This is a genomic window from Ketobacter sp. MCCC 1A13808 (assembly GCF_009746715.1).
Taxonomy (GTDB): Bacteria; Pseudomonadota; Gammaproteobacteria; order Pseudomonadales; family Ketobacteraceae; genus Ketobacter.
Genome location: NZ_VRKW01000002.1, coordinates 115344 through 346029, shown reverse-complemented (window position 1 = coordinate 346029; position 230686 = coordinate 115344). Strand labels below are relative to the sequence as shown.

The window sequence follows — 230686 nt, the reverse complement described above, 5'->3', positions numbered from 1 at the left end:
TGGGGCGAATAAAATAATAAACATTCATTTTCTGGCGTCTACGAAGTGTATATTTCAGTAAGTAACTTTGGCCGTAGAAGCGGTAATTATTGGTCATAAGGCAATGGGATGGTGGACAAATGCGCGGCCAGTCAATGACCTAGGGTGACCCGTTGAATAATACGGAATCAATTTTCTTAAATCAGGCGGGAAAAATTGGCCAAGCTGTGAAAGGAATAGCGAAGACGTTATTTGTTAGCGCGTCTTGCAGGACAGCCGGGGTCAGGCTGGCGTCGTCCGCTTCTGCTTTACGTTAGTACGGTGCTGGCGGACGCACCATAGATCGAGTGCTGCAGTAGGTTAGTGTTTAGCCACAGCGCTTTCTGAAAGCAACCAGGCTTCTGCATCGGTTTCGCCTTCTGCTGCAAACGCTTTTATATCCAGGCCAGGAATTAGCGCGCCTTCGAACTCGCTCGCTTTTCGTAACCATTTTTTATCCGTAATGACAGCGACCCGGTCAAAGCCTTTGATAGTTTTGAATAAAGTGGGAAGGCGGGCAATCTCAACTCCCAAAGCGCCCAGGGTGGGTAAATTAAGATCGTGAATGCGGTACAGCATTTTACCGTGTTGAATGCCTTCGGATTTAGTGATGATCTCGTCCAGGGCAATTTTCATTGTTGCTTTATTCAGCTTGCCACTGAGTTCAAGATCTATCCGGTTCGGACCATTCTGAGTAACCGTTAACATGGGGGGCTCCTTGCATGAGTAGAGTAAAGTAACGCTTCCTTCGATACGATGTAGGCATATAAGTTTCGGACTATTCGGGTTAGCTTTTAAAATCAGTTAGCTGCGCCAGAACGTCACCGAAAGAAACAATGCCACGGACAACGCAATTGTCTGCGGCAAATACCCGGCGAATATTTCTCTCACACTTGAGTTTAGCAATGTTAGGCAGAATTTCCTCCCGACCAAGATTGTCCTTGGACCAAGATCCTCCTTGGACAGTTGGGATCGATTCACTTTGAAGCTGCGATTCTTAATTGTTGCCTGAGATCCTCCAGGGTGTGATCCCAAAAGTGTTCATATCGCGGCTCAATTGCAATATCACCGCTTGCTTGCCCGCGTCTGAACGCAGCCATCAGCCTGCGAGCGTAAGCGCGTAAAGGTGGGAACTGAGAAGGTGGAAACAGTGCTGTGCCGACTATGGCAAGCACACTTTGACGCAACCCGAGATTTCCCAAGATAAAGGCTTGCAGCTCCAGTTCACCAATTTCATCTGGTTTATAGCCAGAGACGATATGTGCAATATCGTGAATCTCTCTATAACGAGTTGCAAGATATTCCACATCGTTATTTACCGGATAAAGGCTTTTAAAAGGTTCAATGCCATTGTCATCGTAATACCGAACCAGTGTATTTCCAAGGCTGTCCGGAGGCAGCATACGCAACGCGCAAAGATCCAGGTCTTTGGCCTGTAAGCTGGGGCGCTCACGAAGAAGCAATCGTCCTTCCGTAGTGTCTCGCAGTTTTTCCGCAACCTTTTCCCAGGTTTCACGATCCATGCTCAAGTGAAATGCGGGTGCTGCAAAACAATCATCCGGATTTCGGGTCAGCACCCGCAAAGCTCTTATACCCACCCGTAACCGCCTGAGCCATCCCGCGCGCTCTGGCAGGTATAGCGCACCGCCAGGCAGAACGCTTTCAATTGACGTCATGCTGCCATTTCCTTAGAGATTTTCCAAATCGGAAACGATGGCCTGCAAGGTATCTGCAGACAGCTCTGCTTGGGGAAAACCTGCTATTTGCTTGAGTGACATCCCTCGGCCCATATTTAACATGGGGCCCGCCGTTCCTAATTTAGGCCAATGCTTCAAGAGCACTGCGTAGGCGGCTTCGTTATCGACCAATTCACCCAGTTTATTTTCTGCATTAAACGCCATAAAGCTTTCTCCTCAGACTTGATTCAAGTTTTTGATAATTTTTTTCGTTTTAGGGGTTCAGTTGTCCGGTTGGCCGTATTACCAACTCATTAATGCAAACGCCCTCTGGTAATCCCATCATAAACGCGGTGGTATCAGCGAGGGTTTGAGGCGGCGCAGGACATCCGTTTGAAGTAAACATCGGTATCTCCGAGGGTGGCATGGCACCATCAAACTCAACCGCGCCAACAAGACCTTCGGTTTCAAACATGCCGGGCATTATAAAACTTACATTTATACCTTTCGGCGCTAATTCCAGGCGAAGAGTGTCGCAGGCGGCACGTAACCCCCGCTTACTTGCGCCATAAATACCGACACCCGGAATCGGAGTTATGGCGCCGGTGGAGCCAACCAATATCACATCTCTACGGCCATTATCAGTTAGATGTTCAGCTGCGTAACGTACAGTTGCCAGCGGCGCGATGATATTTAGCGTCATCAGATCCCGCCAACGCTCGGGCTCACCGGTTTCGATTGATCCCACCATCGCTCTGCCGGCCACGGCGACAATGCTGTCCAGGCCGCCCATTCTATCGGTCGCTTCTGCGACAGCAGCCTGTAATAGCAGAAAGTCAGTAACATCGCAGGGTATGGCTACCGCCATCTCGCCTAACTCTGTTTGAAGCTCTTCCAGTCTATCTTTGCGCCGGGCTATCATGGCAACCTGAGATCCGTGACGCACAAGCGAACGGCATATTTCAGCTCCCAGTCCGCTCGAAGCACCCGTCACTAAAATTCGTCTACCGCTAAGTTCAACCGATATTGTCATCGTCCTACCTCAAATTGAATATGTCTGTGTTTACACTTCGGTCTCTACGTCGTATGCAGACAAATAGCGTTCAAACATACTGTAAACGTTGGCTTCTTTTAGGTCGAACTGATCCAGTTTGTACTCATGACGCCCGAACTTGTCTTGTGGATTATCGGATAACCAAGATTGCATTCCGTTTTCCGCCCCGGTGGAGAAGTCTTGATTGAGCTGCTTATACAGATTGCGCATGGTTGGAATTGGATCACGCATTAATTCCCCATAATGTACATCGATAATTCTATGGTGCCCCAGGGCTTCCCGTGCATCCATAATTCGATTTGCATGTTCTGCGCATTGCCAGGAGTAATTCTCTGCTATCCATTCGGAGTGAATTTTATCAGTGGAAGCGAAGTGAGATAGCGACATAAGACTGCAATAGGATCCAGTGGCAGCGAGGGGATCTCTGTGCGTCCAGATCAAGCGAGCATCCGGATAGACTTCCAGTAATGTGCGCAGCCACAATCCATGGGATGGCATTTTGAGATTCCAAATGCCAGGTGCGTCAGCCTGTAACAACTGCAAGAAGCGTTTATGGTATTGATAGGTCGCCGTCATATCAGTGTTATACAGCCAATCACGATAGTTGGGCAACTTGCCTCGGCCTTCCCAAAACAAGGCCTTAAAATCGTGGCGCATAAAAAAGCTGCATTCATAGGGGTAGGTCGCGGACATGCGATAATATTTCCCTGCCTGCGGAACGCTTTCCAGGAATTTACGTTCTTCTTCTAGACGGCTCAGTGCTCGCGGGTCAGTGTAAAGAGTTTCTGTGGAGGGTGGCGGAACCGGATCTTCGATTTCCCAAGTTAAGGGGGAGCGATGTGCAGGATCGGCTGCCAACAGATTGCTGAGCAATGTGGTGCCGGTGCGAGGCACACCGAAGACAAAGATTGGCTTTGCTACGGGGCGCTCAAGCAACTCGGATCGTTTAGTTAAGTAATTATTAACGCGCAGGCGAGTTGCTAATGAATCAACTATATCGGTACGGTTACGTTCAAAGAAAAAAGAGCCTGGAGCCTCAATATTCAGGTCCGTTATTAATATTTCCAAGCCCTCTCGATAGCTATCCGAATCAAAGTCTTGAAGTTTGGTTTCCTGTTGTGCCTGCGCAATCAGCTTATCTGCTACCAGCTTATTATTCATAATCTACCTATTTCGTTACGTTATATTTGCTTTCCAGCTGGCCAGCCCAAAAGATTCCAGATTTCCGGTGTGGTACATACATATTCGAGGATATGACCCAGACTTTTTCTCGCATCCACGTAAATGAAGCACAGCCCGTTTAGGTTTCCTTCAAATAAAACCGGGAGATCAAGTTCTTTGATTTCATTTCGCATGGCATCCATGTCATCACGGCGCATAGCCACGTGGTTGAAACGTAGAGAGAAGTCAGTTTCATCTGAAGGCAGTGAACTTAGATAATGTTCAACGCAACCGGATATTGGTTGTATCAGCTCAAATTGCATTGAGTCGATCCAGCAAAACGCCAGTTGCATGTGCAATTTTCTATTGCCGCTGGGTGTGACAACGTCCAGTTCTATTTCTCCTGGACTGATTCCTTCGAAACCGTACTTGATCTCCAACATCGATATTGCTTTTTCAATATCATGAGTCACGTAGGCATTTTGGTAATGATTGGATAATTTCATGGCTATTCCTGCTGAGCCTGTGCGAGCTCGGTTAACATTAGTTCCGATCTCAGCCACATTACTTCACTGACGTTGATGTTGGCTGCTTGAATCAAGAGTTGTTCCAGCACTTGCTTTTTTACTGCAAGCGCTGCGCTGTTTGAAGGTGTGGCCCCTAAAGCGATGTCGAGTAAGTGCATCGCTTCCAATGGCCGTTCATCCGATAGCTTTTCTTCTGCTCTCTGTGCTAGTGCGTCAGCGCCCCCTGCAAGCTCCACCAGGTCTTCATCAATGCTCGAGCGGGGAACGCCATAAAGCGACGTGGTTGAGTCGTAATGGAACCAGCCAGAACTTTCTTCCCAAATAGCCCGTACTGCCCAGGCCACAGTACCGTGATATTCATCGATGCGAATTTCCGGAGGCAGTTTTATTTCGCGCATCAGTGTGTGGACATCTTTTCCGTCGTTCATGCCGTTCAGTGTTTCGTTTCTGACATAGGATACGGCAGAATACATTTTATCGAGTACTGCCCGAACGTTGTCTATACCTCTTACCGGTTCACTATGACCGGCAATCAGAATTTCAGCGCCTAGTTTTCGAACGCGATCAAGCGCATCCAGATAGGGTTTTACCAAGCGCGGTTTTTCACCCCGAATGGTTGTCAGAAAGGGCATGGACGAAAGTAGCGGACCAAAGAGATTACCGACAAAGACGATACGTTCCTCAGGCAACCACACCGTCAGTGAACAAAGTGTTTCGCCTCCAGGTGTTGAAATGACTTCGAACTGGCGATTGCCCTGACTGAAACTGAACTGACCATCCACTGTGATATCGGATACAATTTCGGGAACTTCTGGAGCATCGTCCGGCCTGTCAAAGGTCATGCCCCAAAGCTTCAGCATGCGACGCTTGAGGTAAGGCGCCAGATCATTAAAAAAAAGACAGGTTTCGGAAAAGCGTCGCTCAGTTATAATCTCGGTCTCTGGTTCGCGCAGTTCCGGTACGCCACCAAAGTGATCTGGATGGGCTTGGGTGATAATAATTTTTCGCAACGGGCCGCTTCGATGAGGGCGCAACTTGGCCAGATTGCTGGCGACGTTATCCATTAATCCGGAGTTGATAAGAACGTCCCCGTCGTCCGTCTTCACTAAATAAAGATTGGCGATATCTCTTATTCTAAAAATAGAGTCGGTAACCGGTTCAGCTTCGGTTTGCGAGAGCCCTGCTGTAACAAGGGCAGCTACCGGTGGCAATTCATAGGAAGCATTCACTGTCGGGTGGTTCTCCTTTAAATATTTTAATATGGCTGCGCGGTCTTTATTGTTATAAAACGGAGCACTTTGAATTTCTCAATAACAGGTAGTTACTTTGTCAAAATTCCATGAAGGTGTAACCTCCAAATAATATCGATTTCAGGCCGTTATTATTCGCTGACCGGCCACCGTCAAACCGTGACAACAGAAGCGCGTGGCAAAAATTATTCACGTTTTTTATGTCCAAAAATAGGGGGCATCTCGATCGGGTGGGTATTGTTTCGGGAAGCAAACCAATTGATCGAATCCCTCACCGTTTCCAGCCACGGCCTGGGTTGCCACAGCAGCTCCTTTTTCGCCTTGCTGCTATCGAGTCTTGCGAAAGCCACAGATAGGAATACGGCATCACTTCGAACTAAATAATCAGTTCGACGTAACAATTTCAGGAGGTGCTCCCCAGTCCAGGCACTGGACTTTGCCAGCCAAAGCGGAAGAATGGTGGGCTCCTTTTGGCCGCCTAAAGCCGCTACCGCGCCAAAAAGCTCTTCGTAACTGCCATACTCATTGGCGATGATATAGCGTTCGCCTATGCGCCCTTTTTTTTCAGCTAATAGCATCGCCATCGCAGCGTCGCGAATATCCACTGTTGGTTGGGCAGCGTTCCACAGCACCTTCATTTTTCCGTTCGCTACCTCCCACAGCATTTTTCCTTGGGGTGTGGGTTGATAATCTTCAGGGCCGTAGGTATTAGCAATGCATAAGGCGACTCCGGGAAGGCCTTTTTCACGGCAATACTGATTAAATTTATCTTCGGCTTGACGCCGTGAACGAATATAGGGCGGTGCTTGGTCATACCAGTTAAACGGTATCTCTTCTGTGACCGGGCCGTTGGCATTTCTCCCTAACGTGCCCATTGTGCTGCAGAAAACAAAGCGTTTTATATCACAGGCCAGTGCCGCCTCCATGCTGTTTACGAGTCCCTGTACATTGTTGTTAAATAATGGCGCAGGGTCGGTTAGATAAAAGCGCGGATCGACCACGCAATGAAACACACTGCTGCAACCTGACATGGCGGTGCGTAGGGAGGCCGGATCCAGCGCATCACCATAATAGGTTTCAACGGGCAGGCCTTGCAGAGAATCTGTATTACTCGTCTTACGTAGGAATACCCGGACTTTTCTGCCTGCTTGTACCAACAGCCGTACCGTGTGGCTTCCAACAAAGCCACTAGCACCTGTCACCAATACGGGTTGCTCATCGGGTTTCGGATTTCGGGTTTGAGTTGGCATTTTCTGTTCCGGCAGTTTGTTGGGAATTTAAAATGATTGATTGCAAGTTGATCCGATGGTTTGGCTTTGCGGCTTAGTGTCTAGCTTTACTTTTACTATTTGTCCTCCATCGCTGCCGGCAACCCGATAGTTAAGCAGGTAACCCGGCAAGTCCATCGCGCTGATGAACAGGGTTTCATATTGGCCCGTCGTGTCGACCGTAAGTGCGGCTCCTGGGCTAAGAAATTGGTAAGAGGTATCTTCAACAATTGTATTGGTTTGGCCAGTGTTCATATCGGTTTTGGTAATAGCCGAGCCACCGGAAAGCTTAAACGTGGCGGTATAGATTGCGGTGCCATCAACCCCGCCACGACTCATACCATCCGCTAACGCATATATAGGATCCGCTGTCACCACTTGAGGTGTTGCAGGCGTTCCATCGGGATTTATGGCTACCTTGTATATTTTTCCTTTTAGAAAGTTGTTGAAATACAGGTTTTGTTCGCTTTCATCTAGAATCAGTCCGTCTACACCACCGAAGAGGTTTGCCATAGAGGCGGTGTAAGCGTGTTTTAACCAGAGTCGACAATCACAGCTGACGTTGACATCGTCGATTTCAACATTGCATCGAAAGATACGGCCGCCGGTATCATCTGCAAAAAACAACGTTCGGCCATCTTTGGTGACAACCAAGTCATTCACAGACGTTGTTGCATTGGGAACGGCATAGCAGACTTTGCCATCTGCAGGAATGGGGGAGTTCACCGGAACTACGTCAATTCCACCGGCTTTCTTGAAGCGCACAATTCTTGAAACGAACATATTGCCCAGGGAATCAAAGCTATTACCGTAGGCTTCACCGCGTTTGGGGTTGACATAGGGGCGTACCGTTCCATTCTGATCGATTTCCAGTACGGCACCGGTAGCCAAGGAGCTGACATACAGTTTGCCTTCAGTCGGAGTGCAGGGAACGCCCAGTTTAATACCATCGGGGTGAAACCCTTTGCTGGCAAACATCTCTGCCAGCTCTGAGTGTCCACCACTGTTCAGGTCTTCGATAACGTCCTGTAAATTCAGATAGGTTTCCTGTTCATAAGCCTGCGCTAGACAGGTGCTGAGTATAAAAATAATGAAACTTATCCACTTGATTGGGATGATATTATTAATATTGTTACCCGCATTTTTATTATTTTTGGTTTCCATCATATTGTTCCCTTTTTTTCAGCGCATAAACATAGGTAAAGGCGGACTCATTAATAGGCATATCAAGATTCGTTGCGAATCATTGCGCTAGTAGTTATGGTCCTTACTATGTCAAAATCGGGTTGTATTGTAATTGCAAAAGGCTATCGTCTTCGGGCCGTTGTTATTCGAGGTCGGGCCGAATTGCCTTAGATGGCTGAGGGAAGTTTGATTCGTTATAGAGAGCTTTTCGCTGAAATGTTGCCGCTAATTTGCTATTGCCAGTATACTCACGTATCCGATAGACACATTTACAACGCAGTCAGAAAAAGATCGCAGCAGGTTAAATCCATGGTGAACGCTCAAGCCGTTAGTATGAATATAGAAGCGTCGCTTCAGGCTCCGACGGTTAAGGCGCTTTTAATTAACTTTAATTTCTCTGAACCGATTGATGAAGTGCTGATTGATAGGCAGGCTCATTGGATCGATTTTTCTCTTACGCCCCGGCTGCATAATGCCAGAGCCTGCTATACAGACTATTGGGATCCACATCGCTTTGAAAGCCTTGGTGATATCTATTTGATTCCTGCCGGTCATGCGTTTCACGCACGGGGTGATCAGGGTGGACATAAGGCAATGATTTGTCTGCTGCCCGTTGGTCCTGAGGGTTGCTGGTTCGAAAATAAAGTGGACTGGACGGATCGTCACTTGGAAACCAGCCTCAATATCCGTAACGGCCATATACGCAGCCTGCTATTACGTTTGGGAGAAGAGGCTCAGCACCCCGGATTTGCCAGTGAAGCATTAGCAGAGTTGATAGCAGGCCAACTTACTATTGAGCTGACTCGCCACTATGCTTCGACACTTGATGATGCCAAGAATGGTGTGCTGACACCTTGGCGTCTGCGGTTGATTGACGAACGGCTCATGGATCTCACTGAAGCACCTACGTTAACCGAGCTTTCTGAGTTGTGTAAATTATCCGTGAGGCAGCTGACCCGCGCCTTTCGCGCCAGCAGAGGATGCTCGATTGGGGATTATATCGCCCAATGCCGGATTGAGAAGGCAAAGAAATACCTTGAAGGTACGCAGTGTATAAAGGAAGTTTCCTATGTGGTGGGATTCTCCACACCCGCGGCATTCAGTTACGCGTTTCGTCGCGCAACCGGAGAAACCCCTGGCGAATACCGGCAACGTGTCCGTTCGTTTAACTTTTCCTCCGTTCGGCCGGTCTAGAACCGGTTAACGGGTGCACTAATTAGGTTAAGGGTATGCCCGAATAGCCCTGAAGATATGAGCTGTTGGGGTTGGGGGTAAAGTAGCGACGGGTTATTGGTATTTATAGATGTATAAGCAAGGGGTCGGCTCGAAGCCCCGGCCCGCTCCATTGCCCAGTGCTTGCGTTGGTTGCGGCTGATTCCAAGTTGACCCTTTTCTTGGCGCTGTTATATGATGCAGGCGCTTGAGGTGCGTTTCAAAGCCGTTCTGGTTGAAACGATAATCGGGAAACAGGTGCGCAGCCAGATCGTTTCTGGGTTCACTGCAATGCCTTTACTGCCCCCGCAACAGTAGGTGAGCCGGCGTGCTCACGAGTCTGGAGACCGGCCTTTAGCGAGCATTAGGTGTTTTGTCCTGCGGTGGGCGGGTCGGCCAGCGATCTCTGAAGTCTGAGTTTTCTGTCTTCCATTCCCCACGTCCAAAGCATTTCTAGTGTTAGATTTTCATTTTAATCTGGCAAAGGCAATGGGTATGGATTCGGAGAAAAAGCAGCGCCATAACGAGCGCATGCAGCGCAAAAAAGAAGTAGTTGATGCCGGCATCGAGCGTGCTCAGGAAGAGCGCGGTATCGTATTGGTAATTACCGGAAACGGTAAGGGCAAATCCACATCCGCTTTCGGTACCCTTTATCGAGCCCTGGGCCACGGTCATAAGGTGGGTGTCGTGCAATATATAAAAGGCACGCAGGCCACCGGCGAAGTGCTTTTTCTGCAACAGCAAAATCTGCCAATTCCCTATCATGCCATGGCTACCGGTTTCACCTGGAACACCCAGGATTGGGACAAAGATAAAGCGGCGGCCGATGAAGCCTGGGCCTTTTCCAAACAGCTCCTGCAAGACGAAAGCATCAACCTGGTGGTGCTGGATGAAATTACTTATATGCTGAAGTACAACTACCTGGATACGCAGGAAGTGGTAGAGGCGATTCGTCAGCGTCCGTTTATGCAAACCGTCATTGTGACCGGCCGTGGAGCCAAGCCGGAACTGTTCGCGTTGGCGGATACCGTCAGTGAAATCCGGGATGAAAAACACGCCTATAAAGCCGGGGTGAAAGCGCAGGCGGGCATCGACTTTTAGTCGTCCGGTTATGACCACGACCTTGTTGGTTTGCGAAACCTGTGGATTCAATGATAGCGAGCCGGATGCGGTGCATTCAGGCGAGCGATTGGCACACGCATTGGAACGGGCCATAAAAGATTCAGCGCTGCCCGTGAGTCTGAAACGTTTTCGCTGCTTGATGGCGTGCAAGCGACACTGTGTGGTACAGGTGCGTAATAACCGTAAGCTGGGTTATGTGATCGGGGATTTTTTGCCGGATCAAAACGCCGTCACCGCATTATTGCAGTACTGCCAGGCCTACCAGCTATCCGATACCGGACAGGTCCCCTACCGGGACTGGCCGGAACATATTAAAGGCAAATTCATTGCCAGAATACCTGCCATTGAGGATGAATAATCAAATGAGCAAGCAGAATAAAATACCGGCAACGATTGTGACCGGATTTCTTGGTTCCGGTAAAACCACATTGTTACGTCACATTCTGGACCATGCCGATGGCCGCCGTATTGCGGTGATCGTCAATGAATTCGGCGAGTTGGGTATCGATGGGGATATCCTGAGAGGTTGCACCATCGGCTGTGATGAAGAGGGTGGCGAAAAAAGCGGTACCTTATATGAACTTGCCAATGGCTGTTTGTGTTGCACGGTGCAGGAAGAATTCTATCCGGTAATGAAGCAATTGATAGAACGCCGCGATGATATTGATCATATCCTGATTGAAACCTCCGGTCTGGCGTTACCAAAGCCGCTGGTACAGGCGTTCAATTGGCCGGAAATCAAAAATGCGTGCACGGTGGACGCCGTGATTACGGTGGTGGACGTGCCTGCTACTGCCTCCGGTCAGTTTGCGGCAAACCCGGTTGCGGTGGATGCGCAACGTAAATCCGATCCCAATCTGGACCACGAATCGCCATTGCATGAGTTGTTTGAAGATCAGTTATCGGCGGCGGATCTGGTGGTGCTGAGTAAAGCAGACCTGGCAAACAGCACTGTGTTGGCCGAAGTAGAAGCGCTGGTGCGCAAGGAAATCCCAGCGCAGGTAAAAGTGATTGCCAGCGATCATGGCAAGCTGGATTTAAATGTCCTGCTGGGATTGGGTAGCAGTACCGAGGACAATATCCATGAACGCAACAGCCATCACGATTCCCATCATGGGGAAGATGGCGAGCATGAACACGATCATGACCAGTTTGATTCCGTGGTGATTTCCTTACCGGTGGTCAATAAGGATTTGCTGATGCAGTCCCTGCATCACCTGGTGCAGGAGTTTACTATTTTTCGGGTGAAAGGGTTTGTTGCCTTGCCAGAAAAACCAATGCGATTGGTCGTGCACGGTGTTGGTAAGCGCTTTGATAGTTATTTTGACCGGCGCTGGAATCCGGACGAAGTGGCGCATACTCATCTGGTGTTAATCGGGCAAGATCTGAATCAGGAACTACTGTACGAAGAACTGAGCAAAGCGGTATTGCAGGTGAGTCACCGTGTGAACGTGGAACCTGTCGTTTAATGCATTTACTGGCGGCACAACCAGGGGGATTTATTGACGATGAGTCGATCATCACCCGCTTGGATCAGACCCCTGCGGATATTGTTATTCTCAGTGCGTCTGATTCCACGCTGGCGTTGCTGTCCGCGCAGGTCATGGCGATACAGGCAGAGCCTGGAGCGCAAGCGCAATTCAGTTTCCCGAGCGTGCGCCTGGCCAACTTGTTGCATTTACGGCAGCCCGCCTCCATCGATTTGTATCTGGAGCAAGTGTTGCAATACGCCAAGGTGATTGTTATTGATCATCTCGGTGGTGAAAGTTATTGGCCCTATGGCACTGAGCAGGTGGTTGAGATGTGTCAATCCGGAGAGCGCCAGTTAGTGATGTTTTCCGGTGACACCTCAGAAGATACCAATCTGTTAATGAAAAGCACCGTGGATGCGGAAAGCTGTCGCAGAATGTGGCGTTATCTGCGGGAGGGTGGTGGAACTAATGCCCGTCAATTCTTTCACTATCTGGCGGTGCGTTTTTTTGAAATTGCGTTACCGGTATTACCTGCCAAACCGCTGCCGCTGATCAGTGTGTTCCATCCTCAGAAAGAGCACGCATCAGCAGAACATTGGCGGGCACAATGGCACCCGGATGCATCGTGCGTGGCGATTCTTTTTTACCGTTCTCATTTGCAAGCAGGCAACACACTGGTGTTTTCGCACTTATGTAATGTGCTATTGAGTAAAGGCCTGAATCCATTACCCATTGCGTTGTCGTCACTGAAAGACCCGCTGTGTCTGGAAACATTGCAGCAATTGTGTCGGGATAATAGCGTTAGTCTGATTATGAATACTACGGCGTTTGCCCATTCCGGTATAGATGATCCCGGTGATCACGCCCTGGTGGGGGATATACCGGTGTTGCAGCTGGTATTGAGCGGAGGAAACCAGGCCGGATGGGAACAAGATCCGCACGGATTGCAACCGCGTGATATTGCCATGCACATTGCCATGCCGGAAGTAGACGGAAGAATTATTTCCCGCGCGGTGAGCTTTAAGGGCTTGGCCTACCGATGTGAATTAACGCAAACGGATGTGGTGCAATACCAGCCCCACGAAGAGCGTAGTGAATTTGTTTGTGAGCTGGCACGGCGTTGGTGTCGCCTGCGTGAATTACCGAATCAAAATAAACGACTGGCATTAATCCTGGCAAATTACCCCACAAAAGAAGGGCGCTTGGGTAACGGGGTGGGCTTGGATACACCCAATTCCCTGATCAATATTCTGAATCAATTGCGACAGTCCGGTTATGGTGTGGACGCCATTCCGCGAGATGGCGACGAACTGATTGCACACCTGAAAAAAGGCATCACCAACGACCCGGATCACTGGGCGACCCGGCCCGCCAAACAAAGTTTGGCGATGGAAGAGTATCTGCAGTTTTTCAGTCAGTTGCCCCAGGCTAACCGTGAGCTGATAACCGAACGCTGGGGCGAGCCGCAACAGGACCCGATGTTGCGCAATAACCGCTTTATGATTGCGGGACTTCGTTGCGGTAATGTTTTTGTGGGCATTCAGCCGGCACGGGGTTATCTGCTGGATCAGATGGCCGGGTATCATGACCCCGAGCTAATACCTCCGCATTTTTATCTGGCGTTTTATTTTTGGTTGCGCAAGGTATGGAAAATCGATGCAATTTCCCATGTAGGCAAACACGGTAATCTGGAATGGTTACCGGGCAAAAGCGTGGCGCTCAGTGAAAATTGTTGGCCGGATTTAATCTTTGGCCCCACGCCACACCTGTATCCTTTTATCGTCAATGATCCAGGCGAAGGCACCCAAGCGAAGCGCCGGGCTCAGGCCGTGATAATCGACCATTTGATGCCTCCGCTGACCCGCGCAGAAAATTACGGCCCGACGCAGGATCTGGAGCGTCAGGTGGATGAATACTATGAAGCGCTGAGTCTGGATCCGAAGCGCGCCAAATTGCTGCGAAAACACATTCTGCAGCACATAATCAAACACAACCTGCATCAGGATCTGGGCCTGCCCGAACCGACAACTGAAGCGGAAGAGCAAGCGGTGCTGAACAGCACGGACGCGTACTTGTGCGAACTGAAAGAAAGCCAGATTCGCGATGGCTTGCATATATTGGGTGAGTCCCCGACCGGGCGGTTGTTGCGGGATACCTTGCTGGCGCTGGCACGATATCCGGTGGCCGCTGGCAGTGACCACAACAACAGCTTAATTCGTGCGCTGGCTTTGGATTTTAAGCTGGATAATGGTGGAGAAGACACCTTCGACCCGCTGGATAGCGAATGGAATCTTGCCTGGACCGGGGAGCGACCACCAGCATTGCAAGAGGTCAGTGATGCTCCCTGGCGACATGCCGGCGATACGCGCGAGCGGTTGGAATTATTGGCACTGCAGCTGCTTGAAACGGTGCTGCTGGGTGGCGACGCCCAAAAGCCGTTGCCGGTTGCGTGGCAGCATACTGCAAAGGTCTTCACCCGTATTCAGAATGATCTTATTCCGAAATTAAAAGCCTGCGGCGAACAGGAGCTGCTGCAATTCTGTCGTGGCCTGGAGGGGCGTTTTGTGCCGCCGGGCCCCAGTGGCGCACCCAGTCGTGGACGACCGGACGTACTGCCTACCGGGCGAAACTTTTTCTCTGTCGATACGCGTTCAATCCCGACGCCCACGGCGTGGTTGTTGGGATTTAAATCTGCGGACCTGCTGATTGAAAAGTATGTGCAGGAACACGGTGATTATCCCAAAGCCATCGGCCTGTCGATCTGGGGCACTGCCACTATGCGTACCGGCGGTGATGATGTCGCTCAAGCGTTTGCCTTGATTGGTGTGAAACCGAAGTGGGCCAATGGCAGTAACCGCGTTGCCGATTTTGAGATTTTGCCCATGTCATTACTGGACCGGCCACGCATAGACGTGACTTTGCGGGTGTCGGGTTTTTTCCGGGATGCATTTTCCAACGTTATCCGCTTATTTGATGCAGCAGTGCAGAAAATAGCAGAGCTGGATGAGCCGGCGGACGTCAACCCGATACGCGTTCGCATGCAGCAGGAAGCCGATCATTTGGTGCAACAGGGTATCGCGCCGGAGCAAGCTCAGAAACAAGCCCGCTATCGGATTTTCAGTGCCCGGCCGGGCGCCTATGGTGCCGGGATGCAGCATCTGATCGATTCCCGTGATTGGAATGAGGATAGTGATCTGGCGTCGGCGTTTCGCAACTGGGGTGGTTACGCCTATGGGCAGAACGATTATGGCACCGATGCCCGGGACACCTTTAGTCAGCGTTTATCTTCGATCGATATGGTGGTCCAGAACCAGGATAATCGCGAACACGATGTGCTGGATTCCGACGATTATTATCAATTCCACGGCGGCATGACGGCAGCCGTACGGCATTACAGTGGTCGCCAACCCAGCGTGTTGATGGGGGATCACAGTAATCCCCAGGCGCCGAAAATTCGTTCATTAGCGCAGGAAATCAGCCGCGTAATGCGTTCTCGTGTCACTAACCCCAAGTGGATTGACGGAGTAAAACGTCACGGATACAAAGGCGCGTTCGAAATGGCCGCCACCGTGGATTATCTGTTCGCCTACGATGCTACGGCAAGGGTGGTGCGTGATGATCAGTATGAAAGTGTCACCGATGCCTATTTGAATGACAATGCTAACCGCGCTTTTTTACAGCAGCACAATCCGGATGCGTTGCATGATATGTGCGAGCGGTTATTGGAAGCAATACAGCGGGGGCTCTGGCAGGAGCCCGGTGATTACCGGCAACAAATAGAACAGCATTTGCTGAACAGCGAACAACAACTGGAAGGTTTAATGTCATGAGCACTGCTTTACATGCCCCGCGTTTGCAATTTCCTTTCTGTGCTGTGCAGGGGCAGGCACAATTGCAAATGGCGTTGTTATTAGCGGCAATTGATCCGGCGCTCGGCGGTGTGTTAATCCAGGGGCCGCGCGGTACCGCCAAATCCACCTGTGCCCGGGGGTTGGCTGAGTTGTTGCCTAAGGGCGAGTTTGTGGAATTACCATTAGGTGCCAGTGAAGAGCAGCTAATCGGTTCCCTGAATATTGAAACGGCTTTAAAACACAACGAGGTCCAATTCAAACCCGGCTTGTTATCCCGCGCACACCAGGGTGTGCTGTATGTCGATGAGGTCAACTTGTTGCCGGATGCGCTGGTGGATGTTTTGCTGGATGTGTCTGCCAGCGGTATCAATCGAATTGAGCGTGATGGTATCTCTCATCAGCACGATGCGCGCCTGGTATTGGTGGGCACAATGAACCCGGAAGAAGGCACGCTGCGTCCGCAACTGTTAGATCGGTTTGGATTGTTTGTGGATTTGCAGGCCAATATCGAGCCGTCTATCCGACAGGCTATAGTCCGTGCCAGAATGAATTTCGACGCCGATCCGGAACGTTTCCAGCAGCAGCATAGCGATACCCAGAATCGGTTGAAAGAAGGTATTCTGCGTTCCCAGACCCTATTGGCGGGGTTGCTGTTTACGGATCAAGTCTATGAGCAAGTGAGCAGCATCTGTCATCAAGCCAATGTTGAAGGGGTCAGGGCTGACCTGACGCTGTTGAGAGCGTCGCGTGCGCACGCGGCCTGGCACCAACGGGAGCAAATTGCATCTGCGGATATTCTGGCCGTTTGTGAGTTGGTATTGGCGCACCGGCGTAAATCGAATGCGGATCAAAATGCAGCGGACCCGGCCATACAACCCACACAGAGCCCTGATCAGCATCAGGCCGGGCTGCAACCGCAACCGCAACAGCAGCAGGAAATTCAAAACAGCGGGCCCGAGGCAACCGGGCCTGATTCGGATTGGGGGGAAATGCCTGCGCAGGTGACCCCCATCAGTGCAGTTAAAAACGTCAAACCGTTACCGCTAAAAAAGTAGCACTGCAACGAGCGGCGCCCGGTCTTCAGGCATCGTTGCACAAACAGAAGGCACAACAAGCCCATTCCCGAAACGTGGATTGGGTGAAAACGCTGGTGCAAAAAGGTGTGGATCCCCAGCGTGGGGGCCGTGGCTGGCAGCCGCAGGACCTGGTGTACCGACGTCATGCCCCCAAGGCTGAAACACTGCATTGTTTGGTGCTGGATTGTTCCGGATCGATGCTTGCACATCATAATTTGTCGTTGGCCAAAGGGCTCTTGCTGCAGTGGGTGGAAGGATTCTATCAACGACGTGACCGGTTGGTGGTGCTGGGGTTCAACGGGCAGAAGGTGCAACTGTTACAACCGGCCCGAAAAGCCGTGGCTTTCAATGAAGATTGGATTTCAGCAATCAAAGGTGGCGGTGGGACTCCGGCAACACTGGGTTTAGGGAAAGCAGATGAAATATTGCAGCAGGCCAAGCGTAAACAGCCGGGATTACGCACCGGGCTGTGGTTGCTGACGGATGGGCGCTTTAACCCGCTCCCGTCGAGACCGGAATACGCAGATCAGTGTACCGTTGTGGATTTTGAAAATCGTGCGGTTCCACTGAGACGTGCTCAACAAATTGCTCAACTGTGGCAATCCGACTATTTTGTAGCAGCGGAGTTTTATGAAACACCTTGAAGTACACACAACCGTTTCGTTTTAAATAAACATGAGGATAGTGATATGCATATAGAACCAGGTATTGTCAGTGGCGCCAAAATGGTGCTTAGTTATGGCACAGCAACCGTTGCCTTTGGCTTGTTGTCGAAAGCGGTGCTGGATACAGTGAACAAGGATGGCGTTATTTCTACGGCTTTGCGTGGTGTTATTGCTTCGGTTTTGGTGTTCTGTTTTTTCCAGGTTTTACCGCATCACCCGGTGGGCGTATCCGAAGTACACTTCATATTGGGTTCCACTTTGTTGTTAATGTTTGGGTTGGCTCCGGCAGCCATCGGCTTGGTGGTTGGCCTGGGAATTCAGGGATTACTGTTCGCACCCACTGATTTACCGCAGTTTGCAATGAATATCACCACTTTGTTGGTTCCGCTTTTTGCCATGAGTGTGATCGCCAAAAAAATTATTCCGGAACGTACGCGCTATGTGGATATTCAATATTCGCAAGCATTGAGCCTGTCGGTCGTGTTTCAGGGCGGCATCGTTACCTGGGTTGCATTCTGGGCATTCTACGGTCAGGGCTTCGGTGCCGAGAATCTGGCCAGCGTAGGTTCGTTCTCGGTAGCCTATATGAGCGTTATCGTGATAGAGCCGATTTTGGATCTGGCCGTGTTGGCCGTCGCAAAATGGACGGACAAATTACAAGGCAGCTCATTACTGGAAAAGCGCTTGTATTCTGCGGCGTAACCCAGCACCAAAATAAAACGGGAAGCGTTTCGTGCTTCCCGTTTTGTTTTGATCAATGCTGCTCAGAAGGGAGCGTCCTGCACCCGGTTTTATTTTAATTTGGACGCCCAGATAGCCAGCTTGTGCTTCATGGTGCCCTGAGATACCTGATCTTCAGGCACCGGTTGAATGACTTTGTCGTGTACCAGCAACCGGTAAATATACTCGATTTTGGCGGTCGCTGAATCGGTGGCTTCAAATTCAACAACGCCTCTTTTTTCGCCATACTTCACACCTTCTTCGATCGCTTTCTTAACCAGTTCTTTCTCGTTCTTCAATTTTTTCATAAGCGATATTCCTTAGTATTCAATAGGGCTTGTCTGCTTTAATGTATTCGCTTCGGACTGTAATGCAAGTCTTGTGAGGGGGAACTGCCGAGCCTCCGCAATTTTCGCTGCTTCCGTGTGCAACGCCGTGAATCTGCACACTTCTCTAGAATTAGGCAAAAAACGTCCACCGTTCTGTAACAATTCCGCTTTATCTTCTCTGTTGTCTCTGCCCCCAATGTTCGTTTGAAGGGGCCTTTTAACTGATCTATTGCTGATATAACAATTGGAGCTGCCTACATGAAATTCAAAGTTGCCGCGCTTGCCGGTGCTGTTGCCGTGGCTATGGCCACAGGTGCACAGGCTAATGATCTGAATAAAATCGATTCTGTCCCGAGTTACCAGAAGTACAGCCCTTGGTATACCCAAGGCCAGGCCAATATCAAAGCCAAGCCATTTGCCGCGTTGAGTAAGTCCAGAAACGTTATCCTTTTTGTGGGTGATGGCATGGGCGTTTCCACCATCACAGCAGCCCGTATTCTTGAAGGCCAGTTGAAAGGCATGCAAGGGGAGGAAAACGATCTGAGCTTTGACCTGTTTCCTTACACCGGCATGGCAAAAACCTATAACGTTGATGCGCAAACACCGGATTCAGCGGGTACGATGACGGCCATGATGTCCGGCGTTAAAACCGATGTTGGTGTGATCGGTGTGGGCGAAGGAATTGTACGTGGAGATTGTTCGACGGTTGCGGGCAACGAGCTGGTCACTGCCCTCGAGCTGGCTGAAATAGGTGGTAAAGCAACCGGTATAGTTTCCACTGCACGGATCACCCACGCAACCCCTGCCGCCACCTATGCGAAATCAGCCGATCGCGACTGGGAAGACAATTCCGATATGCCGGAAGAGGCACTTGCCCAGGGATGCACTGATATTGCAGCCCAGCTGGTGGATTTTGAAGCGAACTTAAAAGCCCGTTTCCCGCAAGCCGACAGAGTAGACGGAATCGATGTGGTTATGGGCGGCGGTCGCCGTCATTTTCTGCCCAACGACGCGGCTTATAATAGCGCTGATGCGGTCAGTTCGGTTGAAGGCGATCGCACCGACGGTCGTGATCTGACTGCGGAATGGAAGCAAGCCTATCCTCAGGGCGTCTATGTGTACGATCAGTTCGGCTTTGACGCGATTGACCCGGCTTCAACCAGTAAAGTGTTCGGCCTGTTTAACGAATCCCACATGCAATACGAAGCCGACCGGGTTAACGATATTGCCGGGGAACCGTCGTTATCCGAAATGACATCGAAGGCGATTGATGTACTGGCCAATAATAAGAAAGGCTATTTTCTGATGGTGGAATCCGGTCGCATTGATCACGGCCATCACGCCGGAAGTGCCTATAACGCCCTCACCGATGCCATTGAACTGTCGAATGCGGTGAAAGCGGCCGTTGAGTCGGTCGATCTGAGTAACACCACTATTATCGTTACCGCTGACCACAGCCACGTATTCACTATCGCCGGTTACCCCAAGCGCGGTAACCCGATTTTGGGCAAAGTCGTGAGCGTGGGTTCAGATGAACCCGAGTTGGCGGCCGACGGCATGCCGTACACGACAGTGGGCTACATGAATGGATACGGTATGCGTGATCTGGGCAATGAAACCGATGCCGATGAAATATATGGCTACGATATCAACGCCGGACGCATGGATCTTTCCAGCATCGATACCGAAGCCAGCGGATACCATCAGGAAGCACTGATTCCTTTGGGTTCTGAAACCCATGCGGGTGAAGATGTTGCCATCTACGGTGCGGGCCCTGGCGCGCATTTGGTTAGCGGTACCAACGAACAAAGTAATATTTTCCATATCATGAATCAGGTAGGCAAATTGGAAGCGAATGCCGACAAAGAATTGAGTAAGCCTGCTCCCTGGTGGCGTCGGTGGTGGTAAGCGATTGACTCTAAAAAGAGCAGTCTAAAAATGGGGAGCCTATGCTCCTCATTTTTTCGTTACAGGTTTACCGACATAAATAAGGTTAAGTTATGAATATCAGAAAAAAAATCGTCGCGGCAGGCTTGATGCTGGGGATAGCCGCTCCCTTCAATGTGTCAGCCCAGCAGCACCAATGTGCGACTGCAAATAAGCTAGGCGCGATTTATGAAATCGAAATGTCACCCGAAGCAGGCTCGTCCGCAACCAAGCCGATACAAAAGCTGGAGTTGTGGCGCAGTGGAAAGCAGGTTGCGATCCGTTACCCGCAGAAACAAATAACGGAACTCTGGGAACAAACTAAGAATAACCAATTGCATATGGTGCGCTATTTTGAAGCCCATCAGCGCGGAATCGAATATCAACCCATAGAGATAAAAGGCAAGCATGACTGGAGTGTCAAGCACCAGCTGATTTCCGATGCTTTTAAAGGTCGCATGACGCCGGGAGAGGAGAGTGGCAAAGGTTGTGATCAGAAACAGCATTATTCTCTTCACAAGGAGCATGAAAATTACCATCTTGTCTGGCTTAAAACATTACAGCTGCCGGAGGAGTTGAGTGTGAAAAGCCAGACGACTGGTACCCACTGGACGCTGAAGCAACTGATCAAAGACGAAAAGACCGTGGACAAGGCGTTCGATCTGCTGGCGCAATACCAAACCGTGGATTTCACTGATATTGGGGATATGGAAAACGATCCCTTCCTGCGTAAAATGATTAATCTGGGTTTTGTTGAGCACGGCCATTCCGGTTTTTATGATGCAGAAGGTAATGATATCGGATCACACGGGCATTAATTGATTTGGGTGGATATCATCAACGGTGTAGTATTCCATCCGAAATACAGCCGTTGATGGAAAAAACCGTGCCTAGTATCACCATAGATGTTCGTCAGCAATACCCCAAAGAAATAGAAATCCGGATTCTTGATTCAATGCATGCTGCCCTTGCAACGGCGTTTGGCTTGGGCAGCAAAAGCCGTAATGCCCGCTTGGTTGTGCACGAACCGCACCGTTTCAATTGTCCTCCCGGCCTGGATAAACCCGAATGCTATACCCAGGTCAGTATCGAATGTATCCCCGGTCGAACGCTGGATGCCAAGCGCGCGCTATATCAGGCTATTGTGAACAATTTGCAAGAGTTCGGCATTCCCCCGGATCACGTGTTGATTGCGGTGCGGGAAATCGAAGCAGAAAACTGGGGCATCCGGGGCGGTCAGGCCGCGTGTGATGTGCTATGAAGGAAATCTTTATCACCCGGGAACCAGTGGAGCTCTATAAAATACTGAAGTTTGAAGGCATTGTTGGCAGTGGCGGAGAAGCGAAAGGGGTTATCAGCGACGGTTTGGTCTTATTGAATGGGGTTCAGGAAACCAGAAAGCGCAAAAAAATAGTGTCCGGTGATGTGATCGAGTTTATGCAGGTGCAATACAAGATACTGCTGCGATGACAGCAAAAAGCCCGGCTTGCATTGATACAAGCCGGGCTTTGCTTTAAAGACTATTTACCGTTTAGTTGTTTTGCTAAAAACGATAGTCCGCCACTATGCCCGCCGTCAGCGGAGGCCCGACCTGAGCTTCAGGTACGAAGCCGTCGGCTTGCCGATACAAAACTTCCTCATCCAGTAAATTGCGAACATAGGCACGCACGGTATAGCTGGCTGCTTCATAGCCTACGTGCATATTGACTATGGTGTAATCTCCGGCGGTTTCGTCTTCTATGTTGTCGGCATTGGAATAGTATTCACTGACGTAATTAGCGTCCATGCCGAAGAATATACCCATGTCGAGGTGCTGTTCGAAACCAATGCCCAGGTTGTAATCCGGTGAGTAACCGAATTCGTTGCCTTTGATTTCCGGATTCAGTTCATCCGGCTCCGTGATTTCAGTTTGCAGTGTGCCGATGGAGCCAAACAGGTTCAGGCCACGAGCAACTTCGGCATTGATTTCCATTTCCAAACCGTAAGACTTGCCTTCTGGAAGATTCACAAAGCGGTTATTGAGCAGGGTTTGCAGGTCGTCCAGGGTGTTGTAAAACACGTTGGTCACGATGGACACTGTGTTGTTGGCGAGCACGTTGCGGCTGCTGATTTCATAGGTAACGACTTCTTCTTTGTCGTACTCATAAAAGTCGCCGTTGTCCCAGTCCAGCGCACCGGCACCGGGGGTATACCCTTTACGTACAGTGAACCCCAGATTGTTGTTGGGTGCCCATTGGTAGTCCAGTCCGATTTTGGGAAGATACAGGGTTTCACCAATATCGGTGACCACTTGTCCGCCCCAGGGTAGTCCGGGCCAACCCGCCACATCCCGCTCCTGCTCTTCCCGTTCGATGCGTCCGCCCAGGATTAAATCAACGGTGCCGGTCATGGCGAAACGACCTTCACCATACAAGGCCAGTGTGTTTACATCATCGTCACCGAAAAATTCTTTGGTACTGGTATCCAGGTTTTGTTTGCGCTCATAAGCGTAGATACCGATTACGCCGCTGTTGTTGTCGTCTTCCGGAGTGAATATGAGTTTGGTTTCGAAGGTAGTGGATTCTTCCTCCAGCTGTAACTCGAACAGGGCAGGATATTGTTCAAACGAGGCGTTGTATTCGCTTGTGCCCAGCAAGACTTCCAGGCTGATCTCGTCAGAAAATTCGTAAGCGACGTCGGTGCTGACCGTGGTGGTATCTGTGTTTTGGTAACGGGTGTTGTTGGGTTCATCATTAAAGCTGGCGTGAAAATCATAGTCAAAAAAATGGTCGCCATTCACTACGTTCAGATACTCACCTTCCTGGTCCCGTCGGGTGATGGTGAGCTTGGCGGTGAGCTCCGGAATAGAAGAGGGCGCCCATAGCAGCTTGCCACGGACATTGCTGAATTCCGATTCCGCGGGATCCCAGGGCCACTGATCTCCTTCCGGTATCGTGTAGTTGATGTAGCCTGTTCCCATCGAGCCGTTAGCCGCGAGTCGGAACGCTAATTCATTTTCAATCAACGGACCAGACACCATCGCAGCGAGTTGTTGCTTGTTTTCCGATCCTTCGTAGCCCGCACGAACCGCTCCTTCCCAGTAAAAAGTGGGATCCTTGGTTTGCAGCACGATAGCGCCGCCGATGCTGTTGCGGCCCTGAGTAGTGGATTGCGGGCCGCGCATTACTTCAAGTTGCTCCACATCCCACATGCCAGTGTCCTGATATTCCTGACCGGACCAGCTTTCCGCCAAGCCATCTACGGTGGTACTGACCCGTGGACGGGCACCGGTCGTGAAAGAGTAAACGCCAGCGGCGGGCCCGGTTCCCAGTGCGCCCCGAATGTTCGGTGTGCCATTGGGATTGGTGATCATATTGGGTACTTTCTCGACCACTTCGTTCGCGGTATCCAGTTCGCCGGAATCCACGTCGCTCTCGTCAAGGACGGTCACCGCGGTGGTGGTTTCTTGCAGTGAGCGGTCTATTTTTTCCCCGGTTACTTTAATGGTGTCGAGTTTAGAGGTGGCGACGTCGCTGTCTGTTGTATCTTCGGCAAAGGTGTTGCTCGCAAGTGGCAGTGCCAAAAGTGTTGCGGAGGTCAACAGCAATGCCCGAGCCCCGAAGCTGCGTTGCTCCGGAAGTTTAATAAACTTCATTCGTGGTAATCCCCTGTTTATTCGTGTGTCGGTGAATCCCTTGCGGGACTTCATCGACTCAGATAGGTCTTGAAATTATGGCGTAAATATAATGATAATAATTATCATTAGCAATAGAAATTAAGCCTATTTATGTTAGAGTTCGCAACAAAATCCATATCACATGGACGTCTTGGGCGATTTATAGGCTATCTGAAATGATGGGAACGGGCGTGAAGCAAAAGGAAATGGAATCAACCTGTTGGCTGTTGGACGCTGCGTTAGGGCGAGAGGGTTGGTGGGAGCAATTGGAAGCGGCCGGTGCACCGTTGTGTGAACCGCTGTCCCTGGGCGGCCCGGTGGGTTCAGCGGGTGATCAGGTCAGGGTGTCGTTTTTATGGCGCGACCCGGAAGGGTCCGAATTGGAGTCTACGTACGTAAGGGTCTATATCGACGTCAATTCCGTGACCGACCACCATAGTTTTGAACCGCAAAGTTTGCAGCGCGTTCCGGGCACCGATGTATGGTATTGGCAAGTGGATTTACCTGCGAATTGGCGGGGTAGCTATTGCTATATCCCGGTGCGACAGGAGCAGTTGCCCCCGCACATTCTGCAAGAAAACGAGGCCAACCCCAAACAGCAACAACAGGCGCAGCGGGCATGGTGGCAAAGTATTTCAGGGCGCGCAATGGCAGACCCGTTGAACCCCTGTGTCCATCGTAATGCATGGGGGGCGTATTCTGCGCTGCACCTGCCTGCAGCACCGGACCAGTCGGCCTGGCTTGGGGAGGACTCAACCCGGGCTGAGCCCGGACATGATCCGGCCCGGTCTGCGCAGCAGGAATGGCAGTGGCATAGCGCGTTGCTGAGCACGTCTCGCACGGTCTGGTTGTACCAAACCGGCACCGGCTCCTCTCTGCCGTTGGTGATATTGCTGGACGGACGCCGTTGGGCACAGGAGATGCCGATCTATAACGCGTTGGATAAGGAAACCGAGCGCAGCCGTTTACCCGCAGCCCGTTATCTGTTTGTCGATAGTGTTAGCGGCGCTCAGCGCAGCCGCGAGTTAGCTTGTGATGATGTTTTCTGGAATGCGGTGGTGCAAGAGCTGCTGCCCGATGTGGCCCTGGCCCATAAATTTATCTTGAAGCCGGAAACGACCGTGGTGGCAGGGCAAAGCCTGGGCGGCCTGGCCGCGATGTACGCGGCTTTGAATTACCCCCATGTGTTTGGCGCAGTGGTGAGCCAATCCGGATCATTCTGGTGGCCATATGTGGAGTTGTTGCACGCTGCCCCCGGCCAGCCCTGCCTTCGCAAACCCGGAGCCCAGGGCTTGCTTGCCGAAAAACTGGATAACGGAATTATATCGTCGCCTGTCCCGCTGCGTATTTTTATGGAAGTGGGCAGCCGCGAGGATGTAATGATCGATGTGAACGAATCCATGCGCAATGCATTGGTGGCAGCCGGTCATCAAGTTCATTTTCAGCAATTTGAAGGCGGTCACGATGGCATTTGCTGGCGCGGAGGATTGCTGGAAGGTTTGGCAGTGCTTCTGCCGGAGCAAGCCGAAAGCCGGAATAGCTAATCCGTAATCGTTAAGCCGATTTGAAAAAAAGGAGTTCTATATGAGCACACAACAAAAAAACCCATTCGACGATGAATCTCACGCGTTTCTTTTGTTAATAAATCACCTTGGTCAATACAGTTTGTGGCCGGACTTTTCTAAAGTGCCGGACGGTTGGGAGGTCATTCTGGGCCCGGATACCCGTGCCGTATGCATTGAGTATGTGGAGCAGAACTGGAACGATATCCGGCCGCAATATTCAGTCGCCTGAAGTCGATGGTCTGGTGTCTATAGGGGCATGCCTGCGCACCAGAACTCCGCCTTAGGTCCTGCATTCATCACTCGCCTTTCACAATTTAAACTTCAAATACCGGATCATTAAGATGCCCACAACGAAGACTTCCCCGCAAACGTCCTCTGTTAACCCCGCCTCTCGCACGCAGCAGGATTTACCCTTGTCTGCTACTCAGCTTGGCATCTGGTTGGGAGATCAGCTTGCGGATGTAACCAATGGCTATGCTGTCGCGCATTATTTGGAGTTGCGTGGCGTGCTGGATGTTGACTGTTTGCAGCAGGCTATCCGGATGGGGTTGGCGGAGGCGGATACGGTGTCAGGGCGCTATCTGGAAACCCATCAAGGTCCGCGACAATTACTGCCGCTCAATCTGGATTGGCAGCAAGTCGCGCAAATTGAGTGTTGCGATGTCAGCGATGCACAGCATCCGTTGTCGGTAGTGCAGCAATGGATGGCTGCGGATCTGGATCAGAATCTGACAGTGGATTCCGGTGCACAGCTTTACTGTCATCGGTTGTTCAAGTTGCATGAACAACGGTGGATCTGGTACCAGCGCTACCATCATATTGCAGTTGATGGATATAGCTTTCATGGCCTGACCCGACGCATGGCGCAGATTTATAATGCACTATTAAACCAGCAGGAGACCGGGGAAATGCCCTACGTTTCGTTCGCGGAGGTGCTGGCTGAGCAGGAGAAATATCGCAATTCCCGCTTTATCGAGCGGGATAGGGCGTTCTGGAAAACCTATGTGGAGCAGTTGGCCCAACCGGTGTCATTATGCGGCAAAGAAATGTCGGTTGAGCAGCCCTTTGCCAATGTGGAAGTATTGCGTCAACAGGTGAGATTCAATGCTGATCAGATCGCAGGATTCTGTAGGGCAGGCAGTGCGCCGACATATACTCCGGCGCAAATGGCGATGGCCGCGGTGTTTGCCTATCTGCATCGTATGACCGGTCAGCCGCAATTAGCCGTAGGGATGCCCTTTATGCGTCGCCTGGGTTCGCTGGCCGCGGTGTCCACCGGGCCGGTAGTGAATGTGTTACCGGTGCAGGTTAGCGTCGACCAGAGCATGTCGTTGAACACCATCGCGCAGTGTGTTGCGGATGAAGTGAAAAAGGTGCGTAAACATCAGCGTTACGATGCAGAGCAATTGCAGCGCGATGCAGGAACCTTGGGCACTGGCCAACTCTTATACGGGCCGACTCTGAACGTAAAGATTTACGATCAGCGTGCGCAGTTACAGGGTTTGGAAGAGACTCATCATTTACTGGCCGCGGGTCCAGTGGACGATTTGGAGTTCGGCATTTGGATGGAAGCGGTTGAAGGGGAACGCGGCGAATCGCCGAATGATCTGGTGATTGAGCTTGCTGCGAACCCGCACCGTTATAGCGGGAGTGAACTGAAGTGGCATCAGTTGCGGTTACAGTCCTTTGTTGACGAGTTACTGCAAAACCCCGACACAGAAATCGGTGCCACCCCGTTAATCAGTGAGTACGAGCGCCGAAAAATCGAAACCTGGTGTACAGGCCCTACAGTGGTTAAACCGGAAAACTGGAATACGGTGTTGGATGTGTTTCAGCAATCGGTTACTCGATTTCCACACCAGGATGCTCTCGTGTTTGACCAGCAGACCCTGAGCTTTACCCAGCTCTGCGGTTACATGGAAAACCTCGCAGCCGAGCTGGTAGCGCAGGGCGTTGAGCCCGGCGATCTGGTGGGCGTGGCGTTGCCGCGATCCATGCATTCAGTGGTGTCGTTGATGGCGATTCTGTCGGTAGGGGGTGTTTATCTGCCGTTGGATTTGGCATACCCGAAGGACCGCTTGGCGTGGATATGCCAGGACGCCGGTCCAAAACTGATCGTCACCCTGAGTGTGGATGTCGGGCAGTTTCCTGAAGCACAAAATTGCTGGGCTTTGGATGGTATCGTAACCTCGACCAGGGTGAATCCCGGGACTGGCGATCGGTATCTGCCACAGGCAAACGTTCAGCCTGGTGACACTGCGTATTTAATTTATACCTCGGGCTCCACCGGCACACCGAAAGGCGTCAGGGTCAGCCATGGCAGCTTGCTGAATTTATTGTTGTCTCACCGGGCGGGTCCGTTTGGAGCGTTGTTACAGCGCCAGCAAGAGGCCACGGGCATTCGTGCCTTGCATTCAACTTCCTTTTCTTTCGACGCTGCCTGGGAGCAGTTAATTTGGATGTTCCTGGGGCAAACCGTCATCCTCTGTGACGAGGAGCAACGTAGGGATGCCCAGGAACTGGTTCATCTGGTGCAGAAACGAAAAATTAACACTTTGGATGTGCCACCCTCGTTGCTGCAGCAAATGTTGAATTGCGGGTTAATGGCCTCGGCACATCAGCCGGATTTGATTTTAATTGGCAGCGAAGCCGCCCCCGCTGTGTTGTGGCAGCAATTACGTCAATACGCTTCGTTGCAGGTGATTAACTTTTACGGCCCCACCGAATATACGGTGGATGCACTGAGCGCCAGTGTCGCTTTGCATGCTCAGCCAGTCATCGGACGGCCGCTTGCCAATACCCGCATTGCCGTATTGGATTCGCAATTGAGACCGGTCCCGGTAGGGGTTGCCGGAGAACTGTATATCGGTGGTGCGGGGCTGGCGCAGGGTTACTGGCAGCGACCGGATTTGACCGCAGCACGCTTTGTTGCCAACTCGGATCAAGCCGGTGCTCGTTTATATCGTAGTGGCGATATTGTGCGTTGGACTGCGGAAGGCCAGTTGTCGTTTATCGGTCGTGATGATGAGCAGATTAAAGTGCGGGGCTTTCGTGTTGAACTTGGCGAAATAGAGCACGCTGTCGCGAGTATAGCGGGAGTGGAAGCGGCGGTGGTGCTGGCTCAGGCGGTGGTTTCGGGTTATCGGCTAGTGGCCTTTTGTACGCCGAGGCCTGGCGCAGCAGCTTCGTTGTCATCATCGATTTTGCTGCAACAGCTCGCACAACGGCTGCCGGAGTATATGGTGCCGTCGTCTTTAGCGGTGGTGCCCCAGTGGCCACTGACGGTAAACGGAAAAATTGATAAGCAGGCGTTATTGGATTGCGCCCTTGCGGATGCTGGTGCATCGGATACGCAATCCAGTCGTCTCGTGACACAGCAGGAACAACAGGTAATCGACGCCATAGCGGCCGTGCTGAGACTGGACTCTATCGGTGTTGATGCTGACTTTTTTAATCTGGGTGGCGACAGTATTTCAGCCATGAGCCTGGGCACGGAATTACGCAAATGCGGTTATCTGATCCGACCGAAAGAGATATTTGCGCAACGCACGGCGGCGCGGATAGCGTCCCGGCTTGAGCCGTTGCACAGTGACCGTAATGCCCACGGCCAAGCGCACATTCAAGCACACAACCAGAGCCTGGAAGCAGGTGACATAGGTCCGATACCGGTTATAAGTTGGTTTGCGGAACATTACGGACTGCAACGTCGCTTTGCCCAGGGTGTGTTAGTACAAGTGTCCCCCGGCTTGCAGTGTGACCACCTGCAGCGGGCGTTACAGTTATTGCAGCGCAATCATTCTGCGTTGCGTGCCCGCAGTGAAGGCAGTCGCTTGGTGATGGATGCCTTTGCGTTGGAATCCCCGGTGCACCGGGTTACTGATTGGGTTACGGAGAGCGCCGTGCCAAATCCGGATCGGGCGGCCGCAGCGTCTGATATCGCGTGCTGGAGTGGCTGGCTGGATACGCAGTTTAATGATGCTTGCAAACGCCTGAATCCGGACCAGGGGGTGATGCTGCAGGCCACCCTTGTGCAGGGCATTCCCGGTCAGCAATGGTTAATGCTGGTGCTGCACCACTTGATCGTGGATGGTGTGTCCTGGCGTGTTCTTTTACCGGAGCTGGAAAGCGCATGTGTTGCCATCATGGAAGGCACAACGCCACTTTTGCTGCGGGAAGATACCTCATTAAAATCCTGGTCCAAGGCTTTGGTAAACCAGGTATCACCGCGACAAAAAGAATTAACCATGTGGACGTCTGCGCTGTCGGAAAGTCTGCCGGTATTAGGGCGGCGTAAACCGGATCGGAAAAAAGACACTTACGGGACGGCGCAGCACCTGCGCACGTTGATAGACGCAGACTTAACCCAAACCTTGTTGTTACAACTACCCGAAGCCTATAACGCCCATATTGAAGACGTCCTATTGAGTGCGGTGTCTCTGGCTTTACAGACGCAGTTCGGTTCATCCCGGTGGCGTTTTTCCCTGGAGTCTCATGGCCGCCAGCCAATCGATGATGTGCATGACTTGAGCAGAACCCTGGGTTGGTTGACTGCAGAATATCCGTTGTTTCTGGATTTAACGCACACCGACTCGGTTCTGTCGGCGCTGAAAGCCGTTAAACACAGCACCCGCCAAATTCCGGACCGTGGTTTGGGATATGGTGTGCTGCGTTATCTTGATCCGGTCAATGGGGCGCGCTTGGCTGAGCTGGAAAATGTAAACCGTCCGCAGATTTTATTTAACTATTTGGGCCGCTTTCATGTGCAAGATCGCTGGTGGCAACCGCAGGTGGGCCAAGGCCCCTTCGTCGATGTGTTTGCTGTAGATAACGATCCAACAATGCCGCTGTTGTATCCGTTGGAAATCAACGTGTTCGTGGAGGAAGGAAAACAACCGCGCTTAGCCATTAACTGGACCTGGGCTAACGGGATCCTGAACCAAGAACAGATCCGGCAATTGCACACGCACGTGATTGAACAGTTACAGGCGTTAGCCCGGTTCGCACAGCAGCAACCTCGGCAAGCCCGCGATACCCTGGTGGCCAGCGAAACCCTGACCCGTGAGGGTGCATCGCTCTCCACAGCGGAATTGGAATGGATGCTGCAACGCTACGGCTCTTTGAGTCAGGTGTTACCGATCCTGCCTTTGCAGCAAGGCTTATTGTTTCACGCGCAGCTGGGTGAAGCAGCCAGCAAATACAACTCCATTACGCGACTGGACTTTGAAGGCCCCTTACCAGCCCAGCGGGTACGTCGCGCGTTGGATGCGGTGCTCATGCGACATCCTCATCTGGCGTCGTTGTTCGATAGTGAATTGAACAACGAGTCTTTTATTTTGGTGCCGTTATTGCCGGATGGGAAAAGCCCGTCCGAGGAAGCCGGCGCTCCGCAACGGGACGGCCTGTGGCCGTTTACGGAAATGACGCTGTCCGTAACCGCGGCAAACGAAATTGAAGCCGCGTTGGATGGCTTACAGCAGCAGGAGCTGGAGCGCGATTTTGCCATTGGCGCAGCGGATGCGGGAATGTTGTTGCATGCGTTGCTGGTTCATTGCGGCGACAACCGGCACAGCTTGTTTATAACCGCGCACCATTTGGTTGTGGATGGCTGGTCGACGCCAATTCTGCTGAATGACTTGCTCACCGCTTTGGCTCGCGGTGCAGATTCATTGACCGCGACGCGGGTGGATTACGCGACGGTGGTTCGTCAATTATTTCAGCGGGACGTTGACGCTTCCCATGCAATCTGGCGCAGTGCTCTGGCGGGTGTTAGTCCCACTCTGCTGTTCCATAATGCGCAAACCGAGGCACAGGTGCATGAATACGAACTGCTGATTCCCAAGCCGTTGGAGCAAGCGCTGATCCGGCGTGGTCGGGAGCAGGGCCTGACTATGAATACGTTGATGCAGGGTGCATGGGGCGCGTTCGTATCGCTCATGAGCGGGCGCGATGATGTGGTATTCGGTTCACCGGTTTCGGGCCGCTTCAGCCCGGTCGACGGCATCGAAGAACACATCGGTTTGTTCAGCAATACGATTCCGGTGCGAATGACACTGAATCCGCAACGGCCCTTAATTGAACAGCTGAAAAAATTGCAGCAGCAACAAATAGAATTACTTGAGCACGATGGACTGGGTTTGGCCGATATTCAGCGTCTAGTCGGCGAATCCAATTTGTTCGATACGCTTTTGGTGGTAGAAAACTACCCGGATCAGTCCGACCTTAGGGCGCGGGATTATCATGGCGCGCGTTTGCTGGGCATTGAGAATCGAGGCTATACCCACTATCCGGTGACGGTGCTGGTTTTGCCCGGGGAATCACTTCGTCTGTTGATTGAGTATCGCCATTTCCAGGACGGCAGCAAGCAGAACCCGAACGCAATGGCGGAACGGCTGATAATGCTGCTGCGTCACCTTTGTGATGAGTCAGACCGGCCCTGGTGTGAATTTCAGGCTCTGAATCGACACGAGCTTAGGCTGATTGGGCAAATCAATGACACTCGTGTAACGGTAGCGCAGCAGACATTGCGTGATGCCTTTATCGCTCAAGCGTTAGCATCCCCGGATGCAATTGCCCTGGCGGACCAACAGCAGCAGTGCACCTACCGCGAACTGCGTTTGCAAACCGAATATCTGGCTGCCCGGTTGCAGCGAGCGGGTGTAGAGTCCGGGCACATCGTCGCGGTGGCGCTGCCGCGGTCGTTAAAATTGAGTCTGGCCTTATACGGGATCGTGGAAGCCGGGGCGGCTTACCTGCCGCTGGATACCAGCTACCCCGATGAGCGTCTGGCGTATATGGTGCAGGACGCCAAACCGCAGTTAATCATAACGACTACCGAACTGGCGGAGCGCTTTGCTTCGCTGGGGACGTTAATGTTGCTGGATGAATTAGCCAGTCCGGCCATGCTCAATAATCAACTGGAGTGGGTTGCACCGCGCTTGCGGCCGCAGCAACCGGCCTATCTGCTTTATACCTCTGGTTCGACCGGAAAGCCGAAAGGGGTATTGGTGTCTCATCAGTCCATCATCAATCGCTTGCGCTGGATGCAGCACGAATATTCTTTGCATAGCAGTGATGTGGTTTTGCAAAAAACACCCTGTAGCTTCGATGTGTCGGTGTGGGAGTTTTTCTGGCCATTGATTGTGGGCGCCCGTTTATTTATGGCGCCTCCGGAATCCCATCGCGACCCGGAAGCATTGCTGAATATAATCCGGGATCAGGCAATAACGACGTTGCACTTTGTTCCCTCCATGCTAGCGGCGTTTGTCGCCAGTGCCGCCATGGACCGCAAAACCAGAGTGCCCATGTTCGCCAGCGTACGTCGTGTATTTTGCAGTGGAGAAGCATTGTCGCGTCAGTTGGCTGATGCTTATGAGTCATTGTTTTATCCTGATGCGCGCGGTTCAAATCTGCATAATTTATACGGTCCAACGGAAGCCGCAGTGGATGTGACCTATAAAGCGGCAGCGGATTGTGATGCCGGTACGCACCAATCCACCAGCGTACCCATCGGCAAACCGGTTTGGAACACGCAGCTACGGATTCTGGATTCGTTTTTGCGGCCGGTGCCGCTGGGGGTTGCCGGTGAGCTTTATCTGACAGGAGTCCAGTTGGCGGATGGGTATCTAGGCAGACCGGAATTGACCGCCACGCGATTCGTCGCGGATCCCTTCGCGATCGGTGAGCGCATGTACCGCACCGGAGATGTGGCTCGGTGGTTGAGTACCGGTGATGTGGAATATTTAGGCCGCAGCGATGACCAATTGAAGATACGGGGCCAGCGCATCGAGCTGGGTGAAATCGAAACAGCGATGCAGGCATTGACCGCTGTCAAACAATCCGTCGTGGTGGCCCGTGAATTGGGTGCCCAGGGAAGCACCGCAATGGCCGGGGCAGATAGCCGTCAGTTAGTGGGCTACGTCACGTTGCACAAAAATAGAGAAGCAGCCTCTCCGCAGCAGTTGCGTGAGCAGCTGGCAGCAACCCTGCCCGCGCACATGGTGCCGGTGAGCGTTATGATTCTGGATCAATTTCCATTAAGTGCGAATGGCAAACTGGATCGCAAAGCCTTACCGGATCCGGGTGCCTTCATCCAAATGCCAGGGCGCGCGCCCAAGCCGGGTCTGGAAAGCCGTTTGGCAGCCTTATTTGCGCGCATCCTGAAGATACCGACGCTGAACGCGGACGACGACTTTTTCGCATTGGGCGGGCATTCATTGCTTGCGATGGCGCTGGCTGCAGAATTGCGTCGTGAATTAAACCAGCCGGTTTCGGTGGGGCAGATAATGGTGTCACCTTCAGTGGAAAAACTGGCGCGGGTGTTGTCCGACGATGCGCTGGCGAACGATCCGGCGAACGCAGGCTTTGGCCACACGCTCTATATTCGTGCCGGTTCCACGGCGCCCTTATTTTGTGTTCACCCTGCATCCGGATTTGCTTGGCAGTATTCCGGCTTATCCCGCTACCTGCCAGCGGAATGCAGCGTTATCGGCTTGCAGTCACCGCGTCCGGACGGGGCGATTGCGGCCTGTGAGGATATGGCTGCGGTAGTGGAAATGCATCTGCAGAATTTACGCCGAATTCAGCCACGGGGACCCTACTATCTGATTGGCTATTCCCTTGGCGGGACCATTGCGCAGGGCCTGGCGGCACGCTTGCAGCAGTCTGGCGAGCGGGTCGCGTTTCTGGGCTTACTGGACACTTATCCCCCGGAAGGTCAGGATTGGAGTGGGCCGACGGAACAGGAAGCGAAAGCCGAAGTTGCCCGCGAACAGGAGCAGTTTATGGTGGCGACGGAAGAGGCGGAAGACGAGTTTATGCTGAATGAAAAAGCGCAGATGTTCGAGCACATTGTGCAGAACTACGAGGACTCGGTACGTTTGTTGTCTCAGGCGGAGACGCCGTATTTTGAGGGCCAAGCCACCCTGTTCTGCGCGACCCGGACCTTACCTGATGGGATGGACGTGCTAGCCACCTGGAAGCCGTTTCTGAATGGTTTGCAGGTTCATCGTTTCGACTGCAATCACGAGGACATTGTTTCCCCGGAGTCGTTGGAAAATGTCGGGCCACTGTTGGTTGAACTTCTTTCCAATGCCGGTTTATGGGAATGAGTAAAACTGCCCTTGGGAATAATCAAGGGCGTATGACTCACCGGATCGTTGATAACGATGCAATCCAGACCGAATACCTGTTGGACTAATTGCGCCGTGATAATGCGTTGCGGGCTACCCTGTGCCACCACCTCGCCGTCTTTAATAGCGATCAGGTGAGTGGCATAACGGCAGGCGTGATTCAGATCGTGCAACACGGCGACCAGCGTGCGACCTGATTCCAGATTCAGCATGCGGAATAATTCCATCAGATCAATTTGATGGGCAATGTCCAGATACGTAGTGGGTTCATCCAGCAGCAGGATCGGGGTTTGCTGGGCCAGCGCCATGGCAATCCAGACCCGCTGTCGTTGTCCGCCGGACAAAGAGTCCACCATACGGTCGGCAAATTGGGTGGTCCCGGTGACGTCCATGGCCAGCTGCACGGCCACTGCATCCTCCTCGCTCCATTGACGAAACAGGGTTTGATGGGGGTAGCGGCCCCGTGCCACCAGATCCGTTACCCGGATGCCTTCCGGTGCGTTCGCACTTTGCGGCAATAATCCCAGTTGCTTGGCAACGGTCTTGGCGGGGTAGTGATGAATGTTTTCTCCGTCCAGGCAAACCTGGCCGGTTTCCGGTTTCAGTAACCGGCACAGGCTGCGCAAAAGCGTGGTTTTACCGCAGCCATTGGGACCGATAATGGCGGTGAACGAGCCATCGGGAATATCAATGTTCAGCGTTTTCAGAATGGGATCGTGTTCGTACCCTACGCTCATGCGTTTGACTTGTAATCGGCTCATCGCGAGTCAGGCCTCATTTGTCGTATTAAAAGCCAGATCAGGTAAAGTCCACCGATACTGACGGTGACTACTCCTACGGGCAATTTTTGGGGTGAAAAAGCGTGCTGCGCCACCAGGTCGGCCGCCAGTAACAGCAGGGCGCCCATCCAGGCGGAGCACAATAAGGTGGTGCTGTGGCTGCGGGACAATTGTTTGGCCATTTGCGGAGCCGCCAATGCAATGAATGAAATAGGTCCGCTCACAGCGGTGGCAGCCGCGGTAAGAACGACGCCGATCACCATCAGTTGTAAGCGGCTGCGTTCCACGTTGATGCCCAGTGCACTGGCACTGTCATCGCCCATCTCCAACATCTGCATGCGGCGGCTCAGTGCCAACGCAGCCAGCAAGGCGAACACACAGATCAGGGCCGAGGGGCGAGCCATGCCCCAGGTTATGCCACTTAAGGAACCGGCACCCCAAACGGCAGCGCTGATGGCGGATTCCAAGCTGGCGCTGATCATTAGCCAGGTGTTAACGGCGGTTAGCATGGCGCTGATACCGATGCCCACAATGATTAGACGAAAACTGTTTAAGCCCCGGTTCCACGCCAGCAAATAAATGATGGCCGCAGTGAGCAAACCGCCCAATAGGGCCCCGCCGGCGATCTGCAGATGGTTTGCCTGCAGTAAAACAATGGCAAGTAATGCACCGGTATAAGCGCCGCTGTTAAATCCGATCACATCAGGGCTGCCCAGGGGGTTGCGAATAAGGGATTGAAATATAGCGCCGCTCATACCCAGGGCGGCGCCCAGTACCAGCGCCATGACCACACGAGGTAAACGCCATTGCACGACCACCATCCGATTGCTTGCCGTGCCGTCTCCCAGCAACGCTTGCCACACGGCGTGCGGACTCAATTGGAGGGCGCCCGATTGTAGAGCGTACAGTGCCAGTGTCAGGCACAGGCACGCCAAAAAAGCGCTAACCCAAAACCCGCGCAGGGCTATTTTGACATTGAACGAGCCGTCGGGACGGCCTAGCCATATTGATTGACTCATCATTGCCTCCCGGGGCTGGTTTGGCGTCGGGCCAGCCAAATCAGAACGGGAGCGCCGATAAAGGCGGTGACAATGGATACTCGTAATTCACCGGCAATAATCACGCGGCCCACAATATCAGACCAGAGCAATAAAATCGGTGCCGTCAATAACACGCAGGGCACCAATAAGAGATGGTCGTTGCCCACAATCCGCCGTGCCAGATGCGGAATCATCAGCCCCACGAACGTGATCGGGCCGGCTGCAGCCGTGGCGGTGCCGCACAATAAGGCAATCGCCAGTAACGCCAGTGATTGTGTCAGTAGCGGACGTGAGCCCAGGGTTGCGGCCAATTCCTCGCCCATACTCAAAGCATTGAGTGAGCGGGATAAATACAATGCAAGCAGGGTGCCACTGAGTACTCCGGGCAGCGCCAGCAATGCCCGGTCCAGATCGCGGATATCCAGTGAACCGGCACTCCAGAAACGGAACTGATCGAAGGCCGCGGGGTTGAGCAACGTCAGCCCCGAGCTGAATCCGGTCAACACTGCGCCCACCGCAACCCCGACCAGAATGAATCGTACCGGGTCCATTTGCTGTACCCCGAAGCGGCCGATAGCGTACACCGCAAGGCTCGTCACCATGGCACCGCTGAACGCGTAAAACCAATACAGCAGGGGAGAGTGTACGGAGAACAGGCTGATACCCAACACCACCGCAAAACTGGCTCCGGCGTTCACGCCCAGAATGCCGGGTTCAGCCAACGGATTGCCGCTGATGGATTGGATTAGCAAACCTGAAATGCCGAGGGCGATACCCACCAGCAAGCCCAGCAGGGTGCGGGGCAGGCGGCTTTGCAGAACGATAATGCTGTCCGCATCGTGCAGATTACCCAATAAGCTGTTCACTACCACCGGCCACTCGATGGATTTTGCCCCCAAAGCGAGACTGGCGACCAGGCTAATGACCAGCACCACAGCGCACAGCACTAACCTGAGTACACTTTGACGGCGACTCTGGTCATTGGCTGGCTGCTGAGCCGACTTACGGACCCTTGCGGATCGGCCATGTATAAAAAAACGTTCTGACAGAAGCATTTTATGAGAATGATAATGATTGTGATTTAGAAATATGTTTGTATAGTAGCATAATTTTTCCGGCTCAATTGTGTGGTTCTTGTTATGGGTAAGCCTTCTATCGTGGTCGATTTCGGCCTGTTAAAAACCAACCGGCATTTTCGTGCCATTTTTGTTGCGCGAATGATGTCCGTTTTCGCGTTGGGTATATTATTGGTGGCCGTTCCGGTCCAGATTCACGAGCTCACCGGCTCCACCGTGCAAGTGGGTATCGCCATGGCAATGGACGGGGTCGGCATGTTTGTCGGTTTGATGTGCGGGGGGGTGCTGGCGGATCGCTTTGATCGTCGCAAATTGATTTTATTGGCCCGCTTTTTATGTGGTGCCGGGTTTTTGGTGCTGGCCCTGAATAGTTTTATTTCCGAGCCATCGGTGTTGGCGCTGTATATCGTTTCTGTATGGGACGGTTTCTTTGGCGCCATGGGGATCACTGCGTTGATGGCAGCGATCCCCACTATTGTTGGCCGTGAAAATTTACCTGCAGCGGGCGCGCTCAGCATGTTGACCGTGCGCTTTGGTGCGGTGGTGGCACCGGCTATAGGCGGCGTTATCATCGCTGCGCAGGGCGTGAGTTGGAATTACCTGTTGGCCGGCATCGGCACGGTCGCAACCTTGATACCGCTGGTGCGATTGCCGCAACTGAATCCTCAGGGGGGTGAACCGGATCATCCGCTGCGTTCCCTGGCGGAAGGCTTTCAATTTTTGTTTCAGAATAAAGTGGTGGGCGCGGTCATTGTGATCGGAACTTTGCAAGCGCTACTGGCTGCCATCCGTGTACTGTTTCCGTCCCTGGCGGAAGAGGGCTACGGTGGCGGTGCGTTTGAAGTGGGATTAATGTTTTCGGCCGTGCCTTTGGGGGCCATGGTCGGAGCGTTTACCAGCGGCTGGGTCGGCGGATTGCGGCGTCCGGGTTTAATGATGATGGGGAGTGTGATTGTGTCAGCTTTGGCGGTTGCCTCACTGGGTATGATTCATCATTTATACGCTGGTTTGGCCGCGCTGGTGGTGATCGGTTATTTCGGTTCGATTGCCTCGTTGCTGCAATTCACACTGGTTCAGGGGCATACACCGGATCGCTTGCTGGGCCGCGTGAATAGCTTGTGGAATGCTCAAGACGTGACAGGTGATGCGGCGGGCGCCATGGGTATTGGTGTGCTGGCGCGTTTGTTAACGCCTTTAGTGGCGGTCTTTTCTTTCGGAGTGGGGGCTGCTGCCTTGGGGGTGCTGTTCAGTATTGGCTTTGGTTCGCTTCGGCGATTGCAACAGGAGCCGTTTCAACCGGGTCAGCATTCCGATTCAGAGTCAGGCCCGGCAACGGAGAGCAGCCCCGTGGCGGAGGCTGTGAGCTAGGCAATGGATTTATTGAAGTTGGCTGAATTGTTTTTCCAGGCGCGTTAACAAATGGCTGGCGCTGTAATAATCCAGGCGGAATGTGTCCAGCCCCAGTGCGTAAAGTTGGTTTTGCTGCACCGGAGGCAGATGATTTAAAAAGGGGTTGGTTTTGATTTGCTCAACGCTGCGCTGATCAGCGGAAAATAGCATCAAGCTTTGTCCTTGTAGTGCATCCGCAAACTTTTCACCTGAAACCTGGACGATGTCTTTGCGGATGCCCTGGCTCAATTCTCCTTTCACCGTTTCCGGAATAATGGCCAGTTCAAATCCCAGTTGTGTGAGTAATTTGCCTTGCGCGGATTGTCCAGTCCAAACATTGGCGCCGGAACCGTCTTCGTAATAGGTGATCGCGGTCACCGGTTGCGGGGGCAGCGTGATGGATTGTTTAACTTGCTGCACCTGATCCGAGAATTGTTGAATCGCATGCCGGGCGTTCTTTTCATGCCCGGTCGCCGCGCCCAGTATTTCGGCGACTTGCTGCCAGCTTTTATCATCGTAATTTACCACCAGGGTGGGGGCGATTTGCTTTAGTTGGGGCACAATTTTCAGAGCCGAATCACCACCGGTAGCTGTCACAATGATCAAGTCCGGCGCTACCGATGCAATGATTTCCGCATCGGCTTCGCCATGATACAGCGGCTGTACGTTGCGCTGGTTCGCGATGTCAGACCATTGAGTAAAAAAACCGTCTTTGTTTGTCACGGTCGTATTGGGTTGGCTGGCGCCGGAAGCGATCACGGGTGCGTTGATTGCCAATAGGACTCCGGTCACGCTAACGCTGGTGGACACAATGCGCTTGGGTTGCGCAGCCAGTGTGATTTTTTCATCGGCGCTGCCTATGGTTCTGGGCCAGCCTGTGTCGTGGTGATCACCTTGGGGTCCGGTGCTGTTTATTGTCGCTTTATTTGCGTCTGAATCAGGCGTGTACGCTTGTTCCGTTGTGTTATCACAGGCCGATAAAGTAGTGATTAACAGCAAACAACCGATTAAACGTACGAAAGGATTGGCAGTGAATTTCATGGGGTTGAGTGCATCCTGATCAAGTTAAAAAGTATTTTGGGTTTCATCCTAAATTCATTTGACTCTTGTTATATTAAGTTCTATCTTTCCAGCAAATAATAATCGTTATCATTTAGATTTGCAAAGGGAGGTGCTCGAATGAACGCCGGAAACAACGTGTTATGCGACCCCTATCAAGCAAGTCCTTCGGTTGACCCCCGGCGGCCGTCTGATTTTATATTTATGTCGACCCATCAGAGTATCAGGGCCAGCGGCATTTTCGACAAAATCACAACCCCCGCAGTAGACGGGCATTTATCGGGTGGTGTATTTCAGACCTCGGTAAATAACACCCTGCAGCGTGCCAAACAATCCGGAATCGAAAAGCCGGTTATCATCGGCGCCATTCCTTTCGACGTAACGCAGCCCTCCTGTTTGTTCGTGCCCAGGCAGTACGAATACTTCGAGCGTTCAGCAGCGGCGGCCACGGATGATGCGATACATCCACGGTTACAGATAAAAAGTCAGCGCAGTATTCCGGAAGAAGGCCGCTTTAAGCAAGGTGTTAAACAGGCCATTGCCAATTTTCAATTGAGTGATATTCGCAAAGCCGTGTTGTCCCGGGTGCTGGAGCTTGAATTGACCAGTCAGGTGGATGTCGAACGTATTTTTGATTTACTGGTGGCGCAAAACCCGGCGGGTTTTAATTTTCGTCTGCCCTTGAATGACGGTTCTGAATTAATTGGTGCGAGCCCGGAGTTGTTAATCCGCAAAGCCGGTGAACAGCTATTTTCAAATCCGCTGGCAGGCTCAGCGAAGCGACAAGCGGACCCGCTGGATGATCGCTTAGCCAGTGAGTTATTGATGTGCTCTGGTAAGGATGCTCATGAGCACCGGTTAGTGATCGACGAAATTCAACGGGCGCTATTGCCGTATTGTCTGGAACTTGATGTGCCGGTACGGCCGTCGTTGCTCAGTACGCCTGCGATGTGGCATTTGTCCACCTTCATTCAAGGGCAGTTGGCGTCGGCAGAGACCACTGCGTTGCAGCTTGCCTGCAGCGTCCATCCGACACCGGCAGTATGTGGTTATCCCACCTCGCTAGCGCGTAAGTTAATTAATCTGGTTGAACCGTTTGAAAGGGGATTGTTCACCGGAATGGTGGGCTGGTGTGATGATCAGGGCAATGGTGAGTGGGTAGTCACCATCCGTTGCGGAACGGTGAAAGACAGCACGATTTCGTTGTTTGCCGGAGCCGGAATTGTGGAAGAATCCTGCCCGGAATCCGAGTGGCGCGAAACCCAGGCCAAACTGCAAACCATGTTGCGGGCTTTGGATATTACACAGGAGGCAGAAGCGTAATGGATCTGAGTCATACTCCCTGGCCAAAGGAATTGGCCGACCGGTATCGCGCTTTGGGATACTGGGCTGATGTGCCGCTCACCGACATCCTGACGCAGCAGGTTGCAGCAAGGCCGGATGCGGTTGCGCTGATTTGTCTTGAGCGGAAATTTACCTACCGTCAGCTTGATGTTTTGTCCGGTCAGTTAGCACAGGCTCTGAAGCAGCGTGGATTACAGCCCGGCGATACCGCCTTGGTGCAGTTGCCCAATATTGCCGAGTTCTATATCGTTTTTTTTGCGCTATTGAAAATCGGGATAACGGCGGTTAACGCGTTGTACAGTCACCAGCGCCTTGAGTTGAGGGCCTATGCGAAACAGCTCAAACCGAAGTTGCTAATCGGCGATTCCGCTCACTGCCTTTTTAGTGATGCGCGTTTTTTCTCTGAACTTCAATCTGAAAACCATCAGCTTGATACGGTGGTGATGTGTGGGCAATCGGACTTTGCGGAAAACCTGGATGCCATGCTACAGGAACAATGCCTGTCTGAAGAGGCGCACACCTACGCTGACCAGGTGGCCTTTTTTCAGTTATCCGGTGGTAGTACGGGTACACCCAAATTAATTCCGCGCACGCACAACGACTATTACTACAGTGTTCGTCGCAGTGCCGAACTCTGCCGGCTTTCGGCGCAAACCCGTTTCTTATGTGCCTTACCAGCAGCACATAATTTTCCGCTTAGCTCACCCGGCGCGTTGGGTGTGTTCTATTGCGGAGGCACGGTTGTGTTGGCACCCGGCCCGGAGGCGCCAATCTGTTTTTCGTTAATAGAACAACATCAAATTACGATGACGGCATTGGTGCCTGCGGCTGTTTCTATTTGGCTGCAGGCAGCAGAGCATCGCCGTAGCCAGCTAAGCTCTTTGCGGTTGCTACAGGTTGGCGGTGCCAGCTTTCCGCACAGTATTGCACGCAGGGTGCGGGCCGAACTCGGATGTGAATTGCAACAGGTATTTGGTATGGCAGAAGGCCTGGTGAACTACACCCGCCTTGATGACGGCGCTGAAAAAGTGCTTGGCACCCAGGGCAAGCCCATGTGCGAACACGACGAAGTCCGGGTGGTTGATTCACAGGGTCAGGATGTTGCCCCCGGCTCAACCGGCATGTTGATCACGCGTGGTCCATACACCGTGCGGGGCTATTATCGGGCTCCCCATCATAATCGTAATGCGTTCGATGAAAACGGGTTCTATTTCACCGGCGACTTGGTGCAGCTGGATGACGATGGCTATATCCGTGTAGTCGGGCGGGTCAAAGATCAGATAAACCGCGGTGGTGAAAAAATTGCAGCGGAGGAGATAGAAGCGTTGCTGGTCCAGAACGAATTTGTTAGCCAGGCTGCGCTGATAGCAATACCCGATGAAATAATGGGTGAAAAAAGCTGTGCTTGTGTGGTTGTGCATGGTGATGTTCGAGCCGTGACGTTGCGTAAATTCCTGCGTGAAAAAGGCATTGCCGAATACAAATTACCAGATCGTTTCCGGTTTCTGGATAAATTGCCACTCACCGCGGTAGGCAAAATCGACAAGCGCACTCTTCGTCTTATGGTTGATTCTCCAATTAAGGTATTGTCATGACTATTCCTGCTATCACTTCCTATTCGTTACCAGAACCCTCGGCATTGCCGGTCAATCGGGTAGACTGGCAATGCGATCCTGCTAAAGCCGTTTTGTTGATCCACGACATGCAAAACTATTTTGTTAATTACTATGGTCAGAGTAATTCCCTGATATCCACGCTGCAAGACAACATCGTTGCAATCCGAGACTGGGCGGATCAATGGGCAATACCGGTCGTTTATACAGCCCAACCGGAAGATCAGAGCGCGGAGGACCGCGCGCTTTTGACCGATATGTGGGGGCCGGGGTTGCAGTCAACTGAGCCGACCGCTAAAGACATTATTTCCGCATTGCAACCACGAGTAGATGATACGGTGCTGGTTAAATGGCGATACAGTGCGTTCCAGCGATCACCGATGCGGGACCTGATGACGGAGTGGCGTCGCGATCAACTAATCATAGTGGGTATCTATGCGCACATCGGTTGCATGATGACAGCCTGCGATGCTTTTATGCGAGATATTAAGCCCTTTCTGGTGGCGGACGCCGTGGCGGATTTTAGCGCCCAGGATCACCAAATGGCTCTGGATTATGTGGCTAACCGTTGCGGCAAAGTCATTGCAACTGCTGATCTTCTAAACAATGTAAAACCGCAAATAACCTTTGACTGGTTGCGGTCACAGTTACTCGAATGCATTGATGAAGACGAAGCCTTTTTTGATGCCGATGAAAACCTGGTGGATTACGGTTTGGATTCAGTCCAGGTCATGACCATGATCGAAAAGTGGGATCGTATGGGTTTGGTAGTCAAAGTAGATGACCTGCTGAAAGAACCCACCCTGAACGGGTGGTGGCGAGCGATAGAAAAGATGCGAAGTTAATAATGGATTTTTCAGGTAAAACCGTTTGGGTAACCGGAGCAGGTCAGGGCATCGGCTTTGAAACCGCATTGCGGTTTCAAAAAGCCGGCGCACACGTGATCGGGATAGACCGTGCCTTTGGCAACCCGGAATACCCCTTCCTAACCGTGGAAATGGATCTGTCCGATCCCCATCAGATTGAATCGGTGTGTGCCCGACTGACGGCGCAATTGACCACTGATGGTGTGGCACTGGATGCGTTGGTGAACGCCGCCGGGCTATTGCGTTTAGGTTCTTTGCAAACGTTGACCATGGACGATTGGCATGCCTGTATGAACGTTAACGCTGGTGGTGTGTTTTGTTTGTTAAAACAACTGGCGCCTTTATTTGTGCAGCAAAAGCGGGGTGCGATTGTGAATGTGGCGTCGAATGCTGCGCGCGTGCCGCGCATGCAAATGGCCGCCTATTGCGCCTCCAAAGCAGCGCTGGTGAGCCTGAGTCATTGCGTCGGGCTGGAGCTGGCGCAATACGGTATTCGTTGCAATCTGGTGTCGCCGGGATCCACGGATACTCCCATGCTACGTGGTATGCTGAAAGACGACGCCGCTTTACACAACACCATCGCAGGCCTGCCTGAACAATTCAAACTCGGTATACCGCTGCAAAAAATTGCCAATGTGCAGGATATTGCTAACACCATTTTGTTTTTGGCTTCTGATCTGGCTGGTCATATCACCCTTCAGGATATTGTCGTTGATGGCGGGGCGACTCTGTCCGCGTAATCGAATATTTCGAAATCAAAACGGATTTTTCATGTTTAGGTTATTTTTAATTGTATTTTACTCCGTATCTGTTATCGGACTGACGGGTTGTAGCGAATCGGACGAGAGTGATCCGGAGAGCATTGTTCCGGCTGTGGCCGGTGAGGCCGAGGAACCGGTTGCGGCGGAAGTGGCCGTGGTGGTGGTAGATGCACAAAAGCATGTTTCGAAAAAGACATTGTCCGGACGCACATCCGCTTACCGAATGTCAGAAGTACGCCCTCAGGTAACCGGGATAGTAAAGAAGCGGCTATTCGAAGAAGGGACGTTAGTTGAGGCAGGTGAGGCATTATACCAGATTGACTCCGACCAGTATCAGGCCAGGGTCGAACAGGCCGTGGCCGATGTCGCCTTGGCAAAGGCCAGTTTAGTCAGCCTAAAAAGTAATATGCAGCGTTATCAACAACTGATTCATACCAAGGGCATCAGCGAGCAGGACTTTGAAACAGCACAAGCAGAATACCGGCAGGGTTTGGCGCGTTTGCAGTCCAGTCAGGCGCTATTAAAATCCGCACAGATTGATTTGCAACGTACCCGGATAACGGCACCTATTTCCGGCCGTATCGGTCGCTCCAATGTAACCGAAGGCGCGCTTGTCTCCATCGCCCAGGAAGCACCGTTAGCCACAATTCAACAACTCGATCCGATTTTTGTGGATATAGTGCAATCGAGTCAGCAGTTAATCCATCTTAAGCGTCGTATGGCTAGTGGTGGTTTAAAGCCGGCAGGAACCACGGTCACCCTGACGCTGGAAGATGGGTTAGGCTATGAACATTCGGGCAACATGCAATTTACGGAAGTGAATGTAGATGCCCGGACGGGTGCTGTGACGCTGCGGGCCCAATTCCCTAACCCGGACCGCATGCTGTTACCGGGTATGTACGTGCGGGCAGAGGTGCAGCAAGGTTCGCAGGAAAACGTAATATTGATTCCGCAACAGGCTGTGATTCACAACGAGAAGGGTGAACCTGTGGCGTGGGTGGTGAACGACGACAATAAAGTACAGGAACGGGTGCTGGAGTTAATCGGCAGCGAATCCGGCCAATGGATCGTAAGCAATGGGCTGGCTGCCGGAGAAAGGTTAATTGTGGAAGGGTTGCAGCGGGTTCATCCGGGGGCCGCGGTCGTGACGGTGGATTGGAAACAGAACCCGGCGGTGAACAAAAAAGCCCTGGATCTGACTGCGATAACGGAGTAAACCCGCCATGATGTCAGCGTTTTTTGTGGATCGCCCGGTATTTGCCTGGGTAATGGCCATTGTTATTATGCTCGCTGGATTGTTGGCGATTCGTCTGCTTCCGATTTCCCAATACCCGGATATTGCTCCGCCTGCGGTTATTATCTCCACCAGTTATCCAGGGGCGTCTGCGCAAGTAGTGGAGAACAGTGTCACCCAGATTCTGGAACAGGAATTAAAAGGCCTGGATGACCTCATGTATTTCAGTTCCACCAGCAGTGCCTCCGGGCAGGCTGAAGTCATGCTGACCTTTCAACACGGAACCGATATAGATAAAGCTCAGGTTCAGGTGCAGAACAGTGTCAACCAGGTCGCCAACCGGTTACCGCAGATTGTTCAGTTGAACGGTATAACCGTTTCAAAAACGTTAAGCAGTTTTCTGATGATCGCAGTATTTTACGACGATACTGCACGCCGCAGTGATACCGATATTTCCGATTGGCTTTCCAATAGTATTCAGGATTCAATCAGTCGCATAGACGGCGTCGGCAGGGTTAATAATTTTGGTTCACCCTACGCCATGCGTATCTGGCTGAATCCGCACAAACTGAATAGTTATGGACTGAATCCGGCGGATGTTATAGACGCCATTGAAACGCAGAACACCGAAGTACCGGTGGGGGAGTTGGGTGCCCGTCCCTCCGCTGATGAGCAACGTTTGAATGTCACAGTGACGGCGTTGTCACGTCTGAAAACACCGGAACAATTCCGCGATATTGTTATTACAAGCCGAGAGGACGGCGCCATTGTTCGCCTGGCTGATGTGGCTCGGGTGGAGCTGGGGGACGAGAGCTATAGCAGTACTTCGCGATTAAACGGCAAGCCCGCTTCCGGGCTCGCGGTGATGTTGGCTCCGGGGGCGAACGCGCTGGATACTGCCGCCGCGGTGAAGCAGCGAATTGAGCAAATGCGAGCGTCGTTTCCCAGCGGGATAAAGGTTGTATATCCGGAGGATTCCACTCGTTTTGTAAAGCTGTCCATCCAATCCGTAATTCAGACCCTGCTCGAGGCGGTGGTGTTGGTCGTGCTGGTGATGTTTCTTTTTCTGAAAAACTGGCGCGCGACGCTGATTCCGGCTATCACCGTGCCCGTTGTTTTATTGGGTACCCTCGCGGTGCTGGCGGCGCTCGGTTATTCCATCAACACCTTAACCTTGTTCGGCATGGTATTGGCGATCGGGTTGTTGGTGGATGACGCCATTGTGGTGGTGGAAAATGTGGAACGTAATATGGTGCAGAACGGTCTGGATGCCCGTGATGCGACGCTGTTGTCGATGAAGGAAATCAGTAGCGCATTGATCGGGATTGCGTTGGTTTTAGGCGCAGTTTTCTTGCCGATGGCCTTTTTTCCCGGATCAGTTGGTGTGATATACCGGCAATTCTCTGTCACCCTGGTGACGGCAATGGGGCTGTCTGTGGTGGTTGCCCTGAGCCTGACACCGGCACTAACGGCGTTATTGCTGAAGCCCGGTCAGCGGCACAATAGTCCGTCCGCTGGCGATGCTGCCACCTGCCCTCGGGGTCAGCGTTATCAAAGTATCCTGCATCACATATTAAAGCGTCCACTGCGATTCGGTGTCATTTATGGTGTGTTGGCGGTGGCGGTATTGTGGGGATATCAGCGCCTGCCCACCGCGTTTTTTCCGCAAGATGATCAGGGAACGGTGATGGTGCAATTCATGTTGCCCAGCGGAGCCACCTACGCCAGAACCGCCCAGGTGGTCGAAAAAATTGAACAGTATTTCATGGAAGAAGAGGCCGGCAATATGGATGCCATCTACACCTTGTCCGGTTTCAGTTTCAATGGTTCAGGGCAGAATGCCGGTATGGCGTTTGTGGCGTTAAAGGATTGGTCGCTGCGGGAAGGAGAAGAGAACAGCGCGTCGGCCATAGCCAATCGGGCCACAGCGGCACTGGGCGGCATTCGGGAAGCCGATATATTCAGCAATATCCTGCCGCCCATCGAAGGTTTGGGAAACACCAATGGATTTGAATTCTGGTTGCAGGATACCGGAGTGTTAGGGCATGACAAGCTGGTCGAAGCCAGTTTGCGGCTAGCCGATCAGGCGGGTCAAAGTGATGCGGTCCTGTTTGCACATCCCAACGGTACGGAGAAAAAACCACAAATGCGGATCAACATCGATCAGGTGAAAGCGTCGGCCCTGGGGTTAAATCTGTCAGATGTGAATAGCACACTGAGCACGGCATGGGGCGGGTTGTATGTGAACGACTTTGTGCATCATGGCCGGGTCAAAAAAGTATTTGTGCAGGCGGATGCCGAGTTTCGTGCCGCACCGGAGGATTTGGATTATTGGTTTGTTCGTGGCGGTGAAAATTCGATGACCTCGTTTTCATCATTTGCGGATATTCAGTGGGAAGCAGAATCACCCCAGCTATTCCGGTTTAACGGATTTCCGGCCATCCAGTTATTCGGCGACGCGGCTCCCGCGGTCAGTTCCGGTGACGCCATGGCAGAAATGGAGCGGCTTGCGGGCACAATGCCCGACACGGGTTTTGAATGGAGTGGTTTGTCGTATCAGGATAAGTTGTCCCGAGGGCAAGCGCCGATGTTATACGCGGTGTCTATCCTATTTGTTTTTCTGTGTTTGGCTGCACTCTACGAAAGCTGGATTATACCGCTGGCCGTGCTGATGGTTATTCCGTTGGGCATCCTGGGTGCCGTATTGGCAGTGAGTCTGCGCGGTATTCATAATGATATTTATTTTCAGGTCGGTGTGCTGACTACCATCGGGCTATCAGCAAAAAACGCGATTTTAATTGTCGAGTTTGCCCAGGCCGCTGTGCGTTCCGGAAGCACACCGGCTATCGCGGTGATCGAGGGCGCGCGTCAGCGTGTACGCCCAATACTCATGACATCGCTGGCTTTCGGTGCCGGTGTGTTGCCCTTGGCAATCGCTTCCGGTCCGGGCTCAGCCGGGCAGAATGCCATCGGTATCAGCGTCTTGGGCGGGGTGATATCGGCCACCCTATTGGCCCTATTCTTCGTGCCATTGTTCTATTGGATTTTGTATACCATCCGGAATCGTTTCACGAGAAGCAGCGTTGCCAACGAGCGCGCTTCTGTACCCGATTTAGCCTAAACAGTTTGGAACACTGTCATAAATCCTTCACATCAGGGCAGGGGTCAATTCGGCAGCCAAACTAATCCGGTGTTTCGGTAATATTTCGCGGAATAACGTCCATCTTAAGGGGTTAGGTGTATTTGCCCTTCCCATTTAGGTGGCTCTATGATTATTATCTGTACCTCTTTTTATACCGGCACTCATTGGTGCCGAACTCAAGGGGAAGCCTAATGGCCTATATCACTATTGAAGGTGAGAAATACGAGAAAGAACTCATTGATCTTGCGAAGCAGCTTATATCGGGTAGAGGGGATGGTCGAATTTCTCAGGACGAAGTGTCGCAGTTGATTACATCGGCAAAGGATGGCGTCGAAGTCACGGACACCGAGAAGAAAACCCTGCAGTATATCCGGGGTAATTTCAAATTCACGGATGCAGCAGCCAGCGAATTTGACGCTGAGGTTGCGAAATTATAAATCGGTTCCAACTACTATCGAGGATGTTTTTATGAGCTTATTAAGCACGGCGGCTGAAATTTTTCAAAACAAGATGGGTTCGCAGACCAACGGACTGGACACCGGTAGCATTATTTCTGCATTGCAAGGCCTTCTGCCTACCAATGGTGGCGAATTGGACATTGCCGGTTTGATCGCAACGTTTTCCCAGCAGGGCGGTTTACAGGATATGGTGAAATCCTGGATGGGCAGCGGTGGCAATGACAATATTTCAGCGGATCAGATTCTGAAAGTGCTGGGCGATGCCAATGTCGGAGAATTCGCCAGCAAACTGGGCCTAGGAAAAGAAAGTGCGGCCAGCGGTTTGTCTGATATGATTCCCCAGTTGGTGGATCAGTTTGGCGGAGGGAATCTGGGTGACAGCGTTATGAACGTGGCCAAAGGTTTTTTCAAATAGACGAGATCTAAAGTCATTGCTGTAAGGAATTGCCGGTTTAATACAGGGCATTAATTCAAATCATGAAAGACACTGTATCCGTTTCCGGTTATCGTTTCATTCCCTACAAAATGCACGATCTGATTGAAATGTGCATCCAGGAAAGTAAACTGGGTGCACAACATGATCAGTTTCGTCAGTTATTTACCATTCTTGTTAGCGTTTTCCATTTTGAGTTTCATGAGAAGCTCAGCGCTTTAAAGAAAGCCTATGCCCCTTTCGATCCCGATGCGGATACCCGATCAGTGCCGGGATTGCAGCAAGCCACGCCGGATCGCTTTATCCAAACGTTGCAGCAATTATTAGAAAAAGCGAATTACGAACAGATTACGGAGAGTGATCTAAACCACGCGTTGACTCAGCACTCATTATTCAAAGTGCAGTTAAAAGTCGACTTTTCCGATTTTTCGGAAGTGTTACTGTTTTGCCGGGGGCAATCCACCAAGCGTGAGCAGGTGAAGCAGTGGCTGGGATTAAGATCAAAAACAATTGATTTTTTAAATTACGAACGGGTAGTGGTGTATCTTCGCACCAAGGCCGATTTTGATCCGGAAAAAAGCGGTTGGACGGATGGCAAACCTGATGCAATGCTGTTGCGTTTGTTCCAAAACGTGCCCCGGTCCGATATCGAAATGTTATTCCCCAACACCCATGTACAGATGCGCACCATAGACAAGTTGTTAATCGGTATACCCGCCGTCATTAGCGGCGGCATCGTGTTGACGACCAAATTGGGAGCGACGCTGTTATTGCTGGGTTCGTTAATCGGTTTCTGGATTGGCCTGAGTGCCGAACCGGTAGAGTTAAATAAAGCGTCGATGACCGTGTTATTCGCCGGTGTCGGGGCGCTGGCGGGTTATCTCTGGAAACAATTTAATAGTTTTAAGAATCGCAAATTGCGCTTCATGCAAATGCTGACCAAAAACCTCTATTTCAAAAACCTGGATAATAATGCGGGCGTCTTTCATCGGTTAGTAGACGATGCGGAAGAAGAGGAAGGCAAGGAAGCGCTGCTCGCTTATTATATTTTGTTAACGAGTGGAGCTGCCCTGACACAAGCCGAGCTTGATGCCAGAGTAGAGGATTGGATGCTGAGCAAGTGGGATTGCGTCATCAATTTTGAAATTGACGATGCACTTCATAAGCTGCTTCGGTTTGGCCTGGTTTACGATGATCAGGGCTGCTTTCGCGCGGTATCCATCGACGAGGCCGTTTCCCGGCTGGATCAACGCTGGGATGCGTATTTTAGCCCTAGCGTCTGATTACCTTATATTAATTCTTATCACACACGCATTTTTTCAAAAGCCCGTACAGCGTCAGTAGCTCGGCTTCTGTTAGTTTCGCAAAGACCATCGCTTCCGATTCTTCCATCAGGGTTAATCCCCGGGTCATCACCTCTGCGCCTGCTTCTGTCAATGCCAAATGTACACGACGGTGATCGTCCGGATTCGGGCTTCGGGATATAAATCCCCGTTGCTCCAGTTCACGAACCCGGCGCGTGATATAGGCCTTATCGATGTCGTTCTTCAGAGCCAGATCTTGCGGACTCATACCCGGGTTTAGCTCCAGTTGTTCCATAAAGTGGGCATCCCGCGGATGGATTGGCAGTTTAGTTGCCGTGTATTTCTTTTGCGTATTACGCTTTAACTGCATGAACGTTGTGCGTATCGCCCGTGATAAGGCTCGTTGATTCATCTGCTGTGTCCGTCGTCGTGGTGATTTACCGGGGTGTCATTATTAGTTGGTATAAAAAAACCTAATTCAATATTTTAAATACTAGTTGATTTGGTCAACTATATAAATATATGATTGACCTTGTCAACTAAATCCCAAGAGTTCAGTAGGAGGGCCTAATGGTCTTGTTTTGTCGTCGTCTTTACGGGTTCTATGCACTCGCTTTTTCAGCCCTGATGCTAACTGGCTGCGGTCAGGAAACTAACCCCAAAGAAATGCCTCCGGTGAAAGTCGGGGTGGTCACGTTAAAAGCTGAAGTCTATGAAAACACAATGGAATTGCCTGGCCGGACTTCGGCCTACCGTACCGCTGAAGTACGCCCCCAGGTGGGCGGCATCATTCTCGAGCGTCTGTTTGAGGAAGGCAGTCTGGTGGAGGCCAACCAATCGCTCTATCAAATCGATTCTGCCACCTATGAAGCGGCATTAAAGAGTGCAAAAGCGACCCTGGCTTTAGCGGAATCAAAAGAGAAACGATACAAGGATTTGGTTGAAAATCAAGCCGTTAGTAAGCTCGAATACGAACAGGCCAACGCCGCGCTGTTGGAGGCGCAGGCCAAATACGATATGGCTAAGATTGACCTGGAATACACCAAGGTTCGGGCACCGATTTCCGGTCGGATAGGCCGGTCCCGGGTCAGTGAGGGGGCTCTGGTCAGCGTTAATCAGGCTGCCGAGCTGGCGACGATCAAACAGCTTGATCCGATCTATGTGGATGTAACCCAGCCGGTTCGGCAACTGCTGAAGTCGCGCCGGGCTCACGAGCAGGGGCGTCTGCAAAAAGTCAGTGACGGTTCTGCCAAGGTGCAACTGACATTGGAAGAGGGCACAGAGTACCCGTTAACCGGCGCGCTCAAGTTCAACGAAGTGAACGTCGATGAAGGTACTGCTTCTGTTACCTTGCGCGCCATTTTCCCCAATCCCGATGAAAACCTGCTGCCGGGGCTGTTTGTGCATGCCCGTTTGGTGGGAGGGGTGGACAATGATGCCATTTTGGCACCGCAGCAGGGTATCACGCGTAATTTCAGGGGCGATCCGGTGGCGTACGTCGTAAATGCCGATAACCAGGTGGAACAGCGCGATCTGGACGCCGTTCAGACCGTGGGCAATCGCTGGTTAATCAATAGCGGGTTGCAAGCGGGAGACCAGTTGATCACCGAGGGCTTGCAGCACATCAAACCCGGTATGCAGGTGGAAGTGCAGGCCGCTGCCAATGTCACCTTAACTAAGACCTCTCTGGAGTAGTCCCCATGTCGAGATTTTTTATAGACCGGCCGATCTTCGCCTGGGTGATTGCCATTACGGTGATGTTGGCGGGAACTCTGGCCATTATCAAATTACCCATTAATCAATATCCCAGTATTGCGGCTCCTGCGGTCGGTATTAGCGTGAGCTATCCCGGAGCCTCACCGCAAACCGTTCAGGACACGGTGGTGCAGGTCATTGAACAACAAATGAATGGCATCGACAATCTGCGTTACATCAGCTCGGAAAGTAACTCCGACGGCAGTATGTCGATTACCGTGACTTTCGAGCAAGGTACCGATCCGGATATTGCTCAAGTGCAGGTGCAAAATAAACTGCAGCTGGCAACTCCCTTGCTGCCACAGGAAGTGCAACAACAGGGTATTCGTGTTACCAAAGCCGTGCGTAACTTTTTGATGGTGGTGGCGTTGGTGTCAACCGACGGCAGCATGAACAAAAACGATCTGGCCAATTATCTGGTGGCGAATATTCAGGACCCGATATCCCGTACTAAGGGCGTCGGGGATTTTCAGGTATTTGGTTCCCAGTATGCCATGCGTATCTGGCTTGATCCGGCCAAGCTGCTCAGTTTTCAATTAACACCAACGGATGTAGCCAACGCGATCAAAGCTCAGAACGTGCAGGTGTCTTCCGGTCAACTGGGCGGATTGCCGGCCGTGAGTGATCAGCAATTGAATGCCACTATCATCGGTAAAACCCGGTTACAGAGCCCCGAAGAATTCCGTAAGATTTTGCTCAAGGTGGATACCAACGGCGCTCAGGTTCGCCTTTCCGATGTGGCGAAAGTGGAATTGGGGGGTGAAAGTTATCAGATCGATGCGCAGTTTAATGGCAATCCTGCTTCGGGTCTGGCGGTTAAGCTGGCCACTGGTTCGAATGCGTTGGAAACCGCCCAGGCGGTCCGCAATACCATCGCCGATCTGGAGCCGTTTTTTCCGCCTGGTGTAAAGGTAGTGTATCCCTACGATACGACCCCGGTTATATCCGCTTCTATTGAAGGCGTGGTGCATACCCTGATCGAGGCGGTGGTGTTGGTATTCCTGGTCATGTATTTGTTTTTACAAAATTTCCGGGCCACTTTAATTCCCACGCTGGCGGTACCGGTCGTGTTGCTGGGCACGTTCGGCGTGCTGGCGGCATTTGGTTTTACGATTAATACACTGACCATGTTTGCCATGGTGCTGGCTATCGGCTTGCTGGTGGACGATGCCATTGTGGTAGTGGAAAACGTGGAGCGGGTGATGACCGAAGAAGGTTTGTCGCCGTTGCAAGCCACCCGTAAATCCATGGTCCAGATTCAAGGTGCTCTGGTGGGTATTGCGTTGGTGTTATCGGCCGTGTTTGTACCGATGGCGTTCTTCGGTGGTTCTACCGGGGTTATATACCGGCAGTTTGCGATCACGATTGTGTCTGCGATGGCGTTGTCTGTATTGGTCGCTTTGATTTTTACGCCCGCTTTGTGCGCCACCATTCTGAAGCCGATTAAAGCCGGTGAACACCACGCTAAACGAGGCTTTTTCGGCTGGTTTAACCGCACATTTGAGCGCGGTGTTAGCCGCTACGAAGGCGGAGTCAGCGCCATGTTGCGGCATAAAGTGCCTTACCTGGTGGTGTATCTGGTGATAGTGGGATTAATGGCGTGGATGTTTACCCGCATACCCACCGCGTTTTTACCGGATGAAGATCAGGGTGTGTTATTTGCCCAGGTGCAAACACCAGTCGGTTCCACTGCCGGCCGCACCCAGGCCATGGTGGATGATATGCGCCGGTATTTGCTGGACGAAGAAAAAGACGCGGTACAGTCGATATTTACGGTAACGGGCTTTAATTTTTCAGGTCGCGGCCAGAGTGCCGGGATGGCGTTTATTATGCTGAAGCCCTGGGAAGAGCGTGCCAGTGAAGAATTGGGGGTCGCCGCGCTAGCGGACCGCGCCCAGCAACGCTTTGATCAATTCCGTGATGCCATGGCGTTTGCGTTCGCGCCACCCGCGGTAATGGAGTTGGGGCGTGCCACCGGGTTTAACTTTTATCTGCAGGATCGTGCCGGACTGGGCCATCTGGCCTTAACGGAAGCGCGGGATCAGTTTCTGGAATTAGCAGAGAAAGATCCGGTGATCGAAAAGCCGCGTTCAAACGGTTTGCCCGATCAACCCCAATTCCAGTTGTTAATCGATGATGAGAAAGTGCGGGCGATGGGAGTGAACCTGGCGGATGTGAACGAAATGGTGAGTACCGCCTGGGCGTCTCGTTATGTAAACGATTTTATTGATCAGGGACGGGTGAAGAAAGTGTATCTGCAGGCACAGGCCGATGCCCGTATGAATCCGGAAGATTTAGCAAAATGGTACATTCGCAATGACGCCGGTCAAATGGTGCCGATGTCGGCCTTTGCCAGTGGTGAGTGGGTTTACGGACCGGCAAAATTAACCCGCTATAACGGCGTGGAAGCGATCGAAATTCAAGGTGCACCGGCTGCGGGTTACAGTTCTGGCGATGCGATGGAGGCCGTAGAACGGATTATGGAGCAATTGCCACCGGGGATCGGTCACTCCTGGACTGGTTTGTCTTATGAAGAACGCTTATCCGGTTCCCAGGCACCTGCCTTATATGCGCTTTCGCTCTTGGTGGTGTTTTTATGCCTGGCGGCACTTTATGAAAGCTGGTCCATTCCGTTCTCCGTCATGTTGGTGGTGCCTATGGGGGTGATCGGTGCATTGTTATTCACGTATATGCGTGGTTTGTCCAATGATGTGTTCTTTCAGGTGGGCTTGTTAACCACCGTCGGGCTGACCGCCAAGAACGCCATTCTGATTGTGGAATTTGCCAAAAGTCTGGTGGATCAGGGGCAACCGGTGGTGAGTGCTGCGGTGCAGGCGTGTCGCATGCGCTTGCGTCCGATCATTATGACTTCATTGGCGTTTGTTCTGGGTGTGGTGCCATTAGCCATAGCGAGTGGCGCCAGCTCCGGCAGTCAGCACGCTATCGGTACCGGCGTTATTGGCGGCATGATCAGTGGCACCGTACTGGCGGTGTTCGCGGTACCACTATTTTTTGTTTTGATTACCCATTTCAGTTTAAAACTGCGTAAGAATAAAGAAACGGAGCAAGCTCCGGATGCAGAGGTTTCAGTATGAGGTTGTCCAATATTTTTATGACCAGGGTTTCACTCGTTGGGTTGGCCGTGCTTGCGTTAGCGGGCTGTTCATTGGCGCCGGAATATCAGCAACCGGAAGCGCCGATACCGCAGAATTGGAAAACCAATAATCCAGAAATAGATAAGCAGTTAGATGCTGACGAAACACCGGCTGCGGCAACGCTGGGTTGGCGGGAATATTTTCTCGATCCGGTGTTACAGGGTTTGATCGCTGAGGCGTTGGAGAATAACCGGGAATTGCGAATCGCCGCGTTAACGGTGGAAGCCTATCAAGCGCAATACCGGATTCAGCGTGCAGAATTGTTTCCGTCACTGAATGTGGAGGCGGCGGGCACCCGACAGCGAGTACCTGCGGATTTATCTTCAAGCGGACGTGAGCAGATTTCCAGTCAATACAGTGCTACGGTCGGAATGCCAGCCTGGGAACTGGATTTTTTCGGGCGTCTGGACAGCTTGAGCGAGCAGGCGTTGCAAACCTATTTTGCGAATGTGGAAGTGCAGCGCAGTACCCAAATCAGTTTGGTGGCCAGTGTGGCTCAGGCCTGGTTCACGTTACTGGCCGACCATACTCTGTTGGACTTAACCCAGGATACGCTACAAAACTATCAACGTAATTTTGATATTACGCAGCAAAGTTTCGATGCCGGAAATGCGTCCGCACTGGATTTGAGTCAAGCCCGCACTTCGCTGGACAGCACCAAGGTCAGTCTGGCGGTGTATCAGCGACAGGTGGCCAGTGACCGTAACGCGTTAGCGCTCTTAATCGGTCATCCATTGCAGCAGGAGGTGATGAGTGATGCCAGCCTGGAAAATACGCTGCTGGCAGAAATACCTTCGGGGTTACCTTCCCAATTGTTGCAGCGCCGGCCGGATATTCTGCAGGCCGAACACATGTTGAGGGCTGCGAATGCCAATATTGGCGCAGCACGTGCCGCGCTGTTTCCCAGCGTCGCTCTGACCAGTAACGCGGGTACCGCAAGCAGTGAACTCTCGGGCCTGTTCGAAAGCGGTTCAGGCACCTGGATGATTGCACCGTCGTTGAATCTGCCGATCTTTAATAGCGGTGCACTGCAGGCTCAGGTTGACGTAGCCGAGATCGAACAGAAAATCCGTGTGGCCCGCTACGAACATGCGATTCAGGTTGCCTTCCAGGAAGTGGTGGATGGGTTGGTGGCACGTCAAACCTACGGTCGGCAGTTGCATTCGCAGCAGGAATTGTTGAAAAGCACCCAACGTTATTACGATCTGGCCGAGCGGCGTTACCGTAGCGGGGTGGATAGTTATCTGACGTTGTTGGATGCGCAACGCCAATTATTTACGGTACGTCAGAACCGCATCGGAGACCGTCTGAGTCAGTTGGTGAGCGAGGTGAATTTGTACAAAGCGTTAGGCGGTGGTTGGCAGGAGCAGGCGACCGATGTGGTGAAGCCTAATGGTTCTTCTACCTCATGCGATAAAGACAGCCAGGATTATAATATTGATTGTGAGATTCCGGGGGGCGACGGGAAAGCAAACACCGTTTCAGGTTGAATCGGAATGCGTTGCTGGGTGATTTAACTCAGTTCGGACAGTAATTCATCTGCAGTCCAATTCCTTCGTTGTTGCTCGCAATCATGGATTAAGCGGGTCAGGTGCTGATTAACGGGCGCATCTCGACCCAGGGCGTGGGCCAGTTTAATCACTTCACCGTTAATCCAGTCGATTTCCGTTGCTCTGCCTGCCTCCAGATCCTCCCACATGGAGGAGCGCGCCACTGGATCTATTGCCAGCATGGTTTTGGCGAGGCGGGCAAAAATCCAGTCCGGCAGACGCATTATTGTGGGTATCAGTGGCATAGGTAGTCCGGTCAATTTGACGATTGGAATACGGGCTGCTTTTAGCAACGCCAGGGTTTCGTCCTGGGCCATCGCCAGACAGCGGCGATAATTGCGTTGCGACAACTGCTCAAGTAAGGGGACGCCGGACAGCGCATTCACCGGGTTATTCAGATTGAGTAATAATTTTGACCACATAACCGAAACCATATCGTCGCGCAGTTGCAATGGCAGTCCGGCTTTAGTGAACCACGGCAAGGCGCTATTCAATGACGGGTGCCGCGTCGCCATCAAATGACCTTCAGTTCCGTGATGGAAATGCCCCGGATGTTGGTGTAATACATTGAAAGCAATCATGCCTGCCAGGATTTGTGCATCCGGTATCGCTTTTTCGAGCCGGGCAGAATTGGATATTCCGTTTTGCAAACTGATGACGGCGGTACCAGGGCGGATAAACTCAGCCAGCTGAAGACCGGCCGTTTCGGTGGCTGCGGATTTTACTGTGACCAGTACTAAATCCGCGTTAGCGGCACAGGCCGCGTCGGTTTGATATTGATTGGGCTGCAATCGCGTTTCAAATTTAAAACCCTGATAATCCGTGGCGAGCAACGGGTGTTGTTGCAGCGTTTCGCGCATACGGGGGCGGCCGACAAAGGTGACATTAGCGCCCGCAGACAGCAGTCTGGCTCCGACATAACAGCCAACACTGCCCGCGCCGAAAATAATAATTCTGCAGGGAGTCAGCTTGTTGAGTTCGGAAGTGTTCATATCCGGTCCGCTATGGTTGATGGTCGGTGTTAAACCTTAGCGGAAAATGCGCTTTAAGCAAAAGCCTTATTCTGCCGCAACAGCAGGCCAATCAAGTGAAACGGTCATAAAGCAAAAATAGTACAGCGAAAGTGAGAATTAACGAATACCCTTTCCAGAAACGTAATGGATCGCGTTCAATCAAAGGAGGGCGGGACTGACTCAGAAAGCGTCTTCCGGGATGACGCAACTCGTGAACAAATTCGAACAAGTCTTCATAGCGTTTATAGCGATCCGGGTTGAGCGCCTTTCTTAATGCGTGATCGATCCAGACCGGAATATCGCGTTCTTCATCCAGAACCGATTGATAGCTCAGGCTGCGTAGTGCTTTGCGGTTACGAATCTTCGGAATCTGGGTGCCATAGGGTAAACGTCCGCACAGCATTTGATAGGCAATCACAGCCAAAGAAAACTGATCGGACTCTTCAGATCCCGGCTCTCCTAAAAAATATTCCGGCGCGGCGTACTGAATGGCACCCGGTACACTGCTCCGATCCAGCGTATCGTCCATTTCCAGAAGCCCGGCAACCCGGGTTGAACCGAAATCAATAATTTTTACTGTGCCGCTTTGATCAATCAGAATATTTTCCGGGCGCAGATCCTGATGCAACATTTCCATGCGGTGAAATGCCCGCAATCCTTTGACGATTTGCTCAATAATCTGACGCACGGATTCCACGTCGGGCTTCGGGTGGTCAATCATCCATTGTGCCAGGCTCTGACCTTCAATGTATTCCAGTGCGATGTAAAAAAAATGTCGCTTGCGATCTTGAGGGCTGGGCTTTAACACATAGGCACTGTTAATGCGCCGTGCGATCCATTCTTCCATTAAGAATTGTTCAAGATAGGCCGCGTCATGACGTAAATCGACAGACGGGGTTTTGAGTACGATTTGTTTGCCGCTGTTGTCATCGGTCGCGAGATAGACATGGCTACGGCTACTGGCATACAGTTCCCGTACGATAGTGTAGCCGTCGATATTGTCTCTGGGTTGCAGAGAATCGGGAAAAGGCAGTGCTGTTAGTTGCTGCACAATTTCGTTGGCGGTTTGGTCGGGAACAGCATCCACGCGCACAATTTGAATAGTCAGGTTGTCATCACTGCCTTGTTGCAGCGCTTGATCCACAATCTTGGCGGCCGCACGATTCAGATCGTCGGCCAGTTCGATGATGGTATTAAGCAGGTAGTCGGTATCGGCGAATTCATAAACCCCGTCGGTCGCCAGAATATACACATCCCCACAGAACGTTGGCTGCGAGTAGTAGTCAATTTCCACCTGTTGATTAATGCCCATCGCCCGGCTCAGATAGCTCTGTTCCTGAGAAACCCAAAACCGGTGATCTTCCGTAAGTTGAACCAGCTTCTTGTCCCGCAAACGATAGATGCGGCTATCACCGACGTGAAGAAAGTGCGCGGTATTGGATTTGATTACCATACCGCTAAAGGTGCAAACGTACCCTTTATCCCGCTCGTAACGATACTGGCTCTGCCGGGTTTGAGCGTGCAGCCATGAGTTATTGGCTAATAGCACCCGTTGCGCCGATTTGGAAACAGACCAGGCTTCGGAAGTGCAGTAATAATCTGATAAGAAACCGGTCACTGCCGCTTCGCTGGCTATCTGGCTGACTTCACTGGTACTGATTCCGTCCGCTAGTGCAATAGCGACGCCTTTGGTGCTCAATAACGGTTCTTTGGGGATCATTACGCCGTGAAAATCCTGATTGATTTCCTTGCGGCCTTTATCGGAATGTTGTCCGATAGACAGTTGCAGTTGGTTTGGCATGATTGTCCCGTGGCAGCTTTCAATAAAAAAAACGCCCGGGCTACGTTGATAGCCTGGGCGTTTTAGTTTCGCAAAAGATCAGGGGTACTGTCGCTATTTAAAAGTAACCTTGGTCCGGCTTAAGCAGTGGCACTGCGTGGCTCGGCAACGACACCGGCCTGTTTACGCTTCGGAGCGGTACGGGCATGAGTGCTATACAGAGTCAGGCCGGTGAATGCCAGTCCACCCACCAGGTTGCCCAATACAGTCGGGATCTCATTCCAGATAAAGTAATCCATAATGGAGAACTCAGCGCCCATGATAATTCCGGACGGGAACAGAAACATGTTTACTACCGAATGTTCGAATGCCATAAAAAAGAACAGCATGATTGGCATCCACATAGCGATAACCTTGCCACTTACGGTGGTGGAAATCATGGCCCCGACCACACCCATGGACACCATCCAATTACACAGCATGCCGCGGAAGAAAATGGTCATCCAGCCGGCAGCACCATATTCTGCGTACCCCAGGGTACGGGCTTCGCCAATACCGGCAATTTTGGCTCCTACCGGGCCGGGCTCGGTATTGAATCCCATGGTGAATACAAACGCCATCATAAAAGCGACGGTTAGCGCACCGCCGAAGTTTCCTAAAAACACCAAACCCCAGTTGCGCAGTATACCGCCCATGGTGACGCCGGGGCGTTTATCGATCAGGGCAAGGGGGCACAAAACGAATACCCCGGTTAACAGATCGAACCCCATTAGATACAGCATGCAGAAGCCGACCGGGAATAACACCGCCCCAATCAGAAATACGCCGGTTTGAACCGCGATGGTGACTGCAAACACCGCGGCCAGGGCGAGAATAGCGCCAGCCATATAGGAGCGAATAAGCGTGTCCCGGGTGGACATAAATATTTTCGATTCACCTGCGTCTATCATCTTGGTGACGAACTCGGAAGGAAGTAAATAAGCCATTGGTCTCTTCTCACAGAAAGATAAAAGAAAGTTGCCCTTATGACCCGCCGAAGCCAGGCAGCCATATGACAGAGGAATAGCAAAAAATGAACCAGAACGGAGGGCTAAGATTAAGTTTATGTTTTATAAGGGAATATATTGTTGAGGTGAGAGGCAGATCTAATGATTTTCGATGCGAGCCAATATTTTTGTTCCAGTTTGGTGCGGTGGCCGGAGTGAATTCTATAGGCCGCCGCAATTTGTCCATTTGGCGTCTTGGTTTAGGGCGGTTTGATTTTATTGGTGCGCCTTTATGGTGCGAATTGGATTCGGGCGGATTTCTTCTAATCCCCGGATCCTGATTTCGGTATAGTATTCCGTGGAATGGGCTGGAACAGGCCCCTCGTTGAGGGGGATGAGGTGTGAAGTGGATCCGTATGATGATTTGCCGGACGTACGCGACGGGCTGAATAAAAAGGAGCGTATCGTGTTGTATGTTCTGAACCAAACCCAAAAGGAACTGGGTGGCAGAAATGTGCCCACCACCATGTTGTACGGCAGAGTAGTCGAATATATTGATATGAGTGTGGCTGAATTCCAATCCATCCTACAGCGCCTTATCGGTACTAAGATAGACCGCTGAATTGAAATGCCAGGCGCAATCGGGTTGGGATGACCCCATCTATACTGAAGAGCCCAACATGCGTCGTAGTGTGCCGTCTTTATCAATCAGGTGATGTTTTAATGCACCGGCGATATGCAAAATAACCGCGCCCACTAAAGTGTAGCCGACTAAGCCGTGGGTTTCGTGTGCAAAGGACGCGATCGCTTTGTTGTGGGGCATCGACTTCATGGGATTTTCCGGATCGATATTCCGCGCCACCACTTCAATACCGAATACGTCAACACCACTACCCCCGTACGCCGACATTAAAAAGCCCGACAGCGGCATAAGGATGGTGCCGAATATCAATACGTAGTGAACCACTTTTGCCAGCAATGTTTCCCAGCTTTGATATTGACTAACAGGAACCGGCCAACCGTTTTTAATACGCCATATCACCCTGGCCAGAATCACAAAAAAGATTACGAACCCAAACGATTTATGCCAGGGATACAGGCTATGGGTCCCCGTCTCGTCCATATAAATACCCACCGCCAGCAGGCTGATGACCGTGATGGCGACGATCCAATGTAGCGTTAATGTTGTTTTACTAAACTGGCTTGGACTGTCTAATTGCATGTGCTTCCCCTCTCTACAGGTAAGTAAACAATACTATTATAGTAAAACGAACAAAATAACAACGGCTTAGCGCGTGGGAGAAGATTATGAAGGAGAGACGTAACGGATAGAAAAAACCAGAATGTGCCTACTGGTTTCTTCTATCCGGAAAACAACGCGCGCTTTATCGCGCTCGAAATGGGAGGTAACGACCTGCAGTTTTATTCACGAATCAAATAGAAAAAGAAATCCTCGTTTTCTTCCCCTTTGACTTCACCAAATCCAATAATTAAATCATCAGTCACTTTACGGAAGTAATCGATAATGGGTTGATTGTCATAGATGAGTGAAGTCGACACGCGATTTTCAAATAATACCTCACGCAGGCGCGCTGTACCTAAGCCGGTATAAGCCTGAATGGAGCCGTCCGGCGCGGTGACCAATAATGGCTCCACATACTCCATATTAACGAATCGCTTACCGTACCAGTTAATCGGGTCGGGTAGTCCACCGTCAAATTTACCGCCCCGCCATTGCCCCATGATGGCTTCGGGGTCGATGGATCTAAGTTTAAGAAACAGCGGCATAAGTTCTTCAGTGGTATAGGCACCGCCACTGTCGATTATTTCCTGCCATTTTTGTTGCAGTTTTTTATTGCTGTGGTGCTTGTAGGTTGCCTGGCTATTAATACTAAAGAGCGTGGCAAAAAGAAAAACGGTAAGCAATGTAAAAGCCCGGTTCATAGTAGATGCTCCATGCGTCAGTAAGTGAAAGTGTGTGGTCTATTCATCGGCACTCAGTCTTCATTGCCCCAGGGGGCTTTGAGGAGTTCAAGCAAGGTGCCGTCTGAATCTTTTGCATAGCCAACCATCGCGCCTTCCATTCCTTGGTCGCGGGAAATATGGGGCAGTTGAATAACGTGGTTACGGGATTGCTTGATATTGGCGGCTGCACCCAGGGGAGATAGGCTTCGCAATTCCAGCTTGACCGGATTATCCCGGTAATTTCTGTCGCTACCCTCAGTCCAATGCATCAGTACTAAAGCGGATCCGCCTGTGGATTCCAGAATATACTCGTCGTAACTGGCGGTGGATAAAAACTGACTTAGCTTGAACCCAAGCGTTTCGGTATAGAATGTTTTGGCAGCCTCCAGATCGCTAACTCCAATACCGAAGGCAGCAAAATAGGAATGGTTGGCCGTTGGCACACCGACAATTTCAATTAAGTTATTATCAATATCGCGACCAAATCCAACTTCCACGCCACCGAGTTCCGGCTGGGGCATGGGTGGCAAAAGAATTTGCCCGCCGGCTGCGACCATTGTGGCAACGAATGTGGTCGTGTTATTTACGTAGAACACTATTTTTCCGGGATTTTGCTGGTAATTTCTAGGCTTTCCATCGTTGAACCCCATTAGCACTAGATGGGAGCCGCGTGCATCCGCGGATTCCATCACAACCTCTTCCCGGTTATGCCTGAGCCGCCGGCCCACTTGTTTCATCCCCAAGCCATGGGTATAGAATTGAATGGCGGCTTCCAGATCGGTAACCCCGATACCGGCACCACTCAGGTAGTTTTTATGGGAACGTTTTATTTCAATGAGTGTGCCATCGGCGTCCTTGGCGTATCCAACAATAGCCTTGTTTCGCCTTTTATCGGGGCGAGGAAACTGAAGCAGGGGGTGCCGGGACTGTTTAATTGCGATGGCTAAATCCACAGGAACTCCGGTCGCGAACTCCAGCTTGACCGGATTGTTTTTATAGTTGCGTTCAATGCCGTTGGTCCAGTGCATTAACACCAGGGCCGAGCTGCCAGGCACAACCGATTCCAGAATGTATTCGTTGTACTGGCCGGGAATTTCTATATAGCGCTGTTCTTTAAGCCCCATCACTTGCACATAAAAATCACGTGCGCCTTGCAAGTCTGAAACGCCAATCCCGAATGCGCTCATAAACGATTCGGTGGCAGTGTTACTGCCGACCATTTCAATTAGATTGTTGTCCGGGTCACGAGCGAAACCCACCAGCGCCCCATCAAACTGGGGTTGTGCCGTAGGGGGAAGTAAAATCTGCCCCCCGGCAGAAACAATGTTGGTGGCAAACTGGTTTACATCTTTCGCATAAAAAACAATTTTGCCGGGGTTCTGATCGAATGCGCGCGCTTTATTATCGGTGTACTGCATCAGTACAATATCCGATCCACGGGCGTCTGCGGATTGCATTACGACTTCGACGCGGTTATTGCGGATCAGTCGTGTTGTCTCCTTCATGCCCAAACCGTGGGTATAAAATGCCACAGAGGATTCCAGTTCGGACACCCCGATACCCACCGCCCTCAGGTACGCCGGATTTGTCCGGGCCCCGGGTGTTTCAGGGTTGCCGTGTCCAGGAAGGTGGTCGGTAGACATCCAGCCAGTCAGAAGAAAAAAACTCAGCGCAACCAGCGCGAGCGTATTGATGGGCCTGTTTTTCATTGTTATCCCCAGCCGCGATTTAAAAATGAATGTTTGTTCAAGTCGGTCGGGACTATATAAAGTACGGTAGCGGAGAGGTGTATCTATAGTGGGAGAGGGGGCAATAAAGCGCCCCTTTTGGCCATAGATTTGTCTTTTTTGGCATAAAGTGGCGGCGTTATCGCGATGAAGGTAACTCAGTTGCCGAGCTGCGTATTTGACCAATAAGCAAATACTGAAACTCTGAGTAACTTTAGGTCGAATTATTGCTAGCACGAGCAGATTATTTGCTTACTTACTGTCTTGGTAATAATGGCGATCTCTCAAGGGCGCTATCAAACATAAGTAAGGAGCTGGAGATGAGTTGGGAGTACTCGCAATCGACGGGGCGGTTAACGCACAACGGGGTATTTGTTGAAAAGGGGTATTCCGGGTATAGAGAAGGTAAAGATAATCCGGATATGGAGCGTATCGTTAATGTGGGGCCGATACCCAGAGGAACATATCATATAGGCAGTCCCAGAGGCAGTAGTGAAAGCGGACCCCACGTATTGGACTTGTCGCCGTATGGGCACAACGCGCATGGGCGTACAGAATTTCTGATTCATGGTGATAGTATGAATAATCCTGGAAATGCATCGAAAGGGTGTATTATTTTGTCAAGAAAAACCAGAGAGAAGATTTCCTCAATGAGCGATGATGTCCTGGAGGTAGTGCGGTGAAAAGAATAGGGTGTTCAGCGATGTTGGTGCTGATTTCCGGTTGTGCTATCGGTGTTCCGTTAATCGAATCAAAGGTCGCGATCAGCGATGATATTGAGCTTGAATTCAAAGAATATCGATATACCAACGACGACCGGGCAGCTTGCGAAAAAAGTGAAAGCCACTGCTTCAAAAATGGCATACCGGTTTTTGGTACGGAATCCCTCCACCCGATCTCTCATTTGTCTGCGCTGGAACTTCGATACAAGGACACCCGATACCAACTGGATACGTCTTTCATGTATAACGCGGGTGCGGAAAAAGGGCACCAAGTAAACGGCGTGGTCGAATATTTTTATGCGAATTGTTACGACGCTAAAAATTGTATCGTGAGAGGCATTTTCTCGGATGCCGGAGGCACCTACGTAGCGGAATGGAAGGTCTTGGATGGCAAGCCCTTTAGAACCATACTGACCACGGCTGGCGACATTGTCAGCAAATTTGTCGATGACATCAGACCGCCGGTGTATCAATAAAATCAATGCCTGACCGTCTGGTTGGGCATCGGGACGCGTAGGCTTCTGAGTCTGCTACTTGCACAACCCTGCCGCACTCGAATAGAATGCGAATAGTTATTATTTGCGGTATTGGGGTAAGGAGTTGTCTGCTAATTCTGGGGATCAAGCACGAGTCAATGCGCTTTACATTGACCATAAGCAATGGCTGTTTAACTGGCTGCGTTCCCGTCTGAGCTGCGGCGATACGGCAGAGGATCTGACGCAGGATACGTTTCTGCGATTGCTGGTGTCCGGTCGTTTGCCCGGAGCCGGCAAAGGGCGGGCATTTCTGCGGCAGATTGCGAACGGTCTGGTAATCGATCTGCACCGTCGCCAGGTTCTGGAACGGTGTTACCTTGATTCGTTAGCGCTGTTGCCGCTGGCAGAAATGCCTTCAGCTGAGCATCAGGCGCTGGTATTGGAAACCCTGAACGAAATCGACCGTATGCTGGATAGCTTGCCGGAGCGGGTGCGCTCCACGTTTTTATTGTCGCAGTTCGACGGATTGACCTACAGCCAGATTGCGCAGCGGCTGGGGGTTTCGGTGGCTTCGGTTCGCAAATACATGCTTAAGGCGACCCTGGCTTGCGTGGTCACGCTGGGCACGCAGTCAGTCGACGAGGTGCTGCGGTGAAGGCGGCATTGCAACGGTTGGCGGATGAGATTGAAGTGCCGTTGGATGTGTTGATCCAAGCGCTGGAATGGCAGGTGACATCGTGGTCAGGCGAGATCACCGAGCAGGAATCCCGCTCGTTGCTAGCTTGGCGCAGTGCCCGCGAAGAGCACGAGCGCGCCTGGAATCAGGTGCAGTCGGTCTCCGGCAGGCTGAGCACTGCGACTTCTGCCAGTAACGGTAACGCTTTGCGCAGTGTCCGCAGTTCGCTGCCTCGGCGTAATGCGCTAAAAGTGTTGGGTCTGATGGTGGGGGGTACCGCTGCCCTGTATGGCGCGCGCGAATCGTCGATAGTGCAAAGCCGGTTCGCCGAGTTTCAGACTGGAACCGGGGAGACACGGGAAATCGCGTTATCCGATGGCACACGGGTGAATATGAACACCCGAACTGCGATCAATACTGCGTTTAGTGCCCATGAGCGCAAGGTGGAATTAGTCAGCGGGGAGATCTTTGTGGTAAGCACGAAGGAGGCCGACGTAGCTACCCGTCCATTCATAGTGCAAACCCGTCAGGGTCATGTGCAGCCCCTCGGTACTCGTTTTGGGGTGCGTCAGGACAGCCGCGTTACCCAGGTAAACGTGGAGCAGGGACGGGTACTGATTGCGCCCGCTAATGCCCGCAATACAGCCGCTCTGGACGCAGGATGGCAAACCCGCTTCACGGCCGATGACATCTTCGCGGTAGAGCCCACTCCACCCAACATCAATGCCTGGACCCGGGGGCTGTTGATCGTGGAGCGGCAATCGTTGGGTGATTTTCTGACGGTGCTGGGCCGTTATCGATCCGGCTATCTGCGTTGCGATGAGCGTGCTGCAAAACTGGTCGTGTCTGGCAGTTACCCGTTAGCAGACACGGATCGGGTGCTGGCTGCGCTGGAGCTTGCCTTGCCTGTTCGTGTCCGGCGCCTCACCCCTTATTGGATCAGTGTCGAAGCGGTCGCTTAAAAAAAGTAGCACTTTTCATTGCTCACTCGGGATTATAGATAAAAGCGCAAATTGAAACGCGCCAATACTTTATAACTTCCGAGGTTAGTCATGGGAATTCCAGGTAATAAACTCAAGGCCACCGGCCTACTCACCGCGGCGGCGATGGCCGCGCTTTCTCTCACGCCCGTATCCATCATGGCAGAAACGTCAACTCCGAAAGGGTTGGCCGCTGAACAAACGCGGCAATATGCTATCCCGGCCGGCACCTTGGATCAGGTGCTGAATCAGTTTGCCAGTGAATCGGGTATTTTGTTGGCGATAGACGGTAATCTGACTCAGGGTAAAACCAGCCAGGGATTACAAGGCCGCTTTAGCACCGAAGCAGGGCTGGAAAGGCTGCTGAACGAAACCGGTTTGCAGGCGCAGCCGGGTGACGCGGGTTATACATTGAAACTGCGGGACCAAAGCAGATTGCCGCCGGTTAAAGTCAGTGGATCGGTGATCGCGGCGGAGCGCGATACGGTAACTTACGATCACCAGGCAATTGAGCAGATACAGCCGCAAGATATTAAAGATCTTTTTCAAAACGAATCCGCGGTGGCGGTCGGTGGCTCCATCCCGGTAAATCAGAAAGTGTATGTGCGCGGTGTGGAAGAAACCGCGATGCTGGTCACCGTAGACGGTGCCCGTCAGAACAATAAAGTGTTCCACCATAACGCCACCAATTTGATTGATCCAAAGCTGCTGAAAGCTGCCACGGCGTCCGCAGGTGTCGCGCCGGCGGATGCCGGGCCGGGTGCATTGGGTGGTAGTTTGGTTTACGAAACGGTTGATGTGGAAGACATGCTGGCACCGGACCAAAAATTCGGTGGTTTCGTTGACGGTCGCTATGCTTCCAATGGCGAGCAGTGGACCACCTCTGGCTCACTTTACGGGCGTGAAGGCAAATTCGAAGCGCTGGGCTATGTGAACAAAATAGACGGCGATAATTACGAAGACGGCACTGGGGAGGAAGTGAATTATTCAGAGTCGGCGTTGATCAGTGGGTTGGCCAAAATCGCTTATGGCTCGGAGCAGGAAGGGCGCTTTGAACTTTCCCGGGAGCTGGTTAACGATGATGCGGCAAGACCCTATCGGGCCAATTTCGGTGGCTTGACCGTGGGCAGACCGACGCCTGAGTCACGCAATTATGACCTTTCCCGCGACAACACTGTCTTTAGCTACACACTGGATCGAAGCAAAGGCGGGTGGAATCCTGAGGTGACTGTTGCCAAAAGTGAAACCGAGCTGGAAACGATAGAAGTACCATTAGCGGCACCGGAAACCACCGTAGCCTATAACGGCATAACTGAAAGCTATACGGCCACGATGAAAAACCGCTCCTATACCGGATTTGCAGAAATAGTGTCCGGTGTAGATTATTACAATGACAGTGCCTTGTTCCGGTTTGAGGGTGATCCAGATCTGGAAGAGAACGCCGAAAATGTCGGGGCGTTCATTCAATTACGCCAGCAATTAGTGGATGCGTTGGATTTGTCGTACGGGTTGCGCTATGACCGTCAGGCGTTTGAAGGCACGGATGATTCTTCACACGACGATAGTGGAGCCAGCGGTAATTTGTTTGCCGAATATCACATTAACGATTATGTTGCAGTGAACGCGGGCTACGCCCAGGTATGGGGTGGCGTCGCACTGGCTGAAAATTACATTCTCAACAGCGCGTGGGTTTACACAGATCTGAAGCCGGTGGAATCGCAGAACTACACAGTGGGTGTCGTGCTGACGGTGGAAGGCTTTTTGGCTGAAGCCAATAGTTACCGCACCAAAATAGATAATGGCCGGGTACCTTCCTATAGCGGTGGTCCTGACCTGGTCGCGGATTTTGATATTGAAGGCTACGATCTGGCCTTGGGTTTCAGTTCCGATCGTGCGCACCTATCCATTAAGTATTCCAATGTGGATTCCGAGAAAGACGGACAAGCGGCGACCTCTTACGATGGCAACTATTTCACAGCGCCTTTGGGTGAGTTGATTGCCGTCAACGGGGCGTATAATTTTCCCGTGCAGCGTTTGACTCTGGGCGTGAGTGCTGAAGTGTCACTTGAAAATGATGCGGTGGAAGACAGTGGCGCTAAGCAGGACGGTTACACGGTTATCAATATGTACGCCGACTATCAGCTACTGGATTCGCTGGCATTGCGATTTTCGGTGGATAACCTGAACAATGAAGCCTATACCGATCGTGCCAGCTACGGCCAGGAGTTCACCACGGTTAAACCGCTGCTGGAGCCCGGAAGATCGTACACTCTGAATGCCAGGTATACGTTTTAAACCGGGGCAGTTAGGGGGGGGCGCGGAACGGTCTGGAAGCATCATCGGACTGATTTTAAAAAGACCCTGGCGTTGCCTGAATGCGCGACGGTCGGTGCGGTTCCCAATGTGACCCGGTTACGTCCGGATTCTTTGGCACGGTATAAGGCCTCATCGCAGTGTGCAATCAACTGGGTGGGGTCTATGCCAGCCAATGGTTGTATTCCGATTACGCCAAAGCTGGCAGTAATAGAGAAAATGTTGTGATCAGTTTCAATGTGGGTTTCACTGATTTTTTTGCGGATGCGCTCGGCTACACTGAGTGCAGACTCGGTATCGGTTTCCGGCAAAATAATAATGAATTCCTCACCACCGTAACGACAAATAATATCGTTGGGTCGACTGACTGCCTTTTTAAGAATACCGGCAATGGATCCCAGGCAACGGTCCCCGGTCAGGTGACCGTGCTCATCATTTACCGCTTTAAAATAATCGATGTCTAACATGATCAGGCTCAGCCATTGTTTTTTATCAATGGCGTCCTGCCAAATCTGCGGATAAATATCGTTAAAGAAGCGCCGGTTGCGCACTCGTGTTAAGCCATCATTAATGGACAGCTCCGTAAGCACCTTGTTTTCATGCTCCAGGCTTGCCAGAACCCGCGAAATATCCAGCGTCCGTTCCCGAACCCGAATTTCCATCTCGTTTTTGGCCTCTTTTTCCGCCCGTAGCAAATCCTCCTGAGCTAATCGCAGGGCCCTTTCTTTGTGGGTCAGTTCGGTTTGCGCGATCAGCCGTTGTTTGCGTTCGGACGCCGCTTTATTGGCAATGGTGTAGGAAAACAGAATGGTTTCGAGCATGATGCCCACATGCCATGCATAGCTAGTAAATAGATTGACCGGAAGTATTCCCCAGGCTTTCAATCCGTAGAGTGTCGCCCCAACTATCCCGGCAGACCAGCCCAACAGAAGTGACAAGGCCGCGGGTTGCTTTTGTCTAACACAGATATAGAAGATAAAGCCAATAGCCGCCCCGGAAAACATGCAGACGATGCTGGTGATTTGTATGGAATAAAAGTGGGGTAAAAAGAGTCCTTGGACACTACCGAAAACAAGCAGTGCGGCGATATAGCCGGATAGGCGGAAGAGTCCACGGTGGCGGGTTTTCAACTGCAAAAAATTACGGATGAAAAGAACCGCGAACAGGATGGATAGACTGATGGAGGAGGCGAGCATGTCGCGGCTGAGGAATATATTTTTACTGCCAAGTAGTGTACTGGGTATTCCTTCCATTGTGACTATACCCATCCCGTGATGTGCCAGAAGAAATAACAGATAGTAGAGCAGTTCCCGCTCTCTTAGGGAGGTGAGCATGAAAATGGCGAACAGAATATTGGAAAGTATTAAGCCTGCATATAACGTTATCGCTATGGTGTCAGCCAACAGGTAGTTTTGATAAGCCGACGGCGTTGATAGGTAGATTGGCAGCGCTAATGTATCCTGGCTATCTATTGCAAGGTAGTACTCCGTTTCAGTATGCGCGGGAACGTTTAACTCAAATAGGTAGAATCGGCTTGAATTACCTGGATCAGTCTCCGGGTGCAGCCTGCCTCTGTGAATCGGCAGATAGGTTCCGGTCGCGTCGGGCTGGTATAGAGTGATGTTATCCAGAAGGAAATAGCGAATCTGCAGCAGCCGGATATGGGCACGGGATTGTGGATTGCTAAGACTAAAGCGCAACCAGACGCGCGCTTGGGTAAAGCTGAAATTCAGATTGTCCACATGCCCGTCAGTGAAATCGCTGCGTTGTTTTACGTCTTCCAACGTTAACGCGAGTTCATAATCAACAAGGTATTGCAGATGCCGCCCCAGGGGGACGCTCTGAGTCTGATCGCTTAAGATGAGCGGAGCGCAATGCGCTAAAGATGTTGATAGCCAAAGTAGACACACAGCCAGGCACCGGATAGCTGTCATCTTTCAGCAAACCTTTAAGTTTGTATACATTATTAATGTATAGACACAGATGGCGGCTTATTCTAGTGGTTCTATGTGTCCAACGGTAACGGAACTGATTTAATTGACTCAGCCACATTGCCATTTTCTATAGCGCAATAATGAGTTTTAACGATAGGACTAATAGGCTAACGGCTCTAAGTCCAAGAGCCGGGAGTCCGCGGTGAACGGGAGTGTGGGCGGTATGCGCTACCGCCCGCACTGTGCAGCTTGGCGGGGGGATCAGCGAATCCACATCGGCATAGCAGCCGGTACGTTGTCCCACTGCACAAAGTCGTTGAATAAGACGGTCACCCGGTCGGTGTCAGATGGCCAGTCAGGTATGTTGATGACTTGCATCAGACCATTTTCACCTCGTGGGATCATGGTCAGTCGAACCCGGCCGGTCGCTTCCGGGCTGGCAGGAATGTACAGATCCGATCCGGTGATAAAGGGCAAGCCGTGAAAATAGGCCAGAGGTTCTGCCAATTGGCTTTGCTTATCCGATCCGGCATCAAATAAATAGATGGCAGTAGTGCGATTGCTCAGCGGACTGTTGGCTGCATTTACTGTATTCACGCCGTTTATAGCGAGAATATCGTTATCCACTGCAACATCACCCCAGAACTCTTTATCGCGGGATATGACCAGGTTGGTTTGTTGCGGGCTGATATCCATATTGGCACCGACACCGGCCCCCAGGGGAGATGTTTGTAAACGCACAAAGTAGTCATCACGGATAAAGGGTTCTTTATATACATGGTGATTTTGTCCATCGCGCACAATCACGAATTCATATTGATGACCCCGCTTGGCTTTGAATGGTCCCCACTCACCGGTTTCGTCAATATTGAATTGAGCAACGGGTCTGCGTTTTACACGTTGCCCGTCGAACCCGCGCACTTGATACACTTCCACTTTTGAATCGGCGACACCGGTATTTTGTGGAAAGTAAACCGCACGGCCGGCAATCTGGATGCGATTGGAACGGGACAGCAGAATGTCGCTGGTGTTAGCTTCGCTTCCCGTCAGGAATTTATACATCAGAGCGAACGATTCAGCCGAGGTTGCCACTTCAACGTGGGATTGGTTTTCTATCTGGATATTCTCCGCGCCGACGATCGTGCCTCGATCAGAAATACTCACTTCGGCCCAAATCGCCAATGTGGGTACGCCGCCAGGCGGAGCCGCCGCCGGATAGCCGTCAATGTTAACAAAATGTGCAACCTGAGCGGCGCGTTCCGGCGACGCTAAAAATTCCTGCGAGACGCGCGTTCCCAATGAATGGCCCATCAGATCAATTTGTTCGGCGCCGGTCTTTTCTTTTGCTTCAATGATCAACGCATCTAAACGTGCATGAACGTCGGCCATGGTGTTAACGGAAAAGCTCGAGTCGTATTCCAGCGCGTACAGATAGTCTTGCGGATAGCCGTTACTGGTAAAACGCATTGCCTGGGATTCGAATTGCGATGCCGAGCCGGCGCCGCCATGCACGAAAATAACCGGATTGTGTGGGAAAGGGTGGTGTTTTGAACCTGCAAAAAGTGAGACGGACAGTGTGCTGGCGGTGAGGGTCATTAATGCCAGGATTATCCATTTGAATGGGTTAAGTTTTTTTATTTTGTTCATTCTTGCTCCGGTGCCTGTTGGGTTAAGGTTAACAAGTCTTAACCGGAACCGGGTTTGGTACAGCAGACAACTGAATCCCGTGGCCTCTTTTGATGTGGCGTTTGGCCTTCCCGTACAGCACTTTAGTGAATGATCGTTCATTGCTTGTCTCCGCGCCGGGCCGTGCGCCCGGCTGCGGCCTCAATAAATCCCCTTTTAGGCGCAAAACCTCACACTTCCGGGTTGGGCTATTTCATAGGAAAGAAAACAATCATGGATGAAAATAGATACCCAGTGCCTTTGGGCTATGACATACACAACTCTACGGGTGATAAAAATGAAATTCTTTTTGGGCAAAAGCCGGCTTCAGGATTCACTGACTGTAGCGGTTTTTATATCAGCGTTGCTACCGTCTGTGGGTGCAATCGCCGCTCCGCAAGTAACCCGCTTATGGCTGGTAGACGCCGCAACGGACGTTCGTATTCAGGAACTGGAAGATTTTCAATCTCTGCCACTGCCTGTGTTATCCAATGCCTTATCAATAGAAGCCGAAGTCAATGGGGAAACAGAAAGCGTTGCAATGCGGATTAATGGAGTAGAGTCCAGTCTTGAAAATCTGGCGCCCTATTCATTGGTCGGTGATGCGTCCGGCGATTTCAATGCGGCGCCTCAATTGCAAACTCCGGGCTGGATCAAGATCTCGGCAGAGCCATTTTCTGAAAACAACAGCGGTGGTATGGCCGGAGTGGAACATGAAATCAATTTGTACCTGTTCCAGCCCAATTTTTTTGTGAATAACCCGCTGGACAAACACGACTATGATCCGGGAGACGGTGTTTGCTCCATTACGAAACCGTTGACCTTGACGGATTTTGTCACTGTTCCGGTGCCTATACCCGCTATGGATCCAAAGATATTCAGTGAATTTCAGGTGCCGTTACCCGGCAAGACAACACCGCCCCGTAAAACGGAACTGCAGAATATTGACCTGGGGCGGTTCAATGATCTGGGTTTGCAGATCCCTCCGCAAGCAAGCCGGATTCCCGATGATTTTAAAGCGCCGCCCATCTATACCAAGGGCTGTACGCTGAGGGCAGCTATTGAGGAGGCAAATGCCTATCCCGGAACGCAATCGATTCTGGTGGATGGCAGAAAAAGCCCGTTTAAATTAACAGAAGGTCAATTGGACATTACCACACCCATGACCATCAAAGGGTATGAGATGCCGGTCATCGATGCACGAAAAGCGTCACGTGTATTCTATGTTGATGGCGGTGGAGCCAGCATGATAGTCAATCTTAGCGGGTTGGATATGGCACGTGGAGAGGCCTTCTCCGGCGCGCGGGGTGGCGCGATTCAGGTTAACAACAACGCTTATTTACAGATTACCGACAGCATAGTACGGGAAAGCCGGGCCAATTTTGGCGGTGGTATCTATTTGCAAAATGGCGGTGACCTGCGTTTGATTCGATCAGCGGTCCGGGATAACGTGGCGGGCCATCCGGAAAGCTTTGGCGGCGGCGGTGTCACTCAGCGGGGGGGTGGCATCTATAATTTGGAAGGCACCGTTTATATTATTGATAGTTCGGTGTTTGATAATCTGGCCGTCCGCGGTGGCGGGTTGAGCAATAAAGGCGGGCTGATGCGCATCGAAAATTCCACTATTGCTGACAACGAAGCGGTTTCTATTGGTGGCGGAATAGAAAACCAGAATAACGGTGATGCAAACGCTAATCTGCATATTGCTTTTTCAACCATCACCCGCAACACAGCGGGTACATCGGGTAGCGCTCCGGTTGAACAACGCAAAGGCGGTGGACTCTACAATACCGGACGCGCTTATATGGCCAGCTCCATTCTGGCAGAGAATACAGATCCCTGGTATTCCGGCTATCAGCATCACGCACCGGACTGCTTCAGCCCCGATATGTATCAGTTTAAATCTTATCGCAACAATATAGTCGGCGTGCTTAACGAGCAGTGTAGCTTAACCGATTACAGCTGGGGCAATACCGCGTGGTTTGATTTCGGCAGCGCGGATTCACCGCTTGATCCCGGACTGGGTTCTCGTTCAATGTGGGATCATCTCGCTTATTTTTCATTGTTGGCCAGTAGCATTGCGATTGATAACGGAGCCCCGGCAACGGCCAGCCTTTACCCCTGTGAAGACCATGATATGAGGGGTCGCCCGAGGCCGGTGGGGGCTGGTTGCGATATCGGGGCGATGGAACGGCAATAAGACATTGGTCCGGCTACATCAGCATAAGACTGCCCGAGTCCTGCAGCGTGTCCCTAAGCAATATCAGTCTTTGTTGTAGCTCCTTTTGATTCACTGCGCCGCCTAAGCATAAGCGGATGGCGTCCGGTGGATTGTTGTCGGTACAAAATGCGGCGCTGGATACGGCGCTGATGCCATGATTGCGAAGATAGACGGCTACGTCCGAGGGGTTGGCGCTAAACGACTTTGGCAGAGGTAGCCACAGGTGAAAGCCATCGCCATGGTATTGATATTTCAGCGGATGAAGAACGGTTTTGGCCAGTTGCTGCAATGCCCGTGATTGCTGGCGTTGAGCTTGAGTGACTTTGCTCACCGTTCCGTTCTGGATCCAGCGGGTTGCCAGGGAGGTTGTGATCGGGCTGGACATGACTGATAGCGCCCGCAGGGCACCGGCCACTCTCTGTGTTGCCAGTTTGGTGGGCGCATATAGATAAGCCGTGCGGCACCCGGCCCCAAAGCATTTAGAAAAGCCGTTTATATAGTAAGTTAACTCCGGAGCGTAAGTAGCAATAGGCGGGTGCTTAATCTCCGGTACCAAGCCATAGGCGTCATCTTCAATAAGGGTCAGGTTATAGCGTAGCGCCAGGTCTGCAATACCTTCGCGCCGGGCTCTGCTCATGCTCGCGGTGCTCGGGTTTTGCAGGGTTGGGTTGACATACAACGTGTGTATTTTTTCTGCTTTACAGAGTGTTTCCAGTGCGCGCAACCTGGGGCCTTGCTGATCGGAATCAACGGATAACAGTTGAATGCCAAGCTGTGCTGCGATGGCTTTCAACCCCGGATAGACCAGACTTCCCACGCATAAGCTGTTGCTTTTGCTGCAGTGCAGGCTGAGTAATGCGAGCAGTGCGCTGTGGATTCCGGGACAAACCAAAATCCGTTGCGGTTCCATGCGTGGGAAAAGCGCGTGCAAAAATAAAGCCCCGGCCTCTTTGTCGGTGATAGAGCCGCCAAAATCCTGATATCTCAGCAATGACGGGAGATCTTGGGAAGCCAGTGTTCGGTTCATATCATCCCGTACCTGTTGAATTAATGCCGCATCCTCAATTTCCGGTGGCGAGTTCATCGTCATTTCAATATCGCTACCGTTGCGTAGCGGTAAGGTATGGGTTTTGCCTTTTATGAAAGAGCCGGAGCCGGGGTGGGAATCGATCAACCCCCGATTAGAAGCCTCTTTATAGGCGCGGGTCACGGTGGTGTAGTTCAACGATAACAAGTCGGCTAAATCGCGCAATGCCGGTAAGCGATCCCGGGTTTGTAAAACACCCCGATCGATATCCGATTCGATCAGATCTGCAATCAACAGATAAGCCGGCCGCTTTTTCCCTTGTTGTAACTCGGTGACCCAGTGTCGGTATTTCTCGGTCGGCATGGTTATCTCCGTTGCTAGCCGTTCACCCATTATCTAATGAGTTGATTTGCAGGTTTTATTCCAATCAACGGGAAGCAAACCGTAACCCATTGATCGCATAAAAATGCAATCAATGCCCAATCAACGAATGCAATATCAGAACGCACTCGTACTCTGGAACGTGCTGTTGAGGTGCGTTTTTTGTCGCTATCTAAGTATGCACGCACCGCAGCTAGTGCGACACATAAAAATTTTATGGCGGGAGAATTTCATTTCGCGGGATTGATTGCATCTTGATTGTATATCCCGGATTTAAAGCTGGCACCCCTGTTGCTATGTCAGTGATGTAACGCCGGGGTTATTGCTCGATTTTGCAGTAACAAACTCCTGTTATTAACAGCGCCGGGCGCAATACCCATACCAACACCAGACGACATAAATTAATGTCATCAAGAGGAAATCATCATGCCGACAGTCCAAACACCGATGCATAAAAGCGGAGATTATTTTGTCGATTACGAGGAAAAAGTATTTGAAGATGTTCAGGCAGAGCCGGGTGAAAAGGCGCTCGTTACTTTCCACACGGTTGCGTTTGAAGGCTCAATTGGTTTCGTCAATATGTTGCAGGCAACGCGCCTGCAACGTAAGGGATACGAAACGTCGATACTGCTTTACGGGCCAGGGGTAACCTTGGGCTTGCAGCGCGGCTTTCCGACCATCGGCGATGAAGCCTTTCCGGGACATCAGAATTTTAATAATCAGCTGAAAAAATTCATGTCGGAAGGTGGCAAGGTTTACGCTTGTCGATTTGCGTTGCAGGCGTTATATGGTCACGGAGAACCTTCTCTGATCGAAGGTATACGACCGATTAACCCGTTGGATGTACTGGATTTAAAACTGCTGCACATCCGTGACAATGCCGTGATTGTCGATACCTGGACGGTGTAGGGAGATCGCTGTGGAGGATAACCGGGTAGTAAGAGCGGCAGCGGCACAATTGTCTCCGGATTTGCAATCGCTGGAGGGAACCTTATCGAAAGTGCTCGACTGTATTGCCGATGCTGCAAGCCAGGGCGTGGAGCTCATTGTGTTCCCGGAAACTTTCCTGCCTTACTACCCTTATTTTTCATTTGTTTATCCGGCAGTGAAATGCGGTGCTGAGCATTTGCGTTTGTATCAGCAGGCGGTAACGATTCCGGGTCCGGTTACGGACGCAGTCAGCCGCCACGCCAAAGCACATAACATGGTGGTGGTGCTGGGTGTGAACGAGCGTGACCACGGCACGTTATACAACACGCAATTGGTGTTTGATGCCGACGGTTGTTTGTTATTAAAACGCCGTAAGATCACGCCCACTTACCACGAGCGAATGATTTGGGGGCAGGGTGATGCTGCCGGGTTAAAGGTGGTGGACAGCGCTGTGGGACGGGTCGGGGCGCTGGCATGTTGGGAACACTATAACCCGCTTGCCCGTTACGCATTAATGACCCAGCACGAACAAATTCATTGCAGTCAGTTTCCCGGTTCGTTGGTGGGTCCGATTTTTGGCGACCAGATTGAAGCCACCATACGCCATCACGCGCTGGAAGCCGGTTGCTTTGTGGTGAATGCCACCGGATGGCTAACCGAATCACAAATTGCCAGTATCACCGAGGACGAGGGGTTACAGAAATCCCTGCGTCATGGTTGCAACACCGCCATTGTGTCTCCGGAAGGAGTGCATCTTGTGGCCCCCCTGACCCGTGGCGAAGGGGTAGTGATAGCCGACCTTGAGCTGCGCCTGATTACCAAGCGCAAACGAATGATGGACAGTGTCGGGCATTATGCGCGGCCCGAGCTGCTCAGTTTGCTGATAAACGATAAACCCGCTGCGACCAGCCAACCGCTTGTTCCCACAGAGGAGTGGCCATATGAAAGCGTTCAAACAGCCCCTGTTGACTGAACTTCAAACCCAGGGCATCCAATTACAGCAATCCCAGGGCATGCCGTTAAGCAGACAAGGCGGAGCCGGGCCCAGTGATCATATCGCGGTGCTGATGGAAGGGCAGACCGTGATGGTGCCGGTGCATACGCACGCAGCTAAACAGTCGCCATTCACATTAGAAGACAATACGCAATCCGGTTCGAAGCGACTCATGCGCGGTGGTATTCCGGTCACCGATATCAGTTTCGCAAGGCAGCCAAAATTTTACGAACTGGCCACGGCCGACGGTGTTCCCTATTCGCAGATTGCGACTTTGCACGGAACCGAAGTGTTAGCGACCACTGTTTTGCAAAATTGCATCCGTTATGACCAGCCGGAAACGGCCTGCCAATTCTGTTCCATCGGGTTGTCTCTGGCTGCGGGTAAAACCATTGCGCAAAAGACACCTCAGCAACTGGCGGAAGTGGCGCGTGCGGCGGTGCGGCTTGATGGAGTCAAACATATGGTCATGACTACGGGCACACCGGCGACTCGCGATCGCGGAGCACAAGTGTTGTGTGATAGCGTTCAGGCCGTGAAAGCCGCGGTCGACATTCCGATACAGGTGCAGTGTGAGCCACCCAAGGATTTAGTCTGGCTGGATCGATTAAAGCAATCCGGAGCCGATACTCTGGGGTTGCATTTGGAAGTGGTTGCGCCGGAAGTGCGCCATCGTATTATGCCGAGTAAGGCCAACATCAGTGTGGCGGAATATCTGCGGGCGTTTGCCTATGCGGTGCCGCTATTTGGCCGCGGCCAGGTCAGTACCTATATCCTGGCCGGGCTGGGGGATAGTGAAGAGCAGATCCTGACGATCTGCGATGAACTGATTGCGTTGGGAGTGTACCCCTTTGTCGTGCCCTTTGTGCCGATTGCCGGCACTCCTCTGGAGCATCATCCGGCACCACCTTCGGCAATGATGAACGCCATCCTGCAGCCACTCGCACAACGCTTGCGTGAGGCTGGATTGACCTCTGAGACCAGTAAAGCCGGCTGTGCCCGCTGCGGCGCCTGTTCCTCACTGAAGAGCTACGAAAAAGCATCGGCAACCACGGCTTCATCGCAACAAAGCGTAGCGGGAGTGCAGTCATGACGACGACGGATTTTGTCTGTGGATATTCGGATTTTACAATTAAGTGGGCTACGTTAAAGTGGGAAAAACAGCAGGCTCTGGAGTTGCGCCGCCAGGTATTTTGTGTCGAGCAGCGATTGTTTGAAGCAACCGATGAAGACGAAATCGATGCGCTTGCGCAGTGTATTGTCGCGATTGGGAATCACGGAGGCTGGCCGGACCGTGTGCTCGGTACTGTGCGCATTCATCAATACGATAAAGGGGTATGGTGGGGATCGCGCTTAGCGGTGGCGAAGGAATTTCGGCGTCGTAGCGGAATCGGTGCCGGTCTGATTCAGTTGGCCGTTGGCAGTGCCCACGGATTGGGTTGCGAACAGTTTTTTGCGCAGGTACAAAAGCCCAATGAGCCCCTGTTCCAGCGTTTGCATTGGCGCAGCCAGTATGAATTGTCAGTTCGTCATCGGCCTCATGTGATGATGCAGGCCCGGCTTGAACAATACCCTCCATGTTACACGCCCTATAGCGGCCACGTTATCAAAGGAACGATGAATCCGGTACCGGACGAAATTGCGCCCACCCTGTTAACTCTGGCTTCAGCACCGACTTCACACACGGGGGATACCGGCCATGCCACTCACTGAGTTGCTGAGCCAGGTTCGTGACGCATCCGGCTTATTGCAGAAACAGGAAATTCAGCGTGTTCAACGACACCTGAAACAGGCTTACCCCAATCCGTTTCCAAACGGGGACGATGCGGCGGTCATTCCCCACGGAGATCATTTTGATTTGCTCGCGGGCGAGGGGTTTATGGATCAGTTTGTTGCAGCGGATCCGTGGTTTGCCGGTTGGTGTGGGATTATGGTGAATGTGAGTGATATTGCGGCCATGGGCGGTACGCCGGTGGCCGTAGTTAATGCGCTTTGGGGAGGGGATGATGAAGTGACCGATGCCATCCTGCAAGGCATGAGTGAGGCGTCTCGGGTATTCCAGGTTCCCATAGTGGGAGGCCATACCAATTTACGAAGCCAGCAGCCACACCTGTCCGTGTCTATTTTGGGGCGGTGCCGCCGGGTGCTGAGTAGCTTTGCCGCGCAAGCAGGCCAGTCCCTGATAGCGGTTGTGGATCTGCGGGGCGAATTCCGCGCGCCGTTTCTGAATTGGAATGCGGCGACAGAAGCACCGCCGCAGCGACTGCGCGGCGACCTCGCTTTGTTTTCCGCAATTGCAGAAAGTCAGCTTGCCAGTGCGGCCAAAGACATCAGCCAGGCGGGAATATTGGGTACCTGTGTGATGTTGATGGAGAGTGCCGGTGTCGGTATGGATATCGAGTTAGAAGCCATTCCGAAACCAGCCGGCGTAGCTTGGCAGGATTGGCTATGCGCGTTTCCCAGTTTTGGCTATTTGCTGACGGCTGAACAAAAAAATTGCGAAACATTACTGCAAATGTTCCACCACCGGGATATTCATGGTGCTGTTATCGGCTCCTTAAACACCAGTGGCCGATGCTGTGTTTCAGCGGGTAACGATCAAGGCTTGTTTTGGGATTTAACGGCCACGGCTCTGACCGGCTTGACCGCCAATAGCGACGTATCAGACAAGGGGGCTTCACGCTATGCCTGAACGGTATTTCGATGTTCGCTGGCCGGATGGTGTCGAACAGCGCTGTTACTCACCTTCGAGTGTGGTGGATCAGTTTTTTACGCCCGAGCACAGCTATGACTTATCCGAATTTGTCCGGCGCAGCGAACAGGCGCTCACCTTGGCCAGTGAACGAGTCAGGGATAAGTACGGGTATTTTTGTTCAGCCGCAGCGGACCAGTTATCTCAGATAAAATTCCGGTCCGAACAATTTGAAAAACAAGACACTGTGACAGTGTTGCGAATCTACTGAGGGGAGAGGGTTCAGGGTATGAAGCATTACGACGTCATCATCGTGGGCGGCGGACAAGCTGGCTTAAGCGTTAGCTACTACTGCCAAAAACAACAACTAACACATCTGGTTTTGGAAAAAAGCACGTTGATGAATGCCTGGCAAAATAAGCGCTGGGATTCTTTCACTCTGGTAACCCCCAACTGGCAATGCCAACTGCCGGATTATCCCTACAGCGGCGATGATCCTAATGGGTTTATGAATCGCGATCAGATTTTGCAATACCTGGATGGATTCCGGCGTAAGGTCAACGCTCCGGTAAGAGAACATTGTGAGGTACGCAAAATTCAATTCAATCAAACGGTTTATCAGGTTAGCTGCGATGTAGATACCTTCACCGCTGATCAAGTGGTTGTAGCCTCCGGCAGCTACCAGCAGCCGATTATTCCGGATTACGCCCAGCGATTACCTCATCACATTCAACAACTTCATTCCGAGCAATACAAGAATCCGCAGCAACTGAACGACGGCGCGGTGCTGGTCGTGGGTTCAGGCCAATCCGGCTCACAAATAGCAGAGGATTTACACTTGGCAGGAAAGCACGTTTTTCTGGCCGTGGGCGACGCACCACGATGTGCACGTTTCTACCGGGGAAGAGACGTGGTGGATTGGTTAACGGAGATGAAATACTACGACATCCCGGTTGATCAGCATCCCCTGCGGGAAGGTGTGCGTGACAATACCAATCATTATGTGACCGGGCGCGATGGCGGACGTGACATCGACTTGCGGCGCTTTGCTTTAGAGGGCATGGAGCTGTTCGGTAAGCTGGAGGGTTTTGATGGCGAGCGGCTTCATTTTTCAAACAACCTGAACCGCGTATTGGATAACGCGGATAAAACGTACAACAGCATCAATCAGCGTATTGATCAATACATTGATGTCAGTGGAGCGCAGGCAACCACTGCCAGCCGTTATATGCCCGTATGGCGCTGCCCCCGGGAGCGAGGATGTCTTGATCTGGCGCAGTCCGGCATCACATCGGTGATCTGGAGTATCGGTTTCCGACCGGACTACCAGTGGCTGGATGTCCCGGTATTCAATGGAAAAGGTTACCCGCAACACGCGCGCGGGGTGACGACGTATCCGGGCTTATACTTTATCGGCTTACCCTGGCTGTATACCTGGGGTTCCGGAAGGTTTTCCGGGGTGGATAGAGATGCTCGGTATTTGGTCGACGTGCTTTCTGCAGGGCAACTTCAGGCACGCCATTCGACGCTATCCGCCTGACGCTTCAATGACACAACGGCATTTTACTTCTATCTTGATAAGGTGCGTCGCTTCTTCTTTCTAATAAAGCAGAACTCAGACTGAGATAGAGCAAAAAGTGTCCTTTAGTCGATTAAACCGGATTCCTGTTTACAACACGCTGTTGGCAGCCGTTGGCGGAGTAGTGTTGACAATGGATGTGGTATTCGCCTGGTCTATGGATAAGGTCTGGGTGAACGGCTCGTTGCTCGCTACTCTCCTGGTGCTATTCTGGTTAAGTAATTTGATCATTATACTGGCCGTTGCAACAGGCAGAACAGCGCATTTAAAAGATCCGTCTTTCAGTGTGCCTATGATGTATTGGGCCAGCTTTAGTTGTTTCGGCGCGCTGCTCATTGTTCAGAATTACCGTGAAATGATCTATTGCTCGCTGTTCACTGTCGTGGTTTTCGGGGTGTTTCGTCTGACCCCGCAGGATTTTCGACGTTACGCCTTGTTTGTAATCAGCCTGCAAATGATGCACAGCATCGTATCTTCCGGTTTGGGCATTTCGGCTTATACCTGGCTGGAAAGTGGTGCGATCTGGATTGCGTTGCTTTGTACGATCCTGATTATGGATGGGCTGTGTATTTCCATGAGTTTGCTACGGCAACGTCTGCGTAAAAAAAATAAGGAACTGGAAGCGGCGATTGTTTCCAAAGAGCAGTTCCTCGCCAATATGAGTCATGAATTGAGAACACCGATGAATGGCATTCTGGGTATGTTGGATATGCTCGATACAACCCATTTGTCCGCCTATCAGACAAAATATCTGGATATCGCGCGCAGCAGTGGCGCCACCATGCTGGTTTTGATTAACGATATTCTGGATTTATCAAAAATTAATGGTGGCAGGCTGGTTCTGGAAACACGCCCGTTTCAGTTTGTGGTTGCATTGCAGAACCTGACTTCGGGATTCCACTATCTGGCACAGAATAAAAATATAAATCTGGACGTAATACTGGATTCAAATCTGCCTACATGGATTATGGGCGATGAGGTGCGGGTTCTCCAGATATTCAGCAATCTGATTTCCAATGCAATCAAATTTACCCAACAGGGCAAAGTCTCAGTTGAAGTGCACTGCGATTACGATGGCGATCAATGCCATATATTCAGCACCATCAATGACACCGGTATTGGAATCGAAGCGGAAGCGATTGAAAGAATATTTGAGCAGTTCTCTCAGGCCGATGAAACCACCACCCGACGCTACGGCGGCACCGGGTTGGGACTCTCCATCGCGAAAAAATTGTGCCAGGTAATGGGGGGTGATATTCAGCTGCAAAGCCAGCCGGGGAAGGGCAGTTCGTTTAGTTTGGATTTCTATACGACGCGCACTACGTCGTTGCAGTCTGCCCCAAATGACGATAGTCACCCGGTGTCGTCAGAAAGCAGCCGGAATCAAATCAGCGAGGCGGACTTGAGCACAATCCAGAACCGCAACGTGCTGGTGGTTGAAGATAACCAGGTGAATCAACAGGTGGCCCGTGCCATGCTCAGTAAGCTCGGAGTGAACGTGGTGATCGCTGAAAACGGAGAAGAGGCTTTAGACTGCCTGAAACACACGGGTATACAGTTTGAATTAATCCTGATGGATTGTCAGTTGCCTGTGCTCGACGGTTATGCTGCTACCCGGGCTATCCGGAACGGCGAAGCCGGAGAAAAAATCAAGGCGATTCCGATCGTTGCGCTGACGGCTAACGCGTTTCCCGATGACCAAAAAAAGTGTTTCGACGCCGGCATGGATGATTACCTCAGCAAACCTATTTCTTTCAAGCAGCTACGCATCAAGTTAATAGAATGGATCCAGTCTGATTCAAAGAGTGAATAAATTATTTTCTTTGCAGGTTGCAACCTTAAACCAGAGAGAAAAAAGGCCGAACTTTTTTTGTGATTTTATTGAGGTTAATTCAGATACGAAAAGTCACACTTATTAATCGAACTTTCTCACTGCTGTTTTATCTTTGTTGCTCCATGCTAATACCGTGATCAAGCCGATCATGAGTTTAATGACGGAAAGCGTCAAAAAGACATGGAGAAAACAATGAAAAAGTCGTCTTTATTTATTTTGAAACCGATTGCCCGAGCCTGCATGATGGCCAGTCTGGCATTGATTCCCGCTGCGTATGCTGATGAGGATAAAAAAGCAGAGGAGGTAAGGCCGGATCCGGTAGTTCGGATTGATCCGGCATTAGAAAAACTAGCCAAAACGCAGGAATCGCTGCAGGTGATTATTATCTTTGGTGCTCAGCCCCAACGTGAGGTTGCGCGCAAAGTCCGTGATCGTTTTGAAAGTGATATTGAATCGTTAGCCAAAAATGTGCGGGCTATTTATAGCAATTACCTACCCAAAGATTCCTTTGAGTCGCAGGATGATGAAATAGTCCATAGCAAGCTGCTGCAGCAATATATATCCGATGCAGATAAAAAGCGCATTAAGTCTCTCAACATAAAACGGGAAGCACTCACCAAACAAATGCGTAAGGAAATTGCACGAGTTTCCGAGGAAGCTATCCGGTCCGAGCAAGAACGCCTGGTATCCGGCCTGGAAACCAACGGCGCGAAAGTGACTGAGCGCTTGATCACCCTGAATGCGGTGGCTGCGACCATTCCGGCTCGCTCGCTAAAAGACATTGCGGATACGAAAGGCGTTGCCGAGGTGGTTTATGATCAGCCTGGTAAACCGGAATTAAATAATCAAGCGTCGTCACTCGGGGTGGGTTCCTTCTGGAGTGGTGGATACGATGGTGGCATTTGGGATGTTGGCGTGCTGGATAGCGGCGTTTTGGATAGCCATACGGCTCTTAGTGGCCATACCTTTTATGAGAACTACGCGGTAAATGGTAATCACGGAACCGGCGTAGCCTGTATGTACGCGAGCACCCACGCCACTTATCGGGGGTTGGCATTCGGCCTGAATGCCATTCTGGTGGATGATGCCGGCAATACCTCTACTTCAATGTCCGGTGCCGACTGGATGGTACGCAGTGCCGGGGATGATCCTGAAGTGATTAATTACAGTTGGGGTAACGGCAACGCAACCGGCAGCGACTGGCACGCGTTTTCACGTTTTGTTGATGCGTTGGTATACGACTATAGCACCAGCTGGGCGAAATCCGCCGGCAACCAGGGCTTCGGGACCAACACCATGACCGTGCCGGCAAATAACTATAACGGGCTGACGGTAGCCAATATGGATGATGCCAACACTATCTCCCGTGGCGATGATGTCATAACCGCAAGCAGCAGCCGCGGACCAACGATGTTCAGTCGTAAGAAGCCGGATTTGAGTGCACCGGGCAATAACACGATGACCTGCAACAGTAGTGGTGGTTTTTCTAACCTCGGTGGCACCAGTTCGGCAGCGCCTAAAGTGGGTGCAGGTACATTGTTGTTAACGGATGCCGGTAACTGGGATCCGAAAGCGATCAAAGCCGTATTGATAAACACGGCGGATTCCTGGGAAGACAACAATACGCAAAGTACAGCCGATGACGGTGCTAAGACGGGCAAAGAATGGAATAAAACCTATGGCTGGGGCTATCTTGATTTGTGGCATGCCAACTATCATCGCAACGATTACTTTAAGGGTAGCCTAAAGCCAAAAGGCCAATCAGGTAGTTACAAGCTGTATAAAGGCCATGCCTACAATGGCGATAAGGCGACATTGGTTTGGGAGCGGGATGTGAATTACAATAACGCAGCCACACCAACCAGCTACCGTAATCTGAGTGACCTGGATTTACGTATGTATAACGAATCAAACAATGCCATCGTTGATTCCGATATCAGCATTCGAGATAACGTACACCAGGTTGCAGCGACTGCTTCGATTCCTTCCGTTGTGAAAGTGTATGCTTATAGCAGTTCATTTGACGGCGCCTCGACTGAACCTTATGCGCTGGCAACCGAAGAGAACTATAGCGCCGCGTCCGGGCCATCATTTTCCTCTGCGTTATCGGCACCGGTTCAGGTATCCCGCAATTCAACATTTGTTTTAACTACCACTGTACGTAATGTGGGTGACTTGGATGCACATGGGGTTGCGGCAACCTTGAAATTGCCCAGTGGGTTCAGTCTGGTCTCCGGCTCGGTTAGCAGAAATCTTGGTAGTATTGCTGACGGCTCAACCCGTACCGTTAGCTGGACAATAAAAGCCCCCAGCATATGGCTGTGGGTTCCGACCAGTTATAGCTTTAAGGTGAGCCTGAAAAGCCTCTCCTACGGAGAAACATTCACGTCTGTTGCTTCAAGATCGGTTACGGTCCAGTAAACCAAGGCAGTTTACAGCCAACTGCAAGTTATTGCAGTTGGCTTTTTTGCGTGTATGGTATATGGGTTCCTAGTGTGTTATCTGTACACGTAAACCCAATCCACAGTGCGCAAAGAGAGGTGATATGTCCGACCCAACTTATACTCCCCCCAAGGTCTGGGAATGGGACGCAGAAAGTGGCGGCCAATTCGCAAACATCAATCGACCTATTGCCGGTCCGACCCATGACAAACGTCTTCCTGTAGGCAAGCATCCATTACAACTGTACTCCTTGGCCACACCCAACGGAGTTAAAGTAACGGTCATGCTGGAAGAGTTGCTGGCGCGTGGTATCAATGCGGCCGAGTACGATGCCTATCTCATTAACATAGCGGACGGAGATCAGTTCGGTAGTGGCTTTGTTGATGTTAATCCCAATTCCAAGATACCGGCATTGGTGGATCACAGCGTGAACCCTCCGGTGCGGGTATTTGAATCCGGTTCGATTCTACTTTACCTGGCAGATAAGTTCGAAGCGTTTATACCCGCGTCTATTGCCGGGCGTACCGAATGTCTTAATTGGTTGTTTTGGCAAATGGGTGCCGGGCCTTTTTTGGGCGGCGGGTTCGGGCACTTTTATGCTTATGCGCCGGAAAAATACGAATACCCGATTAACCGTTATGCTATGGAAGTGAAGCGTCAACTGGATGTTTTGGATCGTCAACTGGCGCAACACCAATACATCGCCGGAGATGAATACTCTATTGCCGATATGGCGATTTGGCCCTGGTATGGTGCGCTGGTGGTGAACAAGGTTTATGAGGCTGCTGAATTTCTGCAAACGCAGACCTATAAAAATGTAATGCGCTGGACCGATGAAATTGCGCAGCGACCAGCGGTAAAACGCGGCCGTCTGGTCAACCGGAATTGGGGAGATAAAGATCAGCAGTTGGCGGAACGACATGATGCCGATGATGTAGAGGCTCTGTTTCGTGCAGAATAAATCCGAAAACGAACCCAAGAATGATCTCTTTCAAAGGTAACCCCAATGTCCGAACTATCTTTGGCTAAACTATCCCTTCATCCCGCAGTAACTGTATCCATGCAGCATTGGCACAGAATGATTGAGCAACGTGATCTGAGCGCGTTATCTGAATTGCTGTCACCGGACGTGGTGTTCCGCTCACCCATGGCCCACAAACCCTATTCCAGTTCGCCGGTAGTCGCTATGATTTTGAGTACCGTTATTCAGGTGTTCGAGAATTTTCGTTATCACCGTGATTTTGCGGCCGCCGAGGGGTTGGACGTAGTGCTTGAATTCAGTGCTGAAGTGAACGGGAAGGAATTGAAAGGTATTGATATGATTCGCTTCGATGAAAATGGAAAAATTGTCGAATTTGAAGTGATGATTCGGCCCATGAGTGGGCTGCAGGCGTTAGGTGAGGAGATGGGGCGGCGTGTGGGGCACTATTTGAAAACCGCTCCAGTACAATAAACCCAATATAACAGGCCGATGGGAGCAGTGTTGCATCGAAGCCTATCGCTCAAACGGAAGTGTCGATAAACGCACTGCGTCCAACCGAGTCGATCCCAACAACACCTGGAATGCCATTACTAATCCGAATGGCACCATGAGTACGGATAATCCTTATGGGTTCAATCCTGGTTATGTTGTCGAGGGTGGGCTGAATTTACCGGATGACTACTATGAATTAACTGGGTTCAGTCGACTTGGTGACACGGCCATTAGTGGTGGATCTCTTGGAGACGTATGGCGTGAAGGGTTGAGTTACAGCCCGATTACAACCGTTGGAGTTGGTGGTTGGGATCTTGGTAGTGGGTTGTATTCCGGTGACTATTTACAGGCTGCTTCGGGTGCTTTAAATATAAGCTTGAATATGGCTGCGGTGAAATTCGCTAGTCCAGGTAATGTTGCTGATGATACATTGAATTTTGATGTTTCGTGGGAGCAACGAGTAACTTCATAGGCTGATGGTGATTTTGGGTATTTAAATCAAATGCCCATATCCAGTTACACCAAAACGCCCAACGTTTATTAAGACCGCGAGGTGTTGCCCAGTGATATTGAAACCGCCAACCGCTTGGCTCATGACGTATTGGGGCGCAGCCTCGGTGAATTACCGCCCCAAACCCGCCGTCTGTTGATGACCATTGAAAGCATGGTGAAACAGCGCAGCCATGAATAACAACCCAACGTACAGGATGACCGCTTTACCCGCCGGGAAGTGCGTGAATACATCGGCTGGACAGACTTCCAGGTTAAAACCCACATCCGCAAGCTGGAAGAAATGGAATACCTATTGGTGCATCGAGGCGGGCGGGGTCAGTCGTTCGTGTATGAACTGCTGTACAACGGCGAAGGCAAAGACGGTCAAGCCTTCGTAATGGGGTTGGTGGATCTGAAAAACTTAGGGTATGACGCAAACAAGGAGCATGAAAAATCGCACAAGGAGCCATCAAGCAGCCCCCAAAGTGCCCGCAAGGATGGCGGTAGTAGATTGCCGAAAAGCCAGAGCACACAAGGCGCACAGGTAGAAATCACCACCAGCACTGAAAAAAACACATCAGAAGCAAAAAAAGTAAACGGTGAATCGTATGGTACCGATACCTTCACCCCTTTAGTGGCTAAAGCCGCCAACAGCCAGCACACCCGCACGGTGCCGGTGAAAGCCTTTTTTAAATGGCTGACCAAGGAAAACCACATTCTGTACAACCCGGCTTCCGAGTTGGAATTACCCAGGTTGGGTAAACGCCTGCGCAAAGCCATTCTCACCGAATCGGAAATGGCCACGGTACTGAACCAGACCGGCACCTCTACCGCGCTAGGCATCCGTGATCGAGCCATCTTAGAAACCTTCTACAGCACTGGCATACGGCGTTTAGAGTTAATCCACCTGAGCCTGTACGACATTGATCTGGATCGAGGCACCCAGATGGTTCGCCAGGGCAAAAGCAAGCGGGATCGGATGTTGCCTATTGGTGAACGAGCCGTGGCTTGGGTTGAAAAATACCTCAACGAAGTGCGCCCGGAACTGGCTACGGCCCAGAGTGAGCAGGCCCTGTTCCTCACCAACCTGGGCACGCTGTTCCACCCCAATCGGTTAACGGCGCTGGTGCGTAATTACATCAACGCCACGAATATCGGCAAAAAAGGCTCCTACCACCTGTTCCGCCACAGCATGGCTACCCATATGCTGGAGAATGGGGCGGATATCCGCTTTATCCAGGCTATGTTGGGCCATGCCAATATGAACACCACCCAGATCTACACCCAGGTGAGCATCAAGAAGCTGAAAGAAGTGCATACCTTGACCCATCCGGCGCGGATGAAGCGGGTGAATCCGGGGTGGGAAGAGGGCGAGGAAACCGCCGAACCTAGCGCCCAGACCGTGTTAAGCACCCTGGAACAGGAAGGGGAGGACTGGGAATGATTGGCGGAGATCAGGAAAGGAGGATATAATGCAAAGCATTACATTGCATTATGCAGGAGACACATTATGGCTATGACTAGTGTACGCATGTCGGAAGAACTGATGGCTCGCTTGGAATTGGCAGCAGAAAAGCTAAGAAGATCAAAAGGTTGGTTGATCAATGACGCATTGGATGAATATCTGTCCCGAGAAGAAGCCAAAGCGAAGCTATTAGAGGATACCCAGCTCTCCCTGGCCCAGGCCGAAGCGGGGCAACTTATTGATGGCGATGAAGTGATGGACTGGATTGATAGCTGGGGTTCAGAGGATGAGAAGGAACCGCCGGCCGTATGAAACTGAAATTTACACCAGTTGCCCTTAGAGACTTAAAACGACTTCGCCAGTTTATTGCAATACACGATCCCCAAGCCGCTCGACGCTACAGCGAGCGGTTAAAGCAATCCCTCAAGCACCTGACCAAGCACCCTGACATGGGTAAGCCCATCGAAGAACCGTTAGGGGTCCGGGAGTTAGTGGCAGGTGATTATGTGGCGCGTTACATCGTGAAAGAAACCGATGTCATCGTCTTGAAGATCCGCCACGAGAAAGAGGAATGGTAGTCTAAATACGCCTGATCACATGCGTTGCAAAAAAAGACCTGCAACGCAAAGCGCCAGGCTCCCACCGTGCCAACCGTTAACCCGCAAACCGTTCTCCCGCTTCCTGGTGGATCATTCCGTTAGAGGTTCAGTGCCAGCGGGTAACCCAGTGCCTTCGATCACAGGCAAATGACGGCGTCGCAACAGGATCAGTAGCGCAACGGGCGTTACGACAACAACGGTAACGCCCGTCAGTTCATCGATGCCGAAGGGCAGAGCACCTGCTACAGCTACGACGAACAGGGCAACCTGCGCAAGCAGTGGTCGGAGGTCGAGACCAGTACGACCTCAAAGGTCAGGCGGTGCTGGTAAGGCAGTTAGACTTTGAACTGCCTTACCAGATTGCTCATCTCCAGCAATTCATGATTCATATCTTCAATTTCATTCTGATTACGCTCAGCGTCCTCCAGGTTCAACCGGGAGCTACCGGAAATCTTATGGGTGCTATTGGCAATTTCCTGAGTCACATGGGATTGTTCATCAACCGCTGTGGCTATTTGATTGCTCATTTGATTTATCTTGGCGGCGTAGACAACCACTTGCTCCAAGGCGTTGTTCGCATCCGTTGCCGTGCTGATGCATTGTTTGGAATTTTCTAAGCCATTACCTACCGCGTTTACCACCTGGCTGGTACCGGATTGCAGATTCTCAATGATTTTTTGAATCTCTGTCGTTGAAACCTGTGTTCGCTGAGCCAAAGATCGCACTTCGTCGGCGACCACCGCAAAGCCGCGCCCTTGTTCGCCGGCCCGGGCGGCTTCAATGGCGGCATTGAGTGCCAGCAAGTTGGTTTGTTCGGCGATACCTCTGATGACTTCCACTACAGATGCAACCTGGTTGCTGTGGGACTCCATTTGCTGTACCTGATTCTGCGTGTTCTTGAGTGCGCTCACCAGGTTGTCGATAGCAGTAATATTTTTTGACATGGATTGGTTCGCTGCGTGAGTCACCGATTCGGTCTGGCTGGCCGCTTCGGACGATTCCAGTGCGCGTTCGGCAACGCTCTTAACGGAATAGGAAAGTTCATTGGCAGAGCTCGCCAGCATTTCTGTTTCTTTTAATTGCTCCTCGGAGCGGTTGACGGTACTGGCAACCATTCGCGTCATATTGACGGAGTGATCGTTGGCGGCCTGATTGGTTGAAACAACCTTGCGTACGGTCAGGGCAATCTTGTCGACGAACCGGTTATAGGCCCGCGAAAATTGAGCGAGTTCGTTTTTTCCCTCAGCGTTCAGATGATTGGTGAGATCGCCGCTGCCTTCAGCGATATCACACATTCGTGTGACAATGTTTTGCAGGGGTTTGGTAATTGAACTGGAGATCGCCAGTGCAGCAGTAAAGATGACAGCAATTACGGCAGCGGTGATACTTAACATGCTCCACAACCAGCCGTAAAACGCATTCACTTCATCTTCACGATAGACACCGGTGAGCACCACCCAATCCCAGGGTTCAAAATACGCGGAATAAGCAGTCTTTAATTGGCTTCCGGCAGGAATATTCTTTTCGGATGTTTTCCTTATCATCGGGTATTGAGTGTCGGGTTCAACAAAATAGTAATAATCAAAAAAGCCGGTGTGCGTTTCAGGATAAAGCTCATCTATGATCAATAATGATGTGTAAACCGGATCTGGCCAGCCCATTCTCTGCCTTAGACCGTCTCTGATTTTCCGGTCCAGGGCGACCGACTTTTCCAATGCCTCCGGCGTATCATCCGAGTAGAGTATTTCTACATAAGGATGCGAAATAATGAGATCGTGCCCACGGTTGTACATGTAGAAATAATTACGCGGCCCCAATGCCAGAGCATTGACTGCCTGCTTTGCTTTGTTGCGGGCATCAAATTCACTTAGGTTGCCGTTCTGAGATTCCTGGTAAAAAAAATTCAGGGTATTGAGTGCAGTGTTCGTGAGCTTGACGTATTCAGAGCGTTTCAGCTCAACAAACTGCTGCTGAGATTTGTTGACGGCTAATCCCGCCAAAATAATCAGACCGGCCAGGCATAGCCCTACTAACAACCAGATACGCTGCCGGACAAGCAGCGTCTGTAGAAATCGGTTCATGTGGATTGCTCGTTAAAAATTGGTGACCTGATTCATAAGTTTAGTCTAGACACGGGAAATTTTTCACGAATATGACGCTCTGTCAGAAGGTAGGCGAAAACGATATAGGTTCGTTTATGATCGTTGTGCGATGTGCGAAATTCTGACCGGGGTTGGCGATACTTGAGCTTTACAGCGCGCTATGGATAACTATAGAATGAGAAAAATTCTTATTCGCAGTTCTGCGGGTGAATGTATCGCTAATTGCTATCTCGAATTGCTATAGGCATCAGGAAGGAAACTCCATGAGTGTAACCGCTGCACAACCAGGACGACTCATTGTCTCGCGTATTGCTGCCAGTTTTTTGGGCGGTTATGTCTTTATCTGGGGGTTCGTAAGCCTGGTAATAACGCTTTCTGTGTCCTTGGGTGCTCAATATGACGATGCGCAGCAAACGGTGATGTTAATCGCATTTTTACTGTTTTTGCTGGTGTTTATCTGGTCCTACGCTGAACGCAGTTTGTTCCGAATCTGGAGTGTGCTGGGCGGCGGCGGATTACTGATGACCTTGCTGGCGTGGCTGGTAGCGGGCAATCTTGGCTGAAACCAATTTAAGGGAAATCTGATTATGTATTCCACTTTCCGACACTCCATGGCCTGGGTGCACACCTGGCTTGGTCTGGTGCTGGGTTTTGTACTTATGATTGCCTTTTTCTTCGGTACATTGTCGGTATTTGACCGCGAAATTGACCGTTGGGCGGTGCCGGAAACCCGTTTTGAAGCCCAGGTTATGCCGTCCTATGACAACATGCTGAAGGACGTTTTTGCTCGTATCGAACCTGATCCAGCCGAACTTGCAGAGGCCCGCACCCGGGTCACCAAGCCCTTACCCGAGCCGTTACAGGCAATTGGCTGGGGAGCCTATACCACGCATCGTGATCCGGTGCTGACCATGTACTCGGAATTCGCCATACCGAATAATCCGGACGATCCTGCAGACCACGTGCATGGTTACGCCACGGTAGACCCTCGGACCGGTGAAATGTTGTCGCAGGATCAACTCAAAATCGGCAGCCGCTTTTTCTATCCGCTGCATTACGGGTTGCATCTGCACTGGAAAAACCTGGGCATCTGGATCGTAGGCGTCGCCGCACTGGTAATGTTGGCGGCTCTGGTGAGCGGGGTGGTTCTGCATCGCAAAATATTCAAAGAATTTTTTACCTTCAGACCGAAAAAACGTACCCAGCGAAGCGCACTTGATCTGCACAATCTGACGGGCGTTGTGGCGTTACCGTTTCATTTTATCTTTGCATTATCCGGTCTCACTATCTTTGCCCAGATTTATTTTCCGATGTCCAGCACGATGTTGGAGTCGCAAGCGATGAGCCATATGATGGCTGAGGCAGAAAGCCAGGGCTTGCCCTTCAGCCCTTCCGGTGAACCGGCTGACATCAGTTCCGTGGATGCCATGGTGGTGGAGGCCAAACGCCGTTGGGAGGCCAGGGGCATGCCGGGTGAAGTGGGTTCGTTATGGATCAGCCATCTTGGCGACGCGGACAGCTATGTGTCCATCTACCGGGCCGGCAGTGACCGGGTAACCTTGGTGGGGCAGGGCGTCCATTTCAAGGCGACCACCGGTGAAGTGATTTATGAAGAGCCACCACCCTCGGTGCCTTTTGCTATAAATAATTTTCTGACCGGTTTGCACCTGCAGCATTTTGAACATTGGTTATTGCGATGGTTTTATGTGGTCGGCGGATTAGCTGGCTGTATATGCATTGCCACAGGCTTTATTTTCTTCCTCGAAAAGAGAAAAACGCAACATGCCTTTTTGCAAGGGGGGGGCGCACGCTGGGTGGACGCATTGGCCACCACCACCGTCACGGGAATGGTAGTGGCAACCTTATCCATCCTGGTGTTCAGTCGGGTTCTGCCTGCGCAAATGGAAAATAGGGCCGGCTTGCTGGAAGGCATTTTCTGGTGCAGCTGGTTGGTTTCCTTGCTGCATGCGGCGTTTCGCAATCCGGTGGTTAGGAAGGCCAGGATATCACCGGCCTGGCGCGAGCAGTGCTGGGTTATCGCGCTGCTTGCGGTGAGTGCCGTTGTGCTCAATTGGATCACTACAGGCGATCATCTGCTGAAAACCTTAAGCGAACCCTACTGGCCGGTGGCAGGGATGGATTTGGTGTTACTCGTGACCGCCGCTTGTTCCGTTCAGGCTGCGCGGGTATTGCAGCGGCGGGAGCGGGCAGGTTTGCCGGAGAAAGCCGTTCGTGATGCACCGTTGTCCGCACAAGAAGCAGAGGCTAACCATGTCTGACGCTCACTTGATTCTGATCGCGATGCTGTGTGGTTTCTTGGGAATGGCTTGGTTCGCTTTGGCGAAAAAAAGCCACTGGCAGCAGTTGCGGGGCAAGCAACCTTTGACACCGCAATCAATGACGGCGTTGCGGGTATCGGGCACTGTCGGGATTCTGACTTCGCTGATTCTTTGCTTTCGTGCAGATCACCCGACGATGGCAGTATTAGTTTGGATAATGGGGTTAACCTGCGCAGCGTTGTTGGTTACTTTTCTGTTGAGCTGGCAACCCTCCTGGCTGCGGCCTTTGTTATTCTGGATTCCCAAAGCGTCGTCGTGATCAAGGTTAGCGATGCGAGCGTAAACGTTCCTGCTAAGACCCAGTGTTGAGGCAATCCGAGCACCTGTAATGTGGCTATAGAGAGCCCGCACCACAGCAATGGAATAACATATAATAGCCATAGTCGCCAGCCAGTGCACAGCAGCAGTAATATCCCGAGGGAAAATACGACACTTGGATCAGCATGAATACCGATACTCTCCAGTTGAGTCCAGTGAATGCGACCAAGCGGAAACAGGACGGGCCAAAGCAAGCCGACAAAGGCCAATAGCAATCCGCTGTCGCGCTGTAGTGGATGGATGACGCGGTCCGCACGAAGCCCGACCAGAAGCAGTAAAAAAGCCTGTGCTATGTAAGCAACACCAAACCATCGGCCTGCCCAGTTCAGCTCTTCATAAAAGCGAAATAAAAATCCCACGCCCACCCCAAGCCAGATTAACGCCAGTAGCTTGAGTGTGTAGCGATGTCTTCGCCAGGCGGCCAGCAATACGATTAGGGCAGTGACTAAAGCCAGAATGTGCAACGGCCAATAGCTTTCGTTAACACGCTCCAGTAAACGTAGATACACCTCTTGTGTGAAAGGTATAAAATCGCTCGCTGAATAGCTGGTTAAATCCAACATTATATTGAGGCAATGTGTTTGGCCATTCGCAAACGCTGACTGGCATTCGGCAAAGGCCCGTATCCGCTTTGCATGTTTTCGCTCAGGTGAGTCACTTTGGTGGTGGCTGGAATGGCGCAGGTGATCGCCGGGTGCGAAACAATGAATTTAAGCAAAAAATCGGCCCAGGTTTGGCATTCGATTTCTGCTTTTGCCCACTCCGGGACGGCTTGGCTTTGTTTCAGTGAACGGATCAGTTGGCCACCATCATAGGGTCGGTTCGCGATTACCGCGATGCCTTTTTCTCTTGCCAGGGGGAGCAGGTGTTGTTCGGCCTGCCGGTGGGTGATGTTGTAGGTTAGCTGAATGAAGTCCGGTTTTTCTTCTGCCATAATTTGCTCTAGTTCAGAGTGCCGGCGTCCGTGCGAGGTGGTGATGCCGATATAACGTATCTGTCCGTTCCTTTTCATTTCTGTTAGCGTTGCCAAGTGGTCGCGCCACTCCACTAAATTATGCACCTGCATCAGGTCAAATTTGGCGATGCCCCACTTTCGCAATTGTGTAGCCACTTGCTCTTGAGTGGCATCGCCGTCGCCGGTCCACACTTTATCGGCTGCAAACAGGTTATCCGGAACCTCAATTTGCTTTAGCGAGAAGCCGAGCGTATCGGACGACGATCCGTACATTGGCGAGCAGTCGATAAGGCGGCCGCCCAATGCGAAAAAAGCGCTCAGTACGTCGGTGCGCGCCTGGCGCAATTTGGGGTCTTTACCTACGTTAAAGGTGCGCCAGGTTCCCATTCCGATCACCGGTAGCATCTCACCGGACGCCGGAATTTCTTTACGGTGCAATGTTTCAGCTTTTCCGCTGGCCGGTGTTGGCTTCAGAAAGGGTAGGAAGAAAGCGCTGCCGAATAGTTTGATCAGATTGCGGCGGGTTGAGCTAACCGGCATGGTTTCGCCTCCAGGGTATGATAATTGCAGATAGGTGTTGGTATTAGACCACTCTGTTGCATTTTATTGCAATTATTCAGTACTGATCAGAAGGGGTATATTGAAATACCCGCGGCATCTTAAGGGAGTACAACTTTCATTATGTACAGGTTGCAAACTCTGGATTGGATCATTATTGCTTGCTATCTGGCGGGCCTGATGCTGCTCGCTGCCTATCTATCACGTGGACAATTTAATCGCGAAGACTATTACGTAGGGGGCCGTAAATTAACACGTTGGCCGATAGCCATTTCCATCATGGCTACGCAATGTTCCACCAACAGTATTCTGGGGGCTCCGGCATTTGTGGCGTTTGCTGCCGGTGGGGGGCTGGTGTGGTTGCAATACGAGCTTGCCGTACCCATAGCGATGGTCGCGTTGATGATTATTTTTATGCCGTTGCTAAGAGATCTGAGATTAGTGACGGTATACGAGTATCTGGAGCGGCGTTTTGATCTTCGCACGCGTCTGATATTAAGCGGCGTGTTTATGTTTGTCAGAGCGTTTGCAACCGCGGTGACGGTTTACAGCATTGCTATTGTGATTGATCTTATAACCGGGCTCGGTTTTACCTGGTCCGTTATTTTGTTGGGGCTGTTTACTGTGCTGTACGATGTGCTTGGTGGAATCAAGGGCGTTATTTATAGTGACGTTGTACAAATGTCTATTTTGCTTTTAATGCTTGTCTTTGTCGCGTATATGTTAGCAGATCAGGGTGGCGGCATTCTGCAGGTATGGCAAACCTTTCCGGAAGCACGACGCACCGCGGTGGATTTTACACATCATGGCTTTGGTGATGGACATTCCTTTGCATTCTGGCCTATGTTGTTAGGCGGATTTTTTCTCTATGTCAGTTATTACGGCTGTGACCAGAGCCAGGCACAGCGTGTACTGAGTGCCCATTCCGTTGAAGAAGCGAATCAGGCGCTGTTTCTGAATGGCTTGTTACGTTTCCCGGTGGTAGCGCTGTATTGCTTTGTGGGTGTGGGCATGGGTGTGTACGCGGCGAATCAGGCTGATTTTCTATCAACACTACCGCAGAACAATGGGCAGGCCAATGTGAATCTCGCGGTGCCTGTTTATATGATTCAGCAACTTCCCGTTGGTCTGGTCGGGTTAGCGTTGGTTGCGTTGTTTGCGGCAGCAATGTCTTCCTTGGATTCGGTTTTAAATTCTTTGAGCGCCAGCACAATGGAAGATTTTGTCGGGCGTTTTAAAAAAACTCGATGGACCGATACAGCCGAGCTGTTCACCAGTCGTGTGCTCACGTTGTTCTGGGGTAGTGTGACTTTGACGTTGGCGTTTTTTGTAGATGACATAGCACCCACCGTACTGGAAACCATTAATAAGATTGGATCACTGATTAATGGGCCTGTACTGGCTGTATTTACTCTGGGTGTTTTAACCCGGTGGTGTCATAGCCTTGCAGCAATAGCCGGATTGCTGTGTGGCTTTTTGTTTAATATTTATCTTTGGTTGGGACACCCGGGTATTTCCTGGCTATGGTGGAATTTAATCGGGTTTGCGGTCGCCGTGTTGGTGGCTGCATTGGTTTCGGCGGTTTGTTCTCCAACTGCGGAAGAAGCATTGTCAGAGCCGGATGACGAGCTGCTACTCTGGTCACTGCCCCGACTTCGACAGCTACTTTCTCAAACAGCGTGGAAGTTCATGTCCTTTATTTTGCTGGGGTGGTTTTTAGTGTTACTGGTTGTTCTAATGTGGTTGAACTGAAACAATTAATCGGATTCAGCGGAATAACCATGCGCTTGTGGTTTGCCATCGGCTCCCAGATTGACAAACACAATATCCGAAATATCGATAATGACCTCTTTTGTCATCATGTTGCGGACCACCGCATGTAAGCTGATGGAGGTGTTGCCTATTTTTCTGACTTCAACGCCCATCTCTATTATGTCGCCCTGTTTTCCGGAGCTGACAAAGTTGATCTCAGAAATGAATTTGGTGACAAGATGGCGATCCTTGCCCAGTTGGCACATGGCAAATATCGCCGATTCAGCATCTATCCAGCTTAACAATTTTCCGCCGAACAGGCTTCCATTTGGATTAAGGTCTTCGGGCATGATCCATTTTCTGCTGTAAAACTGCATAGCGCACCTTTTTTTAAATTTGAATTTGAATTGCGATTTTCGGTCTGATCCGATCTGCCTCAGTATATCTGAAAATGCCCCTGACATTGAGCCCTGCGCTGTTAAGATAAAGGCTGACCTTTACAATAACCGAAGCTAAATAACACTATGAAGACTAAAATGGCGAACGTCTCTAAAAAATGGCTGCTCAGTTGTATCGTTGTTGTCGTTTTGTCGATGGGATTATCCAATACCATGGACAGCAACGCACAACTGCGACTGAGTAACTCGTTTAATAATGCGTTAGCGACCTTCGCGTTAGTGCGCGGGATTAATGCCGTCATCTCTGTGGTTCAGGGTACCGAGGTGGCATTGGAGCCCGGCGGTGTGGGTGTTGTGCTGACTCCCGGTGAGGTTCTCGATCCGATTAATGATTTGATTGAACGGTTTTCCTGGGTCGTATTGGCCGCGGGTACCTCATTAGGGGCTCAGCTTATACTTCTGGAAATAGGTACTTCTTTTTTTGCACTGGTGCTGGTGGCCGTGGCCTGTATCATTTTGCTAGTGCTGCTATGGACGCCTTTGTTGGCGCAAACCACTGGGCGTGGCATCCTGATTCGCTGCGCATTGATGGTGTTGTTGTTGCGTTTTCTGGTGCCGGTGGTTGTGCTTGCGAACGAATTTGTTTATAACGCGTTCCTGAGCGAAAGTTACCGTCAATCCTATGAGGTGCTTGAGAATGTCAGTAAAGACGTTCAGGAGTTGAAGGCACGGGATGAAAACGACGCTGCCTTGGCCGAATCGAGTGCCCGTGAGGACGCTGGTATTTTCGATTCGGTTAGCCGATTTTATAACCGCACTAAACAAAAACTGAGCCTTTCCGGAAATTACCAAAAGTACGAGGAAAAGGTGGCCGGTGCGGCTCAACAGATTATTAATCTGATTGCGATTTTCATTTTTCAGACGTTGGTGTTTCCGTTAATGTTCTTTTGGCTGGCCGTAAGATTGGGGCGCACCTTGATGCGTGGGGAGTTCTGGCTTGCCGACAAGGCGAAGTAAGCTGGCTGCGCCGGAGATTTCCGGCGCAGCGGAGAGGGTAGGTTGGCTTAATACTACCAGTTTGTTTTGGCTGTCAAACCCTGTTCTTTGCGTTCAATAGCGGTTTTTAGCTGCTTCTTCTCACTACAGCTTAAAAAGCAAGCCTTATCCAGCCGCGCTAACATCCGATGGGCCTCATCCATGCGGTCGGTTTCCACATACAGTTCACCCAGATATTCCATTGCCCCCTTGTGCTTGGGGTCCAGCTTGAGCGCTTGCAGGTAATATTCTTCAGCAATCTCGTATCGCTTCAGCTTGCGGTTAGAAAAGCCCAACAAGTTGTAGGCATCTGCGTTGTTCGATTCCTTTTTCACTATCACTGTCAGTTCATCAATCGCCGCCTGATAGTCTTTGGCGTCTATCTTTCTCTCAACAGTGCTCATGGAGTCCGTTTTTCCCCACGACCCGCCAGGGGCGGCGATCGCCGGAGCGGAAAGGCAGGAAACAAGAAGGGCACAAATGATCGGTTTGGAGTAGTTCATCGGTTTCTCCTAAAGAGAGGTTAGGTTGGTTTCCTATTCCTATACGCCGCTACCCCTGAGAAGGTTGCACAGAAAACGTAATTAAATTTTTTTTAAAAAAAGCTGCAACTTAATTTATATCGCCGTCGTATCACCTATAACGGCCGTTAAACAACTGAACTTAAACCATAAATTATTCAAATCATATCAAGGTAAAGGGAAATACTATGACTTCTCGATATTCAATACTAGCGGCCGCCATTCTCTCTGTTAGCTCCGGCCTCGCCGGTGCCGAGATCATCGTTGGCAACGACCTCAACAGCAGCAACGGCGCAAACAGCACTATTAACGCACTTTTTTCAGCAAATCGTGGCAGTAACGGCGGCGGCGATCAGAGTCTCCAGTTCGGCGATCAACTCCAGGGCAGCGAGCAGGCTGACGTCATTATCGGTGGCCTGGGCATCGATGTGTTGTTCGGAAAGGGCGGCAATGACGTACTCATCGGCGGCACCGAAGACTTTAACCCTTTTAACCGCGACCGGGCATTTGGTGAACAAGGCGATGACATCTTTATCTGGACACCGGGAGATGGCAATGATTTTTTCGACGGTGGTGACGGCAGCGATACATTGATCATCACCCTGATTGGTGAAAATCAAGACGCCGATGGTAACACCGCTGGAGCGCCTTTTTTCAGTGTGAGCCCGCCGGGGACAACCGGCAGTGGCGACTTTGATGGCATCTATATCAACCCGAATACTCAGCTTCCTGTGGTCGATGTGCTGGCGGGGCCTGGATTCTGCGACATTCTTGACCGTAGCTCAGAAGGGCTCGACGAACTCAATCTGGATCATCTGGTGCAATTTACATTGCGGGGTCCAGCCGGGCAACTTGAGCAGGATTTGTTGGCCGATCCCAGTATTGATCCGGACACGCGGGATACCGGATTGCGCATTTCTGTGCACCTTAAAAACACGGAATACGTGGTGTGTGCATCGAAAGACGGCTCGCAAGTGGATGTCTTCGATTTGCACCACAACCCGATTGTAAAGACCAGTGTTAGCGACTTACCCGAGACGGCTTATCGCCTGGTAACCAACACATTTTAACTTTCTGCCTAACGAATAAACTAACTATGCGGGTCTCTTGAGAGATGCCCTTGAGGAAAAGACGATGAAAAACCTAAATACAACGGTATTAATGCCACTGGCAATGTCCACTTTCTTAGTACTCGGCGCCTGTGGTGGGTCGGGTTCCGGTGATGACGGTGCAGAAACTCCCCGTGATACGGATACCGAGACGCCTTCTACTCCGTTTGCATTATTGCAGGGCAGTGATTTGAATAGAAAAAGCTCGCCCCTGCTTTCCTTCAATCCGGGTGGCCCTGGAGGCTCACCGAATCAAAGTCTGCGTGGCGGAGATATTTTGCAAGCGACTGCGGCCGTGGATACGATCATGATCGGCGCGTTGGGTGTGGATGTTCTTGTGGGCAGCACCGGCAACGATATTATGATCGGTGGTACTGAAGATTTTAACGGCAATGTGGATGGAGATGATCGTGCCGCTGATAATCGCGACCGCGCTTTTGGCAATGACGGCGACGATGTGTTTATCTGGACTCCCGGAGACGGCAGCGATTTTTTCGATGGCGGCCGGGGCACCGACGTCTTGGTGTTGGGATTGCTTGGCGAAGAACGGAACAGCGATGGCACCACCGAAGGCGCACCGTTTTTTAATGTGAACCCGCCGGGCCGAGAAGGAAGTCAGGATTTTGATGGTATATTTCTGGATAGTAACAATCAGCCAACGATAAATGTGTCCGCTTCCCCTGGCTTCTGTTCCGTTATTGCTGCAGCCGACCATCCGCAAGAGTTTGAGCTGCTGGATCTGGATCACCTGGTGCGCTTTTCATTAACCGGTGTAGCGAATGATTTCGATCAGGGTCTAAGAAGCGACGATGATGGTTTGCGCATAGCTATTAACACCAAAGATGTGGAATACTTAGTGTGTACGGACAGGGAATCCGGAATTTCGGTACTGGATTTAACCACCACACCGGCAACGGTTGCGGATCTGTCACAAATTCCTGCTTACGTAGCCAGCATGATTCAATAGGCTCATCTTGCCCACGGCAGAGGTTGCAGTGTACCTCTGCCGCAGCATATAGAGACGACTATGGAAACGGAAATGAATATAACCCCAGCAGACCAGCTAGAGCAGTTGCTGGCGAGGATTGCGCTTAAAGACCAGGCTGCACTCAAGCAATTGTACGACAAAGTGGGCGCCAGGCTGAATGGTGTGGCCATGAAAATTCTGCGTGATGAAGATCTGAGCAACGATGTACTACAGGAAACGTTTTTGCAGATCTGGCATAACGCCGGTGATTATCGTCGCGGTGAAAGTGAACCCATGACCTGGATGACGTCACTGATTCGCTATCGAACTTTGGATAAATTAAAAGCCGAAACCCGTGAGCAAAAACGCCGGGATCAGTTCGAGGAAGTACAAGAGCTTTTCGGTGAAGTTCATGCCCGCTCACCCATTGCGGGGCTGCTTAAGCGTGAAATCGATAGCCAGTTAGGTCACTGCCTTGGAACTCTGGATGTGCTGAACAAGAATGCGATCCTGATGGCTTACTACTATGGCTATAGCCGTGAAGATATTGCTATACACGTAGAACAGCCCCTTAATACCGTTAAATCCTGGCTCAAGCGCGGGTTAGCGAGGTTAGCTCAATGTCTGGACCATTAAGATATCAAAACCCTCAATTGCAGGAACTGCTGGCATCGAATTACGTTGCCGGAACGTTGCGTGGACCGGCCAGAAAGCGCATGGAACGTTTGATGCGGGACAACTCGGTGTTGAGCAAGCGGGTACGGCAATGGGAAGCAAAGCTGCAGCCACTGCATCAGGCGACGGTCCCGGTTGAACCAAAAAGCGGTACCTGGCAATCCATATCTGATGCGATTAATGGCGCAGCCGACCCGATGATCGCGATCTTAAAACGCCGCCTGAATATTTACAAATACCTGACAGCAATGGCGATGACCTTTGCCCTGGTCGCCGGTGTATTGCTTTGGTATCCACAGCCGGACGTGACACCCGCGGCGGCAATCAACTATGTCGCGGTTATGAAAAACAGCGATGAACAGCCGACCATGGTGGTAACGCTGACCAAGTCAGGAAGAGTTATGGCCCTGGATTTATTGCAGAAACCCAAGCTGGAAGCGGATCAAAGGTTACAACTATGGGCGGTGTCCCGCGACGATGGCAGTATAAAAAGTCTGGGCGCGGTGGAGTTGGAAAAGCATTTCGAAACCTCGCTTAGCAAAGAGCAGTGGGGCTTGATCAGCACAGCCGAGTATTTATTGGTGTCAGCAGAAGACCAGATCGATGTGCAGGCGCCCGGTGAGAAAATTATTGCAAAAGGCTTGTGTGTCAAAGTGGAAGGCTGGAAAAGTTAGACCGGCGCAGATGCGTTATAAGCTGTTATGCAAAACAAATGCGAGAGAATCGAAATGAATTTACTACTGTCATTGATAAAAGATTTTGATGTATTAAGTCCAGAAAAGGGCGCGACTATTGAGCGTTTCGATGCGGTATTGCAATTGTGACTCTGCAGGCAGTATGTCATCAAGCCCAGGCTGAATCGATCCCGCCAGGCGCTATAAGGTTCCCGGTGGAAGACTTCAATTGACCCGTCTGCCCCTTGGTGTTGCCAGATAATCTTGCCTTCTTTCAGCTTAAACTCAAAAGCGATTTTTAACATGTCCTTGTCAAAATCCGAAGCCAGCTTATGGACCACAGACGGTGCTTCAATGATCACACCGATTTCAGTGTTCCCGATAGATCACTGTGGTAAAGGTAATACTGAACGTTCTTCGCATTGGTGTTTGCTACCTTGGTAAATAACCGGGCACGGGTCACTTTAACGAGACCTTGGAAGGAATACTATAGTATATCGGCTACCCTACGATGTTTTAGCATTCCTGCAAGCCTGCGTGTAAGCTTGAAGTGCCGGGGCCGGATACAGGCGTCGCAACAGCCGCGCTCGAAACTACCGTGATAGTGTCATTATTGACCGGTAGGATGCCTGTGTTTAGCAAATAGGGTATTGAATTGGTTGAACAAAGCAGATGTGCTTGCCTGCAGGTAGAATTGAGACATGAACACGACTTTTTCATTAGCGGATTTGGGTTGGCAACCTTTTTTTCAACAACAGCTCGATCTTGCTGAATGGGATTCTGCCATGCCCGTTCGCATCGCCGCGCAACATAAATCCCGCCTGATCGTGTATGGGGAGTCCGGTCAGTATGCCCTGGATACACCGCCTTCATTGGGCACAGTGACAGTAGGGGACTGGTTATTGCTAAACGAGTCCATGCAAATCAATCGCCTATTGGAGCGTAAAAGCGCCTTTGCGCGGCGGTCGCCGGGCTCCAAAGTGGCGGAACAGCTTATCGCGGCCAACGTGGACACGGCCTTTGTTGTTTGTGCGCTGAATGAGGATTTTAATCTCAATCGCATCGAACGTTATCTGGCCCTGGTGCACGATGCCGGCGCTGAACCGGTGGTGGTGCTGACTAAAATGGATCTGATCGACCACGCAGACGAATTGCGGGAACAGGTGCAACGCCTGGATAACCAATTGTGTATTGAAATGGTCAATGGGCGGGAAGCGACCAGTGCAGAAGTCCTGCTTCCCTGGTGTGAGGCAGGTCAGACCATCGTATTACTGGGATCTTCCGGAGCGGGGAAGTCCACCCTGACCAACTCCCTGCTGGGTGAGTCTATTCAGCTGACGTCTGAGATTCGTGAAGAGGATGGCAAGGGGCGTCATACCACCACAAGTCGCGCCTTGTTGCCGCTTAAGAGTGGTGCCATGATCATTGATACGCCCGGCATGCGCGAACTGCAACTGGCCGTGGGCAGCGACGCGATAGAAAACACCTTCGCGGATATCAGTGACCTGGCCCTGCAGTGCCGCTTTGCCGATTGTTGCCATGACCAAGAACCGGATTGTGCGGTCCGGGCGGCAATGGAATCCGGTATCCTGGATGAGCGGCGTTATGACAATTATTTAAAGCTGAAACGCGAGCAGATTAGAAACGAAGCCACGTTAGCAGAAAAGCATAAAGCGGAAAAAGCGCTGGGTAAATTTTACAAGCGAACCCAGAGCGTGAGCCGGGAAAATAAAGGCCATTAGTCCCGCTGATACCGACAGTTCGATTTTTACTGCGTGCCGCACACGGATTCAACCGCTTTCCCGTTAATCGGCTGATATTGGGAATCAAAACAGCGATCCAGTGGCCAGGGCGGTTTAGTGAAATGAATATACTCCGCAACATCACAGTCCTGTTCCTGGTCCAGGCACCACCCTGTGGGTTGATATGACGTTGCCCCATTTTGCTGATGGCGGAATTGTGACACGGCATGGTAAACCACGCGCCGGGCTTTGCTCAGACTGCCCAGCGGGAGCCATTCGCCCACTCCGTGCCAGGGATTCATGGATAAATTCTCACAGAAGTTGCGCTGATCACCGCTGGTAAAGGTTTGTGGCGGAATATGTATACGTGCTACCGGTATAAAGGGAGAAGCTTGCTCGGGCCACACCACGGTGGCATCGTCCAGGGGCATATTCCGGCCCGCTATTCTTTCTTGCAGCATAAAATCGAAACACGCCGACTGATGAGTTAACTGTTCGGCCATCGATTGTGTCAGAAAATCGCGATCTTTTTTATTTGCAGTGGTATGGAACCTCATACCGGAGCAGGGGCGGACGGAGAATTTTACTGCAGTATCACCCAGCTGGTAGGGCACCATGGAATAGTACTGGGGCTGCAGCGGAGAATCGATTTTTGACGATACGGTTTTTGCCGCGATATACAGTCTGCGGGGGTGCAGGCGGGGCGGCCATAGACTGACAAACCACGCCAGCCGTTTTTGTTCTGCCAGGTATTTCATGTCGTCTACGTAATCAAAAATATTACGATTAAAAAACGCTGCTGTGTTGGTCATGATAAAGTCGTGTGTATTGGCGCCTTTTAGCTCCGGCGCAATTTTTTCTCCCTCCACCTTCATCAGTTTGATCGCCATGCCACGGGCGTCCGGTTTGGCATCGGCGTTCACCAGCATGTCGCCATTGGAGAACCGGATCCAGGATTGATATTCCCGCCCCGGTTCGGAAAAAACGCTACTACGGAAATGCGGGGGGATGTCACCGCGGACAGAAAAAGTCGCCCGGACACAGCCGGTTGCTTTGGCATGGGCATCGCGGCGGTAAGGCAGTCCGTTTTGCTTTTCCGCCCAGGAGGAAATACGGCGGCCATATTCCATGGATTTGCTGATCGCAATCATCTCCTGATTACTCAGGTCCATACCCAGCGTATCCAGTGTTTGTGCGGCGTGCGTATTCACGGTCAGCAACAGCGCGGCTGTCATCGGGATCACGCCAAAATAGTTCAGATTCAATGGGTCGACTCCGTTGTCTGAGCGGATAAATCGGTCACGCCGTGGCGTAAATGCACGTTATTACAGCTACCCTGGTTCCACTCTGGCGCCGGAGCTGCGCTGTAATTGGCCCAGTTGGCAGGGTCGCCACCCATAGCCTGATCAAAATCCGGGTTGCCCATCACTTTCAGGTATTCCATCAACGCGTAACGCTGCTCTTCGCTGAGTAAGTGTCCGATGCGTCCGGGCACCGCTTCATCCGTAAACTGATGGCCGCTATTTCGGTTGCCGGGAATACCAGTGTCATGAAGAAAGCTGCCGTCGGTTTTGGCGGTGACATAACCGAGTTTTTGCGGATCGTATTCCCGGTTGCCAACATAAAAAGTGGTGGGTCGTGCTGCCTGAGGGGATAACAAATCGTATATCGTTGGAACCGAACCGTTATGCAGGAACGGGGGGGTTGCCCAGACGCCGTGCAATGGACGGGCTTTGTAGGCGCGCTGATTTTGAATGCGGAAGGGAACGTTCAGCCCGTCGTAGGCGGCGATCTGGTCACCCTCAATTTGCCAGCGTTGATACAGCTTGGGAACCAGAGAATTCAGTAACAGTTGCAAGCCATCACCGGCATTGACCGGCTCGGAGCCGGGCACCAGCTTACCGGCATCGTAGCGGTTATCCATATAGTTATCCGCCAGCTTGGGGTCGGTGCCGATGATGTCGGTGGCAAGCAAGGGAATAGACCAGATGCGTTGTCGCCAATCTTTGCGCACGGGCTTGCCATTCTGCTCGGTGATCTGGCCTGCCATATCCCACTGCCAGTTGCTACTGATCTGGCCGGGGATTGATGGATTGTCCTGATCTGCTACTGCCCACTCATAAGGCGCAGAGATATGCGGGCCATGACAATATTGGCAACGTTCGGCGAACAGCGTTTTTCCCTTCTGGGCGCGATGAAGGTCGATGTGCCCAAGCACCTCCTGCGGCCACTTGGGAGGCCGTAGCGAACGCAGTAACGCTTCAGCACAATGCAGCCCCTGCACATCGACAACGGTTTTACCGAACTCCTTGCCTTTAATCGGTTCACCTGCTGCGCTGACCAGCTTGATCGGTGCCAGTACCCCCAGTGTCTCACCCACATTGCGGGCCATAGCCTGATTGGTAAAGCCGGTATATTGCACCCAATCGAAACGCCAGATATCCCAAAGAAACGGGAAGCTTGCCGGGGCGTCTGCGATGCGATAATTGGCCGGTTCGTCCAGATCAAATCCGAACGCGACATTGGCGATTCGGCCGACGGCATCGACACGGCCCCGGCCTTCCTCCACGGGGTAATATTTCGGGGCGCCGGCACCTTCGGCAAAGTCTTTGATGTGACCCGCAAAGGTCCACATGCGCTGGTTGAGTCTGGCTCTTTGCTGCTGATCCTTGCCTGCAATCCGAGTCGCAAAGCGGTTCCATTTGAACGGGTTGATCAGGGTTTCGAATACGGATGCTGCCATGGTGGTAATAAACTCACCGCGTTTGGCATTAGACAAGCTCTGTACCGCTTGGCCTCCGTCCACCCTCAGGGCCGTGCCTTTGTAATGTAGCTCGCCGGTATGGCAGGTAGCGCAGCCGATATCCAGGCGCTCCTTTCCCGTCGTAGGATCTATGTGACGGCCCAACCCGACGGCCAGATTGCCGGGGTTGAGGTCGTCCGGTCTTTGACCGGGGGAAACGATGAAGCCCCAGCCGCGTAGATTTTCCGCTGTTGCCAGCAGTTCGCGAGAGAGCGGTAATTCCAAGTTCAGAAACCATTGGTATTCGATGCCCAGTAACTCGGTGCCCTGGGGCGTATAGTAAAAACTCTGACGTTCAAGATCGGTCCAGCCCTCATTCAGGTACTGCACCTTATACACGTTCTCGCGGGTCAGGTTTGGCGTCATAAATAGCTGCAGTTGATGCCAGGCAGCGATCACAATTAACACCAACACAGACAGAATCCGAAGCCAAAGCGGGCCAAGGTTCTTCCATAGGTTGATCAAAGCCAGCGTAAGCCCGCGGAGCCAATGCCACAGGCTGATAGTAAAACGACGTAAATAACCAATCACATTCATGGCCGGACCCGGCTCCACCAGAGGTTTGATTTATTAGGCTGGTTCGGTTCGCGCCGATCGTAGGGGACCGTCCTGATAATAAACCGGTGCTTTCGTCGACAAGGCCGTCCCGGATGTGATTCAAGGCACCGTAAAATAGCCGTTTAAGTCAGAGTTGATGCACTCGGTATACGCATAACCGGAAATCGCATCGGCGTGATCTGCGTTAGGGCAGCACCTGAATTCAAACTGTTCTATTTGGCTTTTTGATCTATAGTTATCCGAACACGACAGCAGAACCTGTAGTCCTTTTTGTTGGCCTTGTCCTTTCCCTTTGGGGCCGTTTCATGATTCTAATAATCAGAGTAGCAGTGATTTTTCTTTTCCCCCAGTTGACGTTTGCTTTCGGCGTGATTGATGTAGTGGGAGGGGAAGACGGAAGTAAAACAACAGGTCAGGCTGAAGTTTGGCACGACCGTACCGGCGAACTTACTATAGAACAAGTTGGACCGATTTATCTGAAGGGTGAATTCAAACCACTGAATAGCGCGGGATCAACCGGACTGCAACCCGGCGCATTCTGGAGCCATTTCGTATTGCGTAATGTGACGGATAAAACCCTGACGCTCAATATCGAATACGTGGATCACCAGTTAATAAGCCTGGATGCCTATGAACGTGATAGTGAGAGTCCAGTCCGATATCGTCACATCGCGGCCATGGCAATGGCCGATGCGTTTGCATCGCGTGAAATTTCTCATAACCGGTTTGTGGTCGTGGTAACGATTCCGGCGCTGCAAAGCAAAGATATGCTGGTTAAGTTCAGTTCCCACCAAGCGGGCTTTGTGTTTCCGGCGATGAGAATTTGGGACCCTGAAAAATTACGCAAGACGCAGACTTCGGAAGCCAGCATTATCATGTTCATGTTTGGTGGCATTTTTCTGATGTCGATCATCGCCTTGGTGGGGGCGATCGCAACACGAGATAAAATTTTTCTTGCCTATTCGGTCTACGCGCTGACTAAAATTATTGGCTGGTGCACTATTCTGGGTTACACACACCAATTTATAGTCACGGAACATTTTCATCAGCGTTACATGTCGATTGGTGGTGCGCTGACGGTTTTTTTCGGCGTTGTGTTCGCGCGGACTTTCCTGCAAACCCGGAAACACACCCCCAGGATTGATAAAGTGTTTATATTAATGCTGTTAGTGGCTGCGGTAATGCTGGTCAGTGCGCTATTCAGCCTGACCGGATTGGCGGTACTTTCCGTTACTATTATTTTATTGTTGTATCCCGTGATGTCCGTTGCCGGGATAGTACGCTGGCGGCAAGGCTCCACCGATGCGGCGGTATTTGCTGCGGCTTGGACCTTGCTTGTATTTGGTTTGGTGGTGCAGGCATTACGCGACCTGGGTCTGGTGGAACACAATGTGATTAATTACTACTGGCCGGCGGTAGCCTCCTTTGTAGAAATGCTGGGCATTATGGCTGCCATGGGAATTAAAGTACGACGGCTGCGGTTGCAAAAGGACGAAGCAGAGGCTCGCTATACCGAACAGCTTGAACATTCCAAAGCCGAACTGGAACAGCAAGTGAAGGAGCGAACTCAGGAATTGGAAAAAGCCAAGCTGGAAGCTGAGCTGGAGGCGCGTACTGATCCACTCACGGGGATTTATAACCGGCGCAGCTTTTTTGTGGAGTCCGGAAAGTCACTGAAGCTGGCGCAACGCAAGAATCAACCCTTGAGCCTGTTGATGTTTGATCTTGATTTATTTAAATCCATCAATGATACCTTCGGACATACCATGGGTGACGAAGCATTGCGAATTTTCAGCAGGACCATAAAGGATAATTTGCGTGATTGTGATGTATGGGGCCGATTGGGCGGTGAAGAGTTTGCATTGGTGTTAAATGAAGATAAGCGGGGAACTTTGCAAACGGCTGAGCGCTTGCGAAAAGAAATCGCCGGTATTGCTATTATGACTCCGTCTGGTGAGTTACGGATAACCGCCAGCGTTGGTGTTGCTTATCTGAAAAATGAAAAGACGATTGAAGCTTTGATCAGTAAAGCGGATGATGCACTGTACCAGGCTAAAAACCGGGGGCGGGATCAGATTATTGAGCATTGCAGTGCATAGGGGGAATAGTCAGCACAATTAAAACAGGTGTAGTAAGCAGGGATCGAATATTGTTTCAGGTTAAGGGAATATATGAAAATAATATTAGGCGCATTGTTGCTCTATGGCGGGGTCAGTTTTGGGTCAGAGACTATTCCTTATGAGGTTTGGGTATATTCTTTGTATCCGGCGAGCATTACCCGCAACAAAGTCTTACCGTTTATTGAGCATTTAAACCAAAAGCTAGACTCCGCTTTTACGGTCAATATTTCCTCGGATGCGACCGCCCTCCTTGCAAGGTGCTCCGCAGGACAGCCCGCGTTGATTTTTTCCAGCCTGCCTTTGAGCAAAAAAGTAGAAAAGAAATGCGGTTATCACTATCTGGCAGTGACCTACCAGGATGTTTTTCTGTACGCGTTGAAGAAACCTTCCGTTGCGACTCTGGAAGGGGTACGGAAGCTCGGCGTTGTGGGCAAATTTGAGGCAACTAAGATTGCGCTAGGGGAACTTAATTCGATTGGGAAAAAAGTATCAGTGGTGGAATATTCAAGCTTCTACGAGCTCATTAAAAATTTCAGAATAGATCATGTCGACGGTGCGATACTGCCTTCCGGCGTTATGGCTACGGCGAATAACTTCAGCAAAAACTGGGTTCCGGTTTATAAATTCAAGGGAAAGGGCGTAGCAACTGCAATGGTGGCTCCCCAGCTCGACGTGAAAATCCAGCGCAGGATAGCCGATATATTGCTGAGCAACGATGACGTGGTATCGAATGTGTTTCAGCAAGGTTTTGGAATCGGCGCGTTTGAATCCCCCCAGACTTTAGAACATCCGCAGCGCGAACTGGGCCCGGCCGACCGATGAACGCTCTGAAACGGGCCAATAGGTGCAAACCTGAGAGACTAACGTGTCACCGGTTTGCTGATTTTACCGACCAACATACAGAGATAAAGTGTACTGGTACGGGTATACCACTCCCAGCGTAGAGTCCCCTTTATCGAAGACACCCCATCATTACTAATCGAGCAACAAGCGAACGGGTACGATTCCGATAGCCTGGCTTACAGATTAGCGCAGTAGAATGTCGGCGAAAACGCTATTGAAGCTGGCAAAAATATTGACAAATCTATAAAAATGAATGGTTAATTAGGCCAGATATCAAATTGAAAAGGCCTTTTCCTGAAATAAAATAAGGTTTTTGAAACTTTTCAGAGTTGCGCTGAAGATTCATTTTTTGAGCTGCGCTAAGGTGCTGATCGTTAAGTATTCGCGGTGTTAATTTGGAATTCCTGGTTCCAGGCGCTGGCATCAAAGAACGATCAGATGAGTCTCAAAAAAGGATTTTTTATGAAATTATCAAATATTGCAAAACACGCGTGCATTTCTGTAGCTCTGGTGTCGGGGCTTGTTGTATCCGGTACGGCCTCGGCTCTTCAACCGGGAGGTGGCGGCAGCGGTAGTAGCTGTAGTGTTACCCGAGCATCTGGATCCGGCGCTGTATTTTATGTCCCCCGTGGCGGTAGTGGTACCTATAACATCCTTGGATGGGGAAATGGAACCGGTGGTTTCTCAAGTACCTACCGAGGCCTGCTAACGGCTGCTGCGGAAGAATGTGTTTTGGTGGCGGCCGCGACCACCTCCAGTTCCGGCAATGGCAGAGCCGTAGAAAGTGCGGTTAATCAAGCGAAGAGCCGGTACAGCAGCATCGTCGGTTCCAATCCCAAAGTTTGTACCTCCGGTCACTCCCAAGGTGGTGGCGGTGCGTTTAATGCGGCCAATCGGCTTGATGCCGACTGTGTTATCGCCGTCCAGCCTGACACCGTGTTTACCACACGCATCGATCGCGCTGTATCCAGCGACACGGACGTTGTTTGCATCTTCAGTTCCGCAGATACGTTAGCTCCTGCATTTCCGTTGAACGGTTCAAACTGCCGACGTAACTCAAGCCGCTACACTCAGGAGTCCACTTCGGGTACGCATTTTACACCCATATCCGGCAGTGGCGGTGCAGTCGGAACCAAGATGCGAGAGTATATTAATCGTTGGTTGGTTGATTGATCGCGTCTGAATCCAGAGCTTGTTAGCGAGCTTTGTAAAACCCCGGCCCAACGGTTGGGGTTTTTTATTGCCCCGTGTATATTCACTTCATTAGGCTTCCGATATGGTCCAATGTTCTTATTAACTGGCATACGTAGCTCATTTCATTGTCATACCAAGACACTACCCGCACTTCATAAATTTTGGTTCCGCAGCGTTGAGACAGTGTTTGGGTGGCATCAAACAGGGAGCCGAAACGGGTGCCGATTATATCGCTCGATACCAGTTCCTCATCGGTGTAACCGAAGGATTCATTGGCGGCATCTTTCATAGCTTGGTTGATACCGTCGACGCTAACCGATTCGGTGTCGTCTTTAAGCGTTGCATCCAATATGGTGATAGAGCCTGTGGGAACCGGTACTCGCTGTGCTGATCCAATCAGCTTTCCGTCTAGCTCGGGTATCACCAGCCCAATGGCTTTCGCCGCGCCGGTCGAGTTAGGGACGATGTTAATTGCGCCGGCTCTGGCACGACGGAAATCACCGTTGCGATGCGGTCCGTCAACAATCAGCTGATCGCCCGTATACGCGTGTATCGTTGTCATGAAGCCGGTTCTTAATTCCCGGTAATCATTCAAAACCTTGGCCATAGGCGCAAGGCAATTGGTGGTGCAGGATGCGCCGGAAACAATGAGATCGTCTTGTTTCAGCGTCTGATGATTGACTCCGTAGACGATGGTCGGAAGATCTTTTCCCGCAGGTGCAGAAATAAGGACCCTTTTAGCACCTGCATCGATATGCGCCTGGCTCTTGTCCTTAGAGCAGAAAAAGCCGGTGCATTCCAGCACGATATCAACATCATAACTGGCCCACGGCAGTTTTCGCGGGTCGGGCTCTTTATGAATTTTAATTTTTTTGCCATCAACGATAAGAGACCGGTCATCACTTTCGACGGTATGCCCTCTAAAAGGGCCCTGTACACTGTCGTATTTCAGAAGCTGGGCAAGCATCTTTGGCTCGGTCAAATCGTTGATTGCCACCACTTCGAAACGGTCATCTCCAAAAATACTGCGGAACGTCAGTTTTCCTATTCTTCCAAACCCGTTGATGGCTATTTTAAGCATAATCTTCCCCTGGATTGAATTGCGGCTGTGGAGTTTGTTTGTAGCGTGTGATGGTATCCGGTACAGGACCGAAATATATAGAAGAGGTGCTGCGTGTTCTTACAGAAGACTACACCACATAATCGGGAGCAGTGCAATTCCTCGTGGCACAGGGCACAGGGCACAGGGCGTCAGAAGGCCTGGCTACTCATCTGCTCGCTTTTAGTTGATAATGGATCAGGATCTGATCAGCCTTGATGGTAGGGAAAATTCATGCCTCGTGAACACACGATAGATATGACCGTTTTAGTGACCCCCGATATGAGTAATTTTGGGGGCAAGATGCACGGCGGTGAGCTGTTGAAGCTATTGGATAAAGTCGCCTACACCTGTGCCATGCGTTATTGCGGCACCTACGTTGTCACCCTTTCAGTGGATAAAGTTCTATTCAAAGAGCCTATTGCGATCGGCGAATTGGTGTCGCTGAAGGCCGCAGTTAACTATACCGGTCGGACTTCGATGGAGGTGGGTATCCGGGTGGTAGCTGAAAATCTGGAGACAGGCAGTGTGCGACACACCAATTCCTGCTATTTCACTATGGTCGCAGTGGACAAGGCTGGCGCAGGCAAGCCTACTCGGGTGCCGCCGCTGGTGCCTTCTACTGATGAAGAACAACGCCGATGGGATGAGGCGTTGCAGCGGCGGAACACACGGTAGGGCTCATGTATTGTCTGATTTTTTAATTTCAAGTAATTCCACTTCAAATATCAACACCGCATTCGGACCCACGTATTGTCCGGAGCCCTGTTCGCCATAAGCAATATCAGCTGGAATGTACAGTTCCCACTTGGCGCCCTCTGACATTAACTGCAGCGCTTCAGACCAACCCTGGATAAGTTGATTGACCTTGGGGCTGTAGGCCTGATTGCGTTTGTGTGTACTATCGAATTCAGTGCCGTCGATAAATGTTCCCCGGTAGTGCACTGTTACTTCATCGTTTTCTGTCGGTTTATTTTTACCGTTGCCTTCTTCGATAATCTTGTATTGTAAGCCGCTCTCGGTGACGGTTACCCCTTCTTTTTTAGCATTTGATGCTAAAAACGCTTCACCTGCTTTTTTATTCTTCTCGCCGATCGCCGCTCGTTCGTCTTCTTTTCTTTTACTGTGAATTTTCTGATAGAGGTCTAGGGTTGCAACGATTTCTCCATCCGGCATTTTCATGCTGCCGCCCTGTAACACATCCCGCATCGCTGTAGTCAGAATATCGACATCCAGATTAATTCCCTCCTCTTTAAATCTTTGCGCCAAATCCGCACCGTAGGCGTAACTGAAGCGCTCATCCAGGGTCTTGAATTCTTGCTGTTCTTGTTCGGTTGATGTCTCATCTTGCGCAGCACCCATGGGTTGGGGTTGCTCCCCATAGGATGTTGTGGGCGCGGCGCCGATCAGCAATGCTAGTGTTACGACGGTGCTCGTGTATTTGTTCATTCGATTTCCTCGCAGAACTGAAATTAATTGATAAATACGAACCAATAAAAAACCCCAACCGTGCTGGTTGAGGTTTTTGTGGTTCTGATTCTAAACGTAATTAATTAACCAACCAACGGTTGATATATTCACGCATATATCGGCCTGCATCGCCACCAGAACCGGAAACGGGAGCGAAGTGCGTACCAGAGCCGGTTTCCTGAGTGTATTTAGTGGAATTACGCCGGCAGTTTGAGGCGTTGAACGGCGATGCCGGTGCTAGAACGTCACCGGTGGTGAAGATACAAACGACATCAACGTCACTCGCTACCGGACGGTCAATTTGAGTGGTATAGATAGTGTCTGGCTGAACGGCGATAACGCAATCTGCATCAAGACGGTTTGCCGCGTTGAAAGAGCCACCGCCACCTTGTGAGTGGCCGGAGGTACAAACTTTGGGATCGGATCCGACGATACTGCTGTATCGGCTTTTTGCTTGATTCACGGCGCTTTCGACTTCTCTTCCGCTGCCGGAATTAGAGGTGGTTGCGGCCGCTACCAAAACACATTCTTCCGCTGCGGCGGTTAACAGGCTACGGTAAGTACTTGACGTACCACCAGTACCGTTACCCCATCCTAAAATGTTGTAAGTGCCGTTGCCACCGCGAGGTACATAGAATACTGCGCCTGACCCTGTTTCACGGCTAACGCTACAACTGCTACCGCCACCACCGTCACCGGGTTCAACCGCGAATGCTGCACCGGACAGTGCTACGCCTGATGTTAACGCTGCGTACATGCACGCATGCTTTGCTAATTTTGTAAACGTCATAAAAAAACTCCTTCAAAGGCTTAATTGGTAGTTATGATTTTTTTGGTAATTCCTAAGCAGGTAAGGATTCAAAACTACAACTATGAAAAATTACCTATCTGCACCTTAGCTCAGCTCTTTAAACGATTCGTTGGAACAGCACCGGAAAAATATCTAAATATTCATTTATTTTCTTGATATTGCTATTTCCAATCTAAAATTGGCCTAAATTGCACGCCGCCCGATTTCGGTTTTGTGTCGGGAGCAGCGTGTTGGAATGCATCGAATACGACGTCAAAAAAAGTGACCGGTCGGTCCTTTGTATAAGAAAGAAAAACTTCGATGAATCTATAGATTTCGTTGTTTTTTGAGTGAGTAAAACACAGGTTATGCGCCCATTTCGTTGTGTATTTTTTGACAGGGTTCAGTCGGGGGGAAGGCGTTTGGTGGGGGAACGATGGTGGGGGGAGCGATGGTGAGAGTTAGGCAGTGAACCTGCTGTGCAGCGCAGGTTCACTGTAGCGATCATTTAGTTATTGACGGTTAAATTGAGCGTTACTTCAAGATTCAAAACTTTCGAAATCGGGCAACCGGATTTGGCTGCTTCGGCTGCTTCTTCTATCTTCGACTTATCTGCACCTGGCGCATTCACAGTGGTTACCAAGGCGCTTTTGGTCAGTTCCATATTTTCGAAGGTGATCGTTACTTTGGTGTTCACCGATTCCGGCGTAATATCCCGCTCACCGAGTTGTGCAGAAAAGGCCATACTGAAACAGCTCGCGTGCGCGGCTGCTATTAATTCCTCGGGGTTAGTGCCGGGCTCATCTTCGAAACGGGTTCGGAATCCGAATTTCTGCTCGTCAAAGGCCCCGCTCCCGACACCGAATGTGCCTATGCCTTCTTTCAGGTTTCCTTTCCATGTAGCATTAGCTATGCGATTCATCATGTGCCTCCATATTCGAATGTTTCCCAGGTTAGCCTGGACTTCTTAGGGTGCGGGTCTGCAGTAAAGTTCCGTATTAAAATGGGGATAGACTTTTGAACAATTTACAAAATTATTTTACCCGCATTGGTTATGCAGAAGATCCGTCGATTTCGCTGGCAACGCTTGAAAAGTTACAGCAACTTCATGCTTCGGTTATACCCTTTGAAAACATCGACGTATTGCTCGGACTTGATGTTGATCTTAAGCCCGAGGCAATAGAAAAAAAGCTACTAGCGCAAGGCCGGGGTGGTTATTGCTTCGAGCACAATAATTTGTTTATGAAGGTGCTGCATGAGATTGGCTTTCAGGTGGATCCATTGCTGGCGAGGGTCACATGGAAGCAGCCAGAGAATGGGGTCGCCGGGCCGCGAACCCACATGGTTTTGCGCGTTAGAATTAATGATGATGTGTTTCTTGCTGATGTTGGATTTGGCGGGTTGGTTATTCCTCGCCCCCTTCGGTTCGGAACAAGCGAAGCGCAAACGACCAATCACGAAGTATTCCGGATAATTGAACACAAGCATGGCTACCGGGTGGACGTTTTGATTAGTGGTCGCTGGCTGTCGGCGTATGATGTTGCCGATTCACCGCAGGAGCCCATCGATTTTGAGGTCGCGAACTGGTATACCTCAGGTCACCCGGATTCTAAATTCCGGCGCAACTTAATGATGGCTCGCGTGACTCGGGAAACCCGTTATGCGCTCCTGAATAATCGTTTTTCTATACGTAAGAAGGGCCATCCCGCGGTTAAACAGGTATTGGATGCACAGGCTCTTTCCCACGTGGTTTCTGAACAATTCCTACTTCCGCACCATCCTGAATGGCAATCGCTGTTTGAACGTATCGTGGAGGCTGCGAAATAGGCTGGTGTGATGGGCTTATGTGCCGCTAAAAGTGAGCAGGGCCAACCGCTGTTATCAACTAAAGGGGCAATCCATTTTGATTGTAGGCGCACACTTCTATGCTGTGGCCTTGACATTTAACCTTGGTAGCGAGGACTGTAATCAACAGTGAACGGTTAACGCTGATCACGACAGATAATTAATATAATAATAAATACTACAGGAACGCATTATGCGATTGAGCTCCCTTTTCTTTTCAATCCTCCGTCCGTTTTTTTTGTCGGTCATCTACGTCTTACTTTTACTAACCCCGTCGGCTTTTGCTGACATTCGAGTGCCGGATGCGGTAGTCACACCCATAGCTGAAGATGCTGGCACCAAACAACACGCTTTTGTGGCTTCACCCTTGGATCTTGCTGCTTACGATTACGTCGAAGAAGAATTCATGATTTCCGGAACCGCGAATACTTACAAAAAAAGCGGACGATGGCGTAGTGATGGCGAATGGGGTATTCAAATTTCTCAAGCGGATTTACCCTATGCGACGCGCCTGTTGGTCCGGCGGCCCGCTAATCCCGAAAAGTTCAATGGCACTGTTGTTATAGAGTGGTTCAATAACACCGCATTTATGGATGTCGATGTGATTTGGGCTCAATCCCATCAGGAGTTGTTGCGTGAAGGGTATGTCTGGATTGGTGTAAGTGCACAAACCCTGGGTGTGACTGCACTGAAAACCTGGGATAGGGAACGCTATGGTGATTTGCGGTTAAACAGCGATGGCTTGTCTTACGATATATTCTCGCAGGTGGCACAGGCGGTTCGTCGTCAGCCGGAAACGGTGCTCGGCGGACTAACGGCCACCACGGTGCTCGGAGTGGGTGAATCCCAGTCGGCCATCAGATTGACCACGTATGTGAACGCCTTTCAGGAACCCGCTTTGCAGGTTTACGATGGTATATTGCTGTATTCGCGGTTTGCACTTTCAGCTCCACTGAAAAATGGTATCAGTATGCTTTCACCGAGCAAAGTGTTTATCCGGGCGGATAATCGGTTGAAGGTGTTGCAGCTGGAAACAGAACAGGACGTGTTTATGTTTTTATTCCGTTTAGCCAGACAGGATGACACGGAATATTTACGGACTTGGGAAATACCGGGAGCATCCCATTATGATGATTACGGTGTCAGTAACCTGCTACCGCAATATCAGCGTGATTGGCCGCAGCTGGGCTCGATTGAGTTGGTTTGTAAAAATTCGCTAAACAAAGTTCCCCAGCATTACGTTGTGAATGCAGCACTGTCCGGTCTGGCCAAATGGGCCTCCGACGGGCAGGCTCCGGCGCACTCAACGCGTATTGAGTACAAAAACCTGAAAGTTTCCCGTGACGCCAACGGTAACGCCCTGGGTGGTATTCGACTGCCCGACCTGGAGGCCGCTATCGCAACTCATAATTATGCCAATTACGGTGTAATCGGTAGCGGGAATTGGTTTGTGAATGCCTTTGCATGCCCTTTTCTAGGCAATACAGTTCCCTTCGATCAAGCTAAGCTGAACGCACTTTATCCCACCCATCAAGACTATGTATCCAAATTCACGCAAGCTGCAGACGCGGCGCTGGAGGCCGGGTTTCTTTTGCCTGCGGATCATAAAGAAGCCATTGCCGGAGCGCAGGCCGCTGACATTCCGTAGCGCTTATGCTTATTGGAGTAGAGAGGAACGCAGGGTTTTGGATTTGGAGCCGATTAATCCCTCCACTGATTCTTCCAGGTCGCCCAGAGATACTTTGCGCTTGGTCATCAGCTCGCGAGTAACATGATCGATAGAATATTTATCTTTACTGCGACGCCGGATTTCTTTATCCAGTTCGTCCAGCAATACCACCGCCCGGGCGGTGGTAGCGCCCGAGGCGTTTTTCTGGCGCAGGCATTTAATATTCTCTCCCCATTTGTCTAGCTTGGATATTATCGTCTGCCGACGCTTGTCGGTCATGCCTCCGGCGCGGTATATAAGCTCGAAAGAATAAAATTCGGCGAGTCCTTCCGCTATCCAGTCATCATTGCCAGCGTCCGTTTTGGTGCCGCTTATACGTGTAACCATATGGGTGAGTTCATGCAGTAAAGGACTGGTGCCGTTCTCACTGACTATGGGCCGGTCTGAGTGCAGGAAAAGTGAATTTGAACCGGAAAGTCCACCTCGCCACATGGGGTCATCCATACCCACCACCAGCAATTTTTCAGGTGTTTCCTTAAACGCATTTTTAAGCTCAGGCCAAACAAAATTAAAAAATGTCAGCGCATCCATGCGGCGCATATCGCTGCCCCTGGGCGCGCTGATAGCGATGGAGGTTTTGCGGACTTTAGCTCGTCGCGTTCCGAGTGCGCCTGCAATCATCCACCCAGTAGGGCGATCAAATTTGCGATCCGGGTTGTGAATACGGAAGGTGTTGCCTTTTTTTCGCGGCCAGCCGGTTTCGATACTGGTCCAACCGGATGGCAACGTCACGTTCAGTGTGGCGAGGGAGTACGCGCCGTTAACAAATTCCGTTTTGGCGGCCGGGAAAATATCATCACCACGAAAGATCGCCCAGTTTTTGGTGATCATGGCATCGAATTCACCGGGATCACGTTCGTGGGCTATTTTTACTTTCAGAGATAAGCGGGACTTCGAATCGGCTGGTTGCCAACGTACCTCGGATTTCGACACTGACAGCTTTCCGTCAGCCTCAATATCCGAATACCGGTCGGGCAGATTTTTAAAACGCACGTTGTGGATCAGTTGACCTTTATCAATGGTGATCGTGACGGCTGCTTGGCCGCTAGCGGGAAGGAACTCGAGGTTGTAGTCGAGCTGGTAGGCCAGATCGTCATCCGCATAAATTTTGGGAGGACAGAATAGAAGTAGAAAATATAAGGCAGACACTGCGAGAAAGTGGAGCCGGCGAATGCTTGTTTTCATATTCAGGCGCTACCCGCGACGCTTAAGAATGTACTCATCAGAATACCACCTATTGAAATATCTTGCTCTTCAGTAGCTTGGCATCGCTTTCCCTAGCTGACTTTGTTGCAGATAAAAAATAGTAAATCGGGCAGGGGATTACAAAAAAGAACTGAAAAGCCCGTTTCCTCCCTCCCTATCGCTGAATTGGTTCTTTTATAATCAGGTGGTGTGGCCAGTAAGTTTTCATGGATGTCGGCTTATATTGTTATCAAAAATAAAAGGCGCTTATATAGAGGGAGCTACCTATGTTTTCTACAATGAATCCAATAAACCCAGTGATCGGAGATTTAAGTGCCGTGAGGCGGGGATTGATCGGTCGCGAAATCGACGAACGCAGTAGAATTCAACACCACCTGTTTTTTGTTTGTGATTATCTGTCACAAGCGATACCCAAACACCTCAATAGCAGTCAGCGCAGCAACCGGATTCAGGTGATTTCGGTGCTGCGTAACTACGTGCGGCGGGGTGAATTTCCAGTCCATAATCAGTCATCGACACCTTTGCGTACGCCGCGATTTATTGATCACCGCGGTGTACATTGCGCGGTAGGGGAGTTGGTGCGGCAAACCGCAGACCCGAAATGGGCGGAACAGATTAATGACGACTTTGAACACGCCCGTATCGAGCAGATCGAAAGCAAAACCTTGCAGCAATGGGCGACGGCAAGTGGGCTGAGTTTGTTGGATTGCGCGATGATACAACCGATGTATGTACCACCGATCAGCGATTTGTGTCCGATGATGATGTTGGCCCGTGACTCGTCGCTGGAAACAAAGCTGGATATCGTGCGTGCGTTTCGCGATGAGCACTTGCGGCATTCTGTGGGCGGTCGTTGGATGGTGAGGTACTATTATAAGTCCGGCCCCAAGGTGGTGGGCTTTATGCATGCGCAAAAATGGAGCCAGGTACCGGCACGTAAACTTTTGAGTATGTTGATCGATACACTGGAAGAACGATGCTAGCGGGTTTACGCGTTTTTACCTAAAGGCTTTGATCGTCTCGGCAAACGTGCCTTAGATGACAAGTTTGCGGTTTTTTTTGCGGGTGGGAAAACCTGGCCGGTTGTGTTCAGTCTGGGCGCTATGCGTTAGAATCCGCCTTTAATGAATTTAAAATATCGGCATGATCAGCGCATGAATGATTCTTTGCAGCAGTTAATACTGGCAGCGACCGGCGCTGATTCGCTATTCGGGATTGAAGAAATTCAATCCCTGTGGAGCGGATACGGAACCCTTTTTCGCTGTGGGTTGGTGGGAGCGGATTTCGACCGGATCGTTGTTAAACATGTAAAACTTCCTGATCGTAGCCAGCACCCGCGAGGCTGGAATACGCGCCTATCGCATCAACGCAAAATCAGATCATATGAAGTGGAGAGTGCGTGGTATCAAAATTACAGCGAGCTTTGTGATCAGCGCTGCCGCGTACCTCGCTGCTTGGCGTTGGAGTCGAACGACACTGAATTTCTGATAATCATGGAAGATCTGAGTGCCAGTGGGTTTTCCTTGTGTAAAGAGCGGGTGTCCCAAGAAGAGATCCGCACCTGTCTGAATTGGCTGGCTCATTTCCATGCAACGTTTATGGGGCGATCACCTGATTCGCTATGGCAAGTGGGCACCTATTGGCATTTAGCAACGCGGCCTGATGAATTAAAGGCACTGAGTGATGGGGCGTTGAAAGCATCGGCTTCCGGAATTGATCAGAAGCTCCAGGATTGCCCTTATCAAACTTTTGTTCATGGTGATGCCAAGCTGGCTAATTTCTGCTTTTCAGGCAATGGTCAGCGAGTCTCGGCGGTGGATTTCCAATATGTGGGGGGAGGCTGCGGTATAAAGGATGTTGCGTATTTTATTGGTAGTTGTCTGGATGAAACCGCTTGTGAGATTTACGAAACGCCACTGCTGGATTACTATTTTGAGCAACTCAAAATTGCGTTGTCCGAACGTAAGGTACTTGTGGATGCTGATGCCGTGGCGCAATCGTGGCGCTCGCTCTACCGGTTTGCCTGGGCTGACTTTCACCGGTTCCTGAAAGGCTGGAGTCCGGGCCATTGGAAAATGCACGGTTACAGTGAGCGCATGACCCGACAGGCGTTAAAGCAACTTGGGAATAAAACAGAATAAACCATGCCGGCAAATACGATCGAAACGAATCAGATGATGACGCAATTTTCTGAGCAGAAGACCCTGTGGCTATTTGGTTACGGTTCATTGATTTACAAAGCCGACTTTCCTTATCTTCAGCGCCAACCGGCGCGCATAATGAATTGGTCCAGACGTTTTTGGCAAGGCTCGCACGATCATCGGGGCACCCCAGAGAAACCGGGGCGGGTGGTGACATTAATTGAAGATCCGGGACGGGTCTGCGAGGGCATGGCGTATCTCATCACCCCAGAAGAATTTCTCCACCTGGATCATCGCGAAAAAAATGGTTACTTAAGGCTGGCGACCGAGATTCTGTTTCGTGATGATTCCTGCGTGAATGGCGTTATGTATATTGCATCAGCGGAGAACAGCGCTTATCTGGGACCAGCGTCCGAACAGGAAATCGCGGTTCATATTGCCAATTCAGAAGGACCCAGTGGTAAGAACGCGGATTATCTTTTGCAGCTCGCAGATGCATTGCGGGAACTGGATGAAAAAGACGATCATGTGTTTGCGATTGAACAGTATTTGCAGACTATTCAATCCGAAAAAAATTAAGTGGATTGATGGCTGGTCGCGCGGGCACAGCGTGTTCAAAATGTTGAAAAACCATAAATTGATAGAATTGCATTTATTTTATATCCATTCTTATCTATATTGATGCTTACCCATCCGCGTTGTACCTTGCATTGAAAGACCGACTTAGATGAAAGAAATGATAAAGCCCGGGGAAGAGCTTTGCCCCTTCGAGTTTAATTTTGATGAAAAAACCTTTAAACCCGGCGATATGGTTAGCTATCGCGTGACCGGCAGTCTTGCAGAAATGCCGTTTGTTGGCGTGCTGCTGGAAGTGCATGACGACCATGTCATATTGGTTCACGGTGATGGTTATAAAGATCCGGAAGGCTTTAAGATGAGGGGGACACGGGAAAGCCGTCCCTTGGTACAAGAGGAAGAAGCACTTAGATAGTGCTTCTTGTTATTCCCTTTATTTTTTTACCCGCATCAATCCTTCCTGCGCAGTAGCCGCAACCAGTCTGCCAGATTCGGTATAGAAATAACCGTGGTTTAGGCCGCGGCCACCGTCGCTTACCGGGCTGTGCATATCATAATAAAGCCATTCGCTGGCATCCATTTCTGAATAGAACCATAAGCAATGATCAAGACTGGCAGCTTGCACTTGAGGATCGATTAACGTGTGTGGGTGGGCGTGAAACGCTGTGTTCAGAAACAATAAGTCGGATTGGAAGGCGACGATCAGGAAATGATGGGATTGCTCGCTGATATTGCCATTAGCCCGGAACCAAAAACTTTGCTGTGGATCTTTCAGGGCTTCTGGCGCATTAACGCCGGGACGGAAACGACTGAGAATATCCAGCGCAGTGAAATTAGCGGGTCTCAGATAGGTTAACTCCGGGCGCTCCAGTTGAACCTGTTTCCAGAATGCTATTTCACTGATCATTTCTTCCCGTGGTGTCATGGTGGGTGCGGTTTGCTGATGACGCAGACCCTTTTCGGGTTTCTGAAATGAAATGGTAGCCAGGAAAATAATTTTATCATTTTGTAATGCCGTTACCTGTCGCAACGAAAAGCTGCCGCCATCGCGTATCACAACCACGGTGAAATCAATTGGCACCGCCATGTTTCCCGGTCGTAAAAAGTGGCAGTGTAAAGAGTGAGGTTGACGATCGCTTTCAACCGTCTGAATAGCGGCACTTAACGCCTGTGCCACGACCTGCCCGCCAAAAACGGCTTTACGTTCTCCGGGCAGGTTGTGTCCACGGTAAAGGCCTGCACCGATGGGTTTTACGATCAGGTGTTGTAATAATTGCTCAAGGTCAAAATTCATAGTCACGACTTATAATCTGTTTATCAACGGTTCTTTATTCTGCCAGCGCGCTTTCCAGGAAGGGGGTGGCGACGTCTCGGATGGCTTGAAAATGATCGCTGTTGTGAACGGAGTCAGCCAGTAGCCCCAGGTCTTTTTTCAACAGGGCTGCTCCATGCCGAAAGTCCGTTGGATCGTTTATTCTGGAGCACACCTCGAAAGCCAAGCTGCGCCCGCTGCTGACGCTGACCAGCTTTATAAATTCTTCGCGCTGAATGCCGAGCGTTTCTGCCAGCGCTAATGCATGGTGAGCCAGTGCCAGATTTGCCGCCATTAAGTTATTGTTGACCAGCTTGGCTCGCTGTCCACTGCCGACGTCGCCCAAGTGGGCAATATGGCTGGCAAAGGTGTTAAAAACAGGCCGGACGTTTTTTATGGCGTCCTCACTGCCACCCACCATGACCGTTAGGGTTCCGTCAGCGGCGCCCTGTCCGCCGCCGCTGACCGGTGCATCAATCAGGCTAAGCCCATACCCGTGCGCTTGTCGGGACAACTTTTGGCACAACTGCGGGTGCACTGTGGAATGGACGACCAGATAGCCACCACCGGGCATAGCGGGAATAAGTTGTTCGCATACCTGCTGCACACCAAGGTCATCCACGACGCAAATGGCACAATAGGTCACCTGCTTGGCAAGTGAGGCGATGCTGTCTGCGTAGGTGGCTGTGGTGCCGGCGAAGGGTTGCAGGGTTTCAGGGCGCCGTGCCCAGAGTACAACGTCCAGACCGGCGTCGATCATGCGCTGCGCCATTGGGGCGCCCTGGCTGCCCAAACCGATAAAACCGAATTTCCCCATTGCTGTATCACCCCGCACTGCTTTTAAGGAGCACTATCATAGACTTTTTGCACGATTGAAGACAGGACGGGGAGGAACTGAGCCTGAGTATGGGATAGCGCCAAACATAAAAAAGCCCCGCTAATGCAGGGCTTTTTTATCAGCAGCTCAGGATCGTTATTTGGCTGCTTTTTTCTCTTTTGTTGCCGCAATGACTTCTTCAGATACGTTTTGCGGGCACGCAGAGTAGTGCGAGAACTCCATGGAGAACTGGCCACGACCGGAAGTCATGGTGCGCAGCTGTCCGATATAACCGAACATTTCCGCCAGGGGCACGTCTGCTTTTATACGCACACCCATAGTACCGGCGTTCTGATCTTTGATCATGCCGCGGCGGCGGTTAAGGTCACCGATAACGTCGCCCACGTTGTCATCCGGAGTGAACACATCCACTTTCATGATGGGCTCAAGCAATTGCGGGCCTGCTTTCGGCATGGATTGACGATAAGCGCCTTTGGCCGCCAGCTCGAACGCAATAGCCGAGGAGTCAACGGCGTGATAGCTACCGTCGTAGAGCTCGATTTCAACATCCAGCATGGGGAAGCCAGCCAATGGACCTTCCAGCATCATGACCTTGAAGCCTTTTTCGATGGCAGGGAAGAATTCCTTGGGAACGCTACCACCCACGACAGTCGAGCTGAAAGTCAGGCCGGTGTTGGCCTCGCCTGGTTTGATGCGGTAATCGATACGCCCGAACTGGCCGGAACCACCGGATTGCTTCTTGTGGGTGTAAGTATCTTCGATCGCCTGTGTAATGGTTTCGCGGTAGGCAACCTGCGGCTTTCCTACTACAAGCTCAACACCGTAGGTACGTTTGAGGATGTCCACTTTAACGTCCAGGTGCAGCTCGCCCATGCCTTTAAGGATGGTTTCACCGGTTTCCTGATCGGTCTCGACCTGGAATGAAGGGTCTTCCGCTACCATCTTGCCGATGGCAATACCCATTTTCTCGGAGCCGCCTTTGTCTTTTGGTGCAACGGCGATGGAGATAACGGGATCCGGGAATACCATGGCTTCCAGTGTGCAGGGGTGCTTGGGATCACACAGCGTGTGACCGGTTTGCACGTTTTTCATACCAACGATGGCAATGATATCACCGGCTTGTGCCGTACTGATTTCGTTGCGGTCATTGGCGTGCATTTCCACCATGCGGCCGACTCGCTCGGTTTTGCCGGTGAATGAATTCAGGATGGTGTCGCCTTTTTCGATCTTACCGGAATAAATGCGCACGAAGGTGAGGGCTCCGAAGCGGTCATCCATGATTTTGAATGCCAAGGCGCGGAGTGGCTCTTTCGGGTCAACGGTGGCGACTTCACCGGTTTCGTTGCCTTCTTCATCTGTCAGCGGCTGAGGGACCACTTCGGTCGGGCTAGGCAAGTAATCCACAACCCCGTCCAGTACCAGTTGGATACCTTTGTTCTTGAATGCAGAACCACAGAAGGTGGGGAAGAAGTCCAGATTAATGGTGCCCTTACGAATGCAGCGCTTGATGTCCTCTATGGAGGGCTCGTTGCCATCCAGATAGGCTTCCATCAGCTCGTCATCCTGCTCAACGGCTGTTTCAACCATTTTCTCGCGGTATTCGGCAACCAGGTCGAGCATGTCTTCAGGAATGTCTTTGACTTCAAAGTTTTCCGGTAAGCCGGAGTCATCCCAAATAATGGCTTTCTGGGTCAGAACGTCAACAACGCCGCAGAACTCGTCTTCACGACCAATTGGCAGGGTCATAACCAGCGGATGGGCGCCTAGCACATCTTCAACCTGCTTGACCACTTTGAGGAAGTCTGCACCCATGCGATCGAGCTTGTTGACGAAGATGATGCGGGCAACTTCGGATTCGTTGGCGTAACGCCAGTTGGTTTCGGATTGGGGTTCTACGCCACCAGAACCACAGAAAACGCCGACGCCGCCGTCAAGGACTTTCAGCGATCGGTATACTTCGATAGTGAAGTCAACGTGTCCGGGGGTGTCGATAATATTAAAGCGGTGATCTTTCCAAAAGCAGGTGGTCGCTGCTGACTGGATGGTGATACCGCGTTCCTGTTCCTGCTCCATAAAGTCAGTGGTTGCGGCACCGTCGTGCACCTCACCGGTCTTATGGATCTTACCGGTCAGTTTCAAAATACGCTCTGTTGTGGTGGTTTTACCGGCATCAACGTGAGCGAAGATACCTATATTTCTGTAATGTGATAAATCAGTCATCTTGCGTCTCTAATTTATGGGCAGGAAAATTGGGGGCAATATACCGGAGATCGACAATCTATTCGAATGAAAATTGATGAAATTCGACTCTTTTTGGTGTTTGGGATAAAAAAACGCTCTTCTCCGGCCCGTTTTTAGATTATCTTCGGTCACTTTTGCTTGTTTTCACTAAACCCTATCCCTAAATCGTTTAATCTGATAGGCGTTTTTCCCATATGTTTTGTGTATGAATTGATCGTAATAAAAAGCCCTGACCGCGCTTTGGCGGACAGGGCTTTTTATTTTCTCAAGAGGTTATCAGGACGGCAAGCTTAGCGGCGGTAGATATCCAGAACGCCCCCATATGAACCGATATAGATATAGTTGCCTTGCAGTGTCAAAGCTGTTGGGGGGGCTGCTAGGGGCGTCAGGCCTATGACCATAGGTTGCCTTGCAGTAGGGGGGGGGCAAGTGTCGGATATGCCGGATCTGCCAAGCTTAATATATTCAGGCCGTGAGCGTCGGTGACATACAGTCGATCGTGCGCCAAGGTCATGTGAGGTTTGAATCCGGAATTGTATTCAAGGTTATAGAGCCGACGTGATTGGGTAGGCCATCTCCGCCACACCCCGTGGCAATGGCTGAGGGTAAAAGTAACGCGGCGTCCAGCAAAGGCGATTTATATTATTGAGCGGATTGATGTGCGTCAATATTAAAGGTCTGCTGTGTCCGGTTTCCTCATTTGGTGCTGAAAATCATGTGGTGTGTAAATTATTTCGACAGCGCCGTTAAAAACTATTTATTTAATGCTGGAACGAAAATCCCGCGGCATTTATAGTAATAAACGATTTGTAGAAAACGGTGGTTCGGTGTAACGGGCAGTCATGATTAATTCGTGCAGAGTGTGCTTCGGAATCTGCGCTACTGCCGATATACTATTTTCTGCGATCGGAACGGTAATGCGACTTTTTAATGAGCGAGTTGCCGCTAATTTAATTCAAACCAGAACAGGTTTAAGACATCATATGAACGCGATAACAGGGAACAATCTATTCTCCAAACCCCGCTGTGAAAGCGATATTATTTTTACAGCTTCCGATGGGGATCTGGAGTGCTTGAAGGAAAAGTTACTTAGTCATGATTTATATGGCGCGGTGGTAAATGTCCGTGCGTTGCAAGTGTTTATGGAAGCGCACGTTTTTGCCGTATGGGATTTTATGAGTTTGGCAAAAAGCCTGCAGATTGCATTGACTTGCACCCAGCTACCCTGGTTTCCACCCGAGGAAGCAAGCTCCGCAAGATTTGTTAATGAGATTATCCTGAACGAAGAAAGTGACCTGAGCCAAGAAGGGCAAGCGCAAAGCCATTTGGAAATGTATCTTGATGCAATGAAAGAAGTGGGGGCGTCCACTGCAGTTTTTGATAATTTCCTTTTTCTTCTGAAAAATGGAAAAGAAGTTGAGGAGGCCTTAAATCTAGCGAACGTGCCAGAGCATATCGCCCGGTTCGTTACTGAGACCCTGAATATTTCTATGGGAGGGTCGATCGTAGAAGTAGCGAGTTATTTTTTGTATGGAAGAGAAGACCCCATTCCGGACATGTTTAATGCATTAATCAATCGGTGGGATGTGTCCGACCTATCGGTGAATAAACTGAGATGGTATTTGGACAGGCACATTGAGTTGGATGGCGATGAGCATGGGCCTGCTGCCCAGAAACTGTTGCAGCAAGTCACTCGTGGTGAGCCCGATAAAATTCGGCTGGCGAATTGCGCAGCTCAAAATGCAATCCAGGCTCGCATCAATCTTTGGAGTGGTATATTACAAGACATAGCTGCTTTGGAGAGCACCTCAGCACAGTAATGAAATGCTGCGCTGAGCCGGTATCGATATTTACTCGGCGCTACTCAATAAATAATCCGGCACAGCACTTTGTTTTAGGTTGCGTGCCAACCGCTTTTTTAGCTTTGGTATCATAAGCAATGAACGAACACCGTGTTTGTGCATGCCTTTTGCCAAGCTTGAAGGGTCGAAATGGGCTCGAGCATTGTCCACGGATAAAACAAAGGGCGGTTTGCCGTTTTTACAGAGTAAATAGCTCATGAGTATCGCGCCGGTGCGGTGATTCCCTTCTATAAATAACTGCGGCTGGCTGATGATGTGAATATACAGTCCCGCCGCAGTCCACCAGATGTTTTTATGATCATGCAGCCGGAGCCATTCGATCAGTTCACCCACACCGCCGTAATCGGAGAGCTGATAGAAATGTTCTTGGGTGGCTTTGATCTGATCGGATTGTTGTTGTTGGTTCTCGGGTTTGTCTCCGAACAGAACCAGTCTGTTGAGTTCGAGCAGACTGGTGGATTGACCTAATTCCAGTAGTGCCAGGTCCTCTGCCAATGCTGTGTCAATAAAACGATAGGCCGCCATCATGTTGCCCAGTACTTCGTCGGTTAACGGGGTACGTGGCTCGCACAGTGTTTTATTGATCGCATCGAAATTGGTCTGAACAGCGATCAGCGAGTTTTCTATCGCTTGCAGATCCAGGCGCGTTGCGTGTAGCTTTTTTTTAGCTGAATTCGCCGGCGACATATTGTTTGGTCAATTCCTGCTTCGGATCGTTAAAAATTTGTTCGGTCAAGCCCATTTCCACCAGATGCCCGGTGCGCCCCGATTGGGAAATGTCGACGCCAAAAAAAGCGGTGTAATCGGCAACCCGAGTTGCTTGTTGCATGTTGTGGGTGACCAGGGCTACGGTATAGTTTTTCTTGAGTTCCAGCATTAATTCTTCAATTTGCCGGGTTGCAATCGGGTCGAGCGCGGAACAGGGTTCATCCATCAACAAAACATCGGGCTCTGTTGCAATAGCCCGCGCAATACAGAGCCGCTGTTGCTGGCCACCGGATAACGACAGTCCGCTGCTCTGTAGTTTATCCTTTACTTCGGTCCAGAGTGCTGATCGTTCCAGGGCGAGCTGAACCCGCTCAGCGATATCGCCTTTATAGCGATTCAGGCGTAAGCCGAATGCCACGTTGTCAAAAATGCTCATGGAAAAAGGGTTGGGTTGTTGGAACACCATGCCGATGTAGCGCCGAACTAAAACCGGATCGACACCTTTGGCGTAAATGTCACTGCCATGATAAGTGACTGTGCCTTTCAGCCGAAAGCTGGGTATCAAATCATTCATGCGGTTGAGGCTACGTAACACGGTACTTTTACCGCATCCAGACGGGCCGATAAAACCGGTGATGCCGCCTTTTTTGATGGGCACCTGGCTGTTGCGCACGGCAAGAAAGTCGCCGTAATGAATTTCTTCCAGATGGCAGTCGATTACATTATCGCTGCTGTTCGCTTCAACCCCGATGGGTTTCGTTATCGAATGTGCAGTTGCAGTTACCATATTGAACCTCTTGTCGTTAAATCTTGGGTTGCCCGATCATGCGCGCCAGGATGTTGAACACTAAAACAATGAGCACCAGGGTAAGGGATGCAGTCCAGGCCAGCTCAATCTGATTTTCGAAGGGCATGGCAGAAAAGTTATAAATTAAGATGGATAGGGATGCGGTGGGTTCCATTAAATCTGAAATGTAATAATTGGAAAACAGCGCGGTGAATAATAAAGGAGCTGATTCACCTGCAGCGCCTGCTACCGCCAATAACACTCCGGTCATAACGCCGGGCAGCGCTGTTGGCAATACGATTTTAAGAATAACCTGAGTTCGGGTGCAGCCCATACCGTAGGCGGCATCGGACATTTTCTGTGGCACTTGCCGCAACGCTTCCTCGGCGGCCAGCACTACGGTAGGCAGCATCAACACCGATAACGCGATACCACCGGCCAGCGCCGTATAGCCGGTGGCAACGACGAGCACTGCATAGGTGAAAACGCCGGCCAGAATCGAAGGGAAACCGGTTAGTGTTTTAGCAACAAATCGTGCCACTTTGGCGGTTGTGCTGTGGGGAAATAACACGCCCAGGAAAATAGCGGCCAAGACTCCGAGGGGGATACTGATGGCGCTGGCGATTGCAACCATCACCAGTGTACCGACGATGGCATTCCCGAAGCCGCCGCCCTGATCGAATCCCGCCGGAGGCAGTGCGCTAAAGCTTTCCCAGCCCAGCCGAGATCCCCCTTCCATAACCAGCATAAAAATGACGGATAGAAGGGGTACGCTGCCGAGCAGAGCTGCAAACCATACCAGCCCGGTCATCACTGAATTAAACAAAGCCCGCCGTTCGAACCATTCCCGGCTCAGTTGCGGTTGACTGTTAACGCTTTCACCGATCATGGCTTGCCCTCGAATTTACGCATTGTCATTTGCTGAATTTGATAGCCCGCTACGTTGACCAGAAAAGTAATCGCCAGCAGAACCATGGCGGCGTACATCAGGGCCTGTATTTCGATTGCACCGGCTTCTGGAAACGAGGATGCCAGCAGCGATGCCAGTGTGTTGGCTGGCGCGAATAACGATAAATTGATCTGGTTACTGTTTCCGATCAGCATGGCCAACGCCATGGTTTCACCCAATGCGCGCCCGAAAGCCAATACCAAAGCCGCTAATATGCCGGAAGACGCAGTTGGCAAAACCACCTTGAGGATGGCCTCCCAGCGGGTGGTTCCCATGCCGTAAACAGCTTCTTTAAGTTTGTAAGGGATACGCCGCAATGCATCCACAGAAATGGCCGCGACCGTCGGTAAAATCATGATTGCCAGCACCAGGGCGGCTGGCGCCAAACCGGGTCCGTTTAGTTCGGTGCTGAATAACGGGATAAACCCGAGGTGTTCGTTCAGCCAAACTGACATGGGACGTAGCATGGGGATCAGTACATAGATGCCCCACAGTCCGTAAACCACTGACGGGATCGCTGCCAGCAGTTCAACGATGGTGCGAAATACCACCGCCAGCTTTGGGGGAATAAAATCCTGTGTGAGGAATACTGCAATGGCTACTCCCAGCACTCCACCGATGATCAATGCCAGCAGTGAGCTGTACAGGGTGCCCCAGATTTCGGGTAGTACGCCGAATTGATTGGCGACAGCATCCCAGGTTGTGCCGGTAATGAATCCGAAACCGAATTCCTTAAAAGCCGGTATCGCCTCAAGTCCGATTTCCAGCACGATGTAGATCAGCAGCACAATAATGACCAGTGCCGCGCTGTAACAAACGGCTCTGAAAACGGAGTCGGTAGTGTATTCCCTGCGCGAAGGCGGATTACAAATGGGACCGGAAGTTGCGCCAGGATTAAAAGGATTTTCAGCCATAATACAACTCGTGTTTGACACTAACGGACGCATCACTGCCGTCCGCTAGTGTATTGGGGTTATTGAATCAGTTGTGCCGCTTTGCGAACTGTTTCACGTACGTTATCGGGCAGGGGTACATAACCCAGTGAGCTGGCACTTTCCTGTCCTTCCGTGAGGCAGTATTCAACCAGATCACGGGCTGCTTTTGCTTTGTCGTCCGGCATATCCTTAGGGAACATCAGCCAAGTGAATGATGCAATGGGGTAGGCATCAGCGCCCTTGGGATCGAATACCCAGGCCCGCAGATCGGGAACATCATCGCTACCTGGTAGTGTGCCATCAGGAAACTCTGCGCTGGCCAGCGCGGCGGAACCGGACTGGTCACTGGGTTGTACGAATTTGCCGGATTTATTTTCCAGTAGAGCACTGGGTGCGCCGGTCAGTTTCGCATAGCCGTATTCGATATAACCTATGGCTCCAGGTGTTTGTTTCACGGTAGCAGTAATACCATCGTTTTTAGGGGACTTAACAAAGTGGGTTTTGCCGGGCCATTGCGGCGATTTTCCCTGACCCACTTTGTCTTTAAAGGCTGAATTGATGGTGGCCAGATGGCCGGTGAACACATAGGTGGTGCCGGACGAGTCGGAGCGTACCACCACCGTGATTTTCTTGTCGGGAAGTTTGGTGCCCGGATTTGCGTTCGCGATACGCGGGTCGTTCCACTGAGTAACTTCTCCGGTAAAAATCAGCGGGTATACATCGCGGGGAAGTTTTAACTCTTTTACCCCGGGAAGGTTGTAAGTCAGCACGATTTCACCAGCAGTGATCGGCAGTAACACTACCCCTTTTTTCGTCTGACCGATCTCTTCATCGTTCATGGCGGCATCACTGCCAGCAAAATCGACGACCTGGTTAGTGAAATCCTGGATGCCGGCGCCACTGCCTTTGGATTGGTAGTCAACCCGGACGTTGTCGTTGGCTTTGCTGAAGTCGCGAAACCATTTTGAATAAATAGGAAAGGGAAAGCTGGCGCCGGACCCTTGCATACGTACTTCGGCAGAGGCCTGATTGCCCAGTAATCCAAGCCACAGGGCACAAAGAATTGAAGCGGTTGTTTTTATCTTACTCACAGAGAACTCCTTCATATGGTCTATGAAAATCGAAAGCGGAACATGGTCTTATGAAATGGGGCCTAACTGAAAACGCGCAAATTATCATCCGTGAACGACCAAGTTTATTGCGCCAACATGTCGTAACGATGACAGTCGAATTTGGGGGGGATAAATCTGGCGGCCAATAAGGGCAAGTGATGGGTAAGCGGTGGCCGCTGCGCTGAATCATACTGTCATAAAAGCGTGATAGAACAGAGGTTTTCCAACAATCTAATAACGGCGCTCTACCAACGTTTATAGCTGTGTTAGGGGGGTGTATGCTGCATTTTGATCTTATTGTCATCGGCAGTGGGCCGGGCGGTCAGCGGGCCGCTATTCAGGCTGCAAAAATTGGCAAGAACGTTGCCTTGGTTGAACGACAGACTGTATTGGGAGGGGTAACGGCCCACACCGGCACCATTCCCAGTAAGACACTGCGTGAAACAGTCCTGTTTATGAGTGGGTGGCGACAGAAAGCCCTGTATGGACAAAGTTATCGGGTGAAACAGGATATTACCCTGGAAGACCTGATGCACCGGCTGAATTTGACAGTCAATCAACAAATTGAAATCATCCGCCACCAGCTCGAACGAAATCGGGTTCACCTGATCTCCGGCCACGCAGCATTTGTTGATGACCACACAATCAGGGTAGACGAAGCCTCGGGCGCAAGCGCCTGTTACAGCGCGGACTATATCATTTTGGCAACGGGTACGGTGCCGAGCCGGCCGGAAGAATTTGCCTTTGATGATCGCACTATTTTTGATAGTGATGGCATCTTGAAATTAAAGCATTTGCCTCGCACGTTGACGGTGGTCGGGGCCGGTGTGATTGGAGTTGAATATGCGACGATCTTCAGTGCTTTGAATATCAAGGTAACCTTGGTGGACGGTCGTAACGCAATTTTGGATTTTCTGGATGAAGATATTATTGATCACTTCAAGCATGAGCTGATTCATCACGGTATCAGCCTGCGACTGGGTGACAGAATAGAAACCCTGCAGAATATTGATGGCAAAGTGGAAATCCTGTTGAACAGCGGAAGACGCATTGTCAGTGAGGGGGTGATGGTGACCGCCGGGCGAATCGGGAACACGGATAAGCTGGGGCTAGAGAATGTTAACCTGTCCGCTGACGAAAAAGGTCGTTTGCGTGTGGATCCGCATTTCCGCACAGAAATACCCCATATCTATGCAGTGGGCGATCTGATCGGCTTTCCGGCATTGGCGTCAACATCGGCTGAGCAGGGGCGCAGAGCGGCCTGTCATGCCTTTGGCCGTCCCCTTGATAATCACCATGAACTTTATCCCTACGGCATATATTCCGTTCCCCAGATCAGTATGGTGGGTAAGACGGAGCAACAATTGCGTAACGAAGGCGTGCGCTACGAATGTGGTATGGCACGCCTGAATGAAATTGCCAGAGGTCAGATTCAGGGCGGCGCAGACGGCTTGCTTAAGTTGCTTTTCAGTCTCGAAGATGAACGCTTGCTGGGTGTTCATATCGTCGGGGATGCGGCAACAGAGTTGGTTCATATCGGGCAAGCGGTGATTGCTCTGGGCGGAGGGCTGGACTATCTGGTCGGTGCAGTATTCAATTATCCGACCTTCGCGGAAGCATACAAGGTGGCTGCGCTGGACGCCTGGAATCGTATGCACGGCTGAGGCTGCTTACTTGATTGAGCGCGCACAGGGCCAAACTAAGCGGATCACCTCTCCAGGATGAATGTATTTGTTAACGGCGATGAACTACCCCGTCCCCGGTGCGGGCACCCGTCGCCGGGTGGAGAGGATGTTGCGGATGCGTGCCCGGTTGCTGCGCTTTCTGCCGAAACACAAATACCCGCAACTAAGTACGCTGATTCAGAACCAGACTCATCCCGAGGGCTACACAGTGCATGACATTGGCCTCGACCACTTGCGCCAAAAATGGACCAAATAAGCCGCGGCTGGTAAGCGGACATCCAGGCGGGTAAACTGAATGGCAATCCCATTATCCCGTCTGAGATCATGAAGCAACCGCTAAGAAAACTCTTTTCACCCATTCTGAAAGCCTTTGAATCAGGCAGCGACGAGTACGTCTACCAGCCTTCCCATCGCAAAATTCTGATATTTCTTAGTGCGCTTTTCTTTGGCCTTGCCAGTCTGGTCTTGGTGATCAATCGGGGCGGAGACGTCGGTTACCTGTTCCCCGCCGTTGTGTTTGGGCTGGTCAGTTTTGTCGGCCTGACCGTGGGGCTGTTGGGTAATGATAGAGCCGTGGCCAAAATATGGGGCAGTCGCTAATTATGTCTGGCGGGCTGTTTGCGGAAACCGATACCAACTCAATTTATTTTTCTCGTGCCGATGCTAACCAGAATCTGGGGGCCTGGTCGGACCATCCTTTTAAGCTGGAGGGTAAGCAGTGGCCCACAGTGGAGCACTACTATCAGGCCATGAAATTCGAAGACGAAAGCTGGCAGGAGAAGATCCGTTTGACGGAAACGCCCAAGCAAGCGCGAAAACTTGGCCGTAAGTGGTTAAGAAAGCCACGTAAAGATTGGGCAAAGGTGAAGGTCGTTTATATGACTCGCGCTGTCTATACCAAATGTATGAGTTATTCAAATGTGGCCGATGAACTGCTGGCCACAGCAGATAAAAAACTAGTAGAGAACAGCGCATACGACTATTTCTGGGGGTGCGGCCGTGATCGCCGCGGTAATAATAAATACGGTGAGGTGTTGATGAACATCAGGGACAAGCTGCGACAGCCTGCGGCATAAGCGCGGTGTCATTGTGCTCGATATTCTGAAACAGCGTCGAGTTGATCGTCTGCGTCACCTCGTTACTAAATTGATGTAGATAAAAATGCCCCCCCTGGAAGACGCGAACCGCGTTCGACTGTTCAAAATGGTCAGTCCACTGTTGCAATTCGTCTGTGTCCACCAGAACATCGTTTGCCCCTCCCAGCGGTGTTATCCGGGAGGGGATTTTCGTGTCGGCTTTGCCAGCGTACGTTTCCACCAGTTTAAAGTCAGCCCTTAGCATTGGTAATAAAAACTGCATCAGTTCCCGGTTGTCGAGTACGGCCTGCGGAACGCCTGAAAGCTGAGTTAGGCGTTGGATGAAGGCGGTATCGGGCAAGCGGTGAACCGGCGCAATTCGGCGCGATAAGCAGGGCGAAGCGCAGCCCGAAGCAAAAAAGTGGCGCGGGCATGGAAATTGATTCTGTTGCAGGCGTTTTGCCAATTCAAACGCAATTTTACTGCCCATGCTGTGACCGAAGAAAGCAAAGGGCTTGTCAATGGCGGAAAACATCGCAGCAAAAAGGGCATCCACCAAGGGTTCCATTTGAGTAAAGGGCTTCTCGTGTTGCCTTTTGCCGCGCCCGGGTAATTGAACAATAACAAGCTCAAGACGTGGATCCAGTAATTCCAGCCAGGGCAGATAGGTGGCGATATCGCCACCTGCGAAAGGAAAACAGAACAAGCGAACAGCGGCGCCGGGTGTTTTTTTCGGAGTTACAAAAAAGGCAGAGTTATTCATTTTATGGCGCCTCCAATACCGTTACGGGGGCAGCTTTATGGTCCGGTTTCAATACCAGTAATAATGCAGGTATAAACAACAGGTCGAATATTAACGCCACGACAATGGTGAGCGCGGCCATCATTCCCATCCAGGCATTGATCTGGAATCCTGAGAACGCCAGGCAAATAAAGCCGGTAGCAAGGGACAGGGTCATGGCGATCAGTCCCGGCCCAACGTTTTGGAATGTGCCCTGCACAGCGGCGGCTGAGCTAAGATTGCTTTCCCTTCGCAATCGGGAATAAGCGGTTAGCATGTGAATGGTGGCGTCAACCACAATACCAAAAGTAACCGACGCGACGGTGGCCACCGCCATGCCCACTTCGCCGTTGATCAAAGCCCAGATGCCCAGTGTGGCCAGACAGGGTGCAAAGTTGGCGATAGTTCCGATCAGACTCAGAGAGAGTGACCGGAATGCCAAAATAAAAATCAGCCAGACTACCCCAACACCGATGGCCATACCGCGGAGCATTTCCGTGATATTGCGGTTGCCGATATGAGCAAACAAAATAGAAGTGCCGGTGGCGTTTGCAGAGTCAGCAATCAGTTTGGTATGACGGGATGCCCAGGCTTCCGCTCGTTGTTGCAGATCCGTCATTTCTCCGGTGGAAATGTCGTTCAGGCTGACCGAAAGGCGTGCATAGCGTTTGTCTGCCGTTAGCTGATTGCGGAGGTCGCTGCCAAAGGGCAAGGACATTTCATACAGCGCCAGATATTGGGCTGCCAGGTCCTGGTTTGCCGGAAGCCGGAACTCGGAGCTTGCGCCACCCTGCATCGCCCGGTTGATGGTTTTCATTATATCCGGTAGCCCGTGTACATGGGTCACGCCCGGCTGTGTTCGTAACCACTGGGCAAATGCATCCACTTGTTGCAGGTATTGTGGGCTTGAAATACCGCCCGCTTGTTGCGAGTCCAGAGAAAACTCAAGCACATAAAATCCGCCGAGATCTTCGTTCATCCGGTCCGTGGCCACGCGAAAATCGTAACTTTGATCGAAGTAGCGGACGTAGCGATCATCCAGTACGTTAGTAAAGGCCAGGGTGCCCAGAGTGACAGTAGCAACGCAGACGGTGGTGACGATAAAAAGTGGTTTGCGTGTTACCAGCCGGGCGATGCTCGCGCTGAACTGTTCGGCAGGAAGAGACGCCGTTCTGCCACGCCAGGGCAATAGACAGAGTAGGGCGGGAAAGAAGGTCACGGAAAATAGCCAGGCCATCAGACAGCCGATAGCAACAATGATGCCCAGATGTGCAAACGGCGGTACTGCGCTGAACACCAGCGTCAGGAATCCCACTGCAGTGGTAATCGTGGTCAATGTTACGGGCCACCAGCATTCGAGCAGCGATCTTTTTACGGACTCGTGTTTATCGTATCCGGCACCGCGTAGCCGCTTCATTCCGGCGCACATATGAATACAATCACAGGTTGCCAGCGTAAGGATAATATTGGGTGCAATGACACTGGGCGATGAAAGAGGAACCCCCATTAAGGCAGCTAAGCCCAGAGCACATAGGGTACTGAATGCAATCACCAGAAACGTGGCGAAGGCACCGGCGGCGGAGCGCAGAGAGAATGCAATGATGAGCAATAATGCAATGACCATAATTGGTAATAAAACCGAGCTATCGAAGGTACTGGCTTCCACAAATGCATGGTCCAGCGCCACCGAACCGGACAAGCCCAGCTCTAGTTCAGGATAAGCTTTTTGGTATTGTTCAAGTAGCTTGTGGCCAGCCGCCATGGCGGCTTCCGACTGAGCGGATGCGGTATCGGCTTGAAAACGGAATTGCGCAACAATAAGGCCCAGCGTAGCGTCTTGCGAAAGCAGGCGATCTTGTAATAGCGGTTCCAGTGCGGCATCGGCTTTGAGTTGTTTCGCCTCGCTCACCGTTAATACATCACCGGCGCGCGCCAGGTGGTCAATTTCAATATCGTCGCCCAGCGCGCGAACCCGCTGAAAGTTAGTGACCGAATCTACGCGTTTGATATCGGGCAACGTCCAGGCGGCATCGGTTATGGTGTTGATAGCGGCCAGCCGTTGCGGGGTAAACAGGTCGCCGGTTTCGGCTTTTATAACAATAATTAAATTATCATCGCGGCCATAAAACTGTTCAAACTGTTCTAGCTGAATCAGGTCCGGGTTGTTGTCGGCAAAGAACACCCGGTTATCACTTCTGAATGTAAGCTGTGACAGACCGGACATAAATATCAGTGCCAATATCAACGAACCCAGAAGTACCTTCGCGGGATTTTTTACTAGCCAGGTGGCATAGCAAAAAACAGCCTTGTTCAGTTTGGTTTGGATCGTGTTACTCATTTTCGTCATCTCCCTATTAACAATATGTTTTTAAAATTGGTTTAACGTTTACCAGTACCAGACCCAGCTGAGCTGAAAGTACTTGTCTTGCTTAAATCCTCGTAACGCGGGATCCTCAGACACCGACAGCGGTAAAAGAATTTGTGCGGAAAGTGTGTGTGAGCTGCCCAGACGCCGGGAGGCGCGGAGCTCAATCAGATCTGAATCGAATTCGAAATCGTGGGTGTAGCGAAGGTCCAACAGTGAGTCGTTTACGTCATTGGTGTTATAGCGCAGGCCGACAAACACATCCCGCTGAAACGGCGTTAGCGGTGCCGCGTCATTGCGAGTGTCATAATAACCCTCGGCGTAAACCGTAATGGAATCGAAACCATTACCGATCTGGTTAAAGGTGGTTTCGGAACCGATGCCACTGCCGACGAAGCTGTCTGTGGCACCGGATTGATAAATTACTTCGGCTTTCAGCACCGTGTCGCCCACTACGTATTGCAATTCCAAACCGGTTTGAGCGATGTCTTCATACCGTTCGTTAAATCCGCTTAGTGTCGAATTCTGAAAAACCGGTTGGTAGAGCGGTTCACGGGTATGTCCCTGGTAGCGGGATAAGCCCAAGTCAAAGTCCCCGATTCGGTACTGCAGGCGGAGTGCAAAACCGATATCGGATTGTCCGTTTTCAAAGGTGCTGTCCAATAATGGAGCGGGCAGTGTTCTGAGCCGGTCGCTGCCGTCTGCTATGCGTCTCTCCCGGGTGTACGGTAACGCCAAAGCAGTGAAAACAACGTCGTTATAGAACGTATTTACCGAAACACCCGGCTGCCCCAATTTGACCTTGCCGCGGAAGTCCTCAACCATATCCCGCTGGTTTACCAGATCCACCGGACTCCAGGCTTCAAGTACTCTCCAGTTTTCCTGCAATACACCGAGCTTGATATCAAACGCCTTTACCCGTGTTAGAAAAACTGCTTCTTTTACATCACCAGTAACCTCGTTTTCTGCATCGGGTGTGATGTGTAGACGGGTGCCGAGATCCACTCGTATATCGTCGGACAGATCGGTTGACCAATCCAGATCGCCGGACAGACCCGGTTGCACCGATTGTCCGCTTTGATCGGGAAGCAGGGGCTGCTCGGCAAAATACATTGCATCGAAACCGATGTTCCCCCTCGGTGTCTGGGCCGCACCCAAATTGGAAACCAAAAGCAACGGCGATAACAGCAGTGGTGGTAAAAGCGCTGCATAAGGCAGCGCTTTTGTCGCGAGCGCGGGCCGTTTCATCGCGACCAATACTCCAGACGGGCTTCGCGCAGGTCCGCATCGCGCAAACCGGTTTTAAAGCGATAGTTTTGCCATAGGATTTCCGATTCCGAACCATCGTGTGCGTTGGTCATCACGATACGGCCGGGGCGCCAGTGTTTGCCCTCGTATTCCTGATAGTCAAAAAACTCCAGGCGTTTTAGCTCACGACCCTGGCGATCAAAATAGACGATACGCACCGGTTGCCAGATGCGCGGATCAATGGTTTCCACCAGTTTTTCATAGCCGGAGTACGTGTATTTGGGAATGTTTGCGATGGTGTGGCAGGTGGTTACCGGTTCTCCACAAGGTTCGTCCTGGATAAATTCATAGTGGTAGTTCGAAAGCTCCCAGGTGGCGATATCTTCATAGGCAAACTCGGATCCAGCGAACGAACCGGTTTTATCGCGTGAGGCCAGGCGCTTGGAGCGGCTGGTTGCCGGCAGAAAAATCCACTGATCGTCCGGCGCACTGGGGTGGGTGTGTGTCAGTGAAACAAACCCGGCCAGATCTCTGGGTTGTGAAAATACCACCAGGCGTTTATCGCCATCGTCTCGCAGTTCCAGTGTGTTCATTTCAAATTCCCGAGTGGCGCTGATGCCGCCGGGTCGCTTCACGGTCATTTTACCGGTCACGACATAGTCTTCAAATCCGGCGTCATGGCGGTCGACACTGCTTGCGATTTCGCTGCCTCGTGCCGCCTTGTCGGTGGTGCTGGTATTGGCCATGGTGGTTGATGCCGCCAACAGTGAAGAGATGATGAACGCGCACTGTGTTTGTTTGAATTGAGTTAACTTAAACATAATTTAATCCTTTAAAAACGGGTGAGTGTTTAGCTCAATGAGCTTCCGATTAATGATTGCCCGACGTTTCGCGGGCGATGATATCCAGCATGCGGATCATCTGGCTTTCTTCGTGATCGGCGCTGATAAAGCAACGCAGGCGAGCTGCTTCCCTGGGTACAACCGGGTGCATGACTGCGTGAGCAATAAACTGGTTCTCCAAAAGCAATGACATCAGTTGGAGGGCTTTTTCATCTTCAATCATCATGGGTACGATCGGCACACCGGGTATACAAGTACGGCAGTCCAGACCCTTCTGCTGAGCTAATTGTTTGAACAAAACGGCATTGTTTTGTAGCCTCGTAACCCGTTCCGGTTCCGCCGTTGCAATGCGTACTGCGGCCAACGCCGCTGCTGCATTGGCAGGGCTGATGCCTGTGCTATACAACAAAAGTCCGGGGCAGAAGTGATGTAACAGTTCGATTAATTTTTTTGATCCGGCTAAAAACCCGCCGCAGCTGGCAAAACTTTTCGATAGCGTGCCGACGATTAATTCCACTTCGGATACCGGTACATTGAAGTGTTCGCATACGCCCCGGCCGCTGGCACCGACGGTGCCACAGGAATGGGCTTCGTCAATGATAAGCCAGGCATTGAATTGATTTTTCAATTCAACCACCGCAGGCAAATTGATCAGATCACCGTCCATGCTGTAAGCGCCTTCGACCAGGATTACGGTTTTGCGGTGTTGACTGCGATTGTCTTCCAATAGTCGTTTTAGGGCGTCCATATTATTGTGCGGAAAGGCAATACGTTTGGCGCCGGACATAACCGCCCCCATAACGCCACTGTTATGCATGTATTCATCGTGAATGATCAGATCCCGCTTATCGAGCAGGTAACCAATGGCAGAGACGTTGGTGCTATAGCCACCGACGGCCACCGCGGTGGCTTCAAACCCGGTGAATTCCGCCAGCGCCTGTTCCAGTTCGCGGTGCAGTTCAATTTCGCCACCCACCATACGTGCAGCGCCGGCATGAGTGCCGTAAGTTTCAATTGCTTCGCAAGCGGCGGCTTTTACTCTGGCGTCGTTGGATAGTCCGAGATAGTTATAATTAGAAAAGGTGACATAATCCTTGTTTTCAATCTGCAGCACGCTGGATACAGTGCCGCTACGTGGTTGAAAGTAGGGGTTTCGCAACGCGGAGTCCCGGTGATATAGGGAATGAATACGTTGCAAAAGGGCGTACTCTGCATAGTCCTCTACGTACGCTTCCAGGCTAAGTATTGCGTTGCTTTGGCTCTGGTCCCGGATCGGCGTAGAGCCCATTTTAGAGCGGATCTGACTGAGTAAGTTATCGATGGATGTGTTTTGAGTCGTCATTTCAATTCTCTCTTTGGTTCGGTAGTGGGGTATTAACCTGTCGGATACCGCGCGGCTATTGAGTCGCATCGGTATTGATTTCATTGAAGGCTTTATCAACCAGACTGTTGATGGTGGAGTGGCCCAGCAATTCCACCACCGAGTAGTTGATGCCAATGGCTTGATCTAACTGAACCTGAATTTCAGTGGACATCAGTGAGTCCACACCAAAAGCATCAAACGCCAGATCGGGTTTAAGACGGTCAGCCGACGTTTTCAGTGTTAATGCGATAACGTCGGCAATCAGGGCCCGCAGAGTGTCGCGGCCTTCGTCCTCCGGCATGGTTTTTACCGCAAGATGAAGTTGATCGACCAATGAAGCGTCTCCGCCCTGAGCGTTCCTGCATTGTTCCACCAGCTTGCTGAACGTCGCGGATGCGCCGCCCACCACTTCATAGGCAGCCCAGCGTTCCCAGGCAATGTTCTCTGCGATGGCAATCTGGGTTTGCTTTTGCATCAGCGCAACGCCCAGGCCGCGTAATGCAATATCCACTGGCAGAGGCGCCAATCCGATTTGGGTGAGGTGTTGACCAACGCGGTCGTCACCTTCGAGCATGCCCACTTCCGCAATGGCGCCGAAGTTGATGCTGAGCGCGTTTAATCCCATTGCCCGACGTTGATGCGCCAGGCCGTCAAGAAAACCGTTGGCGGCACAATAGTTGGCCTGGCGACTGTTTCCGACCAGATTGGCGATGGAAGAAAACAACACAAAGTGTTCCACTTCGGTTTGCATTTCCTGCAGGCAGCAGTGGAGGCTATGCGCACCGCCGGCTTTTACTTCCATCACTTTGGCGATGTCCTCTTTTTTCAGTTCTGACACTAACTGATCTTCGAGCACACCGGCGGCGTGGAATACGCCTTTTAATGGGAGATCACCAAAACAAAGTGAGTGCATCAGTTGATGTACGGCAGCGGTATCTGCCATATCCACAGCGTAGCCTCGAACAATGGCTCCGTGTTGCTGCAAGTTGAGAATCAACTCATCGGCGCCGGGTGATGCCAAGCCGCGGCGTCCGACCAGAGCAATGTGGCCAGCGCCGTTGCAGGCCAGCCACTGTGCCAGCTGGGCACCGAGTCCGCTGAAGCCACCGGTAACCAGATAAACACCCTGTTTTGAAAAGCGCGGCAGCTCGGGAATGACGGCGGCGAACGGCGCTTGCTGGCCTTGTATCCGGACTTCAATCCAGGCCGCTGAATCGAGCTTGCCAGTCTGCTGTAGTACGTCATTAATTGTTACTTCTGCCGGTAACGGCAGATCACCGGTCTGGGCTTCCTCGACCACACGTTCCAGGGCCGGCATGAAATGGCGGTTCTTTTTCATGGCTGCTAAATCAGTGGGCACTCGAATGAACTGAGCACAGTGCCGGGGAATGGCAAAAGGTGTTTCAGTCTCACTGATGTCCACCAAGCAGCCTCCGTCCTGCAGGCCGCTGAAGCCCACCTGTTTGCTCCATTGGGCAAGAGGGCCTGCGATCAAATCAAAGCGGGTATCGGACGTTGTATCGTAGGTACTGAAAGGAATCACGGTTGCGCCGCTGCGGGTCAGACGGCGATGCAGCGCCTCTCCCAGTGCACTGTTATCCAGCAGCACCAATGCATCGGGCGGGATTTCACAGGAGTGCAGGATCAATAGCGCCTGTGCTTCAATCACCAGTGCGGTTGCCGGCAAAGCCGATTCCGTCAAAAGAGAATGATCGGACGGGTTTGCGGTTTTAACGAGAATCGCATCCGGTTCTGCAACCACAACCCGCGATGCCGGGCGGCAGGGAATCAGTCCGCACACAGTGTCGCCGGACTGGAATAAAGTGGTGTCGCAGCCAGCCTGGGAAACGATGCCGCAGATGGCGAGCAAATCGTCCTTGCCGGAACGGAAAGCCAGACGGGTAACTTCAATCCGATACGCATTGTCCGCGACTGCAACCTCATCCGGTACTATTTTTGCCCGCAATCCGCTGTGGTTTTCGCCGGTATGATTCGGGTCCGGTTGCACGAAGAGAACGGGTGACTCGGCGACGTTATCGACCTGCGTGCTGTGCTGCTGTTGCAGCGCGGCGGAGCGTATTAGTTCAACCCCGTAGCGTTGGCCTTTGCGCAGCGCAACTTCGTCAATGGAGTCCGCATTCAGAATTTCCGCAAACAGGCATTGAGCCTGGTGGAACAGGTCCTCTTCCGGCGCGACGTCGATCAGGGCCGCATGCAGGTTTGCCTGTTCGTTGCGAACGACTCTGGCAAAACCCGCCACTGCGGTTTGTGCGGGAACAACCAGGTCATCTGCTACCACCGAAGCCGCCTGACGTGTGATTACCCGCAGCTTGCAAGTTTGCTCGCGGTGAATGAATTCCTGCACTAACAGCAGCAGGTTTTCCACACTTTTTTGACCGGTTGAGTCCGCTGCAGTGTGTAATCCTGCATCTGAAATAACCGCGATGTGGGTTGTGGCGTCTAAGGCCGCTGGATGGTTTAGCTCGCTGATGGCGAAGCGCTGAAACCCGGTGCCGACACTGCTGCAGACTTCAGCAAGTGCATCCGCCAGACGATCAGCCGGGTTAGCAATAATAGTAAGCATCCCAACCTGTTGATCGATCGTTTGCAGTGGTGGCAGAGGGTTCCAGATACGCTGGTAGTCGCCTTGCGGAAAGTGATTCGTTGTCTGGGCTCCGCGAAGGGCGACACAGTGGAGCCCTTTGAGAGCGGCAAATATCTTGCCTTGTTCATCGGCGAGGTCGAAATCGCATAAGATGCGGGTGGCACTTTTGGAAACAATGCGTCCATGGCAGACAATTCGTTCCTGAGCCGAGCCAAAGATTTGAATGGAATCCAGTGATACCGGTAGATAAGCGTTATCGTGACTCTCCATCAGGCACAAAGCCGACTGAAAACACCCGTCCAGAAGCGCCGGATGCAGAACGTAGACGGCACTATCTTCACCTGCGCAGTCGGGCCGTTGCAATGACGCCAGCACTTCAGCGCGGGCTCTGTTTCGTGATAAGGCCGTGATTGAGCGGAATGCAGGACCGTATTGCAACGACAAAGCCTGCAACTCTTCGTACAGGGTATCGACGGCAACCGGTTCGCCTTCAAATTCCTGCCATACATTAGCGCTAAGATAGGGTGTTTGTTTCACTGTCAGCGGATACAGGTGTGCTTGCGCGTGCACCACGTGAGTGTTGTCATTCAATGCGTCATTGGCAATCAGGTGGGCCAGGTTGGTGAACTCATCGAAAGCGATAGTCAGGTGAGTCGCGCGATCCTGGTTCAGAATCAACGCCTCCTGGATGACGATATTACGCAAAGTCCAGCCACTATATTCGTCCAGTTGTGGCCAGTACTGACGGGCTTTTTGGCACAGTGCCTCAATAAACCCTGCTGCCGGCATGATGGCCGTACCATCCACTTTGTGATCGAACAGATAGTTTAGACGGCTGAGGTTAAGATCAGCGCCCTGGCTACCACCATGCCTGTCGTCACTGCACAGTGGATCCTGTTGTGACTCAAGCCGGTCTTCCGCTTGCCATAACGATTCGCGCCACAGGGTTTTGCGTTGCCATGGATAGCCCGGCAGTTGAATTAGCTTGCCGACGGGTTCGCGCAACGCCCAGTCCACCTGTCCACCGTGAGTAAAAATGTCCGCGATGGTTTGTTTAACGGCGGTATGTTCCGGTTTGTTCATCCATAGGGTCGAAACTACATTCGCGTCGCAGCCCTGCTCTTTGAATACATCCTCAATCGCGCGGCGCAGTACAGGGTGAGGGCCGACTTCCACAAACAAGGTGTACCCGTCTGCCAGTGCCGAGCGCAAGGCGTCGGCAAAATAAACCGGGTCGCGAACGTTGTCGCACCAGTATTCCGCATCGAACAGGCGCGTGTCGGTGGCCTGTCCGGTTCGAGTGCCGGTGACGGTTGAATACAGGGGCGTCGTAGGCTTCACCGGACGCAGGCCTGCTAGGTGCTTGCGTAGCTCCGGTTTCAGCTGTTCCATCACCGGACTGTGATAGGGCACCGCTACATCCAGTGCCCGCGCAAACAGTTTGCGCTCGGTTGCTGTAACCCGGATGCATTCCAGGCTGTCTGCGTCACCGGCAATGGTGACGCTGGTGGGGGAGTTGATCGCCGCAAGGGACACTTTAGCCCCGTAGGGTGCAATCAATTCTGCGGCTTCGGCTTCTGTCACACCCAGCGCCAGCATCTTGCCCTTTCCTGCCGTTGTGGCCTGAATCCGGCTGCGCTGGTAACTGACCAACAACGCGTCCTCAAGGGTTAACATCCCTGATGCCCAGGCGGAGGCCACTTCACCCACGGAATGACCCACAACCGCAGCGGGCGTGATACCTTCTGCTTTCAGTAATGCCGTTAGCCCCATTTGCACCATCAGGTTGCCGGGTTGGGCGAACTCGGTCCGTTTGATCTGTGAATCTTCTTCATCCCTGAGCATTTCTTCCAGAATTGAAAATCCGGAGATGCTTTGGAACACGCGATCCGCTTCCAATAAGGTGGTACGGAAAATCTCGTTTTCATGGAACAGTTCACGGCCCATGCCGTGCCACTGAGGCCCCATGCCGGTGTAGATAAAAACGACCTTCGAGTTGCCAGAGCCGGAACGTTCCGCTGCGGAACCACCCTCCGGAATAGCGCCCTCCAGATAGTGATGCAACGCGTTTTTCAGTTCTTCTTTTGTTTCACCCCAAAGCGCCAGCCGATGGGATAAGTGAGCGCGACGTTGCGCAGCGGTATAAAGAACATCATCCAGTTCAATATTTGCCGAGCTGAGCAGATCAAGAAATTGTTCCGCTCGCGCCTGTAGTGCGCTTTGGTCTCGAGCTGTAATAGCAAGCAACCGGGCACCCGGCTTTGCGGCGAGGAACTCTTCATGACGTGGCTTACAGACTTCCGGTGCGGCCAGAATTAAATGGGCGTTAGTACCGCCATACCCGAATGAGTTGATTGCAATCTTGGTGGATGGGCCTGCGGTTTTATTATGCGCTTGGAGAGGAACCGGTATTCTCGGTAACGAAATTGACTCGGGTATGGCTGGATTCACTTCTTCTAATCCGGCTACCGGAGGAATGAGATTGTGCTGAAACATCATCACGGACTTGATTACGCTGGCGATACCCGCAGCGGCTTCCAAGTGGCCGATACTGGCCTTTACCGAGCCCACATAGCAGCTGCCGTTGCTGCCGTATACGCTGGCGATGGCTTTGGTTTCCAACGGGTCCCCTACAGCGGTCCCGGTGCCATGAGCTTCGACATAGGTAATATCTTTTGCGTCACAGCCACTGTCGGCCAGCACTTTATTCATCAGCGCTTGTTGCGCTTCCGGGTTCGGTACGGTTATCCCGCTGGTGCGCCCGTCCTGGTTGACACCCACCCCGCTTACAATAGCCAATACCGGGTCATTGTCGCGGTGCGCGGCGGCAAGGCTTTTTAACACAACGACCCCGCCGCCTTCGCCACGGCCGTAACCGTCGGCGCGCGCGTCAAAACTTTTCGAACGACCATCCTTGGCAAGGAAGCGTCCCTTGGACATCGCGATCGTATATTCGGGCCGTAGCATGAAGTTAACGCCGCCTACCAGCGCCATTTCACATTGACCTGTTTTAATGGCAGATACCGCCTGAGCAAAGGCAACCAAAGAAGAGGAGCAGGCTGTATCCACTGAAAAACTCGGACCGTGGAAATCGAAAGCGTAGGAAATACGGTTGGATAGCATGGTGAGTGTGGCGCCCGCTGCACTGTGTGAACCGATCGCGTCCCGAGCCCCGATGCCGAATTGATTGAGCAAATGATCAACCGTAAACCCGCCGACAAAGACGCCGGTATCGGAGCCGGCGAGCGCTTCCGGGTTCAAACCTGCGGACTCCATTGCCTCCCAGCTTAGCTCCAGTAAAAGGCGTTGCTGAGGGTCAAGGAATTCAACTTCCCGTGGTGAAAAATTGAAAAAATCCGCATCGAATGCGCGAAAGTCGTAGTTATGAAGAAAGTGACCTGAGTCTACGTAGGCTTTACCCGACGCATCCTCAGGGTTGTGGAATTTGTTCAATGACCATCGGTCTATTGGCACTTTGCTGACATAGTTGCGCCCTGTCAGCAGGTTCTGAAAGTAATGCTCCGGTGTAGCAGAGCCATCGGGAAATTTGCAGGCAGTGCCTATAATAGCAATGCAGTTGTCGCTGGAAGGCTCTGATAACGGTTTGTCCGAATTGCGCATCATCTCGTTTATCCTTTAACGGGTGTGAATTAATTAAAAAGCCGAATACACCGTCTCTGTTCGGTAGCGATGTCGTACTCCTATTTACGACGGTCGCTGTCATTAAGTTGCAGGGTGGGATGAATTTACTCTGGCAATTTCGCACAGAATAATGCCGGACTATTTTTGCTTTGTATGTGTGCGGCACTTTCCGGCCGTATTCAGCGTTTCTGCTGTGATAAGGTTGGCTTTTAAGGTGGTCTTTGTTGAATTAAACTTTTTCTTCATTTGACGGAAGATGACTAGTGTCCGGTGCGCAGGGTCAAGCAGCGGACTGTGCCCCGCGCGATAATTGAAATCAGGGAACCACAGGATGTCGATGCACGAGGCAACAGCGGACGAGTTGGAAAAATTGTTGGAAAGAATTGCTTTGAAAGATCAATCTGCACTGGAACAATTACACCACAGGGTGGCGGGGAAGCTCAGTAGTGCAGCGATGAATGTGCTCTACGACAGTGACATGAGTAAAGATGTCGTGCAGGAAACGTTGCTACAGATATGGTTTCGGGCAGGTGATTACCAGCGTAGCCAAAGCGAACCGATGACGTGGATGAGTGCTATTTTACGTTATCGCGCTATCGACCGGTTAAAATGCGAAGGGATTGAGAAAAATCGAAGAGACCAGTTTGAACGTTTTCAGGAATGCACGGAAACACGCGCTCTGGATACGCCGGTGACCCATTTGTTGACGCAAGAGTTACACCGTCAATTACGCGGTGGTTTGACCTCGTTGTGCACATTGAACCGCAACGCATTAGTGATGGCCTATTACTACGGGTACAGCAGGGAGTCTATTGCTATCCATCTGAACCAACCGGTTAACAGTATCAAAGCCTGTCTGCGTCGTGATCTGATGAAATTGAATCGTTATTTGTCCTGTTAATGAAAAGCAGGGGCAGGGGGGTTGGCAGAATCACACCTTTGCAGGGGGCGCTTCGTTAAGGATACGAACTTCACGTTGCGGAAAGGGAATCTCATAGCCGTGTTCCTGTAGCGTTTCAAGAATCATCAGTAGCAGGTCTCCACCCACCCGGTTTTTTCCGTCATCAACCCCATACATCCAGAATTCCACGAACATATTAATTCCGGAATCACCAAAGCTATCGATTTCACAATCCGGACGTTCCTCAATGGGGATATCGTCACCGCTGATGACTTGCTCATGGGTCGCAACAACCTGTTTTATGATTTCGACTAACTTGCGAACATCCGAGTGGTACGCTACTGAAAAATCCACTCGGTAGCGCTGTTTGTTGTTGTGGTGAGACCAGTTGGTGAAGCTTTCGGTTATAAACTTTTCGTTGGGCACCATGATGTCTTTTCCATCATAGGTTTCCAGAGTAGTGGAACGTAATGACATTTCCCGAACGATACCCGAACGACCATCTTCTAGCTCGATATAGTCTTCAACCGTAATGGAACGATCCAACAAGATAATGATGCCGGAAATAAAGTTCGAAGCGATGGCTTGCAATCCGAATCCCAAGCCGACACCCACTGCGCCGCCAAACACGGCAAGCGCCGTTAAGTTGATACCCATGATCTGTAGAATAAGAAGTGAGACCCCAACAAAAATGGTGATCTCCAGACATTTAACGGCCACTTCTTTGGTTCGGATATCCAACTTTTCCTGGCGCCGAATTATTTCTTTGCCCGTATTATTTGATACACGGCCGAGCCAGAATAGAAGTGAACCGAAAAAGATGACTCTCAGTAAGCCGTAGGCCGACATTTCGATATTGCCGATACTGACCGACATGGATTCCAGAATCTGGATCAGGTGCCCGAGTATTCCCACCAGATGCAACAGCAGTAAGGGCAGGCCAATCCATCTGAAAACGAACTTGATGAAATCGTTTTTGACGTGATCTCGGATCACGGTATTGAAAACAAAAAGCATGGCGATAATCAACGCAAAATTAACCAGCCACGATTGACCGATTAGGCGTTTGCTCAGCTCAACGGAAAAGCTCAGCATCAGGATATTCAGAAGTGGAAATAACAGGTTTCCCAAAGCGGAAAGAAAGCGCCGTAGAGGATCCGTCGGTTGTGTTTTGTCCAGCTTTCTCAAAATCGGGATAAACGATCGGATGCGGTTGCTGGCGATGTACGCCACAGCGATTATCAGAAAAACCAAGGCTAATTGAGAATAGGTATTGATGCTCAGAATGGATTCGACCGCCTTGTTACCGGCGTCCATTGCTAATTTTTTTATTTCTTCGGTATTCACTTAAACTGTTCCCGGGTTGAGCAGAATTCATCAGGCTTATTCACTTTATAGAAAAGCAATCGATTGTCCAGTGAAAGCACAAGGCGGGGTCAGGAGAAGTGCAGAGTTGATTAGTCCTTGCAGGCTGTTACGCTTCGTTCTCTTTTTCATCGAAGGGGATCACCTGGAAAAAATCCTCCCGGGTCCAGGGTTTGTTGATACAGCCGGAGAATTCGGTGAGTTCTTCAGTCCGTTGAACGGCTTCGGGATCGGCGTGGCCGCTGAGCATGATTTTGAGAAGGGTGGGGTATTGCTTGTGTACTTTAATCAGGAACTCGTCGCCTTTCATGCCGGGCATCATCCAGTCTGAAATAACGGCTTTGATTTCTTCGCCGTCGTCCAGCAATTCCTGAATCAGTTCCAGGCCTTCCGGTGCACTTTCTGCGATTTCTATGGCGTATTTGCCCTTATACCAGTGCCTCAGTTGTGCTCGCAAACTCATGAGAATGGTCCGGTCGTCGTCGACGCAAATGATATAAGCTTTGTTCAAATACATGTCACTCAATGTTGGATAATACACAGATAAACTATAAGGACTAATTTAATCTGAAATCGGCAAGACTACACTAAACGTAGTATATCCAGGCCTGGATTTAAAGAAAATCTTGCCCCGGTGCTTTTCAACAATCCGTTTGCAGATACCCAGGCCCAGTCCGCTGCCTTCCCCGGCCACTTTGGTTGTAAAGAAGGATTCCCAGATCCGTTCCTGAATCTGCTTAGAAATACCTTGTCCGGTGTCAGAGATGTTGACCTGAATGTGGGGCTGATTCTCTATATTGATACTGAGGGTGTCGATAGTCAGAACGCCTTTGTATTCCATGGCTTGCAGGGCATTGTGAATGAGATTGGTCCACACCTGATTGAGTTCGTCGGGGTAACAGTTGAGTAGCGGCAGGGTTTGAAAGTTTTTAATGACTTCGCAGCCCTGCTTTAACAAGCCGTTATAGAGCACCAGGACCGTATTGATATCCTCGTTGATATTGCTATCGGACTTTTCGCCGAAATGGTCCTTTCGTGCAAAACTTTTCAGGGCAAACGCGATTTTGGCGGCACGGGCGGTCGCGGTGTAAATGGTTTGATTACAACGCATAATGCCGGTGAGATTGTACGCACTGTCGATGATTCGAAAGCTGTTGTCGCCCACCATCATGCTTATTATTTGATCTGTTTTGTCAGCCAGCCCCATATCAATGAGCCGGTCTGCAATTTCTTCTGCTCTATCGGAGCCGCTTTCTGTCAGCAGTTGCAGGGCTTTGCGCTTGACCTTGCGTTCTTCGCGGGTGGTCATGGATTCCATGGGGCCGGCGTTGTGTAATAGCCAGTCGAACAGGTGTTTTTCAGCGTCGGTGGCGTGCTGGAAAAGCATCTCCAGACTATTGGCATAGCCGGTGTAATATTTAGTGGCATTGCCCGCAGAGGCGTGTATAGCGCCCAATGGAGTGTTCACTTCGTGAGCAATGCTGGCGACCAATTGGCCCAATGCGGCCATTTTCTCGGAATGCACCAGTTGTTGCTGGCTTTCTTCAAGGTCATTCAGCGCTTTGATCAGGTTCTCGTTTTGTTGATTGAGCTGCTCCGTGCGCTCATCCACCTTCATTTCCAGGTGCAGATTGTATTCTTCCAGGTCCTGGTAGGCCTTACTCAGGTTCACAGCCATTTCTGAGAATTGAGCGGTGAGCACGCCCACTTCATCTTTGCCCGTGGGATTGACCTGGTTGACAATGGAAAAGTCACCTTTGGAAAGGCGTTGCGCGAAGTCCGTCAAGCGCACAATGGGATCGGCCAGGCGCTGGGCTAAACGTGAAATAACCAGGAATGTGAGCAGAAGAATACTGGCCGCAGAGGCGAGGGATCGAAGAGAGTAGCTCTTCACTATGGCGGAGTTTTCCTGTTCCGATTGTTTGACCTGTGCTTTCACCCCGTCTAAAGAGTAACCTACCATCAGTTGGCCCCACGGACCGCTGCCCACCTGAACCGGTAATCTAAATACCAAACCATTGGCGTCTCTTAGCTTTTCCGTGACGAGCTGATCCGGCTTCTCTGATAATGATTTTCCGATCGATTTGACCTCTACGATGTAATCTTGCTGAAACAGGGTGTCGCTGTACTTGTTTTGTTGGATTGTCGAACCAGCAGTATTCACCACAACGTTCTGGGATTTATCAACCAGGATCACCCATTTCAATTCGCTGCTGTTTTCCGAGATTTTGTTGAGGGAGTCGGTCATCTCAAAGAGGTTGAAGGACGCGATTTGCTCTTCGACCTGATGGTGTAATTGGTTGGATTGAAATAAAGCCCTGTTGTATAGATTTTCCAGCATGAGGTCGGTCTGCTTTTGCAATTCCCCTCGCAAAATTGCCTGCTGAGAGGAAATTTGCCCGCTGGTGAGTAATACCAGCACCGAGAGAACCAGTAGCAGCATCACCGTAACCAACTGGTTGCGAATACCTCGTTTGAACATCATCGAATAAGCCTTGGGCCTGATCGTTTACTGATACAGCTACACACACGCAGCTCCCCTTGCTCCAAACAACGTTTACTCAAGAACATGGGTTGATTGATAAGGGAGCTTGGTGAATTACCGAAGCGCACTGTAATTCACTCTTACTAATAATAGTCACCATCTTTGTTTCTGTAGCGGAATAAATGCTACATAGATTAACGGATGCTTCCGTTATTGCCAGTTAGAATTATCTAACGCGTTGAAAGCATATGCAAAATGCCAATTTTAAGTGTTTTCACAGGAATCGATGAAGAGCTTTAAAGCTTGACTACACTTAAGTGGGAATACCCATATTGTATCCGTAATGCGCGTGCTTGAGCTGATAGGTCAGGTTAGCGCGCGAATTCTACAGAACATGAATCGAACAAAAATAACATCTCTTATCGAAGGGAATCAATTCCATGGCTGCTGACTTTAGAATGAAAATCATCATTCCCATCAACGACGCTGCGTATAACCAGGAATTAGCTGAATTGGCACGAGGGGCCGCGCCGCCTGATTTGGATATTGACGTGGAAAACATCGGCGCCGGAAATGCGTCTATAGAAAGTCGTTGGGATCGTATGACCAATGCTCCCCATGTGGTAGATCTGGCGATCAAAGCGGAACATCAGGGCTTTAACGGGATTTTTGTCTCGGATTTTGATTATTGTGGTGTGGAAGAAGCTAGGGAGGTGGTCAACGTACCGGTTATTGGTGGGTTCAGGCCCAGCGTATTCACGGCGATGTCCCTGGGGCAGCGGTTTTCTATTGTCACCGTGTTGGATTCGGTGGTGGATATGCAGCGATCCCATATCAGAACCTTTGGCATTGAACCCAACTTTGCCTCCATCGTTGCAGTCGACTTGCCTGTACACCAGTTATCTGAAAAGAAAATCGTGATCGAAAAGGTATACGAATGCAGCGTTAACGCCATTGAGACTGCCGGAGCAGATGCTATTTTGCTGGGCTGCACGGGATTTATGCACATCGCCGAACCGGTGGCGGAGCGCTTAAAAGCGAAATATAAAATGAATATTCCGGTGATCGATCCCAATAAAGCGGCGGTGAACTTTCTGTATATGTTGATGCGAACCAGGCAATGGCAGAGCCGGGTAACCTATCAGGTACCACCCAACTTTAAGGACGCAGAGTGAACCCCGCGTATGTACAAGATTAATAAAACGGATATGCAAACCATCGTTAATGGGGCGAGTTTTCTGGCCAGTGGCGGGGGAGGCGGAGTGGCTTCTGCTCTGGATGTCATCGACAACATTACCCATTTTTCGAACGAGGTCAGCGTGGTGGGTGTAGAAGAACTCCACTCCGGCGATGAGCTGTTGGTGATATGTGGGGTAGGCGCACCGGACGCCCCCAACCTGAATTTTAATTATTCGGCAGGCTTCGGGTTGACCGGATTACAGGAAATGTCAGGCAAAACGTTTAGTCATGTGCTGCCGATCGAAGTGGGCGCAATGAATTCGATGATCCCGCTGCTGGCGTGCGCCCAGTACAATATCCCGTTTGTGGATGGAGACGGTGCGGGTCGATCCGTTCCCCAAATGAGCATGTGCACTTATGCCCTCAAGGGATTTCCGACGCAAGAAACATTGGTAGTCAGCGAAACGGACGTTCAGTTTCCATTGCATCCAGCGAATGCCCGGCAGATGGAGCGAGACGTCAGAAAAGTAGTCAGCAATGAACTGCATAATGCCGGTACGGTTGCCACCTGGCCGATCAGTGCCCAACAGTTGACGGCGCCGGCTGCGTTTGTGCCTGGCTCCCTGTCGCTGGCGCGGTCGTTGGGTGTGGCCATGGCGACTCAGAATCCGTTAGAGGGAGTGCGGGCAATAATTGGTAATTTCTATGCAGATAATCGTATCATTACGCGCAAAGGCCGTGTTATTGCGGCGACGAATAAAGTGGAAGATGGCTTCGATGTGGGCACTATCACTGTGCAAGATGAGGCGGGGATGACGGTGAGACTGTATTTCGTCAACGAAAGCCTGTTTGCAACCATTGATTATCATGGGCAGCCTTCGGCGTTTATTTTAGGCCCGGATATGATTTGCTGTATGGGTGTAGATGGCACGCCGATGACCAATTCAGAGATTTGCAGCCGATTCGAAAGTAAGCAATCCATCGAAATCTGCCTGCTATGGGTGAAAGCGTTGGACACTATTCGTACACCCGGTATGTTTTTTCAGTATCTGACGTTGTTGACGCAAAAATTTTCTTCGGCAAGCTGGTCCGGCTATACCTTTATTGAGGATATTCCCGACTTATTGGATTAACAGCCCGTAAACAAACTCTGCGTGGTGGAGCAAAAGCAAACAATGATTGGAATGTTGGTAGGGAGACGCGTTGCTCTGGGCATAGGGGGCTCAATGCTTGTGTTATCCCAGGCAAGTGCCGCTACCTCTCCCACACTGCAACAGGAAATACGCTGGTTGCAGGAGGAGCACTATGTCACTACGGCCACCAAGACCCAGGAGAAACTCAATAAGAGCGGCTCCACCATCAGCATCATAACCGCCGATGAGCTGCAGAAAATGGGTGCCCGTAATTTGATGGACGCACTTAAGCGGGTACCCGGGTTCGGTATCAATCAATTTAATATGGGCATCACGTCTACGGGCGTGCGGGGCGTGAAGACCGATTTTTCGGAAAAGGTCCTGTTTCTTATTAATGGCCATCCGGTGAATAACAACCTGGTTAACGGCGGGGCATTGTCCAGTTATAACAACTTCCGTATAGATGATATCAAAGTGGTTGAGATTGTTCGTGGGCCGGGGTCGGCGCTGTACGGTGCCAACGCCTTTGTCGCGGTGGTAAACATCGTGACCAAGACAGCAAAAGATATTGATGGTGTTGAGCTTAGCTTGTCGGGTGGCAGTGATGAGACCAATCAGTTCGATCTTTTGTACGGCGAACGAATCGGTGAATTGGATCTGGCTTTCAACGCCAATGTGTTTCATTCGGACGGAATAAACGAACCGGTCCGCTCCGATGCGACAGGCCAATCCGGACGCACGGACTTTTGGCAAAAACGATATGAGATGTCCTTTCAGGGCAGTTACCGGAATCTGTCATTGCAGGGCCGGTATACGGAACGTAAGGCGGGGGCGTATTTAGGCGCGAATAACTTTCTGAACACCGGCTCAGAGCAGGAATACAGAGAATATTTTATCGATGGATCCTATGTTGCCCCTGTCTCCGATAACCTGTCGGTGATGACGCATGTTTATTTTGATCACTTTGAATTTGATAATCTGTGGGAGTTGGCGGACAACTTCTATGCCCGCAGTCCGATTAAGCACGACAAAACCGGAATAGAATCCACTTTGACCTGGAACTGGAACAGCAATAATAAATTGTTGCTGGGGGCGGCGGCGGAACACCAGAGTCAATATGGTGTGGAATACTGGACCAATAATGGTGCCGGAGAGCTGGTAAATATCTCAGACGTTGCTAATTGGAACGGCAGTCATAATCGCGACATCGTCGCTGTCTATATGCAGGACATCTGGGATGTGATGGAGACCCTCAGGTTGATAGTCGGAGCCCGCTATGATCATTACAGTGACTTCGAGGGCAGCTTCAACCCAAGGGCCAGCTTAAGTTGGGAATTTGTACCCGATTACCATCTGATCGCGACGTACGGCTCTGCCTTCAGGGCGCCCACCTTTGGGGAGTTGTACAATATTAATAACCCGTCAATTGTCGGCAATCCGGATCTTCATCCGGAAGAGATTGATACCTTTGAACTGGGTTTGAATATTGATATAAGCCGTCGTTTCCAGGTTAGGGGCACCTTTTTCTACAATAATATTCAGGATATTATTGCGCCCAGAGCATCGCAGGGAGCGGTCAACTTTTCAGACAATGTCGGTGAACTGGAGGTGTTGGGTGTGGAGCTGGAAGCCAAGCTTCGTTTACGCAATGGCTCCACCCTGGGTTCTAATTACACCTACCAGGATCCCACCAATGCCCTTAACGATACCCGGGCTCCAGAGGTTCCCCTGCAACGGGCCAACCTTTGGTATAACCACCGTTTCTCGCGCAGTCTGAATGCGTTTGCCGGTGTGTTGTATGAAAGCAAGCTAAGTCGTGAAGAGGCAGACCCGAGAGCCGATGTGCCAGCGACTACCACCCTGGATCTAGCGCTGACCTGGCGCAATAGCGCTGAAGATATCACGATAACAACGTCGCTCTACAATGCCCTGGATGCCCATCATGTCGACCCCTCTCCAAGCGGGGTTATGTTGTCTGATTATCCCAATCCCGGTCGCAGCTTTATGTTGGAACTGCAGTTTGAATATTAGGTGAGCGGGGCATCGATAGTGCTCTGCGGGTCATTCATAACTACTGTGTTAACAATTCGTTTACCGAGCCCAGAGCATCCGTATTCAGATCGAGTTGATACTCGCCCACTTTGAGCAAGTTCAAAGATATACTGCTGCCCGCCGGAAACTGAACGTGGGATTCCGGCTGTTGTTGTTCGAGCAGGGTTTGGGTAATAACCGCTGCTTGTCGTCCGGTGGTGGCGAGGTCTGCATTGATACTCAACGTTGCGCCTAATTCCATAAACAGGGAGCTGTAGGCGAACACAGGCCTTTGGCGGCGATGGGCCAGATCGAAAACCAGTTTGGTGCTGCTTTCGGATTTCAAAACCACAGGGTCGGGCAGAACCCAAAGCGCATCTACTTTTTGCAATAATTGATCAGCGATACGGGGTAAATCCTCTACTTTGTTCACGGCTGCACTGACCAGTTCGATGCCCAGTTGATTTGCAAACCGTTCCCCATCTTTAACCAGCCCGGCATTGTCCTCGCTATAGATGACCCCAATTCGTTTTAACTGCGGAAAGAAATATTTAAACCAGGTCATCTGGGCGTGGGGTGCTACTTCACTGGCGACGCCGAAATAATTATCCCGCGATTGGAACTGCCGCCAGCTTAGCACCGAGCTATAGATAACCTGTGCGGCCGGATCAATGTAATCAACCGATCCCAGCGCTTTTGCCCCGATGGTATAGATTGCGGCAAATTGTTGAGTATTCAGTACGTCCAGTAGCTGTTCGGTGGGTCTCTCGTCGTTGTTCAGGTCGAGCGTAACAATGTCCTTGCCTGCCAGTGCCTCCATAAACCCGTTTTCTGCTAACTGATATCGGGGCAATGAATGATTGCTGTTCACTACCAGTATTTTGTTTTTGGACAAGGGAACCGGGCCCGCTGGGTCCGGTGTAATGCGTGCACAATTGGTTATTACCATTGCAAAAATCAGAATGACTAAACAGCGGGCCTGAATCATAGTCCATGCCCTCCCTTAGCTTGGCTCGTCATGGGTAGTCGCTTCCATTCATCTAACCCCAATAAGTTGAGGCCGAGTTTCCCCTGGGGATTCTGAGTCATTGCTGCGATGGCGTTAAGTGCCGGTTCCAAGCCAATTAGATTGTCCCGGTTCACCACAACCACCAGGCTTTTTTGCGGTGTACTACGTCCCAATACGTGCAAATTCCGATAGGCATCCTGGTTCAGAGTGGCCAGTTTTTCAAAGCTGATTTCCGAAGCCAGGGCAGCGTCAGCCAAGCCAAAACTTACGGCCATTAACGCATCGATGTCTTTCGGCACCGTTAAATATCGGGCATTGGATACAGTGATCTGACCGCTACTGTACTGCATTTTTGCGAGCAGAGTATCGACGTAGTCCTGGGGGCCTGAAACCGCCAGAGTGATACGGATGTTGCCCGTTTGATTAAGGCTCTGTGATTTACCAATTAATAATTTTCGAAACGTATCCTTCCCGTGTTCAAGTCCTCGCAGGTAAGGAACAAGGGATCTATTGGTGCTTGCTAACTGGCGATAATGCCAGTCGGACATGATAAATATGGCGCCTTTCGATTGTTCGACCAGTTGTTGGAATGTTTTCCGGTCTTCTACCGGCTGCAGTTGCATATCCAACTGTGTTCTGAAATAGCGATCAAAGGTATTTTTGAGAACCAGGTTGCGGTCGTTATGGGATTCCGGATTGTAATGATAGACCGTGACCTGTCCGGTGGGCTTGGAGTCAGCTTGAGTGGTCAATGGCGTCAACAGAAGACAAACAAAAACAAGGCTCAAAATCAGGCCGAGCCTTTTGCGCTGCTGAAAGGGGTTACGCAACGATTTCACGCTGTAATCTCATTGCAAAAACACGTCGGAATAACAAAGGGGACTCCACGAAGCCATGTGGTCATTGATCATTGATCGGATATCCATTCGTTTAAGCTTAGGACTAATTGGGCAAATTGTTTAGACCTTAATCTTATGTAATTCATCGGGTTACTAGAGTTGCTGATAATTTAACCCATCTTGGGGGTGAATTGTTCAAAATTGGACTATTATTTAACAATGGCAGGTTAAAAAAAATACAAAAATGGATTTGGACGATATCGCAGCGGGTTGCTAAATACCCTTTGACGTTCAGGTCTATTAGCACAACCGTTCCATATGTGATTGTGCTGCGCTTTCTACGCTCTACCGACAAGGTAATGGAATTCTCTGACGGATAGAGGCAGTGCTGTGTCGTCACTCAACGGGTGCGATACGGCGTTTGCAGGTTTTATAGAAAACATTTCAAACAAGCCCTATTAAAAAGGAAATTGATATGTGCATCGACCGCCTAATGGAAGACCAAAATAATCACTTCAGAACCGTCGCTTTCGACCAATTTCACTCACAACAGGAAGTTGTTCATAGTATACAGAATCTGGCCAAGGTGACGCCAATAGAACTGGATGATCATCATGTGGTTTTACTGATTTATCCAGCCACCCATGACGTCAGTGCGAATCGGGTCATTGCGCACTTTGGCAGTGGATCTTTCCGCCGTCTGGAGGAAACGGAAGTCACGACAGTGGATGGGATTGCGGTTTGTGATTCATTGGGGGGCTACGAGAATATTGTTTTGGGGGTGGGTGACTATCAATCGGGCATTGAATTTTCGGTTCATGAACTTTGCAATAATCGGCTTACCGACGTGTTTCAATTCTCCGGTCTGAAAAAATACAAAGCCAGAATCAAACAAGTTGCACCGGAAACCGCACGGGACACTTTTCTGCAATGCGAAAAGTGTTTTGTCGGCTTCAGTTTAGAAAGTGGCAGTTTTACGGGTAACCGGCTGGTGGCAGTTATGAAATGGATCGACTCCCACTTTAGTGAATGTTTAGTATTGATTGCGGATTCCATCCATAACAACACGATTCAGATGGAACGGCATGTTTCCCTGAAAAAATCGCTGTCCATTACCAATGCGCTGGCGCAAAGTGCGATTGATGAATGCGAGGCTATTATCGGGGGGCTTAACCACTGCCGTTTTATTGTGAGCCGTGCGTCCCGCTATATTCCGGAGCCGGGTTACGCATCAACCCTGACCTCGCTTTATAACCTCTATGAGTGTTCCGCTAATTTTCGTGACTCGGTTAACCACTTCAGCAAGAATTTTGCGCACCGTAAAAACGTGGAAAGAATTCGTTTTGTGGAGCTGTCCAAAAAGTATTTGTTGGAAGAGCTGGCAGTGACCAGCTGCCTGATCGCCGAAGGGTGGACCACTTTGGTTTATCCGGGTGAACTGAACGCGTTTGATGAGATCGCCAATGGATTACACCCTGGTGTCCCCGAGTTGCTCAAACAATTGACTAGTGTTTCGTTGACCTTCAGGCCTGCAGGGCAGGATAGCCATTGACGTAGAGCAGCCAGGCAATGGCAAAGTAGCGTATCGCTTTTCCTGCAAAGGTCAGGCACCAGAACTGCCAGAACTGCACTTTCATGATACCGGCAACCAAGGTGATAGCATCGCCGCCAAGCGGGCTCCATGACAGCAATAGTGTCCATTTTCCGTATTTTTCAAACCAGCGTTGTGCGGGTCTCAGGTGGCGCTCTTTAAGGGGGAACCAGCGGCGATCCTGATAATGCAGCATGTATTTTCCAAGCCACCAGTTAATGGCAGCACCGGATGTGTTTCCGAAAGTCGCCATTAGCGTTAACCCCAGCCAGTGGTCGGGATAGCTGGTCAGCATCTTGATTAGCAACAGCTCCGAGTAAAACGGCAGAATGGTCGCGGCGGCAAAGGAACCAAGCCAGACCACAGCGTAATCTCCGGCCAGAGAACCGGTTGTAAGCGAAGCGGAGAGCGCTGCAAGCGCCTCTGTAAAGCTAGACACGGAATACGATCAAGCCGTTGTTAACGGACATCTAACCATTGCACAACTTGTTCTTTCCAGGGTTTGAGAAAGTCCGGCGTAAAACTGTCGAGGTGTTGCAGGTAGGCATTGGCACAGGCGCGTAAAGTCGTTGCATTGTCGGCCAGTACTTCTACCCGGACCCAGTCGTTCCAGGCTGCCCACAAGCCCCATTCCGGGTTATCGATATCGCAGTCCGGAAGACGGTAGTGGAAGGTTGGCCTTGGTTTTACCAAAGGATCCTGGATCTTTTCCCGCACCCGCGCCTCGTCAATGTGTAAGAACATGGGCAACATATCGAGAGCACGGTTCCGGGTCGGATTGAAGCGAATATAGTCGTCTATCAGCGCGTCCATATTCGGTTTGTAGTCCTCGCGTAGAATGAACTCAATGTAATCTTCTTCGAAAGCCTTTATGTAAGGCGTGACCCGTCGGCTGAAATCGACGCCGGATTGGTCCACCAGCCAGTCGTGACAGCAGATGTAGGCCTGGAGATGGTGCAGCACAGTCACCGCATCAAGCGCCGCTATCTCGGGATTGAAATGCAAACCGAACGCATTCCAAATTGAGTCCCGCGTCCCTTTACCGCCGCGCTCCCTTACCAGCTCCACCAATCGATCCATTTTTCCGATATCAGTCATAGGCAGGGGAGGGGTGACGATTTCGCAGGGCACCCAATTTTTGGTAATGGTGCCCAGCGTATGGCTGGTGAGCTCATCAATTAAATCGCCGGAGTTTTCGTAGTCTCTGGCAATCCGCTTCAGAAGTTGCGAATCCACCTCTACTGTAAAGGTGTCATAGTCGTCGCTGTGAATCAGCCACTCGCGTTCACTCAAGCGTTCGGTTTTGCCCGGAAACACCTTCTGTACCAATTCCACCAGGTCTTTTACTTCCGGGCCACTGAGTTCAATTTCGATACCGAGCCGACGAATACGACCGTCGCTGGTTTGAATGTGTGGTGGCATCGTGTAGGGGCTATTTGCCGTTCGCGGATGTGGATCGGCCTGATCTTGCTCAAGTTCGTTCTTTTCCATACTTCAGCCCTCTTGATTAATCTTTTTTAAATCGGTGTGACAGGTGCACCTGATGGTGTCATTTGGCAGAGCCGGAGCAGAGGATCAAATGAATACGCTCAAGCCGTTTGATATGCCCGCAGATTACTGCGATCACCAACAACGTAGGTACAGCAATAAAGAGGCCGGCAACGCCCCAGATCCAGCTCCAGAAGATAATGGATACAAAGATCACGATCGGATTCAGCTGAAATTGTCGCGCATGTACAAACGGATCCACAAAATTGCCGCAGATAAACATCAGTACTGCGGTGGAGGCAGGAGCGACAATCAAATAGGTGACCTCCAGGTTATTGGTTGCCACCGCTGCAGTCACTGCCACCAATGACAGCACATTTCCGATATACGGTATATAGCGCATTAATCCCACGAGTATACCCCACAGAACCGGGTACTCGGCACCGAAAAGCCATAGTAACACGGCAATGAGCAGGCCGAAGCTGAGGTTGACGCACATGGTGACAACAATATATTGGGCAAGTTGGCTACGAACTTTGCGGATCACTTTGAGAGACGTAATGCGTTTGCTGCGGCGGCGAAACGTCGCTGAAATATTCCGCGCCAGGGCGTCTCCGCCCACCAGAAAGAAATAGCACAGGATCAGCGTGATCGAGAGCGTCCAAGTGAAGGAGGTCAGGGATACAACGAGCTGGTCTTTCCAGCCGCCCCGACTTTCTGTTACTACCACCCTGTTATCCCCAGTGCCGGTGGGGTTGACTTCGTCGCCCGCTGCCATAGCGTGGTCGACCAGATCTTCCATATCTTCAGAGCGACTCTGAACCTCGATCATGGTTTCCCGTAATTCCGGTACCTGCGATTGCACTTTAGAGAGAATATCGGGAGCGATTTCCAGCCATTGCTCGGCAGGTTCTTTTAGTAGGACCAAGCTTCCAACCAGCGTGCCGAGCACCAGCAGAACCAGTATCAATGCGCTCAACGCTTCCGGGATGTAGAGTTTCTTGAGCCACAGCATCGGAGTGTAGAGCAGCGCAGCGAGGTAGAAGCCGAACAGAAGGGGGATCAGAACCGAACTCGCGAATACCAAAAGATGCGCGCTTAATGTGGTGAAAATCAGCACCAAAGTCGCAGTGAATAACCATGAACGGTTTAACTGCTGCCAGTCAGATAGAGTCGATTCCTGCGGTTTTTCTGCAAAGCCTGTCCCGGTTGCCACTAGTTTTTGGATCTCCCCAGTCGAGATTTGTTGATACACGGTGAATGCGCTTTCCCTAGCCGTCGTGTTTCTGTGGCTTTATTTCAACGTTGGTATTCAAGCCCGGCTTATTTTCTAATATTAGTGCTTCAGCGATAGTACGCAAAAAAAGGGCCAATTATCCAGGCGCGCTCAAAGTGGCTGTTCCCGCTACTTCAGTTGTAGGAAATCCGGCTGCGGCGGGAAGATTTTTCAAAATGCTTGCAATAATTGCAGCCCGGCTTCGGTTAGCGTTCTTGTTGCGGCCGTGCCAATGCCCGGCTCGTCCGCGCTCACAGACCGGTTTTGTACCCGGAACGCCCATATTCACTCCATCGCAAACCCAATTTCGCCCGATGTACACAAAGTTGGCCAGTATGCTGCAAGTGCGAAGCCGATAGCGATCTTTATACCCGTGCCAGGAGGCTTCCATGTTCACCCAACTTAATCCACCGTTACCCTTATTCATACCCGCTAAAAACGAATCGGCCCTGGCCCATGGCGTAATTGATTATGGGCCTGAACAGCATTTAATGTGGGTCTGTTTTCTTAATTCGAGTGGGGAGTGCTGGACGTTAGCAAACCCTGAAATTAGAATTGAGTGGAATCCCACCCTCGGCAGAAAACCGCAAAAAGCACCTGAAAAAATGTTGAAGGTCGGGTCAGCGTCAACTTGATAGCCTGTTAAAGTGGAGACCCATTCTTAACGGGATATTTAACTCCCCAACCTCTACTAAGCGTAAGCTTTTCAGGATTTAGAAAATGCCGAAAGCGGGTGAAATAAAAAGAAACGCTGCCGTTGAATACAATGGTAAAACCTATATCGTGCGAGATATTGAACGTTCCGTGCCGCAGGGTCGGGCCGGCGGTAGTCTCTACCGAATGCGCATGTATGATGTTGTGACAGGCAGTAAAATAGACGAGACCTTTAAAGACTCCGACATGCTTAATTTAGCTGATCTGGTGCGCCGACCGGCCCTGTTTTCTTACGCTGACGGGGAAGAATTTGTGTTTATGGATCAGGAGAATTATACGCCTTACAACCTGCATAAGGATGCCATCGCCGAAGAGATGCTTTTTATTAACGAAGAGACTGAGGGCCTCCAGGTGATCGTGGTTAATGAGTTGCCGGTCGCACTGGATATGCCGGCGAACGTCGAACTGGTTGTGTTGGAAACCGATCCGTCTATTAAAGGTGCTTCTGCAACGTCCCGATCAAAACCGGCAAAGCTATCCACCGGGGTCACCATAAATGTGCCCGAGCATATTGCGACGGGAGATAGAATTAAGATCAATGTGGAGGAAAGAAAGTTCATGGGAAGGGCAGACAGTAAGTAACCGCTACCGATTGTGGTAAGTATGGTTAAAACGCTTGAAAAGGAAAACACCGGCATCATTGTGGATGCCGGTGTGCTGTTCGCTACTTCTTGGGGATAGGCCAGGCGATGGACTTGGTTTCCAGATATTGATTAAATCCGGCCTCACCATTCTGGCGTCCGATACCACTGAACTTGTAACCACCGAACGGAATGTCAGCACCATGGGCGTAGGCGCCGTTGATGGACATTACGCCTGCGCGAATCCGACGTGCCACGGACATGGCCCGGTCGATGTTGGTGGAATTAACGCTGCCAACCAGACCGTAGCGGCTTTCGTTCGCAATACGTACGGCATCGTCGTCGTCTTCAAACGGGATGAGTACCAGCACCGGCCCGAAAATTTCTTCCTGGGCGATGGTCATCTTGTTGTCGACGTGAGTGAACAACGTGGGCTCTACATAGTAGCCATTCTCGAATGCGGACGGACGATTACCACCGAGCGCCAGAGTAGCGCCTTCTGCAACACCGATATCGATCAGATTCAGAACCCGGTCGCGCTGCTTGGCAGAGACCAGCGGGCCCATCATCACGTCGGCACGTTGCGGATCACCATACGGTGCCATTTGCATAATGCCTTTCACCCGGGCTGCGATTTCTTCGTAACGTGCCTTGGGCACCAGCATCCGTGTCGGAATACCACAGCCCTGACCAGCGTGGAAGCAAACAGCCAGTGCGCCCATCAGTGCGGAGTCCAGGTTGGCGTCATCCAGAACGATGTTGGCCGACTTGCCACCGAGTTCAAGGAAGACACGCTTCATGGTTGCTGCGCCTTTCTCCATGATGCGTTGGCCCACTGAGGTGGAGCCGGTGAAAGAAATCACGTCGACTGCAGGTGACATGGTGAGTGCTTCGCCGATCAGGTGATCGGATGACGTCACCACGTTCAGTACGCCGGCTGGGATATCGGTCTTTTCAGCGGCTATGCGGCCGATGAAAGTAGCGCTCCAGGGGGTATCCGGTGCAGGTTTCAGTACCAAAGTGTTGCCGGTCGCCAACGCTTGGGCAACTTTATTGATGGCGACTTCGAACGGGAAGTTCCAGGGCACAATTGCCCCGACCACACCCATGGGTTCTTTCCAGATGCGACGTGCATTGGGTTCGCCCTGACTGCCTTTGCCGTCCGGAAGTTCTACCTCCCAGTCAAACCGGTCCATCAATCCAATGGGGTAATCCAGCGCTTCAGGGAAAGAGGCGTCCAACTGTTGGCGCACGGTGGACATACGGGGACAGCCTGCTTCCTGGATCAGTTGCTCGCGCAGTTCTTCGCGTTCTTCCATAATCGCGTCGCGAAGCTGGATAAGACATTTCTTGCGGAAATCCCGGTTGGTGGACCAATCGGTTTCGTCGAAGGCCCGGCGTGCCGCAGCGATGGCGCGTTGCATATCGGCACGGGTAGCATCTGCGACTGCACCGATCACTTCTTCCGTGGCCGGGTTAATGTTATTAAAGGTCGCGCCGTTCTCTGCTTCCACCAGCTTGCCGTCGATCAGCATGCGGGTCTCGGGGTTGACTTCCGGCAGTTTGGGTTTATCGGCTTTGGTCGCGGTGGAACGCTGCACCTGGGGTGCATTCGATGAGCCACCCGCCGCGCCACCACCGACACCTCTCAGGAAGTTGACGATCATTTTGGCGCTGGGGAAAACGTCCGAGACCGCTGAGCTGGTAAAGCCCACGTCGGTGATCAAGGTGATGCCACTGACCACCGAGGCGGCGTCGCTGCAAAGGTAAACCAGCGGTCCGGCTTGTTCCATCGGCGTGGACACTTCCACGCCGGCTTCATCACGGTAGTCCTTGCCGAATGCCAGCCAGGAGTCGGCGTTGTCACGTGCCAATGGGGTGTCAGTGGGGCCAGGCAGAATGGCGTTGATACGGACACCTTTCTTTAGAAAGGGCATCGCCATGCGGGCGACATAGGCGCAGACCGCTTGCTTGGTGAACATGTAATTGCATTTTTCGTGCTCGACCGTCCACTCCGTTGCTTTGTCAAAGTCGTCTATGGCAAGGAACTCGATCAGCTCAGGCAGGTTGGCTTCCCAACCCATGCCGGCAGCAGACGAGATCATGCCGATGGCGGCGCCCTGGTTGAAGCGCTCCGACGCGAAAATCTGATCGATCATGTAGCGATGACCGATAAAATTAATCCGCTCGATGCCGGGTGTGCCGTCGGCCACGCCGGCGCAGCTGAAGAGCGCGTCTATCTTGCCATCGCATTCCGCCAGTGCCTGGTCGATTGAATGCTTGTCGGACAGGTCGACGTAGATCGTCCGCACGCCTTCCAATGTAATCTCGCCGCGGTCCATGACCACCACTTCGGCGCCTGCATCGCGAACCAATTCTGCTGCTGCAGCGCCCATACCTGTTGCCCCACCTACAACCAAGACTCGCTTGTTGCGGTAGCTAAACTTTTCGAACAATGACATTGCATTCTCCTGTAACTCAAAGTAGTTCAAACTCGATCCAGCTCGCAGGCGTGTTAACCATACCCAGTCGAGAGTTGGATCATCAGTGTGTCGACCCTCTGCATCTTCTTAGAATGCCACGCCAGTGCGAAGTATCATGGATGTGTCGGGTTATTATTTATAATCTGATAAAATTCTAGTTATGCTTTACTACTATACATCACTGTTGATTATAAAGAAATTCCCATTCTGTAGAATTCAATGCGGCGAAATTGCGCTTCCTCAAGGGGGAAACAGGGTGCTAGTTCCGGTGGTTCTGAGCGCAAAGAAGCGCAATGCATTGATTCTTCTCTAAACTTTAATTGAACCAATAGGGCAATACCGAATCCGAATCCGGGCCAGAAGGCGAAGCTTCGCCAGCCGCGGTGTTTTTTACCAAGCAGCCAGCTTGACAAGGCTTGGCGGATCGCGCTTAGGTGATGCTTACTTTCACTTCGTGCTATTAACCCGGGCAGAGGCCCGCACGGCAATGACCCTATGAAATATTCGATTTTAGAGTTGGCCAGCGTTGCAGCCGGCTCCACACCAAAGCAAACGTTTAATAACAGCCTGATTCTGGCCCAGCAGGCGGAAAAGCTGGGTTATCATCGTTTTTGGCTGGCAGAGCACCATAATACGGTGAGCATCGCCAGCTCTGCCACCGCCGTTCTGATCGGCCATATTGCCCAGGGCACGGAACGCATCCGGGTCGGCTCCGGCGGCATTATGCTGCCCAACCATGCTCCCCTAATCGTGACAGAAAACTTTGCAACCTTGTCTGCACTCTATCCGGACCGGATAGACTTGGGTTTGGGGCGGGCGCCGGGGACTGATCAGGCGACCGCTCACGCCATACGGCCGGACCGAACCCACTCGGTCTACAACTTCCCGGAGGAGATCACGCAAATACAGAAATACTGTGCCCCGGACAACGCCAATGCATCAGTAAGAGTCCCCATTGCCGAAGGCATCCGGCTGCCTATTTATATATTGGGCTCCAGCACTGACAGTGCCTGGCTCGCGGCTAAACGGGGTTTACCTTATGCCTTCGCCAGTCACTTTGCCCCCAATCAATTGCACGAAGCACTTGGTATTTATCACAACCACTTTCAACCGTCCGCGCAGCTGCAGGCTCCCTACACTATTGCCTGTGTCAATGTGATCGCGGCCGATTCCGATGCGGCCGCGGAAACGCTATCCACCTCGTTGATCCGCATGGTATTGGGTATCCTCACCAATAAACGGGATTTTTTACAAGCGCCGGGGCCGTTTACCCCGGAGCTGAAAGCGCTGCTGGTTGAGCCGGCTTTTCAACAATTTTTGAAATACGCGTTCATTGGCGGGCCGCAGCTGGTGAAACAGAAAACCCGGCAGTTTGTTGAACAAACCGGGGTCGATGAACTCATGGTGGTATCGAGTATGTTTCATCTGCAGGACCGATTGCGATCGTTCGAGTTGTTCTCCGAAATCATGCAAGAGTTGCAAACTGACCCGGTTGCGTAGGTTGCATGTTGAATTATTTAGTCCGCCCGATTGGCGGCCGCCTGCTGCATTAATGCCTGCAGTGCCAGCCCCATTTCCTCTACGGCTTTTAGTGCGCTGTGCGAACAAAGAATATTGGCGAAGCCATGGACCAAACCGGGGAATTCCAGCAATTGCACTTGTATTCCGTTTTGTTGCAGCTTTTTTGCATAATCCCGGCCTTCATCACGTAACGGATCAAACCCGGCAGTGACCACAACCGCGGGTGGTGATTTATCAAGATCGTCGGCATAAAGTGGGGAGATGTCAGGGTGACGATCATCTTGTCCAGCGGGAACGTAACACTCCCGATATTTGCGAATGCCTTCGTCCGTTAACAGAAAACCATCGGCAAATAGTTTACGTGAACCTACTTCACGCGGACTGTCTGCAGATGGATAAATTAACAATTGGGCCGCAGGCGAACGGATATTTTCATGGGAAAGTTTGCGTGCCAGTACCGTAGCGAGTTTGCCGCCTGCGCTGTCCCCCGCAACCGCCATCACCGGATTCCGCAATCCGAACTCAGGCAGGCGTTCCAATACATTACGGTAGGCTCTTAAAACATCATCCACTGCCGTCGGCCAGGGATTTTCCGGCGCTTTCTGATATTCCACCGCCAACACTTTGGCCTGCGTCACCTGCGCCAGATGACGGCACAGATTGTCGTGGGTATCAAGATTGCCATGCACCCAGCCACCACCGTGAAAAAACAGAAGTAAGGCATCACTACTTCCTGCAGGTGTGTACAGGCGCGCTGGAAGATAGGGTGCAGCCTGACACAGGAACAAATCCCGCGCCGGCAGTTCAATTTTCCTGCCTTCCACAATGCGCACACTGGAATTGAACGCCTCCCGGCTGATCTTCAGCATGCGGGGATCATGAGATGCCCGCTGTGGTTTTTCCAATCGGGACAGCTTGACCAGCAATTGCATATCCAGATCCAGTTCCAGCCCATCCAACCGGATGGGGCGGCCTGCGAGGCGGCGTTTAAGCGGGTTGGGAAGTTGGAGCAAGGTGTTGAGGGCGTTGCGTTTAGTGAGCTCAATCAGGGACATAGGCGCTTCGGTATGGTGGTACTAGAATGATTACATTAATATAGGGGCTTGATCATCCAAATTCTAATATGAATTAGCCATCGCATTAAGTCTCTATTTGGCAGTACTGCCAAGTTAAAGTTGCATTTTGCTACAATCGCCCGATGAAAACATGCAAGCGCCACCGCATCCCTCCGGATATCATCGGCTATTCGATCTGGCTTTACACCGATTCAGCCTGAACCATAGAGACAATGTCCTACTCTGGAAAGTTAAATTTTCGGGAAATGCAAAAACGGCTACTCGTTGAGATCTTTTACCAACCTGGGATCCTGGGACGCGAGGAAGGAGGCAACAGAACTGTCCAAACCCTGGTTGGGGATTTGGATCTAGTGGATGCGACGCTTTTGGGTGAGCTGGGGTTGTCTGCGGTGGCTCAGCAATCCGGTTCTAGCGGAGTGCCTGAGAGGTCTCTGAAAAATGACCGACTACCAAGCACCAAAAAGCACTAGAAACTACCACATACTACTATCTTCAGTCACGGCCTTGAGTGGCGACCCCGAGCTTGTGCGGGATCCGTTGTGGCGGTTGAACGCACTTGCCCACCTTAGGTATTTTGGCTGGAAAATTGGTGCGCCTTCTACCGGCAACACCAAAACACAATTGAACAGCCCACGGGGGCTCAATCCGTATGGGGCCCCACATCTGAAGCAAACCCCCTACATAAAAAAGGCATGACCCGGTACGGTTTGTATGCCGCACTGTTTTGCAGCCCCGAGGAGGTAAGTGTTCAAACAACTTGGGAAAAATTGGCACTTGGATTTTTGCTGACCCACCAGGCCCGAATGCAGGCATGGCCCCTCGAAGGTTACGAGGAATACGCTGGCAAACAAGAATCGCGGGCCCTGCCCAAAAAGCTCTATACGCCCTCAAAATAACTTCGCTATTTGACGGAACGACAATTTGTACCGTTGCTCAGCGGTCTGACGGATGAGCTCAAGGTTAGTAGGTTTACTCACCTTCGATCTGGATAAATTAGAGGGAGCCGCTCTCGTTGGTTGAGCAACCCCGTGATGGAAATCCTACAAAAAAATATCAGCACAGCGTTAACCGCGAGGACTAAGCACAAGCATTTGGCCTTGCAAGCCCAGCAGCTGCCCTGGCGCTACAATATCCGTACACTACGCCAACTCACGTTTTTACACCGAAAGTTTTTATCCATCGTTAACCAATACGAATGCCAAATCCTACGATCAGATATCGAAGGTGAAGGCCTGTACATGAGCATCGAGCCAGTCCTGTTGCTTCTGGCTCCAATGAGCACAGGCAAAGGTGTAGTTGGATGCACCCAACACGGCGACAAAGATCTGGGCCTGACGTATCTCACCGGTATCGGGATTGACCACCGACATCGTGGGGCCACTGTAGTCCACAAACAACTTTTCACCGGCCCGATGCGTCTGCCGCAGGCTGCGCTGCTGACAGGACAACCACTCCAGATAACGGTGACAGAACTGGGCATAGCTATAACCCTGGCTTGGATGCTGTTCCCGGTATTCATGCCACAACAGTTGCCGGGTCACCCCTTTACGCTTGAGCTCCTGGTGCATCTGGGGAAAGTCCGGTTCAACAAAGCGACGCTGACCGGTAACGGGTTGGCTGGGGAACAGCAGGCGTCCTAACGTGCGCTCATCCATATCCGCAGGTAATGGCCAGCGGAGACCTGCGAGCTCGGCCCGCTGTAGATAATTGGCCACACTGCCGTAACTGACGTTCTGGGAATCGGAGATCGCCCTTCGACTCAGCCCGGCTTCGTAGTGCAGCCGCAAGACTTCTTTGATTTTACGCATTGATAACCTCTTGGATGGCATCAGCCGAGCTCCTTCATCTCAAAATGATGAGACTAACTGATACTTCATATTAATCAATGCGTTACGAGTGATTCTGGTTTAAGGTGATCAGCCATTCCGGATATTGATCACCGATTCTGGAAATCCGGAAAAAGCGATCAAATAAAACCAGAATGACTGATCAGCTTGCCCCAGAATCCGTGATCAACTTAAACCAGAATGGGTGATCAAGTTCGGCCGGAATATGCAGGACGAGCTAACGAAGCGTTATTATAGGCTCTATTGTTAGGTTGGTCGTTGTCTCTGGCTTGGCCAATTGAAGGTCCCGTTGAGCGCAGACCAGGGTTAAACCCAATATCGGAATTCGACATGTCTTTTATCCTTCTGTTAATCAAGATAGCCGCTATGCAATCCGCCGTTTCACTTCAGCGGATCTCAGAGCAGTTCGAATTAGTGGGCCAATGATTTTGCCAAGCTCCGAGTATTTGGTGAGTGTTGCGTGCGCAGTACTCCCAAATATGTTTCGAAGCGACTCAGCATCGGCGTTGAGCCCGAACGTCAAACAAAGATTTGCCGTACCTCCCCTGTTCACCTCTGCTAATGCACGGCGAGCGTCGGCTGCGCCGTAAACCTTTTCATAGCCATGGTCATAGGCAAGTCCGTCAGATAGCACCAATAACAGTCGCCGTGATGTACCTCCCGTTGACTCCAATACCGAAGCCCCATGGCGTATCGCCGCCCCCAATCTGGAGAAGCCGCCGGGTTTCAAGCTGTAGAGGCGTTGAAGAGAGGCTGCGTTATAGTGACCGTCGAAGCGCTTGATGGGAATGAGTTGTACTTCCGAGCGCCCGCGCGAGTTAAAGGCGTAGAGTGCAACCCGGTCACCGAGGTTGTGAAGCGCTGCTGTGAGCGATGCGGCAGTCCTACACTGATGTTGATGAATCGTTTGATTGTCGCCGCTGGACTCGCCCGCGGAACCCGATACATCCAGCAATATCAGAACGGAAAGATCACGCCGGCGGCGCTGGCTATTAACGTAAATATTTTCCTCGGGTGTTGAGCCCGCGATCGCCTCAACGCGAGATTCAATTGCTGCATCGATATCGATGTCTTCACCCTGCAACTGACGGCCGAAACGATCAAGACCCAATCCAATCCGGGCGAGTGGTCGACGCAAATCATTGAAGTCTGGCAGCAACGGCTGAATGTTATCGCGAATCCTCACCGGGACTTCATGGACAGTGCACCAGTCTTCCCTGTAGCAATTTTGCCGCATATCCCATTCCGGATACTTCAGCCCACTACCGTTGCTCACTGCGTCGTCCACAAAAGCGGTCACCGCTGTCGACATTACTGATGGTCCTCTTCTTTGCGTAAATCGCCTGGATTGATGCGTTGGCGCATCGGTTCCAGGCGGACCGCCATCACGTCCCTGCCCGCGTCGCACAGCCTTCAGCAATCGCTGCAACCAGCGGCCGAAAATGCCAGATGCTCCTCCAACCGAAATTGCATCGACAGCAGTACTACTGTCATTGTCATCGTCGCCGTTGTCAGCGTCATCAGCTTCAAGTTCCTTCAGCTCTTTGTGCTGCCGACGCGGAGTATGGGCCTGCGATTGGACGCTCAAACGCTCGGTATCACTAGGAAACGCTGCGAGGATGCGGTGTGGTTGAATGCACCCAAAGACTTGCGGAGGTTTGGCGAGGGTAAGTTGTCCACGTGAGATTTCCAGTGAATGAGTTGGCGAATCACTGCGTGCAGCTAACGCTCGGTCAATGTGCGTATGCATAGAATCCGGCAACAGGGCTTCGTTTTCCAGTAGCGCACGATTACCCTCAACAACAAGAAATCGTTCAGTAAGCGCCGAGTTGCGCTTCAGCTTCCGCATGACATCAGCAGCAAGGCTTCCACTAGCCAGCAAGGACGATTGGAAGATGAGAGTTTCCAATTGTTGCCGATCATTCAACGCTTGATCGATGAAAACAGATTGGCCATCTGTCCATGACAGCGCGTTCATTTTCCCTGACACTACCCTGACTGCTTTTCCAGAGATCGCAGAGGCTAACAACTCAAGCGAGTGATCATCAATGATCGGCGTTTCATGTTTTTTTTTCATTGCACGTCCTTACAGCTTCTGCTGCAGAATCCCTACAGTGATTCTTACCGCATTGTGACGGGCGTAGTCAGCTGCACTTCTGCTCGGCCTGGGCCACAACGTCCTGGTGGGATCGGCCCCTCCGTCACAGGGCGCCCTTCAGGCTGTCCTGACGCCCAAGTATTCCACTTGCCTTCATAGAAAGGGCCAGGATGCCCTGCTTTTTCGTAGAGGCCCTGCGGGTCATAAACCTTGGTTTCCGGAAATGGCCATGGACAAGCCACTGACGTGGCGAAACCGCCCGCGCGAATAGTTAAAAAACCACCGCCATAAATGAATAAGTACGCAAGATTCAATGTAGCGAACATGACAAGGAAGGTGGCGAGCGCGGGACGATTCGCAAACAGGCGCAACCGTTGGGCTAATTTTTCAGCCTGGATTTTGCCGGTGTCATCACGGTACAGAAGTATTGAGGCCGGGATCATGACTGCAGTGGCGAGACCACTTTCCCATAGCAAGGGAAACTGGTTGTATTCGCCGACAAATATGGATCCGAACGGCGGCACCTGCGTATAGGCGTAAACACGGGTACTGACGCAAAAGATTTCCACGGCAGCATCAAGCAAGAATCCGATGACAAACGTAATCCCCGCTAAGGCAATGAGCGGATGGCGCCAAACAAACGAATCAACCGAATTGCGTGTTTGCAGACGTCGCAACAGTGGCATCGCGACAAAGACAGGACCAACAAGTACCGTTGCATACGCTATGCAGACAAATGGTTCCACCATCGGCGCAGCCGAGACATAGGGCCAATCCACGGGAAAATGCCAAAGATCCGGACTGAAGACCGAGTAAGACACCCAGTTTGCGATGGGATCCTGGATGACCAGCGCGGTGCCCGCGATCAGCATAAGCAGGGTGGGATGTCGGGGATATTTTCGCCATGCGATGGTGAAGGGAATGATGCTGGCCGTCATCAGCGCGATCGTCCAGTAGTTACAAAGTGATGCCCAGAGCGGCAATCCTTCCACGGCGGCGCGGGCTGCTTCCGATATATCGGGGTTGGCAATACGCGACGAGTCGGGCCCGACCTGGGCGTGATAACCGACGAAACTTAAGACCAATAAAGCTATCAGCCACCAAAAAAACGAGGTCATGGATGGTCCGGTATCAATGTCACTGGCGTGGTTTTTTAGCTGCGATGTCATGGTGTTTTCCAGAGTACAAATCTAGTTAATCGAGCGCGCGCTGCGTGCCGCTAATGCATAAGCCGCCGTGGATGTGTCCGTCATTGCAAACATCCCCCGGCTTGCCTGTGGTGCATTAAGACATATATGGTGATATATAGTCAATATGGTGCATTGTGCACCGTAAAGAGAATTAGGTTACTATAAGGCGGAAAACAACATAAACACCTTGCACAAGGTACCGTAGTAGTTATGCCAAAGAAGCTTAAGAACTTATCTACAGCACCCACCACCGATCTTCGTCTTCTTCGCACGCGGCGTGCATTGCGCGATGGCCTGCTATCACTGATCACCAAGATACCTTTTGATGAAATCACTGTGCGCGATATCGCCGCTGAATCGCTGGTGGGATACAACACCTTTTTCCGCCATTACGCCTCAAAGGCAGAGTTGGTGGACGAGATCGTAAGCGAAGAGATCGAACAGCTTTTCGTCCGCGCATTGCCGGCTATCGTTGGAGAAGATACGTACACGACCGCGCTGGCGCTTTGCAACTATATTAACGAGCATCGTGCGCTATGGACTGCATTGTTGGGTGGAGGAGATGCGCAACTTGGTGGTGGCGCTTCTGCCTATTTACGAAGAAAGTTTATTGCTTACGCATTAGCGCACGACGTGCGGGCTCCACAACATGAATGGCTTCCTATGGATGTTGGGACCATTTTTGGCGTTGGATCTGTGCTTGATATTTTAAGCTGGTGGCTTTCAAAGCCCGGTGAATATTCGGTGGAGCGAGTGGCGGAACTCATCGATCGGCTTGTGTTAGCACCAACGCTTGGTCGGACGCCTGATTACGGAACGGCACCATCCGCCCGGGGCAAAAAGAAGTGAAACGTAATCCCGAGTGCAAAGAGTTGAGTCGATATTGAACTTACTTTCTTACACTCATCGAATGGAAGCTGTAATCTATAACTGTCCGCTTTAGAGGCTGACAGTTATATTGAAAGAATGCGCTAGCGACTGACCGCTTTTCGCCCTTTTGAGACAGTCGATCTCTTAATCTTGCCCCTGAAGCGAAGTTCGAAGAATCGTTTTATGAGGACGAAACGATTGCCGCTGGCTAACACAATTGCTGATGAAAATCGGACAATTTAATTTGGTCTTGAGGCGCCATAGCAAACATTACTTGCTGCGATGATGACGGATGGAGTGAAGCACCACGCCCTCGATCACCAACCCGGACCCGTCCAGTATCTCAATGGGGCGGTATTGCGCATTGGCAGGCACAAGTCGGTGTCTGTTTTTGTCGAGGTATTTGCAAGTGAGCTCACCGGAGACGGCCGCTACTACCACATCCCCATGTCTTGGGGTTGCCGAGCGATCGACAATCAGGAGGTCCCCATCGAAAATGCCCGCACCTTCCATCGAGTCCCCCGATACCCGACAGCAGAAGGTGGCAGAGGGATGTTGGATCAGCTATTCCAGTAGATCCAGCTCACCATCCACAAAATCTTCGGCGGGAGTGTGAACGGGAAAGCCTGCCGCCACCCTGGACAGAAACAGCGGAAGATGAGCGACAGTGGTGGTAGGGGGAGCGGTAATGCGGGAAAGTGAAGTCATATTCAGTGCTCCGACCATACTGTATATTAATACAGTATGGTTGATTGGCTAAACAAATCTCCATCTTTATTTCAGTAGCCTCGGTACGCGACTGTGTAAATGTGGACTCCATTGTCCGTTGGTTACAATCTGGCCTATGTGTTGGGGCTTCAATCCATGGTTTCTAACAGCTTTTTGCTTTCGTAAGTGGTTGAATCTGTTTGGTGGAAGCCCGGGGTGTTCGACCTAATTTCCCAGTTGATCTCCCCCCCCCTTGCGAATCCTAAAAATCAACCAGCCTATCTATTGGCAACATATTGCTAGTATTGCGTTAATTCGAGCAGTATGTGGTTGCGATGTGAGGGTTGAATGGACAGCGTTTTAGCATGGTCGCATAATGACACTACGCGCAGTGAATAGGGTTTGAGTATGTCCAGATTCGTGAACATGTCCGACGAAATTGTGGGCATTGCAGAGAACGAAATGTTAATCAGTGGTCGCTCTCTCGCAGGCCAGATTGAGTTCTGGGCTAAGATAGGCAGGGCGATTGAACGATCACCCCAGTTCAGTTACGAGCGGATCAAGGCTGCACTTAGCGCTCAGATTGCCTATGATGATTTGACTTTCCAAGAGCAAGAGGTATTCCATGAAGAATTGACCGAAGCCCTCTGGGCTGAACCGGGTACGGCAACAAAAACGTTGTATGCACAACTCACCGGCCCAGGCCTGGATGAAAACGGCAAGACTATTTTTCCAGGTGACCAGTCATAAACGGCGGATTTATAACAACGATTAATGATGCGAGCAAATCCCCGATCTACGAAGTTGGAATAAACCCCGAAATTTAAACGCCTTTCATCAATGTAACAAGCAGCATGTCATACAGACCACAGCTAAATCTAAATAGACTTAACTGCAGTTCAGGTGGTATGGGTGCTTTTGTGGTACCTCTATTTATCATGTACCCATTCACGAATCCGGCAAAATGCTCACTTGCGTTTTTTACATGCTCCGATGTGCGTAACCATTGAGTTGAATATTAAACACCTTGAGTATGGTGCTGAAGATGTGGCTGGGGGCGTTTTGGTAGTCATTGGATTCATAGAGTTTGATTTGGCTTTCACTGATCCCTGTTGCCTTGGAAAAATCTTCTAAGGTCAGGTTGCTGGCCAAGCGTATGACTATGGGCAGTTTGTAAAGTTCTTCGTAGCTATCGAATTCGAGCCTGTCCAAATTGGCTTCACAAGCAGCGTCGTAGGCATAAACATCCGCTCGCAGGAGCGATATAGCATCTTCGATTTGCGCGTTGCTCATTGTCGCAAGTATTTCCGGTACGCCGGGCTTGGTAGGCGCATCTAACTGTGCCTGCAGCCGAGTTAACTTCTCCAGTATTTTTTTCTTTTGCTGTAACGAAGTGATCATGCAGCGCCTCGACATTTTGGTCAGAAAGCTGGGGGTAATGCTTCGGACAAAAACGTTCCTCCACATTAAGCACATTCTATGTCGAAGTCTGCGTATAGGGGATAAAATAAGATTTTAGGAAACCCTTAGATAAGGGAGATTATCTGCCAGATTTGGCTATAGAGCGTACTGGTAAAGTAAGACTGCTTTGTAGAAAAAGCTATTCAAAACAAAGCATTGAGAAGATATAGAAAGATTTGAAGCATAAAATGAGGTTATTGTCTTTCAAGCATAACCTGACGGTTTCGATCATTTTATGATTCAACCGTCACCTTTAAAAACAACAGTCTATATATGGTGCCCAGGAGAGGACTTGAACCTCCACCCCCTTGCGAGGACCAGCACCTGAAGCTGGCGTGTCTACCAATTTCACCACCTGGGCAAGTGGGCCGCAAATTTACTGGTTTGCTTACTGTCTGTCAATAATCAATTTGCGTATGATAGGGCCCATTAAGCGTCTCCATGCGGCTGGAAAGGGTGTAGAACCGGCGGAATGGTCGATGGTTCCTGGCTGTGTTCCTTGTAAAACGGGGGAACACTACCTAAAGTGGCTGCAAGCACCCGAAATTAAAGGAAATGTGCATGACGAATTGGTCCTGGTCGGACGATCCCAACCGAGGCAAAGAAGCTGAAAAATACGAAAATCCTGTTCCCAGCCGCGATTTTATTCTCGATTTACTCAATGACAGGGGCAAGCCCCTGACCCACCGCCAGATCTGTGCCGAGCTAGACGTGTTTGATGATGAGCCCGTTGAAGCGGTGCGGCGTCGTTTAAAAGCCATGGTTCGAGATGGTCAATTATTGATTGACCGGCGTAATGCGTACGGCGTGGCAGAGAAAATGGATCTGATAAAGGGTGTGATTATCGGTCACCGCGATGGCTTCGGTTTTCTGAAGCCGGACGACGGTGGCGATGATCTGTATTTGAGTGCCCGCCAGATGCGTTGTGGCTTTGATGGTGACAAGGTGCTGGCGCGGCAGAGCGGTTTAGATAATCGCGGTCGCCGTGAAGCCACTATCGTAGAGGTGCTGGAGCGCAAGACCCAGCGCTTGGTGGGGCGCTTCTTTAAAGAGAGCAATATCGGCTTTGTGGTGCCGGAGAACCGGCGCATCAGTCAGGATGTATTAATCCCTAATGACGACCCTTTAAAAGCCAAAAATGGGCAGTTTGTGGTTGTCGAGATCGCACAGCAGCCCAGTTATCGCTCCAAGGCGGTGGGTCGTATTATCGAGATTATCGGTGAACATATGGCACCGGGCATGGAAATCGACGTGGCGATCCGCAATCACGATATACCTCATACCTGGCCTGAAGAGGTAGTAGCCGCTGCGGAAAAGTTTGGCGATGGTGTCGATAAGAAGGACTACGAAAACCGTTTCGATTTGCGTAAAACGCCATTTGTGACCATTGATGGCGAAGATGCAAAAGACTTTGATGATGCGGTTTATTGTGAGAAAAAGCGCAGCGGTGGCTGGAAATTATATGTGGCTATTGCCGATGTCTCCCATTATGTCCACCCGGGTGATCCGCTGGATATTGAGGCGCATAAACGCGGTAATTCGGTGTATTTTCCCGAGCATGTTGTGCCGATGTTGCCAGTGAATTTGTCTAACGGCCTGTGTTCCCTAAATCCGCATGTTGACCGTCTTGCCATGGTCTGTGAGATGAGCGTCAGCGCGGCAGGCAACGTTAGTCGTTACTGTTTTTACGAAGGGGTGATCTGTTCCCACGCACGCCTAACTTATAATAAAGTCGGCACCATGCTGCAGGAAGCAGAGTCCAGGGAAGGCCAGGATCTGCGCACAGAATACAAAGAAGTTGTGCCGCACCTGGAAAATTTATACGCATTATTTCATGCCTTTCGTGGCCAGCGCACCGAGCGCGGCGCCATTGATTTTGAAACCACCGAAACCAAAATCGAGTTCGGTGAAGACCGTAAAATTGAACGTATTGTTCCTACCGAACGCAACGACGCCCATAAGATAATCGAAGAGTGTATGCTGGCGGCCAATGTCTGCGCGGCAAAGTTTTTGCAGAAATACAAGCTGCCAGCGTTGTATCGTGTGCACGAAGGCCCGAAGAACGAAAAGCTGGAAAACCTGCGCATTTTTCTGAAAGAACTGAATATTCCGTTTGTGGCCAGTGGCGATCCCAAGCCGGAACATTATCAGGATGTGTTGGCTAAGATTAAAGACCGTCCCGATTACGATCTGATTCAGACGGTGATGTTGCGGTCTATGAACCAAGCGGTGTATTCCCCGGAAAACAAAGGGCACTTTGGGCTGGCCTATAGCGCTTATGCTCATTTCACCTCGCCGATTCGTCGTTACCCTGATTTAATGGTGCACCGGGCGCTGCGTTATTACGCCCGCTCCGGTATTGATTGCCCGAACACCAAGCGTGTGCCGGGATCACCTGATATTCCCAGAGAGAAAATCCTACCGTACAGTCAGGCCGCGATGGTCGAGTTGGGCGAGCAGTGTTCCATGACCGAGCGGCGTGCCGATGAAGCCACTTGGGACGTGATTGGCTGGCTCAAATGTGAATACATGAGCGATAAAATCGGGGATGTGTTCAAAGGGATCATTTCCGGTGTTACCAACTTTGGTTTGTTCGTCGAGTTGAAGGACATTTATGTGGAAGGGCTGGTGCACGTCAGTTCGCTCACAGGTGATTACTATCATTACGACGAAGTGCGTCATCGATTGGTGGGCGAGCGCACCGGGTTGATGTTTGGTCTGGGTGAAGAAATCACGGTGAGTGTCGCCAAAGTTAATCTGGACGATCGTAAAATTGATTTTGAATTGCTGGCGGGCGGCAAAAAAGTTCGTTGGAGCAAAGATAAGGACGGCACCAGTCCGCCGGGTAAAAAATCCGGTTCACGGCGCAACAAGGATAAGCAGCAAGCCAAGACAGAAGGTAAGGCAAAGTCTCCGTCGAAGGGCAAGCCAAAAGCCAAAGGTCCCAAGAAACCCAAAGCCGGGTCGTCCCGTCATGCTATTGTGAAGGCCGCCGCCAAAAAGGCGAAGTCGCGAACCAAAACCAAAAAAGCCAAAGCGCAGGGCCGCCCCAAGAAAAGTTAACCGGCTGTGCTTTTGACCGGCAGCTTTGTATCAGTAGTTAGGCAGGTTCAGTAGGTAGTTACGTTTTATGTCCAAACCGGAATGGCTCTACGGAATTCACACCGTTAGCGCAGTATTAAAAAAGCACCCGGACAGGGTGCTGGAAATGAAGTTGCAGGAGGGGCGCGATGATGTGCGCCTGGAAGCATTGCTGAAACAGGTGCAGCGTGCGGGGGTAACCTGTCAGCGGGTCTCAAAGAAGGCCATGGATCATCAGTTTCAGGATGCCAATCATCAGGGTGTGGCGGCGCGCTGCCGCTTGTCCCAGTCCTGGGATGAAGATCAGCTTTATACCTATTTGGATAACAAGTCCGGTCCGGTATTGCTACTGGTTTTGGATTCCGTGACCGACCCCCATAATCTGGGTGCAGTGCTGCGCAGCGCCGATGCGGCCGGCGTTGATGCCGTGATAACCACCCGGGATAAGTCTGCCGGATTGTCGCCGGTGGTGCGCCGCGTGGCAGTAGGTGCGGCGGAAGTGGTGCCGTTTGTTCAGGTTACTAATCTGGCCCGATTGTTAAAAGAGTTACAGGAACGACGCATATGGGTGATCGGTACAGAGCTGGATGAGACTGCCAGTAGCCTTTATAGCGTTGATTTAAAAGACAATATTGCATTGGTGATGGGCGCTGAAGGCAGCGGTCTGCGACGTCTTACCCGTGAAAACTGCGATCAGTTGGTGTTTATCCCCATGCAGGGCGATGTCCAAAGCCTGAATGTGTCAGTGGCGGCCGGGGTCTGTTTGTTTGAGGCCTTGCGCCAGCGTCTTTAAAGCTGCTTGAGTTTACGGCAATCCTCCTATAGAATTCGCGATCCCTCGGGCTCTGTGCCTGGGGGGAACCTAGTTCGTTTAAGCAAAGTAAGCATTTACTCCTTGCCTTACCACGATCGTTCCTGAGAGGGAGCACGCGGGAGGCTTTAATCCGTAAGGAGATGTCATGAGACATTACGAAATCATTTTTATGGTTCACCCTGATCAGAGTGAACAAGTCCCCGGTATGGTTGAGCGTTATAAAGGCCAGATCCAGGAAGGCGGTGGCAGTGTTCATCGTCTGGAAGATTGGGGCCGCCGCCAACTGGCCTACCCGATTAACAAAATTCATAAAGCACACTATGTCATGTTGAATGTGGAATGCGCCCAGGACGTTCTTGATGAACTGACCAGTGCATTCAAATTCAACGACGCTGTACTGCGTAACATGGTGATCCGTCGTAACGAAGCTGTCACTGAGCAATCTATCCTGGTGAAATCCAACGAGAAAGATCGTGGTGAATCACGTGGCCGTGATTACGAGTCGCGTAACTCCGGTGACCGTGACAACAGCAGTCGTGACCGTAACGACAGCGACAGTAATGACGCTGACGATTCCGACGATGATGATTCAGATTCCGACGAATAATCGCCGCGAGCTGGATTGCTGATAGTAGCCGCTGATACGTGAACCCCCAAGTGGAAAGCAATCAACTGATTCTGAGTGGTACGGTAACGGAAGTTTTAGGATTACGTTACACACCCGGTGGTGTTCCCCATTATAGCTTTATGTTGGAACATCGATCCCGTCAGGAAGAGGCGGGCGTAGCACGGGAAGTGTTATGCAGAATAAAAGTCGAGGCACGGGGCCGGGAAATAACAGAACATTGCGAACCTCTGGCCGTGAGCGACCGTCTTCAAGTAACCGGGTTTTTATCCCGCCGGAACTATAAAGACAGCTCTGCAACCCAATTGGTATTACACGCACAGCACATTGAATTGCGTTAATTGAATAACAGGAGCCGACCATGGCACGTTTTTATCGCCGCAGAAAATTCTGCCGTTTTACCGCCGAAGGCGTCGTCGAGATTGATTATAAAGATCTGGACACTTTGAAAAATTACATCACCGAAACCGGCAAAATCGTACCCAGCCGTATTACCGGCACCAGTGCGAAATACCAACGTCAGCTGGCCCGTGCCGTTAAACGCGCGCGTTTCCTGGCTTTGTTGCCGTATTCAGATTCACACAAATAGGAATATTTGAGCCAGTATGATGTCGTCACTGGCAAAGTGGATCATGAGCGGGCCCTTTCAGGCGCTCGCTGCCGCTGTAGCCCTGGCCATGGTGCCCGGGCTTGGCTGGACATCCGGCGCAGTGATTGCGCTGGTTGCCTTAAGAAAGAGTATTAGCGACGCGGCTGTCCCGTTTTTGGGCGCAGCGGCGGTTGCGGTAATGGTACATTGGCCGGCCGGAGATGTTTCTCAGCTCGGTTTGGTGCTGGCTGCTGTAGTGGCTGCTGTGGTTTTGGCGGGTACAAGGTCGTTAGCTTGGGCGGTGATTGCCGCCGGTGTGGTTTCTGCTCTGTATATGCTGTCAATTCAAAGCTTGGCCGCAGCCAAAGTAGACCATCTGGTTACCCTGTTTCAGCCCAGCTTTGATGCATTTGAAGCGGAACTGAAAAAAACCGGTAACGAGGCCATGCTGGAGTTAGTCACGGTACGCAGTGTGGTAGTGGAAGGCATGGCCTGGGTTACAACGCTGGGCGCCATTGCTTCATTACTGCTGGCGCGCTGGCTGCAGGCCCGATTGTATAACCCCGGCGGTTTCAGGGCAGAGTTTCATCAACTGCGTCTGACACCGATGGCGGCGGCAGGTTTGATGCTGGTTTTGATACTGGTTCAGGCCAAACCGGAGGCAAGAATGGTATTGCCTTGTGCGGTGATGCCGTTACTGCTGGCAAGCTTGGGGTTGGTGCACGGTTTGTTTGGTCGCAAACCGAACAGTCTGCCGCTACTGGTATTCTTTTATGTGGGCTTATTAGTGTCCGCCGGGTTGGGAGTGATGTTATTGATCTCCGCAGCTGTAATGGACAGTTTTGTTGATTTTAGAAAACGAATTCAAAAGAGGTATGAGTGATGGAAGTCATTTTACTAGAAAAGAACCGTAACCTGGGCGAACTGGGTGACAAAGTGAAAGTACGTGCTGGTTTCGGCCGTAATTTCTTAATCCCTCAAGGTAAAGCCGCTCCGGCTACCGAAGAGAATATTAAATATTTTGAAGAGCGTCGTGCCGAACTTGAGAAAGCCGCTGCCGATCAACAGGCCGCCGCGCAAGCGCGAGCTGACAAAATCACGGAACTGGGTAGTGTAACGATTCCCGCCAAGTCCGGTGATGAAGGCAAGCTGTTTGGTTCTGTGGGTACTCGTGACATCGCAGATGCATTGACCGCCGCTGGTGTAGAAACCGTTAAAGCGGAAGTGCTTATGCCCAACGGTGCGATCCGCAACACCGGTGATTTCGAACTCGATATCCAGGTGCACAGCGACGTTACTGCGACCATCAAGGTTTCTGTCGTTCCCGAATAAGCCTTGTGCCGGCCTGCTGATAGCAGCCGATACAAGCCGGGAGGCTTCAGTCATACCTAGCAAAACTCTGGTAGCTTAAGGGCTGCCGGAGTTTTGTCGTTTCAGTCTCTTGTTATTGAGCGCAGTCACTGTTTGCACTGCCACTTGAACAGCCGTTACACTTGACGCAACTCCTTTCCTTAAAAGCACAAAGTATATAGCGCATTGAAACCCTATGAGTGAATCGCCCATCGAGCTGTCCCTGGATGCCGATATGCAATCGGCGTCGATCAAAGTACCCCCTCATTCCGTGGAAGCAGAACAATCTGTTATCGGCGGTCTCATGCTGGACAACCAGACCTTTGATGACGTGTCTGAGATCACTTCGGATGTGGATTTTTATCGTCGTGACCATCGCCTGATTTTTCGGGCGATCAGTCAGCTGGCGGAGCTGGGCCGCCCCTTTGATGTGGTGACCCTGGGTGAGGCATTGGATAACGCCGGTATTCTCGAGGACAGTGGCGGCATGGGGTATCTGGCGTTGCTGGCCAAGAACACGCCCAGTGCCAGTAACATCAAAGCCTATGCTGAAATCGTGCGGGAACGCTCAGTGCTGCGGCAGATGATTTCCATCTCCAGCGAAATTGCCGACGCGGCGTTCCACCCGGAGGGGCGCAGTTCTACCGAGCTTCTGGATGAAGCGGAACGTAAGGTGTTTGGCATTGCGGAACAGGGTTCCAAGAAAGGCGGCCCGCAACCGATTAAAGACGTGCTCAAATCCACTGTGGACCGGATTGATCAGATGTTCAAATCTGACGAGAAGTTCACTGGTATCCCGACGGGATTTACTGATCTGGATGAAAAGACCTCCGGCTTGCAGGCAGGCGCTTTGGTGGTGGTGGCCGCACGGCCGGCCATGGGTAAAACGACGTTTTCCATGAATATGGCAGAGAATGCGCTGATCCGTACCGGCAAGCCGGTTTTGGTGTTCAGTATGGAGATGCCGTCGGAGCAGATCGTGATGCGGATGCTGGCCTCACTGGGGCGTATTGATATGTCGCGGGTGACCTCCGGTAAGCTGGAGGAGGATGACTGGCCTCGTTTCAGCTCGGCCGTCAGCCTGTTGGCAGAACAGAAACTCTTTATCGACGATTCTGCTGGTTTGAGCCCTACGGAGATCCGTGCGCGGGCTCGCCGGGTTGCCCGGGATCAAGGTGAAATCGGTCTGATCATGATCGACTATATGCAGTTGATGCAAGTGCCGGGGGCGGAAAACCGGGTCAACGAAATCTCTGAAATCTCCCGCTCCCTGAAAGGCTTGGCAAAGGAGATGGAATGCCCGGTGATTGCATTATCGCAGCTTAACCGTAGTCTGGAACAGCGGCCCAACAAGCGGCCCATCATGTCGGATTTGCGGGAATCCGGAGCGATCGAGCAGGATGCGGATATCATCATGTTTATTTATCGTGATGAAGTTTATAACGAGGATTCTGACGACAAAGGTACGGCGGAAATCATCATAGGTAAACAGCGGAACGGTCCCATCGGTACTGTTCGTCTGGCCTTCCTGGGCCGTTACACCCGCTTTGAGGATCTGGCGCACAACAATTATGGAGAATACTAGAGCCTGGGCCGAGATTGATCTGGCCGCTTTACGCCACAATTTACAAGAAGTGCGAAGGTTGGCTCCCCGCAGCCGGGTGTTGTCGGTGATCAAATCCGACGGTTATGGGCATGGCAGCGTACGGGTCGCCCAAGCCCTGCTGGGCAGCGATGCTTTCGGGGTAGCAACCTTCAGCGAAGCCCTGATTTTGCATAAAGCCGGTGTTAAAGCGCCGCTTCTGCTACTGGAAGGCGTAATGGACGCGGATCAGTTACAGCAAGCATCGGCGCTTGGTTTTCAGATAGTGGTGCACGCGCAGTGGCAGCTCGACTTGCTCTTCAATACACCGATTCCGGAAGCGGTTGCGGTGTGGCTTAAGATTGATACCGGTATGCACCGCCTGGGGTTAGCGCCAGCGGATTGTCTGGCGACCTGGAACCGGTTGCAACGCAGCGATAAAGTGCAGTCAGTGGTGCTGATGAGCCATCTGGGCTGCGCTGATGAAAGCGCCCACCCGTTAACCGATGAGCAGTGCGCACGCTTTACCGAGCTGGTAGACCGCTGCGCCGCAACGAATGCCAGCCTGGCAAATTCGGCTGCGGTGCTCACCGCACCGGATCATCATTACCAATGGGTGCGGCCGGGCTTGATGCTCTATGGTGCGTCGCCGTTGCCCCATCGTTCGGCCAGCAATGTTAATCTGAAACCGGTCATGCACTTGCAGGCACGCATCTTTTCCTTGCGCACTGTTTGTGCTGGGGACAGCGTCGGCTATGGCGCCACCTGGAGAGCACTGCGTGACACTCGAGTAGCCATCGTCACCATTGGCTACGGTGATGGTTATCCCCGCCATATCAACAGTCAGGCGCAGGTGTTAATTCAGAATGTGCGTTGCCCGGTGATTGGCCGCGTTTCCATGGATATGCTGGCAGTGGATGTGAGTCAGCTTGGCGCTTTGCCGTTGCATACTCCGGTAACGCTTTGGGGACCGGGGCTACCCATAGAAGAAGTTGCGCAGTGGGCCGGAACGATCAATTACGAATTAATGTGTCAGGTCACCCAGCGGGTAGCGCGGGTGTATTCAGAGGCAGAACTTTAAGATTCATTTTTTATAATCCATTTTTTAAGGTTTAGAGCGCAATGGCAAAAGCTAAGACCCAGTTTGTGTGCAGTGATTGTGGCAGCGTGTCTGCCAAATGGGCAGGACAGTGCGCCGATTGCAGTGCCTGGAATACGCTGGCTGAGTTCAACCCGGATCGTGGTATGTCGTCCAATCGCGGCGGCAAATCAAGCTGGGCCGGAGAGGCCCGCAAAGTCACCACGATGGCGGCTGTTGAAATGGTGGAAGAGCCGCGCACCACCACCGGCACTGAAGAGCTGGACCGGGTATTGGGTGGGGGCTTGGTTGAGGGCTCGGTGGTCTTGATCGGGGGTGATCCAGGTATTGGCAAATCGACTATCCTGCTGCAAACCATGACTTTTCTTGCGGCGCAACGCAAGGCGCTTTATATCACCGGTGAGGAGTCTTTGCAGCAGGTTGCCTTGCGCGCGCGGAGGCTGGATTTACCCATGGATCAGCTGCGCCTGATGTCGGAAACCAGCATTGAAAATATCCTCGCTACGGCGAATCTGGAAAAGCCCCGTGTGATGGTGGTGGATTCGATTCAGACCGTGTACAGCGAAGGATTAAGCTCGGCTCCTGGCGGGGTGTCTCAGGTGCGCGAATGCGCCGCGGCTCTGGTGCGTTTTGCCAAACAAACAGGCACCGCCTTATTTCTGGTGGGCCACGTGACAAAAGAGGGCGCATTGGCCGGGCCTCGGGTGCTGGAGCACATGGTGGACAGTGTGCTGTATTTCGAGGGTGAGCAAGACAACCGTTTCCGCATGATCCGCGCTGTGAAAAACCGTTTCGGTGCGGTGAACGAGCTTGGGGTGTTCGCCATGACCGATAAGGGGCTGCGCGAGGTGAGTAATCCTTCTGCGATTTTTTTGTCCCGTTATGACCAACCGATTCCCGGCAGCATTGTGATGGTAACCCGGGAGGGCAGTCGGCCCTTGCTGGTCGAAGTACAGGCCTTGGTTGACGACAGTCAGTTAGGCAACCCCCGCCGGGTTGCGGTGGGCCTGGACCAAAACCGGTTGGCGATGCTGTTAGCGGTGTTGCACCGTCACGGTGGTGTGGCCACCCTGGGCATGGACGTGTTTGTGAACGTGGTGGGAGGCGTAAAAGTGCTGGAGACCGGCTCGGATCTTGCTGTGTTGGTGGCGGTGGTGTCCAGTCTGCGCAATTTAGCGTTGGACAGTCATCTGATTGTATTCGGCGAGATCGGTTTGTCGGGGGAAATTCGTCCGGTACCCAGTGGGCAGGAGCGTTTACGGGAAGCAGCCAAGCACGGCTTTACTCGCGCTATTGTTCCAAAAGGTAACCAACCCAAAGCGCCGATCGAAGGTTTGGAAGTCATTGCGGTTGCGCGGTTGGAGCAGGCATTGGACGCCCTGTGAAGAAAATGCGCTACAGCGTAACTGTTACGATCCGTAATTAATCAGGGCTTCGATTTCCCGTTCCAGCAGAAACTCACTTCCGGTGTTAAGCTCCACAATACGGCGTAAATGCGAGGCGCTGTCCACATCGATATGTTCACACACGATCCCGACCTGCTCCGCAGCAAGGTGGGCGACTTTGCCTTGCATGCAGATCTCCGTTTCCTCATCACTCAATAGTAAATACAGTGTGACCTGGTCGTCCTTGCTCAGGGGCAAGGCTTCAGGCTGTTTAACCAACGCCCCCTTAAGGGAAATATCCAATAGCTTAGTGGGGCAGCTCTCTTCCCCTTTGTGCAGCCGAGCGTTGGCGTCAAAAGCGATGCGGGTAAAATTACGTTTTTCAATCATGGCCTGGGCTCATGTGATTTTTGTTTATTTGGGTTCGGGGCGGGTGGTCACTTCTTTGACGCATACTTTACGCATAGCCAAACTTTCATAAAACGCCGAAAACCCAAAAAATTCAAGCCGTCAGCGCAATGTTTTTGTAAAGTTGTGAAACAACCTTGTACTTGGTTATTTATTGCATAACGCTGATACGATTCATGGGAAAAAACTCTAAAAACATGAAAAATTAACTATAAAATTTTTTGATGCTGCGTTAATAATTAAAAGATGAAAGCCAGCCGGCTTTATGGGAATAATTCGCCATCGGATTGGCAGAGCACTTTTTCACAACTCTGATTTAATCGCTGTAGAAGTTTAATAGCTGTAGAGGTATTGGGTTATGAGAACAACATCAACATCTGAAGACAGTACCTTCATTGATGACATTGACGATGACATGATGGATGGTATTGATAGCGATATTGAAAACCGTCTGGAAGCCAGGAATAAGCGTTCCGGCGACTATCTGCGCAAGATCGAAGCGTTGATGGAAGACCGGCGTCTGAAACACGACCTGGATGACTATGACGATTGGGATGTCGACGACGAATAAATAACAAACCCCGCTTAGTGCGGGGTTTGTTGGTCGTGAGGCTTACGCTACAACACGGCGACATTCGTGTGGACAACGATGCTGTCTATTGCAGCTTTTTGTATTTAATGCGTTTGGGTTGAGTCGATTCCTCACCGTATTTTTTCTTCTTATAAGCTTCGTATTCGGTGAAGTTGCCTTCATAGAACTCGACCCCTTCTTCGCCCTCAAAATCGAGGATGTGCGTCGCGATCCGGTCCAGAAACCAGCGGTCATGCGATATCACGATCGCGGTACCGGCGTAAGTTAACAAGGCTTCTTCCAACGCTCGCAGTGTTTCTACGTCCAGGTCGTTGGTGGGCTCATCCAGCAGCAATACATTGCCGCCTTTGCGCAGTAATTTGGCCAGGTGCAAGCGGTTGCGCTCACCACCGGACAACTCGCCAACGCGTTTTTGCTGGTCCGAACCTTTGAAGTTGAAACGGCCGACATAGGAACGGGAGGGCATCTCAAAAGAGCCGACTTTGATCACGTCTAGCCCGTCCGACACCTCTTCCCAAACGGTTTTGCTGCCGTCCAGATCGTCACGGGATTGATCTACGTAAGCCAGGTCAACAGTGCTGCCGATATGGACTTCACCTCGCTCTGGTTTTTCTTCGCCGACGATCATGCGGAACAGGGTGGTTTTACCGGCGCCGTTGGGGCCGATAATGCCGACGATGGCACCTTTGGGGATGGTGTAGCTGAGGTCTTCATACAGTACGCGATCGCCGAATGATTTAGTGACATTGCGAAACTCGATGACATCATCGCCCAGGCGTTCTGCTACCGGAATAAAGAGTTCCTGGGTTTCGTTTCGCTTTTGTGATTCCTGGCTGCTGAGTTCTTCAAAGCGGGCCAGGCGGGCTTTGCTTTTTGACTGGCGTCCTTTGGCGTTGGAACGAACCCATTCCAGCTCCGCCTGCATGGCTTTCTGGCGTGACGCTTCCTGCTTGGATTCCTGGGCCAGTCGCGCTTCCTTTTGTTCCAGCCAGGAGCTGTAGTTGCCTTTCCAGGGGATGCCGTGACCGCGGTCCAGCTCCAAAATCCATTCGGCTGCGTTATCCAGGAAATAGCGATCATGGGTAATGGCGACTACGGTGCCTTTATAGTCATGGAGGAAGCGTTCCAGCCAACCAACGGATTCGGCATCCAGGTGGTTGGTAGGCTCGTCCAGCAACAACATATCCGGGCTGGACAGCAGCAGGCGACACAGGGCGACGCGGCGCTTCTCACCACCCGACAGCTTGCTGACATCGGCTTCCCAGGGTGGCAGGCGCAGCGCGTCGGCGGCAATCTCCAGGCTACGGTCAATATCCCAGCCATTGTTGGCGTCGATTTTATTTTGTAACTCCGCTTGCTCTTCCAACAAGCTGTTCATTTCGTCATCAGACATTGGTTCTGCGAACTTCATGCTGATTTCATCAAATCGCGCCAGTACGTCTTTAATTTCCCGTACGCCGTCTTCGACGTTACCGCGGACATCTTTGCTCAGATCCAGTTCGGGTTCCTGGGGCAAATAACCGATATTAATACCGCTGGCAGGTCGTGCTTCCCCGTCGAACTCTTTGTCGACTCCTGCCATAATGCGCAGCACTGTGGATTTGCCCGCGCCATTCAATCCGAGGACGCCGATTTTGGCTCCGGGAAAGAAGGATAGGGAAATGTCTTTGATGATCTGACGTTTCGGGGGTACCACTTTGGATACCCGGTTCATGGTGTATATATATTGCGCCATAGGATAAATAGTTTTTGTGTGAGTCTGTGGTTGGGCGCTACGCTAACCCAATTGGGGCGCTGATGCAAACCAGGTCAGAGCCCGGGGAGTAGTAGAATAAGTAGTCGCTAAAGTCCCGGTAAGAATGAGCTTGAGCCCTGCCATCGCGGGGCTTTGGATGGTTGATTTAGGAGCATTTGTGAACACAGGATTTGCAGGGTGGAAGTGGCTGGCCTTTTGCGTCATCACAGTTTGGGCGCTGGGCGCCGGTTTCGTCTATTCAGCGCCATTGGGGCTGGATACGAAGAGTGCACCTGAACCTTCCAAAACCGATGCGCTCAGTAAAGAATTGGAACAACTGGGAAATGAGCTGGAGCGCCTGGAAAAGCAGGAAAGCAAACTTAAGCAAAAGCGCGTAGAGCTGAATCTGGAAATCCAGGGTGCGCCGCAGTTGGCGGATCAATTGCGTCTGGAAATTCGGCGTCTGGAACAGGGGGCGGCGAATGGTGAAAAGCCCATTCCGGACTCTCAGACCGCGCTGGATAAAGCAATAAGCCTGCTCGACAACCAGGCCCGTGCCTTGCAGCAAAGCCTGTCGTTCGTGCTTGAGAACATCGGAGATCAGCAGGCTTTGCCAAGCAAGGCCAGGTCGGATGTGCAGGAAGCACAGCGAGATGAACAGGCAGCCAAGGATAGGTTGAAAGAGCTTGAATCCAGTAATAAAAATTCGTCATTAAAAACCATGCAGGTGGCGGTTGTGAAGCAGCAGATTAATAATGCCGAGCTTCGCAAGAGTCTGGCGCAAAACCGGTTGGAGGGATATCAGCGGCTATTGGAACTGCACACGGTGAACCGCGATCTTTTATTACTACAGCTGGATATGATCAAGTCGGCATTGGAAGTGCTGCGCGAAAAGCGCGATGAGATGCGCCTGAACAGCGTTGATCAACAGAAAGACAGCCTGGTGGAGCTGAGCCGCCACTATAACGAAGTTCCCAAGGTGTTGGTGAACGAACAAAAGGAAAATAGAAAGCTCAATCAGTTACTGGTCTCCGTTACTGAAAGCCTAACCAGTGCATCTGACCGGCTCGCGGATGGTAAGCAGGAACTACAGGAAGTTAAATACCGCGCCGAGCTAGCGAAACAGCAACTTGAATTGACGGATTTTTATCAATACGTCGACGACTATTTGTTGCGGCAGAGGCAGGTGCTGCAAGTTAAGATTCGTGAGCATGAAAACGATGAAGGATTATCTACCGAGATATCCAAGGCACGACTGCGCCAGTTCCGGCTCGATGAAAAATTGCATCAGGTACGCACCGAAACGTCACGCAAGCAACTCATCGCACAGCAACTGGATGAGTCCAAAATTGATTCCAAATTTCGCCAGTTGGCAGATTCAGACCTGTATAAGATCTATAGCTTGCGGGCAGAAACCCTCAACAAGCTGGTGCAGGTCAATGCAGACTACGTGGTGGGTTTGACCAATCTGGAAATTCTTTATGAAGATCAATATGAAGAACGGACGGATTTCTATGAGCTGTTAAACAAGGAACTGTTCTGGCGCAAAAGCGCCACTCCGCTGAATCTGAAATGGTTCAGAATGGTCCCTGGCAGCGTGATCTGGTTTATTCAGGAGCATAAGTGGAGTGAGCCTCTGCGGATCTGGTATGAGGTCCTGGTAAAACCGGTGTTGCCGTTGTTGGGTTTGGTGGTGATGACCATTATCGGTGTTATCACCCGAAAGCGCCTGCGTGTCCGGCTGGAGCGGCTGCAGGAAAGAGTCGGTAATGTCACGAAAGATAAGTTCCGCTATACCTTGGAAGCGCTGCTAATCACCGTTTATATGGCTCTCCCTATCCCGGTCTTACTAGCGGTGCTGGGGTTCCCGCTGGTGCTAAACCCGCAAGCGTCTTTGTTCACCGATGGTATCGGTAAAGCCATATTGTTGATCGCGCGGTGGTTTTTCTTTTTTGAACTGATTCGTCAGCTATGCCGTAGACACGGCCTGGCGTTGGAACATTTTCAGTGGCGTGCGCACGGGGTGACAGCCTTAAAACGGTACCTGCCACTGCTTTATTTACAGTTGCCATGGTCGTTTGTGTTTGTGGTGGTGTGGCGTGAAGGGGACGACTTCCACTCCGGAGTTCTGGGAAGAGCCTCTTTCCTAATGACGGTGTTCTTCCTGTTTCTGTTTAACCTCAAATTATTCAATCCCAAGCAGGGGATTTTCAAGCACGGAGCTGAGGGGCCTGCCAGTTGGTTTCAGCGCTGGAACAAGCCTGTGTTCTGGTTGGCAATTTTAATGCCTGCTGCCTTGTTGGCGCTTTCATTCCAGGGTTACAGCTTCAGCGCGATGGAGTTGATGGTGCTGTTGTTCTATTCGTTTATGCTGGGTTTTTTGATACTGATACTGGATCAGGTGCTGCATCGCTGGTTTTCCGTAGTGGAGCGCAAGTTGGCTTACCGACGGGCAATCGAAAAGCGTGATGCGATACGCAAAGCCAAGGAGCAACAGGAAGCCAGTAAGAGCAGTGGTGAGGCAATTCCTGAGATTGAAATGCCCAAGTTGGACGTGTCCACTATCAGCGAACAGAATCGGGCTTTGTTGCGGGTGTTTTCCTGTTCCTTGTTTATATTGGTATGTTATTGGGTGTGGAGCGACTTTATCCAGGCCGCACAGATCTTTCAGGAAATTACTCTGTGGAGTTATACCACTGAAACCGATATGGGCACCGAAATTCACAAGGTCGCTTTGGGCACGATCTTAATTACCTTCTTAGTGCTGGCGTTGACCTATATCGGCGTAAAGAACCTGCCGGGCCTGATCGAGGTTATGATTCTTCAGCGTTTCAGTGTTGATCAGGGTGTTCGTTTTGCCATTACGTCAACGGCGCGGTATTTGGTCATTGCCGCCGGGATCATGGTCGCCTCCAGTCAACTGGGTCTGGATTGGAGTAAGTTGGGCTGGCTGGTGGCGGCGCTGGGTGTCGGTTTGGGCTTTGGCCTGCAAGAAATCTTTGCGAACTTTATCTCCGGTTTGATCATCTTATATGAACGACCGATCAGAATCGGCGATACAGTGACAATTAATGATCTGAGCGGCACGGTTTATAAAATCAATATGCGTGCAACGACGATCACCGATTGGGATATGAAAGAGCTGATCATTCCCAACAAAACCTTTGTGACGAATCAGTTCATCAACTGGACATTAAGTGATACCACCACCCGGCTGGTGTTGAAGGTGGGAGTGGCCTATGGCTCCGATACCAAGCTGGTCACCCGGTTACTTCTGGACATCGCCAAACAGCACGAGGACGTGCTGAACGAGCCTGCTCCATCGGCCTTTTTCCTGGGCTTTGGGGATAGCACCCTGAATTTTGAGCTGCGGGTATTTGTTGCTAAATTCGGTAATCGGCTGCCACTTTTGCATAATCTGAACACAGAAGTGGATTTGCGTTTCAAGCAAGCAGGCATCGAGATTGCCTTCCCGCAATTGGATTTGCATGTAAAGGACGTGGCCGCGGTAACGGGGACCAAAGCGTTCCAGCAACCCGGAGACGAGCCCGGGAAAGGGGCCGGCCAGAATAGCTAAGCCCCTTAGTATTCGCATCGGCTGCTATGTAAAGTGAACAAAATTGATGGTAATCGGCGGGACTTTCATGTGCCGTCGGCAGGGGTTTTATGTACAATACCGCCCTTATTTAAGCCAGTGTCCCTGTCGGTTGGTTGGGGCATTCAATAAGCGATCCGGAACGCCGCGAGGAACCAGTATGTTTTCAGCCGATATGAATATTGCCGATTTTGATCCCGAACTGTGGGAAGCCATGGAAGCTGAAAAGCAGCGCCAGGAACAGCACATTGAACTCATCGCCTCAGAAAACTACACCAGCCCCCGGGTCATGCAGGCTCAGGGCTCTGCGCTCACCAACAAATACGCGGAAGGTTACCCCGGCAAGCGCTATTACGGCGGCTGTGAATACGTGGATATTGCCGAGCAACTGGCTATCGACCGTGCCAAAGAGCTGTTCGGTGCCGATTACGCCAACGTGCAGCCACACTCCGGCTCCCAGGCCAACGCCGCCGTTTATATGGCGTTGCTGAACCCCGGCGACACTGTGTTGGGTATGAGCCTGGCGGAAGGTGGCCACCTGACGCACGGTGCTAAAGTCAACTTCTCTGGCAAAATGTATAACGCTGTTCAGTACGGACTGGACCACGCCACCGGCGAAGTGGATTACGAGCAAGTGGCGCAACTGGCCCGTGAACACAAACCGAAAATGATTCTGGCTGGCTTTTCCGCTTATTCCCGCATTATGGACTGGCAAAAATTCCGTGATATCGCCGATGAGGTAGGTGCCTATCTGATGGTCGACATGGCACACGTGGCCGGATTGGTGGCTGCCGGAGTTTATCCAAACCCCGTGCAAATAGCGGACGTTACCACCACCACCACACACAAAACCCTGGGCGGCCCCCGCGCCGGTCTGATCCTGGCGAAAGCCAATCCGGATCTGGAAAAGAAACTGAACTCAGCGGTATTTCCGGGCGGGCAGGGCGGCCCCTTAATGCACGTCATCGCCGCCAAAGCCGTGTGCTTTAAAGAAGCCATGAGCGACGAATTCAAAACCTATCAAAAACAAGTGGTCGTCAACGCAAAAACGATGGCGCAGGTGTTTGTTGAGCGCGGCTATGATGTGATATCTGATGGCACCGACAACCACTTGTTCCTGCTGTCTCTGATCAAGCAGGACATTACCGGTAAAGACGCCGATGCAGCGTTAGGCAAAGCGTTTATCACTGTTAATAAAAACGCCGTCCCGAATGACCCACGCTCGCCGTTTGTCACCAGTGGTTTGCGGATAGGAACTCCGGCAGTGACTCGTCGTGGTTTTGGCGAAACAGAAGTGAAGGAGCTGGCGGGCTGGATGTGCGATATTCTGGCAGATCTGGAAAACGAGGCACTGATTGCGGAAGTGCGTGAAAAAGTGAAAGCGGTTTGTGCTAGGTTTCCTGTTTACGGGAAGTGATCGTTTGAGTTTTAGAATGTGGCAAAGGAAAGGCCGGTGTTCGTAAGAGCACCGGCCTTTTTGGTTGTGAAGATTTTAAGTTGTGCAGTTACATTTTTGATTCGACGAATGTTACTGCGTCTAGGGGTTCTTGGCCTTCGAATTGAAGGGATCCGATGGTATAGTCATCGGCAAAAAACCAATTATAAATAGTAACGGAATCAGTAGGGCTGTTGGTAAACGAGAGCTTCAAATCATAGCCGACCCGTGAAAGTTGAATATTGTCGGCAGAAATTCCGGTACCGAACTTAAGGATAGATCTATGTGATGTGATTATTTCGTGCTCTGCAACAGTGTCATTTCCGTCACCCAAATTGAACATTATGATGTCTTTCCCGTTCTCTCCGGAGCTGGTGTTGATGGAAATGCTCCCATCGTCATTTATCGAGCCCCAATGACCAAAGATAATATCATCGCCTTTCCCGCCTTGAATGATATCAGCACCGTTGTTTCCAAAAATGACATCGTTGCCATCACTACCATTGATAGTATCGTCTCCTGGTGAGCCTTCGATTGGTTCACCATTGGCCGAGCTAAAGCCTTTATTTATAACCCAGGTGTTCGCATCAACCGGTTCGGCAGCACCGAACTGGATGGATCCGATGGTATAGTCATCGGCAAAAAACCAATTATAAATAGTAACGGAATCAGTAGGGCTGTTGGTAAACGAGAGCTTCAAATCATAGCCGACCCGTGAAAGTTGAATATTGTCGGCAGAAATTCCGGTACCGAACTTAAGGATAGATCTATGTGATGTGATTATTTCGTACTCTGCAACAGTGTCATTTCCGTCACCCAAATTGAACATTATGATGTCTTTCCCGTTCTCTCCGGAGCTGGTGTTGATGGAAATGCTCCCATCGTCATTTATCGAGCCCCAATGACCAAAGATAATATCATCGCCTTTCCCGCCTTGAATGATATCAGCACCGTTGTTTCCAAAAATGACATCGTTGCCATCACTACCATTGATAGTATCGTCTCCTGGTGAGCCTTCGATTGGTTCACCATTGGCCGAGCTAAAGCCTTTATTTATAACCCAGGTGTTCGCATCAACCGGTTCGGTAGCACCGAACTGGATGGATCCGATGGTATAGCCATCGGCAAAAAACCAATTATAAATAGTAACGGAATCAGTAGGGCTGTTGGTAAACGAGAGCTTCAAATCATAGCCGACCCGTGAAAGTTGAATATTGTCGGCAGAAATTCCGGTACCGAACTTAAGGATAGATCTATGTGATGTGATTATTTCGTGCTCTGCAACAGTGTCATTTCCGTCACCCAAATTGAACATTATGATGTCTTTCCCGTTCTCTCCGGAGCGGGTGTTGATGGAAATGCTCCCATCGTCATTTATCGAGCCCCAATGACCAAAGATAATATCATCGCCTTTCCCGCCTTGAATGATATCAGCACCGTTGTTTCCAAAAATGACATCGTTGCCACCCAACCCATAAACAATATCGGCATTACTGGTGCCCTCAAACACATCATCCATCTCTGTCAGCGCAGTACTCAGTCCAACTAAATCCTGAAGTTCACGAAACGTATATTCCTTATCCCCAGCAAATCCAAAAGTGGCAACAGTATTCTCTCTATCAGTAAACCATCCGGTAAAAGTAACACTCCTCGGGCCTTCAGCAGAATTCAACTGCACTTTTAAATCTTCACCTACCACAAACAATGCAACATTCTGTTCGATATAGGGCGCAACAAACTGGACTCGATCGTAGGGTGTTTCTTCCAGGGCATTGTTAATCACTAAGTCGGGAACACTGCTGTCTCTCAGCGTCAAGCTAACGCCGCACTGTGCCGGAATGATCACATTGCCGGTGCCGGTACTTTCGATGATGGCTTTCAGATTGAAAACATCAGGACACTCTAACAGTTCGTTACCACTCAGGCGCAGTTCAGTCAGTGCCAGCAAGGCTGTGAGTGGCGACAGGTCGGCAATGTTGTTGTTGGCCAGATTCAGGTTTTGCAACGACATCAGGTTGCTGATCGTCGTCAGGTCGGTGAGTGCGTTATTGGATACATCCAGCACGGTTAACTGAGTCAGGCCTTGCAGCGCATCAACACTGGTGAGATTGGCGTTGGTCAGGCGAAGTGCAGTCATTCCGCTTAACAGCTCAATTTCATCAAAATTGGCGAATTGGGTATCGGCACAGTTCAGCTCAGTGACTGCGCTCAGGGTGCCGCTGTAGCCAGCCAAAGCAACCGGTGCTCCGTTTTCAACAAACGAACACTTATCGATCTGGCTTTGCAAAAATATCGGTAGTGTTGTGGGGGTTGCCGGTGCTCTGGGTTGTTCTGCGGGTGCGCCGCCACCGCCGCCTCCGCCACAGCCGGTGAGTGTGATCAGTAATGCAGAGGCCGTCATGGCCAGGGTGTTGCGAAATTCCATCTGGGTTTACCTTTTCCTACGGATCAGTTGTAAATGAGATAAGCCTGCACATTCAGGCTACGGTTGAATAGTCGTATTCGGCTAATAGAGACAGAGGGAGCGTTAACAAACGGGGAATTCGGGAGAGGCTGGGAGGGGAAATAATATGATGAGAGCGTTAAAGCGTTAAACGCCGGGTGCAACTGCATAAAATCAGCTGCGTCCGGCGCATTTTTAACTGAGTATCTTTATTTAATAGCCGCTTTAATTGTTAGTGGCTCTATTTATTAGTAGCCCTTCTATTAGAGCCTTTCTAAATAGTAATTCTTTCAAATTACACAACCTGAAATCAGGCAACACTCACTTCTTTTTGCTGCATTGCCTGATTCACCGCGCCGATAATGGCGTTCATCGAAGCAAACAAAGAATCGGCGTGGATCGCTGCGCCCTGGTGGCGTTCGCCCAGGCAATTCACCTGCACCATGGCAACCGCTTCGCTGTCGCTGGAGTGTTGCAGGCTGTGCTCTTCAAAATCCAGCACATCCAGATGAATGCCGAAGTGTTGATTCAGTCCGCTGCAAAAGGCTGATAATGCGCCTTTACCCACCGCGTTGACCGTGGTTTTTTCACCGTTGTGTTCCAGTACGAAACTGATTTCTTCCTGCTCAATGTGCTGCAATTTATAAGACACCACCGACATTGGCCGGGTTGCCATAAAGTGTTGCTGGAATAGCTCCCAGATGCGTTGCGAAGAAATCTCCGCCGCGCTGCTCTCTGCATCTTCCTGCACAATTTTGCTCAACGAAATCTGCATCCAGCGCGGTATGCAAATGCCGTGATCTTTTTCCAATACAAACGCCACGCCACCTTTGCCGGACTGGCTGTTGATCCGAACCACTGCTTCATAGCTGCGGCCCAGATCCAGCGGGTCGATGGGCAGATAGGCTACATCCCAAAGATCGTCTTTATTGCGTTTGGTTAAGCATTTGCGGATGGCATCCTGGTGGCTGCCGGAAAACGCGGTGTAAACCAATTCGCCTGCATAAGGGTGGCGGGGGTGGACTTCGATTTTAGTCACATCCTGCACCACGCTGATGATTTCATCCATGCCGCTCAGATCCAGTTCAGGATCAACGCCGCGGCTGTACAGGTTCATCGCCATGGTGACGATGTCCATATTGCCGGTGCGCTCGCCGTTGCCCAGCAGGGTGCCTTCTACACGGTCGGCACCGGCCATCACGCCTAATTCACCGGCGGCGACACCGCAGCCACGGTCGTTGTGGGTATGCAGGCTGATAATAACGTTGTCACGCTGATTCACGTGACGACAAAAATGTTCGATCTGATCTGCGTACACGTTGGGGGTGGTGACCTCCACGGTGGCAGGCAGATTAATAATGACTTTGTTGTCGGCGTCCGGTTGCCATACGTTGATGACGGCGCTACAGATGTCTACTGCATACTCCGGTTCGGTGCTGGTATAGCTTTCCGGTGAATACTGGAACTGCCAGCGGGTGCCCGGGTATTGGCGGGATTCATCTAACACTTTCTGTGCGCCTTTGACAGCGATCTCGGTGATGCCGGCTTTATCCAATCCGAATACCTGCTCCCGCTGCACGGGGGAGGTGGAATTATATAAATGTACAATCGCTTGCTTGGCACCTTTCAACGCCACAAAAGATCGCTCGATCAACTCCGGGCGGGACTGGGTTAACACCTGGATGGTGACGTCGTCCGGAATCATGTCTTCTTCAATCAAGGCGCGGACAAAATCGAAATCCGGTTGCGAGGCGGCGGGAAACCCCACTTCGATTTCTTTGAAACCGACTTTTACCAGCAGCGTGAATAGGCGTTTTTTCTCATCCACCGTCATGGGTTCGATCAGGGCTTGGTTGCCGTCGCGCAGGTCAACGCTGCACCAGGCGGGTGCTTGGTTGATGACCTTGTCGGGCCAGGTGCGGTCGGGTAATTGCACCGGCAAATAGGGGCTGTATTTGCGATGATCGAATGACATGGTTGCTCCGGTATATAGTTGGGTCTGATTTCGGGACTTTAGGTTGTGCGTCTTTGTCAACAGGTCTGCCCGGGATCGGATTGAGTTGCCGTTCCAGATTTTCCCACCTTGTGAGTGAGTGGCTGTCGAGATAGAGCGGACCTTGTGAGTCCGCCCTTTTTCTTCAGCTCAGGCGATGACCTGATAGGAAAGAAGTGTAGGGGAAGCCGAGTGAAATTTGATTGCTAAAATAGCGCTAATTTGGTGTCTTGTTGGAATTATATTGCTTTGATGTGCTATAAATTGGGTATTAATTGCTTTTGGGTGAGGTTTGGGCGCAATGGACCGTTATGATCGACAGATTTTAGAGGTTTTACAGCAGGACGGACGTATCAGTAACCAGGATCTGGCGGACCGTATTGGTTTGTCGCCTTCCCCTTGTTTGCGCCGGGTACGTCAGTTGGAGGAGGAGGGCTTTATCCGCGGGTATGTGGGATTGCTGGATGAGGTCAAACTGGGTCTGAAAATGACTGCGTTGATTAATATTTCAATGGACAAGCACACCCCGGAGCGGTTCGCGCATTTTGAATCGGCCGTGGCGGAATTCAGCGAGGTGCAGTCCTGTTATCTGATCACCGGACAAAGCGCGGATTACATTCTGAAAGTGGTGGTGGAAGATATGGATCATTATCAGCGCTTTTTGTTGGGTAAATTAACCCGTATCGAAGGGGTGTCGGGGGTGCATTCCAGCTTTGTCATGCGCAAAGTGGTGGATAAGACCGCTATCGCGGTGTCGGAACACGCTTTATAGCGGGTTCGCCGGAGGTGCACTGGTTTTTCCTTGGCGGGCTAGGGTATTATCAGCTCCAATCTACACCGATTCCCGACCCTGAACTTCAGACCCTGACTCTCTTATAGGACGCTACCCGCCATGCATTGCCCCTTTTGTAATACGGACGATACCAAGGTCATCGATTCGCGTTTGGTGGCGGAAGGCAATCAGGTGCGTCGCCGCCGAGAGTGTCTGGCCTGTAATGAACGTTTCACAACCTATGAAAGTGCCGAGCTGATGTTACCCAAAGTGGTGAAATCCGATGGTACCCGCGAGCCGTTCGACGAAAACAAGCTGCGCAGCGGCATCCACCGGGCTTTAGAAAAGCGTCCGGTGAGTGTGGAAGAGGTGGAGCTGGCGATTAACAAGATTTGCCACAAGCTGCGGGCCACCGGTGAGCGGGAGCTGCCATCGCGGCGCATTGGTGAGGATGTGATGAATGCGTTGCGCGATCTGGATCAGGTGGCTTATGTGCGATTCGCCTCGGTTTACCGTGATTTTCAAGACCTTAGCCAGTTTTCAGATGAGATCGCCCGGTTGCAGAAGAATGGCACTGTAACGGGGGTGAAATAAGCCCTCTTGTGGTATACTCTGCGACCGTTTTTTCCGGTACTGGCCCGACTCCATGACCTCAACGCTCTTTAACGCTGCCGACCACCGATTTATGGCTGAAGCAATTCGCTTGGCCTGGCGTGGTTTGTACACGACACACCCGAACCCGCGCGTGGGTTGTGTGCTGGTGAACAATGGGCAGATAGTGGGGCGGGGCTGGCATCAGACCGCAGGTCAGGGCCATGCCGAAGTCAATGCGATTGCCGATGCTGCAGCCCGGGGGTTTGATATTAAGGGTGCAACGGCTTATGTCTCCCTTGAACCCTGTAGCCATCAAGGCAAAACGCCTCCCTGTGCGAATGCGCTGATTGACGCCGGTGTCGGCAAAGTCATCAGTGCCATGCAAGATCCCAATCCCCTGGTGTCCGGTCGCGGGCATCATATGCTACAGGCCGGCGGTATCGAAACCGCGTGCGGTTTGCTGCAAAGCCAGGCTGAACAAATTAATCCCGGATTCAATAAACGTATGCGCTTGGGTCGCCCCCGGGTGATGGTAAAGTCCGCCATGAGCATGGACGGTCGGACCGCGATGGCCAGTGGCGAAAGCCAGTGGATTACCAGCGCGGCGTCACGGGCCGATGTGCAGCGCCTGCGGGCGAGGGTGCAGGCCATTGTCACCGGTGTTGAAACTGTAATAGCCGATAATCCCGCCATGACGGTAAGACCGCAAAGCTGGCCGCAAGCGCTGGACGGCGATAGCCAATGGTCCGGCTGGTGCTGGCCGCAAGGTGTTAATCCGGTGCAACCGTTGCGGGTCGTGCTGGATTCTACCCTGCGTACGCCGGTTGATGCCGCTATTTTAAGGCAGCCCGGCGCGACCTTGATTTTGTGTCGTGAACTGGATGCAGGAAAAGCCATTGCGCTGGAAATGGCGGGTGCCGAAGTGATGCAGATGCCTGGTCAGGATAAAAAGCAGGGTATCCATCTCGATGCCGTACTGGAATTATTAGCCCAGCGTCAGGTCAACGATGTGTTAGTCGAAGCGGGATCACAGCTGGCAGGTAACTTTATTGATCAGGGCCTCACGGATGAGTGGATTTGCTATGTGGCACCGATGCTGATGGGCAGCAGTGCTCGTCCGGTGTTGGCGCTGCCGGCAATCGACACTATGGCACAGGCCCGTGATCTGTCGTCAAACCTGCAATTGAAGGCGTCGCGCTCAGTCGGGCAGGACATCCGTATGACCTATCTTGCCGTGCCGACCGCTTCTACCCAGGAGACCCAATAGATGTTTACGGGAATTATCGAATCCGTTGGCAAGATCGCCAATATGGAACCCCGCGGCGGTGATATGCGGTTGCGCATTAACACCCATAAGCTGGATCTGGGGGATGTAAAACTGGGCGACAGTATCGCCGTGAACGGTGTCTGTCTTACTGTGATTCAGTTGCCCGGTGATGGTTTTTGGGCTGATGTGTCCCTGGAAACCCTGGCTCATACCAGTTTCAAACAATTGCAGACCGGTTCCAGGGTCAACCTGGAAAAAGCCCTGACCCCGCAAACCCGTCTGGGAGGGCATATGGTGTCCGGTCACGTGGACGGCCTGGGTGAAATTGCTTCCCGTCACGAAGATGCCCGCTCCATCCGTTTGCAGGTAAAGGCGCCGGATGATCTGGCGAAATACATTGCACACAAAGGCTCCATTTGTGTGGATGGCATCAGTCTGACAGTGAATGCCGTCAGCGGAGCCCTGTTCGATCTGAATATTGTCCCCCATACTGTGCAGGAAACCACGGTCGGTCAATGGCAGCCCGGCGTGAAGGTGAACCTGGAAGTGGACGTCATTGCCCGCTACCTGGAACGCTTACTGTTGGGCGAGAAAGCAGCCGATCCGAAGCAGGAAGGGGATATCACGCTTGGATTTTTAGCGCAAAACGGTTTTTTAAAGTAGGCCTATAGATTATGCAATTGAACACAATTGAAGAACTGATCGAAGATATTCGCCATGGCAAAATGGTGATTTTGATGGACGATGAAGATCGTGAAAATGAAGGCGATCTGGTGATTGCCTCCACCATGGTGCGTCCCGAAGACATTAATTTCATGATCAAGCAGGCCCGTGGGTTGGTGTGTTTGACGATGACCCGTGAACGTTGCCAACAATTAAATTTACCTTTGATGGTGAGTGGGCCTAACGGCTCCCAATTCGGGACCAACTTCACGCTCTCTATTGAAGCGACTGAAGGCGTGACAACCGGAATCTCCGCCGGCGATCGCGCCCGCACAGTGCAAGCGGCGGTAGCCCGTGACGCCAAGCCCTCGGACATCGTTCAGCCCGGCCATATTTTCCCTATCATGGCGCAGCCCGGTGGTGTATTGCGCCGCGCAGGCCATACGGAAGCTGGCTGTGATCTGGCTCGATTGGCTGGCCTTGAAGCGTCCTCGGTCATTGTGGAAATTATTAATGAAGACGGCACAATGGCCCGGCGCCCGGATCTGGAGGCCTTTGCTCAGGAGCACGGGCTGAAAATCGGCACCATTGCCGATCTGATTCATTACCGCACGGTAAACGAGCGCACCGTGGAAAAACTGCGCACTGAAAAATTCCCTACTCAATACGGGGAGTTCAATCTGACTTTATTCCGTGATCTGATCGACGGCCAGGTGCATCTGGCGCTGGTAAAAGGCGATGTATCGCAGGTAGAAGCCCCTTATGTGCGTGTGCACGTGGCAGATCCGTTGCGGGATTTGTTGCTGTCCATTAAAGAAAACTCCAGCGGCTGGAATCTGCAGAAGTCGTTACGTTTTCTGGGAAAAAGCGACGATCCCGGTGTGATTCTATTGCTGGGCGATTCGTTCGAAAAACACAACGTGGAAGAGCTGGTGGACAGCTTCACCACCGGCAGGCAACCGGCGCGACAAACTACCGGCGACGGCACTGGCATTTATCGCACTATCGGCACCGGCTCGCAGATTTTACGGGATCTGGGGTTGAGCAAAATGCGTCTGCTCAGCTCGCCAATGCGCTTTAACGCGCTCTCGGGTTTCGATTTGGAAATCGTGGAATACGTCGACAGTGATATTTGATGCGTAATCCCTGCATCTCTAATTTTTAAATTCCGGTTAAAAGTACAAAGGTAATTAGAACGATGACAAAGGTAACGGTTTTGGAAGGTGATTTTTGTGCAACCGACGCGAAGTTCGCGATTGTGGTGGCGCGCTTTAACAGTTTTGTTGTGGAAAGCCTGTTGAGTGGCGCGCTGGATGCGTTGGCGCGGCACGGTGTTAGCGAAACTAATATTGAAATTATCCGTGTGCCCGGTGCATTCGAGATGCCCCTGGCAGTGAAGCAGGTCGCGAAGAAGCGCAAGCCGGATGCCATCATTGCATTAGGCGCTGTGATTCGTGGCGGAACGCCGCATTTTGATTTTGTGGCCGGTGAGTGTACCAAAGGCGTGGCAAACGTGATGCTGGATAGCGATATTCCGGTTTCTTTTGGTGTGTTGACCACCGATACCATCGAACAGGCAATTGAGCGTTCCGGCACTAAGGCCGGTAACAAAGGCGCAGATGCAGCGATCGGTGCGTTGGAAATGGTTAGTTTGCTGCGCGCTCTGTAACTGAGGCTGGACCGATATCATGAAATCCCAAAGCCAAAAACCCGCGCACGCAGCACGACGCAAAGCCCGTCGTTTTACTGTGCAGGCGTTGTATCAATGGCAGATGACGGGCGCGAATCTACGCGAAATTGAAACCCAGTTCAGGGTGGATAATGATTTGCGCAAGACCGACAGCGCGTATTTTCACGAGCTGTTGCACGAGATCCCCAAATGCATCAATGAGCTGGACGGTTATTTCATCCCTTTTTTGGATCGGGAATTAAAGGATCTGGATCAGGTTGAACTGGCAATTTTGCGTATTGGCACCTATGAATTAAGTAAGCGGGTGGATGTTCCCTATAAAGTGGCAATCAATGAAGGCATCGAATTAGCAAAATATTTTGGTGCAACGGAGAGTCATAAATACGTGAACGGCGTGTTGGACAGGGTGGCGCAAAAGCTGCGTGTTCTGGAAGTAAAGGCGGAGCCGAAAGCCGCTGCGGAGCCCGACGCGGACAAAGCGCCAGAAGCTGAAGTGAAAAGTGGAAGCAGAAAAATTCAGCTTAAAGCAAAATCGAAAATCTCTTACAAGCAAAAGTCGGATCAAACCGACACTAAACCAACGGAGTAGGAATGCGGTGGCATGGGGTGAATGAGTTTGCATTGATCGAAACACATTTTAAGCGCCTGGCCATGGAAAACGTGTCCGTTGCGGTGGATTTGGGGATTGGTGATGATTGTGCGCTGGTGTCGGTGCCTGCGGGCAAGCAGTTAGCGATTTCAACCGATACGTTGGTGCAGGGAGTCCACTTTCCAGATAACACCGGGGCTTTCGATATCGGTTACAAGGCGCTGGCGGTGAATCTCAGTGACCTGGCCGCGATGGGAGCTGAACCCGCCTGGTTCACGCTTTGTCTTACTTTGCCCGATCCCTCCACTCAATGGATATCGGAGTTCTGTCAGGGCTTATCCGCCTTGATCCGTGATATCCCGGTACGCCTAATCGGGGGAGATACCACACGGGGCCCGCTCACGGTGTCGATTCAAGTGATGGGGCTGGTGGAAAAGAATCGCAGCCTGTTGCGTGGGGCTGCCCGCGTCGATGACGATATCTACGTATCCGGGTATCTGGGCGGTGCCGCTGTTGGATTGAAGCTGCTGCAACAACAGGCAACAGCAAAAACACATCAGCACCCCCGGCTGACAGAAGATTTGCTGGAAGCCATTCAACGGATCAACCGCCCGATGCCCAGAATGAACCTGGGCCGGGGGTTGCTTGGGCTTGCCAATGCCTGCATTGATATTTCCGATGGCCTGCTGGCTGACTTAAATCACATCCTGAACCAGAGCCAGGTCGGTGCCATGCTGGATCTGGAGTCCATTCCCATTGCTCCGGCGCTGCAAAATCCGGAAGGTTTGAAAACCATTGGTTTTGAACCGCCGGAACTGGAGCAAGCGCGCTTTTTTGCCCTCACCTGGGGGGATGATTATGAGTTGTGCTTTACAGCAAAGCCGTCACAGCGGGAAGAAATCCAGCGTTTGTCGGAATTATTGAAGGTGCCAATCAGTCGCATCGGACAGGTAGTGGCGCAGTCCGGTTTGTACGATATCAGTGCTCCGGGCAAGCCCTTAGAAGCGGGTGGATTTAGCCATTTCTAGTCTGGGCTACGGCCTGAAAATCAAATTAAAACAATGAGATAGTGTATTAATGAACTCCGTCCCGGCCAGTGCTTTCAAAAACCCGATACACCTTTTAGCCATCGGTTTAGGCAGCGGAGCCGCTGCCAAAGCACCCGGCACCTGGGGTACTTTAGTGGCCATGGTGTTGTATTGGCCCCTTTCGCAGCTCGATAACATTGTCTATTTTGTGGTATTGATAGTCGCAACCCTGGTTGGCTTCTATATTTGCGACAAAACCTCCAGGGATTGGGGAGTGCACGACCACAAGGCCATTGTCTGGGATGAGTTCGTGGGATATTGGATCACCATGTTTCTGATCCCTGCGACCTGGTATTGGATGTTGACAGGATTTGTCCTGTTCCGGTTGTTCGATATCTGGAAACCCTGGCCCATCCGCTACCTGGACCGTAACGTCAAGGGGGGGGTGGGCATTATGGTGGATGACATCGCGGCAGGGCTAGTCGCCTGGGCTGTGCTACACATAATTGTACAAATAGTTGCGCTATAACATTGAATCCAAAGGTTTGTTTAGGTTGGCTTAAATTATGAGAAAAGTGACGTTTTTCAGTTTCCTGTTGTTATTGGCCAGTGCGAGCGCGTGGTCTGCATCGAAATACGATTCAGATAAGGGGGCTGTCGGGGCGCCTTCAGAGGCAGCAGTTATACCTCATCCGAACGCGCTGTTTGCACCTGACCGGCCCCATATGAGTAACGAAGACGCCAGTAAATTACTGTTTTCCAAAATCCGGCTGGTCACCCGCACCAACACCGCATTTTTGCAATTACCCAATGATCGGTTGGGCGAGCGCTATTTTGGTGATCGATTCGAGCGCTCCGAGGAGTATGTTGATTTCCAGCAAAAACTAAAACAAACCATGCGCGACAGCGTGTTGGCATCCGACCGGGTTAACCGCGCCGTTCCGCTGCCGGATTTTTTTGCTGCAGATCAACTGTCTCTGGCGCAAATGCGAGAAGCCGCATTGCGTCTGCAGGTTCACCTGCTGGTGATCTTTAGTGTGAACAGTAACGTGTTCACGGTGGGGAACGCTGCCGGAGACAATGTAAAAGCCTATGCCAACTGCGAGATTGCGTTGCTGGATACGCAATCCGGATTGCTGCCGTTTACTAATTCGATCATGGCGAAAGTGCAGACGGCGAAACTGAAATCAGATGTCAGCGATAGCGGCACCAGCAAGCGCGCGGAGGAAGACGCGTCAGTCCAGTGTTTGCAGACATTGGGAAAATCGGCCGCAGCGTATCTGAATTCAATCCCCCTTTAGTTCTATGCGCATACTGTCTACCTGAAATAGGGTTATTTCCTGTTACAAATAGCCAGATGGCGGCCAGGTAGGGGCGCGAGCCCTTGTTTTTAGTGACAATTCGTATCGCAATGGTGATTGCTCTGTTTCTCTCCGGGGGATTGGCTGGAGTCATTCCCTGGAAGTAGGTATGATTTAGCAGCATAGATACCCCTACCTAAACAGGAATTTCATACATGGAAATTATTAAGACCCTTGGCGAGTTTATTATTGACCGCCAGATGGAGTATCCGGACGCCAGCGGCGAACTTACCTCACTTTTTTCTTCTATCCGGTTAGCGGCAAAAATATTACACCGTGAAATCAACAAAGCCGGTCTGGCGGATATTACCGGCGCAGCCTCCTCCGAGAATGTGCAGGGCGAACAGCAGCAAAAGCTGGATGTGTTCGCCAACGAGCGCTTCATCAGTGCTCTGGCACAGCGCGGAGTGGTGTGTGGTATAGCCTCTGAGGAAGAAGAGCAGTTTGTAAAGTTTGAAGAAACGAAAAACCTGGATGGCAAATATGTCGTGTTGATGGACCCTCTGGATGGTTCCTCCAATATTGATGTTAATGTGTCTGTGGGCACTATCTTTTCCGTGTATCGCCGGGTTTCACCGGTGGGCAGCCATGTGACAGAAGAAGACTTTCTGCAGCCAGGAAATAAGCAAGTGGCTGCGGGTTACGTAATCTATGGTTCTTCTACGATGTTGGTGTACAGCACGGGCAACGGGGTGAACGGTTTTACTTATGATTCCACTATCGGCGTGTTTGCTCTGTCCCATCCTAACTTGCAGATTCCAAAGGACGGCACCATTTATTCCGTGAATGAAGGTAACTACATTCATTTCCCGAACGGAGTGAAGAAATACATTAAATATTGCCAGGAAGAAGATGCAGATACGCAGCGCCCTTATACTTCCCGCTATATCGGTTCGTTGGTGTCGGATTTTCACCGTAACCTGATCAAAGGCGGACTTTACCTGTATCCAAGTTCAGGTCGCTATCCTGAAGGCAAACTACGCTTGTTGTACGAATGCAATCCGATGGCGTTTTTGATTGAGGCAGCCGGTGGTAAAGCCATTGCCAGTCCGGGACAGCGTATACTGGATATTGAGCCGACCAAGTTGCACCAGCGCTGTCCGCTGTTTGTAGGTTCGCCCAATATGGTGGATAAACTGGAGCAATTCATCACGGAGTTTGAATAACCCATTTCGTTACTACCACGGACGGTGTCTATGCCATTGAACAGTCAATTCCGGTTAACCGCAGCAGGCTTTAGCAAAGGCATTCTGCGGGCGGTGACATGGGGCGTGGTATGGAGTGTGTGTGTTCCCGGCTCTGTCCAGGCGGTCACCACCGAACAAGCGGAAGTGGAACCTGAAACCATTATCCAGGGGCTGGATCACCCCTGGAGTCTGAAGTTCTTACCCGATGGCCGCATGCTGGTGACGGAGCGTTCCGGCTCTATGCGTCTGGTCGAAGATGGCAAACTCAGCGAGCCGCTGTCCGGCCTGCCCGAAATCTGGGTAGGCGGCCAGGGTGGCCTGATGGATGTGGCGATTCAGGACGACTGGATTTATTTCAGTTACGCTGAACCCAATGGAGTGCCTTTTATGAATTCCACTGCCGTGGCTCGCGGTCGACTGAAAGGCCATAGCCTGATGGATGTGGAAGTCATTTTCAGACAAAAACCGAAATACCTATCCCGTGCGCACTTTGGCTCTCGTCTGGTCTTCGCCAAAGACGGTACTTTATTTGTTACCTTGGGTGAACGTTTCCGCCCCCGGGAGGATGCACAGACTCTGGATAATCATCTGGGTAAGATAGTCCGTATCTTGCCTAATGGTAAAGCGCCCGCAGATAACCCTTTTGTCAAAACCGAAAATGCCCTGCCTGAGATTTGGTCTTATGGTCATCGTAATGTGCAGGGGGCAACCCTGCATCCGCAAACCGGCGTGCTATGGACTCATGAGCATGGTCCGCAAGGTGGTGATGAAATCAACCTGCCGCAAGCGGGCAAAAACTACGGCTGGCCGGTCATTACCTATGGTGAAAACTATGGCGGTGGTAAAATCGGTGAAGGTACAGAGAAAGCCGGCATGGAACAGCCCTTCTACTATTGGGTGCCTTCCATTGCTCCTTCCGGAATGACATTTTATTCCGGTGATGCGTATCCGCAATGGAAAGGGGATTTGTTTGTAGGTTCGTTGAAGTTTCAGCAGTTGGTGAGGCTGGAGCTGAAGCAGGATAAGGTAGTCGGTGAAGAACGGATGTTCAAAAAGGAAATTGGTGAGCGAGTGCGTGATGTGGTGCAGGGGCCGGATCAGCTATTGTATTTGTTAACCGATGAGGACAACGGTAAGATTTATCGCATCAATCCGGTGCCTCAAAGCTCTGAAAACGAATAAATAAACCGGATCCTGTACCTGAACCCTGTTGCTATCCGGTGACCTTGCCGGTTGCCGGCGAGTGAATCATGGCCTTTTTCAAGTCGCTCCATCCGCGCCAGTTTTTTACTGTGCTGCACCGCATCGATCAGCAGTCACAAGTGTCCGTTGAGCCGGTGCGCCCCTCTCAGCGGGTGTTCTTTACTCTTTTTTTTGTCGGTTTGTGCTTGTTGCTGGTTAACTACGCCAAGTTTAACGGTGCTTTTTTCTGGTTCTACGAACTGTTTCAAAGCGGCGATTCCCTTTCGCTGCAGCGCGCGTTCATGTATTTACGGCGTGATCCTTTTTACGAACTCTATCAGCACGCCTGGTGGGGCTTCATTCATGTGTTGGGCTTTTTTATCCTGCCTGCGCTTTTTATCCGCTGCTATCTTAAGGAACGTTTGAACCAACACGGGTTGCAGTGGGGAGCAGTGCATCGCCATTTAAAGTGGTACCTGGTGTTAGTCGCGCCGATTTTATGTGGGGTGGTCGTGGTCAGTTTCCGTGACGATTTCGCTAGCCATTATCCTTTTTATCGCAATGCCGGGCGTAGCTGGCTGGATTTTCTGCTTTGGGAAAGTATTTATATCGGGCAGTTCGTGGTTCTGGAATTCTTCTTCCGCGGCTTTATGTTGAATGCGTTGAGGCCTGCAATGGGCGCCCAAGGAATTCTGGTAATGTGTTTACCTTATCTGATGCTCCACTTTTCCAAACCCTGGATTGAAGCCACCGGGGCTCTGTTTTTCGGTTTGTTCCTGGGCATCCTGGCGTTGCATTCGCGTTCCATATGGGGGGGAGTGGGAGTGCACGTGAGTATTGCTTTGGCGATGGATGTGGCAGCATTGATGCAAACCCGTGGCCTGCCACAGCAATGGACGCCCTGAGAGCTATTCAGTAAGATCAATCCAGGGCGGCGCCGATAAATTGCTTGTAGCAGGTGAACACCTGATCCGGCGCCTCCACTTGCGGATAGTGTCCGATATCCGCCAGCGATAGAATCATTAAGGGTAATCCGACCACTTCTTTGTAACGCTTGATCATGTGTGCTCCGGAAATCGGATCCAGAGAGCCATTGATCAGCCCGATGGGCACCTTGGTGTCCTGTAGTGCGCCTACCCAGCGACTGCGGTTCACTTTACGTTGCCGCATGTAATCAATCAGTTTGTGTAAGGCCCGGCGTCCGTTGTTATAATTAATCGCTTCCCAGAATCCATCCACCAGATCTTCATCCGGTGGTGTGTCGGGCCCGAACACGGCGTTGAGGCTGCGGGCCAAAGTCGGCTTTTTCATATGCCGGGTCATAAACGGACCCAGCGGCCCGGCCAGCAATTTCTGAATCAGCAGAGCTTTGTGGGATTCCGGGATCAAACCGCCGTTCAGCATACACAAGGAAAGCCATTGGGGTTGTTCACGTTCGTTCTGCCGAGCCAACAACTCCTGCGCGACGGTATCCCCATAGTCGTGGGCCAGTACGTGGAATTCATCGATTTTCAGGCGCTCAACCATGGTCTCGATTATATCAGCCTGATCCTGAATCAGGTAAGCGTGCGGATAGGGCTTGTCCGATAGTCCGAAGCCCAGTAAATCCATTGCAATCAAATTGAAATCATCGGTCAACAGCGGCCAGATTCGCTCCCAGTCCCAGCTGGAAGTAGGGTAACCGTGGATCAGCATCAGCGTGGGCTTGCCCGGGTCTCGCTCCCCGTCATGGTTTTCGATATAGAAAATGTAATGGCCGTTAATGCGCATTTGCTTGCCCATTAGCTTCCACTCACGCAGTTTGTAGCTCATGTAGATTCCCGTTCGATTTTAATTTTGTACTATATGCCTCTGATACAGGCCTGATGTCAAACTGCTTGGTTTGCTATAGTTTAGATGATAGCGTGCAGCATAATCGGGCTGAACCCAATTTTTCTACAGTTGATCGGGGAAGAACACATTGCGGGTCCATAGAAGGGCGAACTTGTATTTGCTGGCATTGCCCGTGGGGTTGATGGGGTTGGTACAGTTGGTGTTTGCGTTGCTGTCGCTGGCTCTGTTTGAAGACGGCGTGATGGAGGATTTTCTATTCTCTTCTTTGCCGATGCTCGGGGTGGCCGTGTGGATGCTGTCGAGTCGCTCGGATTGGCGCGATCATCCGATTGGCCTGCGGGATTCCCTGGTGTTCGCGGTGATGACCTGGGTCATCATGGGGCTGCTGGGGGCAATACCGGTAATGGAAATCACCGGGGTCAGTTTTACTGATGCCGTGTTCGAATCCGTCAGTGCATTGACCACCACCGGTGCGACTATTCTGGATAACCTGGATTCCCGTCCAAGGGCCTTTTTGATGTATCGGCAGTTTCTGCAGTGGCTGGGTGGGCTGGGTGTAGTTATTTTTGTCGTGGCGATTTTGCCGATGCTCAACACCGGCGGTATGAAGTTACTCAAGGCCGAAACGCCGGGCCCGATTAAAGACGATAAATTGTCTCCTCGTATCTCCAGTTCTGCCCATTATCTTTTTATCGTGTATATGGTGCTGACATTCACCTGTGCGGTGGGGTATTTTCTGGCTGGAATGGATCTGTTTGATGCTTTGGGTCACAGCTTTTCAACGGTCTCCACCGGCGGCTTTTCAACTCACGATGCCAGCATCGGGTATTTCAAAAGCGATGCGGTATTGTGGGTAGCGAATCTGTTTATGCTGCTGGGTGCGATCAGTTTTGCCGTGCATTTTCGCGCCATGTCCGGGCGCAGTTTAAAAATCTACTGGCGCGACGAGGAGTCCCGCGTATTTTTATTAACGGTGCTGTTTATTTCTTTGCTGATCACCTCGGAACTGCTGGAAGCCGGGATTTATCATCACCCTTGGGACGCGTTTCAAATGGCGATGTTCCATATGATCTCTTTCGTTACCAGTACCGGCTTCGGGGCGGCGGACTTCACTCATTGGCCTGCTTTTGTTGCTTTAACCCTGGTGATTTCCGGTTATCTGGGGGGGTGTTCCGGCTCCACTGCCGGGGGTAATAAATTTATCCGTAATATTCTGTCTTTGAAATTAATCGCGCTGGAGATAAAACGCATCATGCACCCGCGAGGGGTATTCATTCTGAAATACCAGGGTAAATCGTTACAGGTGTCGGTGCTCAGCAGCACTATTATGTTTATGGCTTTGGTGGCCACCAGTACGGTAGTGCTTACGCTAATCCTGATGGGGACGGGTTTGAGTTTTTGGGGCGCGCTGTCCGCGGTGGCGGCTTGTCTGAATGTGCTGGGGCCGGCCTTTGGTGAGTTAGGCAGTAACTTTCAGCCGGTCACGGATTTCGGCACCTGGGTGCTGTCGTTTGCGATGATACTGGGCCGGCTGGAATATTTCACGGTGTTAACGCTATTCCTGCCGGTGTTTTGGCGCTTTTGATTTATTGGCGGCTTGAACGTCGGCTTTCGATCCGGTTAATGAACTCCTGCATGATTTGTTCGTACAGTTGTATTCCCAGAAAACGGTCCTCAACATCGTTTTCCAGGCTGGGGTTATCATTGACTTCGATGACCACTGCGCGATCGCCGGATTGTTTTAAGTCCACTCCATAAAGGCTGTTGCCGATGAGCTTGGTGGCTTTCAGGGCGGCGTCCAATACCGCTTTCGGCGCCTCATAGGTGGGCATGGTGTCGTACCCGCCACTGACGAAACGGCCGCTGGGGCTAGCGTGGTTATAGATCTGCCAATGATCCTTAGCCATGTAATAGCGGCAAGCGTATAGCGGTTTGTTGTTGATGATTCCGATACGCCAATCAAAATCCGTGTACATAAATTCCTGCGCCAGCAGCAGCGCGGATTTTTTAAAAAGCTCTTTGGTACGTTGATCGAATTCTGCCTGGTTACTGACTTTGTATACTCCTTGCGAAAAGGCACCATCTGGGATTTTAAGCACAATGGGGAAGCCGATTTGTTGCACCGCCCGTTGTAGTTCATCCTTATTGTTTTTGGCCAGGATCATGGTTTTGGGTGCCGGTACCTTATTGACGTTGAACAGATCCGTCAGGTACACCTTGTTACAGCAGCGCAGAATCGACATAGAGTCGTCCATAACGACCATCCCTTCGGATTCTGCTTTTTTCGCAAAGCGGAAAGTGTGATGATCTATAGACGTCGTTTCGCGAATAAACAAGGCATCGTATTCCGCCAGACGGACATAATCTTTCCGTTCGATCACGTCTACGTCAATACCCAGACTGTTGCCTGCTTTGATCATTTTTTTGATGGCGGCGGCATCGCTTGGTGGAAGTGCTTCATTTTTATTGGTCAGAATTGCCAGATCATAACGGAACTGTTTCCTGGCTTTTGGCGAGCGCCAGATTTTATGACTGAACTGGTTCAGCGCTTCGGCAAATTCAGTTTGATCTTCATCTGCGGTCAGGTCATGGGGCGACAACGCCTGCAGTTGCGTGATCTGCCAGCGCTCCTGAAAGCGCAAACTGATTTTCAGGATCGGGCATGGGAATTTTTCAAACAAATCTTTGCCCAGTGCTTTGAATTCCGGTTGCGGTGTGCTGCCAAAATAACTGACAAAGGTCAGATCTTCGTGGGTGTGTTTTTTCTCAATGGATTTATGGTTTAACTCGCTGACGTCATCCAGGTGCAGGGTATACAGTGATTTCTGGTTGAGATCGTTAATAACACGAAGCGAGGGTAACACGTGGTGATCACGGGCTTCGCCCAACAAAGAACAGTAATAGCCTTTTGACAGGTATTTGTAACTACGGCATAAGTTGATGACGCGGGTACGGGATTTTTTCAGTCCGTCCTGGCGGCTTAGATATTCTTCGAAGGTGATCAGATCTTCAAATGGAAAATAGGGTGCCCAGTCTTTCTTGGATTCTACGACAACTAGCAGTTGTGACATGGCAGGATTGATGACTCTTCTAGGCTAATGGGGTTGTGTTCAATATTGGTTTCTAGATGGCGTAAATACAAGTACCGGGACAATTATTTTTAGTCTGAACCGGCTTATACCAGTGGTAAAAACCGGGACTGGGGGTTAGGCTTCTGAACACTGCGTAAACGAATTTTTACACTGAGGTATGTCATGCTGACCCCGTTGTTGTCCACTCAGGAACTGAGCGTATTTCCCGCCTCTTTCGATCAGGCCCGGCAGGCGTTACTGGCTGAGGTGAAACAGTTGGATAAGCTGCCTGGAACAGCCTGGACACATCGCAGTCTGACCTATGAAGGTGAAGGACCGGCGGGTGAAAGACTTAGCACAGAGCAAATCTGGGTTGGCGAGCCGGATGCGTCCCGGGTGTTGGTTCTGCAGTCCGCGGTGCACGGTGTGGAAGGGCACTGTGGATCGGCCATTCAGGCGGATTTGCTGCGGCGACTGAACCGGGGTCGGGTGCAGTTACCGGCCGGTTTGGCCGTGTTGATGATACACGCGATTAACCCGTGGGGGTTTGCCTGGAGTCGCCGGGTGGACGAGCAGGGCATTGATGTGAATCGTAATTTTGTCGATTTCGAACAACCCTTACCAGTCAACCCGGGTTATGCGCAGCTGGCTCAGGACGTGTTGCCGGTGAGTGGTGGTCTGGCGGCGGGTGAACAGGCATTGCAGGCGTATTTGCAAGAACACGGACAAAGGCAGTACGAGTTGGCGCTGAGTGGCGGTCAGTATCAATTCGAGGAAGGCCTTTTCTATGGTGGTCGGGGTAAGAGTCAGGCCAGACTCAATCTGGAGGTGATCATCAATGAGCTGGATTGTGGTAATCGACAGGTGGCGCTGTTGGATTTACATACGGGGCTGGGACCTTATGGCCACGGTGAATTGATTTGCGATCATCCCATTGGCAGCCAAGGCATGCTGACGGCTCAGCGCTGGTTCGGTGATGCGGCGACGTTACCGGAAGCCGGTGATTCCTGCTCGGTTCCGAAACAAGGCTTGGTGGACTACGCCTGGCATGAGGTGATGGGCAAAAACAGTTGTTATCTGACCCTGGAGTTCGGAACGTATCCGTTGGCGGAACTGTTGCGTTGTTTACGGGAAGATCATTTGATCCGCAAACCCGGGCAGCAACCCTTCACTCATCCCCAAAGCGATGTGGTACGTCAGCAACTGCTACGTCAGTTTTATCCTGCGGAAGTGCAATGGCAAACTTTAGTGTTATTGCGCGCACGTCAGGCGATCCAGCTAGCCTGTGCCGGATTATTTAATGACTGTTGAGCATCGAGAGACAATTCGCCACGCCAACCTGGATGATCTGGAATCTCTGGTGATTCTGGAACAGGCTTGTTTCAGTGCCGACCGGATGAGCAAGCGCAGTTTTCGTCATCAATTGCAGCAATTACATAATTTGCTGTTGGTGGTTGAGGCCGGTGCTGACGGTAAAAAACAACTGCTGGCCTACGCCTTGGTGTTCTTGCGCAAAGGCACCAGTTTGGCCCGGTTATACTCCATTGCTGTTGCACCGCAGGCCCATGGTCAGGGGTTAGCGAAACGTCTGCTGCTCGAGGCCGAGGAGCAGGCGGCAGAGCAAGGGCGTATGTTTATGCGATTGGAAGTGCGCAAAGATAATGGCGCTGCAATCCATTTGTATCAACGATTGGGTTACCGGCAGTTCGGTTTGTATCCGGATTATTATGAAGACCATGCAGATGCATTGCGATTTCAAAAGCGCATTATTCCCCATGAACGAATGGAAGAACACAAAGCAGAGCCGGATCAGCAAATTCCTTATTATGCGCAGACCACGGAGTTTACTTGCGGTGCCGCTTCGCTCATGATGGCGATGAAAGAACTGAAACCGGAAGTGGTCTTTGACCAACGCACGGAAATTCAAATCTGGCGTGAGGCAACCACTATTTTTATGACCTCCGGTCACGGCGGTTGTGGTCCTCATGGTCTGGCCTATGCCGCGGCCAAGAGGGGGTTTACCACGGAAGTTTACGTTAGCCACCATGGGCCGTTATTCGTTGAAGGTGTTCGTAACGAAAGTAAAAAACAGATTTTGGAGTTAGTACACCTGGATTTCCTGCATAAATTAAAAGAATGTCGGGTGCCGATCCATCGTAGCATCTTATCGTTAAAACAACTGCAACAGCGCCTGGAATCCGGCGCCTTACCGCTGGTCCTTATCAGCACCTATCGGTTTGATGGAAAAAAAGCACCACACTGGGTTTTATTGGTGGATATGGATGATCAGTTCGTTTATATCAATGATCCCGATCCCGACGACGATGACGAGCAGCGTTCGTTGCTGGACAAACATTATTTGCCGATTCCGCGCAACAGCTTTGAAATGATGTTGCATTTCGGGCAGAATCGGCTGCGTTGCGCGGTGGTTATTCGTTAGGACATTACTGGTTGGCCGCCAGATCCGGTAATGCGTAGCCGGCACGGCTGATATAGGTAATAGTGTCTATACTGCCATCGGCGTTTTCAATACGGCGGATAAAGGCGTGAGCATCGCGGAACGCGTCAAGTTTACCGAGCTCTAATGTGAAATCCATTTCCGCAGTTTCATTATCGTGGCCGGCTTCTATCCGGCATAGAGTGGATTGGCACTGTACACCATAGAGTTCAGAATTGGTTGTGTGGCCCATGTTGTCGATGGCCGTTCCCACCTGAGTTTCTGCTGTTCCAGCCCATCCTGCGTCCAGCGGTTCCTGCAGCAGCACGTTGTCCAGCGTTGTGGCGATGAATTCGGTTCGGCTGGTTTCCAGCGCCATTTCCGTTGCGGTGAGTTCGCTCGCGGTGTCCCGTGGGTCTGTTGCCGGTGATTCATTTTGGCTGTCTGTGGCTGCGTCAGAGGCATTGTGCGCAACCTGCTTGCTTTGAGCGTCACTTAAACCCCTTTTCAGCTCAGTCAGTCGTCGTTGCACTTCGTCCTGTTCAAGTTTGTATTGCTCTGCATCTGGGTTTAGGCCGCCTACTTTGCGCTGCAATTCGAATAGTGCTCGCCGGGTTTCTTTAAGGTCAGCTGAATTCAATTGGTTGCTTCTTGTCGTAACGAATATAGAAATAAGCAGCGCCACAAGAACGCACAGAAGGGCAGTTGTTATCTTAGGGTAATTTTTCATGCCGGGTCTCTCCTCTCGGATTTTTGCTTTCGGATCTCGCCTCGCACCGGGAATAAAAACCTGCCCTGGTCTGTCGTCCAGGGCAGACAGCCAGAGTCAGTTTTCGTCCACACGATATGAGATCACAGACGATTTGGTCGAAGTTGGGCTCGGCGGGATAACGGCGATAAACTGATAATACCCCTGGTTATAACTGCTTATCGGCGTAAAGCTTAGGGTTTTGTAACCAGCACCACCAAAGTCACTTTTATACTGAACGTAGTTAGCTGTGCCGAACGCGCTGTAACTATAGAGCGTGGAAAGAAATCCGGTGGAGTTCGCTTTGTAGTAGCGCATATAAGCTTCGTTTAATCCGGCGTTAGAAAATACATTGTCCTTGATAACAGGACACACCACTACAGCGGAGTTGCTAGTGGAATTGTTTTTTAACTGCCGACCGTCGTTATAGGTGATGGGAGGGTTGCCGACTAATGAACCTTGACACATTGTAGCGGGATAAACCTTACCGTCTTCGGCGAAGGTTGCTTGAGTGAAGGTAAAAGCCAGAGCAAATCCGGTTGTTATAGCCCGTATTTTAGATGACATACAGTTTCTCCTTTTCCGTGGAAGTGGGATGATGGATAAGTCATACACGTCTCTTTAACCACAACTTACTGTAGTCCTTTGGCGGGAATAAGCGGTAAGCAGTAGTACCGATGGGCGCTATCCAATTGTGAATTAATCGGGTGTGAACTATGTCACGCCGTTTTTCGGACACAGTGAATAATGTTGTAACCGCCTATGTTTCTCTGGCGGAGTGATCTGAAATACGTTAAAAAATAAGTAGCTAATAAAATCAATAAATAGGCTGCGTAATATCGCAGGCCAACGGGAATCAAATTCAGTGAATTTTTCTATACCGGTGATCGACCCGCACATTCATCAATGGGATCTTCTTAACACGCCTCGCATTCTGAGCACCCCTAAACGCTTATTGGGTTGGAACCGACTTCTATATGAAACCGCGTTGCGTTACGGCGCAAAGAAAAGTGACCGCGCCTATGTCGGGCGAACGGACTATGTGGCGCAAGACTATCTGCCAGCAGATTACGGGCAGGATAGCGGCGGTGTGCCTATCCAGAAAGTGGTGCATGTTGAGGCAGAATGGCGGCATCGGAAAGGCAATGGCCCGGCAGGCGAAACGCGTTGGTTACACTCTTTGTTTGAGCCGGAAGCGGTCACCCTGGGGGCTATTGTTGGTTATGTTGATCTGCAACGTCACGATGCCAGGCACGTGATCGAAGCCCACATTAACAGCAGTGATAAGTTCGTTGGTATACGACAAATGCTGGCCAACGATGCGGACGACGGGATTATGAGTTTTTGTCCTCAGCCGGGTTTATCGATACAGCCGCAGTGGCGGTCCGGGTTTGAATTGCTGGAAGAGTACCAGTTGAGCTTCGATGCCTGGGTTTTTCATCATCAGTTGGATGAGATTGATCAATTGGCGAAACGCTTTCCCAGCGTTACTTTTATATTGGATCATATGGGAACGGCCATCGGTATCGGCGGGCCTTTTGCTTCCTACGGCCACAATGCAGCGGCGCGGGATGTGGTATTAAAAACCTGGCAGACGGGTATTGCTGCGGTCGCAGAGAATCCGAATGTGGTAGTGAAGCTATCCGGTCAATTTATGCCGGTGCTGGGTTGGGGGTTTGAACATCGGGCTGTCGCCCCCGGCTTGCAGGAACTGCTGGATAAGACAGCCCCTTTGTTTAACTTCGTGTTGCAACAGTTTGGCGTCGATCGCTGTCTGTTTGCCTCGAATTTTCCTATGGATAAAGTTTCCCTAAGTTTCAGACAGCTTTATGAGTTGTATGCGCATCTAGTGCAGAACCTCCCGCAGCCAGATCAGAAAAAGTTGTTTCATGATAATGCCGCACGAGTGTATAAGATACAGCCCTGAGCCCAGCCACGTAGTCATGATAACTGACGAAAGCGATGGGTGGATTGACTAAAATCGCCTCAAAAGAGTCGATTCCCGCAAACGCCTGAGGCAGCCGATTGCTGTATCATGCGGGATCGTTATCGGGTTTATTTTTTACGAGGGAGAATATGAGCATATCACCTGACACAATGACCTTGGCACAGGCGGTCAATCAACGGCGATCGGTACGGGGTTATCTGGATAAAGAAGTTCCTGCAGAGGTATTGGAATCCATTTTCACATTGGCGCAGCGGGCCCCCTCTAACTGCAATATTCAGCCCTGGAAGGTGTATGTCGCGTCCGGTGAGTTGAAAAACAGGCTGCGGGATCAAATGGTCGATCTGGTGGTGAAAGGGGTTCCTTTTGATTCTGATTACGATTATCCCGACCGCTTTGATGGTGAGTATCGAAAGCGCCAGGTGGAATGTGCGGTAGAACTGTATAATCACATGGGTATCGGTCGCGGTGACAAAGAGGGGCGCATGCGTGCTACCCTGCGTAACTTTCAGATGTTTGATGCCCCTCATGTGGTGTTCATCGGTATGGATAAGCTATTCGGCGCTTCGGTTGCGATTGATGTGGGCATGTATATCCAGACCTTGATGCTGTCCATGACTGCGCACGGCGTCGGTAGCTGTGCGCAGGGCTCTATGCGCTATTACCCTAAACTGGTGCGAGAAGCCTTCAACCTTGACGACGATACACATATTCTGCTGGGTATCAGCTTCGGATATGAGGACACATCAGTGGCCGCCAACAAAACCTGGATCGATCGCGAACCCCTGTCCAGTACCACTCAATTCAAACGCTAATAGAGAGTTTTAATGCCGGTATCCGATTTTATTGCCCATCATGTCGAAAGAGTGCATGCCGATAAGCCCGCTGTCGTGAATTATAGACAAGAAGCGATCGTGCTGGACGATCATGCCAGCCAATTGCTCAACGAGATTAAACAGGTATTCAGCACCAAAACGGCAAAACGTTACGGGCAATTTAACCCGGATTTGGGTGACCATCCGGTGGCGGCCTGGTTAAAGGACTATTCCGCAGAGAAGATGCCGTTTGCGTCATTGAGCCAACGATTAACCGAGCACTTTGTTGTGCTTCTGGATCAGACGGAATTGCCTTTTCAAGGCTATTTGCTGTTCTGGCAGGAAGACAATGCTGAAGCGGAATGGTTATACGCAGCGCATCTGCAGCAGCAAGTCGGCTTGGTGATCAACAGTCACCTGGAAATATCACAAACCCAGTATGCGGACCTGTCCCATGTCGGATTTTGCGGTCGGGTCAATCTTAGCCATTGGCGTGATGGTTTGTCTGACAAGTACCTTACAATTTCTAAAAATCGCGGTGACCGCATTCTGCAAGAACTGTTTAATCAATGGATTGGTTTTACAGACACGGTCAACAGTAGCGCGGATACCAGTGAATTTTTGAACATTGTTGAAGCCTATGCAGAAAATTTACCTGAAGAGGACAGCAAGGATTACCGCGATAAAGTGGTGGATTATTGTATCGAGCAGGACAAGCAAGGCGAACCGGTGGTTTACAAAGAACTGTCGTATTACCTGGATGAGAACGAGCCAGAGCGTTTTCAGCAATTTATTCAGGAGCAGCAACCGCAGAAAAAAGACGAGTTGATCCCGGATAAAACCCAGCTCAGGAAATATATACGCTTCAGTGGTCGGAGCAAGGAAATCAGCATTCAGTTTGCTGCATCATTACTGGGTGAGCATATCGAATTTGACGCGCAGAAAGAGCAACTGGTGATTAAACAGCTGCCCAAATCGTTGTTAAGTCAGTTAAAGAAACATCGTTCCTAAAAAACACCTTACACTTTAAACCGTTTAACGGTATTTTGAAGATCGTCGGTTAGGCTACGCAGTGAACGACCGGATTCCTGAGTTGATCTTGCGATATCCGCACTGGTTTCGCCGTAGTGGTTAATCTGGGTCAGGTTGCGGTTGATGTCTTCCGTCACTTCACTTTGCTCTTCTGCTGCTGCGGCAATTTGTATCGCCATGCGGGTGATATTGGATACGGATTCTTTTATTTGATCCAAGGTTCTGCCGGCGCCCTCAGTGGTTTCCACGGTGGACTGGGCCGACTCGCAGCTGGTGTTCATCGCACTCACCGCTTCTTTCACACCTTGTTGTAATTTCTGTAGCATGCGCTGTATATCCTGTGTCGATTCTTGTGTGCGGCTGGCAAGCGTCCGTACTTCGTCTGCGACCACCGCGAAGCCACGGCCTTGCTCACCGGCTCTTGCCGCTTCAATCGCGGCATTCAGTGCCAACAGGTTAGTTTGTTCTGCTATGCCACCGATCACATCAATCACCGAGTTCACGTTGTTGGCTTCATCTTCCACGTGAGCAATCAGGTCTGCGGCCGATTGCACTTGCTGCGACAGCGATTGGATGTGGCCGATAGTGTCATACACAATGCGCTGTCCGGCCTCCGATTGCAGGTTGGCATTCTTGGCCTCGTCAGCGGTGTCGTTGGTATTGCGTGCGACTTCCTGAATGGCGGTGGACATCTGGTTTACTGCCGTTGCCACCAGGGTGATCGCTTGATGTTGCTGATCGATCGCTTCGCGGCTGGAGTTGGCATTGTCGCTCAGCTTCAGGGTCTGGCCGCTGACGGTGGAACTGGTGTCCTGAACCTGTGCAATCAAGGTCTGAAGTTTAGCCACGAAATTATTGAAATAGGTCACCATCTTGCCCAGCTCGTCTTGCTGATTAAGCTCTATCCGGGCCCGTAAATCCCCTTCGCCCTCCGAGATATCCAGCAAGCGTTCGCAGATTTGCTGCAGTGGTTTCACCACCATGGGAGGTATAAACAAAATGCAGCAGGCACAGATGGCGATACCAAAAACCATGATGGTTAATAACAGCTTTTGTGAGGAATCGGTGTTCGATTCGATTTCTTGTGAGAATTCCTTAGCCTGATTCAGGCGTTGTTCACCTGTTATATCCAGCACGTTACGCATGTCCTGAAATGCGCTTTCGCTGTCATTGATGATGGTGGAGAGGTCCCGGGTTAAGGGCGTCCCCGCTGCCTTGGCGTTCACTTGTTCGCGCGTCATCGACACCCAGCGGGCGTAGTGTCGATGAAAATCGTCACCGGCCTGCTCCCACTCAGCAGAATCCGTGGAATCGAGAAACTTCTGGAAGCGATCTTTGGCCTGGGCAATGTTTTCTTCGTATTGGGCCTTATATTCGGCAATTTGGCGGTCGCCGTCAGGCAAAAACAGAATGCTGCGCTCCGCTATCTGGGCTTGATAGAGGTCCCGGTCAGCTTGCAGTAAATAGTTGATTTCCGGCAGATAAGTTTCCGTAATGGTGTGGGCATCCCGAGCCAGGGCCAGGCTAATCACATAGCCCACTGTCGAGGTCACCAGAAACAAGATCGCCAGCGCGGAAATGGGGAGTACCAGTTTTAGTTTGATGGATAAATTTTTGAATGACAGCATCGAGACAGGCAACCCTAGCAGTAATCGTGTTGTATTGACTTGTATATTGATAGCTTAGGAACGACTTTTTGGAAAGTTTTGAGACGTTCGGAAATGCGCTGAAATGGCGCAAATCCGGGTCTAAAATGCGGGCTAGTTTGCATTGTATTCCGGAAATAAGTGACCTGGATGGCTATAGTTAGTAGGGTGCTGCCTGCCGATAGGGTGCCGGACAAACACGGGCAGGGCAGAGTGGTTTCTAGGAAGGGAAATAGTTGAAGGTGCTGAAAACGCTATTTATTATCAGTTTGGCCTGTTGTGCAGGGTTGGCGGCGGCTGCCGCGGATGTGCGGGTGGATGGTTTGTTTTCCGGAGCAGCGGTGCTGAATATTAATGGTCAGCAAGTGATGTTGAAAGTCGGCAAGCGCCATCAATCCGGCGTTAAATTGCTGCGTGCCAATTCGCGCAATGCTTTGGTGGAAATCGACGGCGAGCCGCACGAGATGGTTTTGCATATGGCGATTGGTGGCGGCTACCAGGAAACGAATAATACTCAGGTCGTAATCCGTAAGAACGACAATAACCAATATAAAGTCAACGGCAGCATAAATTCGTTACCGGTTACCTTTTTGGTGGATACGGGGGCCAATACGGTAGCCCTGAATGAAATTCAGGCCAGAAAACTCGGCCTTCAGTACAAGTTGCATGGCCAGGAGTCACAGGTCGTGACGGCCAGCGGCATTGCCAGAAGCTGGGGCGTGAAATTGAGCAGTGTCAAGGTGGGCGAAATCAGTGTCAGTAATGTTGCCGCAGTGGTTATCGAAGGGCAGTTTCCACAGGATGTGCTACTTGGAATGACCTATCTGGAGTATGTAAAGCTGCAGGAACACAATAGTGTTTTGTTATTAGAGAAGAAATTTTGATTTAATAGCGGTTTCTTTCGTCTCCAGGAATCGTTTTTATGAGTTATCCCGCCTCCCCTCGCGTGTTGATCGCCAATCGTGGTGAAATTGCCGTTCGTATTATTCGGACCCTGGCGGAACTAGGCTGGTACTCGGTTGCAGTATACGCCGAAGACGATAGTGAATCCCTGCATGTTCTAAAGGCCGACAACGCCATTCCCCTGCAAGGCTCGGGACCGGATGTTTACCTTGATATCGAAACACTGGTGGAGATAGCCCGTCAGCAGGAATGCGATGCGGTACACCCCGGATACGGATTCCTTAGCGAAAATCCGGATTTCGCGCGTGCCTGTCAACATGCCGGACTGATTTTTGTCGGGCCGGACGCTGGCACTCTGCAATTATTCGGCAATAAGGCTCAGGCTCGTGCCCTGGCGAGAGAGTGTGGTGTGCCGGTTCTGGAGGGTATCGATTCGGCAGTGGATACGGCACAAGCGGACGCTTTTTTCAGGCAGCTGCCCGATGGCTCAAGCATGGTGATCAAAGCCATATCCGGCGGCGGTGGACGCGGAATGCGAGTGGTGTCGTCCAGTGCTGATATTGCAGAGAGTGTCGAGCGGTGTCGTTCCGAAGCTTTTTCTGCATTCGGTAATGATGCGGTTTATGTGGAACAGTGGGTGCGCGGTGCACGTCATATTGAAGTGCAGATAGCAGGGGATGGAGATCAGTGCGCGCATTTGTTTGAACGCGAATGTACATTACAGCGCCGTCATCAGAAAGTGATTGAAATCGCCCCTGCCATTGGGTTGTCGGTAGAGCAACGTCAGGCACTTTACGACGCCGCACTGAAAATGGCGAATGCGACTCGTTATCGCGGGCTCTGTACTTTTGAGTTTTTGTTATTTGAGCTGAATGGCAAAAGCCACTTTGTCTTCATCGAAGCCAACCCCAGAATTCAAGTTGAACACACGGTAACAGAGACCCTGTTGGGGCTGGATCTGGTGGCAATCCAGTTGCGTCTGGGGTTTGGCACTCCGCTTACACAGTTGGAATTGAATAATAAAGCCGACCCCCGTGGTTTTGCTATTCAGGCCAGGATCAATGCCGAAACCGTAACCGCCGAGGGTTTCGTAAAGCCCTCTGCCGGGATCATTAGCGGTTGGGATGTTCCGGCGGGGCCGGGGATCCGGATGGACAGCTTTGTTTATACCGGCTTTCAAACATCCCCTCGTTACGATTCACTTATTGCCAAGTTGATTGTGTATGCCCCGGTGGCGGATTTTGAATCGGCATTACGTAAAGCGGTGAATGCATTGCGTGAATTTCGAGTGCAAGG

General features: G+C 51.2%; 195 protein-coding genes, 1 tRNA gene, 1 pseudogene and 1 riboswitch (1 of these 198 running past the window's edge). Of the genes and pseudogenes, 119 read left to right on the top strand and 78 right to left on the bottom strand.

Annotation, left to right across the window (positions count from 1 at the left end):
- Nucleotides 1-339: 339 nt before the first annotated feature.
- The 9 genes from FT643_RS05455 to FT643_RS05415 form a co-directional block, all read right to left on the bottom strand.
- Nucleotides 340-726 (bottom strand): SpoIIAA family protein, encoded by a 387-nt coding sequence (locus FT643_RS05455; protein WP_156869989.1) that lies wholly within the window; start codon nucleotides 724-726, stop codon nucleotides 340-342.
- A 269-nt stretch (nucleotides 727-995) separates the two neighbouring features.
- Nucleotides 996-1694 (bottom strand): Coq4 family protein, encoded by a 699-nt coding sequence (locus FT643_RS05450; protein ID WP_156869987.1) that lies wholly within the window; start codon nucleotides 1692-1694, stop codon nucleotides 996-998.
- Between the two features lie 12 nt (nucleotides 1695-1706).
- Nucleotides 1707-1919, bottom strand: coding sequence for a hypothetical protein (locus FT643_RS05445; protein WP_156869985.1), 213 nt, complete (start codon nucleotides 1917-1919; stop codon nucleotides 1707-1709).
- A gap of 49 nt (nucleotides 1920-1968) precedes the next feature.
- Nucleotides 1969-2727, bottom strand: a complete 759-nt coding sequence (locus tag FT643_RS05440; RefSeq protein ID WP_156869983.1) for an SDR family oxidoreductase — start codon at nucleotides 2725-2727, stop codon at nucleotides 1969-1971.
- 30 nt (nucleotides 2728-2757) lie between these two features.
- The gene (locus tag FT643_RS05435; protein ID WP_156869981.1) at nucleotides 2758-3909 is read right to left on the bottom strand and encodes a sulfotransferase family protein; all 1152 of its coding nucleotides are present in this window, start codon (nucleotides 3907-3909) and stop codon (nucleotides 2758-2760) included.
- A 20-nt stretch (nucleotides 3910-3929) separates the two neighbouring features.
- Nucleotides 3930-4415: a VOC family protein gene (locus tag FT643_RS05430; protein WP_156869979.1), complete on the bottom strand. Its 486-nt coding sequence runs from the start codon at nucleotides 4413-4415 to the stop codon at nucleotides 3930-3932.
- Nucleotides 4416-4417: 2 nt separating this feature from the next.
- Complete coding sequence (locus tag FT643_RS05425; protein ID WP_198043341.1) at nucleotides 4418-5665, bottom strand: alkyl sulfatase dimerization domain-containing protein; 1248 nt, start codon at nucleotides 5663-5665, stop codon at nucleotides 4418-4420.
- A 206-nt stretch (nucleotides 5666-5871) separates the two neighbouring features.
- The gene (locus FT643_RS05420) at nucleotides 5872-6936 is read right to left on the bottom strand and encodes an NAD-dependent epimerase/dehydratase family protein (RefSeq protein ID WP_156869977.1); all 1065 of its coding nucleotides are present in this window, start codon (nucleotides 6934-6936) and stop codon (nucleotides 5872-5874) included.
- Nucleotides 6937-6963: 27 nt separating this feature from the next.
- Nucleotides 6964-8121, bottom strand: a complete 1158-nt coding sequence (locus FT643_RS05415) for an SMP-30/gluconolactonase/LRE family protein (protein ID WP_156869975.1) — start codon at nucleotides 8119-8121, stop codon at nucleotides 6964-6966.
- A 327-nt stretch (nucleotides 8122-8448) separates the two neighbouring features.
- Between FT643_RS05415 and FT643_RS05410 the strand changes: the two genes are divergently transcribed.
- The 8 genes from FT643_RS05410 to FT643_RS05375 all read left to right on the top strand — a co-directional run bounded on the left by FT643_RS05410 (nucleotide 8449) and on the right by FT643_RS05375 (nucleotide 18239).
- On the top strand, nucleotides 8449-9333 hold the full coding sequence (locus tag FT643_RS05410) for a helix-turn-helix domain-containing protein (RefSeq protein WP_198043340.1): 885 nt from the start codon (nucleotides 8449-8451) through the stop codon (nucleotides 9331-9333).
- A gap of 212 nt (nucleotides 9334-9545) precedes the next feature.
- Nucleotides 9546-9721, top strand: a riboswitch (cobalamin riboswitch).
- A 119-nt stretch (nucleotides 9722-9840) separates the two neighbouring features.
- A complete protein-coding gene (gene cobO, locus FT643_RS05405; protein WP_198043375.1) occupies nucleotides 9841-10452 on the top strand; it encodes a cob(I)yrinic acid a,c-diamide adenosyltransferase in 612 nt (203 codons plus the stop codon).
- A 10-nt stretch (nucleotides 10453-10462) separates the two neighbouring features.
- On the top strand, nucleotides 10463-10831 hold the full coding sequence (locus FT643_RS05400; protein WP_156869969.1) for a DUF1636 family protein: 369 nt from the start codon (nucleotides 10463-10465) through the stop codon (nucleotides 10829-10831).
- Nucleotides 10832-10835: 4 nt separating this feature from the next.
- Nucleotides 10836-11942, top strand: coding sequence for a cobalamin biosynthesis protein CobW (gene cobW / locus FT643_RS05395; protein ID WP_156869967.1), 1107 nt, complete (start codon nucleotides 10836-10838; stop codon nucleotides 11940-11942).
- Nucleotides 11942-15775, top strand: a complete 3834-nt coding sequence (gene cobN / locus FT643_RS05390; protein WP_156869965.1) for a cobaltochelatase subunit CobN — start codon at nucleotides 11942-11944, stop codon at nucleotides 15773-15775. Before cobW ends, cobN begins: the two co-directional genes overlap by 1 nt.
- Nucleotides 15772-16851 (top strand): ATP-binding protein, encoded by a 1080-nt coding sequence (locus tag FT643_RS05385; RefSeq protein ID WP_156869963.1) that lies wholly within the window; start codon nucleotides 15772-15774, stop codon nucleotides 16849-16851. The genes cobN and FT643_RS05385 overlap by 4 nt, the downstream gene beginning before the upstream one ends.
- A gap of 35 nt (nucleotides 16852-16886) precedes the next feature.
- Nucleotides 16887-17516, top strand: coding sequence for a vWA domain-containing protein (locus tag FT643_RS05380; RefSeq protein ID WP_198043339.1), 630 nt, complete (start codon nucleotides 16887-16889; stop codon nucleotides 17514-17516).
- Between the two features lie 45 nt (nucleotides 17517-17561).
- Entirely contained in the window at nucleotides 17562-18239 is a 678-nt protein-coding gene (locus FT643_RS05375) for an energy-coupling factor ABC transporter permease (protein ID WP_156869961.1), read from the top strand.
- A gap of 89 nt (nucleotides 18240-18328) precedes the next feature.
- Here the strand turns inward: FT643_RS05375 and FT643_RS05370 are convergent, their stop codons facing one another.
- Entirely contained in the window at nucleotides 18329-18565 is a 237-nt protein-coding gene (locus tag FT643_RS05370) for a DUF5062 family protein (RefSeq protein WP_156869959.1), read from the bottom strand.
- A 279-nt stretch (nucleotides 18566-18844) separates the two neighbouring features.
- Between FT643_RS05370 and FT643_RS05365 the strand changes: the two genes are divergently transcribed.
- The 4 genes from FT643_RS05365 (at nucleotide 18845) to FT643_RS05350 (ending at nucleotide 21982) form a co-directional block, all read left to right on the top strand.
- Entirely contained in the window at nucleotides 18845-20494 is a 1650-nt protein-coding gene (locus tag FT643_RS05365; RefSeq protein WP_156869957.1) for an alkaline phosphatase, read from the top strand.
- A 92-nt stretch (nucleotides 20495-20586) separates the two neighbouring features.
- On the top strand, nucleotides 20587-21330 hold the full coding sequence (locus FT643_RS05360) for a hypothetical protein (protein WP_156869955.1): 744 nt from the start codon (nucleotides 20587-20589) through the stop codon (nucleotides 21328-21330).
- Nucleotides 21331-21398: 68 nt separating this feature from the next.
- Nucleotides 21399-21773 carry a tautomerase family protein gene (locus FT643_RS05355; protein ID WP_198043338.1) on the top strand — a complete coding sequence of 125 codons (375 nt, stop codon included), beginning with the start codon at nucleotides 21399-21401 and terminating at the stop codon, nucleotides 21771-21773.
- Nucleotides 21770-21982: an RNA-binding S4 domain-containing protein gene (locus FT643_RS05350; RefSeq protein WP_156869951.1), complete on the top strand. Its 213-nt coding sequence runs from the start codon at nucleotides 21770-21772 to the stop codon at nucleotides 21980-21982. Before FT643_RS05355 ends, FT643_RS05350 begins: the two co-directional genes overlap by 4 nt.
- A gap of 73 nt (nucleotides 21983-22055) precedes the next feature.
- Here the strand turns inward: FT643_RS05350 and FT643_RS05345 are convergent, their stop codons facing one another.
- On the bottom strand, nucleotides 22056-24146 hold the full coding sequence (locus FT643_RS05345) for a TonB-dependent receptor (protein ID WP_198043337.1): 2091 nt from the start codon (nucleotides 24144-24146) through the stop codon (nucleotides 22056-22058).
- 227 nt (nucleotides 24147-24373) lie between these two features.
- Between FT643_RS05345 and fes the strand changes: the two genes are divergently transcribed.
- The 3 genes from fes (at nucleotide 24374) to FT643_RS05330 (ending at nucleotide 34839) form a co-directional block, all read left to right on the top strand.
- Entirely contained in the window at nucleotides 24374-25711 is a 1338-nt protein-coding gene (fes, locus tag FT643_RS05340) for an enterochelin esterase (RefSeq protein ID WP_156869947.1), read from the top strand.
- Between the two features lie 40 nt (nucleotides 25712-25751).
- Nucleotides 25752-25961 carry an MbtH family protein gene (locus FT643_RS05335; protein WP_156869945.1) on the top strand — a complete coding sequence of 70 codons (210 nt, stop codon included), beginning with the start codon at nucleotides 25752-25754 and terminating at the stop codon, nucleotides 25959-25961.
- A 112-nt stretch (nucleotides 25962-26073) separates the two neighbouring features.
- Nucleotides 26074-34839 (top strand): amino acid adenylation domain-containing protein, encoded by an 8766-nt coding sequence (locus FT643_RS05330; protein ID WP_156869942.1) that lies wholly within the window; start codon nucleotides 26074-26076, stop codon nucleotides 34837-34839.
- Here FT643_RS05330 and FT643_RS05325 read toward each other — a convergent pair.
- Genes FT643_RS05325 through fepD form a run of 3 tightly spaced genes read right to left on the bottom strand, consistent with a single transcriptional unit; the run spans nucleotide 34752 to nucleotide 37734 of the window.
- Nucleotides 34752-35621: an ABC transporter ATP-binding protein gene (locus tag FT643_RS05325; RefSeq protein ID WP_156869940.1), complete on the bottom strand. Its 870-nt coding sequence runs from the start codon at nucleotides 35619-35621 to the stop codon at nucleotides 34752-34754. The genes FT643_RS05330 and FT643_RS05325 overlap by 88 nt on opposite strands.
- The gene (gene fepG, locus FT643_RS05320; protein ID WP_232339869.1) at nucleotides 35618-36658 is read right to left on the bottom strand and encodes an iron-enterobactin ABC transporter permease; all 1041 of its coding nucleotides are present in this window, start codon (nucleotides 36656-36658) and stop codon (nucleotides 35618-35620) included. The genes FT643_RS05325 and fepG overlap by 4 nt, the downstream gene beginning before the upstream one ends.
- Nucleotides 36658-37734, bottom strand: a complete 1077-nt coding sequence (gene fepD, locus FT643_RS05315; protein ID WP_156869936.1) for a Fe(3+)-siderophore ABC transporter permease — start codon at nucleotides 37732-37734, stop codon at nucleotides 36658-36660. The genes fepG and fepD overlap by 1 nt, the downstream gene beginning before the upstream one ends.
- A gap of 84 nt (nucleotides 37735-37818) precedes the next feature.
- On the opposite strand from fepD, the gene entS reads away from it, so the two are divergent.
- Nucleotides 37819-39123 (top strand): enterobactin transporter EntS, encoded by a 1305-nt coding sequence (entS, locus tag FT643_RS05310; protein ID WP_156869934.1) that lies wholly within the window; start codon nucleotides 37819-37821, stop codon nucleotides 39121-39123.
- 9 nt (nucleotides 39124-39132) lie between these two features.
- Here entS and fepB read toward each other — a convergent pair whose 3' ends face one another.
- Nucleotides 39133-40185, bottom strand: a complete 1053-nt coding sequence (gene fepB, locus FT643_RS05305) for a Fe2+-enterobactin ABC transporter substrate-binding protein (protein WP_156869932.1) — start codon at nucleotides 40183-40185, stop codon at nucleotides 39133-39135.
- Between the two features lie 138 nt (nucleotides 40186-40323).
- Between fepB and FT643_RS05300 the strand changes: the two genes are divergently transcribed.
- The 9 genes from FT643_RS05300 (at nucleotide 40324) to FT643_RS05260 (ending at nucleotide 51337) form a co-directional block, all read left to right on the top strand.
- Nucleotides 40324-41526: an isochorismate synthase gene (locus FT643_RS05300; protein WP_156869930.1), complete on the top strand. Its 1203-nt coding sequence runs from the start codon at nucleotides 40324-40326 to the stop codon at nucleotides 41524-41526.
- Entirely contained in the window at nucleotides 41526-43142 is a 1617-nt protein-coding gene (locus FT643_RS05295) for a (2,3-dihydroxybenzoyl)adenylate synthase (RefSeq protein WP_156869928.1), read from the top strand. Before FT643_RS05300 ends, FT643_RS05295 begins: the two co-directional genes overlap by 1 nt.
- The gene (locus tag FT643_RS05290) at nucleotides 43139-44005 is read left to right on the top strand and encodes an isochorismatase (protein ID WP_156869926.1); all 867 of its coding nucleotides are present in this window, start codon (nucleotides 43139-43141) and stop codon (nucleotides 44003-44005) included. Before FT643_RS05295 ends, FT643_RS05290 begins: the two co-directional genes overlap by 4 nt.
- Nucleotides 44006-44007: 2 nt before the next feature.
- Nucleotides 44008-44766, top strand: coding sequence for a 2,3-dihydro-2,3-dihydroxybenzoate dehydrogenase (dhbA, locus tag FT643_RS05285; protein ID WP_156869924.1), 759 nt, complete (start codon nucleotides 44008-44010; stop codon nucleotides 44764-44766).
- Nucleotides 44767-44797: 31 nt separating this feature from the next.
- Nucleotides 44798-46003 (top strand): efflux RND transporter periplasmic adaptor subunit, encoded by a 1206-nt coding sequence (locus FT643_RS05280; RefSeq protein ID WP_198043336.1) that lies wholly within the window; start codon nucleotides 44798-44800, stop codon nucleotides 46001-46003.
- A 10-nt stretch (nucleotides 46004-46013) separates the two neighbouring features.
- Nucleotides 46014-49142, top strand: coding sequence for a multidrug efflux RND transporter permease subunit (locus tag FT643_RS05275; protein WP_198043374.1), 3129 nt, complete (start codon nucleotides 46014-46016; stop codon nucleotides 49140-49142).
- Nucleotides 49143-49354: 212 nt separating this feature from the next.
- Nucleotides 49355-49600: a hypothetical protein gene (locus FT643_RS05270; RefSeq protein WP_156869918.1), complete on the top strand. Its 246-nt coding sequence runs from the start codon at nucleotides 49355-49357 to the stop codon at nucleotides 49598-49600.
- A 31-nt stretch (nucleotides 49601-49631) separates the two neighbouring features.
- On the top strand, nucleotides 49632-50036 hold the full coding sequence (locus FT643_RS05265) for a YidB family protein (protein ID WP_156869916.1): 405 nt from the start codon (nucleotides 49632-49634) through the stop codon (nucleotides 50034-50036).
- Between the two features lie 62 nt (nucleotides 50037-50098).
- Complete coding sequence (locus tag FT643_RS05260) at nucleotides 50099-51337, top strand: TMEM143 family protein (RefSeq protein ID WP_156869914.1); 1239 nt, start codon at nucleotides 50099-50101, stop codon at nucleotides 51335-51337.
- A gap of 10 nt (nucleotides 51338-51347) precedes the next feature.
- Here FT643_RS05260 and FT643_RS05255 read toward each other — a convergent pair whose 3' ends face one another.
- A complete protein-coding gene (locus FT643_RS05255) occupies nucleotides 51348-51770 on the bottom strand; it encodes a MarR family winged helix-turn-helix transcriptional regulator (RefSeq protein WP_156869912.1) in 423 nt (140 codons plus the stop codon).
- Nucleotides 51771-51928: 158 nt separating this feature from the next.
- Here FT643_RS05255 and FT643_RS05250 point away from each other — a divergent pair, with 158 nt between their 5' ends.
- The 3 genes from FT643_RS05250 to FT643_RS05240 are packed head-to-tail and all read left to right on the top strand — an operon-like array spanning nucleotide 51929 to nucleotide 57758.
- Complete coding sequence (locus FT643_RS05250; RefSeq protein ID WP_156869910.1) at nucleotides 51929-53053, top strand: efflux RND transporter periplasmic adaptor subunit; 1125 nt, start codon at nucleotides 51929-51931, stop codon at nucleotides 53051-53053.
- A 5-nt stretch (nucleotides 53054-53058) separates the two neighbouring features.
- The gene (locus FT643_RS05245; RefSeq protein ID WP_156869908.1) at nucleotides 53059-56208 is read left to right on the top strand and encodes an efflux RND transporter permease subunit; all 3150 of its coding nucleotides are present in this window, start codon (nucleotides 53059-53061) and stop codon (nucleotides 56206-56208) included.
- A 17-nt stretch (nucleotides 56209-56225) separates the two neighbouring features.
- On the top strand, nucleotides 56226-57758 hold the full coding sequence (locus FT643_RS05240; RefSeq protein WP_156869906.1) for an efflux transporter outer membrane subunit: 1533 nt from the start codon (nucleotides 56226-56228) through the stop codon (nucleotides 57756-57758).
- A 23-nt stretch (nucleotides 57759-57781) separates the two neighbouring features.
- Here FT643_RS05240 and FT643_RS05235 read toward each other — a convergent pair whose 3' ends face one another.
- From FT643_RS05235 to FT643_RS05225, 3 genes are all read right to left on the bottom strand, one after another.
- Nucleotides 57782-58810 (bottom strand): 2-dehydropantoate 2-reductase, encoded by a 1029-nt coding sequence (locus FT643_RS05235; protein ID WP_156869904.1) that lies wholly within the window; start codon nucleotides 58808-58810, stop codon nucleotides 57782-57784.
- Between the two features lie 91 nt (nucleotides 58811-58901).
- Nucleotides 58902-60632, bottom strand: coding sequence for a bifunctional protein-serine/threonine kinase/phosphatase (locus FT643_RS05230; protein ID WP_156869902.1), 1731 nt, complete (start codon nucleotides 60630-60632; stop codon nucleotides 58902-58904).
- A 119-nt stretch (nucleotides 60633-60751) separates the two neighbouring features.
- A complete protein-coding gene (locus FT643_RS05225; RefSeq protein ID WP_156869900.1) occupies nucleotides 60752-61597 on the bottom strand; it encodes a formate/nitrite transporter family protein in 846 nt (281 codons plus the stop codon).
- A 406-nt stretch (nucleotides 61598-62003) separates the two neighbouring features.
- Here FT643_RS05225 and FT643_RS05220 point away from each other — a divergent pair, with 406 nt between their 5' ends.
- Nucleotides 62004-62219: a hypothetical protein gene (locus FT643_RS05220; protein ID WP_317621949.1), complete on the top strand. Its 216-nt coding sequence runs from the start codon at nucleotides 62004-62006 to the stop codon at nucleotides 62217-62219.
- 39 nt (nucleotides 62220-62258) lie between these two features.
- Here FT643_RS05220 and FT643_RS05215 read toward each other — a convergent pair whose 3' ends face one another.
- From FT643_RS05215 to FT643_RS05205, 3 genes are all read right to left on the bottom strand, one after another.
- Nucleotides 62259-62819 carry a cytochrome b gene (locus FT643_RS05215; protein WP_156869898.1) on the bottom strand — a complete coding sequence of 187 codons (561 nt, stop codon included), beginning with the start codon at nucleotides 62817-62819 and terminating at the stop codon, nucleotides 62259-62261.
- 200 nt (nucleotides 62820-63019) lie between these two features.
- Nucleotides 63020-63541 carry a DUF4334 domain-containing protein gene (locus tag FT643_RS05210; protein ID WP_156869896.1) on the bottom strand — a complete coding sequence of 174 codons (522 nt, stop codon included), beginning with the start codon at nucleotides 63539-63541 and terminating at the stop codon, nucleotides 63020-63022.
- A 53-nt stretch (nucleotides 63542-63594) separates the two neighbouring features.
- On the bottom strand, nucleotides 63595-65271 hold the full coding sequence (locus tag FT643_RS05205; RefSeq protein WP_156869894.1) for a VOC family protein: 1677 nt from the start codon (nucleotides 65269-65271) through the stop codon (nucleotides 63595-63597).
- Nucleotides 65272-65609: 338 nt separating this feature from the next.
- On the opposite strand from FT643_RS05205, the gene FT643_RS05200 reads away from it, so the two are divergent.
- From FT643_RS05200 to FT643_RS05180, 5 genes are all read left to right on the top strand, one after another.
- A complete protein-coding gene (locus FT643_RS05200; protein WP_156869892.1) occupies nucleotides 65610-65972 on the top strand; it encodes a tlde1 domain-containing protein in 363 nt (120 codons plus the stop codon).
- A gap of 20 nt (nucleotides 65973-65992) precedes the next feature.
- A complete protein-coding gene (locus tag FT643_RS05195; RefSeq protein ID WP_156869890.1) occupies nucleotides 65993-66487 on the top strand; it encodes a hypothetical protein in 495 nt (164 codons plus the stop codon).
- Nucleotides 66488-66611: 124 nt separating this feature from the next.
- Nucleotides 66612-67142: a sigma-70 family RNA polymerase sigma factor gene (locus FT643_RS05190; RefSeq protein WP_156869888.1), complete on the top strand. Its 531-nt coding sequence runs from the start codon at nucleotides 66612-66614 to the stop codon at nucleotides 67140-67142.
- Entirely contained in the window at nucleotides 67094-68125 is a 1032-nt protein-coding gene (locus FT643_RS05185) for a FecR domain-containing protein (RefSeq protein WP_156869886.1), read from the top strand. Before FT643_RS05190 ends, FT643_RS05185 begins: the two co-directional genes overlap by 49 nt.
- 90 nt (nucleotides 68126-68215) lie before the next feature.
- Nucleotides 68216-70438: a TonB-dependent receptor gene (locus tag FT643_RS05180; RefSeq protein ID WP_232339868.1), complete on the top strand. Its 2223-nt coding sequence runs from the start codon at nucleotides 68216-68218 to the stop codon at nucleotides 70436-70438.
- Between the two features lie 41 nt (nucleotides 70439-70479).
- Here FT643_RS05180 and FT643_RS05175 read toward each other — a convergent pair whose 3' ends face one another.
- Complete coding sequence (locus FT643_RS05175; protein WP_156869884.1) at nucleotides 70480-72390, bottom strand: sensor domain-containing diguanylate cyclase; 1911 nt, start codon at nucleotides 72388-72390, stop codon at nucleotides 70480-70482.
- A gap of 261 nt (nucleotides 72391-72651) precedes the next feature.
- Nucleotides 72652-74037 carry a lipase/acyltransferase domain-containing protein gene (locus FT643_RS05170; protein WP_198043335.1) on the bottom strand — a complete coding sequence of 462 codons (1386 nt, stop codon included), beginning with the start codon at nucleotides 74035-74037 and terminating at the stop codon, nucleotides 72652-72654.
- Between the two features lie 316 nt (nucleotides 74038-74353).
- Here FT643_RS05170 and FT643_RS05165 point away from each other — a divergent pair, with 316 nt between their 5' ends.
- On the top strand, nucleotides 74354-76255 hold the full coding sequence (locus tag FT643_RS05165) for a right-handed parallel beta-helix repeat-containing protein (protein ID WP_156869880.1): 1902 nt from the start codon (nucleotides 74354-74356) through the stop codon (nucleotides 76253-76255).
- Nucleotides 76256-76268: 13 nt separating this feature from the next.
- Here the strand turns inward: FT643_RS05165 and FT643_RS05160 are convergent, their stop codons facing one another.
- Nucleotides 76269-77666 carry an aminotransferase-like domain-containing protein gene (locus FT643_RS05160; protein ID WP_156869878.1) on the bottom strand — a complete coding sequence of 466 codons (1398 nt, stop codon included), beginning with the start codon at nucleotides 77664-77666 and terminating at the stop codon, nucleotides 76269-76271.
- A 444-nt stretch (nucleotides 77667-78110) separates the two neighbouring features.
- Here FT643_RS05160 and FT643_RS05155 point away from each other — a divergent pair, with 444 nt between their 5' ends.
- The 16 genes from FT643_RS05155 (at nucleotide 78111) to FT643_RS05080 (ending at nucleotide 92164) form a co-directional block, all read left to right on the top strand.
- Nucleotides 78111-78593, top strand: coding sequence for an MSMEG_0572/Sll0783 family nitrogen starvation response protein (locus tag FT643_RS05155; protein WP_156869876.1), 483 nt, complete (start codon nucleotides 78111-78113; stop codon nucleotides 78591-78593).
- Between the two features lie 10 nt (nucleotides 78594-78603).
- Nucleotides 78604-79587, top strand: coding sequence for a Nit6803 family nitrilase (locus FT643_RS05150; protein WP_317621948.1), 984 nt, complete (start codon nucleotides 78604-78606; stop codon nucleotides 79585-79587).
- Nucleotides 79556-80701, top strand: a complete 1146-nt coding sequence (locus FT643_RS05145; RefSeq protein ID WP_198043334.1) for an MSMEG_0568 family radical SAM protein — start codon at nucleotides 79556-79558, stop codon at nucleotides 80699-80701. The genes FT643_RS05150 and FT643_RS05145 overlap by 32 nt, the downstream gene beginning before the upstream one ends.
- Nucleotides 80698-81321 carry an MSMEG_0567/Sll0786 family nitrogen starvation N-acetyltransferase gene (locus tag FT643_RS05140; RefSeq protein ID WP_156869872.1) on the top strand — a complete coding sequence of 208 codons (624 nt, stop codon included), beginning with the start codon at nucleotides 80698-80700 and terminating at the stop codon, nucleotides 81319-81321. The genes FT643_RS05145 and FT643_RS05140 overlap by 4 nt, the downstream gene beginning before the upstream one ends.
- Nucleotides 81308-82300, top strand: coding sequence for a sll0787 family AIR synthase-like protein (locus FT643_RS05135; protein ID WP_156869870.1), 993 nt, complete (start codon nucleotides 81308-81310; stop codon nucleotides 82298-82300). Before FT643_RS05140 ends, FT643_RS05135 begins: the two co-directional genes overlap by 14 nt.
- Nucleotides 82293-82571 carry an MSMEG_0570 family nitrogen starvation response protein gene (locus FT643_RS05130; protein WP_156869868.1) on the top strand — a complete coding sequence of 93 codons (279 nt, stop codon included), beginning with the start codon at nucleotides 82293-82295 and terminating at the stop codon, nucleotides 82569-82571. Before FT643_RS05135 ends, FT643_RS05130 begins: the two co-directional genes overlap by 8 nt.
- Before the next feature lie 18 nt (nucleotides 82572-82589).
- A complete protein-coding gene (locus tag FT643_RS05125; protein WP_156869866.1) occupies nucleotides 82590-83840 on the top strand; it encodes an MSMEG_0569 family flavin-dependent oxidoreductase in 1251 nt (416 codons plus the stop codon).
- Between the two features lie 97 nt (nucleotides 83841-83937).
- Entirely contained in the window at nucleotides 83938-85692 is a 1755-nt protein-coding gene (locus tag FT643_RS23335; protein WP_156869864.1) for an ATP-binding protein, read from the top strand.
- 213 nt (nucleotides 85693-85905) lie between these two features.
- Entirely contained in the window at nucleotides 85906-88134 is a 2229-nt protein-coding gene (locus FT643_RS05115; protein WP_198043333.1) for a S8 family serine peptidase, read from the top strand.
- A gap of 124 nt (nucleotides 88135-88258) precedes the next feature.
- Nucleotides 88259-89116: a glutathione-dependent disulfide-bond oxidoreductase gene (yghU, locus tag FT643_RS05110; RefSeq protein WP_156869860.1), complete on the top strand. Its 858-nt coding sequence runs from the start codon at nucleotides 88259-88261 to the stop codon at nucleotides 89114-89116.
- Nucleotides 89117-89161: 45 nt separating this feature from the next.
- Nucleotides 89162-89608 carry a nuclear transport factor 2 family protein gene (locus FT643_RS05105; RefSeq protein WP_198043332.1) on the top strand — a complete coding sequence of 149 codons (447 nt, stop codon included), beginning with the start codon at nucleotides 89162-89164 and terminating at the stop codon, nucleotides 89606-89608.
- Between the two features lie 136 nt (nucleotides 89609-89744).
- Nucleotides 89745-90101: a hypothetical protein gene (locus FT643_RS05100; RefSeq protein WP_156869858.1), complete on the top strand. Its 357-nt coding sequence runs from the start codon at nucleotides 89745-89747 to the stop codon at nucleotides 90099-90101.
- A gap of 81 nt (nucleotides 90102-90182) precedes the next feature.
- Entirely contained in the window at nucleotides 90183-90320 is a 138-nt protein-coding gene (locus FT643_RS05095; RefSeq protein WP_156869856.1) for a hypothetical protein, read from the top strand.
- A gap of 39 nt (nucleotides 90321-90359) precedes the next feature.
- Nucleotides 90360-91565, top strand: coding sequence for a tyrosine-type recombinase/integrase (locus FT643_RS23665; RefSeq protein WP_198043331.1), 1206 nt, complete (start codon nucleotides 90360-90362; stop codon nucleotides 91563-91565).
- A gap of 66 nt (nucleotides 91566-91631) precedes the next feature.
- Nucleotides 91632-91898 carry a CopG family ribbon-helix-helix protein gene (locus FT643_RS05085; RefSeq protein ID WP_156869854.1) on the top strand — a complete coding sequence of 89 codons (267 nt, stop codon included), beginning with the start codon at nucleotides 91632-91634 and terminating at the stop codon, nucleotides 91896-91898.
- Nucleotides 91895-92164 (top strand): type II toxin-antitoxin system RelE/ParE family toxin, encoded by a 270-nt coding sequence (locus FT643_RS05080; protein WP_156869852.1) that lies wholly within the window; start codon nucleotides 91895-91897, stop codon nucleotides 92162-92164. The genes FT643_RS05085 and FT643_RS05080 overlap by 4 nt, the downstream gene beginning before the upstream one ends.
- A 356-nt stretch (nucleotides 92165-92520) precedes the next feature.
- Here FT643_RS05080 and FT643_RS05070 read toward each other — a convergent pair whose 3' ends face one another.
- Nucleotides 92521-94266, bottom strand: coding sequence for a methyl-accepting chemotaxis protein (locus FT643_RS05070; protein ID WP_156869850.1), 1746 nt, complete (start codon nucleotides 94264-94266; stop codon nucleotides 92521-92523).
- 284 nt (nucleotides 94267-94550) lie between these two features.
- Between FT643_RS05070 and FT643_RS05065 the strand changes: the two genes are divergently transcribed.
- The 3 genes from FT643_RS05065 to FT643_RS05055 are packed head-to-tail and all read left to right on the top strand — an operon-like array spanning nucleotide 94551 to nucleotide 96885.
- The gene (locus FT643_RS05065) at nucleotides 94551-94850 is read left to right on the top strand and encodes an iron uptake protein (protein WP_156869848.1); all 300 of its coding nucleotides are present in this window, start codon (nucleotides 94551-94553) and stop codon (nucleotides 94848-94850) included.
- A gap of 24 nt (nucleotides 94851-94874) precedes the next feature.
- Nucleotides 94875-96566: a PepSY-associated TM helix domain-containing protein gene (locus FT643_RS05060; protein ID WP_156869846.1), complete on the top strand. Its 1692-nt coding sequence runs from the start codon at nucleotides 94875-94877 to the stop codon at nucleotides 96564-96566.
- Nucleotides 96559-96885: a DUF3325 domain-containing protein gene (locus tag FT643_RS05055; protein ID WP_156869844.1), complete on the top strand. Its 327-nt coding sequence runs from the start codon at nucleotides 96559-96561 to the stop codon at nucleotides 96883-96885. Before FT643_RS05060 ends, FT643_RS05055 begins: the two co-directional genes overlap by 8 nt.
- Here the strand turns inward: FT643_RS05055 and FT643_RS05050 are convergent.
- Both FT643_RS05050 and FT643_RS05045 read right to left on the bottom strand, forming a co-directional pair.
- Complete coding sequence (locus FT643_RS05050) at nucleotides 96812-97507, bottom strand: DUF6064 family protein (protein ID WP_156869842.1); 696 nt, start codon at nucleotides 97505-97507, stop codon at nucleotides 96812-96814. The genes FT643_RS05055 and FT643_RS05050 overlap by 74 nt on opposite strands.
- Nucleotides 97507-98439 carry an aldo/keto reductase gene (locus tag FT643_RS05045; RefSeq protein WP_156869840.1) on the bottom strand — a complete coding sequence of 311 codons (933 nt, stop codon included), beginning with the start codon at nucleotides 98437-98439 and terminating at the stop codon, nucleotides 97507-97509. The genes FT643_RS05050 and FT643_RS05045 overlap by 1 nt, the downstream gene beginning before the upstream one ends.
- 141 nt (nucleotides 98440-98580) lie before the next feature.
- On the opposite strand from FT643_RS05045, the gene FT643_RS05040 reads away from it, so the two are divergent.
- Nucleotides 98581-100209, top strand: coding sequence for a sodium:solute symporter family transporter (locus FT643_RS05040; RefSeq protein WP_156869838.1), 1629 nt, complete (start codon nucleotides 98581-98583; stop codon nucleotides 100207-100209).
- A gap of 5 nt (nucleotides 100210-100214) precedes the next feature.
- Here the strand turns inward: FT643_RS05040 and FT643_RS05035 are convergent, their stop codons facing one another.
- A complete protein-coding gene (locus FT643_RS05035; RefSeq protein WP_156869836.1) occupies nucleotides 100215-100586 on the bottom strand; it encodes an acyl-CoA thioesterase in 372 nt (123 codons plus the stop codon).
- Nucleotides 100587-100745: 159 nt separating this feature from the next.
- Between FT643_RS05035 and FT643_RS05030 the strand changes: the two genes are divergently transcribed.
- Nucleotides 100746-101624: a hypothetical protein gene (locus FT643_RS05030; RefSeq protein ID WP_198043330.1), complete on the top strand. Its 879-nt coding sequence runs from the start codon at nucleotides 100746-100748 to the stop codon at nucleotides 101622-101624.
- A gap of 53 nt (nucleotides 101625-101677) precedes the next feature.
- Here the strand turns inward: FT643_RS05030 and FT643_RS05025 are convergent, their stop codons facing one another.
- Nucleotides 101678-102145, bottom strand: a complete 468-nt coding sequence (locus FT643_RS05025) for a tetratricopeptide repeat protein (protein WP_156869832.1) — start codon at nucleotides 102143-102145, stop codon at nucleotides 101678-101680.
- Nucleotides 102146-102351: 206 nt separating this feature from the next.
- Here FT643_RS05025 and FT643_RS05020 point away from each other — a divergent pair, with 206 nt between their 5' ends.
- The 4 genes from FT643_RS05020 (at nucleotide 102352) to FT643_RS05005 (ending at nucleotide 105588) form a co-directional block, all read left to right on the top strand.
- The gene (locus FT643_RS05020) at nucleotides 102352-103233 is read left to right on the top strand and encodes a calcium-binding protein (RefSeq protein WP_156869830.1); all 882 of its coding nucleotides are present in this window, start codon (nucleotides 102352-102354) and stop codon (nucleotides 103231-103233) included.
- Nucleotides 103234-103297: 64 nt separating this feature from the next.
- The gene (locus FT643_RS05015; protein ID WP_156869828.1) at nucleotides 103298-104239 is read left to right on the top strand and encodes a hypothetical protein; all 942 of its coding nucleotides are present in this window, start codon (nucleotides 103298-103300) and stop codon (nucleotides 104237-104239) included.
- A 72-nt stretch (nucleotides 104240-104311) separates the two neighbouring features.
- The gene (locus tag FT643_RS05010; protein WP_156869826.1) at nucleotides 104312-104875 is read left to right on the top strand and encodes an RNA polymerase sigma factor; all 564 of its coding nucleotides are present in this window, start codon (nucleotides 104312-104314) and stop codon (nucleotides 104873-104875) included.
- On the top strand, nucleotides 104860-105588 hold the full coding sequence (locus tag FT643_RS05005; protein WP_156869824.1) for an anti-sigma factor: 729 nt from the start codon (nucleotides 104860-104862) through the stop codon (nucleotides 105586-105588). Before FT643_RS05010 ends, FT643_RS05005 begins: the two co-directional genes overlap by 16 nt.
- Here the strand turns inward: FT643_RS05005 and FT643_RS05000 are convergent.
- Nucleotides 105585-105950 (bottom strand): phospholipase D-like domain-containing protein, encoded by a 366-nt coding sequence (locus tag FT643_RS05000; protein ID WP_156869822.1) that lies wholly within the window; start codon nucleotides 105948-105950, stop codon nucleotides 105585-105587. The two genes, FT643_RS05005 and FT643_RS05000, sit on opposite strands and share 4 nt — an antisense overlap.
- 339 nt (nucleotides 105951-106289) lie before the next feature.
- Here FT643_RS05000 and rsgA point away from each other — a divergent pair, with 339 nt between their 5' ends.
- Nucleotides 106290-107330: a ribosome small subunit-dependent GTPase A gene (gene rsgA / locus FT643_RS04995; RefSeq protein ID WP_156869820.1), complete on the top strand. Its 1041-nt coding sequence runs from the start codon at nucleotides 106290-106292 to the stop codon at nucleotides 107328-107330.
- A gap of 26 nt (nucleotides 107331-107356) precedes the next feature.
- Here rsgA and FT643_RS04990 read toward each other — a convergent pair whose 3' ends face one another.
- Nucleotides 107357-108595 (bottom strand): catalase family protein, encoded by a 1239-nt coding sequence (locus FT643_RS04990; RefSeq protein WP_198043329.1) that lies wholly within the window; start codon nucleotides 108593-108595, stop codon nucleotides 107357-107359.
- Nucleotides 108592-110670 carry a di-heme-cytochrome C peroxidase gene (locus tag FT643_RS04985; RefSeq protein WP_156869818.1) on the bottom strand — a complete coding sequence of 693 codons (2079 nt, stop codon included), beginning with the start codon at nucleotides 110668-110670 and terminating at the stop codon, nucleotides 108592-108594. Before FT643_RS04985 ends, FT643_RS04990 begins: the two co-directional genes overlap by 4 nt.
- Nucleotides 110671-110996: 326 nt before the next feature.
- Between FT643_RS04985 and FT643_RS04980 the strand changes: the two genes are divergently transcribed.
- From FT643_RS04980 to FT643_RS04970, 3 genes are all read left to right on the top strand, one after another.
- Complete coding sequence (locus tag FT643_RS04980) at nucleotides 110997-112790, top strand: sensor domain-containing diguanylate cyclase (RefSeq protein ID WP_156869816.1); 1794 nt, start codon at nucleotides 110997-110999, stop codon at nucleotides 112788-112790.
- A gap of 72 nt (nucleotides 112791-112862) precedes the next feature.
- Nucleotides 112863-113633 (top strand): hypothetical protein, encoded by a 771-nt coding sequence (locus FT643_RS04975; protein WP_156869814.1) that lies wholly within the window; start codon nucleotides 112863-112865, stop codon nucleotides 113631-113633.
- A 483-nt stretch (nucleotides 113634-114116) separates the two neighbouring features.
- Nucleotides 114117-114827 carry a hypothetical protein gene (locus FT643_RS04970; protein ID WP_156869812.1) on the top strand — a complete coding sequence of 237 codons (711 nt, stop codon included), beginning with the start codon at nucleotides 114117-114119 and terminating at the stop codon, nucleotides 114825-114827.
- Between the two features lie 82 nt (nucleotides 114828-114909).
- Here the strand turns inward: FT643_RS04970 and gap are convergent, their stop codons facing one another.
- Nucleotides 114910-115932, bottom strand: a complete 1023-nt coding sequence (gene gap / locus FT643_RS04965; protein ID WP_317621959.1) for a type I glyceraldehyde-3-phosphate dehydrogenase — start codon at nucleotides 115930-115932, stop codon at nucleotides 114910-114912.
- A 249-nt stretch (nucleotides 115933-116181) separates the two neighbouring features.
- Between gap and FT643_RS04960 the strand changes: the two genes are divergently transcribed.
- A complete protein-coding gene (locus tag FT643_RS04960; protein ID WP_156869808.1) occupies nucleotides 116182-116625 on the top strand; it encodes an acyl-CoA thioesterase in 444 nt (147 codons plus the stop codon).
- A gap of 3 nt (nucleotides 116626-116628) precedes the next feature.
- On the opposite strand, the gene FT643_RS04955 is transcribed toward FT643_RS04960, so the two are convergent.
- From FT643_RS04955 to FT643_RS04945, 3 genes are all read right to left on the bottom strand, one after another.
- Nucleotides 116629-117396, bottom strand: coding sequence for an FKBP-type peptidyl-prolyl cis-trans isomerase (locus FT643_RS04955; RefSeq protein ID WP_156869806.1), 768 nt, complete (start codon nucleotides 117394-117396; stop codon nucleotides 116629-116631).
- Between the two features lie 100 nt (nucleotides 117397-117496).
- Nucleotides 117497-118207 carry a hypothetical protein gene (locus FT643_RS04950; protein WP_156869804.1) on the bottom strand — a complete coding sequence of 237 codons (711 nt, stop codon included), beginning with the start codon at nucleotides 118205-118207 and terminating at the stop codon, nucleotides 117497-117499.
- Between the two features lie 508 nt (nucleotides 118208-118715).
- Nucleotides 118716-119132 (bottom strand): OsmC family peroxiredoxin, encoded by a 417-nt coding sequence (locus FT643_RS04945; protein WP_232339866.1) that lies wholly within the window; start codon nucleotides 119130-119132, stop codon nucleotides 118716-118718.
- Nucleotides 119133-119224: 92 nt separating this feature from the next.
- On the opposite strand from FT643_RS04945, the gene FT643_RS04940 reads away from it, so the two are divergent.
- Both FT643_RS04940 and FT643_RS04935 read left to right on the top strand, forming a co-directional pair.
- Nucleotides 119225-120034 carry an arylamine N-acetyltransferase family protein gene (locus tag FT643_RS04940; RefSeq protein WP_156869802.1) on the top strand — a complete coding sequence of 270 codons (810 nt, stop codon included), beginning with the start codon at nucleotides 119225-119227 and terminating at the stop codon, nucleotides 120032-120034.
- A gap of 211 nt (nucleotides 120035-120245) precedes the next feature.
- Nucleotides 120246-121700: an alpha/beta hydrolase domain-containing protein gene (locus FT643_RS04935; RefSeq protein ID WP_156869800.1), complete on the top strand. Its 1455-nt coding sequence runs from the start codon at nucleotides 120246-120248 to the stop codon at nucleotides 121698-121700.
- A gap of 9 nt (nucleotides 121701-121709) precedes the next feature.
- On the opposite strand, the gene FT643_RS04930 is transcribed toward FT643_RS04935, so the two are convergent.
- Complete coding sequence (locus tag FT643_RS04930) at nucleotides 121710-122966, bottom strand: hypothetical protein (protein WP_156869798.1); 1257 nt, start codon at nucleotides 122964-122966, stop codon at nucleotides 121710-121712.
- Nucleotides 122967-123253: 287 nt separating this feature from the next.
- Between FT643_RS04930 and FT643_RS04925 the strand changes: the two genes are divergently transcribed.
- The 4 genes from FT643_RS04925 to FT643_RS04910 all read left to right on the top strand — a co-directional run bounded on the left by FT643_RS04925 (nucleotide 123254) and on the right by FT643_RS04910 (nucleotide 126119).
- Entirely contained in the window at nucleotides 123254-123970 is a 717-nt protein-coding gene (locus FT643_RS04925; RefSeq protein ID WP_156869796.1) for a CFI-box-CTERM domain-containing protein, read from the top strand.
- A gap of 171 nt (nucleotides 123971-124141) precedes the next feature.
- Nucleotides 124142-125128 carry a phosphotransferase gene (locus tag FT643_RS04920; protein ID WP_156869794.1) on the top strand — a complete coding sequence of 329 codons (987 nt, stop codon included), beginning with the start codon at nucleotides 124142-124144 and terminating at the stop codon, nucleotides 125126-125128.
- Nucleotides 125129-125131: 3 nt separating this feature from the next.
- Nucleotides 125132-125707: a gamma-glutamylcyclotransferase gene (locus tag FT643_RS04915; RefSeq protein WP_156869792.1), complete on the top strand. Its 576-nt coding sequence runs from the start codon at nucleotides 125132-125134 to the stop codon at nucleotides 125705-125707.
- A gap of 148 nt (nucleotides 125708-125855) precedes the next feature.
- Nucleotides 125856-126119 (top strand): hypothetical protein, encoded by a 264-nt coding sequence (locus FT643_RS04910; RefSeq protein WP_156869790.1) that lies wholly within the window; start codon nucleotides 125856-125858, stop codon nucleotides 126117-126119.
- Nucleotides 126120-126137: 18 nt separating this feature from the next.
- On the opposite strand, the gene FT643_RS04905 is transcribed toward FT643_RS04910, so the two are convergent.
- The 3 genes from FT643_RS04905 to fusA form a co-directional block, all read right to left on the bottom strand.
- Nucleotides 126138-126998: an acyl-CoA thioesterase gene (locus FT643_RS04905; RefSeq protein WP_156869788.1), complete on the bottom strand. Its 861-nt coding sequence runs from the start codon at nucleotides 126996-126998 to the stop codon at nucleotides 126138-126140.
- A gap of 34 nt (nucleotides 126999-127032) precedes the next feature.
- Nucleotides 127033-127833 carry an NAD(P)-dependent oxidoreductase gene (locus FT643_RS04900; protein WP_156869786.1) on the bottom strand — a complete coding sequence of 267 codons (801 nt, stop codon included), beginning with the start codon at nucleotides 127831-127833 and terminating at the stop codon, nucleotides 127033-127035.
- Nucleotides 127834-127989: 156 nt separating this feature from the next.
- Nucleotides 127990-130074 carry an elongation factor G gene (gene fusA, locus FT643_RS04895; RefSeq protein ID WP_156869784.1) on the bottom strand — a complete coding sequence of 695 codons (2085 nt, stop codon included), beginning with the start codon at nucleotides 130072-130074 and terminating at the stop codon, nucleotides 127990-127992.
- Nucleotides 130075-131078: 1004 nt separating this feature from the next.
- Here fusA and FT643_RS04890 point away from each other — a divergent pair.
- Nucleotides 131079-131915, top strand: coding sequence for a DUF3050 domain-containing protein (locus FT643_RS04890; protein WP_198043328.1), 837 nt, complete (start codon nucleotides 131079-131081; stop codon nucleotides 131913-131915).
- Between the two features lie 30 nt (nucleotides 131916-131945).
- Here the strand turns inward: FT643_RS04890 and FT643_RS04885 are convergent, their stop codons facing one another.
- The 5 genes from FT643_RS04885 to pstS all read right to left on the bottom strand — a co-directional run bounded on the left by FT643_RS04885 (nucleotide 131946) and on the right by pstS (nucleotide 136442).
- A complete protein-coding gene (locus tag FT643_RS04885) occupies nucleotides 131946-132644 on the bottom strand; it encodes a hypothetical protein (RefSeq protein ID WP_198043327.1) in 699 nt (232 codons plus the stop codon).
- Nucleotides 132622-133383 (bottom strand): phosphate ABC transporter ATP-binding protein PstB, encoded by a 762-nt coding sequence (gene pstB, locus FT643_RS04880; RefSeq protein ID WP_317621958.1) that lies wholly within the window; start codon nucleotides 133381-133383, stop codon nucleotides 132622-132624. Before pstB ends, FT643_RS04885 begins: the two co-directional genes overlap by 23 nt.
- A gap of 85 nt (nucleotides 133384-133468) precedes the next feature.
- Nucleotides 133469-134341 carry a phosphate ABC transporter permease PstA gene (gene pstA, locus FT643_RS04875; protein ID WP_156869778.1) on the bottom strand — a complete coding sequence of 291 codons (873 nt, stop codon included), beginning with the start codon at nucleotides 134339-134341 and terminating at the stop codon, nucleotides 133469-133471.
- Nucleotides 134338-135315, bottom strand: a complete 978-nt coding sequence (gene pstC / locus FT643_RS04870) for a phosphate ABC transporter permease subunit PstC (RefSeq protein WP_156869776.1) — start codon at nucleotides 135313-135315, stop codon at nucleotides 134338-134340. The genes pstA and pstC overlap by 4 nt, the downstream gene beginning before the upstream one ends.
- Before the next feature lie 59 nt (nucleotides 135316-135374).
- Nucleotides 135375-136442 carry a phosphate ABC transporter substrate-binding protein PstS gene (gene pstS, locus FT643_RS04865; RefSeq protein ID WP_156869774.1) on the bottom strand — a complete coding sequence of 356 codons (1068 nt, stop codon included), beginning with the start codon at nucleotides 136440-136442 and terminating at the stop codon, nucleotides 135375-135377.
- A gap of 284 nt (nucleotides 136443-136726) precedes the next feature.
- Between pstS and sthA the strand changes: the two genes are divergently transcribed.
- From sthA to FT643_RS04845, 4 genes are all read left to right on the top strand, one after another.
- Nucleotides 136727-138112 (top strand): Si-specific NAD(P)(+) transhydrogenase, encoded by a 1386-nt coding sequence (gene sthA / locus FT643_RS04860; protein ID WP_156869772.1) that lies wholly within the window; start codon nucleotides 136727-136729, stop codon nucleotides 138110-138112.
- Nucleotides 138113-138191: 79 nt separating this feature from the next.
- Entirely contained in the window at nucleotides 138192-138389 is a 198-nt protein-coding gene (locus tag FT643_RS04855; RefSeq protein WP_156869770.1) for a hypothetical protein, read from the top strand.
- Nucleotides 138390-138457: 68 nt separating this feature from the next.
- Nucleotides 138458-138733, top strand: coding sequence for a hypothetical protein (locus FT643_RS04850; protein ID WP_156869768.1), 276 nt, complete (start codon nucleotides 138458-138460; stop codon nucleotides 138731-138733).
- On the top strand, nucleotides 138718-139209 hold the full coding sequence (locus tag FT643_RS04845) for an NADAR family protein (RefSeq protein ID WP_232339865.1): 492 nt from the start codon (nucleotides 138718-138720) through the stop codon (nucleotides 139207-139209). The genes FT643_RS04850 and FT643_RS04845 overlap by 16 nt, the downstream gene beginning before the upstream one ends.
- On the opposite strand, the gene FT643_RS04840 is transcribed toward FT643_RS04845, so the two are convergent.
- Genes FT643_RS04840 through FT643_RS04815 form a run of 6 tightly spaced genes read right to left on the bottom strand, consistent with a single transcriptional unit; the run spans nucleotide 139178 to nucleotide 152037 of the window.
- Complete coding sequence (locus tag FT643_RS04840) at nucleotides 139178-139972, bottom strand: thioesterase II family protein (protein WP_156869766.1); 795 nt, start codon at nucleotides 139970-139972, stop codon at nucleotides 139178-139180. The genes FT643_RS04845 and FT643_RS04840 overlap by 32 nt on opposite strands.
- Nucleotide 139973: 1 nt before the next feature.
- Nucleotides 139974-142328 carry an efflux RND transporter permease subunit gene (locus FT643_RS04835; protein WP_198043325.1) on the bottom strand — a complete coding sequence of 785 codons (2355 nt, stop codon included), beginning with the start codon at nucleotides 142326-142328 and terminating at the stop codon, nucleotides 139974-139976.
- Nucleotides 142329-142376: 48 nt separating this feature from the next.
- Nucleotides 142377-143603, bottom strand: a complete 1227-nt coding sequence (locus FT643_RS04830) for a hypothetical protein (RefSeq protein ID WP_156869762.1) — start codon at nucleotides 143601-143603, stop codon at nucleotides 142377-142379.
- On the bottom strand, nucleotides 143600-144424 hold the full coding sequence (locus tag FT643_RS04825; RefSeq protein ID WP_156869760.1) for an outer membrane lipoprotein-sorting protein: 825 nt from the start codon (nucleotides 144422-144424) through the stop codon (nucleotides 143600-143602). The genes FT643_RS04830 and FT643_RS04825 overlap by 4 nt, the downstream gene beginning before the upstream one ends.
- A 49-nt stretch (nucleotides 144425-144473) precedes the next feature.
- Nucleotides 144474-145787: an aminotransferase class I/II-fold pyridoxal phosphate-dependent enzyme gene (locus FT643_RS04820; RefSeq protein WP_198043324.1), complete on the bottom strand. Its 1314-nt coding sequence runs from the start codon at nucleotides 145785-145787 to the stop codon at nucleotides 144474-144476.
- A gap of 55 nt (nucleotides 145788-145842) precedes the next feature.
- Nucleotides 145843-152037 (bottom strand): type I polyketide synthase, encoded by a 6195-nt coding sequence (locus tag FT643_RS04815; protein WP_156869756.1) that lies wholly within the window; start codon nucleotides 152035-152037, stop codon nucleotides 145843-145845.
- Nucleotides 152038-152386: 349 nt separating this feature from the next.
- On the opposite strand from FT643_RS04815, the gene FT643_RS04810 reads away from it, so the two are divergent.
- Nucleotides 152387-152956 carry a sigma-70 family RNA polymerase sigma factor gene (locus FT643_RS04810; RefSeq protein WP_232339864.1) on the top strand — a complete coding sequence of 190 codons (570 nt, stop codon included), beginning with the start codon at nucleotides 152387-152389 and terminating at the stop codon, nucleotides 152954-152956.
- A 30-nt stretch (nucleotides 152957-152986) separates the two neighbouring features.
- Here the strand turns inward: FT643_RS04810 and FT643_RS04805 are convergent, their stop codons facing one another.
- From FT643_RS04805 to FT643_RS04795, 3 genes are all read right to left on the bottom strand, one after another.
- On the bottom strand, nucleotides 152987-154303 hold the full coding sequence (locus tag FT643_RS04805) for a mechanosensitive ion channel family protein (protein WP_317621947.1): 1317 nt from the start codon (nucleotides 154301-154303) through the stop codon (nucleotides 152987-152989).
- A 127-nt stretch (nucleotides 154304-154430) separates the two neighbouring features.
- Complete coding sequence (locus tag FT643_RS04800) at nucleotides 154431-154838, bottom strand: response regulator (protein WP_255473879.1); 408 nt, start codon at nucleotides 154836-154838, stop codon at nucleotides 154431-154433.
- 45 nt (nucleotides 154839-154883) lie between these two features.
- Nucleotides 154884-156806 carry a sensor histidine kinase gene (locus tag FT643_RS04795; RefSeq protein WP_156869752.1) on the bottom strand — a complete coding sequence of 641 codons (1923 nt, stop codon included), beginning with the start codon at nucleotides 156804-156806 and terminating at the stop codon, nucleotides 154884-154886.
- A gap of 440 nt (nucleotides 156807-157246) precedes the next feature.
- Between FT643_RS04795 and FT643_RS04790 the strand changes: the two genes are divergently transcribed.
- The 3 genes from FT643_RS04790 (at nucleotide 157247) to FT643_RS04780 (ending at nucleotide 161149) form a co-directional block, all read left to right on the top strand.
- Complete coding sequence (locus tag FT643_RS04790; RefSeq protein WP_198043322.1) at nucleotides 157247-157981, top strand: aspartate/glutamate racemase family protein; 735 nt, start codon at nucleotides 157247-157249, stop codon at nucleotides 157979-157981.
- A gap of 9 nt (nucleotides 157982-157990) precedes the next feature.
- On the top strand, nucleotides 157991-159118 hold the full coding sequence (locus tag FT643_RS04785) for a DUF917 domain-containing protein (RefSeq protein ID WP_156869750.1): 1128 nt from the start codon (nucleotides 157991-157993) through the stop codon (nucleotides 159116-159118).
- 93 nt (nucleotides 159119-159211) lie between these two features.
- Nucleotides 159212-161149 (top strand): TonB-dependent receptor plug domain-containing protein, encoded by a 1938-nt coding sequence (locus FT643_RS04780; protein ID WP_198043321.1) that lies wholly within the window; start codon nucleotides 159212-159214, stop codon nucleotides 161147-161149.
- A 40-nt stretch (nucleotides 161150-161189) separates the two neighbouring features.
- Here FT643_RS04780 and FT643_RS04775 read toward each other — a convergent pair whose 3' ends face one another.
- Nucleotides 161190-162137, bottom strand: coding sequence for an ABC transporter substrate-binding protein (locus FT643_RS04775; protein ID WP_156869746.1), 948 nt, complete (start codon nucleotides 162135-162137; stop codon nucleotides 161190-161192).
- Nucleotides 162134-162997 carry a PhnD/SsuA/transferrin family substrate-binding protein gene (locus tag FT643_RS04770; RefSeq protein WP_156869744.1) on the bottom strand — a complete coding sequence of 288 codons (864 nt, stop codon included), beginning with the start codon at nucleotides 162995-162997 and terminating at the stop codon, nucleotides 162134-162136. The genes FT643_RS04775 and FT643_RS04770 overlap by 4 nt, the downstream gene beginning before the upstream one ends.
- Nucleotides 162998-163472: 475 nt before the next feature.
- Between FT643_RS04770 and FT643_RS04765 the strand changes: the two genes are divergently transcribed.
- The gene (locus FT643_RS04765; protein ID WP_156869742.1) at nucleotides 163473-164549 is read left to right on the top strand and encodes a tRNA-dependent cyclodipeptide synthase; all 1077 of its coding nucleotides are present in this window, start codon (nucleotides 163473-163475) and stop codon (nucleotides 164547-164549) included.
- Here FT643_RS04765 and FT643_RS04760 read toward each other — a convergent pair.
- Genes FT643_RS04760 through FT643_RS04750 form a run of 3 tightly spaced genes read right to left on the bottom strand, consistent with a single transcriptional unit; the run spans nucleotide 164521 to nucleotide 167292 of the window.
- Complete coding sequence (locus FT643_RS04760) at nucleotides 164521-165027, bottom strand: YqaA family protein (RefSeq protein WP_317621946.1); 507 nt, start codon at nucleotides 165025-165027, stop codon at nucleotides 164521-164523. The two genes, FT643_RS04765 and FT643_RS04760, sit on opposite strands and share 29 nt — an antisense overlap.
- A 20-nt stretch (nucleotides 165028-165047) precedes the next feature.
- Nucleotides 165048-166079 (bottom strand): amidoligase family protein, encoded by a 1032-nt coding sequence (locus tag FT643_RS04755; protein ID WP_156869740.1) that lies wholly within the window; start codon nucleotides 166077-166079, stop codon nucleotides 165048-165050.
- Nucleotides 166080-166137: 58 nt separating this feature from the next.
- Nucleotides 166138-167292, bottom strand: coding sequence for an AI-2E family transporter (locus FT643_RS04750; protein ID WP_156869738.1), 1155 nt, complete (start codon nucleotides 167290-167292; stop codon nucleotides 166138-166140).
- Between the two features lie 780 nt (nucleotides 167293-168072).
- On the opposite strand from FT643_RS04750, the gene efpL reads away from it, so the two are divergent.
- Nucleotides 168073-168648 (top strand): elongation factor P-like protein EfpL, encoded by a 576-nt coding sequence (gene efpL / locus FT643_RS04745; protein ID WP_156869736.1) that lies wholly within the window; start codon nucleotides 168073-168075, stop codon nucleotides 168646-168648.
- A gap of 82 nt (nucleotides 168649-168730) precedes the next feature.
- Here efpL and FT643_RS04740 read toward each other — a convergent pair whose 3' ends face one another.
- Nucleotides 168731-171139 carry an aldehyde dehydrogenase family protein gene (locus FT643_RS04740; protein WP_156869734.1) on the bottom strand — a complete coding sequence of 803 codons (2409 nt, stop codon included), beginning with the start codon at nucleotides 171137-171139 and terminating at the stop codon, nucleotides 168731-168733.
- 486 nt (nucleotides 171140-171625) lie between these two features.
- Between FT643_RS04740 and FT643_RS04735 the strand changes: the two genes are divergently transcribed.
- Nucleotides 171626-172630: an LLM class flavin-dependent oxidoreductase gene (locus FT643_RS04735; RefSeq protein WP_156869732.1), complete on the top strand. Its 1005-nt coding sequence runs from the start codon at nucleotides 171626-171628 to the stop codon at nucleotides 172628-172630.
- A gap of 17 nt (nucleotides 172631-172647) precedes the next feature.
- Here the strand turns inward: FT643_RS04735 and FT643_RS04730 are convergent, their stop codons facing one another.
- The 4 genes from FT643_RS04730 to FT643_RS04715 all read right to left on the bottom strand — a co-directional run bounded on the left by FT643_RS04730 (nucleotide 172648) and on the right by FT643_RS04715 (nucleotide 178841).
- Nucleotides 172648-173706 carry an alpha/beta hydrolase gene (locus tag FT643_RS04730; protein ID WP_156869730.1) on the bottom strand — a complete coding sequence of 353 codons (1059 nt, stop codon included), beginning with the start codon at nucleotides 173704-173706 and terminating at the stop codon, nucleotides 172648-172650.
- A 1232-nt stretch (nucleotides 173707-174938) separates the two neighbouring features.
- Entirely contained in the window at nucleotides 174939-175556 is a 618-nt protein-coding gene (locus FT643_RS04725; protein ID WP_198043320.1) for a hypothetical protein, read from the bottom strand.
- 382 nt (nucleotides 175557-175938) lie between these two features.
- Nucleotides 175939-177651: a nitric oxide reductase activation protein NorD gene (locus FT643_RS04720; RefSeq protein ID WP_156869726.1), complete on the bottom strand. Its 1713-nt coding sequence runs from the start codon at nucleotides 177649-177651 to the stop codon at nucleotides 175939-175941.
- Between the two features lie 44 nt (nucleotides 177652-177695).
- The gene (locus tag FT643_RS04715; protein ID WP_156869724.1) at nucleotides 177696-178841 is read right to left on the bottom strand and encodes a spirocyclase AveC family protein; all 1146 of its coding nucleotides are present in this window, start codon (nucleotides 178839-178841) and stop codon (nucleotides 177696-177698) included.
- Between the two features lie 231 nt (nucleotides 178842-179072).
- Here FT643_RS04715 and FT643_RS04710 point away from each other — a divergent pair, with 231 nt between their 5' ends.
- Entirely contained in the window at nucleotides 179073-179711 is a 639-nt protein-coding gene (locus FT643_RS04710) for a TetR/AcrR family transcriptional regulator (RefSeq protein ID WP_156869722.1), read from the top strand.
- A 291-nt stretch (nucleotides 179712-180002) separates the two neighbouring features.
- Here FT643_RS04710 and FT643_RS23325 read toward each other — a convergent pair whose 3' ends face one another.
- Complete coding sequence (locus FT643_RS23325; protein WP_232339863.1) at nucleotides 180003-180245, bottom strand: LexA family protein; 243 nt, start codon at nucleotides 180243-180245, stop codon at nucleotides 180003-180005.
- A gap of 51 nt (nucleotides 180246-180296) precedes the next feature.
- The gene (locus FT643_RS23320; RefSeq protein WP_232339862.1) at nucleotides 180297-180440 is read right to left on the bottom strand and encodes a hypothetical protein; all 144 of its coding nucleotides are present in this window, start codon (nucleotides 180438-180440) and stop codon (nucleotides 180297-180299) included.
- 408 nt (nucleotides 180441-180848) lie between these two features.
- Between FT643_RS23320 and FT643_RS04700 the strand changes: the two genes are divergently transcribed.
- A complete protein-coding gene (locus FT643_RS04700; protein ID WP_156869720.1) occupies nucleotides 180849-181190 on the top strand; it encodes a TA system antitoxin ParD family protein in 342 nt (113 codons plus the stop codon).
- A gap of 231 nt (nucleotides 181191-181421) precedes the next feature.
- Here FT643_RS04700 and FT643_RS04695 read toward each other — a convergent pair whose 3' ends face one another.
- Both FT643_RS04695 and FT643_RS04690 read right to left on the bottom strand, forming a co-directional pair.
- Nucleotides 181422-181841, bottom strand: a complete 420-nt coding sequence (locus tag FT643_RS04695; RefSeq protein ID WP_198043319.1) for a helix-turn-helix domain-containing protein — start codon at nucleotides 181839-181841, stop codon at nucleotides 181422-181424.
- 334 nt (nucleotides 181842-182175) lie between these two features.
- Nucleotides 182176-182262 (bottom strand) — tRNA-Leu (locus tag FT643_RS04690).
- 200 nt (nucleotides 182263-182462) lie between these two features.
- Here FT643_RS04690 and rnr point away from each other — a divergent pair.
- The 10 genes from rnr (at nucleotide 182463) to radA (ending at nucleotide 192426) form a co-directional block, all read left to right on the top strand.
- A complete protein-coding gene (gene rnr, locus FT643_RS04685; protein ID WP_156869716.1) occupies nucleotides 182463-184964 on the top strand; it encodes a ribonuclease R in 2502 nt (833 codons plus the stop codon).
- A gap of 67 nt (nucleotides 184965-185031) precedes the next feature.
- Nucleotides 185032-185775, top strand: a complete 744-nt coding sequence (rlmB, locus tag FT643_RS04680) for a 23S rRNA (guanosine(2251)-2'-O)-methyltransferase RlmB (RefSeq protein WP_156869714.1) — start codon at nucleotides 185032-185034, stop codon at nucleotides 185773-185775.
- Between the two features lie 166 nt (nucleotides 185776-185941).
- A complete protein-coding gene (gene rpsF / locus FT643_RS04675; RefSeq protein ID WP_156869712.1) occupies nucleotides 185942-186403 on the top strand; it encodes a 30S ribosomal protein S6 in 462 nt (153 codons plus the stop codon).
- Between the two features lie 38 nt (nucleotides 186404-186441).
- The gene (gene priB, locus FT643_RS04670) at nucleotides 186442-186762 is read left to right on the top strand and encodes a primosomal replication protein N (protein WP_156869710.1); all 321 of its coding nucleotides are present in this window, start codon (nucleotides 186442-186444) and stop codon (nucleotides 186760-186762) included.
- A gap of 20 nt (nucleotides 186763-186782) precedes the next feature.
- Nucleotides 186783-187010, top strand: a complete 228-nt coding sequence (gene rpsR, locus FT643_RS04665; RefSeq protein WP_156869708.1) for a 30S ribosomal protein S18 — start codon at nucleotides 186783-186785, stop codon at nucleotides 187008-187010.
- A gap of 16 nt (nucleotides 187011-187026) precedes the next feature.
- Nucleotides 187027-187893 (top strand): hypothetical protein, encoded by an 867-nt coding sequence (locus tag FT643_RS04660; protein WP_156869706.1) that lies wholly within the window; start codon nucleotides 187027-187029, stop codon nucleotides 187891-187893.
- Nucleotides 187893-188342 carry a 50S ribosomal protein L9 gene (gene rplI / locus FT643_RS04655; RefSeq protein ID WP_156869704.1) on the top strand — a complete coding sequence of 150 codons (450 nt, stop codon included), beginning with the start codon at nucleotides 187893-187895 and terminating at the stop codon, nucleotides 188340-188342. The genes FT643_RS04660 and rplI overlap by 1 nt, the downstream gene beginning before the upstream one ends.
- 214 nt (nucleotides 188343-188556) lie before the next feature.
- Complete coding sequence (gene dnaB / locus FT643_RS04650) at nucleotides 188557-189945, top strand: replicative DNA helicase (protein WP_156869701.1); 1389 nt, start codon at nucleotides 188557-188559, stop codon at nucleotides 189943-189945.
- Nucleotides 189932-191023, top strand: a complete 1092-nt coding sequence (alr, locus tag FT643_RS04645) for an alanine racemase (protein WP_156869699.1) — start codon at nucleotides 189932-189934, stop codon at nucleotides 191021-191023. The genes dnaB and alr overlap by 14 nt, the downstream gene beginning before the upstream one ends.
- A 41-nt stretch (nucleotides 191024-191064) precedes the next feature.
- On the top strand, nucleotides 191065-192426 hold the full coding sequence (gene radA, locus FT643_RS04640) for a DNA repair protein RadA (protein WP_156869697.1): 1362 nt from the start codon (nucleotides 191065-191067) through the stop codon (nucleotides 192424-192426).
- 24 nt (nucleotides 192427-192450) lie between these two features.
- On the opposite strand, the gene FT643_RS04635 is transcribed toward radA, so the two are convergent.
- On the bottom strand, nucleotides 192451-192816 hold the full coding sequence (locus FT643_RS04635) for a PilZ domain-containing protein (protein WP_156869695.1): 366 nt from the start codon (nucleotides 192814-192816) through the stop codon (nucleotides 192451-192453).
- Nucleotides 192817-193192: 376 nt separating this feature from the next.
- Here FT643_RS04635 and FT643_RS04630 point away from each other — a divergent pair, with 376 nt between their 5' ends.
- Nucleotides 193193-193405 (top strand): PA3496 family putative envelope integrity protein, encoded by a 213-nt coding sequence (locus FT643_RS04630; protein ID WP_156869693.1) that lies wholly within the window; start codon nucleotides 193193-193195, stop codon nucleotides 193403-193405.
- A gap of 85 nt (nucleotides 193406-193490) precedes the next feature.
- Here the strand turns inward: FT643_RS04630 and ettA are convergent, their stop codons facing one another.
- A complete protein-coding gene (ettA, locus tag FT643_RS04625) occupies nucleotides 193491-195161 on the bottom strand; it encodes an energy-dependent translational throttle protein EttA (protein WP_156869691.1) in 1671 nt (556 codons plus the stop codon).
- Nucleotides 195162-195339: 178 nt separating this feature from the next.
- Here ettA and FT643_RS23855 point away from each other — a divergent pair, with 178 nt between their 5' ends.
- The gene (locus tag FT643_RS23855; protein ID WP_198043318.1) at nucleotides 195340-198738 is read left to right on the top strand and encodes a mechanosensitive ion channel domain-containing protein; all 3399 of its coding nucleotides are present in this window, start codon (nucleotides 195340-195342) and stop codon (nucleotides 198736-198738) included.
- A 178-nt stretch (nucleotides 198739-198916) separates the two neighbouring features.
- The gene (gene glyA / locus FT643_RS04615) at nucleotides 198917-200173 is read left to right on the top strand and encodes a serine hydroxymethyltransferase (RefSeq protein ID WP_156869687.1); all 1257 of its coding nucleotides are present in this window, start codon (nucleotides 198917-198919) and stop codon (nucleotides 200171-200173) included.
- Between the two features lie 88 nt (nucleotides 200174-200261).
- Here glyA and FT643_RS04610 read toward each other — a convergent pair whose 3' ends face one another.
- Together FT643_RS04610 and leuA are read right to left on the bottom strand one after the other, a co-directional pair.
- Nucleotides 200262-202616: a calcium-binding protein gene (locus tag FT643_RS04610; RefSeq protein ID WP_156869685.1), complete on the bottom strand. Its 2355-nt coding sequence runs from the start codon at nucleotides 202614-202616 to the stop codon at nucleotides 200262-200264.
- A gap of 328 nt (nucleotides 202617-202944) precedes the next feature.
- On the bottom strand, nucleotides 202945-204609 hold the full coding sequence (gene leuA / locus FT643_RS04605; RefSeq protein ID WP_156869683.1) for a 2-isopropylmalate synthase: 1665 nt from the start codon (nucleotides 204607-204609) through the stop codon (nucleotides 202945-202947).
- Nucleotides 204610-204919: 310 nt separating this feature from the next.
- On the opposite strand from leuA, the gene FT643_RS04600 reads away from it, so the two are divergent.
- The 13 genes and pseudogenes from FT643_RS04600 (at nucleotide 204920) to FT643_RS04540 (ending at nucleotide 215865) form a co-directional block, all read left to right on the top strand.
- The gene (locus FT643_RS04600) at nucleotides 204920-205399 is read left to right on the top strand and encodes an Lrp/AsnC family transcriptional regulator (RefSeq protein WP_317621945.1); all 480 of its coding nucleotides are present in this window, start codon (nucleotides 204920-204922) and stop codon (nucleotides 205397-205399) included.
- A gap of 120 nt (nucleotides 205400-205519) precedes the next feature.
- The gene (gene nrdR, locus FT643_RS04595; protein ID WP_156869679.1) at nucleotides 205520-205993 is read left to right on the top strand and encodes a transcriptional regulator NrdR; all 474 of its coding nucleotides are present in this window, start codon (nucleotides 205520-205522) and stop codon (nucleotides 205991-205993) included.
- 52 nt (nucleotides 205994-206045) lie between these two features.
- Nucleotides 206046-207260 (top strand): bifunctional diaminohydroxyphosphoribosylaminopyrimidine deaminase/5-amino-6-(5-phosphoribosylamino)uracil reductase RibD, encoded by a 1215-nt coding sequence (ribD, locus tag FT643_RS04590; RefSeq protein ID WP_156869677.1) that lies wholly within the window; start codon nucleotides 206046-206048, stop codon nucleotides 207258-207260.
- Nucleotides 207261-207923: a riboflavin synthase gene (locus FT643_RS04585; protein WP_156869675.1), complete on the top strand. Its 663-nt coding sequence runs from the start codon at nucleotides 207261-207263 to the stop codon at nucleotides 207921-207923.
- 11 nt (nucleotides 207924-207934) lie between these two features.
- Nucleotides 207935-209059, top strand: coding sequence for a bifunctional 3,4-dihydroxy-2-butanone-4-phosphate synthase/GTP cyclohydrolase II (gene ribBA, locus FT643_RS04580; RefSeq protein ID WP_156869673.1), 1125 nt, complete (start codon nucleotides 207935-207937; stop codon nucleotides 209057-209059).
- Between the two features lie 62 nt (nucleotides 209060-209121).
- A complete protein-coding gene (ribH, locus tag FT643_RS04575) occupies nucleotides 209122-209592 on the top strand; it encodes a 6,7-dimethyl-8-ribityllumazine synthase (RefSeq protein WP_156869671.1) in 471 nt (156 codons plus the stop codon).
- Nucleotides 209593-209611: 19 nt separating this feature from the next.
- A pseudogene (gene nusB / locus FT643_RS04570) lies at nucleotides 209612-210052 on the top strand (transcription antitermination factor NusB); the annotation flags it as partial.
- A 152-nt stretch (nucleotides 210053-210204) separates the two neighbouring features.
- Nucleotides 210205-211230: a thiamine-phosphate kinase gene (gene thiL / locus FT643_RS04565; RefSeq protein WP_156869667.1), complete on the top strand. Its 1026-nt coding sequence runs from the start codon at nucleotides 210205-210207 to the stop codon at nucleotides 211228-211230.
- A 49-nt stretch (nucleotides 211231-211279) separates the two neighbouring features.
- Nucleotides 211280-211759: a phosphatidylglycerophosphatase A family protein gene (locus tag FT643_RS04560; protein ID WP_156869666.1), complete on the top strand. Its 480-nt coding sequence runs from the start codon at nucleotides 211280-211282 to the stop codon at nucleotides 211757-211759.
- Nucleotides 211760-211796: 37 nt separating this feature from the next.
- Nucleotides 211797-212531, top strand: a complete 735-nt coding sequence (locus tag FT643_RS04555) for a hypothetical protein (RefSeq protein WP_156869664.1) — start codon at nucleotides 211797-211799, stop codon at nucleotides 212529-212531.
- Nucleotides 212532-212746: 215 nt separating this feature from the next.
- Nucleotides 212747-213757, top strand: coding sequence for a class 1 fructose-bisphosphatase (gene fbp / locus FT643_RS04550; protein ID WP_156869662.1), 1011 nt, complete (start codon nucleotides 212747-212749; stop codon nucleotides 213755-213757).
- A 30-nt stretch (nucleotides 213758-213787) separates the two neighbouring features.
- A complete protein-coding gene (locus FT643_RS04545) occupies nucleotides 213788-214960 on the top strand; it encodes a PQQ-dependent sugar dehydrogenase (protein WP_156869660.1) in 1173 nt (390 codons plus the stop codon).
- A 68-nt stretch (nucleotides 214961-215028) separates the two neighbouring features.
- Complete coding sequence (locus FT643_RS04540) at nucleotides 215029-215865, top strand: CPBP family intramembrane glutamic endopeptidase (RefSeq protein WP_156869658.1); 837 nt, start codon at nucleotides 215029-215031, stop codon at nucleotides 215863-215865.
- A 16-nt stretch (nucleotides 215866-215881) separates the two neighbouring features.
- Here the strand turns inward: FT643_RS04540 and FT643_RS04535 are convergent, their stop codons facing one another.
- Nucleotides 215882-216772, bottom strand: coding sequence for an alpha/beta fold hydrolase (locus FT643_RS04535; protein WP_156869656.1), 891 nt, complete (start codon nucleotides 216770-216772; stop codon nucleotides 215882-215884).
- Between the two features lie 178 nt (nucleotides 216773-216950).
- On the opposite strand from FT643_RS04535, the gene FT643_RS04530 reads away from it, so the two are divergent.
- Nucleotides 216951-218378 (top strand): TrkH family potassium uptake protein, encoded by a 1428-nt coding sequence (locus tag FT643_RS04530; RefSeq protein ID WP_232339861.1) that lies wholly within the window; start codon nucleotides 216951-216953, stop codon nucleotides 218376-218378.
- A 1-nt stretch (nucleotide 218379) separates the two neighbouring features.
- Here the strand turns inward: FT643_RS04530 and FT643_RS04525 are convergent, their stop codons facing one another.
- Nucleotides 218380-219864 (bottom strand): RimK family protein, encoded by a 1485-nt coding sequence (locus FT643_RS04525; RefSeq protein ID WP_156869654.1) that lies wholly within the window; start codon nucleotides 219862-219864, stop codon nucleotides 218380-218382.
- Between the two features lie 183 nt (nucleotides 219865-220047).
- Between FT643_RS04525 and FT643_RS04520 the strand changes: the two genes are divergently transcribed.
- The gene (locus FT643_RS04520; RefSeq protein WP_156869652.1) at nucleotides 220048-221175 is read left to right on the top strand and encodes a DUF2817 domain-containing protein; all 1128 of its coding nucleotides are present in this window, start codon (nucleotides 220048-220050) and stop codon (nucleotides 221173-221175) included.
- Nucleotides 221165-222304, top strand: a complete 1140-nt coding sequence (locus FT643_RS04515; RefSeq protein WP_156869650.1) for a GNAT family N-acetyltransferase/peptidase C39 family protein — start codon at nucleotides 221165-221167, stop codon at nucleotides 222302-222304. Before FT643_RS04520 ends, FT643_RS04515 begins: the two co-directional genes overlap by 11 nt.
- Before the next feature lie 4 nt (nucleotides 222305-222308).
- Here the strand turns inward: FT643_RS04515 and FT643_RS04510 are convergent, their stop codons facing one another.
- Both FT643_RS04510 and FT643_RS04505 read right to left on the bottom strand, forming a co-directional pair.
- A complete protein-coding gene (locus FT643_RS04510; RefSeq protein WP_156869648.1) occupies nucleotides 222309-222941 on the bottom strand; it encodes a hypothetical protein in 633 nt (210 codons plus the stop codon).
- 186 nt (nucleotides 222942-223127) lie between these two features.
- Nucleotides 223128-223616 carry a hypothetical protein gene (locus FT643_RS04505; RefSeq protein ID WP_156869646.1) on the bottom strand — a complete coding sequence of 163 codons (489 nt, stop codon included), beginning with the start codon at nucleotides 223614-223616 and terminating at the stop codon, nucleotides 223128-223130.
- Nucleotides 223617-223914: 298 nt separating this feature from the next.
- Between FT643_RS04505 and FT643_RS23850 the strand changes: the two genes are divergently transcribed.
- The 3 genes from FT643_RS23850 (at nucleotide 223915) to FT643_RS04490 (ending at nucleotide 226820) form a co-directional block, all read left to right on the top strand.
- Nucleotides 223915-224976, top strand: a complete 1062-nt coding sequence (locus FT643_RS23850; RefSeq protein ID WP_156869644.1) for an amidohydrolase family protein — start codon at nucleotides 223915-223917, stop codon at nucleotides 224974-224976.
- A gap of 149 nt (nucleotides 224977-225125) precedes the next feature.
- Nucleotides 225126-225809: a nitroreductase gene (locus FT643_RS04495; protein WP_198043317.1), complete on the top strand. Its 684-nt coding sequence runs from the start codon at nucleotides 225126-225128 to the stop codon at nucleotides 225807-225809.
- A 12-nt stretch (nucleotides 225810-225821) separates the two neighbouring features.
- Complete coding sequence (locus FT643_RS04490; RefSeq protein WP_156869642.1) at nucleotides 225822-226820, top strand: nucleoid-associated protein; 999 nt, start codon at nucleotides 225822-225824, stop codon at nucleotides 226818-226820.
- 8 nt (nucleotides 226821-226828) lie between these two features.
- Here FT643_RS04490 and FT643_RS04485 read toward each other — a convergent pair whose 3' ends face one another.
- Complete coding sequence (locus tag FT643_RS04485; RefSeq protein ID WP_156869640.1) at nucleotides 226829-228469, bottom strand: methyl-accepting chemotaxis protein; 1641 nt, start codon at nucleotides 228467-228469, stop codon at nucleotides 226829-226831.
- A 260-nt stretch (nucleotides 228470-228729) separates the two neighbouring features.
- Between FT643_RS04485 and FT643_RS04480 the strand changes: the two genes are divergently transcribed.
- Nucleotides 228730-229371, top strand: coding sequence for a retropepsin-like aspartic protease family protein (locus FT643_RS04480; RefSeq protein ID WP_317621957.1), 642 nt, complete (start codon nucleotides 228730-228732; stop codon nucleotides 229369-229371).
- Nucleotides 229372-229409: 38 nt separating this feature from the next.
- Nucleotides 229410-230686 carry the 5' end (the start) of an acetyl-CoA carboxylase family protein gene (locus tag FT643_RS04475; RefSeq protein WP_156869636.1) on the top strand. Its footprint extends 2020 nt past the window's final position, so 1277 of the gene's 3297 nt are visible here — the first part of the coding sequence; the start codon lies at nucleotides 229410-229412; the stop codon falls past the right edge of the window.

Bases quoted from the DNA above. Each gene is read 5' to 3' on its own strand.
- FT643_RS05455 (WP_156869989.1), bottom strand. From the start codon at position 726: ATGTTAACGGTTACTCAGAATGGTCCGAACCGGATAGATCTTGAACTC.
- FT643_RS05450 (WP_156869987.1), bottom strand. From the start codon at position 1,694: ATGACGTCAATTGAAAGCGTTCTGCCTGGCGGTGCGCTATACCTGCCA.
- FT643_RS05445 (WP_156869985.1), bottom strand. From the start codon at position 1,919: ATGGCGTTTAATGCAGAAAATAAACTGGGTGAATTGGTCGATAACGAA.
- FT643_RS05440 (WP_156869983.1), bottom strand. From the start codon at position 2,727: ATGACAATATCGGTTGAACTTAGCGGTAGACGAATTTTAGTGACGGGT.
- FT643_RS05435 (WP_156869981.1), bottom strand. From the start codon at position 3,909: ATGAATAATAAGCTGGTAGCAGATAAGCTGATTGCGCAGGCACAACAG.
- FT643_RS05430 (WP_156869979.1), bottom strand. From the start codon at position 4,415: ATGAAATTATCCAATCATTACCAAAATGCCTACGTGACTCATGATATT.
- FT643_RS05420 (WP_156869977.1), bottom strand. From the start codon at position 6,936: ATGCCAACTCAAACCCGAAATCCGAAACCCGATGAGCAACCCGTATTG.
- FT643_RS05415 (WP_156869975.1), bottom strand. From the start codon at position 8,121: ATGATGGAAACCAAAAATAATAAAAATGCGGGTAACAATATTAATAAT.
- FT643_RS05410 (WP_198043340.1), top strand. From the start codon at position 8,449: ATGGTGAACGCTCAAGCCGTTAGTATGAATATAGAAGCGTCGCTTCAG.
- cobO (WP_198043375.1), top strand. From the start codon at position 9,841: ATGGGTATGGATTCGGAGAAAAAGCAGCGCCATAACGAGCGCATGCAG.
- FT643_RS05400 (WP_156869969.1), top strand. From the start codon at position 10,463: ATGACCACGACCTTGTTGGTTTGCGAAACCTGTGGATTCAATGATAGC.
- cobW (WP_156869967.1), top strand. From the start codon at position 10,836: ATGAGCAAGCAGAATAAAATACCGGCAACGATTGTGACCGGATTTCTT.
- cobN (WP_156869965.1), top strand. From the start codon at position 11,942: ATGCATTTACTGGCGGCACAACCAGGGGGATTTATTGACGATGAGTCG.
- FT643_RS05385 (WP_156869963.1), top strand. From the start codon at position 15,772: ATGAGCACTGCTTTACATGCCCCGCGTTTGCAATTTCCTTTCTGTGCT.
- FT643_RS05375 (WP_156869961.1), top strand. From the start codon at position 17,562: ATGCATATAGAACCAGGTATTGTCAGTGGCGCCAAAATGGTGCTTAGT.
- FT643_RS05370 (WP_156869959.1), bottom strand. From the start codon at position 18,565: ATGAAAAAATTGAAGAACGAGAAAGAACTGGTTAAGAAAGCGATCGAA.
- FT643_RS05365 (WP_156869957.1), top strand. From the start codon at position 18,845: ATGAAATTCAAAGTTGCCGCGCTTGCCGGTGCTGTTGCCGTGGCTATG.
- FT643_RS05360 (WP_156869955.1), top strand. From the start codon at position 20,587: ATGAATATCAGAAAAAAAATCGTCGCGGCAGGCTTGATGCTGGGGATA.
- FT643_RS05350 (WP_156869951.1), top strand. From the start codon at position 21,770: ATGAAGGAAATCTTTATCACCCGGGAACCAGTGGAGCTCTATAAAATA.
- FT643_RS05345 (WP_198043337.1), bottom strand. From the start codon at position 24,146: ATGAAGTTTATTAAACTTCCGGAGCAACGCAGCTTCGGGGCTCGGGCA.
- fes (WP_156869947.1), top strand. From the start codon at position 24,374: ATGGAATCAACCTGTTGGCTGTTGGACGCTGCGTTAGGGCGAGAGGGT.
- FT643_RS05335 (WP_156869945.1), top strand. From the start codon at position 25,752: ATGAGCACACAACAAAAAAACCCATTCGACGATGAATCTCACGCGTTT.
- FT643_RS05330 (WP_156869942.1), top strand. From the start codon at position 26,074: ATGCCCACAACGAAGACTTCCCCGCAAACGTCCTCTGTTAACCCCGCC.
- FT643_RS05325 (WP_156869940.1), bottom strand. From the start codon at position 35,621: ATGAGCCGATTACAAGTCAAACGCATGAGCGTAGGGTACGAACACGAT.
- fepG (WP_232339869.1), bottom strand. From the start codon at position 36,658: ATGAGTCAATCAATATGGCTAGGCCGTCCCGACGGCTCGTTCAATGTC.
- fepD (WP_156869936.1), bottom strand. From the start codon at position 37,734: ATGCTTCTGTCAGAACGTTTTTTTATACATGGCCGATCCGCAAGGGTC.
- entS (WP_156869934.1), top strand. From the start codon at position 37,819: ATGGGTAAGCCTTCTATCGTGGTCGATTTCGGCCTGTTAAAAACCAAC.
- fepB (WP_156869932.1), bottom strand. From the start codon at position 40,185: ATGAAATTCACTGCCAATCCTTTCGTACGTTTAATCGGTTGTTTGCTG.
- FT643_RS05300 (WP_156869930.1), top strand. From the start codon at position 40,324: ATGAACGCCGGAAACAACGTGTTATGCGACCCCTATCAAGCAAGTCCT.
- FT643_RS05295 (WP_156869928.1), top strand. From the start codon at position 41,526: ATGGATCTGAGTCATACTCCCTGGCCAAAGGAATTGGCCGACCGGTAT.
- FT643_RS05290 (WP_156869926.1), top strand. From the start codon at position 43,139: ATGACTATTCCTGCTATCACTTCCTATTCGTTACCAGAACCCTCGGCA.
- dhbA (WP_156869924.1), top strand. From the start codon at position 44,008: ATGGATTTTTCAGGTAAAACCGTTTGGGTAACCGGAGCAGGTCAGGGC.
- FT643_RS05280 (WP_198043336.1), top strand. From the start codon at position 44,798: ATGTTTAGGTTATTTTTAATTGTATTTTACTCCGTATCTGTTATCGGA.
- FT643_RS05275 (WP_198043374.1), top strand. From the start codon at position 46,014: ATGTCAGCGTTTTTTGTGGATCGCCCGGTATTTGCCTGGGTAATGGCC.
- FT643_RS05270 (WP_156869918.1), top strand. From the start codon at position 49,355: ATGGCCTATATCACTATTGAAGGTGAGAAATACGAGAAAGAACTCATT.
- FT643_RS05265 (WP_156869916.1), top strand. From the start codon at position 49,632: ATGAGCTTATTAAGCACGGCGGCTGAAATTTTTCAAAACAAGATGGGT.
- FT643_RS05260 (WP_156869914.1), top strand. From the start codon at position 50,099: ATGAAAGACACTGTATCCGTTTCCGGTTATCGTTTCATTCCCTACAAA.
- FT643_RS05255 (WP_156869912.1), bottom strand. From the start codon at position 51,770: ATGAATCAACGAGCCTTATCACGGGCGATACGCACAACGTTCATGCAG.
- FT643_RS05250 (WP_156869910.1), top strand. From the start codon at position 51,929: ATGGTCTTGTTTTGTCGTCGTCTTTACGGGTTCTATGCACTCGCTTTT.
- FT643_RS05245 (WP_156869908.1), top strand. From the start codon at position 53,059: ATGTCGAGATTTTTTATAGACCGGCCGATCTTCGCCTGGGTGATTGCC.
- FT643_RS05240 (WP_156869906.1), top strand. From the start codon at position 56,226: ATGACCAGGGTTTCACTCGTTGGGTTGGCCGTGCTTGCGTTAGCGGGC.
- FT643_RS05235 (WP_156869904.1), bottom strand. From the start codon at position 58,810: ATGAACACTTCCGAACTCAACAAGCTGACTCCCTGCAGAATTATTATT.
- FT643_RS05230 (WP_156869902.1), bottom strand. From the start codon at position 60,632: ATGCCAAACCAACTGCAACTGTCTATCGGACAACATTCCGATAAAGGC.
- FT643_RS05225 (WP_156869900.1), bottom strand. From the start codon at position 61,597: ATGGCTTATTTACTTCCTTCCGAGTTCGTCACCAAGATGATAGACGCA.
- FT643_RS05215 (WP_156869898.1), bottom strand. From the start codon at position 62,819: ATGCAATTAGACAGTCCAAGCCAGTTTAGTAAAACAACATTAACGCTA.
- FT643_RS05210 (WP_156869896.1), bottom strand. From the start codon at position 63,541: ATGAACCGGGCTTTTACATTGCTTACCGTTTTTCTTTTTGCCACGCTC.
- FT643_RS05205 (WP_156869894.1), bottom strand. From the start codon at position 65,271: ATGAAAAACAGGCCCATCAATACGCTCGCGCTGGTTGCGCTGAGTTTT.
- FT643_RS05200 (WP_156869892.1), top strand. From the start codon at position 65,610: ATGAGTTGGGAGTACTCGCAATCGACGGGGCGGTTAACGCACAACGGG.
- FT643_RS05195 (WP_156869890.1), top strand. From the start codon at position 65,993: ATGTTGGTGCTGATTTCCGGTTGTGCTATCGGTGTTCCGTTAATCGAA.
- FT643_RS05180 (WP_232339868.1), top strand. From the start codon at position 68,216: ATGGGAATTCCAGGTAATAAACTCAAGGCCACCGGCCTACTCACCGCG.
- FT643_RS05175 (WP_156869884.1), bottom strand. From the start codon at position 72,390: ATGACAGCTATCCGGTGCCTGGCTGTGTGTCTACTTTGGCTATCAACA.
- FT643_RS05170 (WP_198043335.1), bottom strand. From the start codon at position 74,037: ATGAACAAAATAAAAAAACTTAACCCATTCAAATGGATAATCCTGGCA.
- FT643_RS05165 (WP_156869880.1), top strand. From the start codon at position 74,354: ATGAAATTCTTTTTGGGCAAAAGCCGGCTTCAGGATTCACTGACTGTA.
- FT643_RS05160 (WP_156869878.1), bottom strand. From the start codon at position 77,666: ATGCCGACCGAGAAATACCGACACTGGGTCACCGAGTTACAACAAGGG.
- FT643_RS05155 (WP_156869876.1), top strand. From the start codon at position 78,111: ATGCCGACAGTCCAAACACCGATGCATAAAAGCGGAGATTATTTTGTC.
- FT643_RS05145 (WP_198043334.1), top strand. From the start codon at position 79,556: ATGAAAGCGTTCAAACAGCCCCTGTTGACTGAACTTCAAACCCAGGGC.
- FT643_RS05140 (WP_156869872.1), top strand. From the start codon at position 80,698: ATGACGACGACGGATTTTGTCTGTGGATATTCGGATTTTACAATTAAG.
- FT643_RS05135 (WP_156869870.1), top strand. From the start codon at position 81,308: ATGCCACTCACTGAGTTGCTGAGCCAGGTTCGTGACGCATCCGGCTTA.
- FT643_RS05130 (WP_156869868.1), top strand. From the start codon at position 82,293: ATGCCTGAACGGTATTTCGATGTTCGCTGGCCGGATGGTGTCGAACAG.
- FT643_RS05125 (WP_156869866.1), top strand. From the start codon at position 82,590: ATGAAGCATTACGACGTCATCATCGTGGGCGGCGGACAAGCTGGCTTA.
- FT643_RS05115 (WP_198043333.1), top strand. From the start codon at position 85,906: ATGAAAAAGTCGTCTTTATTTATTTTGAAACCGATTGCCCGAGCCTGC.
- yghU (WP_156869860.1), top strand. From the start codon at position 88,259: ATGTCCGACCCAACTTATACTCCCCCCAAGGTCTGGGAATGGGACGCA.
- FT643_RS05105 (WP_198043332.1), top strand. From the start codon at position 89,162: ATGTCCGAACTATCTTTGGCTAAACTATCCCTTCATCCCGCAGTAACT.
- FT643_RS05100 (WP_156869858.1), top strand. From the start codon at position 89,745: ATGAGTACGGATAATCCTTATGGGTTCAATCCTGGTTATGTTGTCGAG.
- FT643_RS05085 (WP_156869854.1), top strand. From the start codon at position 91,632: ATGGCTATGACTAGTGTACGCATGTCGGAAGAACTGATGGCTCGCTTG.
- FT643_RS05080 (WP_156869852.1), top strand. From the start codon at position 91,895: ATGAAACTGAAATTTACACCAGTTGCCCTTAGAGACTTAAAACGACTT.
- FT643_RS05070 (WP_156869850.1), bottom strand. From the start codon at position 94,266: ATGAACCGATTTCTACAGACGCTGCTTGTCCGGCAGCGTATCTGGTTG.
- FT643_RS05065 (WP_156869848.1), top strand. From the start codon at position 94,551: ATGAGTGTAACCGCTGCACAACCAGGACGACTCATTGTCTCGCGTATT.
- FT643_RS05060 (WP_156869846.1), top strand. From the start codon at position 94,875: ATGTATTCCACTTTCCGACACTCCATGGCCTGGGTGCACACCTGGCTT.
- FT643_RS05055 (WP_156869844.1), top strand. From the start codon at position 96,559: ATGTCTGACGCTCACTTGATTCTGATCGCGATGCTGTGTGGTTTCTTG.
- FT643_RS05050 (WP_156869842.1), bottom strand. From the start codon at position 97,507: ATGTTGGATTTAACCAGCTATTCAGCGAGCGATTTTATACCTTTCACA.
- FT643_RS05045 (WP_156869840.1), bottom strand. From the start codon at position 98,439: ATGCCGGTTAGCTCAACCCGCCGCAATCTGATCAAACTATTCGGCAGC.
- FT643_RS05040 (WP_156869838.1), top strand. From the start codon at position 98,581: ATGTACAGGTTGCAAACTCTGGATTGGATCATTATTGCTTGCTATCTG.
- FT643_RS05035 (WP_156869836.1), bottom strand. From the start codon at position 100,586: ATGCAGTTTTACAGCAGAAAATGGATCATGCCCGAAGACCTTAATCCA.
- FT643_RS05030 (WP_198043330.1), top strand. From the start codon at position 100,746: ATGGCGAACGTCTCTAAAAAATGGCTGCTCAGTTGTATCGTTGTTGTC.
- FT643_RS05025 (WP_156869832.1), bottom strand. From the start codon at position 102,145: ATGAACTACTCCAAACCGATCATTTGTGCCCTTCTTGTTTCCTGCCTT.
- FT643_RS05020 (WP_156869830.1), top strand. From the start codon at position 102,352: ATGACTTCTCGATATTCAATACTAGCGGCCGCCATTCTCTCTGTTAGC.
- FT643_RS05015 (WP_156869828.1), top strand. From the start codon at position 103,298: ATGAAAAACCTAAATACAACGGTATTAATGCCACTGGCAATGTCCACT.
- FT643_RS05010 (WP_156869826.1), top strand. From the start codon at position 104,312: ATGAATATAACCCCAGCAGACCAGCTAGAGCAGTTGCTGGCGAGGATT.
- FT643_RS05005 (WP_156869824.1), top strand. From the start codon at position 104,860: ATGTCTGGACCATTAAGATATCAAAACCCTCAATTGCAGGAACTGCTG.
- rsgA (WP_156869820.1), top strand. From the start codon at position 106,290: ATGAACACGACTTTTTCATTAGCGGATTTGGGTTGGCAACCTTTTTTT.
- FT643_RS04985 (WP_156869818.1), bottom strand. From the start codon at position 110,670: ATGAATGTGATTGGTTATTTACGTCGTTTTACTATCAGCCTGTGGCAT.
- FT643_RS04980 (WP_156869816.1), top strand. From the start codon at position 110,997: ATGATTCTAATAATCAGAGTAGCAGTGATTTTTCTTTTCCCCCAGTTG.
- FT643_RS04975 (WP_156869814.1), top strand. From the start codon at position 112,863: ATGAAAATAATATTAGGCGCATTGTTGCTCTATGGCGGGGTCAGTTTT.
- FT643_RS04970 (WP_156869812.1), top strand. From the start codon at position 114,117: ATGAAATTATCAAATATTGCAAAACACGCGTGCATTTCTGTAGCTCTG.
- FT643_RS04960 (WP_156869808.1), top strand. From the start codon at position 116,182: ATGCCTCGTGAACACACGATAGATATGACCGTTTTAGTGACCCCCGAT.
- FT643_RS04955 (WP_156869806.1), bottom strand. From the start codon at position 117,396: ATGAACAAATACACGAGCACCGTCGTAACACTAGCATTGCTGATCGGC.
- FT643_RS04950 (WP_156869804.1), bottom strand. From the start codon at position 118,207: ATGACGTTTACAAAATTAGCAAAGCATGCGTGCATGTACGCAGCGTTA.
- FT643_RS04945 (WP_232339866.1), bottom strand. From the start codon at position 119,132: ATGATGAATCGCATAGCTAATGCTACATGGAAAGGAAACCTGAAAGAA.
- FT643_RS04935 (WP_156869800.1), top strand. From the start codon at position 120,246: ATGCGATTGAGCTCCCTTTTCTTTTCAATCCTCCGTCCGTTTTTTTTG.
- FT643_RS04930 (WP_156869798.1), bottom strand. From the start codon at position 122,966: ATGAAAACAAGCATTCGCCGGCTCCACTTTCTCGCAGTGTCTGCCTTA.
- FT643_RS04925 (WP_156869796.1), top strand. From the start codon at position 123,254: ATGTTTTCTACAATGAATCCAATAAACCCAGTGATCGGAGATTTAAGT.
- FT643_RS04920 (WP_156869794.1), top strand. From the start codon at position 124,142: ATGAATGATTCTTTGCAGCAGTTAATACTGGCAGCGACCGGCGCTGAT.
- FT643_RS04915 (WP_156869792.1), top strand. From the start codon at position 125,132: ATGCCGGCAAATACGATCGAAACGAATCAGATGATGACGCAATTTTCT.
- FT643_RS04910 (WP_156869790.1), top strand. From the start codon at position 125,856: ATGAAAGAAATGATAAAGCCCGGGGAAGAGCTTTGCCCCTTCGAGTTT.
- FT643_RS04905 (WP_156869788.1), bottom strand. From the start codon at position 126,998: ATGAATTTTGACCTTGAGCAATTATTACAACACCTGATCGTAAAACCC.
- FT643_RS04900 (WP_156869786.1), bottom strand. From the start codon at position 127,833: ATGGGGAAATTCGGTTTTATCGGTTTGGGCAGCCAGGGCGCCCCAATG.
- fusA (WP_156869784.1), bottom strand. From the start codon at position 130,074: ATGACTGATTTATCACATTACAGAAATATAGGTATCTTCGCTCACGTT.
- FT643_RS04890 (WP_198043328.1), top strand. From the start codon at position 131,079: ATGAACGCGATAACAGGGAACAATCTATTCTCCAAACCCCGCTGTGAA.
- FT643_RS04885 (WP_198043327.1), bottom strand. From the start codon at position 132,644: ATGTCGCCGGCGAATTCAGCTAAAAAAAAGCTACACGCAACGCGCCTG.
- pstA (WP_156869778.1), bottom strand. From the start codon at position 134,341: ATGATCGGTGAAAGCGTTAACAGTCAACCGCAACTGAGCCGGGAATGG.
- pstC (WP_156869776.1), bottom strand. From the start codon at position 135,315: ATGGCTGAAAATCCTTTTAATCCTGGCGCAACTTCCGGTCCCATTTGT.
- pstS (WP_156869774.1), bottom strand. From the start codon at position 136,442: ATGAAGGAGTTCTCTGTGAGTAAGATAAAAACAACCGCTTCAATTCTT.
- sthA (WP_156869772.1), top strand. From the start codon at position 136,727: ATGCTGCATTTTGATCTTATTGTCATCGGCAGTGGGCCGGGCGGTCAG.
- FT643_RS04855 (WP_156869770.1), top strand. From the start codon at position 138,192: ATGAACTACCCCGTCCCCGGTGCGGGCACCCGTCGCCGGGTGGAGAGG.
- FT643_RS04850 (WP_156869768.1), top strand. From the start codon at position 138,458: ATGAAGCAACCGCTAAGAAAACTCTTTTCACCCATTCTGAAAGCCTTT.
- FT643_RS04845 (WP_232339865.1), top strand. From the start codon at position 138,718: ATGGGGCAGTCGCTAATTATGTCTGGCGGGCTGTTTGCGGAAACCGAT.
- FT643_RS04840 (WP_156869766.1), bottom strand. From the start codon at position 139,972: ATGAATAACTCTGCCTTTTTTGTAACTCCGAAAAAAACACCCGGCGCC.
- FT643_RS04835 (WP_198043325.1), bottom strand. From the start codon at position 142,328: ATGAGTAACACGATCCAAACCAAACTGAACAAGGCTGTTTTTTGCTAT.
- FT643_RS04830 (WP_156869762.1), bottom strand. From the start codon at position 143,603: ATGAAACGGCCCGCGCTCGCGACAAAAGCGCTGCCTTATGCAGCGCTT.
- FT643_RS04825 (WP_156869760.1), bottom strand. From the start codon at position 144,424: ATGTTTAAGTTAACTCAATTCAAACAAACACAGTGCGCGTTCATCATC.
- FT643_RS04820 (WP_198043324.1), bottom strand. From the start codon at position 145,787: ATGACGACTCAAAACACATCCATCGATAACTTACTCAGTCAGATCCGC.
- FT643_RS04815 (WP_156869756.1), bottom strand. From the start codon at position 152,037: ATGATGCGCAATTCGGACAAACCGTTATCAGAGCCTTCCAGCGACAAC.
- FT643_RS04810 (WP_232339864.1), top strand. From the start codon at position 152,387: ATGTCGATGCACGAGGCAACAGCGGACGAGTTGGAAAAATTGTTGGAA.
- FT643_RS04800 (WP_255473879.1), bottom strand. From the start codon at position 154,838: ATGTATTTGAACAAAGCTTATATCATTTGCGTCGACGACGACCGGACC.
- FT643_RS04795 (WP_156869752.1), bottom strand. From the start codon at position 156,806: ATGATGTTCAAACGAGGTATTCGCAACCAGTTGGTTACGGTGATGCTG.
- FT643_RS04790 (WP_198043322.1), top strand. From the start codon at position 157,247: ATGGCTGCTGACTTTAGAATGAAAATCATCATTCCCATCAACGACGCT.
- FT643_RS04785 (WP_156869750.1), top strand. From the start codon at position 157,991: ATGTACAAGATTAATAAAACGGATATGCAAACCATCGTTAATGGGGCG.
- FT643_RS04780 (WP_198043321.1), top strand. From the start codon at position 159,212: ATGCTTGTGTTATCCCAGGCAAGTGCCGCTACCTCTCCCACACTGCAA.
- FT643_RS04775 (WP_156869746.1), bottom strand. From the start codon at position 162,137: ATGATTCAGGCCCGCTGTTTAGTCATTCTGATTTTTGCAATGGTAATA.
- FT643_RS04765 (WP_156869742.1), top strand. From the start codon at position 163,473: ATGTGCATCGACCGCCTAATGGAAGACCAAAATAATCACTTCAGAACC.
- FT643_RS04755 (WP_156869740.1), bottom strand. From the start codon at position 166,079: ATGGAAAAGAACGAACTTGAGCAAGATCAGGCCGATCCACATCCGCGA.
- efpL (WP_156869736.1), top strand. From the start codon at position 168,073: ATGCCGAAAGCGGGTGAAATAAAAAGAAACGCTGCCGTTGAATACAAT.
- FT643_RS04735 (WP_156869732.1), top strand. From the start codon at position 171,626: ATGAAATATTCGATTTTAGAGTTGGCCAGCGTTGCAGCCGGCTCCACA.
- FT643_RS04730 (WP_156869730.1), bottom strand. From the start codon at position 173,706: ATGTCCCTGATTGAGCTCACTAAACGCAACGCCCTCAACACCTTGCTC.
- FT643_RS04725 (WP_198043320.1), bottom strand. From the start codon at position 175,556: ATGCCATCCAAGAGGTTATCAATGCGTAAAATCAAAGAAGTCTTGCGG.
- FT643_RS04720 (WP_156869726.1), bottom strand. From the start codon at position 177,651: ATGAAAAAAAAACATGAAACGCCGATCATTGATGATCACTCGCTTGAG.
- FT643_RS04715 (WP_156869724.1), bottom strand. From the start codon at position 178,841: ATGACATCGCAGCTAAAAAACCACGCCAGTGACATTGATACCGGACCA.
- FT643_RS04710 (WP_156869722.1), top strand. From the start codon at position 179,073: ATGCCAAAGAAGCTTAAGAACTTATCTACAGCACCCACCACCGATCTT.
- FT643_RS23325 (WP_232339863.1), bottom strand. From the start codon at position 180,245: ATGGAAGGTGCGGGCATTTTCGATGGGGACCTCCTGATTGTCGATCGC.
- FT643_RS23320 (WP_232339862.1), bottom strand. From the start codon at position 180,440: ATGACTTCACTTTCCCGCATTACCGCTCCCCCTACCACCACTGTCGCT.
- FT643_RS04700 (WP_156869720.1), top strand. From the start codon at position 180,849: ATGTCCAGATTCGTGAACATGTCCGACGAAATTGTGGGCATTGCAGAG.
- FT643_RS04695 (WP_198043319.1), bottom strand. From the start codon at position 181,841: ATGATCACTTCGTTACAGCAAAAGAAAAAAATACTGGAGAAGTTAACT.
- rnr (WP_156869716.1), top strand. From the start codon at position 182,463: ATGACGAATTGGTCCTGGTCGGACGATCCCAACCGAGGCAAAGAAGCT.
- rlmB (WP_156869714.1), top strand. From the start codon at position 185,032: ATGTCCAAACCGGAATGGCTCTACGGAATTCACACCGTTAGCGCAGTA.
- rpsF (WP_156869712.1), top strand. From the start codon at position 185,942: ATGAGACATTACGAAATCATTTTTATGGTTCACCCTGATCAGAGTGAA.
- rpsR (WP_156869708.1), top strand. From the start codon at position 186,783: ATGGCACGTTTTTATCGCCGCAGAAAATTCTGCCGTTTTACCGCCGAA.
- FT643_RS04660 (WP_156869706.1), top strand. From the start codon at position 187,027: ATGATGTCGTCACTGGCAAAGTGGATCATGAGCGGGCCCTTTCAGGCG.
- rplI (WP_156869704.1), top strand. From the start codon at position 187,893: ATGGAAGTCATTTTACTAGAAAAGAACCGTAACCTGGGCGAACTGGGT.
- dnaB (WP_156869701.1), top strand. From the start codon at position 188,557: ATGAGTGAATCGCCCATCGAGCTGTCCCTGGATGCCGATATGCAATCG.
- alr (WP_156869699.1), top strand. From the start codon at position 189,932: ATGGAGAATACTAGAGCCTGGGCCGAGATTGATCTGGCCGCTTTACGC.
- radA (WP_156869697.1), top strand. From the start codon at position 191,065: ATGGCAAAAGCTAAGACCCAGTTTGTGTGCAGTGATTGTGGCAGCGTG.
- FT643_RS04635 (WP_156869695.1), bottom strand. From the start codon at position 192,816: ATGATTGAAAAACGTAATTTTACCCGCATCGCTTTTGACGCCAACGCT.
- FT643_RS04630 (WP_156869693.1), top strand. From the start codon at position 193,193: ATGAGAACAACATCAACATCTGAAGACAGTACCTTCATTGATGACATT.
- ettA (WP_156869691.1), bottom strand. From the start codon at position 195,161: ATGGCGCAATATATATACACCATGAACCGGGTATCCAAAGTGGTACCC.
- glyA (WP_156869687.1), top strand. From the start codon at position 198,917: ATGTTTTCAGCCGATATGAATATTGCCGATTTTGATCCCGAACTGTGG.
- FT643_RS04610 (WP_156869685.1), bottom strand. From the start codon at position 202,616: ATGGAATTTCGCAACACCCTGGCCATGACGGCCTCTGCATTACTGATC.
- leuA (WP_156869683.1), bottom strand. From the start codon at position 204,609: ATGTCATTCGATCATCGCAAATACAGCCCCTATTTGCCGGTGCAATTA.
- nrdR (WP_156869679.1), top strand. From the start codon at position 205,520: ATGCATTGCCCCTTTTGTAATACGGACGATACCAAGGTCATCGATTCG.
- ribD (WP_156869677.1), top strand. From the start codon at position 206,046: ATGACCTCAACGCTCTTTAACGCTGCCGACCACCGATTTATGGCTGAA.
- FT643_RS04585 (WP_156869675.1), top strand. From the start codon at position 207,261: ATGTTTACGGGAATTATCGAATCCGTTGGCAAGATCGCCAATATGGAA.
- ribBA (WP_156869673.1), top strand. From the start codon at position 207,935: ATGCAATTGAACACAATTGAAGAACTGATCGAAGATATTCGCCATGGC.
- ribH (WP_156869671.1), top strand. From the start codon at position 209,122: ATGACAAAGGTAACGGTTTTGGAAGGTGATTTTTGTGCAACCGACGCG.
- thiL (WP_156869667.1), top strand. From the start codon at position 210,205: ATGCGGTGGCATGGGGTGAATGAGTTTGCATTGATCGAAACACATTTT.
- FT643_RS04560 (WP_156869666.1), top strand. From the start codon at position 211,280: ATGAACTCCGTCCCGGCCAGTGCTTTCAAAAACCCGATACACCTTTTA.
- FT643_RS04555 (WP_156869664.1), top strand. From the start codon at position 211,797: ATGAGAAAAGTGACGTTTTTCAGTTTCCTGTTGTTATTGGCCAGTGCG.
- fbp (WP_156869662.1), top strand. From the start codon at position 212,747: ATGGAAATTATTAAGACCCTTGGCGAGTTTATTATTGACCGCCAGATG.
- FT643_RS04545 (WP_156869660.1), top strand. From the start codon at position 213,788: ATGCCATTGAACAGTCAATTCCGGTTAACCGCAGCAGGCTTTAGCAAA.
- FT643_RS04540 (WP_156869658.1), top strand. From the start codon at position 215,029: ATGGCCTTTTTCAAGTCGCTCCATCCGCGCCAGTTTTTTACTGTGCTG.
- FT643_RS04535 (WP_156869656.1), bottom strand. From the start codon at position 216,772: ATGAGCTACAAACTGCGTGAGTGGAAGCTAATGGGCAAGCAAATGCGC.
- FT643_RS04525 (WP_156869654.1), bottom strand. From the start codon at position 219,864: ATGTCACAACTGCTAGTTGTCGTAGAATCCAAGAAAGACTGGGCACCC.
- FT643_RS04520 (WP_156869652.1), top strand. From the start codon at position 220,048: ATGCTGACCCCGTTGTTGTCCACTCAGGAACTGAGCGTATTTCCCGCC.
- FT643_RS04515 (WP_156869650.1), top strand. From the start codon at position 221,165: ATGACTGTTGAGCATCGAGAGACAATTCGCCACGCCAACCTGGATGAT.
- FT643_RS04505 (WP_156869646.1), bottom strand. From the start codon at position 223,616: ATGTCATCTAAAATACGGGCTATAACAACCGGATTTGCTCTGGCTTTT.
- FT643_RS04495 (WP_198043317.1), top strand. From the start codon at position 225,126: ATGAGCATATCACCTGACACAATGACCTTGGCACAGGCGGTCAATCAA.
- FT643_RS04490 (WP_156869642.1), top strand. From the start codon at position 225,822: ATGCCGGTATCCGATTTTATTGCCCATCATGTCGAAAGAGTGCATGCC.
- FT643_RS04485 (WP_156869640.1), bottom strand. From the start codon at position 228,469: ATGCTGTCATTCAAAAATTTATCCATCAAACTAAAACTGGTACTCCCC.